Origin of the sequence: Pseudochrobactrum asaccharolyticum, assembly GCF_003314995.1 — a bacterium.
GTDB lineage: Bacteria > Pseudomonadota > Alphaproteobacteria > Rhizobiales > Rhizobiaceae > Pseudochrobactrum > Pseudochrobactrum asaccharolyticum.
Map to the genome: position 1 here is coordinate 1 of NZ_QNRH01000006.1, position 226,671 is coordinate 226,671.

Below are 226,671 nucleotides of genomic sequence, written 5' to 3' on the forward strand. Positions count from 1 at the left end.
CCTTTAGTGTTTGTCATGGCTATGATTGCTATTATCGTACGAAAGTCGCGCTGTCTGCGAAGGATGAACTACATATTCAGAACCTCTTGAAAAAGACCAATCGAAGTGCCGATGATGTACGAAAAGCATTATGTGCTGTCATTGAACTATTTGAATAGGTTATTATGAAATTGGCGGAGAGGGTGGGATTCGAACCCACGATGGAGTTGCCCCCACGCCGCATTTCGAGTGCGGTACTTTCAACCACTCAGCCACCTCTCCGCTGTATCGTTATATGAAGTGCAAAGCTAAAAGCCTGTATTCATATCAATTCATGCGATTTGCCGAATGTATGTGCGCTCATAACGCGGACTGTGAAATTAGACAAGAGCTAATCGCTCATAAATCACCATATTTTCGCAGATATTATGGATTACCAGCTTAAAAATCTTGACGGATCGCTGTTTTTGTCACTATATGCGGCCACGTCGTAGAGGTGAGAATCCTCTTTGGCTTTTGTTGTGTGTTTGTCAAAGCTTAAACTGCTGTTTTCGTTAAGATAAATATTTAAACTGTCACGACTGACAAGAAGACGGCCCCTGTAAAGCGGGAGAGCCGGAAACGAACAACCGAAAGGAAAACAAATGTTCGCAGTCATCAAAACCGGTGGTAAGCAGTATCGCGTTGCCGCCAATGATGTGATTAAAGTTGAAAAAGTTGCCGGTGAAGCCGGTGATGTTGTAGAATTTGCAGAAGTTCTGATCGTTGGCGAAGGTGAAAACGCTACTGTCGGTGCTCCACGCGTTGAAGGTGCTGTTGTAACTGCAGAAGTTGTTGAACAGGGCCGTGCGAAAAAAGTTATCGCGTTCAAGAAGCGTCGTCGCCAGAACTCCAAGCGTACCCGCGGTCATCGTCAGGAACTGACGACAATCCGTATTTCGGAAATCCTCACCGGTGGCGCAAAGCCATCTGCGAAAGCTAAAGCTGCGCCTAAAAAGGCTGCACCTAAAGCTGAAGCTGCTGAGTAATTAACGAGTTTAAAGGAGAATACCGATGGCACATAAGAAAGCTGGCGGTTCATCGCGTAACGGTCGCGATTCAGAGTCGAAACGCCTTGGCGTTAAAAAGTTCGGTAGCGAAGCTGTTATCGCAGGCAACATCATTGTTCGCCAGCGCGGCACTAAATGGCATCCGGGTGCAAACGTAGGTATGGGCACAGACCATACTCTGTTTGCAAAAGCTGACGGCGTTGTGTCTTTCAAGACCAAAGCAAACGGCCGAACCTTTGTATCCGTAAACCCGATGGCAGAAGCTGCGGAGTAACCGGTGCTCCATACATATACCGGTGTTCCTGTTGAACCCGATATATGAAGCCCGCTTAACGGACAAAATATTGAAGGGGAGACGGGTAACCGTCTCCCCTTTTATTTTTCCCGGAGGAAGGCCGTCAGGTCTGAAAGCAAGAATGACAAAATTGCAGAGCGGAACAGAACTAAACAGTGATAGTAAGCAGGCCATGCCAGTGGCCGATGATGAGCTCAGAGGCGCAGGCCTGACAGGCGATTATGGTGCCGATGTTGTTTTGCGGGATTCTCCCGTGCAGCTGACAGAGCGCCTCGTGCTACGTTTGCCGCATGAAGAAGATATCGATGCCCTTGCTGTTCTGGCGGACAATGTGAATGTAGCGCGCATGTTGGCGCGTCTGCCTTATCCCTATTCCCGTGACCATGCGGTTGATTTTATCAAGCTCGCAGCATCGGGCGCCATAGGCCAGTTCGCCTATGCGATTACCTTAGCCGAGACCGGCGAATTTATTGGTAGCATCACTTTGCACGATCATAAATATGGTTCGGGCTATGAAATCGGCTATTGGCTGGGTGAACCCTATTGGGGCAAAGGCTATGCCACAGAAGCCACAACTGCTCTGATTGATCTGTCATTTCGTGAGTTATCATTGGAGCAGATTTATATCAGCGCCCAGAGCCGCAATGAAGGCTCAAAGCGGGTGATCGAAAAATGTGGCTTCAGACATACCGGCTCAGCCGTCGGGCACTCCGTTATTGACGGTGATGTGCCGGTTGAATGCTATATCATGACCCGCCAGCAATGGCTGGAAATGCGTGGTGCAGGGCAATAAGGCTCTGCACTGCTGCGGATTTATGAAGGCTGTGGTTTGTTTTGCGCGTATGCAGGGCAAACTATAGTTTGTCTCTGGACTAAGCGGCGGTTTTCAAGTCCGGTTTTTTGCTGTATTGGCTCAGTTTAAATATCTCAGTTAAAATTGCGGTCGCATATCTCCGCAATTTATTACCTCTTAATATCGGACTATCCGAAAGCCGGTTTATGCCGGAAAAGGCAAGCACATGAAATTCCTCGACCAGACAAAAATTTATATCCGCTCCGGAAATGGCGGTGCTGGCGCGGTTTCGTTCCGTCGCGAAAAGTTTCTTGAATTCGGCGGTCCCGATGGCGGTGACGGCGGTCGCGGCGGTGACGTCTGGGCTGTGGTCGTGGATGGTCTGAATACCCTGATTGACTATCGCTACCAGCAGCATTTCCGGGCGAAAACCGGTATGCACGGCATGGGTCGTAACATGACCGGCGGTAAGGGCGATGACGTCATTCTCAAAGTGCCAGTTGGTACGCAGATTTTTGAAGAAGACAATGAAACGCTGATCTGCGATCTGACCACTGTCGGTCAGCGCTACCGTCTTGCCAAAGGCGGCAATGGCGGTTTCGGTAACCTGCATTTCAAAACCTCGACCAATCAGGCACCGCGTCGTGCCAATCCGGGTCTTGATGGTATTGAGCGCACCTTGTGGCTGCGTCTGAAGCTGATTGCGGATGCCGGTCTCGTTGGTCTGCCAAATGCCGGTAAATCGACTTTCCTTGCCAGTGTGACTGCTGCCAAGCCGAAGATCGCTGACTATCCTTTCACCACGCTGCATCCAAATCTTGGTGTTGCCCGTGTGGATGCGCGTGAATTTGTGATCGCTGATATCCCAGGACTGATCGAAGGTGCGAGCGAAGGTATTGGTCTTGGTGACCGTTTCCTCGGCCATGTGGAGCGTACCCGCGTGCTGCTGCATCTGGTTTCGGCACAGGAAGAAGATGTGGGACATGCCTATAAGGTTATTCGCGGCGAGCTGGAAGCTTATGGTCACGGTCTGACTGATAAGATCGAGATCGTCGCGCTGTCACAGGCCGATACGCTTGATCCGGACGCCCGCAAAGACAAGATGAAGGCGCTGAAAAAAGCGTGTGGTTGTGAACCGTTGTTGCTGTCGGCTGTGAGCCGTGAGGGTATTGAGACAACATTGCGCGAACTGGCACGTATTATTGATCAGAGCCGTGCAGAAGAAGCCGATCTCGAAGCCGCTAAAGCGGATGGTAAAGCCAAGTCAGATTTCAGAGATAAGTGAGCAGATCATGACGATCGGAGCGCTGAAGAATTATCGTCGTATTGTTATCAAAATCGGCTCGGCGCTTCTCGTTGATCGCGCTCAGGGACTGAAGCAAAACTGGCTGATCAGTCTTGCTGCCGATATTGCTGCTTTGCAGGCGCAGGGCGTTGAAGTGCTGGTTGTGTCTTCCGGTGCGGTTGCACTGGGACGCACGGTTCTGGGGCTGCCTTCGGGCACCCTGAAGCTTGAGGAAAGTCAGGCATCAGCCGCCGCCGGACAGATCGCATTGGCGAAAGCCTATGCCGATGTGCTGGGTGCCCATCAGATCATGGCGGGGCAGGTGCTGCTCACATTGTCTGATACGGAAGAGCGCCGCCGCTATCTCAATGCCCGCGCAACGATTGAAACGCTGCTGAAGCTCAAGGCCGTGCCGGTTATCAATGAAAATGATACGGTTGCGACTAACGAAATCCGTTATGGCGATAATGACCGCTTAGCTGCCCGTGTTGCCACAATGATCGGCGCTGATCTGCTTATTCTGCTGTCTGATATTGACGGCCTTTATACTGCGCCGCCGCATAAAGACCCGAATGCATTGTTTCTGCCGGTGGTGGAAGCGATTACACCGGATATTGAAGCTATGGCCGGTGCTGCCGCTTCTGAATTGTCGCGCGGTGGCATGAAGACCAAACTGGATGCCGGTAAAATTGCCAATGCGGCCGGAACTGCGATGATCATTACCTCCGGCACGCGGATGAACCCGCTGGCGGCCATTGATCGCGGCGAGCGCTCAACTTTGTTCAAAGCCTCTAATGCGCCGGTCAATGCATGGAAGGTCTGGATTTCCGGCCATCTCGATGCTGCCGGGCAATTGGTGATTGATGATGGTGCTTTGCAGGCGCTGAAATCCGGTAAATCGCTGTTGCCTGCCGGTGTGCGTGAAGTGCGCGGCGATTTCCAACGTGGCGATACGGTTTCCATTCTTAACTCGGAAGGCCGTGAGGTTGCCCGTGGTCTGGCCGGTTATGATGCTGCCGATGCAGTGAAGATTGCCGGTCATAAGAGCGGTGAGATTGAAGAGATACTGGGTTATTTCGCGCGTTCTTCTATGGTGCACCGCAATGATCTAGTGATCCGCGGCAACCGTACGCAAGGTGCTGTGAGTGCTGAGGGGGAAATGTGCGATGCAGGATAATCTGGCTGTTGCTGATCTGATGGCAGAACTTGGCCGCAAAGCACGCGCTGCGGCAGGCCCGCTGGCGATTGCCACCGCTGAGCGCAAACATGCCGCTTTGATTGCTATGGCTGATGCCTTGCTGCGTCGTAAAGAACTGATCCTCAATGCCAATGTGCTGGATGTTGCCGCAGCGGAAGCGGCAGGTACAGCAGCCTCATTCATTGATCGTCTGAAACTGGATGAAGTGCGTATCCGTGCGATGGCTGATGGTATTCGTGCGATTGCAGCCCTGAGAGATCCGGTCGGTGAAGTGATGACCGAATGGGATCGCCCGAATGGTTTGCATATTGAGCGTGTCCGTACGCCACTTGGTGTGATCGGCGTGATTTACGAAAGCCGTCCGAATGTGACTGCCGATGCCGGTGCGCTGTGTCTGAAAGCCGGCAATGCGGTGATCCTGCGCGGCGGCTCAGACTCGGCTCATTCATCCCGTGAAATTCATGCAGCTTTGGCCGAAGGTCTGAAAGCTGCGGGTCTGCCGGAAACCGCTATCCAGATGGTGCCGGTAACAGATCGTGCAGCGGTCGGTGAAATGCTCAAGGGGCTGAACGGTGCAATTGATGTGATTGTGCCGCGTGGCGGCAAGAGCCTTGTTGCCCGTGTGCAGGAAGAGGCGCGGGTGCCGGTCTTCGCGCATCTCGAAGGTCTGTGCCATGTTTATATCGATGGCAGTGCTGATCTGGAAATGGCAAAGAAGATCGTTCTCAATGCCAAAATGCGCCGCACTGGTATTTGTGGTGCAACCGAGACTTTGCTGGTTGACCGTAAAGTCGCGGAAACCCATCTGGTGCCTGTATTGAACGAGCTGGCAAAAGCCGGTTGTGCGATCCGTGGTGATGCAGAAGTTTGTGCATTATATCCGCAAGCTGAACAGGCAACTGCGGAAGACTGGGCAACGGAATATCTGGATGCGATCATTTCCGTCGCATTGGTTGACGGCATTGATGGTGCGCTGGCACATATCAATCGCTATTCCTCGCATCATACCGAGGCTGTAATCGCCGAAGATGCTGCGGTTGTTGAGCGGTTCTTTAACGAGATTGATTCAGCTATTTTGCTGCATAATGCTTCGACACAATTTGCTGACGGCGGTGAATTCGGTATGGGCGCAGAAATCGGTATTGCAACAGGCAAAATGCATGCGCGCGGGCCGGTTGGTGTGGAACAGCTCACTTCGTTCAAGTATCGCGTTCGCGGTAACGGACAGACACGGGTTTAATCAGCGTCATGTCCAAATCCGTGAAAGATCCAGTTGACAAGACTGCTTTACCGCAAGCATTTCAGGATGTTGCGCAAGGCTATCTGCATATGCCGGTTGCACCGGTTGGTGCTAAAATCGGTCTGTTCGGCGGTTCTTTCAATCCGCCTCATGCAGGCCATGTTCTGGTGGCAGAATTGGCACTGGAGCGGTTGGGGCTGGATCAGCTCTGGTGGATGGTGACGCCCGGAAACCCGCTGAAAGATGCCAGTGAACTGGCACCTTTGTCCAGTCGCATTGCGTTAAGTGAAGACCTCATTTCCGATAAGCGCATTCATGTGACGGCATTTGAAGCCAGCTATCAGGTGCGCTATACGGCAGATACACTTGCGCTGGTGCGTCAACATAATCCGGATAAGCATCTGGTTTGGGTTATGGGCGCGGATAATCTGATGAATTTTCATCATTGGCAGGAATGGGATGAGATTGCCCGTACCTATCCGATTGCAGTGATTAACCGGCCGGGCTCTAATATGGCGGCTGAGGATTCAGTTATGGCACAGCAATTCAGTGCTGCGCGTTTGCCGGAAGCTGATGCTGCAAAGCTTGCTACACAGCAGGCACCGGCATGGGTTTTTATTCATGGTCCGCAATCGGAACTGTCATCCACGCAACTGCGTGAGCAACAGGCGGGATCATAGTCTAGAGCATTAAAGCGAGTTTTGTGTGCCAAGTCTGGCACACGGCGCTCTAAGTACAAGCTGCAATAGCGGTCAGAAAATTTACAGGGGTTCGTGTCTTGAAACAGACACAGGACTCTGCCACTTTTATAGTTACACGGGGCGTTATTACCGTGTGGCGTTGTTCTTTACGGAAAGGTACTCATTGAGAACAGCAATTGACAAGAAGGGTGTTACCACGCCTTCACCAGCTGAGGTCAGCGGCGAAGCCACTGTGTCTCAAGCTTTAGAGGTTCTGCTTGCAAGCCTTGATGACTCCAAGGCAGAAGATATCATTTCCATTGATCTGCGCGGGAAATCCGCTCTGGGCGATTATATGGTAATCGCTTCCGGTCGCTCACAGCGCCATGTCGGTGCGGTGGCTGATCATATGCTGCGTGCGCTGAAAGAAATCGGTGTGCGTGATATTCAGATCGAAGGTCTTGAATCAGCAGACTGGGTTCTGGTCGATACGGGCGATATCATCGTTCATATTTTCCATCCGGAAATCCGTGAGTTTTATAATATCGAAAAAATCTGGCTCACACCGGAAGCGGATGAATTTAATCCGCGTAAAAAGTCAGTGCACTAATTTGCACGATGATTTGTAAGATCGGGCATGCCGGATTGTGACGGCATGCTGCTGATACAATATGCAACTGCCTGACAGATTATGGCAGGCAGAGGTTTTTTGATTATGCGTGTTACAGTTTATGCGGTCGGAAAAATGAAAGCCGGTCCCGAGCGGGAGTTGGCTGAGCGTTATTTTGACCGTTTTGCCAAAGCCGGAACGGCTTTGGGGTTTGAATTTACCGGTGTTAGTGAGATTACGGAAAGCAGAGGCGGTAATGCGGATCAGCGCAAAGTCGATGAAGCATCGCGTGTCTATGAAGCACTGGATAATGGCGCAGCGCTGATCCTGCTGGACGAGCGCGGTAAAGAGCTTGGCTCTGAGGCTTTTGCCGAGCAGATGGGCAAAATCCGTGACGGCGGCAAAAGACAGTTGATTTTAGCGCTTGGCGGGCCCGATGGTCATGATCCGCAATTACGTGCGCGTGCCGATCTGGTGCTGGCAATGGGCAAAATGACATGGCCGCATCAGCTGGCACGTATTCTGATTGCTGAGCAATTATACCGGGCGGTGACCATTCTCTCCGGCCATCCTTATCATCGGGTGTGATCAGAGCGTAATTTTGAAGTGTGAGAGTGGTCTTTAGAGCGCCGTGTGCCAGACTTGGCGCACAAAGGTCGCTCTAACACTAAAATGAGAGCATAATTTCATCTTAAATTGATTCAAGTTTAGAGAATTATGCTCTAGTGTACCAAATTTGGCGCGCGGCACTCAAAAGCATTTACAGACGGATTTTGATACGGATAATCTTTGTTATAGATTCACCGCTATAATTGAGTGGTCGCAACGGATCAGTATTTGAATTTTGATGAATAACAGCAGCAGTTCTTTCCGGCTTGGTCTGATGAACCGTATTTGTGCCGCTCCGGCCAGATGCGCTTTGTCTGCCGGTATGCTGATGCTGCTATCAGGTGTAGCTGCTGCACAAGAGGCGGCGCCGGTGCCGCTGGAACAGCAGCACAAAACGGTTTCAGGCAGTCTCGATGCGATTAACAGCGAGATTGCTCTTTCAAAAGAAAAATTGCAGCAGCTTGAGACAAGTGTATCCGAGCTGAAAAAAGATCAGGCAACGATTACGGCTGCGCTGATCCAGTCTGCCAAGACGGACAAGAAACTTTCCGAAGATATTGAAGCCGCAGGTCAGAAACTGATTGCGCTGAGTGAGCAGGAAGACGGTATACGTCTGTCATTGCGCTCACGTCGTAAAGTGCTGGCGGAAGTGCTGGCGGCTCTGCAACGCATGGGGCTTAATCCGCCACCGGCTATTCTGGTACGCCCTGATGATGCGCTGGCTTCCGTGCGCTCGGCCGTTTTGCTTGGCGCTGTGGTGCCGGAAATGCGAGCGCAGACTTTGGAGCTGATGGCGGATTTGAAAGAGATGCAGCGTCTGCAGGCCTCGATCAAAGACGAGCAGGAACGGCTGACGGCCAGCCGCACGGCGCAAGCAGAAGAGCGGCAGAAACAAGAACTGTTGCTTGAAGAAAAGCAGAAGCTTTACAGCCAGTCTGAGGACGAGCTGAAGGCTGAACGGCTTCATGCGGAAGAGCTGGCGAAAAAAGCCACCAGCCTTAAAGACCTGATTGCTTCATTGCAGGCGCGTATGGATAAAGTGCGTACTGCCGCCGATGCAGCGCGCGAAGCGGAAGAACAAAGACTGGCCGAGGGGCAGGAGCGCGCTGCCCAGCCTGGTGAAAACTCACTGCTGTCGCGTGCGGATTTTGAGTCTCTGCGCGGGCAGCTGGTTTTGCCTGCCAGCGGAAAAATCACAAAAAAGTTTGGTCAGAAGGATGACTTTGGTCGTCCGCAGGCCGGACAAATGCTGCAAACTCCGCAAAACGCCACGATTACGTCACCTTCTGATGGCGTTGTGCTTTATGCTGGGGCATTTCGTTCCTATGGACAGCTGTTAATCCTTGATGTTGGCAGCGGATATCATATCGTCATGGCGGGATTAAGCAGAATCAATGTGCAACAAGGCCGGTTTGTACTGGCCGGTGAGCCGGTCGGGGCTATGGGAGATAAGCTTTTAACCAGTGTTGCGTCACTGGGGAGTGGTAATTCTTCACCGATGCTTTACATAGAATTTCGAAAAGATGGGAAATCCGTCGATCCGACCCCGTGGTGGACCGAGCGGCATTCCGGAAGGACACAAGATGATACGTAAAATGTCGCTTCTTTTCGCAGGTGCCTTAATGGGGGCTTCGGCGATGGTTGCTGTGCAGGGAGCACCGGCTGCGATTGCCAATGCTGCTGGCAACGATACTTATAAAGAACTCGCGATTTTCGGCGATATTTTTGAGCGTGTGCGCCAGCAATATGTGACGCCGCCTGAAGATAAGAAGCTGATCGAAACCGCGATCAATGGCATGCTGACCTCGCTGGATCCGCATTCGTCTTATCTCAATCCGGAAGCGGCGCAGGATATGCGCGTTCAGACCAAGGGTGAGTTCGGCGGCCTCGGTATTGAAGTCACCATGGAAAATGATTTGGTGAAGGTTATTGCACCGATTGATGATACACCTGCATCCAAAGCCGGTGTTCTGGCCGGCGATCTGATCAGCCAGATCAATGGTACGGAAGTCCGTGGACTGACCCTGAATGACGCCGTTGATAAAATGCGCGGACCGGTGGATGAAGCCATTGAACTGACTTTGATCCGTCAGGGTGCGGACAAGCCGATCAAGCTGTCGATCAAACGTGCAATCATCAAGGTCAAAGCTGTCCGTTACCGCGTTGAGAATGATGTCGGTTATCTGCGTGTGATTTCCTTCACCGAGAAAACTTCTGACGATCTGACCAAAGCGATCAAGGATATCCAGTCCCAGATTCCGGAAAACAAGCTGAAAGGCTATGTGCTCGATCTGCGTCTCAATCCGGGCGGTCTGCTTGATCAGGCTGTTGCTGTGTCGGATGCTTTCCTTGATAAGGGCGAAGTTGTCTCTACCCGTGGCCGTGATCCGCAGGATGTTACCCGTTTTGATGCCCGTTCAGGCGATCTGACCAAAGGCAAGCCGGTGATCGTGCTGATCAATGGCGGTTCTGCCAGTGCGTCTGAAATTGTGGCCGGTGCGTTACAGGATCATCGCCGTGCAACGGTACTGGGAACGCAGTCCTTCGGTAAAGGCTCTGTGCAGACCATTATCCCGCTGGGGGAAAACGGTTCGCTGCGTCTGACCACTGCGCTGTATTACACCCCGTCAGGCAAGTCCATTCAGGGCAAGGGCATTACACCGGATATCAAGGTGGAACAGCCATTGCCGGATGAGCTGAAAGGCCGTGATGTTACGACCAAGGGTGAAGCCGGTCTGAAAGGCCATATCAAGGGTGCGGATGAGGATGATACCGGTTCCGGTTCATCAGCCTATGTGCCGTTGGAGCCAAAAGACGATATCCAGCTGGGCGAAGCGATGAAGCTGCTGCGCGGCGAAATGGCCAATGCTGCCTTCCCGCCGGATCCTAAAAAAGATCTGCCGAAACCTGATAAAAAATAAGCTTGTACACTTCAGAAAAACGCGGGGCAGTCCCCGCGTTTTTTGTCTGTCGTTTTAATACATAAACTGAAGAGAACAGAATGTCTGAAAAGCGTGATCCTGCATCGCTACCTTATCGTCCTTGCGTCGGTATTATGGTTTTGAACCGTGAAGGCAAAGTCTGGGCTGGCCGCCGTATCGTTGAGCCGAATGGCGAGATGGAAGGCGCAACACAACTCTGGCAAATGCCGCAGGGCGGTATTGATAAAGGCGAGGATCCGGCAACGGCATCTTTGCGCGAGCTTTATGAAGAAACCGGTATGCGTACTGTCAGCCTGTTGGCTGAAGCACCGGACTGGATCAATTATGACCTGCCGGAGCATCTGATCGGAATTGCCCTGAAAGGCAAATATCGTGGCCAAACACAGCGCTGGTTTGCCTATCGCTTTGAAGGTGATGAAAGCGAGATCGCAATTAACCCGCCTCCGGGTGGCCATGATGCTGAATTTGATATGTGGGCATGGAAGCCGATGTTGGAACTGCCGGAACTGATCGTACCGTTCAAACGCACGGTCTATGATGAAGTCGTGAAGGCCTTTAAACATCTGGCCTGAGCCGGATCCGAATTATTGAAAACGCCGCTTTATAAGCGGCGTTTTGTTTTTAAAGGTCGTGGCGCATATTGTTAGCTGGTGCGTTAAGCTGAAATTCCAGCCCTTGTGGCCGGTAATGCAGTTCCGCTGTGCCGCCCAGACTGGCCGCTAATGTGCGTTCAATCAGACGTGAACCAAATCCCCGTCTTTCGGGTTTAGTTACCACGGGGCCGTCTCTCTCTGCCCAGATAAACAGGAAGCGGTCATTTTCGAAATGCCAGCTGATTTCAATATAGCCGTCAGGCGTTGAAAGAGCACCATATTTGACGGCATTGGTGCCCAGTTCATGAAGTGCCATGACCATGGACAGCGATTGTCTGGAGCCCAGAATGGCAGATGTGCCGTGAATACGGATACGTTTTTCATCTGCACCGGCATGGACGGACAGGCTATTGGCAACAATCTCCGCCAGATCAGCACTGGAGGATTTTGTACCATGCGTCAGGACATCCTGCGCTTTGCTGAGTGCCATAATACGCGCTTCAAAAGCCGCTCTCGCACCTTCAGCGCTGGTTGTGTTGCGCAAGGTCTGATTGGCAATACCCTGAATAATTGCCAGAATGTTTTTACTGCGATGCACGAGCTCTGCTGTCAGCATTGCCTGCTGTTCTTCAGCCAGTTTGCGTGCGGTAATATCCTGCACAATACCGCGCATACGGATGGTTTTGCCTTCATCATCCGGAATCAGTTCAGTGGAGAGGGCAACCCAGCGCTCTTCCTGATTATCCAACCGCTGAATGCGATATTCGCTGTGCCCGGAACGGGGCAGGGCAAAAGATACTGAAGTGCCAGGCTGTTTGTTTTCTGCCGGAGACATCAGCTTTTCAAACAGTTCGATGGTAATCGTTCTGTCCGGTGCAATGCCAAAAATCTGCCGGATTTGATTGGTGACAGTGATCGCGCGATTGACAAGATTGATATCAAACGCGCCGATGCCGCCTGCTTCCTGAGATTGGCGCAGCATTTCTTCCTGTTCGCGCAGACGCTCCTGCTGATCACGGACAATCGTGCGGTCGATCAGGATTTTCAGAAAACCCTGGATGTGCCCGTTCTGATCATAGAGCGGTAACAGCTGTCCGCTTGCCCAGAAGCGGCTGCCGTCTTTGCGTAAATGCCAGCGTTCAACGGCATCCTGCCGGTGGTGTAATGCAGTCACGCGCCGCATGTCAGGAATATTTTTTTCCCGTTCTTCCGGTGTGAACAGGATATCAACTGAGGATTTGAGGATTTCCTCTTCAGTCCAGCCGAAGAGTTTTTGCGCACCGGCATTCCAGCTGGTGACTTGCCCGTTCAGTGCTGTGGTGATGATGGCATAGTCCAGTGCGTTATCAATAATGAGCTGATTGAGTCGTTGTTTTTGCTGCTGCTGATAAAGCTGGCTTTGCATGTCGATATGGGCGCTGGCAAGCTTTGCCAGTCTGCGCAAATCTTTAAGCTGGGACGCCGTCAGGCTGCGCGGCTTCGTATCCAGTATCAGCAGTGTGCCGAAAATCGTATCGTCACGCCCTGTCAGCTTGATTCCGGCGTAAAAGCGATAGGATGTTGTGCCTTGCACAAAAGGCTCTGTGGCAAAGACCGGTGTCGTACTCGCATCACTGATGATGAAAATGTCATCAGCCAATAAAGTCTGCCGGCAAAAACTGTGTCCGGCCGGTGGTGCACTAAGATCAAGCCCGTGAACTGCTTTAAAAATCTGCTGTTCCTGTGAAATCAGATTGATCGCGGCAGCGGGGACATCAAAAATACCAGCTGCCAAAGCCACCAGATTATCGAGCACAGGATCATTCTCGCGGTTTATTGTGGTAAATCGCGGCAGCATTGCCTGAAATAAAGAAGAGCTTTCCGACAGTCCGTTTAAATTATCGGCTGAGGTATCCCATATGGTTTCCACCCGTTTATCCTATCAGAACCGGCGCTCAATTAACTGATGAATGAGCCGCATTTCAGTAAGCATCACGCTCTGCTGATACTATTGCTGTTTTTAGAGAGGAAAATAAGGCTTTTGTTAAATTATTATTAATTTGTGAAAGTAGTGCCGGTATTGCTGCATTCATATTTGGAGAGCAGGATCGGCAAAACCGGCATTTCTGTTTGAGGAAACTACACGGCAAGCCTGTCATATTTATTGATTTAATCATGCATCCATATAGCTTTTAATGCGTTATCCTGTTGGTGGCTCGTGGAAAATTGCACGATGCAATGAGGGCGGGCAGTAATTCATATCGGAGATCATAATGGGTGCAGAGAGTTTACTGGTTTTTCTGATCGTAGGTCTCGTTGCCGGCTGGCTTGCAGGGCAGGTTGTGCGCGGCGGCGGTTTCGGTATTCTTGGTAATATTGTTGTCGGTGTGATCGGTGCGTTTTGGCAGGGTGGTTATTGCCGCGTCTGGGATTTGCAATCGGGGGCGGCGTGATTGCCGCAATTGTGAACGCCTTTATCGGTGCGGTCATCCTGCTGGTCATTCTACGGCTTGTAAAACGAGCGTGATCTTTTAAAATCTGCCTATTGCGACCTGCCGGAACAATCCGGCAGGTTTTTTATAGAAAAATGCCTGCCAGAGCTGTGCACGTCCGGATTGGATGATAGTCTCGCTCTGGCTCTTTGTTTGGTTGCATTGTCACGGGCTATGTTCAGGTTGAACATGCTTGGCTGTGCAATGCTCTGAGTGAGTTGTGATGACACCACCCGTCCGTTTGCTCTCCGGTTTGGTTCTGACTGCTATTGCCGGATTTATTGATGCGCTCGCCTTTATTGAACTGGGCGGGTATTTCGCTTCTTTTATGAGCGGGAACACAACACAATTGGGCCTGGCGATGAGCGGGCCTGACGGGCGAGCAACGCAATTGCTGGGCGGGCAAAATCTGCTGATGCCGCTGGTGCTGATCGGATTATTTTTCGGCGGTGCCTTTTTCGCCTCTTTTATCAGTGTACGCGAGACACGCTGGTATTCAGGGCGGGTGGTCGTTTTGATTATTGTGCTGCTGTTGAGCGCACTCTTCCTCAATCAGATTCCGCAACTAACACCAATGCCGGTGGCATTGCTTGCTGCGGCAATGGGCGCGCAAAATGCCGTGTTCAAACCTTTTGGCGCTGCGCGTCTTGGCACAACCTTTGTAACCGGTACAATTTATAACGCAGCAAATGATCTGGCGAAAGGACTGCGTGGTTATGCACCGCGCCGCCGCTGGTTACAGCATGTCTATGTCTGGCTCTCATTGGTTTTTGGTGCTGCCAGCGGTGCCATCCTCTATAACTTAATCGGTCTTTGGTCGTTGTTATTGCCGGTCAGTGTTCTGTTTGTGATTTTGTGTATTGTCCGCTTGAGAAAGCCGGAATTCATCAGCTGAATAGGTGGCGTTCCTGCTCCACTAACCCCGAGACAAAGTCCGCAACAATATGAATACGCCGCAAAGTCCGCGCGCTCTCATGATAGGAGAGCCAGTAGGAGCGCTTGATGCGTTTATGCGGCAGAATCTCAATCAGCTCACTATGTTCACGGGCGATAAAGCCGTGCAGGATACCAATGCCAGCAGCGGCTTTAACCGCTTCAGTCTGCCCCAGAGCGCTGGAAACCTCAAAAGCCGGTTTCCAGTCACGACTGATTTCACGGGCATAATCCAATGTCGGATTGGCGACCAGATCTTCCACATAGCCGATCAGCCGGTGTTGGTTTAGATCTTCGACATTTTGCGGAGTGCCATAGCGCTCCAGATAATCTTTATGCGCATATAGCCCGAGATTATAGCCGGTGAGTTTGCGAGCAATCAGCCTGCCGGTTTCTGGCCGCTCGACGCTGATGGCAATATCCACCTCGCGTCTTGAGAGCGAGAAGGAGCGGGGAACCGGTACCAGCTGTATTGTCAGATCAGGATAAAGCGCGGAAAACCGTGCAAGTCTGGGGCTTAGAAAATTAACCCCGAAACCATCGGGCGCGCCGATACGGATTGTTCCTGCCAGTGCAATATCAGCACCGGCCAGATGGGCGTGGGCAGTGAGCATTTCCGCTTCCATGCGCTCTGCGGAATGCAAAAATTCCTCTCCGGCCTGCGTGAGTTCAGAACCATTGGTGCGGCGGTTCAGCAGGGTTGTATGCAGGCTGTCTTCCAGAGCTGTCAGTCTGCGCGATACTGTTGTGTGGTTGAGGCCGAGCTTTTTGGCAGCGCCGAGAATTTGTCCGGAGCGGGCTACAGCGAGAAATATGCGAATATCATCCCAGTTCATGGTGGTAACTTATATATATTTTTGCACAACGGATACGCTTTTCATCGACTTGAAAACTATTTTTTGCAGGGCGATGATAGGCGATAGGTTAAAACTCTGGGAGAGCGGACAGGATGAAACAGGTCGGGCATTTTATCGGCGGCAAACATGTCGCGGGAACAAGCGGTCGTCAGACAGAATTCTACCAGCCGATGGATGGTGCGGTACTGGGGCAGGTTGCTCTGGCGACCAAAGACGAAGTACGTGCAGCGGTCGAAAACGCCAAAGCAGCGCAACCGGCATGGGCGGCGACCAATCCGCAGCGTCGTGCACGTGTGTTGCGCAAATTTTTGGAGCTGGTTGAAGCTGAATATGACAGCCTTGCAGAATTGCTGGCGCGTGAACATGGCAAGACCATTCCGGACGCCAAAGGTGACATTCAGCGCGGTCTGGAAGTGATTGAATTCTGCCTTGGTGCGCCGCATCTGCTGAAAGGCGAGTTCACCGATGCCGCCGGTACCGGCATTGATGTTTATTCCATGCGTCAGCCGCTCGGCGTTGTTGCCGGTATTACCCCGTTCAATTTTCCGGCGATGATCCCGCTTTGGAAGGCTGGTCCTGCGATTGCCGCAGGCAATGCCTTTATTCTCAAACCTTCCGAGCGCGATCCGGGTGTGCCGATGCGCTTTGCGGAACTGTTTATGGAAGCTGGTCTGCCTGCTGGTATTTTCAACGTGGTCAATGGCGATAAAGATGCGGTTGATGCGCTGCTCGATGATCCGGATGTGAAAGCAATCGGCTTTGTCGGCTCGACCCCGATTGCGCAATATATTTATGCGCGCGGTTGCGCCAATGGTAAGCGCGTTCAGTGCTTCGGCGGCGCCAAGAACCATATGATCATCATGCCGGATGCGGATATGGATCAGACTGTGGATGCGCTGATCGGTGCCGGTTACGGTTCTGCCGGTGAACGTTGCATGGCAATTTCTGTTGCCATTCCGGTTGGTCATGACACTGCAGAACGTCTGATGGAAAAACTCATTCCGCGTGTCGAAGCGCTGAAAGTTGGCCCTTCAACCGATGGTTCCGCTGATTACGGCCCGCTGGTCACAAAGCAGGCACTGGAGCGCGTGCGCGGTTATGTTGATCTCGGTGTTGAAGAAGGCGCGAAGCTGGTTGTGGATGGCCGTAACTTCAAAATGCAGGGCTATGAAAATGGCTTCTATCTCGGCGGTTGTCTGTTCGATCATGTCACCCGCGATATGCGCATCTATAAAGAAGAAATCTTCGGCCCTGTACTGAGCGTTGTACGCGCCGCGAATTATGAAGAAGCTCTGTCGCTGCCAAATGATCATGAATATGGCAATGGTGTTGCGATCTTCACCCGTGACGGCGATGCGGCACGTGACTTTGCATCGCGTGTTCAGGTTGGCATGGTTGGCGTGAATGTGCCAATCCCTGTTCCGATCGCCTATTACACATTCGGTGGCTGGAAAGGCTCCGGCTTCGGTGATCTCAATCAGCATGGTCCGGATGCATTCCGCTTCTACACCAAGACCAAGACAGTGACATCACGCTGGCCGTCAGGTGTGAAAGATGGCGCAGAGTTCGTCATTCCGACAATGAACTAACGCCTGACTGTTCTTGTTTGCATGTCCTCACCACTGTGTGGTTGCGGGCATGCGGCAGGTGTTAAGGACGGTGCGGAGTTCGTTATCCCGATAATGAACTGATTATTTCAGCCCTGACGGGCTGTAAATGGCACTTTTCTGCGCTTCCGGTACTCACGTACTTTAGTACGCTCCGTTCCGGTTCTCGCAAAGCACCATTTTCGCCACGTCATAGCCGAAATAAAGTCCCGCATTGTTCTGCGGACAGGGAAGTTGGTATAAACCCCGTCTTAAGGGCGGGGTTTTTCATTGCTTCAAATAATGAGCGGAGCAAAAACTATTTCACTCTCTTCCCTAAAAACATAGCTCGTTGTGTTGCCGCGTAAAGTATGAGGTGTATTGTCAGCGCACTTTCTTTTTCATCGGAGTGACTGAGATGACTGAACTTTCAAATAAACGCATTGTTCTCGCTTCACGCCCGTCCGGTCGCCCGAGCGCGGAGAATTTCCGTCTGGAAACCGCGCCGGTTGCCGAACCTGCTGATGGTCAGGTGCTGTTGAAATTGCATTATCTCTCACTTGATCCCTATATGCGCGGACGGATGAGCGATGCAAAATCCTATGCTGCACCAGTCGCCGTGGGTGATGTTATGGAAGGGGGCACAGTAGGTGAGGTGATCGCCAGCCGTCATAAAGATTTTGCTGTCGGGGATATGGTTCTGTCGCATTCCGGTTGGCAGACATATGCGGTGGCCGATGCCTCAGCTTTGCGCAAACTTGATCCGGATACAGCACCACTAACCACTGCTTTGGGTGTTCTGGGTATGCCCGGATTTACTGCTTATGCAGGGCTGCTAACGATCGGTCAGCCCAAAGCAGGAGAGACTGTAGTGGTTGCCGCTGCCAGCGGGCCTGTTGGTTCTGCCGTCGGGCAGATAGCAAAATTGCAGGGTGCGCGCACGGTGGGTATCGCTGGCGGTGTAGATAAATGCCGTGCTTTGATCGAAGAATTTGGCTTTGACATTGCGCTTGATCATTACCGTCCTGATTTCGCAGAAGCTCTCAAACAGGCTTGTCCGTCGGGCATTGATGTTTATTTCGAGAATGTCGGCGGCAAGGTGTTTGATGCGGTGTTTCCGTTGCTCAATCAATTTGCTCGTGTGCCGGTTTGTGGTCTTGTTGCGCAATATAACAGTAGCGGTGCCTTTGATGGACCGGATCGCCTGCCTATATTGATGCGCGATATTTTATCTAAAAGTCTGACTATTCGTGGGTTTATTCAGCGCGATTTCAGTGAGCAGCGCCCTGCGTTTTATCAGGCGATGGCGCAGTGGATTAAGGACGGGAAAGTCTGCTACCGTGAAGATATTGCTGACGGGCTGGAAAGCGCACCTGAAGCATTCATCGGCATGCTGGAAGGTAAAAATTTTGGCAAACTGATTGTCAGATTAGGCTGAGTGCTCAGCCGAGGTATGAATTGGAATTTGTGGTGTTAGTAAAATTTATAGTAAAATTGACTTTACTAACGACAATGCCAGAGGTTCTATAAGGCCACATCTTATATTCATGCCGGATACATTGTTATGACTGCTTTTGAGCCGACCAGCACCAGTGCCGTAATTGTCATTTCCAGCCATGTGGTGCGTGGCTCCATCGGTAATCGGGCAGCAGTTTTTGCACTGGAGCGGCTGGGGCATCCGGTATGGGCTGTGCCGACAGTGATCCTGCCGTGGCATCCGGGGCACGGACCAGCCGGACGGATTATCCCTGATGATGCACAATTTTCAACATTGATTGCCGATCTGGAGCGTGCGCCGTGGCTTGGGGAAGTCAGCGCAGTGCTGACCGGCTTTATGAGCAATGCCGCTCAGGTCAAAGCTGTGGCGCAACTGATCGCAACCATGAAGGCCAGCAACCCGCAGCTGCAATATATCTGCGATCCGGTTATCGGTGATACAAAAGGTCTGTATGTGGCGGAAAGCACGGCAGTTGCCATTCGCGATCTGCTGTTGCCGCTGGCGGATATTGCAACGCCCAACCGGTACGAACTGGGCTGGCTGACGGGGACTGAACCAGCTGATAATCAGCAATTGATGGAAGCTGCATTGCGGGCAGGGCCCGATACAATGCTGGTGACCTCCGCTTTTGCGATGATGCGCGATAGTATCAGTAATGTGTTGGTGACGCGGACACAGGCACTGATGGCGGAGCATCGCATCGTGCAGGGGCCTGGCAACGGAATGGGTGATCTGACATCCGCATTGTTTCTCGCCCGCAAGATGAGCGGCATGAATGACGAAAAAGCACTGCAAATGACCACGGCTGCGGTGTTTGAAATTCTCGCGCGTGCTGCCAAGCGTGGTGCCGATGAGCTGATGCTGGAGGCTGATGCGGCGAGTCTCGAGCGGCCGATGGCCATGGTGCAATTGCGCCGCCTTGCCCATCCTAATCACGGAATGAGCGCCTGACCGGCGCTCATTTTCGTTGAGATGTTATAAAACGCTAAAAATTTTGTAGATAATATTAATTTTGATAGATTGTTTTTCCGATGCGGAAATAAGCGAAAATCATCCGTTTTTTGATGAAAACGGGTGATTTTCACATTATTTGGCATAAGAATCGTGCAAAAATGCACCGGAAATTTACACGCAGAATGCTGAGCGGTGCAGATTTAAGCGTAATCTTTGATTGATCTTGGCGAAATATGGGTTTATCGAAAAATCATGGTAGATCTTCCAGACACACTCCTCGCCGGTTACCGCAACTTTATGGCATCGGATTTTGCCGATGAAAGAATGCGTTATAAGGAACTTGCAGATCAGGGGCAGACACCAGAGACAATGGTGATTGCCTGCTGTGATTCCCGAGCAGCACCGGAAATCATTTTCAATACCCGTCCGGGTGAAATTTTTGTTCTGCGCAATGTCGCAAACCTGATCCCGCCTTATGAGCCGGATGGCGAATATCACGCCGCTTCCGCTGCTTTGGAATTTGCGGTCCAGAGCCTCAAGGTTAAGCATATTGTTGTGCTTGGTCATGGCCGATGCGGTGGTATCAAAGCAGCGCTGGACACTGAAAGCAGCCCGCTTTCGCCAGGTGACTTTATCGGTAAATGGATGAGCCTGCTGGCACCAGCCGCAGAAACAATCACATCCAATTCGCTGATGACCCAGACCGAACGCCAGACAGCATTAGAGCGTATTTCAATCCGCTATTCGCTGAATAATCTGCGCAGTTTCCCATGTGTTGATATTCTGGAGAAAAAGGGACGTCTCTCTCTGCATGGTGCATGGTTCGATATTTCGACCGGCGAATTGTGGGTGATGGATTCGCAGACAGGCGATTTTATCCGTCCTGATACGGATGAAATGCCGGTGCAAGCTGAAAGTAGCGAAGCACCTGTTGAGTGAAATAAAATCAGGAATATAAAAAACCGGCTTTTCAGCCGGTTTTTTATTCGTTTGTTGCGGCTTATTATTTGCCGTCGATTGCCTGACCCATAATGGCAATGGCCTGCTGGTATACGGTAGCCGCATTCCAACCCTGAATGGCGCCATAGTTTGGCTGACCCTGCTGGTAGCCTGCGCCTGCGCGCCAGCCATGTGCTTTCAGGAAGTTGGCTGTTGAAGCCAGTGCGTCAGCGCGGGAATTGACCATGTCGATATGGCCGTTGCCATCGCCATCTGCACCATATTTGATAACGCTGGATGGCAGGAACTGTGTCTGGCCGATTTCACCGTGCATAGCGCCGACTGCATTCGGGCTGAGATCACCGCGCTGAATTAGCTGCAGGGCTGCATAAAGTTCATTGGTGAAGAATTCGGAACGACGGCAGTCATAAGCCAGTGTAGCTACAGCCGACAGAGTATGCTGCTTGCCGAGATAGTTACCGAAGCCGGTTTCCATACCCCAGATTGCCAGCAGAGGACCCGCAGGCACGCCGTAGCGCTGTTCAATCTTGGCAAACAAAGCAGCATTTTGCTTTTTCATGCTTTTGCCGCGGCTGATGATTGTGGTTGAACCACGCTTCTTCATGAAGTCATCGAGAGACAGTTTGAAGCTTTTCTGATTGCGGTCAGCATTAATGGTTGCTGTGGCATATTTTACATTGTCGAGAGCTGACAAAGCGTTGCCTTTAATGCCGCGGCCTGCTGCTTCTTTTTTGAATTCCTGCACCCATGCAGGGAAGCCGGCGCCGGTATTGCCGCATTGTGCTGCCTGCGCAATGCCGGACAGAGCCATTACACCGATTGTACCGCCTATAACGGCCATTGTCAGGTTGCGGATAGAAGATTTGATAGTCTTTGACTGCATGAAGCTGCCTCGTTAGAACTTTTATCAGGGGCTTTATAGATTTATATGATTAACAGGGATTTACAGAAAACTATAGTTTTGATGCTGTTCTGCCTGAATTCATATTTAATTCAAGGCGATGTCTGCTGAATGTGTTGTGAATGAGACACAAAATGGTGGCGATTGCGTTTAAGTTCGACTGCGTTTTTCAGGTCACACTTATAATGCGCTGAAAAACTGATTCCTATGGCAGTGATTTTAGCTGGGGTCCGTATTGTGCTTTTTACGTGCAAAAGCTTGACTCATAAACCGCAGATCATGTAAAGAACGCGCGATAATTCCGCTATGAGTATAAGTTCTCAGGCAGCCGACCGGGACCCGTATGGTATAAAGAGATCCCGGAGGTCAACATCCGACAGCGCAATGCGCCCTCGGGTGCTGTTTTGCTTTGAACATAGTTTCGGTTTTAAACCGTTGCTTTATAGGATTACGGAATGAACCTGCACTCAGATCCGGCCGATCTGAACAGAGATTAGGAAATTTAGATGTTTGATTCACTTCAGGAGCGTCTTGGCTCCATTCTGAACGGTCTGACCGGACGCGGCGCTCTCTCCGAGGCTGACGTTGCCGGCGCGTTGCGTGAAGTGCGCCGTGCGCTGATTGAAGCGGACGTGTCGCTGGAAGTGGTTCGTTCATTCACTGACCGTGTACGTGAAAAAGCGGTTGGTGCGGAGATTCTCAAGAGTATCAAGCCGGGTCAGATGGTCGTTAAGATCGTTCATGACGAGCTGGTTGAAATGCTCGGCACCGAAGGTGTGACCGTTGATCTGAACGCACCGGCGCCGGTTGTCATTATGATGGTTGGTTTGCAGGGTTCGGGTAAAACCACGACTACAGGTAAACTGGCCAAGCGCCTGACAGATCGTCAGAAGAAAAAAGTTCTGATGGCATCGCTGGATACACGCCGTCCTGCCGCGCAGGAACAGTTGCGCCAGCTCGGAACGCAGGTCAGCGTTGATACATTGCCGATTATCGCCGGTCAGTCACCGGTAGAGATTGCCGCGCGCGCCGTACAGGCTGCCAAGCTCGGCGGTCATGATGTGGTGATTCTCGACACTGCTGGTCGTACACATATCGACGAGCCGCTGATGGTGGAAATGGCGGATATCCGCAAAGCCGCCAATCCGCATGAAATTCTGCTGGTCGCTGACAGCCTCACCGGTCAGGACGCTGTTAATCTGGCGCGTAACTTTGATGAGCGCGTTGGTATCACCGGTATCGTTCTCACCCGTATGGATGGTGACGGTCGTGGCGGTGCTGCACTTTCGATGCGCGCAGTGACCGGCAAGCCGATTAAGGCAATTGCTACCGGCGAAAAAATGGATGCGCTGGAGGAGTTTTATCCGAAGCGTATCGCTGACCGTATTCTCGGCATGGGCGATATTGTTTCGCTCGTTGAAAAAGCGGCTGAAACCATTGATGCTGAAAAAGCAGCGGCAATGGCAAAAAAAATGCAGGCCGGCAAGTTCGATATGAACGATCTCGCTGACCAGCTGAAACAGATGAAAAAGCTGGGTGGCATGGGCGGTATCATGGGAATGATGCCGGGCATGGCAGGCATGAAAGACAAGGCAGCTGCTGCCGGTCTCGATGATAAATTGTTTGATCGTCAGCTCGCAATTATCGGTTCCATGACCAAAGCTGAACGCGCTAATCCTGCTGTGCTGAAGCACAGCCGCAAGCAGCGTATTGCCAAAGGTTCCGGCACCAGTGCCGCTGATATTAACAAGTTGCTGAAAATGCACATGCAAATGGCTGATATGATGAAAGCCATGGGCAAGGGCAAAGGCGGCATGATGAAACAGATGATGGGCGGTCTTGCCAATAAGATGGGACTTGGCGGTCTCGGTGGCATGGGTGGCCTTGGCGGCGGTATGCCAGATCTGTCGAATATGGATCCGAAACAGCTGGAAGCTCTGCAGAAACAGGCAGAAGCAGCCGGTTTTGGCAAAAGCGGCGGTCTTCCGGGATTGGGCGGCGGTATGGGCTTGCCAGGTCTTGGTGGTCCGAAACTTCCGGGTCTTGGCGGCGGTCTGCCTAATCTGCCTAAGAAAAAGTGAGCATCATGAGCGAAGAACAGACAATCCCTGCCGAACTGCTCGCCCTGCGCGGATCAATTGATAATATTGATGCGGCGCTGATCCATATGCTTGCTGAGCGTTTTCGCTGCACCAAAGCTGTTGGTGTTCTGAAAGCCGAGCGCGGACTTGCCGCTGCTGATCCGGCTCGTGAGAAACGTCAGGTTGAACGTCTGCGTAATCTTGCGCAGGACGCCAGCCTTGATCCTGATTTTGCTGAGAAATTCCTGAACTTCATTGTGAAGGAAGTGATCCGGCATCATGAGCATACCGCTGCAAATCACACCGGACAGTAATGTTCGTTTTTGCGGTGTAAAAAACCATTACGTCCGTATTAACGGTCGTATTTCAGAAATTGTTGCTGAATAAGTGACACGACATAAACTCTAAGGAAAACACTATGTCCCTGAAAATCCGTCTGGCACGTGCCGGTTCCAAGAAGCGCCCTTACTACCACATCGTTGTTGCTGACGTTCGCGCACCACGCGACGGTCGTTTCATCGAAAAGCTGGGTTCATGGAATGCAACCTTGACTAAAGAAGAAGATCGCGTTTCCCTGAATGCAGAACGCATTCAGTATTGGATCGGTCACGGCGCACAGCCAACAGACCGCGTTCTGCGCTTCCTCGCACAGGCTGGTCTTGCCAAGCGCGACGTACCAAGCAACCCAACCAAAGGTCTCCCAGGCAAAAAAGCTCAGGAACGTCTGGCAATGGCTAAGCAGGCTGAAGAAGAAGCAGCTGCAAAGGCTGCAGAAGCCGCTGAAGCAGCAGCTGCTGCCGCTGCTGCGCCTGCTGAAGAAGCTCCTGCTGCAGAATAATTCTGAAGCATTCGCATTTACTGCGTAATTAAAAATACCGTGCCTCTGTAAAGCGGCACGGTATTTTTTTGTCTAGAAATGCCTGCTTGAGGGGCTGTGCTTGATTTGTATTTTGCGCATTTATTAAGTGTGTATTTTCAAATGGGATTTTGCGTATTATTGATTGATGAAGAGCATGCGTTATGCGTGGTGAAGATGAGGAGATACCTATGACCGGTCAAACATCTGCTGCGGCCACAGCTCCGCTGAAATTACGTCCGCTTCTGACACTCGTTTTATTGATGTTTATGCCGCTGCTGGCAGCCTGTGGTTTCAATACCATTCCGACCAATGAGGAAAAGGCCAAAGCTGCGTGGAGCGAAGTGCTCAACCAGTATCAGCGCCGCACCGATTTGATTCCTAATCTGGTGGAAACAGTCAAAGGCTATGCGTCCCATGAACAGGAAACGCTGACAGCGGTGATTGAAGCCCGCTCAAAGGCTACCCAGACACAGATTTCGCCGGAAATGCTGAATAATCCGGAGATGTTCAAACAGTTTCAGGAAAATCAGGCCAATCTGAGTAGCGCTCTGTCGCGACTGATGGTTGTGGTTGAGAAATATCCTGATCTGAAAGCTAATCAGAACTTCCTTGCTCTGCAATCGCAGCTGGAAGGCACAGAGAACCGGATTGCTGTGGCACGCCGTGATTATATCGAGGCCGTACGCGTTTATAATACCGGCCTGAAGACCATGCCGACGATGCTGTGGAAGACATTGTGGTTCTGGAATAATGAGCCGATGCCGACTTTCACTATTGATCCGGCCTCGCAGGCCGCTCCTAAGGTACAGTTTAACTGATAAAGGCGGGCAGGAGTAATCCTGCCCGTTCTGCTTTCGCTGACAATTTAGGAACACGGTATGATTTCTGCCCGTATCACAGGCAATCACATCATTCCGGAACATTCTGTTTTCCGGTCTGTATTGAAGATGCTTTTTGTGGTCATGCTGATGGCATTGGCGAGTGTTGCTCATGCACAAAGCACGGATAAGCCGGCAATTGCTTTGACGGATCGTGTGGTGGATGCGGCTAGCGTTTTGTCTTTTGCACAACAGCAGGAACTGATTGCCAAGCTCAGCGCTTATGAAAAAGAATCCTCGGATCAGATTGTGGTGGCAACGGTTCCAAGCCTCAATGGCATGGATATTGAGACCTATGCCAACCGGCTCTATCGCGCATGGGCAATCGGGCAGAAAACCGAAAACAACGGCATATTGCTGCTGGTTGCGCCTAATGAGCGTAAAGTGCGTATTGAGGTCGGCTACGGGCTGGAGGGCACCGTAACCGATGCTCTGTCAGCGATTATTATTCAGAATGCGATCATCCCTGAATTTCGCAATGGCGATTACGGTGCAGGTATTATCAAAGGTACCGACGATATTTTACAAGTATTGCGCGGCGAAGGAGCGGAGTTACAGGCACGCGCCAAGCGTAACCAAAAGGAAGCTGCCGACCAGACGGATTGGGTTGAAGTTATCTTTCTGATTTTCTGGATTAGTATTTTCTTCGGCGGTTTTGGTTTTACGATACTGGCTCCTGTCTTTGGTCGCAAAATCGGCCCCGGCCGTTATGAATGGCTGGGGGTAACAATTGCTCTTGGCGGCGGCGGCGGCGGTGGTGGTGGTGGCGGATCATCGGGCGGGGGCGGCTTCGGCGGCGGATTTGGTGGTGGCTTTGGCGGCGGGTCGTCAGGCGGTGGCGGCTTTTCCGGTGGCGGTGGTTCATCGGGCGGCGGCGGTGCATCGGGCAGCTGGTAGGGGAATGAATGGATGACACAATATCAGCGAAACCGGATTTCTCCTGAAGATCGTCAGCGTATCGGTGCAGCAATCCGCAATGCGGAAGCGCAAACCGGGGGTGAGATTTATGCCGTGCTGGCGCAACGCAGCGATGATTATTTTTACGTTTCCGGTTTTATTGCCTGCTGCGGCATGCTCGTAACCGCAGTTATCGCGGCCTTTGTGGCACATTATTACTGGTTTGATTTATCACTGCCGAAATTCGCATTAGCAATTCTTGCTGCCTTTATTTGTCTGATCGTACTGCTGGCGCTTGTGCCGGCCTTGCGGATGGTGCTGGTGCCGCATCGCGTGCGTTACCGGCGGGCACACCTCAATGCTGTGCAGCAATTCGTAGCGCGCAATGTGCATTTGACCAGCAAGCGTACCGGTATTTTATTGTTTGTTTCTCTGGCTGAACGCTATGCGGAAGTGGTGGCTGATGCGGGGATTAATGCCCGTGTGGATCAGCAGGAATGGAACGCTATTGTTGCCACGCTGAGTAGTCACGCAGCACAGGGCACAGTGTCGGAGGGCTTTATTGAAGCGATTGATAAAGCCGGCAAATTGCTGGCTCAACATTTCCCAAAAGAAGCGGGCGATGAAAACGAGCTGGAAGACCATCTGGTGGAATTGTAATTCATTTCACTTTTGCTTGTTTTGCAGAGAAAAATAACAAATTAGCGGTTTTTTTGTCACAATTTGATTGCTACTTTTAAAATCAGAGCAGGCCGAAGGGAATTCAGGCAGTAGCGGTCTGTATAATGAGGAGTTCACCAGTGAGTGCCGATACAGACCAGAATGCGCAGGCCAAATTCGTTGTCGATCATCAGATGATTTCTGATCCTGTGGCTTCTCAATTTGCAAAACTTTTATTTGAATGGGCACCTTTGGAGGATATCGCGGCCTATGATGCCGGCGATATGGAAGAGGCTGCCAAACTGGCGCTGAAAGCGCTGGGTTCCTATCAGGCTGATAAGCCTGTCATCAGCGTTGATAATGACAGTATTCTGCGCCGTCGCGGGCGGCCGCTGACCGTGGTGACACTGATCAACCGCAATATGCCGTTTCTGCTCGATTCCACCATGGGTGAGATTCTGGAGCGTTCCGGCATGGTCTATATGGTCGTGCATCCGGTGCTGAATGTGGCTTTCAACAGCAGCACCTATGAAGTGCATGGCGAAGTGACTGCCGGTCAGACGATTGCAGGAACAGAACAGGTCAGTGTTATTCAGCTGCATCTGCCGCAACTCGATGAGACTGCCCGTGCTGCGCTGGAACAGGCGCTGGGGCAGGTTCTGGCGCAGGTCTATGCGGCTGTCAGCGACTGGAAACCGATGCTGGCACGCCTCGACGAGGTGATTGCCTCTTATAGTGCGGTCAAAGGCTTGTCGGATACGGCAGAGGGGCGTGAAGCCGTTGCACTGCTCAAATGGCTGCGCGACGGTAATTTCACTTTCCTCGGCATGCGTGAGTTCCGCTACGAGGCGGATAAAGGCACGCTCGTGCAGGCAGACAAGCCGTCTCTCGGTATTCTGCGCGATGAGGCTCTGCGCGTTCTGCGTCAGGATCAGGACAATGCGTCGATCACGCAGGAGTTGCAGGGCTTTCTCAAAGGCTCTGAAAGTCTGCTGATTACCAAGGGCAACAGCCGCTCATTGGTGCATCGCCGTGAATATATCGACTATATCGGTATCAAGCTGTTTGATGCCGAGGGTCGGGTGACCGGTGAAATGCGTCTGGTCGGCTTGTTCACTTCGACCGCTTATACATCTTTCCTGAGCACGATCCCTTATCTGCGCGGCAAAGCGGAAGCTGTGATTGCCCGACTTGGTTTTAATGCGGCTGACCATTCCGGCAAGGCGCTGGTGCGCGTGCTGGAGGATTATCCGCGCGATGATATGTTCCAGATTGATGTGGATGCGCTGACTGATCATGCAGAGCTGATTGTGGCGCTGGATGAACGTCCGCGTGTGCGTGTCTTGCCGCGTATTGACCGGTTCAGCCGCTTTGTCAGCGTGCTGGTTTATCTGCCGCGCGACCGCTATGACTCGGTGGTACGTGAGGCGATCAGCAATTACCTGATGGATGTCTATCACGGGGAATCCGTCGAGTTCCATCCGGTCTTCCTTGATAAAGGCGTGACCCGCGTTCAGTTCATAATCCGCCGCCACGATGGCAGCGTTGCGGAAATGGCGCGTGAAGCACTGGAAAAGCAGATCCGCACCTTTGTTCGCACATGGGAAGACGGTGTGCGTGACGCAGCAGATGAAAGCTCGCAGACTTTTGCGCCGCGTGTCATCAGTCTGGCTTCCGGTTTCCCTGAATCCTATCGGGAGACTTTCAATGAATCCGAAGCACTGATTGATGCGGTGCGTATTGAAGCGCTGACAGAGCAAAATCCACTGCATGTGGATTTCTACCGCTATGACACTCAGGAGCCGCAGGCAGCTTTTCTGAAACTCTATCATTTCGGTGAGGCGCTGGCGCTGTCGCAACGCGTGCCGCTGCTGGAAAATATGGGCTTCCGTGTTATCAGCGAACAGACCTTCACTTTACCGGTGCAGACTGCAACAGGCGGAAAAAACACTGTCCACGTTCACGATATGCTGATTGTCAGTGCATCGGAAAAGCCTGTCGATCTCAGTGATGACGGTGATCTGCTGGATGATGTATTCCGCACCGTATGGAGCGGTCAGGCGGATAATGACGGCTATAACGGTTTGGCACAAAGCGGACGTCTGACCGCGCGTCAGATTATGATCCTGCGTATGTATGGCCGTTATCTGCAGCAGGCCGGTATTACCTATTCGCAGGATTTCATTGCTGCGGCGCTTAATCGTTATCCGGATATTGCCGCGCATCTCTACACCTTGTTTGATCTGCGCTTTAATCCGGCACTGGCCAAACAGGCGGATACAGAGGCGAAAGAACGCGCAATTGCTGAAGCCATTGAAACGGCTTTACAGGCGGTGCCAAGCATTGATGATGACCAGATTTTGCGTCGTTACCGCAATCTGGTTGAAGCTTCTCTGCGCACCAATGCCTATATGCATGACCTTGAGGGCAATGCGCCGGTGACTTTGGCGGTGAAGCTTAATCCGCGTGCCGTAGATGGGCTGCCGGAACCACGACCTTATCGTGAAATCTTCGTTTACGGCCCTGAAGTGGAAGGTGTTCACCTCCGCTTCGGTGCCGTGGCGCGTGGTGGTTTGCGTTGGTCTGATCGTGCACAGGATTACCGCACGGAAGTGCTGGGTCTGGTGAAGGCACAGCAGGTGAAGAATGCGGTGATTGTGCCGGGTGGCGCCAAGGGCGGTTTCTATCCGAAGCGTTTGCCGGTTGGCAGCGATCGCAATGCGGTGTTTGAAGCCGGACGCGCTGCTTACATTACCTTCATTTCCACCATGGTTTCGATCACCGATAATATTATTGAAGGCAAGATTGTGCCGCCGGTTGATGTTATCCGCCAGGACAGCGATGATCCGTATTTCGTGGTCGCAGCAGATAAGGGCACAGCCACTTTCTCTGATACGGCGAATGCAATCAGTCAGGCGCAGCATTTCTGGCTGGATGATGCTTTCGCTTCCGGTGGTTCTGCCGGTTATGATCATAAGAAAATGGCCATTACTGCCCGTGGCGCATGGGAAGCGGTGAAACGTCATTTCCGTGAAATGGATATTGATATTCAAACCACACCTTTCACAGTTGCCGGTGTGGGCGATATGTCCGGTGACGTGTTTGGTAACGGCATGTTGCTGTCACCAAAAATCAAACTTGTGGCCGCATTTGACCATCGCGATATTTTCATCGATCCGATGCCGGATATTGATGCCGGTTTCACGGAGCGTCAGCGCCTGTTCAATGTGCCACGTTCCAGCTGGCAGGATTATGACCGTTCAAAAATCTCTGCGGGTGGCGGTGTGTTCAGCCGTTCGCAGAAGGTTATTACGCTGTCTGAAGCCGCAGCTGAGGCCATTGGTCTGGGTAAACTGACCGCAACACCGAATGAAGTAATCGGTGCCATCCTGCGCTCGCAGGTTGATCTGTTGTGGTTTGGCGGTATCGGCACTTATATTCGTGCAGCCGGTGAAAGTGATGCACAGGTTGGTGATCGTGCCAATGATGCGATCCGTATTACCGGTCGCGAGGTACGCGCCAAGGTGATCGGTGAGGGTGCCAATCTGGGGGCCACCCAGCGTGGCCGTATCGAATACAGCCTCAATGGCGGTCGTTGTAATACCGATGCGATTGACAATTCGGCTGGTGTGAATTCGTCGGACGTTGAGGTCAATATCAAGATTGCCCTGACACCAAGCCTGCAGGATGGTCGCCTGACCCGTGAGGCACGCGATGTGCTGCTGGCACAGATGACCGATGAAGTGGCCGCACTGGTGCTGCATAATAATTATGAGCAGCCGCTGGCTCTGTCGCTGGTTGAAAAACGCGGTGCATCCGAACTGCCATATCTGATGCGGATGATGTCGTCTCTGGAGCGCCGCAAGCTGCTGGATCGCAAAGTAGAATATCTGCCGGATGATCAGGTGCTGGCAGACCGCCAGAAACGTGGCGAGGCTCTGACCCGTCCTGAGCTGGCCGTGCTGTTGGCCTATGGTAAAATGGTCTTGTGCGATGATCTGATTGCGAGCAATCTGCCCGATGATACCTATCTGCATTCGCGCCTATTCGGCTACTTCCCGCAGGAAATGCAGGAGCGTTTTGCCAAGGATATTACCCATCATCGTTTGCATCGTGAAATCATTGCAACGCTCTTGTCCAATGATGCGATTAATCGTTGTGGGCCAAGTTTTGTCAGCCGTCTGAATGATCTGACTGCTGAAGCGCCGGCAGAAATTCTGCGGTCTTATGTAGCTGTGGCCGATGGTTTTGAAACCGAGCAGCTTTATCAGGCGATCAATGCGCTGGATAATAAGATCTCCGGTAAAGTGCAGAATGAGTTCTATGCGCTGGTGGGCGAAATGCTATTTTCAACCACCGCATGGGTGCTGCGTAATAACCGCTTTGATGCAACATTGAGTGAAATGGTCAGCGCGGTGAAGCGGACACGGATGGCGCTGGAACCGAAGCTTGAAGAGCTGATGCCTGATTTTATCTCCGATATGATCACTGCGGATACGGCAAAATATATTGCCAAGGGTGCGGGAGAAGCGCTGGCGCGCAAACTTGCCCGTCTGCAATCGGCTAAGCTGATGGCAGATATCGCGCTGATTGCCTATCAGGGCAAGGCAGAGCTGATGACAGCTGCAACCGCTTACTTCAAAATTGTCGATGCTTTCCGCATTGCCAATATTGAGAAAGCTGCATCTGTTGTACCGGTGACGGATTATTATGATGGTCTGGCATTGTCGCGCGCCACAGACACAATCACACAGGCAACCCGTGCTGTGACGATGGAAGCGCTCACCAAATTCAAAGGTGAGGCTGATCCGGTACAGAGCTGGCTGACCCGCGATGCCGAGCGGATTGACGGTGTGCGCCAACGTATGATTGCGCTGACGGAGGGCGGGGATTTGAGTGTTTCCCGTCTCGCAGTGGCAGCCGGTTTTATGGCTGATCTTGCGGGCTGATTATCGCCAGAGTGATGACATAACAGAAAGGGCTGGTGTTAAACTGGCCCTTTTGTTTTAAATAAGCGCACTGATTGATATGAGGGCAGTGATTTGAGCATCACACATCCGTCTGCAGAGCGACCGGCACAGGGCAGCATGTGGAACAAAGGCATATGGGGTTGGATGTTTTTCGACTGGGCGGCTCAGCCGTTTTTTACTGTCGTCACCACCTTCATTTTCGGCCCTTATTTTATCTCCCGTATGTCGGATGATCCGGTGGCAGGGCAGGCGGCATGGGGCTACGGCGTGGCTTTTGCGGGCATCGTCATCGCAATCCTGTCTCCGGCACTGGGCTCGATTGCTGATAAAACCGGTGCGCGAAAGCCGTGGATCGGTTTCTTTGCCATTATCAAAATCATCAGCCTGTCTTTGCTATGGTATGCCGAGCCGGGATCAAGCTATGTCTGGGTATTGCTGGCCTTCATCTGCGCTTCCGTTGCCGCAGAATTCTCCATTGTTTTCAATGATTCTATGATGCCGAGACTGATCCCTGCTTCGCATATCGGGCAGGTTTCCAATTTCGCATGGGGGCTTGGTTATCTTGCCGGAATGATTGTGCTGATCTTTGTGGTGACGTGTCTGGCAGCTTCACCGGAAACCGGCAAAACGCTGATCGGTATCGACCCGTTCTGGCATCTGGATGCTTTGAAAGGTGAGGATGCCCGTATCACAGGGCCGATTGCGGCGCTGTGGTATCTGATTTTCATTCTGCCGATGTTTATCTTTACCCCTGATCAGAAAAAAGGCATGGGTCTGAAAGCTGCCATTGGTGAAGGTCTGGCAGAGCTGAAAGAAACCCTGCATGAAGTGCGCAAAAAGGCGGCTCTGTTCCGTTTTCTGATCGCACGGATGATCTATCAGGATGGCGTCAATGCACTGCTGGCACTGGGCGGCGGTTTTGCTGCGGCCATGTTCGGCTGGTCGATCACCGAGATTGGTCTGTTTGGTATTATTCTCAATGTCGTGGCAATTTTCGGCTGCTGGTTTGCCAGCTATGTCGATAGCTGGTTCGGCTCAAAATGGGTGGTTGTGGTCTCTTTGGTGCTGTTGCTGATCGCCACCTTAGGCATTGTGTCCACGGGGCCGGATTACACGCTTTACGGTCTGGTGCATTTCCCGCCGGACAGTAATACAGGACTGTTTTCCTCCGGCGGGGAAAAAGCCTATCTGGCTTTCGGGATGTTGATCGGCATTGCCTTCGGGCCGGTACAGGCGGCTTCCCGCTCGTGGTTTGCCCGCAGTGTCGAACCGCATGAGGCAGGGCGATATTTCGGTATTTATGCGCTGGCCGGACGCGCAACCAGCTTTTTGGCACCGTTTCTGGTGGCGAGCATGACAGCAGCCAGCGGCTCACCACGCCTTGGTATTGCCGTGCTGGTGCTGTTCTTCGTGGCTGGTTTATATCTGGCGGTCAGAACACCTTATCCGGCTAAAAATCCTGTTTAACGCAAATAAAAAAGGCGGCTGAAAAGCCGCCTTTTTCGTTCGGATATATAGCTTAGTGGCGGAAGTGGCGCATGCCGGTAAAGACCATAGCAATGCCGGCTTCATCAGCAGCTTTAATCACTTCATCATCGCGCATTGAGCCGCCTGGCTGGATAACCGCTGTGGCACCGGCTTCAACAGCCGAGATCAGGCCGTCAGCAAACGGGAAGAATGCATCGGAGGCAACAACTGAGCCTTTGGTCAGTGGTTCACCGCCAGCTACTGCTGCTGCATCTTCTGCCTTGCGTGCTGCAATACGGGAAGAGTCGATGCGGCTCATCTGGCCTGCGCCGACACCAACAGTTGCGCCGTCTTTAACATAGACAATCGCATTGGACTTGACGTGTTTGGCAACACGGAAAGCAAATTTCAGGTCGATCATTTCCTGTTCGGTTGGTGCACGCTTGGTCACGACTTTAAGGTCGAGATCATCAACATTGCCATTGTCACGGTTCTGGATCAGCAGACCACCGGCAACGGTTTTAGCCGCAATGCCCGGTGCGCGGACATCCGGCAGACCGCCGGTTACCAGCAGACGCAGGTTCTTCTTCGCAGCAACAATGGCCTGTGCTTCCGGTGTTGCATCCGGTGCGATAATCACTTCAGTGAAAATCTTGACGATTTCCTCAGCAGCTTCCGCATCCAGTGTACGGTTGAGAGCGACAATGCCGCCGAAGGCTGAAACTGTATCGCAGGCATAGGCCTTGAGATAAGCCTCTTTCAGCGATGTGCCTTCAGCCACACCGCACGGATTGGCATGCTTGATAATCGCAACGGCTGCGACCTTCGCCGGATCAAATTCTGCCACCAATTCATAAGCTGCATCGGTGTCATTGATATTGTTATAGGAGAGCTGCTTACCCTGAAGCTGGGTGGCGGTAGCCACGCCGGCGCGGGTTTCACCGGTCAGGTAGAAACCGGCCTGCTGGTGCGGGTTTTCACCATAACGCATCACGGAATGCAGTTTACCGGCGAGTGCGCGGTGCAATGGTGCTTCTTCTTTTGTGGTTTCAGCAAACCAGCCCGAAATTGCAGCATCATAAGCAGCGGTACGGGCAAAAGCCTTACCGGCCATGCGCTGACGGAAGGCATAAGGCAGGGAACCATTGCCGGCTTCCAGCTCAGCGACAACGCTGTCATAATCGTTAGGATCGGTGACGATGGTCACATAGGCATGGTTTTTGGCCGAAGCGCGGATCATTGCAGGGCCGCCGATATCGATATTCTCAACGGTGGTGTCGTAATCACCGCCCTGATAGCGCACTTCTTCAAACGGATAGAGATTGATCACAACCAGATCAATGCCGGTAATATTATGGGCTTCCATCGCCGCCACATGTTCCGGATCATTACGCACGGCGAGCAGACCGCCGTGAACGCTCGGATGCAATGTTTTGACGCGGCCATCCATGATTTCAGGGAAATTGGTGATTTCCGAGACGTCGCGCACAGGAATACCCGCTGCTGCGATGGATTTGGCGGTGCCGCCGGTGGACAGAAGCTCAACGCCCTTTGCGTGCAATGCGCGGGCAAAGTCTACCAGACCGGTTTTATCCGATACGGAAAGCAGTGCGCGGCGCACAGGGAAAAGATCAGGAGCGGGAATATGTTTGGAGCTGACAGCCATGACGGTCTCTTTGTGCTTTATGTCAGGAAAATGCGAAGCGCTGCTGGCATCCAGGCCAGCGGCAGGCATTCCGGTTAAAGTGGGACCAGAGCCACCTACCACAGCAGGTGACGGAATCCTATTCCAAATCAGCAGATTTGAACATCTGTCACACATATTGACCAAGGCCGGTGCGGGTAAAGCGCCAGCTGACGTGATCACTCTCTGTCGCAGAGAAGGTCAGCACGATCTGGCGTGAGCGTACGGGGCCACGGAAACCGGCGAAGAAAATGGAATCTTCGAGCTGTGGCATGACATCGGCACAGGAAAATGCCCAACTGTCATCGTGATCGGCAGTCAGATGCACCACGCCGTCTTCATCCATACGGATATAAACCTGCGGATGGATATGAAAACGTACAGTCACCAGATCGGAATGCGGTTTGTTTTTACCATTACGCGTGGTTTTCAGATGCGACTTGATAAACCGGTCAACACCTTCAATCAGGCTGCCATTATGCGACAGCACAACCTGACGTTCATGGGTATAGCCGAACAGCCGGACATAACCGTCATGGCTGGCGACGAAGCCCTGTTCACCCATGCCCTCCAGCCGTTCACGCCGGACGCTGGTCGGGCCTGCGATAATCGGTGTACCTAGAACGCTGGAAATGCTGGAATTGAGGCTGAAACGGCACGAGGATGTGTCGTTGATCGTGGCCGTTGAATGAGCCGCAGTCGTGCGGCCAAGCGGGCGAAATTCCGGCGGGCCGAAACGATCGATACCGGAATTGACAATATAGCGCTGACGGCCGGAGGACATTTCAAACGCCAGACAACCGGCATGGGCATCGCGCGAGGCGGTCACCGGTGGCGGCAGGCCGGTATCGGCAATAATAGTGGTGGAACCCATGCAGAGGCGCTCATAGCCGGAATGCGGCGCATGGGTCAGCGGTGCGCCGTCGGTCTCGTCATGACGCAACACAGAAATCAGCCGTTCCGGCAAGGTCGGGCCGACACCGTTGAACAGAGCCAGACTGCCGTCCTGATGACGGAAAAAGCGCAAAGCAGGCAGCATGCGCTCAACGGTTTCAATCAGCGCTCTCGGCGGATTTTCATTGCCATTGCTATAGGTCTGGCGCAATGGCAGCAGATCGGCCAGCAGTTCCAGAACTGATACGGGATTGCGCGAAATATGGCCGCCATCGGCCAGTATCTGCCGGTTCAGCTCATATTCGAGATGACGACGGGCAGAGCGCGCCATGGATTGAGAGACGGGCAGAGCAAGGCTGGCAAAGGCCAGCGCAATACGGGCACGTAACTTATCTTCACCATCATCCATCACGCCGGTCATCGTGCGCAGGTATCGCACCTGCATTGCCAGCGAGCGCATGAATTTGCGATAGGTGGCAAGATCAGAGGTGGCCAGAATAATATTGGAATGCTGCAACCAGGCGATAATGCGCTGTGCGGTAATTTCCGGCGACCAGGCAATGCCCTCAATACGTTTGCCATGCATGCGGATCCAGTCTTCGACCAGAGCGCGGGCATTGACCATTGCCAGTTCTGTTCCGGCGGCGCGCATATTGCGCAGCCAGCCGAAGGAATGCAGTGCGGATTCCCATGCATCAGTCGGTGGTTCAATGGCAAATGGGGAGATGCCGCCGGTTTCGACCAGACGACCGGCCAGTGCATAGCGACCGTGATAAAATTCCTGTGCCAGCTGAGGATCGGCAACCCGCAAATCCGGCGGTGCAATCAGCACGCGCTCAGGTGTAAAGCCGGAAAAACGCCAGCGAAACATCGGGCCGCGGCGCACACGTCTGCTGAAACGCCGCCAGCTTTGGGCGACAGCAAGTGTCCACAGGTGCGGGGTTTCGCTCAACGCGACATTCACGGCAGGGTACTCCTTAGAGCATGTCGCACTCAAATAAATTCATTTGAGCTACCGCGAACATGCGACAATTAAAAAAATCCGGAGCGAACACAGCGGGTATGATTAAACGCGGCAGGCTCCGGAGCATCTCAAAGCCGGAAGAATGCCCGGTGATGATATGCTGCTTATTAATGCGCTATGATCTATCATTCCACGGCAATAGTGAACTCTTTGTTAACCAAGAGCTGCGGAATGATGTGGATCAGCACGTTTTTTACGAAACAGATAGATTTTTAGGCGTTTCTCAAGACTGACGACGGAAGCGAGCAGCAAAGAAACCATCAAGACCGGCCATCTTTGGCTCATCATGAGGCAAATCAGCAGGTGTTGAACGCAGGAAGCCCTGATCTGTGATCAGCTGTTCCATTCCCTTCAGCTCTTCGGGCTTGAATGGTTCAGCTTTCAACACGCCTTCCGCCAGAATGGCCTGTGCCATGTCTTCGCCTTCTTCGCGATTGAGCGAGCAATTGGAGAAGACGATAATGCCGTCCGGTTTCACCAGAGAAATTGCATGACGAAGCAGTTTGGCCTGTACCTGTGCCAAGCGGACAATGTCGTCCGGTGTTTTTGTCCAGAGCACATCAGGGTGGCGGCGTACTGTGCCGGTGGATGAGCAAGGCGCATCGAGCAGAATGGCGTCAAACAGCTCATCCGTCTGATAGTCAAGAATATTGGTTGCAATCAGTTCTGCGTCCAGTTGCAGACGATCAAGATTGCTTTTCAGGCGCTTCAGGCGGTTCTTATTAATATCAAATGCGGTGACTTTGGCACCGGCCATAATCAGCTGTGCGGTCTTGCCGCCGGGGGCAGCGCAAAGATCGGCAACGCGCTTGCCTTTAATATCGCCGAGTAATGTAGCGGGCAGGCTTGCAGCAGCATCCTGCACCCACCATTCACCTTCTGCAAAACCTTCCAGTGCGGTGAGGGCACCTTCAAAAGAACCGAGGCGCACGGAGCCGTTTGGCAATAATGTACCGCCGAGCTTTGCAGCCCATTCTGCCGGATTGCTTTTAACCGTCAGATCGATGGAAGGTTCATAGGCCTGCATTGCCAGAATAGCTTCGGCCTGTTTCTGGCCATAGGTTTTGGTCAGGCTTTCAATATACCAGTCAGGGCCGTTGGAGATTTTCAACTCGATAGCGCGCTCTTTATTACGGGTAAGGCGGCGCAGCACGGCATTGACAAGGCTGGCATATTTGCGGTTGCGCGGGTCGATATTGGCAGAGGTCACAGCCAGATCAACCGCTGCATGATCCGGTACATCGAGATAGAGGATCTGTGCCGCACCGACATGCAGCAATTGCTGCAAGGCAGTCGCATTGGCAGGCAGCGGACGATCAAGAAGCTTGCACAATGCAGTTTCAATGGTGTTACGGTTTCGCAAAGCTGTGCCGAGAATGGCGCGTACCAGTGAACGGTCGCGATCATCCAGTTCCATATATTGCGGGTGGCCGTGATGGGCATCAGTGAGACCATCCAGCGAGGTGTTTTTAGCAACCACGGCATTGAGCAGTTTGGCCGCGCACTGGCGGACATTCAGTCCCGGATGCTCTGCTTCAAGTTTCGCGCGATACTCGGTTTCAGACAGTCCCAGCGTGTGGTCTGCTTTGGGTGCAGCCGGTGTCTGACCTTGGCCCTGCTTTTGAAACGGCTTCTTATGCGGATGGAAGCCGGTGCGTTTAGCGGCAGGTTTGTTATCGCTCAAGACCATGGTCCTTTATAGGGTTTTTCCGGCTCGTCATCCGGTGCAGAGTCGCTGCCTGCGGCTTGTCCCCACGGATTATTCCGTGTCGGGGTGCTGCGCGGGCGGCTCTGTGATTGGTTCGTTGTCGGGCTATATGCACCAGACTGACGGTTCTGAAAACCATTATCTGTATTATCATAGACAGAATTAATGCCCATTTCCTGCGCAATACCCTCCAGAGCAGCAATACGGTTTGCCGTATCCGGATGGGTCGAGAACAGATTATCCGCACCACGACCGCTTAAAGGGTTGATAATAAACATATGAGCAGTTGCCGGATTGTGCTCAGCTTCTTCATTCACAGTTTCATGGGCGCCGCGCGCAATCTTGTTCAAGGCAGAGGCCAGCCATAGCGGGTTGCCACAGATTTCCGCGCCGCGCCGGTCGGCAGCATATTCGCGGGTACGGCTAACGGCCATTTGCACAATCATGGCCGCAAAAGGGGCAACCAGCATAGCGACAATGGTGCCGATTGTGCTCAGCAAATTGTTGTTTTCACGATTGCCGCCGAAGAACATTGCAAAATTACCGAGCATGGAAATCGCACCGGCAAGGGTTGCGGTGATTGTCATGGTCAGTGTGTCGCGGTTTTGTACGTGCGCCAGTTCATGTGCCATCACGGCAGCAACTTCCTGTTTGTTCAGGCGTTGCAACAGGCCGGTTGTGGCGGCAACGGCAGCGTTTTCAGGGTTGCGGCCGGTCGCAAAAGCATTGGGCTGGTCTTCATGGATAATATAGATGCGTGGCTGCGGCAGACCGGCACGGTCTGACAATTCGCGTACGATACGGTAATATTCCGGCGCAGTATTTTCATCCGCTTCCTGCGCATTATACATACGCAGCACCATCTTGTCGGAATTCCAGTAGCTGAAGAAGTTCATGGCGACCGCAACGGCCAGAGCGATCATCATGCCGCCAGAGCCGCCAATCAGATAACCGATACTCATAAACATGGCTGTCATGAAGGCAATCAGCATGAACGTGCGCATCATGTTCATTCAGTATCTCCGTTCCGGTTGGTAAATAAGGTCATTTTCATGTGATGATAAAATGGGGATGGCACACTATATCTTCAATACGACAAGGGCTATGATAGCAGTCTAGTTTCTTTAGTTTGTCGCATTATCACGACGTTAAATGTGTAAATGCTCAAGCCCATTCTTATATATGCCGCAGATCGACAGGATGAAAACCATGAATAATGAAACAGCATCAGTGAATAGTAATGTGGTTTCATTGGCAGATTATCAGAAATCTGATGCTCCTGCACCGCGCAAAAAATTTGAAGACCTGCCGCCTGCTGCCCAACGCGCTTTGCTGGAAGCTGAAGCACGCCGTGAAGCTGAACAGCAAGCAGAGACTGCAAAAGAAATTGGTGGTCGCGGCGGCAAAGATCCGGCACGTTATGGTGATTGGGAAATCAAAGGCCGCACGATCGATTTTTGAGTGTTTGCGGTGACCGAAACAACGCAATCTTTGATGTTTCGTCTTGCTGTTCCTTCTGAACGACAGACATTGGAAGATTTGAAACGCCGTTCCTCGCTGACGCAGGAAGCGCATCGTGCATTTCTTCTTGCCCATCCGGAAGCGATTGATCTGAAAGAAGATTATATCACTGCACAGGCTGCATGGGTGGCTATGCGGGGCAGGGAGATTGCTGGGTTTATTGTGCTTTTAGATAAAAGTGCTGGCCTGTATGAAATAGAAGACCTGTTTGTTGAGCCGGAATTTATGGGTGCCGGTATCGGGCGTTTTCTTGTGACCGAGGCGATGCAGATTGCGGCGACAGCTGGTGCTGTATCTGTTGAGGCTGTTGCTTCTGCTGAAAGCCGCGGTTTTTATCTGCGCTGTGGATTTGCGGAACTGGAGAATATGCCGGTTGAATTCGGGACAGCTATTCGGATGAGCAAAAGCTGCTGAGACTGTACATATAAGTTTTTTATGATTCACGTGAAATGACGGGCATGCGGGCGTAATAAATATCCCATTCATCCTCGCCGGTTTTATGAAATCCGTGCCTCTCATAGAAACGGGCAGCATCGCTTTGCTGCAAAACACTGAGTGTGATGGTCTTTTGTGCCTGATCAGCCTGTGTCATCAGGCTTGAGAGAGCGAGACTGCCTAAGCCATGCCCCTGAAATTGTGGTGCAATGTAAAAATGCTCGAGAAGCCAGTCATCCTCGTGCGGGCCAAGCGCCACGCAACCGGCCAGCTGATCTTTCACGGTAATTAAACGGGTATGTTGCGGGCGAAAACTGTTTTGAAACCGCTCTAATTCTTTGTTTTTACGCGCATCTTGTTCCGAAAACCGCTTCACACTTTTCGGGATGCGCTCCAATGCTCGTTGCGGATCAAAGCGACCGATGCGTTCCAGATTTTCGCGCATTGTCAGAATCCGTAAAGCAAACAGTCTGTCAAAATCGCTTTGATGTGCTTGGCTGAAATGAAAATGCATAGTGCGGTTCCGATAGATGAATGATGGCTGAGCTCATCGTTCTATATAAAAAAAGGCCGGTTATACCGGCCTTTTCTATACTTACTTGCGATTTTGACGATGTTCGATCAGATCATCAACCACGGCCGGATCGGCCAGTGTTGATGTATCGCCGAGTGCGCCGAAATCATCTTCCGCAATCTTGCGCAAGATACGGCGCATGATCTTGCCGGAACGCGTCTTTGGCAGACCCGGTGCAAACTGGATCATATCCGGTGTTGCAATCGGTCCGATCTCCGTGCGCACATGTTTGGTCAGTTCTTTGCGCAGCGCATCTTCATCATGGTCTTCCTCGCCGGTCATCAGCGTGACATAGCAATAGATGCCCTGACCTTTGATCGGGTGCGGATAACCAACAACAGCGGCTTCTGACACGGAGTGGTGTGAAACCAGAGCCGATTCAATTTCAGCAGTACCGAGGCGGTGACCGGAAATATTCAGCACGTCATCAACGCGGCCGGTAATCCAGTAATAACCGTCTTCATCACGGCGGCAGCCGTCACCGGTGAAATATTTGCCCTTATAGGTGGTGAAATAAGCCTCGATAAAGCGGCGGTGATCACCATAGAGCGTACGCATCTGACCCGGCCATGAGTCGGTGATGCAGAGATTACCATCTGCGGCACCATCAAGCACGACACCTTCCGCATCAACCAGCTGTGGCTTGATACCGAAGAACGGACGGGTAGCCGAACCCGGCTTCAGATCGGTTGCACCCGGCAGTGGTGTAATAAGAATGCCACCGGTTTCAGTCTGCCACCATGTATCAACAATCGGGCAGGCCTGATCGCCGACTACATTATAATACCATTCCCACGCTTCCGGATTGATCGGCTCACCGACCGAACCGAGCAGGCGCAGCGATTTGCGCGAGTTGCGGGTCACGAAATCATCGCCGGCACCCATCAGTGCGCGGATCGCAGTTGGCGCGGTATAGAAAATATTGACCTGATGCTTGTCGACCACTTCCCAGAAACGTCCCTGATCAGGGAAGTTCGGCACACCTTCAAACATCAGTGTGGTCGCACCATTGGCGAGCGGGCCATAGACGATATAGGAATGACCGGTGACCCAGCCCACATCCGCCGTACACCAGTAAATATCGCCTTCGTGATAGTCGAAGACATATTGATGCGTCATCGAGGCATAAACAAGATAACCGCCGGTGGTATGCAGCACGCCTTTCGGCTTGCCGGTGGAGCCGGACGTATAAAGAATGAAGAGCGGGTCTTCAGCCTTCATTGGCTCCGGTTCGCAGACTGCATCGACGCTTGCAACTTCCTGATGGTACCAAAGATCGCGACCGCGGCCCCAATGGATTTTACCGCCGGTACGGCGCACAACCAGCACTTTGTTGACGAATACATATTGCTTGGCGGCAATATCAATCGCGGTATCGGTATTCTCTTTCAGCGGAATTGGTTTGCCGCCGCGGATACCTTCATCCGAAGTGATGACGAATGTGGATTCACAGTCAACGATACGGCCAGCCAGTGCTTCCGGCGAGAAGCCTGCAAAGACGATCGAATGGACGGCGCCGATGCGCGCACAAGCCAGCATGGCATAGGCGGCTTCCGGAATCATCGGCAGATAAATGGTAACGCGGTCACCTTTGCGGACGCCGTGTTTTTTCATCACATTGGCGAGACGGCAGACATTTTCATGCAGCTCGCGATAGGAGATTTTCTTGTCGATATAAGGGTTGTCACCTTCCCAGATAATCGCGGTCTGATCGCCGCGCTTTTCAAGGTGACGGTCAATACAGTTGTAAGAGACGTTGGTAACACCGTCTTCATACCAGCGGATGGAGACATTATCCTCAAAAGAGGTGTCTTTTACCTTGGTGTAAGGGGTAAACCAGTCAATGCGTTTACCGTGCTTGCCCCAGAAGGCTTCAGGGTCGCTGATACTTTCATTATACCATGAAAGATAGGTTTCATTGTCGATCAGCGCGCGCGCCTTCGCCTCCGGTAAAACCGGATAATTCTTGTCGGACATAGTTCCTCCTCGCACCGACGGCCCTCCTTGCCGGTACCTCGTATCAAAAGCCGCATCATTGTTAATGGCTGCGGTTCACATGTAAATCAGGCAAAAGTCTGATGCCGCTCGTGGCTGCAATTCAGAAATAAGCTGACCCGTCTCCCGTATTGACATACGGCAGATTATCTCCGGCATAAATGTCTGAGATTACGCCGGAGTTTATAATTGTTATGCAGTGACGCAAGACAAATATTTGCGACATGTTGGTTTTGCGCGAGAATAAAGTGCACAACCCCGTAGGATAATATACCTGTTTTGTCAGGCCTGTGTCAGCGCTTGTGTTAATGGGGGGCGGCTGCCGAAAATTGCCGAGCCGACACGCACTTGGGTAGCGCCAAAAGAAATAGCAGTTTCAAAATCGCCGGACATGCCCATCGAGAGTTCTTTTACACCGGCTTCATTCGCCAGTTTGCGTAGCAATGCAAAATGTGGTCCCGGATTTTCATCCACCGGCGGAATGCACATCAGGCCGGCAATCTCGAGATCATGAACATCACGGCAGCGGGCAACAAAGGCAACGGCGTCCAGCGGATCAATACCGGCCTTTTGCTCTTCACTGCCGGTATTAACCTGCACAAAGAGTTTCAGCTTGCGGTTTTGTTTTTTTGTCTCGGCAGCAATCGTGGCAGCGATTTTCTCGCGGTCAACGGTCTGGATCACATCGAACAAAGCCACGGCTTCCGCTGTCTTGTTGGATTGCAGCGGGCCGATCAGATGCAGCTCAATGCCGGAGAATTTCTCACGCAATTCAGGCCATTTGCCTTCTGCTTCCTGCACACGGTTTTCACCGAAAATCCGCTGACCGGCTTCCAGTGCCGGTGTAATTTCATCAGCATTAAAGGTTTTGGAAACAGCTACCAGCTGTACCGAGTCTGTTGCCCGTTGCGCTTCCTGTTCACTTTGCGCAATGGCATTGCGAACGGTTTTGAGGTTGTCCTCAATGGTGCTGGCGGGGCTGCTGACGGGTACATTCATGGTATAAAACTCCTTTTTCTGCCGCTTCACTATGGGATAAGGTTGACGCTTTGCCCAATCCATGATGAAGGTCTCACACCATATTCCATTCTCTTTGCATGAGTAAATACAGCCATGGCATCTGAACGATATAATCCGCGCGTAAGCGAAGCCCATTGGCAGAAGATCTGGGACGAAAACAAGATCTTCGAAACGTCCAATGATGATCCACGCGAAAAATATTACGTGCTGGAAATGTTTCCTTATCCATCTGGCCGCATTCACATCGGTCATGTGCGTAACTATGCAATGGGTGACGTGATTGCCCGTTACAAGCGCGCACGCGGTTTTAACGTTCTGCATCCGATGGGCTGGGATGCTTTCGGTATGCCTGCAGAAAATGCGGCGATGCAGAATAAGGTTCACCCGAAAGAATGGACCTATCAGAATATCGCAACCATGAAAGGTCAGCTCAAAACTATGGGGCTGTCACTGGACTGGTCACGTGAATTTGCGACCTGTGACGTGGATTATTACCACCGTCAGCAGATGCTGTTCCTTGATATGTTTGAAAAAGGTCTGGTGACCCGTAAGACATCCAAGGTCAACTGGGATCCGGTCGATAATACTGTTCTGGCCAATGAGCAGGTTGTGGACGGTCGCGGCTGGCGCTCCGGTGCGCTGGTTGAACAGCGTGAACTGACCCAGTGGTTCTTTAAGATTACCGATTTCAGCGATGATCTGCTGGCCGGTCTGGATACGCTTGACCAGTGGCCGGACAAAGTGCGTCTGATGCAGAAAAACTGGATCGGTAAATCGGAAGGTTTGCAGCTGCGTTTTGCACTGGCTGAACGGGAAGGCGAGATCGAAGTTTATACCACCCGTCCGGATACGCTGTTTGGCGCATCTTTTGTGGCGATTGCTGCCGATCATCCGCTGGCAAGACAGCTGGCTGAGAGCAATGAAGGTCTGGCGGCTTTTGCTGCTGAGTGCCGTCAGCATGGTACATCCGTCGCAACACTCGAAACCATTGAGAAAAAAGGTTTCGATACGGGCTTACGCGTACAGCATCCGTTTGATCCGTCCTGGACATTGCCGGTCTATGTCGCCAATTTCGTTCTGATGGAATATGGTACAGGCGCGGTATTCGGTTGTCCTGCGCATGATCAGCGCGATCTGGATTTCGCGAATAAATACAAGCTGACAGTTACACCGGTGGTGCTGCCAAACGGTGCGGATGCAGCTAGCTTTGCAATTACTGATACGGCCTATAGCGACGAAGGCACGCTGTTTAATTCGCGTTTCCTCGATGGTATGACACCGGAAGCTGCTTTTAATGAAGTGGCAGATCGTCTGGAAAAGACCGATCTCTATGGTAAGCCGCAGGCATTCCGTAAGACACAATATCGTCTGCGCGACTGGGGCATTTCCCGTCAGCGTTACTGGGGCTGCCCGATTCCGATGATTCATTGCGAATCTTGCGGAACTGTTCCTGTGCCGCGCAATGATTTGCCGGTTCAGCTGCCGGATGATGTGGAGTTTGACCGTCCGGGCAATCCGCTCGACCGTCATGACGGCTGGCGCCATGTTAACTGCCCGAAATGCGGTGGCAAAGCCCGCCGCGAAACCGATACGATGGATACATTCGTGGATTCATCATGGTATTTCGCACGCTTTACTGCACCATGGGAAAATGAACCGACAGATATTAAAGCCGTTGATGAATGGCTGCCGGTTGATCAGTATATCGGTGGTGTGGAACATGCGATCCTGCATCTGCTTTATTCGCGCTTCTTTACCCGCGCGATGAAGGTTGCCGGTCACCTGAAGGTGGAAGAGCCGTTTAAGGGGCTGTTCACACAGGGCATGGTGGTACACGAGACCTATAAACATAATGGTCAGTGGGTATCGCCGCTGGAAATCCGTATTGAAGACAAGAACGGTGTGCGTTCGGCAACCATGCTGGATTCCGGTGAAACGGTAGAAATTGGCTCGATTGAAAAAATGTCGAAGTCTAAGAAAAATGTTGTCGATCCGGATGATATTATTGCGTCTTACGGTGCAGATACTGCGCGCTGGTTCACTTTGTCGGACAGCCCGCCGGAGCGTGATATTGTCTGGACAGAAGCCGGTGCCGAAGGTGCGCATCGCTTTGTGCAGCGCGTCTGGCGTTTGATCTCTGAAGCCGGTGAAAATCTGAAGGGTGTTGCCCCTAAAGCGGCTCATGAAGGTGATGCCGCACAGATTTCCAAAGCTGCCCATAAGACAGTAAAAGCTGTTGGTGATGATATCGAGAAAATCGTCTTCAACCGTGCGATTGCCCGTCTTTATGAGCTGCTCAATGTGCTGGGCGCACCTTTGCAGGCAATTGCTGCCGGTACAGCCGATGATGTGACCAAAGCTGCAACCCGTGAAGCAACAGATATGTTCATTGCAATGATTGCACCGATGATGCCGCATCTGGCTGAACAGTGTAATGCTGCAATTGGCGGTGAGGGACTGGTTTCCACACGCAGCTGGCCTGTTGTCGATGAAGCCTTGCTGGTTGAAAATGACATTACCTTGCCGGTGCAGATCAATGGTAAAAAGCGCGGTGACATTACAATTGCGCGTGATGCAGATCAGGCAACAGTGCAGACGGCAGTTTTGGCACTTGACTTTGTGCAGGCTGCATTGAACGGTAATGCACCGAAAAAGCTCGTTGTTGTACCGCAGAGGATTGTGAATGTCGTTGTCTGATCGCTCAATTAAAGACAAATCTCCGATCCGCAAAAAGCGGCTGGCAATACTGACAGGACTCGTCCTGTCAGCCTTTGTGGCTGGCTGTACAGTACAGCCGCTTTATTCGTCAGGTGGCAGCACCAGCGTTGGCGGTGTGCCTTCGAGCGTCAAGACCAAACTGGCTTCCGTTAAAGTGGATGACGTGGATTCCATTCCTGCTCAGGCGGTGCGTAATCGCCTGATCTTCGGCCTGTCGGGCGGAGCAGGGGAGCCGTCACAGCCGATGTATCATCTGGCGCTTGGTTTCTCCACATCGACAGAATCTGCTGTTGAGGTGGATGTCGGTGATAAGACGGAAGGTCGTGCCTCTGCCGGTACGGTTCGCATGATCTCGAATTACGCTCTGCGTGACCGCGATGGTAAGGTCGTGGCAACAGGTCGTCGTCAGGTTAGTGCATCCTATGACCGTCCGCGTCAGGAATTTGCAAACCTGCGTGCCCATCGCGATGCTCAGCAGCGTGCGGCGGAAGAGTTGGCGCAGTATCTGGTACTTTCGCTAGCTCAGGATATGCAGAAACTTCCATAAAAAACGCCTGATCGGCCTGCAAATGGCAATTTTCTGCGCTCCGGTGCTCACGTACTATAAGTACGCTCCGCTCCGTTTCTCGAAAATCACCATTTTCGTCACGATCATCCGCTTTTTAAAGCATTTCCAGCAAAAGTGCGAAGCGGTTTTACGTGGGATAATGCGTAAAAACAAAGAATTAGAGCGGCTTCACGATCCAATGAAAACCGGAACCGCTCTAAGACATTGCGACATTGTTTTGAATATTAAAAAGCCCGCTGAAAAGCGGGCTTTTTTATTTATGCGATGACTGCCTGATTAAGCAATCGACTGACCGGTTTTTGCCCAGTCTGCCAGAAATGCTTCAAGACCCTTGTCTGTCAGCGGATGCTTGACGAGAGCTTTCAGCGTGGCTGGTGGTGCAGTGATAACGTCAGCGCCGATCAGTGCAGCTTCTTTAACGTGATTAACAGTACGTACCGAAGCAGCCAGAATCTGGGTTTCAAACGCGAAGTTATCGAAAATGGTGCGGATTTCACCAATCAGATCCATACCGTTCAGGCCGATATCATCGAGACGGCCGATGAATGGTGATACATAAGTTGCACCGGCTTTTGCAGCCAGCAGTGCCTGATTGGCGGAGAAGCACAGGGTCACATTGGTCTCATGGCCATCGGAAGTCAGTGCTTTACAGGCTTTCAGACCATCCAGTGTCAGTGGCAGCTTGATGCAGATATTGTCGGCGATTTTCGCCAGAACAGCTGCTTCTTTCATCATGCCGGCATAGTCAGTTGCTGTAACTTCTGCAGAAACAGGACCTTTGACGATCGAGCAAATTTCTTTCGTCACTTCAAGAATGTTGCCACCGGACTTCAGGATCAACGATGGATTGGTGGTAACGCCGTCAACCAGTCCCAGATCATTGAGTTCACGGATGTCTTTAACATCGGCGGTATCCACAAAGAATTTCATTTCAGCTTATCCTCCGTAATGGGTTTGCTGTACAGACGGGATTATACCCGACAAAGATAGGTCTGTTTACCGTATATTTCTATAAATCGGAACTGTCTTTGATAAATAAGCATGTGCACAGCAATAATTGAATTCGCAGGCCGTTTGCGCTTAAGTGCGCCTGCTCCTCAAATACCGGAAATGATCAGGATACTCTTTTGAACGGGAAAACAGAGATAAAGACGCGCCGTGTTGTTCCGGTTCTCGTACCGATGCCAGCGGAGCGTCCCTACAGCTATCTGGTTCCTGATGATATGGACGTTCAGGCTGGTTCAATTGTGCGCGTGCCACTGGGGCCGCGTGAGGTTGCCGGTATTGTCACCGACGATGCCAGCGATCAGGTTGATCCTAAAAAGCTGAAATCTATCCTGCATGTGTTTGACTGCCCGCTTATAAGCCGCGATATGCTGCGCTTTATCCGCTGGACGGCTGATTATACGCTGTCGCCTCCGGGTATGGTGGCGCGCATGGTGTTGCGTGCACCAGCTGCTTTTGATCCCGAGCCTTTTATTCCGGGCTTGCGCTATATCGGCGGCAAGGTCGAACGACTGACTGCCGCGCGTGAGAAAGTGCTGGAGGTTGCCAATAATGGTCTGAGTTGGACCAAGTCCGGCCTTGCCCATGCGGCAGGGGTTTCCGGCAGTGTGGTTGAAGGGCTTAAAGCGCAGGGACTGTTCGAAGAGGTGATGATCCCGCCGCCGCCGGTGGTCGGTGAACCTGATCCGTTTTACGGGCAGGCGGATCTGTCTGAAGATCAGCAGGCCGCAGCACAATGTCTGGTCGAGGCGGTAGAAGAAGATGCCTATTCGGTCTCGCTGCTGCATGGTGTAACCGGCTCCGGTAAGACAGAAGTCTATTTTGAAGCGGTGGCGCGTGCGGTTGAGCTGGGCAAACAGGTTTTGATCCTGCTGCCGGAAATTGCGCTGACCCAACAATTTCTCGATCGTTTTGAAAGCCGCTTTGGTACACGTCCGGCGGAGTGGCATTCCGATCTGGCACCACGCCAAAGAGAGCGTGTCTGGCGACAGATTGCAGAAGGCACAGTCAAGGTTGTTGCGGGTGCACGCTCCGCATTGTTTTTGCCCTTTGCCAATCCGGGGCTGATCATTGTCGATGAAGAGCATGACCCTGCCTATAAGCAGGAAGACCGCGTCTTTTATAATGCGCGTGATATGGCAGTGGTGCGCGGCTCTATCGGCAAATTTGCGGTTATTTTGGCATCTGCCACGCCGTCCATTGAGAGTCTGGTCAATGCTAATCAGGGGCGTTACCGCTATGTGCCGTTGCAGGGGCGTTATGCCGATGCAGCTTTGCCGGATTTGAAGCCCCTTGATATGCGCCGTTCGCCGCCTGTGGCAGGGCGGTTTTTGTCGCCTGCTTTAACAGAGGCCGTCGGGCAGGTTTTGCAACGTAAAGAACAGGCTTTGCTGTTTCTCAACCGTCGTGGCTATGCGCCACTAACTTTGTGCCGTGTCTGCGGGCATCGTTTTCAATGTCCGGACTGTTCAAGCTGGCTGGTTGAGCACCGTTTCCGTGGCCAGTTGATGTGCCATCAATGCGGTTATCACGAGAAAAGTCCGGATGCCTGCCCGTCCTGTGGCGCACTGGATCATCTGGTGGCTTGCGGGCCGGGCGTAGAGCGTATTGCGGAAGAAGCAGCGGCAACTTTTCCGGATGCACGTATTATCGTCCTGTCGTCTGATATGGCTGGTGGCGTGACGCGCTTGCGCATGGAGATGGAGGCGATTGCCAAAGGGGAGGCCGATATTGTGATTGGTACGCAGCTGGTCGCCAAAGGGCATAACTTCCCGCTGATTACGCTTGTCGGGGTGATTGATGCTGATCTCGGCCTTGCCAATGGTGATCCGCGTGCCGCTGAGCGCACATTCCAGCTGCTCAATCAGGTGACAGGCCGCGCAGGACGCACGGGGCGTAAAAGTGTCGGTTTGATTCAGACCTATCAGCCGGATCATCCGGTACTGAAAGCCATTATCGCCGGTGATGCGCAGGCTTTCTATGAGCGTGAAATTGACGAGCGCCAGCGCGGAATGCTGCCGCCATTCGGACGACTGGCAGCGCTGATTATCTCAGCCGACAGCAGGGCAGAGGCAGAGAGCCATGCACGTGCATTGCGGCGTGCAGCGCCGAGAGACGGTGATATTGAAGTGCTTGGGCCCGCGGAAGCGCCATTGGCGGTGATTCGCGGCAGACATCGTTTCCGCTTGCTAGTGCAGGGCTCAAAGCGTTCGGATATCCAGTCCTATCTGCGGGCTTTGCTGCAGGCTGCGCCTAAAGCACGCGGCTCCTTACGTGTTCAGGTTGATATCGACCCGCAAAGCTTTCTGTAATCGCAGTTTTATGATTGGCTAAAGGAATGGTTCTGTTGTTGTAAGCGGCTCCGGTGCGTGTTGTCGCAGATAATTTTGCTTTTCATGGTTGCAACTCAGGAATATAGCTCATTCAATGTGTTATGTCTGATGATATTCAAAAACGCATATCCGCAATTTAAAGAGGTGCAGCGTGGCATTTTATCTACCTACAAGTCAGGGCGAATGGCTGGCATGGTCTGTGGCTGTTATTACCTTGCTTTTCGGGCTTTTGCTGATGTTTGCACCGGGGATTTCGCTGAAAATCCTGCGTCTGAGTGCGCCTGATCTTCGCCCGCATGCCTTGTCATCTGTGCGGGCAACAATGGCTGGTCCCTATATCGGGCTTGGTGTTGCATGCCTGCTGTTTGCGCAGCCGTTTTTGTGGATGGCGCTGGGCTGTGTCTGGGGCTTTGTGCTTTTCGGCCGTTTGATTTCGATGATGTCGGATAAAACCAACAGTTTTTATAACTGGATTGCAGCCCTGATTGAGTTGATGCTGGCTGCGGGTCCGCTGCTTTTTGCGTTTGGTTTTGTCGCCTGACTTTTGTTGCCGGTCAGGATTTCGCAGAATCTGTCAGCGGGCGCTGTAATATTTATGCTCCCTGACAGTCTGTGGGAATCAGTTGTGACTGAATTATCTTCTTCGATAAAAATCTGAGTTATGAGCATAATTTTGCCGGAATTCGGCAAATGGTTAGCGAAATGCCTGTTTGCGTCATCCGGCACCTTCATGACAAGAATATTGCCGGATTATTTAATCTAACATATTGTTATAACTTGATATTTTTACATATTCTTATTTTTGTCAGGTTGACGTTCCCGTCAGCTTTGTCGCACTTTCTCCGTGAGAAGCATCAAAATAGCACTGTAAAGCGCATGAAACGGCGGGATTCGCGTGTTGCGAGTCCTGATTGTCTATGCTAGACGGCTTTCGAATTTCAATGCAGTCAGGCGGGCCGTCCGCAGGGCACAGATGGCGGTGCAAATCGGCACTTCATCGGGGGGTATTGAAAAACATCAATAAAATCGCTGTTTTTTGCACGGATAAACTGTGCGGTCAAAACAGGGTTTCAACCAAGAGAGTTGGGTTTCGTGACAGGATCGTCTTCGCTCATTTCCGGTGTTGCTCAGCGCTATGCTGGATCTCTGTTTGATCTGGCGCTTGAGGCTAAATCCGTTGCTCAGGTGGAGAAAGATCTTGGCCGTATTGAGGCTATGATCAATGAGAGCGAAGATCTTCGCCGCCTGATCAATAGCCCGGTCTTCTCCACTGAAGATCAGCTCCAGGCAATTTCCGCAGTGGCTGACAAAGCCGGTATTTCCGGTCTGGTCGGCAATTTTCTGCGCGTTGTAGCCGGTAACCGCCGGCTGTTCGTACTGCCAGGTATGATCAAAGCATTTTATCTGATCGCCGCTGAAAGCCGCGGTGAAGTTGCAGCTGATGTAACTTCCGTGCGTGAGCTGACGCAGGCGCAGCAAACTGAATTGAAGGCGACGCTGAAGAGTGTGGCCGGCAAGGACGTGACAATCAATGTCACTGTCGATCCGTCGATTCTTGGCGGTCTCATTGTGAAGCTGGGATCGCGTCAGATTGACACTTCCCTTCGCACTAAACTTTCTTCTCTTAAGCTTGCACTGAAAGAGGTCGGCTGATGGACATCCGCGCTGCGGAAATTTCCGCAATTCTGAAAGAGCAAATCAAGAATTTTGGCCAGGAGGCAGAAGTCTCCGAAGTTGGTCAGGTTCTTTCCGTTGGTGACGGTATCGCCCGTGTATACGGTCTGGACAATGTTCAGGCCGGTGAAATGGTCGAATTTCCGGGTGGCATCCGCGGTATGGCGCTCAACCTTGAAAGCGACAACGTTGGTGTTGTTATTTTCGGTTCTGACCGTGACATTAAAGAAGGCGACACCGTTAAACGGACCGGCGCCATCGTTGACGTTCCAGTCGGTCCTGGCCTGCTCGGCCGCGTGGTTGATGCTCTTGGTAACCCGATCGACGGCAAAGGCCCGATCGTTGGTGTAGAGCGTCGCCGTGTAGACGTTAAAGCTCCTGGTATCATTCCGCGTAAATCGGTTCACGAACCGATGTCGACAGGTCTGAAATCCATTGATGCTCTTATCCCTGTTGGTCGTGGTCAGCGCGAGCTGGTCATCGGTGACCGTCAGACAGGTAAGACCGCAATCATTCTCGATACCTTCCTTAACCAGAAGCCTATCCACGATAACGGTCCTGACAAAGATAAGCTGTATTGCATTTACGTTGCTATCGGTCAGAAGCGTTCGACTGTTGCTCAGTTCGTTAAAGTGCTCGAAGAGCGCGGCGCTCTGGAATATTCGGTTGTTATTGCTGCAACCGCTTCCGATGCTGCTCCTCTGCAGTATCTGGCTCCGTTCACAGGCTGTGCAATCGGTGAATATTTCCGCGATAACGGCCAGCACGCTCTGATCGGTTATGATGACCTTTCCAAGCAGGCTGTTGCTTATCGTCAGATGTCCCTGCTGCTGCGTCGTCCTCCGGGCCGTGAAGCGTACCCAGGTGACGTATTCTATCTTCACTCCCGTCTTCTCGAGCGTTCGGCTAAGCTGAATGACGAACTCGGTGCAGGTTCTTTGACCGCTCTGCCGGTTATTGAAACTCAGGGTGGTGACGTTTCCGCGTTTATTCCGACCAACGTGATTTCGATTACAGACGGTCAGATCTTCCTTGAAACCAACCTTTTCCACCAGGGTATTCGTCCTGCTGTTAACGTTGGTCTGTCGGTTTCCCGCGTTGGTTCTGCCGCTCAGATTAAAGCGATGAAACAGGTTGCCGGTTCGATTAAGGGTGAGCTCGCTCAGTATCGTGAAATGGCTGCGTTTGCGCAGTTCGGTTCCGATCTGGATGCTGCAACCCAGCGTCTACTCAACCGCGGTGCACGTTTGACTGAACTGCTCAAGCAGCCACAGTTCTCGCCGCTGAAGACCGAAGAGCAGGTTGCTGTGATCTTCGCCGGTGTTAACGGTTACCTCGATAAGCTGGCTGTTAATCAGGTCGGTAAATTTGAAGCCGGTCTTCTGGCATCGCTGCGCAACGAGCACAAAGATGTGCTGGATGCGATCCGCGATCAGAAGGCAATCAGCGACGAAATCAAGGGCAAACTCAAGGCAGCTATCGACGCTTTCGCCAAGAACTTTGCTTGATTAACTCTGACGGGATGAACGGATGCCTTCACTAAAGGATCTGAGAAACCGTATCGCCTCGGTTAAGGCGACGCAGAAAATTACCAAGGCGATGCAAATGGTCGCCGCGGCAAAACTGCGTCGTGCCCAGGAAGCAGCCGAAGCGGCACGGCCGTATTCTCAGCGGATGAGTGCAGTTCTGGCCAATATTGCCCAGAATGTAAGCGGTGATGATGCACCGAAACTGATGGCGGGTACCGGTAAAGACGATGTGCATTTGCTCATCGTCGCAACCGCGGAACGTGGTCTGTGCGGTGGTTTCAACTCGCAGATCGCACGTCTCGCCCGTGAACATGCCCGCCAGTTGCTGGCACAGGGTAAGACAGTAAAAATCATTACTGTCGGTAAAAAAGGTGCGGATATTCTGCGTCGCGACTTTGGTGGACAGATCATTGATCATGTCGACCTGCGTGAAGTGAAGCAGATTGGTTTCACCAATGCCGACCAGATCGGTCGCAAACTGATCGCGCTTTTCAACAAAGGCGAGTTCGACGTTGCGACACTGTTCTACTCGCAGTTCAAGTCGGTGATCAATCAGGTTCCGACAGCTCAGCAGCTTATTCCGGCTTCAGCCGGTGATGCTGGGGAAGCGGTTTCTGCAGGTGGTGCGATCTACGAATATGAGCCGGATGCGGCTGCTATTCTCGATGATCTTCTGCCGCGCAACATTTCTGTCCAGATTTTCAGCGCTTTGCTTGAAAATGTGGCCGGTGAAATGGGCGCAAAGATGAGCGCGATGGATAACGCAACGCGTAACGCTGGTGACATGATCAACAAGCTGTCGATCACATATAACCGTCAGCGTCAGGCTCAGATCACCACAGAACTGATTGAAATTATTGCGGGCGCGGAAGCGCTCTAATCGGAAGGTAAGGATCGATGGCTAAAGCAGCGACACCGAAAACTACCAAGACCACGGCAAAGGCTAAGTCCGGCGCGGCTGCATCAGGTGCAGTCGGCCGTATCAAGCAGGTCATCGGCGCTGTCGTCGACGTCCAGTTTGATGATCATCTGCCTCTGATCCTGAACGCGTTGGAAACCGACAACCTCGGTAACCGTCTCGTTCTGGAAGTTGCTCAGCATCTTGGCGAAAATACAGTACGTACCATTGCTATGGACTCGACCGAAGGTCTGGTTCGTGGTCAGGAAGTACGTGATACCGGCGATGCGATCCGCGTTCCGGTAGGCCCTGAAACACTCGGCCGTATCATGAACGTAATCGGTGAACCAGTTGATGAAGCTGGCCCGATTGTGACTGCTGCGACCCGCGGTATTCACCAGCCGGCACCTGAATATATCGAACAGTCACCTGAATCGGAGATTCTGGTAACCGGTATTAAGGTTGTGGATCTTCTCGCCCCTTACGCTAAAGGTGGTAAGATTGGTCTGTTCGGTGGTGCGGGCGTTGGTAAAACCGTTCTCATCATGGAACTCATCAACAACGTGGCTAAAGCCCACGGTGGTTACTCGGTATTCGCCGGTGTTGGTGAGCGTACCCGTGAAGGTAACGATCTCTATCACGAAATGATCGAATCCGGCGTTAACAAGCTGGGTGGCGGCGAAGGCTCGAAAGCAGCCCTCGTATACGGTCAGATGAACGAGCCGCCAGGTGCGCGTGCCCGTGTTGCTCTCTCCGGTCTGACGATCGCTGAAAGCTTCCGTGATGACGGTCAGGACGTGTTGTTCTTCGTGGATAACATTTTCCGCTTCACACAGGCTGGTTCGGAAGTGTCCGCGCTTCTCGGCCGTATTCCTTCCGCTGTGGGCTATCAGCCGACACTGGCAACGGATATGGGTCAGATGCAGGAACGCATCACCACCACAACCAAAGGCTCGATCACTTCGGTGCAGGCAATTTACGTTCCTGCTGATGACTTGACTGACCCTGCGCCTGCGACATCCTTTGCGCACTTGGATGCGACTACGGTTCTTAACCGTTCGATCGCTGAAAAGGGTATTTATCCTGCGGTTGATCCGCTTGACTCAACATCCCGTATGCTTGACCCGATGATCGTTGGTGAAGAGCATTACGAAGTTGCCCGTCAGGTTCAGTCAATTCTGCAGCGCTACAAGTCGCTTCAGGACATCATCGCCATCCTTGGTATGGACGAATTGTCTGAAGAAGATAAGTTGACAGTGACACGTGCCCGTAAAATCGAGCGCTTCCTGTCCCAGCCATTCTTCGTGGCTGAAATCTTCACCGGTTCGCCAGGTAAGCTGGTTGATCTTCAGGATACAATCAAAGGCTTTAAAGGCCTTTGCGCTGGCGATTACGATCACCTGCCTGAAGCAGCTTTCTACATGGTCGGTTCGATTGAAGAAGCGATTGAAAAAGCACAGAAGCTGGCAGAAGCTGCTTAATGTGATTGGTCAGGCAGACTTTGGTCTGCCTGACTGTTCTCTCAACAGTTTGCAGGCATAGCCTCACTTTTGAGATATAATTTCGCAGCGTATTTCCGTTTATTGTGATTGACCGCTGAACTATTGAATTCAACGCCGGAACGCCGCGAATGCGGACAGGTTCAGGGATTTTGAGTGAGAAACATGGCTGGAACCTTCAAATTTGAACTGGTATCACCGGAACGTCTTCTGCTTTCTGCTGAAGTCAGCGAAGTGGTAATTCCTGGCAGCGAAGGCTACCTGACTGTTCTGGCCGGTCACGCTCCTTTGATGACCACTATCATTCCTGGTAAGGTTACTGTGAAGACTGCGGATGGTAAAAGCGATGCTTATATCGTCTTCGGCGGCTTTGCTGATATCACACCGGAAGGTTGCTCTTTGCTGGCAGAATCCGCACTTCATATTGATGAAATCAAGCGTGAAGATATTGCGGCTCGTATTGAGCATGCTCGTAAGCTTGTTGATGATGCATCCTCTGCGGAACACCGCACCAAGGCAGAAATGTTCTTGCATCAGCTGACAACTCTGGAAGGCGCAATTCTGCCTGCATAAGTCAGAGACGCATCCGATATTTAAAAAAACCGCGATAGAAATATCGCGGTTTTTTTATGCCTGAAATACAAGCTTCTTGGCGACTAGTTTTGCTCAATGGAGACGCCTTGCTCGTCGATTTTGAGCTCAACACCCTTCGGCTTGGATTCTTCTCTGTAGGTATAGATAGAAAAGCCGGCAATAATCACGAGCAATGCGCCGAGCAGAATATAAAGGCTGTTCTTATTCATAGAACCTCCGTGTTCATATTCAGGTGTAGGCAGCCTGTGTGACAGGCTGCCTGATAACTGATGAAGTTGCTTAGCGGCGAGCCAGCAGTGCAAGTACCAAACCGATACCTGCTACGACCGCTGCGGTTGCCAGCGGATTTTCACGGGCGGTCTCGGATACAGCCTGAGCCTGATGCCGGACTTCACGGGCAGCGACACGGCCACGTTTACGTAATGTTTCGTAGGTATCTGACGCACTGTCACGCGCATCATCGTAAAGTGCAGATCCTTGCTCGGATAATTTTTTGGTTACTGAAGCCAGTTCTTTTTTCAGTTCCGCAATCTGATCTTCAAATGTCTTTTCTGCATCATTACGCAGTTTGCTAGCCATGCTGATCTCCTTATTGCATCTTTTTCGACCGGAAGATGGTGTCTCCGGTCAGATTTTCAAAGAGATAACGCTGCAGATGGGAATAAGTTCCCGCTTCGCGATAAGTGTGCGTAATGATTATTCAGGCGCAGTTTCAATCAGCTTGTAATCGTGTCGAGCAGGGATCAATAACGACGCCATTATCAAAACGATTGGTCAGCATACCGCTGACCTCAACCTGATCACCGGCTTTCAGGGCGCTGTTGTCATATTCAAGGCAAATGACCTGTAGTTTTTGATCGGGGCAGAGTTCAGTGACGGCGATAGGGTCATTCTGATGTACGGCTTTGACCTTGGCACGCAGTGTGATTTCCGGCCATTGCTCTGATGATTTGTCCCATTTTTCTGAAAGAGCACCAATCGTCTTGCAACTGGTGACGACAGGGCCTTGGTAATCACTGTCCGGCGTCTCAGAAAAGCCGGTGGTAACAGAGAGAAACAGAATACAAGTGGCAGAAAAAGCTTTGCTGTAAAAAAGCGGATTTACAGCGGTTCCAGTAGGACTGAATCGTAGGAACCGCTGTAACTTTTTGTTTTTACGCATTATCCGACGCAAAACCGCTTCACACTTTTGCTGGAAATGCTCTAAAATCATAATACTGCCTATAAACCTTTTCTGCGAGAAACAGGCTTATCGGCATGAAATACGGCACTTATGGGGTGAGTGTACGCAAATGTGCGATCAGCTGCTTGGCGCTTTCAACCGCTGAATTTTCATCGCGGCTGACAATGGCTTCAATCATACGGGTATGCGCAGCGGCAGAATCTGCAAGACTTTCATCGCGGCGTAAGCGGAACCAGAACCGGCGGCTGTGGCTCTGTAAAGGAGCGGCCAGACGGGTGGCGTAAGGATTGAGTGAGGCGCTGCCGAGAACTTCGTCGAAAGCTTTGTCTGCATCAAGAAACAGCGGAATGTCCTGCGTGGTTGCTGCTTGTTTCATCATAACCGCGGCTTCACGCAGTTTATCATGCTCATAGGTACCGGAATAACGAGCAGCATCACGACAAAGAATCTGTTCAACACCTTCGCGCGCATCAAGAACCTTGGTAAAGTCTTTCGGATCAAGCGCGGTAATAGCAATACCGGAGCGCGGACGGACTTCCATCAGTCCTTCCCATGCCAGCCGCTGAATGGCTTCACGAACGGGTGTGCGCCCCATACCGGTCAGTTCAATCAGAACCCGCTCATTGGTGACACTGCCCGGTTGCAGAGACAGGGTGACAATATGGCGTTCAAGCAGGCGATATGCCTGATCAGAGAGGCTGAGTGCAGAAGCGGCCGGAGAAGTATCCAGCTGTACATCATTGTTCGTAAGTGGCCCTGACATAAAGGCTGTGTCCTTATTATTGATAGGCAGTGCATGCCGGTATGGCTGATGCCTGCTTTTGTTTCTGCGGAGCCGATATTGCGTTGATGCAATATTCAGGGTGTCTAATATTCGATGATATTTGCCCGAGAGATACTACAGCTAAGGCCTTTTCTCAATATCTGCCCATCAATGAACGCTTGTGCGATGGTTCTCGCCCCCGATTATTGCTGTGCAGAATTCAGTTGACTTCCAATTCCTATTTAGATATATCAGTAGTATATCAATTGGGAGTTATGATATGTGGTCAGGTATTTTTCCGGCAGTTACAACAAAATTTACTGAAAATGATGCGCTGGATCACAAAGAAATGGAGCGTTGCTTCGGCCTGCAGATTGATGCGGGCGTCGATGGCTTTGTGGTTGGCGGCTCACTCGGTGAAGGCCCGATGCTTTCTGCTGAAGAAAAGCTGGATGTTTTTAAAACAGCTCGTTCAGTTGCGGGTAAGCGTCCGGTGCTGATGACTGTGTTTGAAGCGGGCACGCGTGAAGGTGCGGCGGCCGCAAAAGCTGCGGCAAAAGCCGGTGCCGACGGCCTGATGGTTGTGCCAAGCCCGATCTATTTTACCAATCCTCAGGAAACCGTCACGACCCTCAAAGCAATGGCTTCTGCCGGTGGTCTGCCTGTGATGATCTATTCCAACCGCATGGCCTACCGTGTGGATGTGACCGGCGAGTGCCTTGAAGAGCTGGCGAAAGACGATCTGTTCGTTGCGATCAAGGAATCGTCAGATGATATCCGCCGCACGATTGATATCGTTAATCAGTTCGGCGATCGCTTTGATTTGTTTACCGGCGTTGACAATCTGGCATTTGAAGCGCTGACAACTGGTGCAATCGGCTGGGTAGCCGGTGTTGTTACATCGCTGCCGCGTGAGACGGTGGTGCTGTATCAGCTCATCAAGCAGAAGCGCTATGATGAGGCATTGTCGCTCTATCGCTGGATGCGTCCGCTGCTTGATCTCGATGTTTCGACCTATCTGGTACAGAATCTCAAGCTGATTGAAGTGCATGCCATCCAGTCGAATGACCGCGTTCGTCTGCCGCGTCTGCCACTGAGCGGCGAGCGTCTGGCACAGGTTGAAAAGATTGTAAAACAGGCACTGGCAACACGGCCTGAGCTGCCAAAAATCTGATGCGAAACAACCCCGGTTAATTCAGTTTAACCGGGGTTTTTCCGTAGCAAGAACCGTTTTTACGGCGTAAGGTCTGCATAATCAGAATTATAAACAGGGCAGGCAGGAGGGCACATGGCGTCGGTTGATAACGTCAATGTGGATGGGAATCAGAAACATTCTGAAGTGATTATTATCGGGGCAGGTATTGTCGGGATTGCTGCAGCAGCGGTGCTGAGCGAAGCCGGACATTCTGTGCTGGTGCTGGATCGCACGGGGATTTGTGAGGAGACAAGTTCCGGTAATGCGGCAGCTCTGGCTTTTTCAGAAATATTGCCGCTTGCTTCAAAGGGCGTGATGAAGAAAGTGCCGGGCTGGCTGCTGGACCCTCTGGGGCCTTTTGCTATCCGTCCTTCTTATGTCGTTAAATTGCTGCCATGGCTTTATCGTTTCTGGCGTGCCAGCAGCGCATCTGCACTTCGCAACAGCACGCAGGTGCAGGGGCAAATGATGCAGCTGGCAGAAAAGGAAATGTTGGCACTGGCAGAGCGCGCCGGTATTACGGATATGATCCATCATGAAGGCAATCTTGAGCTTTATGAAAGTGAAGCCGAACTGCAGGCGGCAATGTCCGGTTGGGAAGCCAAAAAGCAGGCCGGTATTGATTTCAAGGTGGTGCGCGGCACAGAGCTGGCGGCCTTGCAGCCCGGATTAGATGCACGTTTTGTGGTCGGTTGCTTTGTACCAAAATGGAAGAACGTTTCTGATCCGAAACTCTATGGCAAAGCGCTTTGGGCCTATGCGGAAAAACTGGGCGCGCGCTATCAGCAGGCCACAGTTTCAGCGATTACTCAGCGGCCAACTGGCGCGGAAGTGACACTTGCCAATGGTGAAGTGCTGCATGGCAGAAAACTGATTATTGCAGCGGGTGCGTGGTCTCATCATTTAAGTGCGCAGCTTGGCGATGCTGTGCCGCTGGAGACAGAACGCGGCTATAATACGACTTTACCGGTTGGTGCCGGTGATATCCGTCGTCAGCTGACATTCCCCGGGCATGCCTTTGTGATTACGCCGCTGACAACAGGTGTGCGTGTCGGTGGTGCCGTGGAACTGGGCGGGCTGATCCTGCCGCCCAATTATGCGCGCTCAGAAGCTATGCTGAAAAAGGCGAAGCAGTTCCTGCCGCAACTGAAAACGGAAGGCGGGCGGCAATGGATGGGTTACCGTCCTTCGACGCCGGATACATTACCGGTGATCGGCTATTCCTCGACCTCGAATGATATCATTTATGCTTTCGGACACGGCCATCTGGGGCTTACCCAGTCTGCAGCGACTGCGCGACTTGTGACCCAGCTTTTAAATCATGAAACAACAGCGCTGCCTGTCAGTGCTTTCAGTCCAAAACGGTTTTGAGAAACATCATGGCAAAACATTCGTTCTTTTGTGTTGACGGTCATACTTGCGGTAATCCTGTTCGGCTTGTGGCCGGAGGCGGGCCGAACCTGCACGGCTCCAATATGATGGAAAAGCGCGCGCATTTTCTTGCCGAATATGACTGGATCCGCACCGGTCTGATGTTTGAGCCGCGCGGTCACGACATGATGTCCGGTTCTATTCTTTATCCGCCGACACGCGATGATTGTGATGTGGCAGTATTGTTTATCGAGACATCCGGCTGTCTCCCGATGTGCGGGCATGGTACAATCGGTACAGTCACAATGGCTATTGAGCAGGGGCTGATTACTCCAAAAGTACCGGGCAAAATCAATCTCGATACACCGGCGGGTAAAGTTGCAATCGAATATGAGCAGAACGGGCAATATGTGGAAAGCGTGCGGCTGACCAATGTGCCGGCATTCCTGTACGCTGAAGGATTAGAGGTCGAGTGTCCTGATCTCGGCTTGCTCAAAGTTGATGTCAGCTATGGCGGTAATTTCTACGCAATTGTTGAGGCGCAAGAAAATTACACGGATCTGGCCGATTATTCGGTGCTTGATCTGATTGGCTGGAGCCCTGTTTTACGCCAGCGACTCAATGAGATGTATCGTTTTCAGCATCCGGAACTCGCCGATATTAATCGCCTCAGCCATATTTTGTGGACAGGAAAACCGACGAAATCCGAAGCTCATGCACGTAATGCCGTGTTCTACGGAGAAAAAGCGATTGATCGTTCACCATGCGGCACCGGAACTTCTGCCCGTATGGCGCAACTGGCGGCTCGCGGAGAACTGAAGGCCGGAGATAGTTTTGTTCACGAATCCGTGATCGGATCACTGTTTCACGGGCGGGTAGAGGCTGATGTTCAAGTAGCTGATAAGAAAGGCATAATTCCTTCTATTGCCGGTTGGGCACGCATGACAGGTTATAATACAATTTTCATTGATGACCGCGATCCTTTTGCGCATGGTTTTGTAGTCCGTTAAAGACGTCGCAAACAGAATATTGTTCAATCATCAAAACAATGCAGAACGGCGATTGACCGGTAATAAATTATGAGTAATCTTAAATTTCAGGAGCAGAGCAGGGGGCGAGTAATACTATATTACTAGTCGTATTTTCTATAGTTTCTGTGTAGTCGGGCAATTCGGTTTTTCCGGATTTGGTCATATTCGGCCAAGGGGAGCGGAAGCCTTGTCTGCTATCACAGACGCTATCGGGGGACGATTCTCTGCAATGCCATATGACTAAGCTGCGCTGTCTCACCGACATGCAGTAAGCCTATAAATTCTGGACGGTACTGCGGCAGCTTTTGCCTGCCGGATTGTGCAGTGGAGTAAACGATCTGAAATATAAGGGAAGTGCCCGTTAGCGGCGAAAATAATTCAGATCAGAAAAGGGTGACTTTGCAATGGAATATTTTATCCAGCAAGTGATCAACGGGCTGACGCTCGGGTCAATCTACGGATTGATCGCCATCGGCTATACCATGGTTTATGGTATTATCGGCATGATCAATTTTTCTCATGGTGATGTTTTTATGCTCGGCGCCTTCATGGCGCTTATTGTTTTTTTGATACTGACAACCTTTGTCGGTGCAGTGCCTGTGGTGCTGGCAATCCTGCTGATGATGATCGTCGCCATGATCCTGACCAGTATGTGGAGCTGGACCATTGAGCGGGTTGCTTACAGACCGTTGCGCGGCTCTTTCCGCCTTGCACCGCTGATCACTGCGATTGGTATGTCTATTGCATTGTCCAACTTTGTTCAGGTGACACAGGGCCCGCGCAACAAGCCGATCCCTGCGCTGATCAATGATTCCTACTCGCTGTTTGGCACGGATATTATTATCTCACTCAAGCAGATTGTTATCATTGCCGTCACGGTCGTTCTGCTGACGATCTTCTGGTATATTGTTAACCGGACCTCTCTGGGGCGCGCACAGCGTGCCTGTGAGCAGGATCGTAAAATGGCGTCGCTGCTCGGCATTAATGTCGACCGCACCATTTCCCTGACCTTTGTTATGGGGGCAGCATTGGCTGCGGTGGCCGGTACGCTTTACCTCACTTATTACGGCGTTATTTCCTTTGCCGACGGCTTTATTCCGGGCGTTAAGGCATTTACCGCAGCGGTTCTCGGCGGCATCGGCTCTCTGCCGGGTGCTATGATCGGCGGCTTGCTGATCGGCCTGATCGAAGCGCTCTGGTCTGCCTATTTCTCGATCGATTATAAAGATGTTGCTGCATTCTCAATCCTTGCGATTGTGCTGATTTTCATGCCTTCCGGCATTCTCGGCCGTCCAGAAGTTGAAAAGGTGTAACATGGCCAATACTTTTCAGACTTCTTCTGTGGCGAAGCCAAAAGCAGCACCATCGGATTTTGCAGCTGGTATTCGCGAAGGTATCATTGCAGCAATTCTCGCTTTTGGTCTGTTTGTTCTGATTGTCGGTTTTAAAACCGAGCAGAATATCAATAATGAACTGGTGCTGGTTCAGCGCTGGGGCTTGTTGTTCATCCTTGTTGCTTTGTCCGGTATTGGCCGCTTTCTGCATCGCGCTTTCCTGGTGCCTTATATGGCCAAGCGGAGTAAAGCCGAGAAACATGTGTCTGCAGGCGGTGATGTTTCTTTCTTCCGCAAGAACTTCTCGAAACTCGCAATCCTGTTTCTGTTTATCTATCCGGTGCTGATTGTCGCGACACTCGGCTTTCAGGGGTCGCTGAAATGGGTCGATAACTTCGGTATTCAGATTCTGATCTATATTATGCTGGCATGGGGGCTGAATATCGTTGTCGGTCTCGCCGGTCTGCTCGATCTGGGTTATGTGGCCTTCTATGCGGTGGGTGCTTATTCCTACGCTTTGCTGTCCTCTTATTTCGGTTTGTCTTTCTGGACGCTGCTGCCGGTCGCCGGTATTCTTGCTGCCTTCTGGGGGATCATTCTTGGCTTTCCGGTACTGCGTCTGCGCGGTGACTATCTGGCGATTGTGACACTGGCTTTCGGGGAAATTATCAGGCTTGTGCTGATAAACTGGACGGCCGTAACAAAAGGCACATTCGGTGTGTCGGGTATCGCAAAAGCGACATTCTTCGGCATTCCTTTCAAGGCCGGTCCGGATGGTTTTGCGGCAACTTTCGGCCTGCAATTCTCCGCTGCCCATTATAAAATCTTCCTCTATTACATCATTCTTCTTCTTGCTCTGCTGACTGCATGGGTCACAATCCGTCTGCGCCGTATGCCGATCGGCCGTGCGTGGGAAGCGCTGCGTGAAGATGAAATCGCCTGCCGTGCACTGGGTATCAACACGACAACGACCAAGCTGACCGCTTTCGCGACCGGTGCGATGTTCGGTGGTTTTGCCGGTGCCTTCTTCGGTGCGCGTCAGGGCTTCGTCAGTCCGGAATCATTCGTGTTCCTTGAATCCGCAGTTATTCTTGCTGTTGTGGTGCTGGGTGGCATGGGGTCACTGATCGGGATTGCGATTGCCGCGATTGTCATGATCGGCGGTACGGAAATTCTGCGTGAACTTTCCTTCCTCAAAGCTATCTTCGGACAGAGCTTTACACCTGAACTCTATCGTATGCTGATCTTCGGTCTGGCAATGGTTGTAGTGATGGTCTGGAAACCGCGCGGTTTCGTCGGACATCGTGAACCAAGTGCCTTCCTGAACGAGCGTAAGCTGGTATCCGGTTCCTTTACCAAGGAAGGACATGGCTGATGGCGGGGACAACAGTAATGGCAAATTCTCCACTTGCTGAAAAAACAAAAAGCGCCGAAACCATTCTGAAGGTCGAGCATTTATCCATGCGCTTCGGTGGTCTGGTTGCGATCAATGACTTGAGTTTTGAGGTCAAACGTGGCGAGATCACAGCGGTGATCGGACCAAACGGAGCCGGAAAAACCACAGTGTTCAACTGCCTGACCGGTTTTTACAAGCCGACAGGCGGCATGGTGACCATGCATCATACCAATGGCGATAAGTTCCTGCTGGAACGGATGCCGGATTTCATGATCACCAAAAAAGCCAAGGTTGCCCGCACATTTCAGAACATTCGCCTGTTCACAGGTCTGACTGTTTTGGAAAATCTGCTGGTGGCACAGCATAATCCGCTGATGGTTTCTTCCGGCTTTACCTTCCTCGGCCTGTTGGGTTTCCCTGCCTATAAAAAGGCAGCGAAGGATGCGATTGAAAAGGCGCGCATCTGGCTTGAGAAAATCAATCTGACCCATCGTGCGGATGATCCGGCCGGTGATCTGCCTTATGGTGATCAGCGTCGTCTGGAAATTGCACGCGCTATGTGCACCGATCCGGAAATGCTCTGTCTTGATGAACCTGCGGCCGGTCTTAACCCGCGTGAATCGGCTGAACTGAACAAGCTGCTGCTCGATATTTGTAAGGATACAGGCACATCTATTCTGCTGATCGAGCATGATATGTCCGTGGTTATGGAAATTTCCGATCATGTGATCGTGCTTGAATATGGTACAAAGATCTCTGACGGAGCTCCGCATTTTGTGCAGAATGATCCGAAAGTTATCGCAGCCTATCTCGGCGTGGATGATGATGAGGTTACAGACCTCATTGACGGAGCCGACGGTGAAATCGGGAGTGTTGATCAGCTGGTGACCCAGCTTGCAGATGTTGAGCCGTCCGAGGCTGTATCCGTAGATCGTCTGGCCGGTGGTCTGGATGCGCCGCGCAACGGTGCTGCTGATAATCTGACGCTGATCAAAGGCATTGGCAGTGTGAATGAAACCAAGCTCAATGCCCATGGTATCTATCACTTTGATCAGATTGCCGTATGGACAGATGCCGATATCAAACAGGCAGAAACTTATCTGAGCTTTGATGGCCGTATTAGCCGTGAAGACTGGGTCGGTCAGGCGAAAAAACTGTCACAAGGTGAAGCAACCGAGTTTTCAACACGTGTTGAATCCGGAAAAGTACCTTCGAGCCATGAAACACCGGCTGAAAAGGCTTCAAGCAAAAAATCTGAGGGGGGTAAATGATGCAGGCTCAAAACCCGCTTCTGGTTATTGATAAGGTTGAAACTTATTACGGCAATATCTGTGCGCTGAAAGGCGTGGATGTGACCGTGCAATCCGGTGAAATCGTTACGCTGATTGGTGCCAATGGTGCTGGCAAATCAACATTGATGATGACGATTTTCGGCTCGCCGCGCGCGCGTACCGGCCGCATTATTTTCGACGGCAAAGACATTACAACAATGCCGCCGCATGAGATTGCGAAACTGCGTATTGCGCAGTCTCCGGAAGGTCGCCGTATTTTCCCGCGTATGAGCGTGATGGAAAATCTGCAGATGGGTGCGAGCCTTGATAATCAGAAATATTTTGATGAAGATGTGAAGCTGATGTTTGATCTGTTTCCGCGTCTGAAAGAGCGCATCAATCAGCGCGGCGGCACGCTGTCGGGCGGTGAGCAGCAGATGCTGGCGATCGCCCGTGCATTGATGGCGCGGCCAAAATTACTGATGCTGGATGAGCCGTCATTGGGGCTGGCACCGCTGATCGTTAAACAGATATTCGAGGCGATCAAAGAGCTGAACCGCACAACAGGTCTGACAGTATTTTTGGTTGAACAGAATGCTTTCGGTGCGCTGAAACTCGCCCATCGCGGTTATGTGATGGTCAATGGTGTGATCACCATGAGCGGCAGCGGACAGGAACTTCTGGCTAATCCGGAAGTACGTGCAGCTTATCTGGAGGGCGGCCGCCATTAATGAGATCAGATCAGGCACAGTCTGATCACGTTCATATCGCGGTTGGTTATGCAGATTAACGCAGTCTCAGAAGGGCGGAGGCGAAAACAGGTGTCAATCCGGCAAAAATAATTGCCGCCGTGGTGTTGTCCCTTCTGAGCTGTAATAACCGGAATTATCGCATTGATATCCGGTGAATTCGGGAGATTTATTATGCAAGGCATTCTCTATGAAGAGCCGTCATTCTGGTTGTTTTTGCTGATCACCTGTATTCTTGGTGGTTGGGCAGCATGGATGACTGGACGCGCCTGCGCCCAGACATGGCGTCCTTACGCTATGTTTTTGCTCTATCTTCTGCCTTTAACGGCAATGGTACGCTTCATCCATTATGCGATGTTCGAAGGCACATTGCTGTCATTGCATTATTATCTGGTGGATCTGGTCGTACTGGCTGTTATCGGCACGCTTGGCTATCGTTTTACCAAGGTCAAGAAGATGGTTCGTCAATATAGCTGGCTCTATGAGCAAACGTCACTATTTTCCTATAAATCCAAATAAATCAGGGTTTTAACTCAATAATAACAGCATTCCCGATCCGTATTTTAAATTCGGGAATGCGTCTTGAAATTACAAGATCTGTTTTACGGGAACAAAGCAGATCTTGTGATAACTGCAGGAGCATAACTCCTGCACAGACTGCCCGGGAAACCGGTTTCTGCTTAATGATTGCATAAAAAATGACCGGCGGATTATCGGTAACTGCCTTTGGCGTGAACGCTAATTCTCCGGATTTAATAAACATAGGAAGCTGCTCTCTGGCAGACAGTTTCCGGCAAAATCATTGTAATGGGAGCAGTTATTATGAAAAAAGCATTATTATACAGCGTTGCACTTTCCTCGCTCGTCGCTTTCAGCGGCGCAGCCTTTGCGGATATCGTGGTGGGTATCGGGGCACCGCTCACCGGTCCGAATGCCGTTTACGGTCTTCAGATTCAGAAGGGCGCAGAAGCTGCTGCAGAACTCATCAATGCCGAAGGCGGGCTGAACGGCGAGAAAATCACCTTCACTCTTGGCGATGACGTATCCGATCCGAAACAGGGGATTTCGGTTGCGAATAAATTCGCGGCTGACGGCGTGAAATTCGTCATCGGCCACTTCAACTCCGGTGTCTGTATTCCGGTTTCAACAGTCTATGCCGAAAATGGCATTGTTCAGATATCACCGGGTTGCACCAATCCGGTTTATACCGAGCAGGGGCTGTGGAACACATTCCGTACTTGTGGCCGTGATGACCAGCAGGGTGTAGTTGCCGGTCAATATATCGCCGATCATTTCAAAGATGCCAAAGTCGCGGTTCTCCACGACAAGACCCCTTACGGACAGGGGCTGGCTGATGAAACCAAGAAAACCCTTAATGCTGCTGGCGTCAAAGAAACCGTTTATGAAGGCGTGAATGTCGGTGAAAAAGACTTTTCCGCTCTGATCGCCAAGCTGAAACAGGAAGGCATCAGCGTCATTTACTGGGGCGGTATGCATGCGGAAGCCGGTCTGATTATCCGTCAGCTCGGAGATCAGGGTTTGAAAGCACAGTTCATCTCCGGTGACGGTATCGTTTCGAATGAACTGGCTTCGATTGCCGGTAATGCGGTGGAAGGGACGCTGAATACATTCGGTCCTGACCCGCGCAACAATCCGGCCAATGCTGATCTGGTCAAGAAGTTCCGCGATGCCGGTTTCGAGCCTGAAGCTTATACGCTTTATTCTTACGCAGCCATGCAGTCGCTGGCAGGAGCTGCCAAGGCTGCCGGCAGCAATGATCCGGAAGCTGTTGCCAAAGAACTGAAGAAGGGAAACTTTAAAACCGTTCTCGGCGATCTGGCTTATGATGAAAAGGGCGATCCGAAATTGCCGGGTTACGTCATGTATAAATGGCAAAAAGGCGCTGACGGTAAGTTCACTTACATTCAGCAGTAAACTGCCGCGAGCAGGCTGGTGCAGAGCAGATGTGAGACCGGAGTGATCCGGTCTCACTTGAGCGAAATGGTGGCGCTGACAGAGCGACCTGTTCGCATAAAATGCTTGTATGGCTCAGAGGAATTCTGTCGGAATAGCTGATTCCGACGGGAAAAATACCGGATACAAACACTGTCGTATCCGGTCATATTAATGGGAGTAGGAAATATGAAAAAGTCTCTGTTCTGCGGTGTTGCCCTGTCAGCAATGCTTGCCTTTAGCGGTTCGTCATGGGCAGACATTCTGGTCGGTGTCGGCGCACCTTTAACAGGCGGCAGTGCTGCCTATGGTGCACAGATTAAAAACGGCGCGGAAGCAGCTGTAGAAGTGGTGAACGCAGCAGGCGGTTTGAACGGTGAAAAGATCGTTCTGGTTTATGGTGACGACGTTTCGGATCCAAAACAGGGCATGTCGGTTGCCAACAAGTTTGCCGCTGACGGTGTGCAGTTTGTTATCGGTCACTTCAATTCGGGTGTGAGTATTCCTGCTTCTGAAGTCTATGCTGAAAATGGTATTCTGGCGATTGCGCCCGGTACAACCAATCCGGTTTATACGGAGCGCGGTCTGTGGAATACATTCCGCACCTGCCGCCGTGACGATAACCAGGGTATCGCTGCCGCAAAATATATCGTCGACAACTTTAAAGACGGAAAAATTGCGATTGTGCATGACAAGACACCTTATGGGCAAGGTCTTGCCGACGGCACCAAAAAAGCAATGAATGATCTTGGCCTGAAAGAAACCGCCTATGAGGGCGTGAATGTCGGTGAGAAGGATTACTCCGCACTGATTGCCAAGCTCAAGCGCGATGGAATTACCGTTATTTATTGGGGTGGTCTGCATCCGGAAGCCGGTCTGATTATCCGTCAGATGGGTGATCAGGGTCTGAAAGCACAGTTCATTTCCGGCGATGGTATCGTGTCGAACGAACTGGCTTCGATTGCCGGTGATGCGGTGGCCGGTGTACTCAACACCTTCGGCCCTGATCCGCGTGAAGATCCGGCCAATGCTGAACTGATCAAGCAGTTCCGCGACAAGGGTTTTGAGCCGGAAGCCTATACTTTCTACACCTATGCCGCCGTTCAGTCGCTGGCTGCCGCTGCAAATGCTGCCGGTAGCAATGATCCGATGACTGTTGCTCAGGCCATGAAAGAAAAAGGCCCGTTCAAGACAGCCCTCGGTGATCTCTCTTATGATGAAAAGGGCGATCCGAATCTTTCCCCTTATGTCATGTTTGAGTGGCGTAAAGGCGACGACGGTAAGTATAACTACTTCCAGAAAAAATAATTCCAGAAGTCAGAGTATTTCTAAGAATTTAGAAAAATATTCTCTTTCATAGACATGGCTCTGATACTTTGGAATGATGTTTATAACAATGCCCGGCACCACAGCATAATTTTTTAAACTTCAATCAGTTTAAGATGAAATTATGCTGTAAATGTAAAGTGCTAGAGCGACCCTTGTGCGCCCAATAGGGCGCACGACGCCCTAGTGTCGGGCATTGTTATTTTCCGTCGTATTTTCACTGTTCTTTCACAAAAAAAACTTTCAGTATGCAGCGATCTTCCACTGCTCTTCACGGGAACGATGAGTGGTGGTTCATCTAAGCATGTCACAGTTAAACGGGCGCATTATGCGTCTGTGAACATACGCAATGAAAAGAATTCAGAGCGAGGCTATGAATGCGATCCCGCACATGGCGCTCTGGTGTTTTGCAGTGAGGGAGATCTGCTTTGCCTATCCATAAAATTCTTGTCGCTAACCGCTCTGAAATTGCTATCCGCGTCTTCCGCGCTGCAAATGAGCTTGGCATGAAAACCGTGGCGATCTGGGCAGAGGAAGATAAACTCGCATTACATCGTTTTAAAGCGGATGAGAGTTATCAGGTCGGGCGCGGTCCCCATCTGCAGCGTGATCTGGGGCCGATTGAAAGCTATCTCTCAATTGAGGAAGTGATCCGCGTCGCCAAGCTGTCCGGTGCCGATGCCATTCATCCGGGTTATGGTCTGCTCTCGGAAAGCCCTGAATTTGCCGATGCCTGTGCCGAGAACGGTATTATCTTTATTGGTCCGAAAGGCGACACAATGCGCCGCCTCGGCAATAAAGTGGCAGCACGCAATCTCGCTGTTGAGGTTGGCGTGCCGGTGGTGCCTGCCAGTGATCCGCTGCCGGATGATATGGATGAGGTGCGCAAAATCGCCGATAGTATTGGCTATCCTTTGATGCTTAAAGCGTCATGGGGTGGCGGCGGTCGCGGTATGCGCGCTATTCGCGAGGCCAAAGATTTAGCGCGCGAAGTGACTGAGGCCAAACGTGAAGCGAAGGCCGCCTTTGGCAAGGATGAAGTCTATCTCGAAAAACTCGTCGAAAAAGCACGCCATGTGGAAGTGCAAATTCTCGGTGATACTCATGGCAATGCCGTGCATTTGTTTGAGCGGGATTGCTCTGTACAGCGCCGCAATCAGAAAGTGGTTGAGCGCGCACCGGCACCATATCTCAATGATGCACAGCGTCAGGAACTGGCCGATTATGCGCTGAAGATCGCCCGCGCTACTCAATATATCGGGGCGGGGACTGTTGAGTTCCTGATGGATGTTTCCTCGGGTAAGTTCTACTTCATCGAGGTCAACCCGCGTATTCAAGTGGAGCATACGGTGACAGAAGAAGTCACCGGTATTGATATCGTCAAAGCGCAAATTCGTATTTTGGAAGGCGCTGCAATCGGCACGCCGGAATCCGGTGTGCCTGAGCAGAGCAAAATTGTGCTGCGTGGACATGCGCTGCAATGCCGTATCACCACGGAAGATCCGGAGCAGAACTTCATTCCGGATTACGGAAGGATTACCGCTTATCGCGGAGCAACCGGCTTTGGCATTCGTCTGGACGGTGGCACAGCCTATTCCGGTGCCTTCATCACTCGCTATTATGACCCGTTGCTGGAGAAGGTAACAGCATGGGCATCGACACCGGAAGAAGTGATCCTGCGTATGCATCGTGCACTGCGCGAATTCCGTATCCGTGGTGTATCGACCAATCTGACCTTTCTGGAAGCGATTATTACGCATCCGAAATTCCGCAGCAATGACTATACGACACGCTTTATTGACACAACGCCGGAACTGTTTGAGCATGTGAAACGGCAGGATCGTGCAACCAAGCTCCTGACCTATATTGCTGATGTGACTGTTAATGGTCATCCAGAAACCAAAGGACGTGCAATGCCCGCAGCCAATGCGGCAGCTCCGAAAGTGCCTTATGTACCAGACGGTGAAATTCAGAGCGGCACACGTCAGAAACTGGCAGAGCTCGGGCCACAGAAATTTACGCAATGGATGCGTGAGCAAAAGCGGGTGCTGGTGACCGATACAACTATGCGGGACGGACATCAGTCACTGCTCGCCACACGTATGCGTACCTATGATATTGCGCAAATTGCCGAAACCTATGCCCGTTTGCTGCCGAACTTGTTCTCGCTGGAATGCTGGGGCGGTGCGACCTTTGATGTGGCGATGCGCTTTCTCACCGAAGATCCGTGGGAGAGGTTGAGCAAGGTGCGTGATGGCGCGCCGAACCTGCTGTTGCAAATGCTGCTGCGCGGTGCCAATGGCGTGGGTTATAAGAGCTATCCCGATAATGTGGTGACGCAATTTGTTCGTGAAGCTGCACGCGGCGGCATTGATCTGTTCCGCGTGTTTGACAGTCTCAACTGGGTTGAGAATATGCGCGTGTCGATGGATGCGGTGCTGAGCGAGGGCAAACTCTGCGAGGCGGCGATTTGCTATACCGGCGATCTGATGAATGCGGCGCGCTCGCAATATGACCTCAATTACTATTTGAAACTGGCGCGTGAGGTGGAAAAAGCCGGCGCGCATATTATCGCCATTAAAGATATGGCAGGGCTTTTGAAGCCGCAGGCTGCCCGCACATTATTTACAGCTTTGCGGCAGGAAACCGATCTGCCGATCCATTTCCATACCCATGATACATCCGGTATTGCGGCGGCAACGGTGCTGGCGGCTGTGGAGAGCGGCGTCGATGCGGTGGATGCGGCAATGGATGCTTTGTCCGGTAATACCTCACAGCCATGTCTCGGCTCGATTGTCGAAGCGCTGGCGGGCAGTGAACGCGATCCGCAACTTGATCCGGCTTCGATCCGCCGGATTTCCTTCTATTGGGAAGCGGCACGCAATCAATATGCAGCCTTTGAAAGCGACCTGAAAGGCCCTGCCTCGGAGGTTTATCTGCATGAAATGCCGGGCGGTCAGTTCACCAATCTGAAAGAACAGGCACGTTCACTGGGGCTGGAAAGCCGCTGGCATGAGGTGGCACAGGCCTATGCCGATGTGAACCTGATGTTCGGCGATATTGTCAAAGTCACGCCGTCTTCCAAAGTAGTGGGTGATATGGCGCTGATGATGGTCAGTCAGGATTTGACGACAGGCGATGTGACCAATCCGGCGAAGGATATTGCCTTTCCCGATTCCGTTGTCTCGATGATGCGCGGCGATCTTGGCCAGCCACCGGCAGGCTGGCCGAAAGATTTGCAGGCCAAAGTGCTGAAAGGCGAAAAGCCGTTCACAACCCGTCCGGGTGCGTTGTTGCAACCGGCTGATCTTACAGTAGAGCGCAAAGAGCTTGAAGCTAAGCTGGAGCGTAAAGTCAGTGATCAGGAGTTCGCATCCTATCTGATGTATCCGAAAGTCTTCACTGATTTTGCCGGTGCGCAAACCCTTTATGGGCCGACAAGCGTGCTGCCGACGCCGGTTTATTTCTACGGATTGGCACAGGAGCAGGAGGTCTTTGTTGAGATTGAGCGCGGCAAGACGTTGGTTATCCGCAATCAGGCTTTGGGCGATGTTGATGATCAGGGCATGGTCACGGTGTTCTTTGAGCTGAATGGTCAGCCGCGCCGTATCAAAGTGCCGGATCGCACACGCGGTGCCGGTAAAGGGGCAAAGCGTAAAGTGGAGCTGAACAATGAAGCACATATCGGTGCGCCGATGCCTGGCATTGTTTCAACTGTTGCGGTTGTCAGCGGGCAGAGCGTGAAGGCTGGCGATGTATTGCTTTCCATTGAAGCTATGAAGATGGAGACAGCAATCCATGCCGAGCGCGATGGCGTGCTGGCAGAGGTGCTGGTGCGTGCCGGTGATCAGATTGATGCGAAAGACCTGCTGATTATCTACGCATAGATTTCAGAGCGGCAGAGCATTTAGAGCGCGTTTCGATCTGATTGAATCAGATCGGCGCTCTAACACTCTGATTTGACGCGCATCTTGTCCGAAAACCGTTTCACACTTTTCGGGATGCGCTCTAAACTCTGCCGCTTTAATTCTGCTCTGTGAAGCTGATCAGGCGTGCCAGTTCAACGGCATTACGAGCATCCATTTTTTCCATAATATGGGCGCGATGCACTTCAATTGTGCGCACTGTAATATCCAGCTTGTCAGCAATCTGTTTGTTGAGCAGCCCTTCTAAGATCATCGACAGCACTTCATTCTCACGCGGGGAAAGCTGTGCGCGCTTGCGCCGTAATTCGTCACGCTGACGGTCGGAGGCTGCACGTTCTTTGGCTTTGTGCAGGGCATCCAAGACACGATCGACCAGATTATTGTCGTTGAACGGCTTTTCGAGAAAATCCGCAGCCCCCTGTTTTAGGCATTCTACGGCGAGCGGAATATCTCCGTGACCGGTAAGAAAAATCACCGGCTGCCGGGCTTGCAGGCTGATCAGCCGGTCAAAAACCTCAAGGCCGGACATGCCGTCCATCCGCATATCCAGAAGGATGCAGCCTTGTAAATCCGGCGTCCAGTCTTTCAGGAAATCCTCACCGGACGGCCATGTAACAACGCCCACACCGCGCGAGCGAAACAGCCATGACAGGCTGTCGCGGATTGCCTCATCATCATCAACAATATGAACGGTCATGATCGTGTTTCCTGAGATATCAGCGGCAGGGAAAGGCAAAAACTTGCGCCTTGTTTGTCCGGTGTTGCCAGTAACCAGAGACGGCCTTTATGGGATTCGAGAATAGAGCGGCAGATCGGCAATCCCATGCCCATCCCTTCGGATTTTGAGGAAATGAAAGGCGTGAAAATCTCATTCTCCATGCCTTCAGGAATACCATGCCCGTGATCAGTGATAGTGACAACGGCCTCATTGTGGCTGGCTTCAAGCACAATATGCAAGACCTGCCGGTTACGGGGCAGTCCTGCCGCGGCCTCACGGGCATTGCGCATCAGATTGAGCAAAACCTGCTGGATCAGCACGGCATCGGCACGTACCGGCACCGGTGCATCCGGCAGTTTCATATCAATGCGCCCGCCGCCTCTGGTCATATCCGTACTGATAAAGCTGGTGGCATCCTGCAGGATTTTGCGCAGATCACGGTGTTCCGGTGTGACTGAGCGTTTGCGCACAAAATCATGGACACGATGCACAATCGTACCGGCACGCTGTGCCTGATCGGAGAGTTTCTGCAGGGCGTTGGTCAGATCTTCCGGCTGCACAGTGCCGGATTTCAGCAGGTTGAGGCTACCGGTGGCATAGCTGGTAATTGCGGCCAGCGGCTGGTTCAGTTCATGCGCCAGCGTCGAGGCCATTTCGCCCATGGTAATCAGGCGGGCATTGTGCTGGAGTTTCTCCGCCTCGGTTTGGCGGGCTTCATCCAATCTTTTGCGCTCGGTCACATCAACGAGCGACCCCATCCAGCCGATATGAATACCATCTGCATCAATCAGCGGTGCTTCATAGACCTGAATATCAATCAGTTTGCCGTCAGGGCGTATAAACCGTGTTTCAAATTCATGAGGGGCAATACCGGTGCTGCGCATATCATTCTGGCGCTGAATGCCTTCCGAGATAATTTCCGGCGCCCAGTAGGGATGCGGGGGCATCATGCCGATCAGCTGTTTTTCGTCATAACCGACCATGCGGCAGAATTCAGGATTCACATAGATGATCCGGCCGTTACGGTCACGGGCACGCATGCCGATGGTCAGGGAGTTTTCCATCGCCTGCCGGAATGCATATTCGGTGCGCAGCGCATGTTCTGCTGCGGCTCTGCGCCGGTTCTGGCGATAGGCCATCCAGAGATTGATAATCACCAGAATGGTCAGGCCGATAATCGCCGCAGAGATCACGATCGGGCCGATGGCCGGTCGGCTCTGATAAGGGGTAACGGTAATATACGTCCCGTTAAGCGGCGGGTCGAAGGAGATCGTATGCCGAGCCTGATCATTGGTCGGCATGATACTCGATTTGGAAATCAGCGGATCGCCGCCGGAATCCGTAAGCGATACCTGATATTTTCCGGCGACCCACCACGGCACATTGCGCGACAGCAACCTGTCCAGCGAGATAATCACCCAGAGCGTACCGGCAGAGCGGTTATTATTATAGACTGGTGCCACCATATCAACGACCCAGCCTTCGCTGGTATGGCGCGGCGGTGAGTAAACCGGCTTACCGAATAACCGGCTGTGCTCCGCCAGTGACGGTTTATAATCGGCAATAACATTAAGTCCGGGCGGTGCGCTTTCCAGCAGATTGCCATCCGGCGCAAACCAGCTGATATCAATCAGCTCGGGGTGGATCGCAATCAGATGCTGGGCTTTGGTGCGCAGATTATCTGTTTGCTGTGCATCGCGTTCAATATCGACGCCGAGATCACGCAATTCGGTTTCAAATGTCTGCAACTGAAAGCGCAGATATTGCTCAACCCATAAAGCGTCGGTTGTCAGTTTTTTCTCAGTTTCAGACTGGTTGTCACGCGAGGTCATCCAGATCAGCGCAACGATCAGGGTCACAATCAGCAGTATCGCGAGCAGGGGAATAATCAACGTATAATCACGCACAGCTATACGAAAGCCTGACCGGCTTTTGCGGCTGTCTTGCGGATTTTTTACTGCGCGCTGAAATCTCATGTGATCGTTTGAGTATCCTTATACCAAAACCGTATGAGTGTGACTCATGGGGTTTTGGTTAAGCCCGAGTGGCGATTGAACTTTTTCAAGGCGTGATGCGTTAGCACCTTGGTATTAATGATATTTATAAGCATAACCAGTTTTATGCATTTATGCCTGTGGTAAACCACAATAGAAATACTGTGGGTTTCCACAATAGAATTACGGCTCCACTCCTTTTAAGGATTTTATCTGGATTTTTACTCCGTGGGGGAGTTTATGCAGGCTTGGGAGGGCCGCTCAATGAAATTTCTGACAACTGCCGGTCTTGCTGCAATGCTCGCATTTGGTGTGAGCTCAACCGCGCTTGCGCAGGCTATAACCATTAAATTCAGTCATGTTGTGGCACCGGATACACCAAAGGGCAAAGGCGCAGAGAAGTTCAAGGAACTGGCTGAAGCCTATACTGAAGGTAAAGTGAAGGTTGAGGTCTATCCGAACTCCCAGCTTTACAAAGATAAAGAAGAGCTGGAAGCCTTGCAGCTTGGTGCCGTGCAGATGCTGGCACCGTCACTGGCAAAATTCGGCCCGCTCGGTGTGCGTGAATTTGAAGTGTTCGATCTGCCTTTCATCATGAAAGACTATGATGATCTGCGCAAAATCACTGATGGTCCGGTTGGTCGTGCGCTCCTCGACAAACTGGATGCCAAAGGAATTATCGGTCTTGCCTATTGGGATAACGGCTTCAAAGTGATGTCGGCAAACAGCCCTATGCATGTACCGGATGATTTTCTTGGTCTTAAAATGCGTATTCAGTCTTCCAAAATTCTGGAAGCGCAGATGAAAGCGCTGGGGGCAGTGCCACAGGTTCTGGCCTTCTCTGAAGTGTATCAGGCTTTGCAGACCGGTGTTGTTGATGGCACAGAAAACCCGCCATCCAATATGTATACCCAGAAAATGCATGAAGTGCAGAAACATGCCACGGTCTCGAACCATGGCTATCTGGGCTATGCGGTGATCGTCAATAAAGCCTTCTGGGAAGGTCTGCCGGAAGATGTGCGTGGTCAGCTTGATAAAGCGATGGCGGAATCAACCGCCTATGCCAACGAAATTGCCCAGAAAGAGAATGACGATTCACTGGCTGCGATGAAAGCGGCAGGGACAACGACATTCTACGATCTGACACCGGAAGAACGTGCAGAATGGGTTGAGGCACTCAAGCCTGTTCATACGGAAATGGCTGACCGTGTGGGCGCAGACCTGATCAAACAGGTTTATGAAGCCGTCGGAATGAAAGACTAATCCTTTCAGGATTCCGCTGCAAAGTCCCCCTTTGTTGCAGCGGGCTTGCCTGCCCTGATGTTGGTGCTCAGGGCAGGCACATATTCCGCTTTATCTTTTTCTTCACTGTTGCGCGCATTGCCTGTCTTTGCGAGGGATGTTTTGTGCGCAAATTTTGACTAACAAAAGCACCATGAAACGGTGCTGTCTCATCTGAGGAGCATCCCATGGTGTTGCGTATCCTCGACCGCTTCGAAGAAATATTGCTGTCTTTTTTGATTGCATCAGCCGTTGTGCTGATCTTTGTGGCGGTTGCTCACCGTTATTCTATTGGCGTTGCCGCAGATTTCTTGTCATGGGCGCGCGCTAATAATTATCCTGAACTGCAGGCCTATGCCCGCAGTTTTTATCGCTGGCTGGCATCCATCAATCTGACCTGGGCGCAGGAAGCCTGTATCTATCTGTTTGTCTGGATGGCGAAATTCGGTGCTGCTTACGGCGTGCGCATCGGCATCCATGTCGGCGTGGATGTACTGGTTGAACGCATGTCACCGAGAAATCAGCGCCTGATGATTATCATCGCCTTTCTGGCCTGTATTTTATTCACGGCAATTGTTGCGTGGATCGGCGCGGATTTCGTCTGGCATATTTCCAAAACCGGCCAGATTTCCGCTGATCTCGAAATGCCGATGTGGATTGTCTATCTGGCGGTTCCGCTTGGTTCGGCGCTGATGTGCTTCCGCTTTGTACAGGCAATGTGGCTCTATCTGACAACCGGTACAATCGTTCACCATGATCACGGTCATGTGGATGGTATGGAAGAAGCGGAGGAATTCCGATGACCGCTCTGATCATCTTTTTAATTCTTGCGCTGCTGCTGGTCACCGGTATGCCGGTTTCTATCGCGCTGGGTCTGACAGTTTTTACCTTTCTGTTTTCCTTCACCTCCATCCCGATGGATTCAATCGCGCTGAAGCTGTTCACCGGTATTGAAAAATTCGAGATCATGGCGATCCCGTTTTTCATTCTTGCCGGTAACTTCCTCACCCATGGCGGGGTGGCCAAACGGATGATCCGGTTTGCGACCTCTATGGTTGGCCACTGGTATGGTGGTATGGGGCTGGCCGCTGTGGCTGCCTGTTCGCTGTTTGCGGCGATTTCCGGTTCCTCACCGGCAACGGTTATGGCCGTGGGCTCAATCCTGATACCGGCCATGGTCAAGCAGGGCTATCCGCCGCAATTCGGTACCGGTGTTATCGCAACTTCCGGCGGGCTTGGTATTCTCATTCCGCCGTCGATTGTGATGGTGATGTATGCGGTGGCAACATCCGGCATGGTGGTGACAGGACCGGACGGTGCGCCGGTGATGTCGGCCTCGATCGGTACGCTGTTTATGGCCGGTGTGGTGCCGGGCCTGATGCTGGCAACGATGCTGGGCGGTACAACCATCTGGCGCGCATGGAAAAACGGTTATCCGCGGATGCAGCGTGCTGCATGGGGAGAGCGTTGGCAGGCATTCCGTGAATCCGTCTGGGGTTTGATGCTGATAGTCATCATTATGGGCGGGATTTACGGCGGTATCTTCACGCCGACCGAAGCGGCAGCCGTTTCTGCGGTCTATGCTTTCGTGATTGCGGTCTTTGTTTATAAAGATATCAAGCTGCATGAAGTGCCGCGGGTGCTGCTGTCATCGGCGGCGATGAGCGCCATGCTGCTCTATATTATCACCAATGCGGTGATGTTCGCCTTCATTCTGACTTCGGAACAAATTCCGCAGCAGATGAGTGCATGGATTGTTGAGCAGGGCTTCGGTGTTATCGGCTTCTTGCTGATGGTGAATATCATTCTGCTGCTGATCGGTATGGTGATGGAACCATCGGCTGTGGTTCTGATTATGGCGCCGATCCTCTATCCGATTGCGGTGAAACTCGGTGTTGATCCGGTGCATTTCGGTGTGATGATGATCGTTAATATGGAGATCGGGCTGTGTACACCGCCGGTGGGGCTCAATCTCTATGTGGCCTCATCCATCTCGAAAATGGGGTTGACGGCAGTCACGATCTCAACCTTGCCATGGATTATTACGACGCTGGTATTCCTGGGGCTGATTACTTATGTGCCGCAGATCACGCTTTGGCTGCCGCATATGCTGGGTATGAAATAGCAGGTTTGAGCTTTCAATCCTTGAAACAGGCGGCCATTGTGCCGCCTGCTTTGTTGTAAAAATCCTGTGACGCGACAGCTGTACACTTGCGTTGATTTCTGATGCGTGTGAAATGCTCAGAAAAGCAGGGCATATTTGCCTGAACTCATGTCTGAACCTGATGGAGCGGTTTTGTGAGCGGAGATGCAGGGATCAGTACAGGACAGGTATCCGGTAGCGATGCCGGTCTGAAATATTACCGCTGGGCAGTGGCTGGTGCCTTTTTTGCCAATGGTTTTGTAACCGGCAGCTGGGCGTTGCATATTCCGCTGATGATGAGCCGTCTCGGCGTGTCCGAAGGTGTCTTCGGCTTGCTCATTTTGGTTTTCGGCCTTGGTGCTTTAGCGGCGATGGGACTATGCGGGCCTTTATTGGCACGCTATGGCTCGGATCGGGTGACCAAAGCTTTTGCTGTCGGCGTGGCGTTCTGGCTGATTTTAGTTTCACTCACCAGCAATCTTTATCTCGCAGTACCGGCGCTGTTTTTGCTGGGAGCATTTTTCGGTGGCATGGATGTGGCGATGAATGCCAATGCCGTTGCGGTTGAAAAAACGCTCGGCCGCGCGCTGATGTCTTCCTCCCATGGTTTCTGGAGCCTTGGCGGTTTTGCCGGCAGTGCGCTGGGCGGGCTGTTTCTGCGCTATCAGGGTGCGATCAGCCATGCGGTTCTGGTGAGTGTCATTGCGGGCATCATCATGCTGATTGCCCTGCCCAGGATGGTGATTGACCGTCAACCGCAGAGCAGCGAGAAAATCCGCTTCCGCCTGCCGGATCAGCCGGTGATCTATCTGATTGGTATGATGGCGCTGTTTGCCATGGTGCCTGAAGGGGCGGTGCTGGATTGGGCGGCGGTCTATATTCAGCAGGCTTTCGAGGCTGATCTGACCACGGCCGGTTATGGCTATGCAGCTTTTTCCGCGACGATGGCGCTGGTTCGTTTCCTTGGTGATGGTGTGCGCAACCGGTTTGGCGCCGTGCGTACCTTCCGCGTGTCGATCATTATTGCCGCACTGGGCTTGTTTGTCAGCGGATTTGCACCACATGCGTGGATAGCAATTCTGGCTTTTGCGATTGCCGGACTTGGTGTGGCGAATATTGTTCCGATTATTTTTTCTGCAGCAGGTAATCAGAGCGGTATTCATGCCGGTACAGCGCTCAGTCTTGTCACATTGATGGGCTATTCAGGTATTCTGGTGGCACCGTCACTGATCGGCTTTATCGGCGGGCATGTCGGTTTCGGACCGGTTTATATGGTACTGGCCTTGATGCTGATCGTGGTATTCATGCTTTCATCGCTTGCAAGTGCCGCAGATCATAAAAGAGAATAGAGTTTTTGAAAGAGCTGCTGTAAGACTGTCACAATTGCGGTTCACAAGCTGTTCCGTCACGGTTACGAAATTGTGCTGAACCGATCTGTTTCACTATAAAGAATGTACGACTATGGCTTCTGATAATCTCCACTATTACGCTCATCCCTTTGCCCGCCGCACATCTGTCGGGGTCAATGTCGGCGGCGTGATTGTTGGTGGCGATGCGCCGGTGGTGGTACAATCCATGACCAATACGGACACGGCAGATATTGACGGCACTGTTGCGCAGGTCGCAGCTTTGCATCATGCCGGTTCCGAACTGGTGCGTATTACGGTCGATCGTGATGAATCCGCTGCAGCTGTTCCGAAAATCCGTGAACGCCTTGAGCGCCTTGGCCTCAATGTACCGCTGATCGGTGACTTCCATTATATCGGCCATAAGCTGCTGTCAGACCATCCGGCTTGTGCGGAAGCGCTGGCAAAGTATCGTATCAATCCGGGCAATGTCGGCTTCAAAGATAAAAAAGACAAGCAGTTTGCCGAAATCATTGAAATGGCAATCCGCTATAACAAGCCGGTACGTATCGGTGTGAACTGGGGTTCGCTGGATCAGGAATTGCTGACCACTTTGATGGATCGCAATCAGGCCGAAGGTGCACCGCTGACCGCGCAGGAAGTGATGCGCGAGGCGATTATCCAGTCGGCACTGATCTCTGCTGATCTGGCTGAAGAGATCGGTCTACCGCGTGACAAAATTATTCTTTCCGCCAAAGTCAGTCAGGTGCAGGATCTGATTGCTGTCTATGCAGAGCTTGCCAAGCGTTGTGACCATGCGCTGCATCTGGGTCTTACCGAAGCCGGTATGGGCACCAAGGGTATTGTGGCTTCTTCCGCTGCCATGGGCATTCTGTTGCAGCAGGGTATCGGCGATACAATCCGTATTTCTCTGACACCGGAGCCGAATGGTGACCGTACCCGCGAGGTGCAGGTCTCGCAGGAACTGCTGCAGGTGATGGGATTCCGTCAGTTTATCCCGATTGTTGCGGCATGCCCGGGTTGTGGCCGCACCACTTCAACAGTGTTTCAGGAACTGGCGCAGACCATTCAGAACGATATCCGCACCAATATGCCGATCTGGCGTGAAAAGTATCCGGGTGTTGAAGGTCTGTCTGTTGCGGTGATGGGCTGTATCGTCAATGGTCCGGGCGAATCGAAACACGCAGATATCGGTATTTCTTTACCGGGCACCGGTGAAACACCATCCGCACCGGTTTTTGTCGATGGCAAGAAAGTCGCCACACTGCGCGGCCCTGCCATTGCCGAAGATTTCCAGAAAATGGTGGCTGATTATATTGAAAACCGCTACGGGCTTGGCGCGAAAAAGCCGGAAGCCGCAGAATAAGAATAATAAAAAAGCTCTCATATTTTATGAGAGCTTTTTAATGTGTTTTTATTGAATTCAGTTCTCTCGCCATGCGATGAAATGCGCGGCTTCTCTGAGAACCTGCCCCTTTTCACCAAAAGGTGCGAGTAGGTCTTCTGCCTGTGCAACGAGCCCCGCCAGTTGCTTCTTCGTCCAGTCAATGCCGTGGAGTGAAACAAGCGTAGCTTTGCCTGCGGCAGCATCTTTGCCTGTGGCTTTACCCATAGTGGCTGCATCGGCAGTGACATCCAGCAGATCATCCGCAAGCTGGAAAGCCAGACCAATGGCCGAACCGAATTCAGCAAGGCGCTCGCGCTCTTCTGTGCTGGCATTGCCGATAATTGCACCGGCTTCACAGGCGAAGCGGATCAGTGCGCCGGTTTTCATCGCTTGCAAAGTGATGATTTCAGCTTCATCAGGACTGGCTGTTTCGGCCATCAGATCAAGCGCCTGACCGCCAACCATGCCGCCGACGCCGGAGGCGCGTGACAAAGCCAGTACCAGATCAAGACGGGTTTTTACCGGTAGTTCGGTAGCATCATCAGCAATAATATCGAAAGCATAGGTCAGAAGGCCGTCACCGGCGAGAATCGCTGCGGCTTCATCATAGGCCTTATGTACTGTCGGCTGGCCGCGACGCATATCATCATCGTCCATGGCCGGCAGATCATCATGAACCAGCGAATAGCAATGGATACATTCCAGCGCTGCGGCAACGCGCATGGCAGCTTGCGGGTCAGCATCATAAAGACGCGCAGCTTCCGTGACCAGAAAAGGACGCAAACGCTTGCCACCATTGAGAGCACCATGACGGATAGCAGCCATCAGGCGGGGCGGGCGGATAACCTCACCGGCACGCGAGCGCTCATCCAGCAGCGTGATCAGTAATTGTTCAACAGATGCGGCATGGATTGCCAGCCGCTGACCGAAACCGGAAATGTCATGATCGTTTTTCATGGGTCTAGGGCATGAACCATTCGTCTGCAATAATCAACTCCTGTCGGGTTGGTGCAATATGAAATTTCTGTATCAGAAGCGGTGCAGAACAAGTGCGAAATGCTTTTTATTAATAAAAAGTTTCTGAAAACTGATATGTCTTGCAGAGCTCGCTTTTCAATTTGCCGAAATTGTGCAGTAACGGGACAGAAAATAACGGAGTGATGACGCGCACAATGACAAAACTTGTCATTCATAAGGAGGACGGCACCAGCTATCTGGCTGATCCTGTTCGCGCGCGTCCGTGGTGGCGATGGCTGAAGCGCGGCCTCGCTTTGCTGGTGCTCGCGCCTTTCGCACTGTTGCTGCTCTATAAGCTGCCTTTTGTGCATCCGGTATCGACCTTGATGATCAAAGATCTGGTGACGCTGAAAGGCTATGAGCGCCAATGGGTGCCGCTGGAGGATATTGCTCCGGTGCTGGTCAATTCGGTCATGATGTCCGAGGACGGGCAGTTTTGCAGTCATAATGGTATTGACTGGAATCAGTTGAAGCTGGTGCTCAGCAGCGATGGCGAGCCAAGCCGCGGCGCTTCGACCATTCCGATGCAGACGGTGAAGAATCTCTTCCTCTGGAACGGGCGCTCCTATGTGCGCAAAGCGCTGGAATTTCCGCTGGCTCAAGGCGCTTCATTGATTCTTTCCAAACGCCGGATGATGGAGATTTATCTCAATATCGTCGAATGGGGAGACGGGATTTATGGCGTTGAGGCCGCTGCCCAGCATTATTTCAAACGCCCTGCATCCAAGCTGACTGCACGGCAGGCGGCTTATCTGGCCGTTACGCTGCCGAATCCGATTCTCCGTGATGCGTCCAAACCCAGCCGCGGAATGGTGCGAATTTCCCGCATTGTTGAGAACAGAGCCCGTCAAAGCGGTGCTTATGTCGGCTGCGTGCAGTAAAATTCAGAAAAACTGCCACAAAACTGCGAAATCTTTTGTCCTTAGCGCATAAATGGTGCTATAGAGCGGCGACTGAAATACATTTCTAAGCAGGTTTTAAGCCGGTAAATCAGGATTTGCATAAAAAAAATGTGAGTCCTGCTGGTCAAAAGACGTTTGAGCGTGTATAGGCAGCAAAACTTTCCGGAACAATGTCCGATGTGACAGCCTCGCTTTGAGGCACCGGACATTCGATTGACTAATCACTGGAGCAGAATCAATGGCTGTACCTAAACGAAAAACTTCCCCTTCGAAGCGCGGCATGCGTCGTTCGGCTGATGCGCTGAAGGCTCCGACATATGTTGAAGACAAGAACTCCGGCGAACTGCGTCGCCCGCACCATATCGATCTGAAGAGCGGTATGTATCGCGGCCGTCAGGTTCTGGAGCCAAAGGAAGCGTAATTTCGCTTTTTCTTGGAGCTATTAAAAAGGCCGGCTTTTTAGCCGGTCTTTTTTGTTTGCAGCTTGTACTGCATGGCAGGTTATTCCGGCAATGTATGACCTGCTGAGTGATTAATCTCTGAAACAGGCGATTTTCTTCCCATACGGCTAAATTTTAGCGCTGTACCGCCCTGATAGTGATGCGGGTTATGCGAAAAATTCAGAACCTTGATCGCAATTAGTGCCAGCATCATTTGTAAGTGGCGCTATAGTGAGGAAAAGTCGGGTCCTTATACGGTGACCAGACAAACTGGGAAGTGAGGAAGGGTCCTGTCATGAGCAAAGAAACATCAGTCGTTATTGCCAGCGCTGCACGCACGCCGGTTGGCTCATTCAATGGCGCTTTTGCCAATGTGCCTGCCCATGAGTTGGGTGCAACTGCAATCAAGGCTGCGCTGGAGCGCGCCGGTGTTGCCGCTGCTGATGTTGATGAAGTGATCTTTGGTCAGGTGCTGACAGCAGGACAAGGGCAGAATCCGGTGCGTCAGGCTGCAATCGCTGCGGGTTGCCCGATTGAAACAACCGGCTTTGCCGTCAACCAGCTCTGCGGTTCTGGCTTGCGCTCGGTAGCGCTCGGGCTGCAGCAGATTGCCAATGGCGATGCCTCGGTAATTGTTGCCGGTGGTCAGGAATCAATGTCGATGGCGCCGCATTGCGCGCATTTGCGCTCAGGCACCAAAATGGGCGACATGACCATGATCGATACCATGATGAAGGACGGTCTGACCGATGCCTTCCACGGCTATCCTATGGGCGTGACAGCGGAGAATATTGCGGATCGCTGGCAGCTGAGCCGCGAGGATCAGGATAATTTTGCCCTTGCTTCGCAGAACAAGGCAGAGGCCGCACAGGTTGCTGGTCGTTTTAAAGACGAGATCGTGCCTGTGGTCATTAAAACCCGTAAGGGTGAGGTGGTTGTGAGTGAGGATGAATATATCCGCCACGGCACCACGATTGAGGCTTTGCAGAAACTGCGTCCGGCTTTTGCCAAAGAAGGCACAGTGACTGCCGGTAATGCCTCCGGCATTAATGATGGTGCCGCTGCAACTGTTCTGATGAGTGAAGCGGAGGCGGAACGTCGTGGTATCAAGCCATTGGCGCGTATCGTTTCCTGGGCAACGGCAGGTGTTGATCCGGCTGTGATGGGCACAGGGCCGATTCCTGCCTCACGCAAGGCGCTGGAGAAAGCTGGCTGGACAGTGAGGGATCTGGAACTGGTTGAAGCCAATGAGGCTTTTGCTGCGCAGGCCTGCTGTGTCACCCGTGAGCTGGGGCTTGATCCGGCTATCGTCAATGTGAATGGTGGTGCCATTGCAATTGGTCACCCGATCGGTGCCTCCGGTGCCCGTGTTCTGACCACGCTGCTTTATGAAATGCAGCGCCGCGATGCGAAAAAAGGTCTGGCGACCTTGTGTATTGGTGGTGGTATGGGCGTAGCGCTCTGCGTTGAACGCGATTGAGATAAGTTCTGCTGCATAAGTTAACGCCAGAAAGCGAATATACATAACAAGGCCGCGAAAAAATTAACCTTTTCGCGGCCTTTTGCTGTCTGCTTAGACTATATTACAGTGATCTTATACTGTATGTAGTGATTGCACGATTTTTATATCTATATTTTGTGAGAACAAGGCAGGAACTTAGCTCTATCAGCGATTCGTCGCCGATTCGTTCAGGGTTTGGCCGGAATCTTAATCTCTTCTGTGATTGGTGCTGCAATGCAGCCCGGATTATTAAGAAAACCTTCATCTCTCTTAACAGGGCTTGATCGTTGAAATTGGTATTTTAGAAGTAAAACCAATATGACCGGTGACAGTTGAGTTAAAAGTTAATTTTATCGGGGTTTCCTGCGCTCTCTGCAAACTGGCCTTCTGTATATTGTGCCTATTTTTCTTCAAGGCACATGATGTGGTTTGAACAAAATAAGAACTTTGTAAAACCTTTGATTCGTAGCTGCTTTGTTCCTTTGGTGTTCTGATTGTTAAAACAGGCCGTTTTTGGGGTGTAATTCAGAGGCTTATTGAACAGGAAAATGCAGAAGAGGTCGGTAAAACTGTCAGGAAATGCAAAGTCTTCGTCGTTTCTTGGAGTTTTCTGAAGATTTGCCATAAAAGAAGTCATAAAGCTGGTGTTGTTGCCCTTTTAGTCAGGGACAGATAATGCTACCTGCTATGCGCAAGCTGCTAAAAATAAAAAGGCAGCAGAAAATGGGTTTGCCCGATTAGTCTGATTATGCTGTTTATTCTGCATAACCAAAACGGGCATTCTGTGTGACGCCTTCATGAGACGGGGAATATCAATTCCGCATGAATGACCAGAAGAAATCATTGACGCCTCCGGCTCAGGCGGCGTCTCTGCAGCATCCTCAAGGGGCACCGCTTATTGTCAGCGGTCGCGATGTGACGGCCGTACTCGGGCCGACCAATACGGGTAAGACTCATCTGGCGCTGGAGCGTATGCTCGCCCATGAGAGCGGAATTATCGGTTTGCCGCTGCGCCTGCTGGCGCGTGAAGTTTACAATAAACTGGTTGCCAAGGTTGGTCCGCAAAAAGTGGCGCTGGTGACCGGTGAAGAAAAAATCATTCCTGCAGGCGCAAAATATTCAGTTTGTACTGTTGAGGCACTGCCGCGCCAGACCAATGCCGCCTTTGTCGCGATTGATGAAGTGCAGCTGGCAGCCGATCTTGAGCGCGGGCATATTTTCACAGATCGCCTTTTGCATTTGCGCGGGAAGCACGAAACCCTGTTGCTCGGCGCGGCAACGATGCGGCCTATTCTTGAGAAGATGCTGCGCGGTATCAATATTATTACCCGTCCGCGTCTTTCAAATCTGGCCTATGCAGGCTCTAAGAAAATTACCCGTCTGCCACGGCGCAGTGCGATTGTCGCTTTCTCTGCGGATGAAGTATATGCGATTGCCGAGCTGATCCGCCGCCAAAGGGGCGGGGCGGCTGTGGTCATGGGCGCGTTGAGCCCGCGTACCCGCAATGCACAGGTTGAGCTTTACCAGTCGGGCGATGTCGATTTTCTTGTGGCTACCGATGCGATCGGCATGGGGCTGAACCTCGATGTCGATCATGTTGCTTTTGCGCAGGCGCGTAAATTTGACGGTTTTCAATACCGCAATCTGAATGCGGGTGAACTCGGTCAGATCGCCGGTCGTGCAGGCCGGCATCTGCGTGATGGAACATTCGGTGTGACCGGTCAGGTTGATCCGTTTGATAAGGAACTTGTGGAACGGATAGAATCGCATAGTTTTGATGCGGTGAAAGTGTTGCAATGGCGCACAGCTCAGTTTGATTTTTCATCTGTGCGCGCTTTGAAGCAGTCTCTCGACCGTTCTGCCCCATTGGAAGGGTTGACACGGGCACTGCCTGCGGTTGACATGCAGGCGCTTGAAAATCTGGCGCGTGATGAAACGATCATGCAGCTTGCGGATACATCCAAGCGTGTGGAAATTTTGTGGGATGCCTGTGCGCTTCCCGATTACAGAAGGATTGCACCGGCACAACATGCCGATATTATTGCTGCAATCTATAAGGATATCATCCGCAAAGGTTTTGTGGATGAAGACTATATGAGCGAGCAGGTGCGCCGGTCCGACAGGACTGACGGTGAGATCGACACTCTATCTCATCGTATTGCACAAATTCGCACATGGACATATGTGTCGCATCGGCCGGGCTGGTTGGCAGATCCGACACATTGGCAAGAAAAGACGCGCGAAATTGAGGACAGATTGTCCGATGCGTTGCATGAACGGTTGACGAAACGCTTTGTAGACCGCCGGACAAGCGTGCTTATGAAGCGCCTGAGAGAGAATGCCATGCTAGAAGCAGAAATTAGCCCGACAGGGGATGTCCTAGTCGAAGACCACAATGTCGGGCAGTTGGAAGGGTTCCGATTTACCGCCGATGTCAAGGCCGAAGGGCCAGACGCGAAAGCGGTAAAGGGGGCAGCACAAAAAGCGCTGGCCGCTGAATATGACCGTCGTGCAGAGCGTTTCTCTGCTGCGGCCAACGGCGATTTTGCCCTTGGTTCAGATGGTATTCTGCGTTGGGTCGGTGCGCCGGTTGCAACTCTGGTTGCCGGTGACAGCGTGATGCGTCCACGTAGCGTGCTTTTGGCTGATGAACAGCTGACAGGCGCATCCCGTGAGAAAGTACAGAGCCGTATTGACCGCTTTGTCGCGCATCATATTGAGACTGTTCTCAAGCCATTGCACGATCTGACTGAGGCTGATGCCCTGACCGGCATGACCCGTGGTCTGGCTTTCCGTCTGGTTGAGAGCTTCGGTGTTATCCAGCGTCGTGACATTGCTGAAGAAATCCGTGGTCTTGATCAGGATTCCCGTGCAGCACTGCGCCGCTTCGGTGTGCGTTTCGGCGCTTACCACGTTTTCATTCCTGCATTGCTGAAGCCGGCTCCGGCTGGTCTGATGACCCTGTTGTGGGCTTTGAGCAATGATGGCCGTGAACGCGCCGGTTATGGCGATGTGGTTCATGTTCTGGCCGCCGGTCGTACATCGGTTGTGGTTGAGGCGGATTTTGATCCGGTATTCTATACACTTGCCGGTTATCGTGTGCTTGGCCGCCGTGCAGTACGTTTTGATATTCTGGAACGTTTGGCCGATCTGATCCGTCCGGCTCTGGCCTGGCGTCCGGGTGCAGGTCTGCGCGCTGAAGGTGCCTATGACGGCGCACGCTTTATGGTGACGCCATCCATGATGTCGATTCTCGGTGCGACACCGGAAGACATGGAAGAAGTGCTGAAGAGCCTTGGCTATCGTCATGAAGCACTGGAAGCACCGGCCGTTGCTGCCAAGCTTGCGGAGCTGGATGCCTTTGCTGAAGCTGATGCTGCCAAGCAGGCAGGTGAAGCTGTTGCAGAGCCTGCGGGCGAAGCTGCTGCTGAGGTTGATGAACAGCCTGCAACAGAAGAAGCACCTGTTGCTGAAGCTGCTGCTCCGGAAGCCACTGCTGAAGCCGTGGCAGAAACATCCGATGCCGCTGCTGCTGAAGAGCCTGTAAAAATGGTTCTGCTGTGGCGTCCGGGTCGTCATGACAATCGTCCGCGTGAACAGAACCGTAACCGCCCGCGTCCGCAGGGTAATCGTCGTGCGCCAGCCAAAGATGGTGCACCGGCCGGTGATGCTAAAGACAATGCCGGTGACAATCAGTCCCGTGAGCAGTCCCGTGATGGGCGCAGCAAGCGTTTTGAAAAAGCTGCGCGTGTTGATTTCCGTAATGGTGAGCAGAAGTCCGGTCGCAATGAGCATCAGGGCAAGCCTCGTCACGCCAAGCGCGATCATGGCCAAGATCAGAAACGTGTTGAGCGTAATGAACGCCCAGTGCAGATCGATCCGGATTCACCATTCGCCAAGCTGCTTGCTCTGAAAGAGCAGCTGAAGAAGTAAGTCTATGAATACGGGTGTTCAAAAACAGCGCATTGATAAATGGTTGTTTTTCACTCGTGTCGTTAAATCACGCTCGCTCGCGGCAAAATTGGCTGCGGGCGGGCGTGTTCGTATTAACCGCGATAAAATTGATCAGGCATCATACGGCCTTAAAATTGGTGATGTGGTGACGATAACGCTGGATCGTCGCATTCTGATTTATAAAGTCAAAGATCTGGGTGAACGTCGCGGTTCATTTCCTGAAGCGCAATTGCTCTATGAAGATCTGACGCCGCCGCCTGAACCGGCAGAAAAGCAGGCAATGGCTGTCGCTGAAAAGCGGGATGCGGGTTCCGGCCGTCCGACAAAGCGCGACAGACGTATAACGGAACGGCTGAAACAGGGCGGTTCCGGTTTTGACGGAATTTGAAGTTTCGCGTGCTTGTAAAGCGCTTCATGTGAGTCGTTTTCAAAGCTGAATTATAGTTCAGCTTTGAAATTTGTGATTTTGACCGATCAATTTTTTGTGTGATCTTCGCAAATGACCGGAATGAGCAATGTTCGGGCGGAAGGATTATGCTGTATTAAAGACAGGCGGAGATGCCGTTTTTCAGAAAATACAGTGTCGCAGAATGTGGTTCTTTTTTGCGGCGGAGCGTCGCGGCAGGGGCAAAACCCTCTTGCAAGCTGTGGCTAAAGTCGTTACCTGACAAACAGATTTTCCGCCGTCTTCTGCTCTGTGCACTGACTGCGAAAATCATACCAGCTTGCTGATCTGATGACGGTGCGGACATCATCCGCCGGTTGCTCTGAAGCACAAGCCGCCCCGATTGTAATATGAGCCGCATAGTTCTGTGTGGTAGTTCAAAACTCTAGGAGTTCGACAATGACTTATGTCGTGACCGATAACTGCATTCGCTGCAAATATACGGATTGCGTGGAGGTCTGTCCTGTCGATTGTTTCTATGAGGGCGAGAACATGCTCGTCATCAACCCTGATGAGTGCATTGATTGCGGCGTGTGTGAACCAGAATGTCCTGCGGAAGCTATTCGTCCTGATACAGAGCCGGGTCTGGATAAGTGGATTGAGCTGAATTCTGAATATTCTGCGAAATGGCCGAACCTGACTGTCAAGAAAGATCAGATGGCTGAAGCTACCGAGATGGATGGTGTCGCTAACAAGCTTGAACAGTTCTTCTCGGCAGAGCCTGGCGAAGGCGATTAATCGCTGCGCCAAATCCTCTGAATAACGCTAAACGCGTCCTGCCTGTTAACGAATTGTTAGCACAATTCACCTGCGTGCGCGGTTTGTGCCGTCATTTTGTTGATTCTTCCTGTTTTTTGTGTTACTGTCCACGATAATGTCGATGAGCAGGCGTCATTTCGTGGCGGCTACAGGTATTCACTGAAAGGCTGATATTAATTACAGGCTGAAATAGTGCCGGAGCAACTTTGTTTCTAAATTTTGCTCCTGCCGTTTAACCTGTGATTTTTTATGCTTAAGTTTTACCTCAGCATCCCTTTTACATTCTGTTTCGGCACTTGTTTTAATCAGCTGTCATGCTTGTTCCGTTTTCTCACGGGACGGTTAGCAGGACTGATTGTATCACCGCGTGTAAACCGGCGCTTCAGCGCCGGACACTACAGGGAGTATTGAAGCGTATGTCATCCCAGCAGAAAAAGACCACAGTCCGTCAGGGTTTCAAAGCGGGTGAGTCTATTGTGTATCCGTCACATGGTGTGGGGCAGATCGTTGCAATCGAAGAGCAGGAAGTGGCAGGCATGAAGCTTGAACTTTTTGTTATTGATTTCGATAAAGACAAAATGCGCCTGAAAGTACCGGTGGCGAAAGCAGCTACCATTGGTATGCGCAAATTGTCTGAAGGTGATTTTGTAGAACGTGCATTGAAAGTTTTGCAGGGTCGTGCCCGTATCAAGCGCACTATGTGGTCGCGCCGGGCGCAGGAATATGATGCAAAAATCAATTCCGGTGACCTGATTTTTATTGCCGAAGTTGTACGTGACCTTTTCCGCGCTGATAACCAGCCGGAGCAATCCTATTCTGAACGTCAGCTTTATGAAGCAGCTCTTGATCGCATGGCGCGTGAAGTTGCAGCCGTTAACAAGCTGTCTGATACAGAATCAGTTCGTCTGATTGAAGCTAATCTGGCAAAAGGTCCGAAGCGCGGTACCAAAGCTGATGAAGCTGAAGCAGAGGATGATGAAGCAGAAGCCGCATAATTTAAGGTTTCACTGATTCTCATCAGTCTTTTCAAGAACGCCGTTCTGCTTATGCAGTACGGCGTTCTTGTTTTTATAGCCGAGCTTTTCTCCGTGAGCGCTCAAAGACACCACAGAGCAAGCACTGCAAGGTTTCGTGGTGCAGTTGCTATTATTTTCAAGCTCTCTGTTCAATAAAAACGTAATTTTATTGAAAACTGAAGGAACCAGACTTCACTCCATGCGTTTTGCTCCTAACGGATAACGTGATCTTTCGTACAGGTTACGTTGTGTTTTCGTTTTGGAGAGTAATATGAAGCCTGTAGCGTCCTCTGCCTCATCCGAAGTCACAACACGTACTGCCGCTTTTGTATCTTCCGGAAATCTTATTCGCAGTGCCATGTCTGCGCCCTATCTTGAACGGGAGCAGGAACAGGCACTTGTGTTGCGCTGGAAAGAGCAGGGCGATCAGGTTGCACTGGATGCAATTACTTCGGCGCATATGCGGCTGGTGATTTCAACGGCTGCGCGTTTCCGCAAGTTTGATCTGCCGATCGCTGATCTCATTCAGGAAGGCACTGTCGGATTGATGGAGGCAGCCTTCCGCTTCGAACCGGAACGGGAAGTCCGCTTTTCAACCTATGCGATCTGGTGGATCAGAGCGGCAATACAGGACTATATTCTGCGTAATTGGTCGATTGTTCGCGGCGGTACCAGTTCCACGCAAAAGGCTTTGTTCTTCAATCTGCGGCGTCTGCGTGCCAAACTGGCGCAAAGCAATGAGACCATTTCCAAGAAAGAATTATACAGCCGGATTTCCGAGCAGCTCGGCGTTTCTGAGAAAGACGTGGAGATGATGGATTCCAGATTGTCTGGTCCCGACAGTTCTCTGAGCATGACTGTGTCTCCTGATGATAGCGGCAGTGCTGAAAAAATCGACTTTCTGGTGGATGATCATCCGTTGCAGGATGAAGTTGTGGGCAATATGATTGACGGTGAGCGACGCGTCAGCTGGCTTAAACAGGCTCTGTCCGTGTTGAATGAGCGGGAATTACATATTATTCGCGAACGCCGCCTTAATGATGATGCTGTGACACTGGAAATGCTCGGGGACAAACTCGGAATTTCCAAGGAGCGTGTGCGCCAGATTGAAAGCCGTGCTTTGGAAAAGCTACGCGCAGCCTTGCTTTCACAAAATGGTGTTGCTGCCTATCACGCCTGATTGGTACAGATATCTTAAAAGAAAAGCCCCTCTTTTCAGAGGGGCTTTTGTTATTCGCTGATGATTTTAACGCGGTCGCCCGCGGATACTGTGCCGCCGCTTGGCAGCGCGTTCAACAGGCGGAAGAGTTCCAGCTTGCGGTCAGTGCCCTGCATCCGGTTGGCTAACGAGCCAAGTGTGTCACCGGCTTTGACAGTAATAACGCGGATACGGAGCGGCTTGGCGGCAGCCTGTTCAGCCGGCGTCAACACGCGGAAACTCTCTGTCGTCGAGCGGGTGGTTGCACTCAATGCATTGCTGTTCTTTGGCGCAGCTATGAGGAAGCGATAGACTTTCTGGCCTGAGGCAATAACCACAATCTCAAACTGCCATTTATCAGCATTGGCACGTGCTGTTGCTGCAGGTAGTCCATTAATGGTGGTTGTCTGAACCGACTGATCATCCAGACCTGTCACCCAGCCGCTGCGCAGATAGCTGGCCAGATCGCTGCCCTGCGGGAGTGCTGCACCGTCGAAACGGATGGCGAGTTCGCCGGGGCCGCTTGCCATAACAGCATTTGCGGAGTTATCGATTGAGAAGCCCTGCGGTACGCTGAAAGTCACGCCGAGTTTCGGATGAATAAAGGTACGTTCGCGGACAAAGCCTTCCTGAGGTGTGTCGCCATAGAGCAGTCCGTCAATACCATTGAGGAAGGGCGGACGGTCTGTGGTGCCAACACCCGGTGCGCCGATACGGCGTGCATGGCCGACAGCCAGATCAACACGCTGCGGCGTTGCCGGATGGCTTGCCAGAAAATCGAGGCTGGCATCGGTTGCGCCCGATACGGAACGGAAACCGGTATAGGCTTCCATCGACTGCAGGAAGCGCGCTGACGCAAACGGATCATAGCCCGCAGCGCCAATCATTTTAATGCCGATTGCATCCGCCTGCAGTTCCTGATTGCGCGAGAACTGGGCAAGGCGCAGCTTGCTGCGGATCGCAGCTTCGCGGCCGGCAGCTTCATCCTGCAGAACCTCAGAGGCAACGCGTTTGGCAATAATGGATTCGGCTTCTTTTGCTTGACGCAGAATGCCGTGATTGGCGGTGACGTGACCCATTTCATGGGCAATCACAGCCGCAACTTCCGAAGAATCATTGGCAAGCGCCAGCAGACCGCGGGTGACATAGAGATAGCCGCCGGGCAGGGCAAAAGCGTTGATGTTCGGGCTGTTGAGAATTGTAATACGATAGGTCTGATCCGGATTATCAGAAACCGTTGTCAGATTGCCGACGATCTTCGCCACCATACGCTCAAGCTTGGCATCTTTATATTCACCGCCATAGGTGGCGAGAATGCGCGGATGTTGCTGTGCGCCGAGCTGTGCCAGCTTGTCATTCTTGCTGACATTGGCAACAGTGACCGGATTGGAAGACGGGCCGATAATATCAGGATCACTGAAATCCACAGAACGGCAGGCAGACAAAAGCGCGACCAGAGCGATCGCTGCTGTTCGTTTGATAACTGGAGAAATGGAGGGCTTTTCCGCTGCGGAAAACCGTGTCGCCCTTAAAAACATATCCAGTGTCGTGTCCTCAGTTCTGTCAATAACGTAAAAGCGTTTATCTGATGTAATATAGGCAATGGCTGTTTCAAGAAAAGTGAAATGCGATGAGCACCATTTCACAAATTGTCAGACATTGCATTATTGCAGGAGATAAAGCCGCTCTGCCTTTAAACTATGGCAATATCACGTCTTTCGGCTGAATGACCAGACTGTCACGGGGCTGTTACGACGATTTATGCTCTGTGGTGCCCATATAGTCACGGATAGCCTGAGGACCAGAGGCAGAGAGCATAATATTGGCATCGCCCTGTTCTTTTATTTCGCCGTCCTTGAGGAAAAACACGGTTGAGCTGAAACGCAACGCATCTTCCGGCGTGTGGGTTACCATCAAAATGGTAATGCCGGTCTCTCTTTGCAGCGCGGCAATCAGATCGAGCATTTGCTGGCGCAGGGCGGGGCCTAACGAGGCAAAGGCCTCATCGAGCAGCAGGACAGGCTTATCGCGCACCAATGCGCGTGCAATCGCAACACGCTGTCTTTCTCCGCCGGATAGTTCCTCCGGCTTGCGATGCTCTTTGCCGGTCAGTTCAACACGGTCAATAGCCGTGCGGATCGCTGCCTTGTCTTGTTCGGTGAGTTTTAAAGCGGGAGAGCGACCCAGCCCGATATTGGAGAAAACATCGAGATGGGCAAACAGATTATTCTCTTGAAACACCATGGTCACAGGACGGTCTGACGGTGGCGCAGTATCAATCGCTTCGCCACCGATCAGGATATGACCGGATTTCGGCGTTTCAAAACCGGCAATCAGATTGAGCATGGTTGATTTGCCCGAACCGCTCGGGCCCACAATAACACCGGTTTCACCTGCCGCTAATTGCAAGTTGAACAGCATTTCGGTCTGACCGAAGGAAAAGCGGACATTGTCCAGCGTGAGTGCAGCATTGTGTCGTGTCATGCGATGTTCCGTCCGGCAGAGGCGGTTGATTTGTTTTGCTTGCCGGTTTTATCAGTGATCAGCATCAGGGTAAAACAAATGGCAGCAAGGATCAGTGCCAGACCTGCAGCGTCACTGGTGCGATAGCTGCCCATGCGTTGCAGCAACAGATATGGCAGGGTCTGTACCGCATCGCTGCCGAACAGCGCGATCGTACCGAGGTCGCCCATAGACAGCGCCATGGCGAAGATAAAGCTTAAAACGAGCGGCCGCCGGATCACCGGCCAGTCAATCAGGCGCAACCGGTTTAATCCGCTGATGCCGAGAGCGGTGCAGAGCCGGTTATTACGGGCGGCTGCGCTGTCCCATGCAGGACGCAGCAGACGCACCGCAAACGGCATCGCCATCACGCCATTGACGGCAATGACCATAAATGGTGCTAGTGTGAACACATCAGTGAACTGACGTAACAGGATGAACCAGCCGGCACCGATGACAATCGGCGGGATGATCAGGACGAGGCTGGAACCACTATCAAGTGCAGCAGTGAAAAAGCTGCGCAGTCGGCGCGGGGCTTTGAGATTTTGCGTAGCATTATATTCGCGAGCGGCCACCAGCGTGAGCGACAGCACAACGCAAACGGCAGCAGCACCAAAAGCTAACAGCAGCGAGGTAATAATGGCTTGCTGCACGACGGTTTCATTGATCAGACGCCAGAGATCAGAACCCAGACCGGACAGGACCATGCCGAGCACTGGCAGTGCGAGAAAAAGCGCGGCACAGGCAATAATGACACCTGATAGTGCTCTCGCTGCTTTACTGTGACGGATATAATTGCGGCTGACTGTTGTCAGCGACAGGCCTTCTTCTGTCGGTTTGCCGGTCAGGCGTAGCAGACATAAAACACCGATAGTGAGCAGGAGTTGTGTCAAGGTGAGGGCGACGGCTCGGGCCAGATCAAAATCAAAATGCAGTGCCTGATAAATGGCGACTTCCAGTGTGGTTGCACGCGGACCACCGCCCAATGTCAGCACAATGGTGAAGGAACTGGCGCAGAGCATGAAAATCAGCCCGGCAATACCGCTTAAATTGCGGGCGATCACCGGCCATTCAATCAGCCGGAAACGGGCGAAGCTGCCCATGCCCAATTGTGCCGAGAGCTTCCAGTAGTCTTGCGGAATGGATTCAAGGCTGGCAAGCAGCAGGCGAACAGCCAGCGGCATGTTGAAAAACACATGTGCCAGCAAGATACCTGTCAGGCCGTAGATATCCGGTATCAGCGGCATTCCCAAGGCTGTGCTGCCCTGAGCAATGAAGCCATTGCGTCCGTAAATGCTGGTGATGCCAAAGACGGCCACCAGTGAGGGGAGTGTCAACGGAATTGCGAAAAAGCGCAGCAGCAATGACCGTCCGCGAAAACTGGCATTGGCTTGGAGTGCGCGGGCAACAGGCAAGGCAAATAACACGGACAGCAACACCGAGAGCAAAGCCTGCAGCAAAGTGAAACGGGTAATGTTCCATAAATAGCTGTCGAAAGCGGCCAGCGCATCGCTGTCTGATTGCAGTCCCTGAATGCCAAGTGACAGCAAAGCGCCGCCGGTCAGAACCAGCAGAAGCATTAGTGCTACAAAGCCTGAGGTAGTTTTAAAACGGGATATCTGCATTATTTTCCGTATACACTCTGCCGGAAAGATTCCGGCAGAGCTGTTTTGCTTTTATGCGTATTTATTTGAAAACCGCGTCGTTCTTTTCAGAGCAGACCTTAGCGGCTCATGGCATTCAGCCACTCATCCACCCATGATTTGCGGTTTTGCGCAACTGTTTCAGGGGCAATCAGCAGGCTCTTATCCGGTTTTGGCAGAGCATCAAAGGCGGCTTTGAGCGGTTCCGAGGTGTTATAGGCCGGATACATCCAGTTGGTTTCCGGAATCACATCCTGAAAACCGGGTGTTGTCATGAATTGCAGGAACTGAGCGCTAAGCGGATTTTGTGCGCCCGTCACAGTCTGACCAGCCAGTTCAATCTGCAGATAGTTGCCTTCTGTAAAAGTCACGGCTTTGTAGCGCTCGGTCTTGTCCGAAATCATGTGATAGGCGGCCGATGTTGTGTACGACAGCACCATCGGCGCTTCGCCTTTGGTGAACAGGCCATAGCCTTCTGACCAGCCCGGCGTGACTGTGAGTACGCGTTTGCTGAGCTTCTGCCATTGCTCGGGAGCCTTGTCGCCATAGATGTCTTTCACCCAGAGCATCATGCCGAGACCCGGTGTCGACGTGCGCGGATCCATCAGAATGATTTTCTGTGAGGCGTCACCGTCAATCAGCTCTGCCATGGATTTTGGCGGTGTTTTCAGTTTCTCGCTGTCATAGATCACTGCAAAATAGCTGTAATCATAAGGCAGGAACACCTCATCCTGAAAATTGTCCGGAACATTGCTCTTTGCATCTTTCAACCCGTGCGGAGCAAACAGGCCGGAGGCTTTGGCATCGCTGATCAGGTTGGTATCGAGACCCAGCACAATATCAGCTTTGGTGGATTTGCCTTCGAGCTTCAGGCGGTTGAGTAGTGCCACACCATCAGCAACGGCGACAAAATTCAGAGTGCAGCCACAGATTTTTTCAAAGTTTTCTTTGACTTTAGGACCCGGACCCCATTCAGCAGTAAAACTGTCATAGGTATAGATTGTCAGGTCTTTCGCCTGTGCTGCACTACCCAAAGTCAGAGCAGAGAGAAAAGTACCGGTGAGAATAAGATTTCGGATAAGCATGAGATAACAGCCGCGCGGGCTCTCCTCTGGTGTTGGTGTTTCCAAGGATTGAGCGCCGGAAGCCGGACAGCATCTAATCCCTCCGCCGGTACAAACCGGATCAGGTTCAGCGGGTTAGCCGGAGACCGGCCTCTCAGCCTTTTGCAAGCAGAAGGCACCCCGTTAGAGCAGGCAGACAATAGGATAAAACAGCGACGCGGAGCAAGAAGAATGTAGGCTTCCGGTCTGAGAAGCAGCATGATATGCAGCAGCATGTCAAAATTTCTCATTCTTCTTGGCGGCGATCTGACCGTCACCCCACGCTTGAAACAGCAGATTGCCGGTGCGCGTGTTCTGGCGGCCGACAGCGGTATGCGCCATGCGGCCGGTCTTGGTGTCGTGCCGGAATTATGGCTCGGCGATTTTGATTCCACGGATGCTGCATTGGCTGATCAATATGCCCATGTGGAGCGACAGGTCTTTCCGGTTGCGAAGAATATGACCGATGGTGAATTAGCGCTGCATGAAGCCTATGAGCGCGGTGCGACTGAAGTGATTTTGGCAGGCGCATTTGGCGGTGAACGGACAGACCATACATTTCTGCATCTGAGCATGGCGGTGGCGCAGGCGCATAAGGGACGTAAGATTTTTCTGTCCAGCGGTCATGAGGAAGCAACACCGTTGCTCTATGGAAAAACGGAGTTTGACCTGCCGGAAGATACGCTGTTTAGTATTTTAGGCTTTGAAACATTAACCGGATTATCAATTTTCGGGGCAGAATGGCCGCTTGATGCTGTTACCGTGCCATTTGGCTCTTCTTTAACGCTCTCAAATAGAGTAAAAGAAACATTAACGGTGACTTTGGAGACTGGGACTGCAATTCTGGTGGCATCACCTGTCAGTGCTTTGATCTAATGTGACTAAACATAAAAACCTGTAAATTGTTTTGATGGTTGCTGTCTTCTTTTTGCTATAAAATGCAGGAGATTATGGCAAGTGAGTAGCCTCAACGGGAGTAACTTTAAATGAAATCACGTCTTTCTATGATCGCAGTCACTGTAGTGCTCGCGTTCTCGACTGTTGCCTGTACAACAGGTGAACAGCGCACCGCGGGTTACGGTGTAGGCGGCGCAGCAATCGGCGCTCTCGCTGGTGGCGCAATCGGCGGTAACGGCCGTGGCGCTCTGACCGGTGCAGCCATCGGTGCAGTTGCCGGTACTCTGCTCGGTGCAGCACAGACCCGTAACGGCGTTCAGTATTGCCGCTACCGCGACAATTACGGCCGCGTTTACGAAGCGCCTTGTAACTAATTGCTACAAGTCAGATTTAAAGAAAACAGGCCGTTTTGCGGCCTGTTTTTTTTATGTCTGTATATGACTGCATATTGGCGCAAAGAGGAAATTTGCCGCGAGGGTTCCTGTTTGCGCCAATATGCAGTAATGAGCAGTAACGATCTTCTACCTCTTTTTTAAAAGCGTATATATTCATGGCTCCTCCTCTCCTCCGACTTGACCAGATCAGCCTGACTTTTGGCGGTACGCCGCTGCTTGAAGATGCGGGGCTGTCGATCAGCGAAGGAGAGCGCATTGCGCTGGTCGGGCGTAACGGTTCGGGCAAATCTACCCTTTTGAAAATCGCAGCCGGTATGGTTGAACCGACCGGCGGTGAGATTTTCCGGCATCCTTCGGCAACGATCCGCTATCTGGCACAGGCTCCTGATATGGATGGTTTTGCCAATGTGCGTGATTATGTTGAGGCAGGTCTCGGGCCGACAGACGACCCGTATCGTGTGGCCTATCTTCTGGAAAATCTTGGCCTGACCGGTGATGAAACACCGCAGCAGCTTTCCGGCGGTGAAGCGCGCCGTGCAGCACTGGCGCGGGTGATTGCCCCGCAGCCGGATGTGCTGCTGCTGGATGAGCCGACCAACCATCTCGATCTGGCAACCATTGAGTGGCTGGAGCAGGAATTGCGTCAGATCCGCTCGGCGATTGTGCTGATTTCCCATGACCGTCGTTTTCTGGAAAATGTCAGTCGTTCGACTATCTGGCTGGATCGCGGTGTCACGCGCCGTATCGAGCAGGGTTTCGCGCATTTTGAAGAATGGCGCGATAAAGTTCTGGAAGAAGAAGAGCGTGATCACCAGAAGCTCGGACGCCAGATTGTGCGCGAAGAACATTGGCTGCGCTATGGCGTGACCGCGCGGCGCAAGCGTAATATGCGCCGTCTTGGTGAACTGCACTCCATGCGCAACGAGTTTCGCACCCATCGCCATGCGCAGGGCGTTGCAACGCTGCAGGCCAGCGATGTGAAAGAATCCGGCAAGCTTGTGATTGAAGCGGATAAAATCAGCAAGGCCTATGATGAGCGCGTGCTGGTGAAAGATTTTTCCATCCGCGTTAATCGCGGTGATCGTATCGGTCTTGTCGGGCCTAATGGCGCCGGTAAAACCACCTTGCTGTCGATGCTGACCGGTAAAATTGAGCCGGATTCCGGCACAATCCGTCTTGGTGTTAATCTGGACTTTGCCGAACTTGATCAGAAACGTGAGCTCAATCCGGATGAAACCCTGTCGCATTACCTGACAGACGGGCGCGGTGAATCTCTGGTGGTCAATGGCGAGCAGCGCCATGTCGTTTCCTATATGAAGGACTTCCTGTTTCAGCCGGAACAGGCACGTACGCCGATCCGCGAATTATCGGGCGGTGAGCGTGCACGTCTGATGCTGGCGCGGGTTCTGTCACGTCCTGCCAATCTGCTGATCCTCGATGAGCCGACCAATGATCTGGATATGGAAACGCTTGATCTGTTGCAGGAACTCGTGGCCGGATTTGCAGGCACAGTTATTCTGGTCAGCCATGACCGTGATTTTCTCGACCGGACAGTCTCATCGGTGATCGCACCGGAAGGTGACGGACGCTGGCTGCAATATGCTGGTGGTTATGCGGATATGATGGCACAGCGCAAAGAAACAGCACTGGCGCGCCGTCAGGTGAAATCTGCTGCGCCTGCACGCAGTGATGAGGCGGAAGCCGCGCCGGCACCTAAGCGCGAAGAAAAACGCAAGCTGTCTTACAAACAGAAATTTGCGCTGGAAACATTGCCGGCAAAAATGGAAAAGCTGAGTGCTGAAATTGCGGCACTTGAGGTGAAAATGGCTGATCCGGCGCTTTATACCAAAGATCCTGATCAGTTTGCCAAGATTGCTGCCGAGATTGAAAAGAAGCGCAATGAAGTTGAAGCCCATGAAGAAGAATGGCTTGAACTGGAAATGCTGCGTGAGGAAATCGAAGGCTGATTTTTCCTCCGCTTTGAAATAGTAAAAGCCTGCCTGAATGATGTTTCAGGCAGGCTTTTTGTTTTTATGCGCTGGCGTTATTCAGAGCATCCAGTGCGTCCTGATCCAGTGTCAGGCGTGTGGCTTTGATCAGTTCTTCCAGCTGGTCAATTTTGGTGGCGCTGGAGATCGGCGCAGTAACGGATGGCTGTGCCATCAGCCATGCAACTGCGATCTGTGCGACTGTCACGCTATAGCGCTCTGCGACCTGATCCATTGCGGCGAGGATTTTCAAACCGCGCTCGTTGAGATAGCTGGCACCAACTCGCGCCCCGCGCGGGCTGATGGTCAGATCTTCTTCCTTGCGGTATTTCCCGGTCAGGAAGCCTGCCGCCAGCGTATAATAAGGGATGACGCTCACCTTATTGGCGCTCACAACCGGTTCCAGCGTGGTTTCATAGACATTGCGGTCGTAGAGATTATACAGCGGCTGCAATGAATCATAACGCGGCAGATTATGTTTCGCGGAGGTGTCTAGGGCCGCTTGCAGGCGCTCACCGGTGATATTGGAAGCGCCGATTGCGCGTACCTTACCGGCTTTGATCAGATCCTGAAATGTGCCGAGCACATCTTCAAACGGCGTATTCGGATCATCATAATGCGACTGATAGAGATCAATATAATCTGTCTGCAGACGCTTGAGTGAGGCATCAACGCATTCGCGGATATGGGCAGGTGCCATGGTAAAGCCTTCGCCCATATCGGCGCCGACCTTGGTAGCAATGATCATCTTGTCACGGCTGCCGCGGCTTTTGAGCCAGTTACCGATAACGGTTTCCGACTCACCGCCCTTGTGCCCTTCTACCCAGCGGGAATAGACATTGGCCGTATCGATAAATGTCAGTTCTGCATCGAGCAGACGATCAAGCAAGGCGAAAGATGTGGTTTCATCGGCTGTCCAGCCGAAGACATTGCCGCCGAAACAAAAAGGTGAAACCTTCAGTTCTGACTGTCCGAGTTGTTTTAGGCGCATTCCGTTTCCTCCGCTGGATATGCTGTATTCGTGTGTGGCGGATTATGACCAAAAAGATGCGCAGGGAAAGTAAAAGCGGGGCAAAGCGCCTGAATGACACAGTTTTGTGTTTATGGCGTTGAGATATTGCCAAGGTTGAGCAGCAGTGAGCGCAACATATCGCCATTGCCGTTGAGCAGGCTATTCTCTAGCTCCGCATGGATTTCTCTCCAGACAGGAACAGCTTTTGCCAGCAGGTCTGAGCCTTTTGGCGTCAGCAAAAGCAAACGGCTGCGCCGGTCTGAGGTGTCGGCAATAATCTCAACCAGTGAATTTTTCTGAAGCGGTTTGAGTGCAGCCGTTAAAGTGGTGCGATCCATTGCCAGTAAACGGGCAACCGGTGCAATAGATGGTGGTTCCGGCCGGTTCAAAGCCATCAGCAAAGAGAACTGACCATTCGTCAGCCCGTAAGGCCGCAAAGCATCATCAAAATAACGGGCTAAGGCGCGGGCAGCACGCTGCGTATGCAGGCAGAGGCAGGTATCGCGGACTTCCAGCGTGGTCGAAAACGGGACATTTATTGACATTTTATAATTATGTTGATATCAACTTATTAAGTCAACGGAAGAATAACGTTGCCCACAAGGAGGAGAGTGGAAATGGGATATGTTGAAGGTTTTGTTGCTTCAGTGCCGCAGGGCAGCAAAGAGGCTTATCGTAAACATGCTTCTGAAGCTGCCGTTTTGTTCAAGGAATTCGGCGCGATCCGTATTGTCGAGTGCTGGGGCGATGATGTTCCGGACGGCAAAGTGACGGATTTCCGTCGCGCTGTGCAGGCCAAAGACGGCGAGATTGTTGTTTTCAGCTGGATTGAGTTTCCGTCAAAAACAGTCCGGGATTCCGCATGGAAAAAACTGATGGAAGATCCGCGTATGCAGGCGATTGGTGAGGCGATGCCTTTTGACGGTAAGCGGATGATCTATGGTGGCTTTGAGAAGCTGCTGGAAGTGTGACCATTGATAAGGCAATAAAAAAAGGGAGCTGAGCGCTCCCTTTTTTATGTGCTGACAGATCAGCTCATGCCAAGCGCGTCCATATAGAGCTGGATCATCGCTTCTTCTTCCTGACGCTCATGCGCTTCTTTCTTACGCAGGCGGATAATGGTGCGCACAGCTTTGGTGTCAAAGCCGGAGCCTTTCAGCTCAGCAAAAACCTCTTTGATATCATCAGAGATGGTCTTTTTCTCTTCTTCAAGACGTTCAACACGTTCAATAAATGCACGCAGCTGGCCGACTGCAATGGACTGGGCGCTGTCGCCGGTAATATCGTCGCTCAATATCATTCTCCGATTATAGACAAGACCATATGAACCGCTGGGCGAGTCGCAGGCCTTAAAACAGGTGGTCTTGGTTGCCTCACATGCGCGGCATGGTCAAGCAATGGATTCAAGAATCTTGAAATCTTAACTAGCAGCCAAGCGGTAAGATACTGGTTAAAATATGGGTCAGTGATCTGATTTTCGGGAAGAAAAAGCATCCAGTTGCGCCGGACTGGCCGGTGTCTGGTGTTTTTCGCGCCATTCTTCATAAGGCATGCCATAAATCTCGGCGCGGGCTTCATCTTTCGTCAGTTCTGTACCATCAGCATTGGCGGCTTCCTGAAACCAGTTGGACAGGCAGTTGCGGCAAAAACCGGTCAGGTTCATCATATCAATATTCTGAACATCGGTGCGGTTGCGCAAATGCTCAACCAGCCTGCGAAACGCTGCGGCTTCATAGGTCTGACGTTGTGCGTCGGTGATGTTTGTCATGAAATGTCCTCTCGATAGCGGTTCAGTTCACAGTGTTGATTTGAAACCGCTTCACACTTTCGGAATATGCTCTTCTCAGGCCGGATGCACTGCGCCGGTTCGGGAGCCGTGATGGCAAATATCGTGCATACCCGTTATAGTATTAATATGTGCCAGCATCGGGGCAAGACGTTCTGCCCATGCCTGCACACCTTCCGGCGTCGCAATCAGATCCTGCCGCACCTCGATCAGTACGTTGGCATAGCCTTTTGTGGTGCAATGGCGGAACAAGGTGTCATTACGCAACGCGCCGTCATAGGGCTCATTATCGCCGACTGTTAAGCTGCCGTCCTCGCGCAACATCGATAGCAGTGGTGTAATCGCACGATCGTCCTTATCCCAGAGCAGGGCAATCTGCCATGGGCGCGGGGTGGTTTTCCAGACCGGTGTATAGGAATGGATTGAGACGACAAAGGGTGCTTGGCCGCTGCTTTCGAGCATCCGGTTGCAGGCCGTATCGACGGCAGTATGATAAGGGCGATAAAACTGGTTCAGCCGGTTTTCACGTTCCTGCCCGCTCATCGGGTAATTGGCCGGAATGATCGCGCCGTCTGATAATTGCATGATCAGGGTCGGATCATCTTCACCGCGGTTCGGGTCGATCAGCAGGCGTGAGAAACCGCCAAGCACTGCGGGACTGTTGAGCTTTTCTGCCATTTTTCGCGTCAGCATTTCCACGCCGATATCATAGGCAATATGGCGCTCAAATACCCGCGGCTCCAGACCCAGCGTACCGTAATTTTCCGGCACTGCACGGCTGGCATGATCGGCAATCAGCAGCAAACCTTGTGCATAATCACCGTCGAGAACTTCAAAAGGGGAGAAGGCTGTCATCTCAGTTCCGCTGTAGTTCTTTGTTTGGTCGCATCGTCACGGACAGTTCAGGTTGATTGAACTCGGGCTGTGAAATGCTCCGGGATCGGATGGCTAAGCTATAAAGAGATTGCAAGGAATTGCGAGCCATTTGTGACAAATCGCAAGGCGAGGCATTCGGGAGGGCTGGCATCCTCTCTCATGCTGGGCTATAGGAAGAATAACAATTAAATCGATTTGATTTTATTGTTATTCCTGAAAGTGACTGAATTCGTAAAACAGGGAGATGAATTGCAGACAGCGGTTGAAGCGGCTGAAACCAGACAGGATTGCAGAGGTGGCGGGTGCAGTTGATGCAGCTCTGCCGGACTATTTTGCAAATTGTTCTGATTTACAGCGGAAAACTGTTCGCAGGCTCTTGAGTCTATCTGCAACTTGCGTGAATTATGCGGTTTTATGGCATCGCATTTTCGCTTTTTTGCAGATACGGTGCCACAACCCGGTTGTTTACAGTGTTGTGTTCATTTGTTTTATCCGCAAAGGCTTAAGGCAGGGAACATAGTTTGGTGATAATGGTCAGACATTACACCTTGCTGTCATATTTAAGCAGTACCGTGCGCTGAAAGGTCCTGGCGGATGCGTCTTCATTCTACCCTGTCATATGTTTTGGCACTTGCTTCGGTTACATTTATCTCGGTGGCGTTTTCTGCGCCGGAAGCCCGCGCTGATTTCCGTGTATGTAACTCGACGCAAAATCTAGTTGGTGTTGCAATCGGCTATCGGGCCAAGAGCGGATGGGTAACGGAAGGCTGGTGGCAAATTAACGGATCGAGCTGCAAAACCCTGATCGAAGGCCCGCTCGCCTCCCGTTATTACTATGTCTATGCGGAAGATTCCGAAAGCGGCGGCCGCTGGGATGGTAAGGTCAATATGTGCGTGGCCGAAAACGAATTCAAAATTAATGGCGTGAATGACTGTTTTGCCCGCGGTTTTCAACGCACCGGTTTTCAGGAATATGATACGGGCGAACAATCGAGCTGGATGGTGCAGCTCACTGACGATGCACCGTCCGGCAATGCCACAGTGACAGGAACCAATCATCAATGAGACGTGCGCGTAAGGTAAAAATTCTCGCAACACTTGGTCCCGCATCTTCGGAAGAAGCGGTTATTGAGAAATTGTTTGAGGCCGGTGCGGATGTTTTCCGTATCAATATGAGCCATGCAGATCATGATCTGATGCGCGAGCTGGTGCGCCGCATCCGTAATGTGGAGCGCAAACTTGGCCGCCCGATCGGTATTCTGGCAGATTTGCAGGGGCCGAAGCTGCGCGTTGGCAAATTCAAAGACGGCAAGGTTGAGCTGACACCGGGGCAGACCTTCACACTGGACGATAATGAAACACCGGGCGACGAAACCCGCGTATTCCTGCCGCATCCGGAAATTTTGCAGGCTGTGCAGGCCGGTGACCGTCTGCTGATCGATGACGGCCGCTTAGCTTTGCAGGCCGAAGCAACCGACGGTAAATCCATTCGTTGTAAAGTGATCTCCGGCACTAAAATTTCTGACCGCAAAGGCGTGAGCCTGCCGGATACAACTTTGCCGGTTGGTGCGTTGACGGAAAAAGATCGCCGCGATCTTGATGCAGTTCTACTGGAAGATATTGACTGGGTGGCGCTGTCCTTCATTCAGCGTCCGGAAGATCTGGCGGAAGTGCGTAAGATTGCGCGTGGCCGTGTTGCCCTGATGTCGAAGATTGAAAAGCCGCAGGCGGTTACCCGTCTCGATGAGATCATCGAATTGTCGGATGCGCTGATGGTCGCCCGTGGTGATCTGGGTGTGGAAATGCCGCTGGAAAGCGTTCCGGGCATCCAGAAGCAGATCGTCCGTGCCTGCCGTAAAGCTGGTAAGCCGGTTGTGGTTGCAACCCAGATGCTGGAATCAATGATTTCGGCGCCGGTGCCAACCCGTGCGGAAGTCTCTGACGTGGCGACAGCCGTGTTTGACGGTGCGGATGCGGTGATGCTGTCTGCGGAATCGGCTGCCGGTGATTATCCGGTGGAAGCGGTTGCGACCATGGCGCGTATTGCAGAAAAAGTGGAACGCGATCCAAACTATCCGTCGATCGTCAATAATCAGCGTTCAGAACCGGAAGCAACCGGTGCGGATGCGGTGTCTCTGGCAGCCCGTCAGATTGCCACCACGCTGAACCTCTCGGCTATCATCTGCTATACCTCTTCGGGCACGACCGGCCTCAGAGCGTCGCGTGAGCGCCCGCTGACGCCGATCATTGCCCTGTCGCCGGTTGTGGAGACTGCGCGCCGCCTGTCGCTCGTCTGGGGGCTGCATTGCGTCGTCACAGAAGATGCGCATGATCTGGACGATGTGGTCAATCGCGCTTGTAATATTGCCTATCGTGAGGAATTCGCCAAACCGGGTGATCGCGTGATCATTACTGTTGGCGTGCCGCTCAGAACACCGGGCAACACCAATATGCTGCGCATTGCCTATATTGGCATGGATGGTCTGACAGGGATCTGACCCTATTTCAGGTGAAATTAAAAAGCCCGCTGATCACAGCGGGCTTTTTGTATGTTAGATCAGAGCGCTGTATCGCTGTCAGCTTCGGTCAGTTTCAGCATTTCATCCTGAGCTTCTTTCATCATCGGATAAACGCTCAGAGCCTGATGATAGAGCCGCAGCGCACCTTTGCGGTTGCCGGTCTCCCGCAACAGGGTTGCATAATTGATGAGCACGTCGAAATTGCGCGGTTCTAAAATCATTGCCTGCCGGATATCGCGCAATGCCGGTGCCAGTTCATTGCGGCGCAGATGCAGGCGGGCGCGTAGCTGCCACACGGTGGCATTGTCAGGACGCTGCGCCATCACCTCGTCGATATAATCCTGTGCTTCGGCCTCGCGCGACTGATTGAGCGCGGTCTCTGCCCAGCGCAGCATCAGATCCAGACTGTCGCTGCCGGTGCGCACAAAGCTCTGACGCAAACGGCTGGCGATGGCATGGGACTTCTCCGGTGTTGAAGCTTTGCGCAAATCCGTGAAAAGCTGATCCTGTTCTTTCCGGCGCACCTCGGAGAGCGATCCGCCGGTTTCCACATCAGGATTTTTCGGCTTCTCTTTGGCCTTAGGTGCAGTCGTGCTGATCGGTGCTGTTTTCGCCGCATCGGGTATTGTCACAGCCGGTGGCATCGGCTGCACTTGCGGCGCGGTCTTGGTCGTAGCACTGATATCCTCAGCCATAGCAAAGCCCGCTGCTCCTGTAATTAACAGGGCTGGGATCAGGGAACCGGTGAGGGGACTGCGTGTTTTCATCATAGTGCTATCATAAAGCAGAAACCGGCTGATTAAAGGCATAAAAACAGCGCCGGTAAATTAATACCGGCGCTGTTAAAATTCTTACAACTGACTGTCTGAAACAACATTAAAGCTGTTTCTTTCAGCTCATTAACCCCAAGATTAACCTTGGCGGGCTTTAAAGCGAGGAGCAGTTTTGTTGATGATGTATACGCGGCCCTTACGACGAACCAGCTGGCAGTCACGATGACGGCCTTTGAGCGCTTTAAGCGAATTCTTGATCTTCATGTTACTCACCAATGTGTTTGGCCCTGAAAGGGCGTATTCCTGGAACGTGTCTCATTTCATTAGAAACGCGCGCTCGTTCCAGCTCTTTGTTTCTATACATGCCTTGTTCCCAAAAACGGTTCCCGCTTTCGCGAGCATGTTTCAGAGCGAGCCAAAGAGCACGTTTGAATGGTTGAGGTGAAATAGTCAATGAATGGGCCAATTGTCAACTGCTGATGCGCAAAGAACCCATGAAACCGTGTTATTTTCCGCTTTTAATGCGTGTGACATGCCCCATCTTGCGCCCCGGACGTGCCTCTGCCTTGCCATAGAGATGCAGCACCGCATCCGATTCTGCGAGAATCGCCGGAACTTTAAGCACATCATCACCGATTAGGTTTTCCATCACACAGTCACTATGGCGTTTCGGGTCACCGAGCGGCAGACCTGCAATGGCACGAATATGCTGCTCGAATTGCGAAACCGCACAGGCAGCTTCTGTCCAATGGCCGGAATTATGCACGCGCGGTGCAAATTCATTGGCGACAACAGAGCCGTCCGGCAGAACGAAAAATTCAAAGCCCAATACGCCGACATAATCCAGCGCGTGCAACAAATTATAGGTGGCGCGTGCGCAGGCAACAGCGGTGTCGGTGCTGATTTCGGCAGGAATGGTTGATGTGTCGAGAATACCGTCTTTATGGACATTTTCGGCAATGTCATAAATGCGGACATTACCGGCTTTATCACGTGCTGCGATCACGGAAACTTCGCGGGTAAATTCCACGAAACCTTCGAGAATGGCCGGTGCATTCTTGATTGCAGCAATCGCTTGCGTCGCAGCTTCATTATCGAGGCTGTTGAGGCGTACCTGACCTTTGCCGTCATAACCGAAACGGCGGGTTTTCAGAATGCCGCGTTCATTCAGCGCGCCAAGTGCTGCGATCAGATCCTCTACATCATCGACCACACGCCAAGGCGCGGTGGCAATATCGCTTTCATTGAGGAACTGCTTTTCAGCAACGCGGTCCTGCGAGATTTCCAGTGCCAGCGGCGGCGGGGAAACAATGGTTTTAGTTGCCAGAAACTGTGCGGCTTCCACCGGCACATTTTCAAACTCATAGGTGATGACATCGCAGGCTTCTGCCAGTTCCTGCAATGCTGCGCGGTCATCATAGGCGGCAATGATCTGACGGTTGGCAACTTGTGCGGCAGGGCAATCAGCCTGCGGCTCCAGAATGATGGTTTTGAAGCTCAGGCGTGCTGCGGCCATGGCCAGCATACGGCCAAGCTGACCACCGCCGATAATTCCGATTGTTGATCCTGCTTGCAACATGGTTCAGACCTCATCTTTCGGGGCGGGTGCCACAGCGTCGGTTTGTTTCTGGCGGTGAGCGTCCAGACGGTCTGCCAGCGGCTTGTCATGCAGTGCCAGAACGGCAGCAGCGAGCAGGGCGGCATTGCTGGCACCGGCATTGCCGATTGCGAGGGTGCCGACAGGGATACCGGCAGGCATCTGCACGATGGATAACAGGGAATCCTGACCTGACAGTGCCTTGGACTGTACCGGCACGCCAAAGACCGGCAGCGGGGTCATCGAAGCGACCATGCCCGGCAGATGGGCAGCTCCGCCTGCACCGGCGATAATGACGTGGAAACCCTGATCTCGTGCAGATTTGGCAAAGTCGACCATGCGGTCCGGTGTGCGATGGGCTGAAATAATACGGGCATCATAAGCAACCCCCAGCGCATCCAGAACTTGTGCCGCATTGCGCATGGTCGGCCAGTCGGACTGGCTACCCATAATGATGGCGACTTTCGGGGAAGTTGGAGTGTTATCTGCCATGAAATGTCCTGTCAGCTGCGAGGGTTGAAAAACAGAAGGCGGGCAGGCTTTGTGAAAAGTCTGCGATATGTATTTGCGATGATATCAGGAGTGCCGGTTTTAAGCCTTGTCAGGCAATGATATCCGGAATGATCTTATCTTCCAGCTTGCTCAGCTGATCTTTGATTGCGAGCTTTTTCTTTTTCATGCGCTGGATGCTGAGCTGATTACAGCCGGTCTGCATCATGGCATTGATGGCAAGGTCAAAATCCGTGTGTTCCTGACGCAACCGTGCAACGGAGAGGCGAATTTCGGCTTGTTCCTGATCGGCCATGGCATATTCCATCTGATCTTATCTGCGCGGAAGATTATAACTGCAAAATCCCGTATCTGCCATGTGCTGATACAGGACATGGTTTTTATCAGAGTACTGCAAGTTAGTATAATCCGCCTCTTTTTCAGCTTTGCCCTAGCACAAATTTGGCAAAGTTGAAATGTGCCAATTATGAATTCGACATTAATGAAATCTCATGCAAAACTGTCATTGTTTTGTCACAGTCTGGTTGAACGTTGAGGGGGTCGTAAAGACAGACGAAACCATCAGGACGCTGGATTTGCTGACAAGATGATAGTGATGCGTAATATATATAGGAGAAGCAATAATGGCACTTGAATCCCATCTTGCCTCGCTGGAAAAGAAGCATGATGCACTGGAAAAAGAAATTTCCGACGCCGCAGCATTGCCAGCTACCGATACGCTGACGATCGCCGATCTCAAACGAAAAAAGCTTCATCTGAAGGAACAGATTGAAAAGCTTAAAACGCAGGTTACCCGACATTAAACACTAAAACTGTGACATCAGTTCACTACAGAACCGCCGGCAGGGCAGGCTCTGAGCGATGAGGTGCAGGCCGGATATCAGGCCCGCACCGGGATATTTTTAGTATTTCAGCTGCACTATTTTTTGAGGCTGACGAGTGTAATGATCAGCGAGATAAGTGCCAGTCCTGCAGCTGTCAGCAATGTGACAGTAAAGGCTGAGCCGACAGAACTGACTGTGGCATGAACCAGATCCGGTTGCCCGAGTGATGAAATAAATATTGTCGCCATGACCGATGCGCCAGTCATAAAACCTAAGTTGCGCGATAATCCCATTAGACCTGATATGATGCCGCGCTGGTCCTCCGGAGCGGCATTGATGATGGCTGTGTTATTACCTGTCAGAAACAGCTGAAAACACGGTGTCAGCATAATAAGCGATACGATATAACCGGTTACTCCGATATGCACCGGCAGATAGGCCATGCAGATGAGTGCCACAGTCATGGCGCCCAGGCCGGTTGAGAGAATGCGTTTTGCTCCGAACTGGTCCGTGAGACGGCCAGCCGGAACACCTGCCAAAGCTGCAACTACCGGCCCCACGGCAACAACCAGTCCTGTTTGGGCTTCTCCCAGCAGTAAACCGAAAGACAAAAACAGCGGACCGACGACCAGCATGGCCATCATGACTGAACTGATGAGCCAATTGGTGAGCAGAGAAGCGCTGATTGCAGGGTTGCGTAAAACGGATAAGGGAACCAGTGGTGACGGCGCTCTGATCTCAACGATGATAAAGAAGATGAGCGCCAGCAGTGCGACGGGGATTATGAGCGGTAACCTCAAACCTATGACATTTTGTTGTCCGTTGGATATCAATGCATAAAGAAACAGTACGATAGCGAGTAAGAATGCACCCGATAAATCCAGTGTTTGGCTGGTTTTAGTTACAGGCGCGGATGTCGGTATCGCTCTGATTGCCAAAACCAATATAATAAATCCGCTAACAGCCAGCAGAATAAAGGCCGAGCGCCAGCCAAAGCCGGAGATAAGAAGGCCGCCAAGGGCAGGGCCGAGCGCTGTACCGACTGCGGACATAGAGGCAAGCAATCCCATGGCAGAGCCTGTGCGCTCAGAGGAGATCATTCCTCTTAATATTGAGACCGGCAATGCCATAAGGATGGCGCCACCGATACCCTGTATGGCACGGGCTATGATGAGTGTTGTGAGATTTGGGGCTGTGGCGCACAATAGTGAGCTGCCGGTAAAAATGGTCAGTCCGGACAGCAGGATGAAGCGATGGCCGAACAGATCGGCGCAGCGACCTGCCAGCACAATCGTGATGGTGACGGAAAGCAGATAAATCAGCACAACCCATTGCACTGCGGAAACAGGTGCTTCCATCGCTCTGCTTAAGGCGGGCAATGCAACTGAGGTGATACTGACAGCCATGGAGGCGAGCAACATTGCTCCCGAAAGAGCAATGATTGCAAGACGAGGTGGATTGGTTTGAGGGGCGAAACACACAGTGGTTCCTCTTGTAGCAAGTTTGAGTCGCTGCTACATTGCCACTTTAAGTCAACTTGAGGTCAAGTATGAAGCTTCTTGATATCGGGGTTCTTGCCGAGCGCAGTGGCGTGCCGCCTTCAACATTACGCTATTACGAGGAAATCGGGCTGATTGACTCTTTCTCGCGCCACGGATTACGGCGGCAATATGCGCCGGAAGTGTTGCAGCAACTGGCACTGATTTCACTGGGGAAGATGGCGGGTTTTCCGCTGAGTGAGATGAAGGGCATGTTCGGCAAGGACGGCACTGCTGATTTGCCACGTCCGGCACTACATCAGCGGGCAGATCAGCTGGATTTACAAATCCGCCAGCTGACGACGCTCAGCAAGGCGTTGCGCCATGTCGCGGAGTGTCCGGCAGAAACGCATCTGGCTTGCCCGACCTTTCAAAGGCTGATGAAAGCTGCCCTCAATGCGCGTAAAGACAAACGTTAAACAGCTCAAATGAAGACTGAAATGTCGGGTCGCTGTCGTTGGCGCGCATTCTCTTGGCGCTGCTCCGCCGGTTAAAGCTGTCAGGTTCCAGCCTTAACCGTATCGGCAGCAATATCCTCATTCGCTTTTTCTTCCTGCGCAACTTCCGAGCGCGGATCAAGCAACACGCTTTCCTGTGTTGCCGGACGTTCCGCCGCCATGCTCTGGAACTGTTCTTTTTCCGATGGCAAAGGTGATGCGCGTTTGCGCGAGCGCAGCATGGCGTAACCAGCAATGGTCAGATGTGACACAGCCGTGACCAGAAACAGCGCCGAAGGCCATAGAGTGTTCATTGTTTCTGCTGCAATCAGCGGGCCGAGCATAGTGCCAAAACCATAAAGCAGCAGCAAACCACCGGAAACCTTGACGAAAGTCTCAGGTGTCGCATGGTCATTGGCATGAGCGACTGCCACCGGATAGATCGCATAGGCAAGCGAACCGTAAAGCGCGGTCATTATCAGAATAAGTGTGCCATTGTTTGGTGCGATAGCAAAAATCAGAAAACCGATCAGGGCGGCAGAACCGGCGACGCTGGCCATGACATAGCGGCGGTCGATACGGTCCGAAAAGCGTCCGACAGGAATCTGCATCAGTGCACCGCCAGCAATGGTGAAGCTGACCATCAGCGCGATTGTGGTTTTATCAATGCCGCTCATCGAGCCGAAAACCGCACCGAGTGTGCCCCATGCACCATTGGCAATACCGATCAGGATAACGCTGACAAAGGCAACGGGTGAATTGGCATAGAGCTTTTTGAGATCAAGCTGCACTTCGGTCAGCGGGCGAGGTGATGAAGCCTTGGAGGCAGCGGTTGGTAACAGTGCGAGACAGAAGAAAATTGCGGCGATCATAAACAGCGAGTTGCCTGCAACGTCGCCGGTAATCACCAGCATCTGGCCGGTCATCACTGCCCCGTAGTTGACCATCATGTAGAGGCCGAAAATTTTGCCGCGTGTTTCATTGGTGGCCTTTTCATTGAGCCAGCTTTCAATGACCATGAAAATACCGGCCATTGCAAAGCCGGTGATTGCCCGCAGGAAGACCCAGATTGTGGCGTCGACCATCAGACCGGTGAGCAGAACAACAATGGCCGCAGTCGAGGCGAAAAAACCGAAAGCCCGTACATGGCCTGCACGGCGCACCAGACGCGGCGCAAAAATACAGCCTGCAACAAAACCGCCCGCCCATGTTGTCCCGATCAGACCCAGTGCTGTAACCGAGAACCCTTCTGCATTTCCGCGTAAAGGCAATAAAAGCCCGTGCAAGCCGGAGCCGATCAGCAGAAAAGCGGTGCCTAACAGTAATGCGAAAATCTGGACATAGGAACGGAACACGCAGAATCCTTTATTTCATCGCAGGTTGTTTGATCGTTTCTGATCTTGAAACCTGTTCGCCTGAAACTGCAAGACGAAATCGCCGCATCAGGCAGATTGAGTACAGCCATGCTGACCTATCGTTTGAAAGAGTGCAAGGCTTTGTATTGATGAGATATTGTGTCATGTAAAATAAAAAGAACCTCTGCCTGTTTAAGCAGAGGTTCTGAAACTATGGTGCATCCGGAAATAGCTGGAGCCTACAAGCGAAACAGTGCCTCAGCGGCTGCGCGACTGAGATTCCTGTCTTTGCGGTCGGTTTCCAAGCGGCGGATTTCCGCTTTAAGCATGGCAATGCGATTGTCGATTTCCGCAGCTGAAAGCAGGGTCACATCCTCACCGATATGGTGAATATAGGTTGTTGTCTCCTGCGCATTATCATCAAAGAACATGGCGTTTTCCTCACTTCCTGCTGCAGCCAATTCACGGCAGCTTTCAATATGGTTCGCAATATTCGTGTCATATCGGCCTTTAAATAAGGGGCAGATATGCCACATAAGTTTTCAGCATCTCATAAACCCGCATTATTAGCGATATAGATTTTTATACATTGCATCTTTTCACTTTATTATGGCTAGATCAGGGAAAGCGCTTTGCGCGGATTAAAGATTTTAAGGAGCGGATATGACAACAGAACTTGCTTCCCAGATGATGGCAATTGCGATTGAACAGGCTGGTGCACCATCGGTGCTGAAACCTGTAAAACGCTCAGTACCGCATCCGGCGAAAGGTGAAATTCTGATCCGTGTGAAAGCGGCCGGTGTGAACCGTCCGGATGTCTTGCAAAGACAGGGACATTATCCGCCGCCTGCCGGTGCCTCCGATTTGCCGGGGCTGGAAGTAGCCGGTGATGTCGTGGTGGTTGGTGAAGGTGTTGAGCGCTACAAGGTCGGTGATGCGGTTACCGCACTACTGGCTGGTGGTGGCTATGCCGAATATGTCACGGTTCATGAGGGGAATGCCCTGCCGCTGCCATCGGGCTATGGCTATGTGGAAGCCGCCGCTCTGCCGGAAACATTATTCACTGTCTGGCACAATGTGGTGCAGCGCGGCCAATTACAGGCTGGTGAGACCTTGCTGATTCATGGCGGCAGTTCCGGTATCGGGACGACGGCGATCCAGCTTGGCAAAGCACTGGGCGCTAAAGTGATTATCACCGCCGGTTCCGCTGAAAAATGCTCTGCCTGTCTGGAAATCGGCGCCGATGTTGCCATTAATTATCGCGAGCAGGACTTTGTCGAGCAGGTTAAAGCCGCGACCAACAATAAGGGCGCGGATGTTATTCTCGACATGGTTGGCGGTGATTATGTTGACCGTAACTATGATGCAGCGGCGGTCGAAGGCCGGATTGTTCAGATTGCATTTCTTGGCGGTGCCAAGGCAAAGGCCAATTTTGCCAAGCTGATGACCAAGCGCCTGACCCATACGGGTTCAACACTGCGTGCACGCGATGTTGCGTTCAAAGCGCAAATTGCTGCTGAATTAGAATCAAAGGTCTGGCCGCTGCTCGCCAGCCGTACCATCACGCCGGTGATGGATATGATTTATCCTTTGAAAGATGCCTGGCGCGCCCATGAACGGATGGAAGAGGGCAATCATATCGGCAAAATTGTACTCGATGTCGCCTAAAGCAGTACGAATGCGCTGAATTCCTGTGCAGGGTTTTCTTGCTCATCGCGCAAAATTTGGTTATAGAGGGAACGAATTCCCGGAAATTGTGGTTTACCCCACGTCCCGCGCTACCGGAGCGGGCGAACGAGAGGATTATATCTTATGGCCACTCAGCTTCTTATGCCTAAGGCAACAGCCGTATGGCTTGTCGATAATACTGCTCTGTCTTTTGACCAGATTGCAACATTCTGCAAACTGCATGTGCTTGAAGTGAAAGCAATTGCGGATGGTGAAGCAGCCCAAGGTATTAAAGGTCTTGATCCGGTTATCACCGGTCAGCTGTCCCGTGAAGAAATCGCACGTGCTGAAAAAGACATTAACTATCGTCTGAAACTGTCCGAACCAAAAGTGCGCGTACCGGAAGCTAAGCGTAAAGGCCCGCGCTATACGCCTTTGTCCAAGCGTCAGGATCGTCCGAATGCGATTCTCTGGATGGTACGTAACCATCCGGAACTGAAAGATGCGCAGATTTCGCGTCTTGTCGGCACCACCAAGTCGACCATTGAACAGATTCGTGACCGTACGCATTGGAACTCGGCTAACCTGCAGCCAATGGATCCGGTGACACTGGGGCTCTGCTCGCAGATTGATCTGGACATCGAAGTCGATCGTGCAGCACGTAACCGTCCTATTGAACCGGAATCCGGTGATACATTGCTGCCGGCATCCGCAACTGAAAATCTGGACTTTAACCAGCCGGATGATTCGGAAGAGCTGGATGCGGATAAAGTTTTCGCTAAGCTCTCTTCCATGAAGAGCGCACCGGAAGACGAAGAAGACGATCTGTAAGATTTCTTCATATTGATAATTAAAAAAAGCCGCCGGAGAACATCCGGCGGCTTTTTTTATTAGAGCATTTCCAGCAAAAGTGCGAAGCGGTTTTGCGTCGGATAATGCGTCAAAACAAATGGTTACAGCGGTTCCAACGATTCAGTCTTAACTGGAACCGCTTTAAGCTGCTGGCTTTGTCGCTTCAGAGCAAGTGCCGATACCACGCTGATGAAGACAGTCGCGGATTTCATTGAGCGTCAGCGGGTCTTCAATCGTTGCGGGCATTTTCCACGGTTCATGATCAGCGATCTTTTGCATGGTGGAGCGCAGAATTTTGCCGGAGCGGGTTTTCGGTAATTTGTGAACAGTCAGAACGGTACGCAGTGCCGCCACAGGACCGATCTGATCGCGTACCCGTTCAACGCATTCGGTTTCAATTTCGCTATGAGGCTGTGTCACACCGGCTTTGAGTACAATAAAACCGCAAGGGATTTGACCTTTCAGCTTATCAGCAATACCGATAACCGCACATTCCGCCACTTGGGGGTGGCCGGCAATGACCTCTTCCATTGAGCCGGTGGACAGGCGATGCCCTGCCACATTGATGATATCATCCGTACGGCTCATGATGAAAATATAGCCGTCTTCATCCATGTAACCGGCATCGGCGGATTTATAATAGCCCTTGAACTCATCCAGATAGGCTTCATGAAAGCGCTGGTCAGCCTGCCATAAAGTCGGCAGACAGCCGGGTGGCATCGGCAGTTTGATCACGATATTGCCAAGCTCACCGGTTTTCGCCGGATGACCGGCATCATCAAGCACCTGCACATCATAGCCTGGCATCGGCACACAAGTAGAGCCGTGTTTGACCGGTAATACACCAAGGCCGCGCGGGTTACCGGCAATCGGCCAGCCGGTTTCAGTTTGCCACCAATGGTCGATCACCGGACGGTTGAGCATTTGTTCTGCCCATTCGAGCGTATTCGGGTCTGCACGTTCTCCGGCGAGATAGAGTGCTTCAAGGCTGGAGAGATCATATTGATGCAGGAGTTTGCCATCAGGGTCTTCGCGTTTGATTGCGCGTAGCGCAGTCGGCGCGGTGAACAGCACTTTAACTTTGTGATCGGCAACCACACGCCAGAATGTACCGGCATCGGGTGTGCCGACCGGTTTTCCCTCAAACAGTACCGTTGTCGCGCCGATCAGCAACGGCGCATAGACAATATAGGAATGGCCGACGACCCAGCCGATATCGGAGGCTGTCCAGAAAATATCGCCGGGATGGATGTCATAAAGTGCGCCCATCGACCAGGCGAGCGCAACCATATAACCGCCATTATCGCGTACCACGCCTTTGGGCTTGCCGGTGGTGCCGGAGGTATAGAGAATATAGAGCGGATCAGTGGCTTTTACAGGTGTGCAAGGTATGTCGCGTCCTGCCGCCTGTTCACAAAGCTCTGCAAAATCATGATCACGACCTGCGATTAGCTCGCATACACATTGTTCGCGCTGGTGGATCAGGCAATGCTGTACCTGATGTTTCGCGGTGGCAATGGCCTTATCTAGCAGCGGTTTATAGCTGACAATCTTATTCGCTTCCAAGCCACAGGAGCTGGCAATGATCAAAGCAGGGGTGGCGTCATCAATACGTGCCGCCAGTTCGTCAGCGGAAAAACCGCCAAAAACCACAGAATGGATTGCACCAAGGCGGGCGCAGGCCATCATTGCAAACAGCGCCTGCGGCACCATCGGCATATAAATCAGAACGCGGTCACCTTTTTGAATACCGAAATCCTGCATCACCGCGCTGAGACGCATGACCTGTTCAAGGGTTTCATTATAGGTGAAACGGTTTTTTTGACCACTGACAGGACTGTCATAGAGAATAGCCGGAACATCACCGCGACCGGCCTCAACATGGCGGTCGAGCATGTTGTAGCAGGTGTTGCATTCAGAATCTGCAAACCATCGTCCGTAAGGTCCTTGTGCAGGATCGAAGATTTTTGTGGCCGGTTTATGCCAGTCGATGAGTGCGAATGCTTTGCCCCAGAAAGTTTGGGGATCATTTTTCCATGCCTGATAAATTTCGGGATAAGCCGAAGTCATGTATTCCTCCCATTGTATACAAGACATGCTTTGTTGAAAGCACATCTGTATCTCCTCGGCGCAGGGCAATTTTCTCCGGCTTTTGCTCGTTATAGAAAAAGGCTGACTGCGCGGTCTCCTCAGGAGGTATTAATCCATACTGTTCAGGCTGCGTCCATTCGACTAAAGAGGGGGCAGATGTTGAGGAATGAGATTGCTCAATGAAGGGTGAATAACAGATCAGGGGTTGCGTAATGGCAAAAATAGCACCGGTATTATTGCTGATCCTGATGGGATTGCATCTGCTTAAGCCATTGGGATTACCGGGTTTAAAACGGCGCAGTGATTTTTGGAAAATCGCCGTTGCGGCAATTGCCGTGATGATGCTGACCGTCTTGTTGCAGGCGCATACCGGTTATTAAATTGATATAAAAAAAGCCCGCGTTTAACGCGGGCTTTTTAATTTAATAAGAAAGCTGATTAAGCATTCTTTTCCTGTGCTTCAGTCCATGCACCGGTCGCGGCAAGGCCGTTCATGCGAGCGCGATGGGTGAAGGCAGCCTGTGCTGCAGGAACGTTTTCATCTTTGCCGCCCCATGCCTTGATGGCAGCAGCCTGCAGAGCGCGGCCGTAGGAGAAGGTCAGGTTCCAAGGCATATCATAACCGGCATTCATCGCGGAGAGATGCGCAGTTGCTTCGACATCCGACTGGCCGCCGGAGAGGAATGCAATACCCGGAACAGACGAAGGAACATTGGCTTTGAGAACGCGAACTGTCAGCTCAGCAACTTGTTCAACGGAAGCCTTACGAGCATTCTTACCATCGATAACCATGTTCGGCTTGAGGATCATACCTTCGAGCTTAACGCGGGCATCATAAAGTTCGTTGAAAACAGTTTTTAGAACCAGATCGGTCACTTCGTAGCAGCGTTCAATCGAATGGTCGCCCGGTACGCCATCCATAAGAATTTCCGGCTCAACGATTGGCACGATGCCGGCTTCCTGACACAAAGCTGCATAGCGAGCCAGTGCCTGTGCATTCTGACGAACTGCGCCCCATGTTGGCAGGGTGTCGGAGATTGCAACAACGCCGCGCCATTTAGCAAAACGTGCGCCAAGTTCGTAATATTCATTCAGGCGTTCACGCAGGCCATCGAGACCTTCGGTGATGGTTTCGCCGTTGAAGCCTGCGAGGTTCTTGGCACCGGCATCAACCTTGATACCAGGGATCGAGCCGGCTGCTTTGATGAGGTCTGCAAGACGAGTGCCGTCACGGGCGCTCTGGCGCAGGGTTTCATCATAGAGAATAACGCCGGAGATGTAGTTCTTCATCGCATCATCTGCGCGGAACAGCATTTCGCGGTAATCGCGGCGTGCATCTTCTGTCGAAGTCAGATTGATGCTGTCGAAACGCTTCTTAATTGTGCCGGAGCTTTCATCGGCGGCAAGAATGCCTTTGCCTTTTGCTACCATGGCAATTGCAATATCTTCGAGACGTTCGCTCATAAAAAACTCCGTATAAAGAAGGGCGTTAGAATTTAGTACCCTGCCGATAGCAGATGTGCCTGATAAAACAAATACTAGGCTCTACATCTGAAACGATTGAAATAATTTTAACCGATTTAGAGCGGACAAGTTTTCTTAAAGCTGGTTAAAATTGCTGGATAGATTGCCGAATACATTGAATATATTCAAGACTTGTCAACAGCGGACAGATTGCGTTTGATACGGACATCAGCTGAAAGCAGGCAAAGGGGCAAGAGCGTGTTGAACGGACAAGTGACAAAAACCACTATCAAACAGGCGGTTTTACGCAGTTTATTTGTGCTCGGACTGGCGGGAAGTGTTTTAAATCCGTCGCTGTCTCAGGCACAAAGTATCAATGCGGGCGGGCGTGAAGCTGTAGCTGAGAACCCGTTTAAAGTGCAGGAAGTTGCCGCCTTCAATACGCCGTGGGCAATTGCTTTTTTGCCTGATCAGCGGCTGCTGGTAACTGAAAAAGCCGGTCATATTTTCCTGACGGATCAGAAGGGCAAAAAGACCGAGGTGGCGAATGTGCCGCCTGTGTCTTTTGAAGGGCAAAACGGCTTGCTGGATATTGCCGTCTCGCCGGATTTTGCCACTGACAAGCTGGTCTATTTTACCTATGCGGAGCCGGAGCGCAGCGGCAAGGATGTTCTTAGTTCGCTTACTTTCGCACGGGCAAAATTGAGCGAAAAAGATGGCAAAGCCTCGCTCGACGATCTGACTGTGCTGTGGCGGCAAATGCCGAAAAGCAAATGGGGACAGCCGGGTGGTATTATCGCCTTTTCGCCGGACGGAAAATATTTGTTCCTGACATCGGGCGACCGCATGAACCCGAAAACCGCACAAGATCCGAAACTGGCATTGGGTAAGGTTTTGCGCTTCAATCGGGATGGTTCTGTGCCGCAGGATAATCCGCGTTCAGACCTCGCGGGGCAGGATGCAGATAATGCGCGGGCGTTGACATGGACAACCGGCCACCGCAACCCGTACGGACTGGCTTTTGCGGCTGATGGCAAATTATGGCTGCATGAAATGGGCCCCAAAGGCGGCGATGAGCTGAACCTGATTAAACAGGGGCTCAATTATGGCTGGCCGGTGGTGTCGAATGGCACACAATATAGCGGTGAAGCGATCCCGCACCATGAGACAAGACCGGAATTTGAGCCGCCGGTGATCTATTGGACGCCGGTGATTGCGCCTGCAGGGCTGGCTTTTTACGAGGGCGGGCTGTTTAAAGACTGGAAGGGCTCCGCTCTGATCGGCGGGCTTGCTTCCATGGCGCTGATCCGTGTGGCATTCAAAGACAATGGCGATGCGGATGAGGCCGAGCGCTATGATATGGGCAACCGTATCCGCGATGTGGCGGTCGCCAAAGACGGTTCTGTCTATGTGATTGAAGATGATATTCCGGGACGCTTGTTACGCCTGACACCGAAATGAGTGATCATTAAAAAAGCCCGCTGAAATCAGCGGGCTTTTTTAATGTTAGTGATTTTTCAGCACATCGACACCCGGAAGCGGCTTGCCTTCCATCCATTCAAGGAAAGCGCCGCCAGCGGTCGAAATATAGCTGAAATCATCGCTGACTTTAGCATGGTTGAGTGCTGCAACTGTGTCGCCGCCACCGGCAACAGAAACCAGCTTGCCCTGTTTGGTGCGCTCAGCTGCATGTTTGGCAGCGGATACTGTTGCCGCATCAAAAGGATGCAGTTCAAAAGCACCGAGCGGGCCGTTCCATACCAGAGTGGAAGCGTCGCTGATCGCTGCATTGATACGGTCAACTGAGAGCGGACCCACATCCAGCATCATGCCGTCATGCGGGATTGCATCCACACCATAGGTCTGATGCGGTGCATCTGCCGCGAAATGCCAGGCTACAACCGCATCAACCGGCAGGATAATCGCGCAATTGGCGCTCTCAGCCTTTGCCATGATCGCGCGGGCTGTATCGGCCAGATCATGTTCGCAAAGCGATTTACCGACATCATGTCCCTGTGCTGCAAGGAAAGTATTAGCCATGCCGCCGCCGATCACCAGAGCATCAACCTTTTCAACGAGGTTGGAGAGCAGGTCGATCTTGGTGGAAACTTTGGCACCACCGACAATGGCGATCACCGGACGTACCGGCTGGCCGAGGCCTTTTTCCAGTGCGGTCAGTTCGGCTTCCATGGTGAGACCGGCATAGGCCGGCAGAATATGTGCCAGACCTTCGGTGGAAGCATGAGCACGGTGTGCAGCCGAGAAAGCATCATTGACATAGATATCGCCGTTGGCTGCGAGCGCCTTGACGAAATCGGCGTCATTCTTTTCTTCGCCCTTATGAAAACGGGTGTTTTCGAGGAGCAGAACATCACCGTCGTTCATCGCGTTGACAGCGGCAGCGGCTGCATCGCCGATGCAGTCTTTGGCGAAAGCGACATGGTGCTTAACAGCATGTGCCAGAGCCGGAACGATCTGTTCTAACGAGAATTCAGCTTGTATCTCGCCTTTCGGACGACCGAAATGCGCGAGCAGAATAACCTTCGCGCCACGTTCGCGTAACTTATTGATAGTCGGGATGATGCGGTCGATACGGGTCGTGTCCGAGACTTTGCCATCCTGCATCGGTACGTTCAGATCAACGCGAACGAGGACGCGCTTGGATGCAACATCGGCATCTTTGAGAGTGCGAAAATTCATGAAAATTCTCCGGTCGGATTGTGACGGATAAATAAAAAGCCGCGCGTCCGATGTGGTCACGCGGCCTAAAATTCTGTTTTACGAAGAACAGATTAGATCAGCTTGCCAAGCGCAACAGCAGTATCGCTCATGCGGTTTGAGAAGCCCCATTCATTGTCGTACCAGGTCAGGATACGCACCATGGTGCCTTCCATAACTTTGGTCTGATCCATGTGGAAGACGGATGAATGCGGGTTGTGGTTGAAGTCGATCGAAACCAGCGGCTCATCGGTAAATCCAAGAATGCCTTTGAGGCGGCCATTGGCAGCTTCGCGGATTGCATTGTTGATTTCTTCAACGGATGTTGCGCGCTTTGCTTCGAATGTCAGGTCAACAACGGAAACATTCGGAGTTGGTACGCGGATAGCAACGCCGTCGAGCTTGCCTTTAAGTTCCGGCAGAACCAGACCAACAGCTTTAGCAGCACCGGTTGAAGTCGGGATCATCGACAGGGCAGCAGCGCGGGCGCGATACAGATCCTTGTGCATGGTATCCAGCGTCGGCTGGTCACCGGTATAGGAGTGGATCGTGGTCATGAAGCCTTTTTCAATGCCGATTGCGTCATTGAGAACCTGAGCCACCGGTGCAAGGCAGTTGGTGGTGCAGGAGGCGTTGGAAATAACCAGATGATCTTTGCTCAGCTTGTCGTGGTTGACGCCGTAAACAACAGTCAGGTCAGCATTGTCAGCAGGAGCGGAAACGATAACGCGCTTTGCACCGGCTTCCAGATGCAGGGCGGCTTTATCACGTGCAGTGAAGATGCCTGTGCATTCCAGAGCAATATCCACACCTTCAGCTGCCCAAGGCAGTTCGGCAGGATTACGCACAGCGTGAACTTTCATAGCACCGCGGCCAACATCAATGCTGTCGCCTTTAACGGTTACTTCAGCCGGAAAACGGCCGTGAACGCTGTCATAGCGCAGCAGATGCGCATTGGTTTCAACCGGACCCAGATCGTTGATTGCTACAACTTCGATATCGGTACGACCCGATTCGATGATGGCGCGCAGGACGTTACGGCCGATACGACCAAAACCGTTGATAGCGACGCGAACTGCCATATTAGAACTCCCGAAACTGTTCGATGTTTTGCAGCCTGTTTTTACAGGCTGAGAGAAAAAAGGACTGAACAGTTAACCCGTCCAGTCCTGATAAATTAGGCCAGCTTGGCTTCTGCAGCAGCAACAACAGCTTCTGCGGTGATGCCGAAATGCTTGTACAGATCATTGATCGGACCGGAAGCGCCGAAGCCCTTCATGCCGATGAATGTGCCGTTTTCGCCGATGAAGCGTTCCCAGCCCATGGAGATTGCAGCTTCAACCGCAATGCGAACCGGTGCAGTACCGATCAGAGCTTTCTGATAGGCTGCTGTCTGGTTTTCAAACAGCTCAAAGCAAGGAACGGAAACAACGCGTGTCGGAATGCCTTTGGCTTCCAGCAGGCCGCGAGCGTTCAGCGCGATTTCAACTTCCGAACCTGTCGCGAAAATGGTGACCTTTGCATCATCCGATGCAGTGGCCAGCTCATAAGCACCATAGGCGCAGAGATTGTCATCATCATGCTGGGTACGCACGGTCGGCAGGTTCTGACGGGTCAGGGCCAGTGTCGACGGTGTTTTGGTGGAATTCAGTGCGAGCTGCCAGCATTCAGCGGTTTCAACCGCATCTGCCGGACGGAACACGAAATGGTTCGGAATAGCGCGCAGGGATGCCAGATGTTCAACCGGCTGGTGGGTCGGACCATCTTCGCCGAGACCGATGGAGTCATGGGTCATGACATAAGCAACGCGGATACCCATCAGCGAGGACAGGCGCATAGCCGGACGTGCATAGTCAGCAAAGCACAGGAATGTACCAGAGTAAGGGATAACACCGCCATGCAGCGCCATACCGTTCATGGCAGCGGACATGCCGAGCTCACGAATACCGTAATGGATGAAACGGCCGTGATAGTTATCCGGTGTAACAGGCTTGGTCTGTGAGGTCAGCGTGTTGTTGGAACCGGTGAGGTCAGCGGAGCCGCCGATGGTTTCTGGTACAACGCCATTGATAACTTCCAGAGCCATTTCCGAAGATTTACGGGTGGCAACCTTAGGTTTGTCTTCCGAAAGCTTCTTCTTGTAGTCGATGATTGCCTGATCAAAGCCGCCTGGCAGATCGCCGCGCATACGGCGTTCAAATTCTGCACGAACGGATGCATCAGCAGCAGCGAGACGCTTTTCCCATTCAACGCGCTTCTTGGCACCGTTCAGACCGGCCAGACGCCATGCGTCGAGAACATCCTGCGGGACAACAAATGGTTCAGCTTCCCAGCCGAGAGCTTTGCGGGTTGCCGCAATTTCTTCTGCGCCAAGCGGCGAGCCGTGTGCTTTGCTGCTGCCGGCTTTGTTCGGCGAGCCAAAACCAATGGTGGTTTTGCAGGCGATCATGGTTGGCTTGTCAGAGGCTTTGGCAAATTCGATTGCTTTTGCAATCGCATCCTGATCGTGACCGTCAACTTTGACTGTGTTCCAGCCGGATGCTTCAAAACGTGCGCACTGGTTGGTCGAGTCGGTCAGCGAGATCGGGCCGTCGATGGAAATGTTGTTGTCATCCCAGAGAACGATCAGGCGGTTCAGTTTGAGGTGACCGGCCATGGAAATTGCTTCCTGGCTGATACCTTCCATCAGGCAGCCGTCACCAACCAGAACATAGGTGTGGTGGTTGACGAGATCATCACCGAATTCTGCATTCAGAATGCGTTCTGCCAGTGCCATACCAACGCCGTTGGCAATACCCTGACCGAGCGGGCCGGTTGTGGTTTCGATACCGGCAGCATGACCATATTCCGGATGACCGGCGGTACGGGCGCCGAGCTGGCGGAAGTTTTTGATTTCATCAAGGGAGATGTCTTCATAACCGGTCAGATACATCAGGGAATAAAGCAGCATCGAGCCATGGCCTGCGGACAGGACAAAACGGTCACGGTCAGGCCATGTGGTGTTCTGCGGATCATGGGACATGAAACGGGTATAAAGAGTGGTCGCAATATCAGCTGCGCCCATTGGCAGGCCCGGATGGCCCGAATTTGCTTTTTCTACTGCGTCCACAGACAGGAAGCGGATCGCGTTGGCCATCTGGTTCTGTTTATCGGAATTACTCATGGTTTCGGCTGTCTTTCCTGTGGTGCCTGCTCATGCGTTGAAGTTGGTATTAGCTTCAGACATCAGCAGATTTGTGAGCATTAGACCATAACTTGCAGTAAAAGGGTAAAAACGCCTCGTCTGCAAGGGTTGGCGACACATAACATTTGCATGAAGAGAGTCAACAAAGCGCTGGCATTCTGCACGCATATCAAAGCCTTTCGGGCCTGCATGCGACACAGTGTGCGCTCTTAAAACGGTTAAGTTGCGGCAAATACCTCTCTGAGCCTGTGTGGATTATCGTGTATGAGTTAACGGCTTTGTGTGACATTTGTTGCTTCACAGCATTGTGCTTATTAAAGTGATGCAAAATCTGCCGCTTCCGGCATGACGATTCGGCCTTATTTTCAAAAGAAGCCGTTATCGGCAAAGGGAAACAATATGGCTTCGGAAATTACGCTGAGACAGGCAATCGAACAACTGGAAAAAGCAATGACAACTCTTGAACAGGCTGTGGAATTACGGCTTGAGAAAGAGGGCGACTTTTCGGAGGCGGAAGAGGAAGTGCAGCGCATGAATGCTGACCGTTCCAAACTGGCGCAGGAACTTGATTTGTCTGAGGCGCGGGCGGAGCGGCTGGAGACAGCCAATCGTGAAGTATCACGGCGGCTGGTGACAGCAATGGAAACAATCCGCACGGTTTTAGATCGTTGAGATTGTTGAGACGCTTGTCTGACAAAATTTAGCGGCTATTTATTGTTCTACAGCCTGCGTGAGGCACAATAACAAGAAACGGCGATACGGAGGTTCCATGGCTACAGTAACAGTGACGATCGATGGCAAAGCCTATCGTATGGCCTGTGACGAAGGACAGGAAGAGCATCTCTCCGGTCTTGCAGACCGTCTTGATCAATATGTCATGCATCTCAAAGGCTCCTTCGGTGAAATCGGTGATCAGCGTCTGACGGTGATGGCCGGTATTATGGTGATGGATGAGCTGGTTGAGCTGCAAAAGCGTATGCAGGGACTGGAAAATGAAGCGGAAACGCTGCGCCGCTCCCGTGATGATGCATTATCACGCGCCGATAAAAGCGACAGCGCACTGACCGAAGCCGTGGCGCGCGCTGCCCAGCAGATCGAAGGACTGGCCCGCAAGATCGCCCCGCGCGGCAATTGAGCCGTTTGTACTGATTTCATTAAACTTATTTGAAAGCTGAGCCGCTTACGGACGAAATCTGCGCTCAGAAAAAAATCTCTGTGCGCACGAATGCCCTCTGGCGCAACGCCTTGTAAATCTCTATATTGAGAACAGGCGAACTGCACATCCCGACAGAAGACACTTATACCTCGGGGCCTTACTGATCTTTAGGGAGCTGTCCCTGGAGAGGCTCCTGGGCTTCTTCACACGGCGCCCACCTACGTTGTAGGCACCCAGAGGATCAACCTCTTCATCGTTTGTCGTGGTCGCCACTTTTTCTCTTTGCTCTAAAGTTTGCAATTTGCCCGCTTATTCTGTTTTATCAGGCAGAATAATGACAGGGGGCAGATGTGCATATTGATGATCTGAAATTACACAAAGCAGAGATCCGCAAATCTGTATTGCAGGCACGCAATGCGCTCCCTGAAGCTTTGCGCCATGCTGCTGCTCAGTCTGTTATCCGGCATTTCTCAAACGGAATGACTCTGCCCGCAAAATCCTGTGTCTCCGGCTTCTGGCCGATCCGCTCGGAAATTGATCCGCGCCCGCTGATGCGAGAGCTTGAAGCGCAGGGGATGACGCTGTGTGTGCCTGCCATTCTGGATGCGCAGACCATTGAATTTCGAGCCATGTCTTTTGGTGATGCGCTGGTTGAAACCGGCTTTGGTACGATGGGGCCGCCTGCTGATGCACCTGTTGTTGACCCCGATATTATGCTGATACCGCTGGCGGCTTTTGACCGTGCAGGCAACCGGATCGGCTATGGTGCTGGCTATTATGACCGCGCAATTGCCGCTTTACACCAGAAAAATAAGCATCCTGTGCTGATAGGTGTTGCGTTTGATGCGCAACGGGTAGATCACATAGCCCATGAGCCACATGATGTGGCATTGGATTATATTCTGACAGAAACCGGACTTATTGCGGCATCGCCACAGGGATAGTTGCGTGATACTTGCGGGGATCAGAGCATTTTCGAGCCAGAAGTTGAAACCGGCTTTGCGTTAGGAAATGCATACAAACAAGAAGCAGGTTTGAAGGATCTATGCGTTTTCTTTTCTTGGGTGATATGGTTGGCCGTACCGGCCGCACAGCAGTTTTCGAAAAATTACCGGGTTTGATTTCTGATCTGAAATTGGATTTCGTGGTCGTCAATGGCGAGAATGCTGCCGGTGGCTTTGGTGTTACCGAAGATATTTTCCATGAAACCATTCGTGCCGGTGCCGATGTTATGACAACCGGCAATCATGTCTGGGATCAGCGCGAGGCGCTGGAATTTTCCCGCCGCGAAGATCGCTTTCTGCGTCCGGCCAATTTCCCGAAAGGCACTGCGGGCAAAGGCTCCGGTCTCTATATTGCTAAAAACGGTGCGCGGGTTCTCGTTGCCAATATTATGGGACGTGTTTTCATGCATCCCGATCTGGATGATCCGTTTAAAGCCGGTGAGGATATTCTCGGTGCTTGCCCGCTTGGTGAGCAGGCCGATGCGGTGATTTTTGACTTCCATGCGGAAGCCACCAGTGAAAAGCAGTGCTTTGGTCATTTTGTCGACGGCCGCGCCAGTCTGGTTGTGGGGACGCATACCCATGTACCGACAGCAGATTGCCAGATTTTGAGCAATGGCACAGCCTATATGTCCGATGCCGGTATGTGCGGTGATTATGATTCATCGCTTGGCATGGATAAAGAAGAGCCGCTGAACCGCTTCCTCTCGAAAGTGCCTAAAGGTCGTTTTGAAGTTGCCAGCGGGCCAGCCACCATTTGCGGTGTTGGTGTGGAAATTTCTGACCGCACAGGTCTGGCAGAAAAAGCCGCACCATTGCGCATCGGGCCACGGCTGGAAGAAACGATCCCTTCCTTCTGGCGCTGATTTTCAGACAACAGATTATGTATAATCAGACCCGCATATCTTTAATGATATGCGGGTTTTTTATGCCGAGGCAGCGAAATATTTCAGTAAGAAATAAAATGTTGGGGTTCTGTTTTATTGAAAACCCGACATTCTTTTCCCATGTGCTGATCTCATGATTTCGTGAGTTTACGAAATGTTGTTTTTAAATTTGCAGATCTATCAATAATTCTTCGACGCAAAGGGCGCCTGAATGGAATTTTTCGCTGAGTATTTTGGTTTTTTAAACAGTCCCGCGGGATGGGCTGCCCTGATCACATTGCTGATTATGGAAATTGTTCTCGGTATTGATAATCTGATCTTCATTTCCATTCTCACCAATAAATTGCCTGAGCATCAGCAGGCGAAAGCGCGTCGTATTGGTATCGGTGCTGCTTTGATCCTGCGCCTCGGACTGCTTTTCACGGTTTCCATTATCGTACAGATGAAAGATCCGGTAATTGAAGCCTTCGGCCAGAGTTTCTCATGGCGTGATATTATTCTGATTGTCGGTGGTCTGTTCCTTGTGTGGAAGGCGACCAAAGAAATTCACCACACGGTTGACCCGAATGACAGTATTGAAGCAGGTGCGGGTAAAGTCGCTATGCTGAGCATGGGTGCTGCAATTACGCAGATTCTGTTGCTTGATCTGGTGTTCTCGGTCGACAGTATTATTACTGCGGTTGGTATGACCGATGAGATCGTCATTATGGTGATCGCGGTTGTTGGTGCTGTTACAGTGATGTTGCTTGCTGCTGATCCGCTGTCACGCTTTATCGGTAAGAACCCGACAATCGTTATGCTGGCGCTGGGCTTCCTGCTGATGATCGGCATGACATTGATCGCTGACGGTTTCGGCTTCCACGTACCAAAGGGTTATATCTATGCGGCTATGGGCTTCTCGGCGCTGGTCGAAATCCTGAATATGATGGCACGCCGTCGCAGAAAATCTGCTGAATAATCTGACGTAAAATATCTATGAAAAAGCCCCGTTGCAGCGATCTGCAACGGGGCTTTTATTTTGCCTTATAACCAAAACTCTATGAGTATGACTCATTGAGTTTTGGTTAAGCCAGAGTGGCGATTGAACTTTTTCAAGGCGTGATGCGTCAGCATCTAGAGCGCCTTGGTATTATGGGGCAATTTTTATTTACGGAAAGAAGCTTTCAGGATCGAAGCGCCGAGAGCGGATTTGATCAGCGCGCCGATGATGAATGGCGCAACGCCAACAATCAGAGCTTTTTCAGCGCCGATTGTCAGGCTCAGCCATGCAGCGCCGAGGCCCAGAGCCAGGATATTGGCTGTCAGGAAGGTTACGAAAGCTTTTGGCAGGCTGCTGCCGTTCCAGCCGCGTTCAGCCATATAGCCTGTGAGGGCTGCGATAACTGGGAATGCAAACAGGTATCCGGCTGTCGGGCCAGCGAAAGCTGCCAGAGTGCCGTTGCCGCCTGCCAGAACCGGCATGCCCATTGCTGCTTCACCGAGCCATGCAAGCACGGTCAGTGCGCCAAGGCGCCAGCCGTAGAGTGCGCCGATCAGCGGCACAACCAGTGTCTGCAGAGTGATTGGCACCGGCAGCATTGGTACAGTGATCTGGGAGGTAAGCGCGAGAATCATGGTGCCGGAAATTACGGCAAACAATTTCATGGCCACGCTGCGGTTGTCGAGGTTGAGCGGGCTGAAAGCCGGTTTGCGAACTGCATGTGCGAGAGACATGAGAAGCTCCTTAAAGCATTTCGGTGTCAAACGATGTTATTTGACGGCCACGATAATGCGGCAAAATAAAATGAGAGTACGTGACGCAGGGAAATTAAAAGATACGCCGCACTCTGGTGAAATTATAGATAGTTTGCATAAGGCATCTATCACAGAAATCATTAAGTGAATTTATGCGGCTTGGCCAGCCAGAATGACAGGAAAATTGTTTATAGTTTGATGCTGCCGGAGTGGATTATATCATCTCAGCTGGCGAATAAATAATCCGTCTGACATTGCTGGTCTGCAGTATCGGGGTTTATTGGTTTTTATAGATAATTTGAAAGTGCGGAAATTAACCGACAATGGCAAAAGCATCGCGTACTTTGCCGGAAGGGCTGGTCACCGGTTTGCGTCCGATCCATTGCACATGGCGGGTCAGGATATTCGCAGCCTGTTCGATATCGCCGTCACGTAGTGCGGCAAGAATAGCCAGATGATCGTGATCGGTACGCGCTTCCCATTCTGCACGCCATGAGACGAACAGAAAACGTGCGCTGGCATCATGCAGATCATCAATGGTGGCCAGCAGACGCGGCATGGCGCATGGGGTGATCAGCAGGCGGTGGAATTTGCGGTTAGCTGCTTCCCATGAGCGAACATCGCGGGAATTATCACCGGCATGGGTGGCTTCTTCTGCCTCATCCAGAATGGCGCGGGTCAGATGTGGTGCTGCATGGCGCAGAGCCAGCACTTCCAAAGCCGCACGCATTTCCGCAACTTCACGGATTTCTGCGAGAGAGAAGGAAGCGACACGTACACCACGGCGCGGCTCGGAAACGGCAAGACCTTGCGCTTCCAGGCGGCGGAAAGCTTCACGCACCGGCACATGGCTGGTGCCGAATTCATCGGCAATATGGTCCTGACGCAGTTTTGCACCCGGTTCCAACTCACCCGCAATGATGCGTTGCGACAGAATTTTGCTGATCTGTGCGGCAATCGTATCGTTCTTTTTTTTCTGGGTGGCTGGTTGTTCGGTCACGTCAATTATTATCCGGTTTAACGGGCGGGTTCAGAACTTGCCCGTGGATAGAGCATTTTGGTATTCAAATTGATCATTAGAAGCAGGTTTAAGCATTACCGATAAACGCAATGCACCTGTTTGCATTGATACGGTGCATATCAGACTGTGTCCAGTTGCAGCCGCAGGATGCATTGCAAAAATCTGACATTGTTTGTCAAAATACGGTATTATAGCCGCATTCTGACAAGTGCGCTGTGGTGTGGCTGGACGTGGCGCGCCATTTTCCTTATAAAGCGCTCATTCCGCAGGGATGATTGCGGATGCCTCGCTCTTGCTGCGCCGCATACACAATCCCTTGCCAAATTTAAAGCAGTTCGGGACAAATGTGAGAACCGTTTTTCGTTCGGAACTGCGTCAATATAAAGTGTTAGAGCGGTCTTTATTCACGCTTGATAAAACCGCTCCGAAACCTGAACAGGGGTGCTATGGCAGGCCATTCACAGTTTAAAAATATTATGCACCGCAAAGGCAGACAGGATGCCGTGCGGTCGAAAATGTTCTCCAAGCTCGGACGCGAAATTACTGTTGCGGCCAAGCAGGGATTGCCTGATCCGACAATGAATGCGCGTCTGCGTCTGGCTATTCAGAATGCTAAAGCGCAGTCCATGCCGAAGGACAACATCGAGCGCGCGATCAAAAAAGCTGCCGGTGCTGATTCCGAGAACTATGATGAAGTACGCTATGAAGGCTACGGCCCGGGTGGTGTGGCTGTTATCGTTGAGGCGCTGACAGACAACCGCAACCGTACTGCATCCAATGTGCGTGCAGCTTTCACCAAATCCGGCGGTGCGCTGGGTGAAACCGGTTCTGTGGGCTTCATGTTCTCCCGCGTTGGTGAAATCGTCTACAAGCTGACTGTCGGCGATGCTGATGCCGTTATGGAAGCAGCAATTGAAGCCGGTGCAGAAGACGTACTGTCAGATGAAGAAGGCCATGTGATCCTCTGTGCTTTCGAAGATCTCGGTGAAGTGTCCAAGGCGCTTGAAGCTGCACTTGGTGAAGCTGAATCCATCAAGGCCGTCTGGAAACCGCAGACTTCTGCTCCGGTTGATGAAGAAAAGGCACAGTCCGTTCTGCGCCTGATTTCGACACTGGAAGATGATGATGATGTACAGAACGTCTATGCCAACTTCGAAGTCAGTGAAGAAGTGATGGCGAAGTTGAGCGTATAATTCAGCCTCTTTGCTATTTTTAAAACCTCCGGCAGCTCCGTTGCCGGAGGTTTTTCTTTTTGTGCCATAGAAACGTCCTGTTGACCTTGGCAGCTAAAATCCGGACACTAAATTGATAGAGCATATCCGGAGCGGGCTGGAGCATTTCGCCGTCAGATTGGATCAACTTGATACTTCTAATTTCATCAAGTCGGCCAGCAGGACAGTGATTTTGATGCGACAACTCAAAGAAATGAGAGCGAGTGCTGTGATCCGATACAGACGTAAATCGCTCTGGTAGCGGACACCGTTCCGCAAACACGGAGACGGGAGAGTGATTTATGCACAGACCGATTGCTGTATTTGATGCCGGTATCGGTAGCTATGCTGTGGTTGCTGAAATTCGCAGCCGCTTACCCCAGCAGGATATTATTTATTTCGCTGATCGCGCCAGTTTTCCTTATGGCGGTAAAAATCGCGCTGAGCTGATCGGGGTTATGCGCCGTACCATCGAGTATCTGGCAGGCTTTGATCCGTCAGCCATTGTGATTGCGTCCAACGCGCCGTCAATCATGGTGCTGGAGGAACTTAGTCAGGATATTCATTTGCCCTTGTTCGGGGTTTATCCGCCTTTGCGCGAGGCATGGGGGCTCTCCAGAAGCGGCCGTGTCGGGATTATGGGCGTCCAGTCGCTGGTTGAAAGTCCGATGATCAGTGAGTTCGTGGCAGAGAACAGCGCCTATAGCGAGCGTGTCGCCCTGATCAATGCGTCACCGATGGTGGAGCTGGTGGAATCAGGTGAATTCCTGTTTGCGCCGGAGCGGACACAGGAGGCCGTTGATGCTTTTCTCACAGAGGTATTCGCTAAATATCCGGATATAGATGTGCTGACATTATCCAGCACTCATCTGCCATGGCTGCGCCGGTTCTTTGAACATGCGCGACCGCAGTGCCATTTTCTTGATCCTGCCAAAGATATGGTCTCAAGGATCGGGCAGGGCACAAAAGGGCAGGGGAGGATACGTGCTTTGGTCACAGAGGATGAACGCTACGATCTGGCGACGTTCCGTAAGATGCTAAGTGCGATCGGAGTCGATATTCCGCTGGAGCCGGTGCGGCCTTATTGAGGTCTGGCATAAGCTCATAAAAAAAGCTCCGCAGTGCGGAGCTTTTTAATTTCATCAAGAAGTCTGGAATTAGATACCCAGATTGCCGAAGCGATTCTTGAACTTGGTAACGCGGCCACCGCGATCCATCAGCTGCTGGTTGCCGCCGGTCCATGCTGGATGGCTCAAAGGATCGATATCGAGGTTCATCGTATCGCCTTCTTTGCCCCATGTGGAGCGTGTTGAATACTCGGTACCATCAGTCATAACAACTTTGATGGTGTGGTAATCCGGATGAATGTCTGCTTTCATAGTCAGCTTCCTGAAAGGTTTATGGCATTTAGCCACGCTCCGGTCACCACCGGAACTGCGGCAGATACGCCCACTTGTCTCATTGAAGCTGCAGACAATACGGCTACGGCTTCCAAAAGGGTTGGGGAGCCTATACATCAGGCAGCAGCTAATAACAAGGGCGCATTGTAGCAAGCAAGCAGAATGACAGCGACGATTTCACAAAACAAAGCAGATTTTGGCGCGGAAAATGGTAAAAAACCACGCCGGTCTCTGAAACCACTGGCGCGAATCTTTCCTTACATCCGGCGCTACCCTCGTTCTGTTGCCTGCGCTTTGCTTGCACTGGTCACTGCTGCGGTGACGACTCTGATCCTGCCGGTGGCTGTGCGTAGCCTGCTGGACAACGGTTTGAGCATTGCGGACAGCGGTTTTATTGATACATCTTTTGCTGCAATGATGCTGCTGGCAGCGGTGCTGGCTGTGGCTTCGGCGTCACGCTATTATTTTGTGATTACGCTTGGAGAACGCATTGTTGCCGATCTGCGGCGCGATGTTTTCGCCCATGTAACCCGCTTGTCACCGGCTTTTTTTGATCAGGTGCAGTCCGGTGAGATTGTTTCTCGTCTCACAGCGGATACAACACAGGTAAAATCGGCTGTCGGTGCGACGGCTTCTATTGCTTTGCGCAATCTGATTCTGGTGATTGGCGCAGTGGTGATGATGGTGGTCACCAGCCCTAAATTATCCGCACTGGTATTGGCTGCAATTCCGCTGGTGGTTTTGCCATTGGTGGCCTTTGGCCGCTCCGTGCGCCGTCGCTCACGCCGGGCGCAGGATGAGCTCGCACTGGCAACGGCCTATGCCGGTGAAAAAATTGCCGCAGTGCGCACCGTACAGGCTTTCACCCATGAGGCACCGGCCATTGCCCATTATTCAAGTGCGGTTGATCATGCCTATGATGCCGCGCAGCAATCGATTCTCTCTCGTTCTATTCTCACGGCTTTTGCGATTTTCATTGTCTTTGCCAGTGTGGTGGCGGTGTTGTGGTTCGGTTCCCATGATGTGATGAGCGGGCGGATGTCTGCCGGTACATTAGGGCAGTTTCTGATTTATGCGGTGGTGGCAGCCGGTTCTCTGGGAGCACTGTCGGAAGTCTGGGCAGAACTGGCACAGGCTGCCGGTGCGGCAGAGCGACTGGTGGAATTGCTGAATGAAAAATCAGCGGTAGTATCGCCGCTTAATCCTGTGGCCTTGTCCAAGGCTGAGGGACGTGTTGAATTTTCCCATGTGGAATTCGCCTATCCGACCCGTCCGGATGCACAAGCGCTGCATGATGTGAGCTTTGTGATTGAGCGCGGTAAAACAGTTGCAATTGTCGGCGCATCAGGTGCCGGTAAATCAACGCTGATTGCTCTGCTGTTGCGTTATTACGATCCGCTTGAGGGTAAAATCCTGCTGGATGGCACAGATTTGCGTCAATTATCGCTGGATGATCTGCGCGGTAATATTGCACTGGTGTCACAGGATGTGACGATTTTTGCTGCCAGTATCCGTGAGAATATTGCCTTCGGGCGACCGGATGCGAGTGACGCAGATATTGAAGCCGCTGCAAAAGCCGCGCAGGCGCATGAGTTTATCATCGCGCTGGAGGGCGGTTATAATGCGCCGGTTGGTGAGCGTGGTGTCATGCTTTCCGGCGGCCAGCGTCAGCGTATTGCCATTGCCCGTGCAATCCTGCGCGATGCGCCGGTATTGTTGCTGGATGAAGCGACCTCGGCACTGGATGCCCAGAGTGAAATGCTGGTGCAGAAGGCGCTTGAGCATTTGATGCAGGGGCGCACAACGCTGGTGATTGCGCATCGATTGGCGACCGTTCTGAAGGCTGATCATATTCTGGTTATGGATCAGGGGCGTATTGTTGAGCAGGGCACCCATGCAAGTTTAAGCCAGTCCGGCGGGATTTATGCCCGCCTTGCTAAATTGCAATTTCATCAAACGCATTGAAATGAAAAAGCCCCGCTTTAGAGCGCGTTTCGATCTGATTGAATCAGATCGGCGCTCTAACATTCTGATTTGACGCGCATCTTGTCCGAAAACCGTTTCACACTTTTCGGGATGCGCTCTAAACGGGGCTTTTTATTATCTCTCGGTCAGTTTCAACTCGATGCGCCGGTTGCGGCTGCGGGCGTCGGAACTGTCATCAGCTTCCAGTGGCTGATACTCGCCAAAACCTGCGGCAACCAGACGGTTTGCCGGTACACCATTGGCAATCAGGAATTTAACCACTGCTGTTGCGCGCGCAGAGGAGAGTTCCCAGTTGTCGCGATAGCGACCTGTACCGGACAGCGGCACATTATCTGTGTGGCCGTCAACGCGCAGCACCCAGTTGATATCGTCCGGTATTTCCTTATTCAGCTCAACCACTGCATCGGCGAGCTTTTTCATTTCGACCAGACCCTGCGGGTTGATATCTGCCGAGCCGGTCGGGAACAGAACTTCCGACTGGAATACGAAGCGGTCACCGACAATCCGGATATTCTCACGATCCGAGAGAATTTCACGCAGACGCCCGAAGAAGTCGGAACGATAGCGGTTCAGTTCCTGTACGCGCTGGGCAAGTGCCACATTCAGCCTTTTGCCGAGATCGGCAATCTTGGTATTGGATTCGCGGTCACGCGCTTCGGAAGCATTGAGCGCGTCTTCCAGCGCACCGATCTGACGGCGCAGAGCTGCGATCTGCTGATTGAGCAACTCCACCTGAGACAGAGCGCGGGCGCTGACCTGCTTTTCCGCATCCAGCGAGGCGGAGAGTTCACCGGCGCGTTGCTCTGCAGCTGCTCCAGAACCACTGGAGGACAGCAGGCTTTGCAGACGGGATTTTTCATTCTCCGCAGCATTGAGCGAGGCCTGAAGATTGGCAAGTGTATCTTCGAGATCCTGTCCTTTGCCGCGTTCCAGCGACAGTAATTCGGTCAGCTCGCTGATCTGGTTGTTGAGCCGGTTCAGTACTGAATCCTTGTTGTTGACCTCTTGGCTAAGCAGAAACTGCATCAGCACAAAAACGGAAAGCAGGAACATAATCGCCAGCAGCAATGTGGAGAGCGCATCCACAAAGCCCGGCCAGTAATCGACATGGCGTTCACTGCGACGGTTACGGGATAAGGCCATGTTTTCCGCCTTACTGTTCGCGCTTGGAAGCGGAGAGGATAGTGTTCAGCTTTTCGACGGCCTGACGCAGGGCTTTTTGTTCTTCTGCCTGACGTTCCACCCAGTCATTCATGCTCTGCTGGTCATGACGCATGGTTTTGACCAGTGCCTGCACACCTTCTGCCAGATTGGCGAGGGCTGCTGTGGTGCGCTGGCTGGTGCCGCTGCCATCCTGCATATTCTGAAGACGGTCGGAGAACTGGCGGATTTCTTCCAGCGTTGCATTGCCGTTTTCAACTGACACAGGGAGATCGGAGTTGAGATCGGTAACCGATGACAGCCAGTTTTCCAGTTCCGTGTAAAAACGGTTCTGCGCACGGCCGGATTGCAGGTCGAGAAAGCCGAGAATCAGCGAGCCGGACAGGCCGAACAGCGAGGACGAGAAGGCGGTGCCCATACCGCTGAGCGGGGCTTGCAGCCCGCTTTTGAGCGAATCCAGCACTGTGCCGGTATCATTGGATTTTGGATCAAGCGACTGAATAGTCTGGCCGATGGAGCCGATGGTTTCCAGCAAACCCCAGAATGTCCCTAACAGGCCGAGAAACACCAGCAGCCCGATCAGATAGCGGGAGATGTCGCGGCTTTCATCAAGGCGGGTGGCAATAGAATCAAGAATAGAGCGCATGGATGTGGCTGAGAGTGCCATCGATTGACGACGGCCGATCATTGCCCGCATTGGTGCCAGCAGAACCGGATCAGAAACGCTGTCGTCGCCGTCACGGAAGGAGTTGACCCAGCGGATTTCCGGTACAAGCCGCAAAACCTGCGTGAAAGTCAGCAGGATACCCACCAGCAGGACGCCGAGAATCAAACCATTGAGACCCGGATTGGTAACAAAAAATGTCTGAATCTGACGCATTAGAACCAGAGCCAGAAATGCCACCAAGGCCAGAAATATGATCATGATCATCATGACCATCCGCGGGCTGGAAAGCCGGTTCGGATCGTATTCAGTTCCCATGCTAATATCCCGCTTTGCCATACTGTTCTCTCGCTGAAGCCTGATGTGTTCGCTGTTCTGACCGGACATTGCATCCGTTCGTAGCTGCTATGGGACAGGACGCTACTGCAAAAATTTCAAAACGGAAACTTTTATTCCTGCCTCTTCCCATTGTTCATAGCTATTGCGGTGAAAACGAGAACAACCAATAAAAAAAATCCCCCGCTTGTCTGAGACAGGCGGGGGATTGATTACTTTAGTTTGCTAATACTACTCAAACCGGTTTTTTGAGGGTACGCAGCAGCTGCCCCTGAATAACTTCATTACCGGCAACAATGTTCTTCAGCTCATACATATCCTGCTGGCCGTTTTTGTCGGAAACAAAACCGCCGGCTTCGCGCACCATCAGAATACCGGCTGCCATATCCCACGGAGCCAGCGGTTCGTCCCAATAGCCGTCCACGCGGCCTGCGGCGACAGAGGCGAGTTCCAGAGATGCGGCACCAAATGCACGCATACCGGCAGCTTCACCCATCACATTGCGCAGTTCGATAAGGTAATGACCATGTTTGCCGCGACCCAGATGCGGCATGCCATGTGTGATTACGGCATCGGAAAGTTTGGAACGGGCTGCAACGCGCAGACGACGGTCATTAAGGAATGCGCCGCCGCCACGTTCGGCAGTGAAAAGCTCATCCGTTGCCGGATTATAAATCACACCGGCAACAACCTGTCCCTGACGTTCCAGAGCGATGGATACCGCAAAAACCGGAATACCATGCAGAAAGTTGGTGGTGCCGTCGAGCGGGTCAACGACCCAGCGGTGCTGGCTGTCAGCGCCTTCAACGGCGCCGCGTTCTTCCATCAGAAAGCTATAGTCAGGACGCGCACGGCGCAATTCACTGAAAATAATATCTTCTGCTTTTTTGTCGGCCTGACTGACATAGTCGCCCGGGCCTTTGAGCGAAACCTGCAGGTTCTGTACTTCGCCGAAATCACGCGCCAGTGAACGTCCGGCCTTCATCGCGGCCTGAACCATAACATTGAGAATTGCTGAGCGCGCCATATTTTACGTCCTGTTTGTGCATGCGAGCGGGCGGAGTGCATCTTCACCGCGATAAAGCTCTATGCGTTGGAATTTAAACAACAGAGCATCGAACCGAAAAAAGTACATACGGTTTTCGGATTATTTGATGCTCACTTATATAATATCAGAGCGTTCTTTGTGCGTGCAAATGGACGCACGGTGCTCTGCTATCATCCGCAGCGCCAAGTCCACGAATGAATAAAATTAGATATTATTAAAAGCGCCGGTCAGCCGGTAGCGGAGACCGGCGCTCTGTTTGTATACGCGGTTGATTAAGCGCGGGATACGTAAGTCAGTTCGTTGGTGTCAACGATGACGCGTTCACCGGATTCGATGAAAGGCGGTACGAGAATACGGATGCCGTTTTCCAGAATCGCAGGCTTGTAGGAAGAAGCCGCTGTCTGGCCTTTAACAACCGGATCAGCTTCTGTGATTGCCAGTGTAACCTGATCCGGTAGGCGGATACCGATCGGACGTTCTTCGTGCATTTCCACGGTGACCATCATGCCGTCCTGCAGGAATGCAGCGCGCTCGCCAACGAAATCTTTGTTCAGCTCAAGCTGTTCATAGGTTTCGGTATCCATGAAAATCAGCGCTTCGCCCTGTTCATAAAGGAAAGAGAAATCCTTCTGCTCAAGACGGATACGCTCAACGGTTTCAGCCGAACGGAAACGTTCATTCAGCTTGGTACCGTCGATGAGGTTTTTCAGTTCAACCTGATTATAGGCGCCGCCTTTACCAGGCTTTACCGCATTACATTTAACTGCTGCCCACAGACCGCCATTGTGCTCAATGACGTTGCCTGGACGGATTTCGTTACCGTTGATCTTCATATTCGCTAAATCCGGAATTAGTGTGAAATTTTCTCTGAACTGCCCTGTGAAATTGTGCTGCGCTTCATATCTCAACCGGTACGGGTTTGATCAATGCTGCTGCAGTGTGCGTCAGAGGGCTTGTCAGCCATATCAATCGGGTTTTCCAAGACCATAAATCTGCTATTTTGGCAAGTCTGATACAGGTTTCAGGCTGCACTATGTTAGCGAAACACTGATTTTCACAGGTCAGCGCAGATTATTGGCACGGGAAATGGCCTGTTGAATTTCTTCATCGGTCAGACCATCCATGAAAGAATCGAGATCTTTGGCATAGAGTTTCGAGCGTCGCGCCTGAATATACCATGCGGCGGCTTCAATGGAATTACCGTCTGTACCGATGCCGTCGCGATAGAGGCGAGCCACACGCGCCATCGCTGCAACATTGCCGCCGCGGGCTGCAGTCAGCATCCAGCGGAAACCGGCATCATAATTGCGTTCCCCGCCGCGCCCTTCCACCAGCCATGTTCCGAGATCGAGCTGTGCTGTATCATAATTTTTACGTGCGGCGAGCAGAAGATATTCCCGGGCCTCGGCCTCGTCGCGTTTTACATTAGTTGTGCCGTTGGCCAGAATCTGGCTGACCGCATATTGCCCGTCGGCCAGCCCGGCATCCGCAGCTTTCTGGAACCATGGGGCGGCTTCATCAACGCCTTTCATGCCCGGAGAGCGCATCATCAGCATCTGACCATAGTTGAACTGCGCCATGGCATTGCCTGCCTCAGCGGCTTTTTTCATCAGGACTTCGGCCTTTTTAGCATCTTTGGCCACGTAGATGCCCTGAAGCAGCATGGCCGCATAGCGGAACTGCGCTTCATTCTCGCCCTTTTCTGCAGCCAGTCCATACCAATGGGCAGCTTGTTTTTGATCGGCTTTGACCCCAAGGCCGCGGGCATAAATCTCAGCCACCAGTGTTTGCGCCGCCGGATCACCTGCTTTTGCCCGTTCCATACCTAGATTGAATGCCGTCAGATACAGGCCGCGCTGAAACGCACCAAATGCTGGATCGGCAACTTTACCGCCGAACCGGTTTTCGTTGAAAGCTGGCATTGCATCGGTTGATGCTGGTTGTTGCAGCATATCCGGCTGGTTTTTGGCCCATGAACCGGCCAGTTCAGGAATGGTAAAGCCGGTGGAGACTGACGGCACATCCAGCGGCTTTTCATCATGCTGAGACTGTTTTTCCGTCTCTGGTTTTGAAGCCCCTGTCTCTGTTTTTGCAGATGCAGGTTTTGTCTTGTCCTGAGCCATGGCTGGCAGGGAACCGGATAAAGCTGCCAGCATAAACCAGGCTGCACAGGTGCTGTTCAACAGAACGGATTTTTTCAGCATTATTTTACTCTTAATAACGACGGAGATGCGGGAGGCTCTCCGCCAATGTTATTCTTCAGTGTCGGCGGCGCTCATTTCATCGAGCTGGCGATTGGCATCTGCAACGATCTGTGCCGGATTGTCTGCAGAGAAAACAGCAGCACCCAATGCAATAAATTCTGCTCTTGTGGCGAAGCAAGCTGCCAGATCGTCAATCTTTGAACCGGCTTGTACAATCGCCGGAATCTCGACCATGGCTGCCCACCATTCGGCAAGAGACAGGTTGCGCGGGTGAGCTTCCGCTTTGCTGTCTGCGCCGATTTTGCCGAAGAACATATAGTCCGGCTGTAATTCACCGACTTCGAGGGCGGCATGACGTTCTTTAACATTGCCGGTGCCGACAATCAGCTTCGGAGTATAGCGTTCAATAGCATCTGCAATATCTGCCAGCGGACCTTCAATATGAACACCATCAGCGCCGACACGACCGGCAGTGCGGGTATCGTTCAGAATGATGGCCGCAGCACCGGCAGCCTGCACTTTACTCACAGCTGCTGCTGCGAAGGTCTGAAAAGATGCTTCATCCGTCTTGCCGTTATCAAGAATAACACTGGCAATATCACCAGCTGCCAGCGCTTTATCCAGCGTGGCGAGCAGCGTGTCAGATGCGTGTCCTTCCGAGGAAGGTGACGGAACCACCAGAACTAAGCGCGGACGGTTTTCAGGGAATTTCATTGGATAAAGCCTCGTTGAGGGGGGCGCAATAGCCCATAAAAGTGGCAAACTTCGGGAAACTGCAATTATTTACAGTGCAATATACCGGTCATTGCCTTCTGTTTAGAGCATAATTGCTAAAAGATAACAGGGTTTTTGCATGTAATAAGGCAAAACCATGAAGCCTTCGTTGTTTTTATGTTTTTCAGCCTGAGCGGCAAGTCTCAGATAGGCCGGTAACATCGGTAACATATTGTAACTGCCGGTTTTGTTTTCTTCTGGAAAATAATGTGATGGGGGTAAACGGTCGTCCAGCCGCTTTCGTGTCCCATTTGAGTCTTATTGTTGATAGCAGACAAAAACGTCTGCGGTTGTTGATAGCAGACGGAAAATGTCTGCGGATGTGATTTCAGCGAAGAAGCTGGGAATACGCAAGCAAGTCAGACAAAAGGCAGGCTGGCAGATGACAGGACAGATGATGGGATCAATGGTGAAAATGCGCGATACACGTCTTGATGTTTTCAGGGCGCTGGCATTGCTGAGCATTTTTATCAATCACGTTCCGGGCACGATCTATGAGAAATTCACGCATCGCGAATTCGGTTTTTCCGATTCTGCGGAAGCATTTGTGCTGATTTCCGGTCTTGCTGTTGCACTTGCCTATAGTTCCAAATTTGTTGAAGGCAATCGCCTGCTGCTGTCTCTGAAAATGGCACGCCGCTCGATGACGCTTTATATGGCGCAGATGATGACAACACTCATCACGCTGGCGATTTTCGGTTTTACCGCGATTTATATGAAGCGGCCGGAAATGCTGGAAATGATCAACATTAAAACCGTGATGGAGCAACCGGCGCAGGCTTTTGTCGGTCTGGTCACACTTGGCCACCAGCTTGGCTATAATAATATTCTGTCGCTCTATCTGGTGCTGATGCTGTTTGCGCCGCTGATGCTGTATCTGTCGCGGATCAGTATTTCACTGATGCTGACGATCTCCGGTTCGATCTGGTTTTTGTCCGGTTATTATCACATTGCACCGGTGAACTACCCGACGCAGGGCGTATGGTTCCTGAACCCGCTGTCATGGCAGTTCCTGTTTGCCATTGGTATCGGTGCGATGACCTACGTGAAGCAGGGCGGTCGTTTTGACCAGAACCGTCCGCTGATGATTGCGGCGATTTCTTATCTGGTTTTCTCCTTGTTGTGGCTGCGCGTTCCACATCCGAACTGGGATATTTCTTTCGGCCTGCCAGCGGTACTGACCGGCTTTGACAAGACCTATCTCTCGGCCACCCGCTTGCTGCATGTGCTGGCGATTGCTTATGTGATTGCAGGTATTCCTGCATTGTCGGCAAAAGCCCGTCTGGATATGAAGCATCCGCTGGCAATTCTGGGTAAACATTCGTTGCCGGTCTTTATTGCCGGTACCATTCTGGCGATGATCGGTCAGGCACTGCGCTATGTTTATCCGGTGAGCCTGTCCTTCGATACACTGCTGATCGCGAGTGGTATTATGGCTCAGTTTGCGCTGGTCTATTATCTGGAATGGCTGCCGCGTATCGGCTGGAAAGGCAAAGCGGTTGCGAAAGCCTCTGTGCCTGATGTTACGCCGCCGGATATGCGGCCTGCGGAAGGGCGCAATAAATCCCGTCCGATACCGGTTAAACCTTATTCAGTGACTGCGCATTAACCAAATATTAAAGTTAACGAATGAATATAAGGCTATCCGGTTTTGCCGGACTCTTACCGAGTGGACTTGGTCCCTCTGTATGACGCCTCCCTGTTAAACTTCTGAGAGCCGCTTTCGCGGCTCTTTTTTTATGTTCAGAGTTACGGGATGTCTTCTCTTTGTGGATAAATCTGTACCGGCAGCGCGTCGCAACTTTTCATGCTTGTACTGAAAATATTGATCGATTCTTTGTAACCAATTGAAGAATCTGCATTTATTTCGATTTAAGACATTATTCTCTCTGGCAAGCACAAAATCACAATTTATCTTTCTTTAACCATATTGTTGCGCGAGCGTGTATGAGCGTGCATTTTGCTTGGATAGGCTGTGGCCTGACGGTGTTTTCCAGTCACGCTTTGTGATGCAAACAAGTCAAGTGCAGCCTGAATGTTAAGGGATTCGCCGGTTTTTCGTGAAAAAAGCGTAAAAAACAGCGGAATCACTGAAATAGGGAATGCTTGTCAGAAATTTCAGATGCCGGTTTCTAAACCGCATTTGCCAGTGAGCAGAACAAGATGATGGAACAGACACATCGTAGCGAAAATACGGGCAGAGATAATATGATCCGCCTGTCGGAACGTATGGTCTTTTCAGACAGTTTCAAACCACTCTACAGTGAAGGTATGGCTTTGGTTGAAGAAGCCGCGGCCTATCTGGATGAAGAGGGCAAAGACGCTGCGCGCTCGCTGTCGCATCAGGCTGCAACTCTTTATGCAGCAGAATCTATGCGTCTGACGTCACGACTGATGCATATTGCATCCTGGTTACTGTTGCTGCGTGCCAGCCGTTCCGGTGATATGTCACGGGATATGGTCGCGCGTGAAAAAGCTAAAGTCAGTCTGGAAACCCTTTCTGCCGGTGAGAGCGCCAAAGGCTGGCAGGAACTGCCGGAAACTTTCCGCGATATGATTGCCCGCTCATTGCATTTGCAGGATCGCGTGCGCTGCATGGATGGCGACAGCTATCACAAGCAGATCCGTGAACTGGTTGAATGTAAAGGCAATGCGGTCTCAGATCAGATCGTTTTGCTTCGTACAGCTTTCGGCGGTAATTAATCTAATATCAAGGCGGATAAAACCGCCTTTTTTCTCAATGTTTCCATTTTGTTCACATTTTGATTGTTGAGTGCACCTTACACAAGGTAAGGTCAGCACATGAAACAGACGATTCGCATTATTGGTATTGATCCGGGATTACGCCGCACCGGTTGGGGCGTGATTGAGTCTGTCGGTAATTCCCTGCATTTTGTTGGTGCGGGTACTGTGACATCCAATGATAAGCTGGATCTGGCCTCCCGTTTGTGTCAGTTGCATGAGGGCTTAACTGCTGTTCTGCATCAAATGATGCCGGATGAGGCCGCTGTCGAGCATACCTTCGTCAATAAAGATGCGACAGCGACCCTGAAATTGGGGCAGGCGCGTGGTATTGCGCTGCTGGTGCCGGCGCAGGCGGGATTGCGTGTGGCTGAATATGCGCCGAATGCCGTGAAGAAATCGGTCATCGGTGTTGGCCATGGTGAAAAACAGCAGATTCATATGATGGTTAAAGTGCTGATGCCGCGTGCGAGCTTTGATACCAGCGATGCCGCCGATGCGCTGGCCATCGCGATTTGTCATGCCCATAACCGGCACAGCCTGTATAATCTGGCAGAATTGAAGAAGAGCGGGAGGATTGCAGCCATATCATGATCGGGAAGCTGAAAGGTGTCGTCGATGAAATCGCTGACGATCACGTCATTCTTGACGTGCATGGTGTCGGCTATGTGGCTTTTTGCTCTGCACGCACTCTGGGCAATTTGCCGTCACAGGGCGAAGCGGCAATTTTGCTGATTGAAACCTATGTCCGTGAGGATGTGCTGCGGCTCTACGGTTTCGGCACAGCGCTGGAGCGTGAATGGTTTCGTCTGTTGCAGAATGTACAGGGCGTGGGTGCCAAAGTGGCATTGGCGGTACTGGGCACATTAACACCGTCAGAACTCGCAAATGCTATTGCTTTACGCGATATTGCGATGGTGTCACGCGCGCCGGGTGTCGGTAAAAAAGTGGCAGAACGTATTGTTACCGAGCTGAAGAACAAAGCCCCTGCCTTTGCCGGTGATGCGGGCGCCAATATCGGATTGAAACAGGAAATCGGTGAGGGTGTTGCCTCGACCGCTGTCAGTGATGCGGTTTCCGCTTTGAGCAATCTCGGCTATTCACGTGATCAGGCCGCCAATGCGGTGGCAAGTGCATTGCGCGAGGCTGGTGAGGATGCGGATTCCGCCAAGCTGATCCGGCTTGGTCTGAAAGAACTGGCGCGATAAGATCGCGCCCCGAAATAATTGAAAATGCGGGTGTGAGCAATGAGTGATGAAGATCGTCTGATTTCTGCGCAAAAGCGCGGGGAAGATACGGACGTGGCTTTGCGTCCGCAAAGTCTGGATGACTTTGTCGGTCAGGCAGCGGCGCGTGCCAATCTGAAGGTCTTTATTGAAGCTGCGAAAACCCGTGGTGAAGCGCTCGATCATGTGTTGTTTGTCGGCCCTCCGGGATTGGGTAAAACCACGCTTGCGCAGATTATGTCGAAAGAGCTCGGAGTTAATTTCCGCTCGACCTCAGGGCCGGTAATCGCTAAAGCCGGTGATCTGGCGGCATTGCTTACTAATCTTGAAGACCGTGATGTGCTGTTTATCGATGAAATTCACCGTCTGAGCCCTGCGGTGGAAGAAATTCTCTATCCGGCAATGGAAGATTTTCAGCTTGATCTGATTATTGGTGAGGGGCCGGCAGCACGCTCCGTTAAAATCGATCTGGCGCGGTTTACGCTGGTTGCGGCCACTACGCGCCTTGGTCTTTTGACGACGCCTTTGCGTGATCGTTTTGGGATTCCGGTGCGGCTGAATTTCTATACGGTCGATGAGCTGGAATATATTGTGCGGCGCGGTGCGCGTTTGATGCAGCTGAATATTTCGGAAGATGGTGCCCGCGAGGTCGCTCGACGTGCCCGCGGTACGCCGCGTATTGCCGGGCGTTTGTTGCGGCGTGTGCGTGACTTTGCCTTGGTAGCAAAGGCAGATGTTGTTGATGCGAAGATTGCCGATGAAGCGCTGATCCGGCTGGAAGTGGATAATATCGGCCTTGATCAGCTGGATCGTCGTTATCTTAATATGATTGCACGTAATTTCGGTGGTGGGCCGGTCGGCATTGAGACCATTGCGGCCGGATTGTCGGAGCCTCGCGATGCGATTGAAGATATTATTGAACCCTATCTGATCCAGCAGGGGTTTTTGCAGCGTACACCACGTGGTCGTGTGCTGACCGCAGTCGCATGGCAGCATTTGGGGCTGACGGCGCCGACTGATCTGGCTGCGCGCCAGATCACGCTGTTTGAGGATGAAGCCTGATGTCCGATAATTTGAGTGCGAATGAGTCTGAAGTGATCAATGGCACTTTGACTGCTGAAGGTCATCGTTTGCTGGCACGGGTCTATTACGCCGATACCGATTTTTCCGGTGTGGTTTATCATGCCCGTTATCTGGAGTTTCTCGAGCGTGGCCGCACAGATTTTCTGCGTTTAAAAGGTGTGCACCACACCGCGCTGGAAGAGGGGCAACTGGGCGAGCCGATTGTCTGGATTGTGCGGCGCATGGAGATTGATTTCCGTCTGCCTGCCCGTATCGATGATATGCTGGTGATTGAAACTTCAGTCACAGAAGCTTCCGGCGCACGGGTAACTATGCAGCAGCGCATTCAGCGACAAAACGGTGATGTGCTGATTGAAGCGCGGGTCGAAGCTGCCCTGATCAATAAGCAGGGACGCCCGCGTCGTATGCCTGCGGCCTGGAAAGAGTTGTTTACCGCTTAGAGCGCATCCCGAAAAGTGTGAAACGGTTTTCGGACAAGATGCGCGTCAAATCAGAATGTTAGAGCGGTTTACGTTCAGACTGGATCATGGCGCTCGCTCTGGTTTCTTTAGCTTGTCGCCTTACTCGGACTGTCCAAGTTGATCCAGCTTGACTGTAAAATGCTCCAGAAACGATACGAGCGGTTATTGCGCTGTAAACCGCCTGAAACCCAGCCTTTTGCGATCATAAAAATGATTGACCTCGCGAGAAAATACGGGCAATTGCGGCGAATCCTAACTTATCTTTAACCATAATAGTTCATCTTTAGGGCAAGACGGAGTGGTGACGGCATGAATCTGCCTGTCGCCTTCCTTTCACCAAAATTAACCGTAAAAAGCATTGTGACCGGTCATGCACAATCATTGTGTCCGGCAACAGCAGATACGGCACAAAGCAATTCGGCGGGCCGTGCACGCAACAATGCATCCGGACCGCTCAAGGTAACAACAGATCAAAACGGCTGCGCGGGAAGCGCAAAGAACCGTTTTGCTTTTGCCGCCCGGTGATGAGCCGGGCGTTTGGATTCGAGGACAGGTGACAAATGGAAGCTCTACCCATTGCAGCACACACAAGTGATGTCAGTCTCTGGGGACTGTTCATGCAGGCTAACTGGGTTGTCAAACTGGTCATGCTGGGTTTGCTGGCAGCCTCAATCTGGACATGGGCAATCATCGTAGACAAAACACTGGCCTATCGCCGTGCGACAAGTGCCATTGACCGTTTTGAGCAGGTGTTCTGGTCCGGCCAGTCTCTGGAAGAACTCTACCGCAATCTCGGTGAACGCCGTACCACCGGTATGAGCGCCATTTTCATGGCAGCTATGCGCGAGTGGAAAAAGTCTTTTGAAAAGGGCGCACGTTCTCCGATTGCATTGCAGATGCGTATTGAAAAAGCGATGGATGTGGCGCTGGCGCGTGAAAACGACAAGCTGGAATCCCGTCTCGGCTTTTTGGCGACGATTGGTACTTCGGCACCGTTTATCGGTTTGTTTGGTACGGTTGTCGGTATTATGACCTCCTTTATGGCGATTGCGGCTTCCAAAAATACCAGTCTTGCCGTTGTGGCACCGGGTATTGCGGAAGCGCTTCTGGCAACGGCGATCGGTCTTCTGGCCGCTATACCTGCCGTTATTGCCTATAACAAGCTGACAGCGGATGCGGGGAAAATCACCTCGAGGATGGAAGGTTTTGCCGATGAGTTTTCGGCCATACTGTCGCGACAAATTGATGAGAAGCTGACGCCGCGCGGATAATTTATCCGGTTTCGTTCACAGCAGGCGTTTACAATTCAGGCCGGTTATCAGGTCATAAGATGAAGGCCGGAAGGTTCTAAAGATGGGTATGTCATTAGGAAGTCAGGGCGGAGGCGGTCGTCGCAGACGCGGCGGCAAAAAGGCTCCGATGAGCGAAATCAACATCACGCCTTTCGTGGACGTGATGCTGGTGCTGCTGATTATCTTCATGGTCTCCGCACCATTGCTCACCTCCGGTGTGCCGATTGATCTGCCGGATACGCAGGCCAAGGCGCTCAATGCCGATACCCAGCCGATCACCGTTTCTGTGAATGATAAGGGGCAGGTCTATCTGCAGGAAACCGAGATCGACATTACAGAAGTGGTGCCGAAACTCGAAGCCATTGCCAAGACCGGTTATGAAGAGCGCGTTTTTGTACGCGGCGATAAAAATGCAGATTACGGCACTGTGATGAAAGTCATGTCCCGCATCTCTGCCGCCGGTTTTAAGAATATCGGTCTTGTGACCCTCCAGGAGCAGGATAGCTGACGCCATCATGAAGGCAGGTCTGACTACCTCAACACTCATCCATGTGGTTATTATCGGCTGGGGACTGGTGTCCTTCTCTTCGCCGAAGCCTTTTGACATGACCGATACCGAATCTTTCCCTGTCGATATTGTGCCGATTGAAGATATTGCACAGGCACAGCAGGGCGATAAGAAGGCACCTAAGGCTGAGAAAGCCGCACCGAAACCAACGACGAAGCCAAAAACGGTTGAACAGGCTGAAAATGCCGGTGACAGCGATCTTGATCTGAAGACCCCGCCGATGCCGAATGAAAAGCCGAAGCCGGTTGAAACGGCGGAAGCGGCGAAGCCTGCGGAAAAACCGGCTGAAAAGCCGGAGCCGGTACAGGAAAACAAGCCGGAACCAAAACCTGAGCCTGTGAAGCCGCCGGAACCGGTGAAACCGCCGGAGCCAAAAGCTGAGCCGAAACCGGAGCCTGAGCCAAAGGCTGAAGTAAAGCCTGATCCGGTTGCAGAAGCGATTGAACAGCAGCCTGAGCAGGAAGTGAAACTGCCTGATCGTGTACCGGCACCGGATGTCAAACCGAAGCCGCAGCCAACGGAAACAGCGAAGGCTGAGGACAAGAAAAAAGACGAGAAGAAGCCGGAGAAACCAAGCACAACCGCGCAGAACACTTCGAAAGATAAAGATGCAAAGGCCGATGAGGTTGCAGCACTTTTGAACCGTGAGAAAGCAGCAGGCGGCGGTGCCAAACGCTCAACCGATAAGGAAGCATTCGGCGCGAAGAAAACCACCGGCGGAACCAAGCTCAGCCAGACGGAAATGGACGCTTTGAAAGGTCAGATCAGTGACAAATGGAGTATTCCTTCCGGTGTTGCCGATGCCTCGGATCTGCGGATTACCGTCAAGATGCAGCTCAATGAAGATGGTTCGATTAAAGGAACGCCGGAAGTCTCTTATACGGGCGGTGATTCTGTGATTGGCCGTGCGGCAGCAGACAGTGCGCGACGCGCGGTGATGCGTGCAGCACCTTACAATCTGCCGCGTGATAAATACGATACATGGTCGACGGTTATTGTGAATTTTGACCCGAGCGAAATGTTCTAAACGGAATACGGACCGGCGCAGCAAAGCGCCGGTTTGCCGAGATTAAAATGTGAGAATTCTCACGACATAAAAACATGTGAGACACCTCACAGAACCAAAAAATGATCAGGACAAACGAGGTCCACGCCATCATGAAGACACTGTTTAAAACCTTATTTTCAGTACTTGCGACGGTCGCAGTCGTAAGCACGGCTGCGGTGCTGCCAGCCCGCGCCGTCGTGGAAGTAAATATTAACAAGGGTAATGTTGACCCGCTGCCGATTGCTCTGACCGACTTCCTGTCCGGCGATCAGCTCGGTGCGGAAATTACCTCGATCATCGCTGCGGATCTTGAGCGTTCCAGCCTTTTTGCGCCGATCGACAAAAAAGCATTCATCGAGAAAATCAGCAATCCGGATGTCGCACCGCGTTTTGAAGACTGGAAAGTCATCAATGCACAGGCACTGGTTACCGGTCGTATCACCAAACAGCCGGATGGCCGTCTGAAAGCGGAATTCCGTCTGTGGGATACATTTGCCGGTCAGCAGCTTGCCGGCCAGCAATTCTTTACAACGCCGGAAAACAAACGTCGTGTTGCCCATATTATTGCCGATGCGATTTATGAGCGCCTGACCGGTGAAAAAGGTTATTTCGATACCCGCATCGTGTTTGTTGATGAATCCGGCAGTGCGCAGAAACGCGTAAAACGTCTGGCCATTATGGATCAGGACGGTGCGAATGTGCGTTATCTGTCGAATGGTAAAGATCTGGTGCTGACGCCGCGCTTTTCACCAAGCCGTCAGGAAATCACCTATATGTCCTTTGCCGGTGATCGCCCGCGCGTTTACTTGCTGCAGCTGGAAACAGGTCAGCAGGAACTGGTCGGTAACTTCCCGGGTATGACTATTGCACCGCGCTTCTCACCGGATGGTCAGAAAGTGGTCATGAGCCTGCTGCAGGATGATGGCAGCGCCAATATTTACACTATGGATTTACGCTCCCGTACCACAACCCGTCTGACCAACAGTCAGGCCATTGATACCTCGGCTTCTTATTCGCCGGATGGTTCCAAGATTGTGTTTGAATCGGATCGTGGCGGCCGCCAGCAGATTTACGTCATGGGTGCCGATGGCTCCAACCCGCAGCGTATTTCATTCGGTAACGGCAGCTATTCCACACCGGTCTGGTCACCGCGCGGCGATCTGATTGCTTTCACCAAACAGTCCGGCGGTCAGTTCTCGATCGGCGTGATGAAAACCGATGGTTCGGGCGAGCGTCTGCTGACAAGCGGCTTCCACAATGAAGGTCCGACATGGGCGCCAAACGGCCGTGTTCTGATGTTCTTCCGTGAAAGTGCTGCTGGTGCCCGTCTGTTTACGATTGATCTGACAGGCCGTAATGAACGCCAGATCCAGACACCGAATTCGGCTTCCGATCCGGCATGGTCGCCATTGCTGAATTAAGTTTCAACTAAGCTCTGTGTGCTGAATAAGACACAGAGCTTATTTTCTAAGGGCATGTGGTAGTGTCAAATAAGCTTTTTGTGATTAAAGCCGTGTTTCTGCCGCAATGCTTTCTCATTTGCCGGTAAATGCTCTTGTCAGAGATAATTTCGGTCTTCGATCCGTTGATGCCGATACGAATTTTTGACAGAGAAACTTGAGTTTTTTCGCCGTTTAAGTAACAATTAACCATGTTGTTTGAGTGGTTTTTAACCTCAATATGATTAATCATCCGGTTAGTCATACATCATGTAAACGCATTATTCTTAAGGAGTACGGGCCATGCGCCGTTCCCAGTCGATTGCCCGCAGCCCGTTTGCTGTTGCCCTGTTCCTGTCGCTCGCTGTTGCCGGTTGCGCCAACAAGAAAAACCTGCCGAACAATGCAGGTGATCTTGGTCTCAATGGTGGCATGGGCGCTAACGGTGCTGTTGCCGGTTCTGCTCAGGATTTCACCGTGAATGTCGGTGACCGTGTATTCTTCGATCTCGATTCTTCCGTAATCCGTGCTGATGCGCAGCAGACCCTGAACCGTCAGGCTCAGTGGCTCGCTCGCTATTCGAACTACGGTATTACCGTTGAAGGTCACTCGGATGAACGCGGTACACGCGAGTACAACCTGGCACTTGGCCAGCGTCGTGCTGCTGCTGCCCGTGATTATCTGGCTTCGCGCGGCGTGCCGGTTAACCGTATGCGTACAGTTTCCTACGGTAAAGAACGTCCGGTTGCAGTTTGCGACAATATTTCCTGCTGGTCCCAGAACCGTCGCGCTGTGACTGTTCTGAACGGTGCCGGTAGCTAATCGAGCGAAAAATAAGTGACTTTTCGCGATGTGCAGTAATTTCGCGATAAAAAAGACACAGAGTTATGAGAAAAGCGGCCTTAGGGTCGCTTTTTTCGGTTTGTACATAAAAGCCAAAATTTGGCCGTACTCAATTGCACCATTTCAACTGAGATTATAAAGATTGAGCAGGTGCAATAATCAGGTGCATCTGTAAGAGTTATGATGATCCTTGAGATTACAAATCGGGCGCATGAGGTTTGCGAATGAAGAAAGCGATAAAGAAACTGGCTCTGACTGTCAGTTTGCTGCCGCTGTTTGGTATGGCATTTGGCGGAACAACAGCCTTTGCTCAGGCCAATGATCAGCGGGTAATCCAGTTACAGGAACAGGTGCGTAACCTGACCGGTAAGCTGGAAGAAATGAACTTCCAGATTTTGCAGATGCAGGAGCAGATGCGTAAAATTCAGGAAGATAATGAATTCCGCTTTGAAGAGCTGGAAAAAAAGAAAAAAGCTGATGCCGGTTCTGATGCATCAATCAATACAGCAGCGGCAGATTCTGCCGCTGTAGGCTCTGCTGACGAAACAGGTGATAAAGAACCGCGCCGCACGGCTGCCGCTGATGCAGGCAATGATAATGTTGCGCAGGATAATACAGATTTGCAGCCTGCACAGGATGCGACTGCTGATAATTCCGCCGATTCCGTTGCTACTGGCCAGCAAACTCAGATTACTGTCGCCTCGCAGGCTCCGCGTGCGCTCGGCTCGATCCGGTTTGATGCCAGTGGCAATGTAATCGGCGGCAGCCTGACTGAAGAACCGGCACAGCCTGTTGCGCTGCCGCAGACCGATAATCCGAATGAGCTGTATAATGCGGCTTATCAGTATATTCTCGCCGGTGATTACCGTTCCGCAGAGGCCGGATTTCGTGCCCATATTGACCGCTATCCGGCTGATCCGATGACATCTGATGCCCGTTACTGGCTGGGTGAGGCTTTGTACGGGCAGGAGCGCTATGCGGAATCGGCAACGGTCTTTATCGATATGCAGCGCGATTATCCGGATTCCAAGCGCGGTGCCGAGAATATGCTGAAACTCGGCATGGCAATGGCCAAGCTCAATGACCGCGAAGTTGCCTGTGCAACATTTGCAAAAGTCGGCAGCCGTTTTCCGTCAGCTGCTCCGGCCGTTCTGAAGCGCGTTGATGAAGAGCGTAAACTCAACCATTGCTGACCGGTTTTGCCTGTTGCTTGTTGCGCTGATCTGGAATTTACAGCGGTTCCAGTTAAGACTGAATCGTTGGAACCGCTGTAACTGTTTGTTTTTACGCATTATCCGACGCAAAACCGCTTCGCACTTTTGCTGGAAATGCTATAATCGGATGTTTCAATTAAGGAATACTGGACAGGCCGGATAGGAATGTGCAAACAATAATCTCTGACATGAAACATCCCACGCGTGATCTGCCTCTCACCATTCTGCAACGAATGTCGGCAGGTTTTGATGCGGTGTTTAACGGGTATGAGCATTCCGCAGTCGTTGTAGCTGTGTCCGGCGGCAGCGATTCTCTGGCGCTGTTATTGCTGACTAAAGACTATCTGGAAAAACACTTCCCTACATGTCAGCTGATTGCAGTGACCGTTGATCATCAGTTGCGCGCTGAATCTGCAGATGAAGCGCAGGCTGTTGCAGCTCTTTGCAAGCAACTGGGTATCAGCCATCAAATTTTATGTTGGTCAGGAGATAAACCCTCGAGCGGACTTGCCTCTGCTGCCCGTAATGCGCGCTACGATCTGTTGATGCAAGCAGCACAACAGGCGCAGGCCTTCATAATCCTGACAGGTCATACAGCAGATGATCAGGTTGAAACTTATCTGATGCGACGTGAGCGTGAAGGGGCGCTGACAGGATTGGTAGGTGAGGGAAGGGGGCTCGCCGCCATGGCTGGCCAAACCTTGTTGCACAATCAGGTGATGCTATGCCGTCCGCTTTTATCGGTGTGGCGGGAAGAATTACGTGATCTTTTACGCGTGAAAAACATTGGCTGGGTTGATGATCCGAGCAATGATAATCAGGCCTATGAGCGCCCGCGCATCCGCCAACAGGCAAAGATGATGGATAGGCTTGCATTGCTCGCGGCTGCACAACTGGCCGGTGTGCAGCGCCGTGCGGATAATCAGCGTGTTGCGGCTCTGCTGAGCAATGAGACCGGAGCAATGCGGTTGCAGGCCGGTGATAGCTTGTTTTTGCCATCCGGTTGGAGTGCTCAGGATGATGCAATCGCTCCTTTAGCCCTGAGTTATTTGCTGACGGCGATTGGCGGACAGGTTTTTTTAGCCGCGATTCAAGACTGTGCTTCATTGAATGATTGGCTGGCGGAGCCTTTGCCTGCGGGTAAGCAGCGGAAAACACTTCATCATTGCATTATTGAAAAATCTCGACAGGGAATCACAATCTGGCGTGAAAGACGCAATTTGCCCGCAATCCCCCTGCAAAAGGGTGAGCATGTATTATGGGACGGGCGTTATGAAATCCGCAATGATGGGACAGAGCCTGTCACCATCGCAGCGCTGAGTGAAAAGCAGCTATTGGCTTATTTACGCGCGCAAGGGTTTGAAAGAGGAGGGGGAGATCATAAAGTGTTTGACAGGACTGCTTTGCTGTCCGCACCGGCGATGTTTCGTGACGGGGATGTGATCGGGCTTCCTGCCTTGTCGGATCTTGTGCCGCAAGCGCCTTTTGTGATCGTTAAACGCACGCTTGCATGTTTTGACAGGGTGCTTTCCGGTTATGATTTCGCGGTAGCTGCCTCTGTAAAAGCGCTTTTAACCATGCCTTTCAACCATAATTACAGGTAAATTCTGCAAAGAATGCAGAAGAATCACTTATGAGGCTTTACATTGCCTTGGCAAGGCCGTGCATCGAACCTATGTTAGGTTTAAATATTTTTCCGGAACGCACCAAACGGCGCATGAACCGGAAGGACGATTGGTAATCGATTGGACCCGAGATGAATCCAAATTATCGCAACTTCGCCCTCTGGGCGATCATTGCTCTCCTGCTGGTTGCACTATTTAACCTGTTTCAGAGTCCGGCGCAGCGTGCGTCGTCTCGTGAAATTCCGTATTCCCAGTTTATTGAAGATGTATCGGGCGGTCGGGTGAAATCCGTCACCATTACCGGTCCGCGCATTGTCGGTAACTACGCGGATAATAATGCAACATTCCAGACCTACTCCCCTTCAGATGCCAATCTGATTAGCCGTCTTGAAGAGAAGAATGTTGCAATTACTGCGAAGCCTGAAAGCGATGGTTCGGGATCGCTGTTCGGTATTCTTCTGTCATGGCTGCCTATGATTCTGATTCTCGGCGTTTGGATTTTCTTCATGCGTCAGATGCAGGGCGGTTCACGCGGTGCAATGGGCTTCGGTAAATCTAAGGCGAAACTTCTGACTGAGGCGCATGGTCGTGTGACTTTTCAGGATGTTGCCGGTGTAGACGAAGCCAAAGAAGATCTGGAAGAAATCGTTGAATTCCTGCGCGATCCGCAGAAATTCCAGCGTCTTGGTGGTAAAATTCCACGCGGTGTTCTGCTCGTGGGCCCTCCGGGAACCGGTAAAACTTTGCTGGCACGCTCTGTTGCCGGTGAAGCTAATGTACCGTTCTTTACAATTTCCGGTTCGGATTTCGTTGAAATGTTTGTCGGTGTTGGTGCAAGCCGCGTCCGCGATATGTTTGAACAGGCGAAGAAAAACTCTCCTTGCATTATCTTCATCGACGAAATCGATGCGGTCGGTCGTCACCGTGGTGCCGGTCTTGGCGGTGGTAATGATGAGCGCGAACAGACATTGAACCAGTTGCTGGTTGAGATGGATGGTTTTGAAGCCAATGAGAATATCATTCTGATTGCTGCAACGAACCGTCCGGATGTGCTCGATCCTGCTCTGCTGCGTCCGGGTCGTTTCGACCGTCAGGTTGTTGTGCCTAATCCGGATGTAAGCGGTCGTGAACAGATTCTGAAAGTGCATGTACGTAATGTACCGCTGGCACCGAATGTGGATTTGAAAGTTCTGGCTCGTGGTACCCCTGGTTTCTCCGGTGCGGATCTGATGAACCTCGTCAACGAAGCGGCTCTGATGACTGCCCGTCGTAACAAACGCCTTGTTACTATGCAGGAATTTGAAGACGCTAAAGACAAGATCATGATGGGTGCGGAACGTCGTTCTTCGGCGATGACGCAGGCAGAAAAAGAGCTGACCGCTTATCATGAATCCGGCCATGCGATTGTGGCAATGAATGTTGCCGCTGCTGATCCGGTGCATAAAGCGACAATCATTCCGCGTGGTCGTGCGCTCGGTATGGTGATGCAGCTGCCGGAAGGCGACAAATATTCCATGAGCTATAAATGGATGGTGTCGCGCCTTGCAATCATGATGGGTGGCCGTATTGCCGAAGAGCTGAAATTCGGTAAGGAAAACATCACTTCCGGTGCGTCTTCCGATATTGAACAGGCAACCAAACTTGCCCGTGCAATGGTGACCCGCTGGGGCTTCTCTGAAAAGCTCGGCTATGTGGCCTATGGCGAAAATCAGGAAGAAGTGTTCCTTGGTCATTCTGTTTCGCGCACGCAGAACGTGTCTGAATCAACGGCACAGCTGATTGATGCGGAAGTCCGTGAGCTTATTGATAATGCCTATGCGGAAGCCCGTCAGATTCTGACAGATAAGCATGATGCCTGGGTGGCGATTGCTGAAGGCCTGCTGGAATATGAAACTCTGAGCGGTGAGGAGATCAAACAGCTGATCGCCGGTCAGAAACCAAACCGCGATACCGGTGATGATTCACCTTCGTCGCGCGGATCGGGTGTTCCTAAAGCCGGTGCATCACGCAAAAAGCCTGATGCAGAGCCGGAAGCCGGTCAGGATATGAAGCCTGAGCCACAGGCATAATTATTCTGTATATTATGAGTTGAAAGAACCGGACTTTATGTCCGGTTTTTTCTTTTTGACCAGTTTGTTAGCCGAGGCTGTCCGGAAATCATGTTCGTGGTAACTGTGTTGTAAAGCCGCTATTTGAAAACTGGATTTGTTTACCAGATGATTAGTTTCATCACCGGAATATTTGACAAAAGATAGCAAAAAGCTGCATTGCTATTTTCAAATTTACGCCGGTTTTGCGTTTGTGCTGATGAGAGCAGAAAATGGCGGCGTTCTGTAAAGAAAAGGCTTGAACATGTCCCGTAAATATTTTGGTACTGACGGTATCCGCGGTAAGGCTAATTCTTTTCCGATGACGCCGGATATCGCCATGCGGGTTGGTATGGCTGTTGGCTTGTCGTTTCGTGACGGCGGGCAGGGGCAGCGCGTGGTGATCGGTAAGGATACCCGCCGTTCAGGCTATATGCTGGAAAATGCACTGGTTGCCGGTTTTACTTCAATGGGGATGGAAGTGTTCCTGCTGGGGCCGATTCCGACACCGGCCGTTGCTATGTTATGCCGCTCTCTGCGTGCAGATATTGGTGTGATGATTTCGGCTTCGCATAATCCTTATTACGATAATGGGATTAAGCTTTTTGGCCCTGATGGTTATAAATTGTCAGATGCGCTGGAATTGCAGATTGAAAAGCTGATTGATGATGACATGAGCGCTCATATGAGCAGCCATGGTGAAATCGGTCGTGCCAAGCGCGTTGACGGTGATATTTATCGCTATATTGAATTTGCCAAGCGTACAATGCCACGTCATTTGTCGCTCAATGGTCTGCGTATTGTCGTCGATTGCGCTAATGGTGCAGCCTATAAAGTAGCGCCTGCTGCTTTGTGGGAACTGGGCGCAGAAGTCATCACCATTAATAATACGCCGAATGGTACGAATATTAATGAGGATTGCGGCTCAACCCATCCGGAAGGCCTGATCCGTAAAGTGCATGAAACCCGTGCTGATGTCGGTATTGCGCTTGATGGGGATGCTGACCGTGTGCTGATGGTCGACGAAAACGGCACGATCATTGACGGTGATCAGCTGATGGCTGTGATTGCGGAAAGCTGGTCAAAGAGCGGACGTCTCATTGGCGGCGGTATTGTTGCGACCATCATGTCGAACCTTGGACTGGAGCGCTTCCTTGGTGATCAGGGGCTGACACTTGCCCGCACCAAAGTTGGTGATCGCTATGTTGTTGAGCATATGCGTGAGAACGGTTTCAATGTCGGTGGTGAACAGTCCGGCCATATTGTGTTGTCAGAATTTGGCACAACCGGCGACGGCCTGATTTCAGCGCTGCAAATTCTGGCAGTGATGCAGGAGCAGCAGCGCCCGCTGAGCGAAGTTTGCCGTAAATTTAAACCGGTACCGCAGATTCTTAAAAATGTGCGTGTTTCCGGCGGCAAACTGCTTGAGAATAAATCCGTTATGCAGGCCATTGAAGAGGGGAAAAATGCTCTCAATGGCAGCGGTCGTGTGGTCATCCGTCCATCCGGTACTGAGCCGTTGATCCGCGTTATGGCGGAAGGTGATGATGGTCGACTGGTTGAAACCGTTGTCGATGACATTATTACAGCGATTAAAACGGCTGCGAAATAAAGGCTAGAACAATAAAAATATTTGATAAAAAGGGCGCATTACTGCGCCCTTTTTCTATATCATTATGTATGAAAATGTTAATAAATATGATGAATAAACAAGGTTAAGTAGCATTTAACCTTTCGGATTTATGGTGTGATCCAGAATAGTCGTCCCGGTGATAATGGCCGTGGAATTGCGATAGGACATGCTATGACTACATTCAAAAATTTGCTTATCGCCGGTGTTGCGGGTCTTGCAGTTGCGGGTTCTGTTTCTTCGGTTTTCGCGGCGGATATCGTGGATATTCCGGAACCAATCATTCCCGAAGTGGTGGTGGCTCCGGCACCGGTAGGCGGCTGGTATCTGCGCGGTGATATCGGTTACTCAGCACCGAAGTTCAAAGGTACAGATTACACGACCGTTGGTGTTGGCTGCGATAAATGCGGCGGCGGTAAAGTAGGTGTACTTGATGATCATTTTCTGGACGGCAAGCTGAAAGGCTCGCTCTTACTCGGTGGTGGTGTCGGTTATCAGGTTACTGATTATTTCCGTACTGATCTGACGCTCGACTATATGACCCGTTCGAAGTTTACCAGCGATCGTGATGAAAGCCGTATGACTGCACTTTCTTTGCTGGCAAACGCATATGTTGATCTTGGGAATTTCAATGGTTTCACGCCTTATGTTGGTGCCGGTATCGGTGGTACACGCGTAAAATGGTCTGATGTCGTTGATACACAAAATGGCGGCGTTTTGCAGGGCAATGCTGACTGGCGCTTTACCTGGGCATTAATGGCCGGTGCTTCATATGACTTGACCGACAGTTTGAAACTGGACGCTGGTTACCGTTTCCGTCGTGTAGATGGCGGCAAGATGTTTGATGGTGCTGGTCAGGTTGGTGCCGGTTATGACAAGAAATTCGACATTCATGATGTGCGTGTTGGTTTGCGTTACCAGTTTGGCGGATATGCACGGCCGGTTGCTTACAATGATATGAGTACACCTGTTTACAAATAAAATATCTGTGCTGCGCCTCTACAGGCGCAGCGCAATTCATACTGATTTTTACTTGATAAATTTCGGCCTGATGGGCGTGAAATAACATTACAGGACGCAGATGATGAGAAAATCTTCATTCATGTCATTGCAGAGCGCAGCACTTACCGTTGCAGCTTTCACATTTGCCGGTGGTATGGCTCAGGCTGCGGATCTTGATCAGGTTCTTTATGCGACACCTGCCGATCAGGATGTTTTCAAGCCGGTAGAAATCGGCTCCGGCTGGTATTTGCGCGGTGATATTGCTTATGTGCCGTCAAGCCATGCCAAACTGCGCCTCAAAGGCTATGATTGGCTCGGCACCGAACGCGGTGAGGTAAAGGCAACGGCTGCTTATAGCGGTGGTGTCGGCTATCAGTTCACCAATAATATCCGAGGCGATATTACAGCCGGTTACCGCAAGTTGAAGGCAAGCGGTGAGCCGGTTGAAGCAGACGTCTGGGAAGTTATGGCGAATGCTTATTATGATATTGGCAATTTCTCCGGTGTGACGCCTTATGTCGGTGCCGGTCTGGGTATGGCCAATGTTGACTATAAAGTGGGCTATAAAATTCCGGGTACGAATGACGATGCATTTGGCGGACGAAATACAACACGTCTGCAGTGGGCATTGATGGCTGGTGCTGCGATTGATGTGACCGAGAATATCAAATTTGATCTTGGCTACCGCTATGCACGTATCTCATCGGGCGACGCAGCAGATGCCGCATCCTTCACATTCTCGGATAAAGGTTTGGAATCGCACCAGATTCGCGCCGGTATCCGCATGACCACCTGGTAGTCAGACCAGAATTTACAGTTCTAAAAAATGCCGCACTCAGATGAGTGCGGCATTTTTATTTTAGCAAGCGGCCAGCTGAGCCAGATGTGTGCCCATATCGGTGGCTTCGCCTGCAGCATTAGTGGTGTCGAAATAATCATGCCAGCCGGTAGCTGCAATTGCTTCCAGCAAGATTGTAACGGCCGCGTTGTCATTGAATTTCCAGATAGCGAAAAACTGCTGCTGCGCCGGATGCAGCTGTGACGGATCGGTTTGGCCGAAAGCCAGCGGTTCAATGCCAAATTCAGACAGGCTGCTCATGCCAGCGCCAATGGTGGCGAAGAAAGCCTGTTTTTCTTCTTTTGACAAAGCAATCCATGTGGCTTTAGGGCTGTATAGTTCTGCAAGATAATGGGTCATATCAGTCTCACGTCGTGGGAGGATTATTTATTGATTGTCCGCAAAGCGCGTTTGCAGATGCGGGCGGTAGAAGGTGAAGTGCTTTCCTGAAGCCAGCGGTCGCAAAGCGTGCGTACCCAATCGGGTGTGGTCTTGGACGCATCGTTGAGCCAGTTGGCGACAGAATCCTGCACATAGATTTCCGGATCGCTGCGCAATGTCTCAAGAATAGGGGCTGCCAGTTCAGGCTGAGTTTTCAGCAGGTTGAAATGGGCGCACCATACGCCGCGCGGGCGGACTGCCTCACAGGCATAGCGCCGGATTTTGTAGGACGTATCATTTGTCCATGGCTGCAACAGGCTGAAACTCAATTCCGGTTGCGCAATTAAATCGCCGCGCATGGCCAGCCACGCCCATTCGCGCACACCAAAATGATGATCATCAGCAAGCGGGCGGATCAGTTCCAGCTTTTCTGCTAAGGCAAGATGCTGTTGCTGGGCGATAAAATAACAGGCCCAGCCACGGATTGTATCGGAGGGATGGCTATTCAAGTCACTCAGCCTGATCGTGCCGTGCGTGTGCAATAGCTCTGCAGCTTGCGCCATGCGCGCAGTTATGCCTGCTGAGGAACCATCGAGTTGTTGATGCAGCTCTGCGGGTATATCGGGAAAGGCAGTGCGCATCAGCTGCGCAAAATCAATGGCCAGACATTCGGTCAGCACAGTGGTTTCAGCCGCACCGCTATTCAGCTCGACCAGTCGCTCCGGTGTGATGTCGCTCATACGTCGTACAGATTTAACGGGCGTTTTTGCCATTGTTGATATCTTTCTGTGCCGTGGTCCAGATTTTGGTGAGCAGGGTGCTGAGAAGTTGTTTTTCTTGGTTGTCCAGCGGTGCCATCAGTGAGGCAATCCATTGTGTGTGATCGCTCACCAGCGATGCAGCCGTTTCAGAGCCTTTGTCTGTCAGGGTGATCAGAATTGAGCGGCGATCCGTCTGGCTGTGATTCCTCAGGATGAATCCATCACGCTCCAAACCGTCGAGCAGGCCTGTCAGAGTGGCGCGGGTGATGCCTGCACGTTCCGCTAAAAGATGCGGTGCCAGACCTGTGGGCTCACTTTGCAGCAAAAACAGAAGTACAAAACGGCTCTCGGAGAGCTGATAAGGTGCCAGCCGTTGAGCACAACTCAGATCGATCATTTTCGCCGCGCTCAGCAGTTCAAAGCACAGGCGCATATTCTGATAATGGCTGTTTTCCGGTGTTTCCGCACCCAAAAGGGCGTGATGTTTCATTTCTAAAATATCCATACGGCAACATATAGTATGGCACCTAATTAAATGTCAAGATTGATACTCATGATGTAATTTTGTCGCAGATGATAAATTCTGTGGCGGTTTTGTTTCTGACCCACTTGCGTGCAGCCAGGCTTTTATATAGCTTCGTCAGTGGGCCACTTCTCCCCAACGGGAAGCGTGCTATCTGAAAGGGTAGATACAAAATGACGATTTTTCCAAAGCCAGACATCCGTCCGGCTAATGCACAATTTTCTTCAGGTCCTTGCACCAAGCGTCCAGGCTGGACATTGGAAGCGCTGTCAGATGCACCGCTCGGACGGTCGCACCGCGCTAAACTCGGCAAGACAAAGCTTAAACAAGCAATTGACCTGACCCGTGAAATTCTTCAGGTTCCAGCAGATTACCGCATCGGCATTGTGCCGGCATCGGATACCGGTGCCGTTGAAATGGCTTTGTGGTCCATGCTTGGTGAGCGCGGCGTTGATATGGTCGCGTGGGAGAGCTTCGGTGCCGGTTGGGTCACCGATGTTGTAAAACAGCTTCAGCTCAAAGATGTCCGCACATTTGATGCGCCTTATGGTGAAATCGTTGATTTCGCTCAGGTGGATTTTGACCGTGATGTGATTTTCACATGGAACGGCACCACATCCGGCGTTCGTGTGCCGAATGCAGATTTTATACCAGTAGATCGCAAGGGGCTGACCATTTGCGATGCAACGTCTTCTGCTTTTGCGCAGGATATGGATTACAGCAAACTCGATGTCGTTACTTTCTCATGGCAGAAGGTGCTCGGCGGCGAGGGTGCGCATGGTATGCTGATCCTTTCGCCGCGCGCAGTTGAACGCCTTGAAAGCTATAAGCCTGCATGGCCGCTGCCGAAAATCTTCCGCATGACCAAAGGCGGCAAGCTGATTGAAGGTATCTTCACCGGCGAAACTATCAATACACCTTCAATGCTCTGTGTTGAGGATTATCTGGATGCGTTGAACTGGGCGCAGTCAATCGGTGGTCTTCAGGGCTTGATGGCACGTGCGAATAACAACTTTGCTGTGCTTAACGATTTCGTTGAAAAGAGTGACTGGCTTGCCAATCTGGCCGTGGTGCCGGAAACCCGCTCTAATACCTCTGTTTGCTTGTCGATCAAAGATGCACAGGTTGCAGCTTTGCCGGCGGATGCACAGGCTGCTTTTGCGAAAGCGATTGTGGCTCTGCTGGAAAAAGAAGGCGTTGCCTTTGATATCGGTGCCTATCGTGATGCTCCGTCGGGGCTGCGTATCTGGACCGGTGCAACCGTAGAGGCATCAGACTTGCAGGCATTGCTGCCATGGCTCGACTGGGCTTTCCAGACGCAAAAAGCGCAGCTTTCCTAAGATCACCTATACGGCCGAAAGGCTATGAAAATCTTTAATATCAGCTGCAACTGTGTTGGGACGGTTGCGGCACACCACCCTTATATTCTGCTATCACACAATTACGGAGGCCGTTATGGCACCTCGCGTTCTCGTTTCGGATAAATTGTCACCAACCGCAGTGCAGATCTTCAAAGATCGCGGCGTTGAGGTGGATTATCTGCCGGATCTCGGTAAAGACAAAGAAAAACTGCTCGAGCTGATCGGTCAGTATGATGGTCTGGCGATCCGCTCGGCAACCAAAGCGACTGAAAAACTGATTGCTGCTGCAACCAATCTGAAAGTGATTGGTCGCGCCGGTATCGGTGTGGACAATGTGGATATTCCGGCTGCTTCGCGCCGCGGTATCATTGTTATGAATACGCCTTTCGGTAATTCGATCACCACTGCGGAACACGCCATTGCTCTGATGTTTGCAGTTGCCCGCCAGCTGCCGGAGGCTGACCAGTCAACCCGCGCCGGTAAGTGGGAAAAGAACCGCTTCATGGGTGTGGAAATTACCGGCAAGACACTCGGTGTGATCGGTTGCGGTAATATCGGTTCGATTGTTGCGACCCGCGCTATCGGCCTCAAGATGAATGTTGTGGCCTTTGACCCGTTCCTCTCGGAAGGCCGTGCCGAAGAACTGGGTGTTGAGAAAGTCGAACTCGACGATCTGCTGGCTCGTGCAGATTTCATCAGCCTGCATACGCCGATGACTGATAAGACCCGCAACATCATCAACGCGGAAAATCTTGCCAAGATGAAAGACGGTGTGCGCATCATCAATTGCGCTCGTGGTAGTTTGATCGTTGAGAAAGATCTGGTTGCGGCACTGAAATCCGGCAAAGTTGCCGGTGCCGGTATCGACGTGTTTGAAGTTGAGCCAGCAACTGAATCTGAATTGTTCGACTTGCCGAATGTGGTTTGCACTCCGCATCTGGGTGCATCGACTTCGGAAGCACAGGAAAATGTTGCCATTCAGGTTGCCGAGCAGATGGCTGACTATCTGATCAAAGGCGCTGTTACCAATGCGATCAACATGCCGTCGATCACTGCGGAAGAAGCGCCGCGCCTCAAGCCGTTTGTGAAACTGGCTGAAGTGCTTGGTGCCTTTATCGGTCAGGTGACGGATGAACCTATTCAGGAAGTTGAAATCCTGTTTGACGGCTCCACCGCTGCCATGAATACCCGCGCATTGATGAGCGCTGCGCTTGCCGGTCTGATCCGTCCGCAGGTCTCCGATGTGAATATGGTATCGGCACCGGTTATGGTGAAAGAACGCGGTATTATCGTCTCGGAAGTGAAGCGTGATAAATCCGGCGTTTTCGACGGCTATATCAAGATCACTGTGCGCACCACGACCCGTACCCGCTCGATTGCCGGTACCTGCTTCTCCGATGGCAAGCCGCGCTTCATCCAGATCAAGGGTATTAATCTGGATGCGGAAGTTGGTCAGCACATGCTTTACACCACCAATAATGACACGCCGGGCATGATCGGCTGGTTGGGTACGGTTTGCGGCCAGCATGGCGTGAATATTGCGAACTTCTCGCTCGGTCGTGAGCGGATGGGCGGCGATGCGATTGCGCTGCTCTATCTTGATGAGCGTATTCCGGATGCTGTTCTGGATGTGCTGCGCGCCAATGAAGCCATTGTGCAGGCCCGCCCGCTGGTTTTTGATGTCGCTGCGGATTGATTACGTCGCAGCGTCTGCTTATCTAAATTAAATATGCATCCCGGAAAGTGTTGTGCTTTTCGGGATGTACTTTATCAACGGACGGAATATCAATGTGGTATGCCGCCAGTGTATAAAGGCAATGAATATGTCTGAGAATACAATACCGTTGAGCGCCGACTGGCGTTTGATGCAGCCGTCAGATCTGGCGGAAGTCTATGATATGAGTTGTGTGGTGCATCCGGATTTTCCGGAAGATGCAGCCATTTATAAAGATCGTCTGGAAGTGTTTGCAGCAGGCGCATTTGTGTTGCAGGGCAACAAACAATTGCTCGGCTATAGTTTCAGCCATCCGTGGATGCGGTTTTCCGCACCGGCACTGAACACGCTGTTACAAAAGGCACCGGAAGCCGCTGATAGTTTCTATATGCATGACGTAGCACTGCTGCCGCAAGCGCGTGCTTTTGGTGCTGCTCGCAAACTTGTTTCCATTTTGGTGGCGACTGCGCAGGCGCATGGTTTCGACTCACTGTCGCTCGTCGCGGTGAACGGATCGCAGCCTTATTGGGAAAAACAGGGATTCTCCGTGCAGGATGTGCCGCAATTGCGCGAAAAACTGCTCAGCTATTCGGAAGATGCGCGGTTTATGATGCGTAATCTGGTAAAATAAGCCAGTTTTTACAGGATGAGGTGCGATTTCCGGCAATCGGGAGTCGCACTTTTTGTTGTGACGCTGTATAGAAGCTCACGTTCTGTAAAAAATACGGGCTTGCATAAGCACGCGTTTTAGAAAGAGCGGGCCTAAAGCGGCATGTGTCACAGGCTCGATTCAAATTCCAAACACACTGTACATTCTGTACTGAGGAGTTTTCTTCATGGCTAATGTGATCGTCGTCGGCTCGCAATGGGGCGACGAAGGTAAAGGTAAGATCGTTGACTGGTTGTCGGAGCGCGCGGATGTTATCGTGCGTTATCAGGGCGGCCACAATGCCGGTCATACTCTGGTGATTGATGGTGTGAGCTATAAGCTTGCGCTGCTCCCTTCAGGCCTCGTACGCGGCAAACTTTCCGTAATCGGTAATGGCGTTGTCGTCGATCCGCATCATTTCGTGACAGAAGTTGAAAAGCTGCGCGCTCAGGGTGTTGAAGTTACCCCTGAAGTTCTGCGCATTGCTGAAAATGCTCCTCTGATCCTGTCTCTGCACCGTGAGCTGGATGCGATCCGTGAAGATGGTTCTGCCGGTCTGAAAATCGGCACCACGAAGCGCGGTATCGGCCCTGCTTATGAAGATAAGGTTGGTCGTCGTGCCATCCGTGTGATCGATCTGGCTGAGCCGGAAAGCCTGCGTCCGAAAATCGAACGCCTGCTGACCCATCACAATGCGCTGCGTCGCGGTATGGGCCTTGCTGAGATTTCCGTCGACAGCATCCATAATGAATTGACAGAAGTTGCCGACAAGATCCTGCCTTATGTGGATCAGGTCTGGAAAATTCTTGATGACAAGCGCAAAGCCGGTGCCCGTATTCTGTTCGAAGGTGCGCAGGGCGCGCTGCTCGATAACGACCACGGTACATATCCGTTTGTTACTTCGTCCAACACTGTTGCCGGTCAGGCCGCAGCCGGTTCGGGTCTTGGCCCGACAGCAATCGGTTATGTGCTCGGTATTACCAAAGCTTACACCACCCGTGTTGGTGAAGGCCCGTTCCCTTGCGAACTGGATGATGCAATCGGTGAACATCTCTCGACTGTTGGTCGTGAAGTTGGTGTTAACACCGGTCGTTCACGCCGTTGCGGCTGGTTCGATGCGGTTCTGGTAAAGCAGACTGTGCGTACTTCCGGTATTACCGGTATTGCTCTGACCAAGCTGGACGTTCTTGATGGTCTGGACGAAATCAAAGTTTGCGTGGCCTATGAGCTGGACGGCAAGCGTATTGATTATCTGCCGGCCTCGATGGATGCACAGGCACGCGTCAAGCCGATCTATGAAACACTGGAAGGCTGGAAAGATACCACTGCCGGTGCCCGTTCATGGAACGAACTGCCTGCACAAGCTGTGAAATATGTTCGTTATATTGAAGAGCTGATCGGCACACCGGTTTCCATGCTCTCCACCAGCCCTGAGCGTGACGATACTATTCTGGTAACCGATCCGTTTCAGGACTAAAACCAGCTGAATAAGCATGATTTTAGAAGGCGGGATTTCGATCCCGCCTTTTTTGCGTTCACAGCCTCTTGATTGCTAAGGCAGACTGCTCCATCTTGGAGCGGGGACGTTTTCAGGGTGATGCGGGACTTTTTAACGGTATTTTATCGTTTGTGACCGTCTGTAAGGTGTTGAATTCCACAGTAAACTTTGCATTCGTAAAGAGTTATGTTTAATAAAACATTCAGATTTCATCTGATTTTCTCATGAATAGGCTGATATGGCGCTGTACCTTAGCGCTCGGAGAGGCAGATTCAGTCGCCAGTAACGGATTTGGAAGAGTATGGCAGATTTTGCAGCGGTACTGAAAAAGACAATTGATGCTCAGGAAAATCCTGATCAGGCGCTTCGTCAGCGTGTCTATGCGAAGGCCCGTTCCACGATCGAGCAAAAGCTTGCGGCTGCCAGTGCGCCGGAGCAGGTGGCACAACGCCAGCGCCAGATTCTTGAAGCAGCCATCGAAGAAACCGAAGCTGAGTATCGTGCAGCCGAACGCGCTGCCGAAGAGGCTGCCAAGCCGGAGCAGGTTGCTGATCCGCTTGAAGATTTTCTCAAGGCCGTGCAGGAAGCAGGCGTTGTTGAAGAACAGAACGAACAGTCTTCTGTTTTGCCAGAGACATCCTATGATGAGACGCTGCATGGCGGCTCTCAGGATGAGTGGCAGAATGAACGCACAGAAGGTGCAGAATTTGACGAGCGCGCTTCTTACAAAAATCATGATTATGATGAAGAGCCGCGCCGTGGCCGCTCAAAAGGTCTGATTGCCGGTCTCATTGCAGTGCTGCTGCTTGGCGGTGCCGGTTATGCGGGCTGGACTTATCAGGATCAGATCAAGGATTATGTATCCTCACTGACCAGTGGCTCTACGGATAGCGGTGAAGGTACTGATGAGGGTGAAGATACCGGCGAAGGTGAAACTGCGCCGGATGCAACAAACCCGTCAACGAACACACCGGCGACTACAACACCACCGGCAACGACAAATGACGGCGGTAATGCAACTGCACCTGCGGCCGATCCTAAACCTGAAGGTGAGCAGAAGCTGACCCAACGCTTGCTGCCGGATGGCAGTGAAGTGGACGAAGGTTCTTCCGGAGATAAACCGACAATCGGTGAGGGGACTTCCAATGCACCGGTCACAGGCACAGCGCCTGCTGCCAATGGTGCAAATACCGGCGCGGTAACGACACAGGGGCAGGCAGTTCCTGTTGGCCAGCAGGCTTTCTTCTATGAAGAACAGCGCGGTGGTGAAACTTCGGCTGCGATCAAGGGCAATGTTGTCTGGTCTGTCGTGCAGGATTCACCGGGCGACGGTGTGCCTGATGAACCAGCCATTCGTGCCGATGTGAACTTCCCGGATAAGAAGATCAATCTGCGTATGACCATGCGTCGTAATGCTGATCAGTCGATCCCTGCAAGCCATCTGATCGAGATGATTTATACCGTGCCGGAAGATTTCGACGGCGGTGTGATTGAGAATGTTCAGCGTGTCACTTTCAAGGATTCTGAGCAGTCTGCGGGTAATCCGCTGGCAGCGATCCCGATGAAAATCGCGGATAACTTCTTCCTCGTAGCGCTGAATGATGCGCGTACAGCAGTTGATATGAACCTGACACTGATGCGCCGTCAGCAATGGATTGATATTCCGATCACCTATCGTAATGGTCGCCGCGCTTTGCTGAGCATCGAAAAAGGTGTGCCGGGCGATAAGGTCTTTGATGAAGTGCTCAAGTCCTGGGGTAGTTCCGCACCGGCAGCGAATTAATCCTACCTGGATTTCAATAAAAAACCGCCCTGTGCATGATGTGCGGGGCGGTTTTTTCTATCGGATTACCGGATTGTTTATGCAGCCTGTGCAGAGGCCATAACAGCCTCCTGAACCTTTTCAAAAGCACGGACTTCGATCTGGCGTACACGCTCACGGCTGATGCCGAATTCCGTGGACAGGTCTTCGAGTGTAATCGGCTCTTCGCTTAAGCGGCGGGCTTCGAAAATGCGGCGCTCACGGTCATTGAGCTGTGACATTGCATTTTCAAGCATACTGCGACGGCTGTTGAGTTCATCCTCGTCGATCAGCACCTGTTCCTGTGATGCACTGTCATCAACCAGCCAGTCCTGCCATTCGCCGCTTTCACCTTCCGATGCACGGATCGGTGCGTTGAGCGAAGCATCGCCGCTCATACGGCGGTTCATGGACACGACTTCTTCTTCCGAGACGCGCAGGCGGGTCGCGATTTCTTTGACCTGTTCAGGGCGCAGATCACCGTCATCCAGTGCCTGAATCTTGTTTTTGGCCTTACGCAGGTTAAAGAACAGACGTTTCTGGTTGGCGGTGGTGCCCATTTTAACAAGGCTCCACGACCGCAGGACATATTCCTGAATCGAGGCTTTGATCCACCACATTGCATAGGTCGCAAGACGGAAACCGCGCTCTGGCTCAAAGCGCTTGACTGCCTGCATCAGGCCGACATTGCCCTCAGAGATAACTTCCCCGATCGGCAGGCCGTAGCCGCGATAGCCCATAGCAATTTTAGCCACAAGACGCAGGTGGCTGGTAACAAGTTTATGTGCTGCTTCCGGATCAGCATGCTCGCTATAGCGTTTGGCAAGCATATATTCTTCCTGAGGCTGAAGCATCGGGAAACGGCGGATTTCATCGAGATATCGTGTCAGACCACCATCACCTGCGGTGATAGCTGGTAAAGTTGCACGGGCCATAAAGCACCCTCCTTTTTGTGACAGGTTCCCATTGAGGCGAACCCGCGTCTGTATGATAACCATTTCAGACAGTTCGTCGCATAAAGTGAGTATATAGGAAGAATTTAGGCGAAAACACGGTCAAAGTGACAAAACACGAGAATTTTATCAGAATGACTACATAATTATAATAATGAACGCCTATTTTGTTAACTTATTGAAAAATAAATATAATATTATATGAAAAGTAACAGGAATAAAAAATAATCGGGAGAAGGATGTGCTCCGCTCCCGATTATTACAGTAATTTAATGAAGTGCTATGCTGTCAGCAGGCTTGCAATTTGGCTCTAGTCCTTCAGCCCGCCGTTGCGGAATGCCTCAACCAGATTCTGCATATCTTCTGGCATCTCTGCGGTAAATTCCATAAATTCACCGGTCATCGGATGCTCAAAGGCCAGCAAACGGGCATGGAGTGCCTGCCGCTGAAAATTCTGCACGGTTGTTTTCAGCTCATCTGTCAGGCGGTTGGCTTTGGTTTTATAGGCACCGCCATAATCATTGTCGCCGATCAGCGGGTGGCCGATATGCGCCATATGAACACGGATCTGATGGGTGCGTCCGGTTTCCAGACGGCACTCAACCAGTGACGCAAGTGCTGTCGCGTCGCTGTTTTCGCCAAAGCGTTCTTCAAGCGTATAATGCGTGATTGCATAACGGGCATCTTCGCGGTCTTCACGTACCACTGCTTGTTTGGTGCGATCCCGATGCGAGCGACCCAGATGGGCATCAATCGTACCTGCGGGACGCTCCGGCATGCCCCAAACCAGAGCCAGATAGGCGCGCTCAAGTGCACCGGTACGGCCGTGGTCGGCGAATTGTGCGCTCAGGTTCTGGTGTGCCTTGTCATGTTTGGCAATAACCAGCACGCCGGAGGTGTCTTTATCCAGACGATGGACAATGCCCGGACGCTTAACGCCGCCGATACCGGACAGGCTGTCACCGCAATGGTGTATTAAAGCGTTAACCAAAGTTCCAGTCCAGTTGCCATTTCCCGGATGAACAACCAGTCCGGCAGGCTTGTTGACCACAATTATGTCATTATCTTCATAAAGGAGATCAAGCGGAATATCTTCCGGCTGTGGATCAGCTGGTTCGGCTTCGGGAATGTGTAGCGCAATCGTTGAACCTTCGCGCAATTTGTGCTTAGGCTCGCTCACAGTCCGGTTGTCTACCAGTACATGGCCGGCACTTATGAGTGATTGGATGCGATTTCGTGAAAGATCAGGCGTGAGTTGAGAAGCAAGCCACTGATCCAGCCGCTTTCCTGCGGCATCTGCGTCGGCAATTAGCTCTTTCAATCGTCTCTTCCCTTCGTTATCACGCCTCGCGATATCAGTAATCGGAGACCTTAATGCAGGATCATTATTATCAAGAGCACCCGGAGCAGCAACAATATGCTGCACAAGCTTATCAGGAGCCACCGCTCGATCCGGCTATGGAACGTGTGCGCCGTAAAATGATTCGACTGCTGATTATATCAATTGGCATTATGGTGATAGGTCTTATCGCGGTGCTGAGCGCCGTCGTCTATAAAATCAATCAGGCTCCCGATACAGCAGAAAGTGAAACAGCTCAATCTGATATTCCGGGACAGACCGCTAAGAAAGATGCTCAGAATACAGAGGATAAGGCTGCAGAGCTGCCGCCAATGGTTGAATCTCAGCTGGAACTGGCACCGGGTACACGTCTTCTGTCGCAGAGCCTGTCCGGCAATCTCGTGTCGCTGGAAACTTTACTGCCGGATGGCGGTACTGAAATCATGATTTATGATTATCGCCAGTCCCGTTTTGTCGGACGTATGCGCCTCGGCAATCTGGAATAGCACTAGGCTCAATTTAAAAGCTCCGCTCCGGTGACAGCCGGTGCGGAGCTTTTGTTTGTTTATAGCATATTAGTGCTGGATAAACGCTGACAGAGTTTCAGTCTGGCCGGAACGGGGCTTTGCCTGTCCGCTAATCATTTATAAATTGCAGGCACAAAGATTCTTTAAGTCGGACTGCGGTTTGACCTGTGTCAGAAGTTTTGCCAAGGTGCATTCAATTGATATTGAAATGCTCTGAATTCTTAAGTGGTCGCATATTTGCGGGTGTTAAATGAGACCATTTAAACGCGTAATATGTACCGGCGTGTTTCACCCACGTTTGCGACTGGTCTTTGTGCTTCAGGCACAAAGCCGGTTCTATGGGGATTTTAATAATGAAAAATGATTATGAAAAACAGCTTCGTGATGCGGGTGTGCGGATTACGCGTCCCAGACGTGTCATTCTCGATATCCTGTCTCAGACGGAAGGGCATCCGGATGCTCTGGAAATTTTCCGTCGTGCAGTTGAGGTTGATAGCAGTATTTCATTATCGACCGTCTATCGGACAATGAAATTGCTGGAAGAGCAGGGCGCTATTCATCGCCATGCTTTTGACGGTGGCCCGTCCCGTTTCGAGCAGGCCGGTAATCAGCATCATGATCACCTGATTGATATGGAAACCGGTGATGTGATCGAGTTTCACTCTGAAATGATTGAGAAATTGCAAGAAGAAATCGCCCGCTCGCTGGGGTATGAAATCATTCATCACCGCTTTGAGCTCTATGGCCGTAAAATTAAAAAGCAATAGAATTAATATATCAGAATTTATTTTTAAATAATTTGGTTTTGTGTGAAACCATTTCAAATGACGGGCGTTGTAGTGATTGTGAAAGGCTAACAATCTGCCCCCTCACAGTTCAGCCTTTCACGCACCGCGGGTATGCCCCCTAATCCCACGGTCTGCGCGCTTCAGGAATTCAGTTTTCGGAGCGCGCTATTTTTTTGTCTGAATGGCTGAGTTTATTGAGCGCGTCAGAACAAGCGCTTTAAAAATGTTTTAAAAATCGAAATTCCGGTGCGGTATACGCAGATAATATTCCACGCTGTCTGATTTAATTGAATAATGGGCAGTGCCGCTGACCGCCTGCGGAACAATGCGCAGCAAAACAGCGCTGCCGAAGCGGGATGTATCAGGTTGCGGCTTGTGCAATGCCGGAATATCCGGCGGATGGTCTGTACTGTCCGGCGGGCAGGTTTGCTCTTTCCAGTGGATGATCAGATCCATCTCGCCTTCACCATCAGGCTCCAGTTCCGCAGCGATAGTCAGCCTGCCATGTTCGCAGGCGAGTGCTCCATAGGAGGCGGAATTGACGATCAGCTCATGGAAAGCAAGCCCGACATGCAAGGCTGCACCCGGAAACAGATAGGCATCCTGACCGGTGATAGTGAGACGCGGATCTTTCGGGTGAATATATTTCTCTAATTGGGAAAACAGCAAGTCGCGAAAGGCGGCACCATGCCAGTTTGAATCGGTGACCAGATCTTGAGAATGTGAGAGCGAATGAAGACGTCCGCGAAATTTTTGCAAAAACTGGTCAACAGAGCCGGAAAAACGGGCTGTTTGCATGGCGATGCTTTGAATGATAGCCAGCAGATTTTTGGAGCGGTGGCTGACTTCCCGCAACAGAATTTTTAAAACCTGCTCACGGTGTTTCAGCTCGCTGATTTCGACAGCGGTCGTGACCACGCCGATGATGTTACCTTCTTCATCCCTGTCGCCATCGATAAAGAATTCATACCAACGCGGGTTTTTCTTATCGGGAAAAGACAGTTCCAGCCGCTGGGCATCACCTGTCGCAAGCAGTTGGTTTTTGGCGGTGATCAATTGGCTGGCAATGTCTTTCGGCATCAGCTCATTTTCGCTGATGTCGGGGCGCCATGGCAAATGCCAGAAATCAGGCAGGTTCTCTGCCCAACTGTAAATCAGATTTGGGGTTTGGTAAAAAACAGAAACATTGCTGTTCCGGATGGCTCGCAACAGGGAGCGTAAGCGGATTTGGCCGGTGCTGCTATATCCTGACACGGGAGATGTGTGAGCCATAAGATAGACTTTCTGTACTTCAGATCTGGCTTGAATTGCTAATTGTTGAGGCATGCCAGAAGACAGACACGGGACGCAGCGCCGGCGTCCCGATTGGCTTATTAAGTTGAATGTGTCTCATTTATGCTTTCCTGATGAAACCGGCGATCAACGACAAGAGCAGCAAGCCAAGGAAGATATAGAACAGGATTTGCGCAATACCAGCCGATGCACCGGCAATTCCGCCGAAACCGAGCGCACCGGCGATAATGGCCACGATCAGAAAGACAACTGCATAATACAACATGATAACCTCCTCATTTTCAGATTGTGTTTTGTGGAAACAAAACCGGATATATTCAGGTTATTGCATGTTATAGAAACGTATCGTGGCGCGTTTAGTTCCTGTCATTGCGCATTTATGGCGATCTTTTTATGCGTGCGCGGGTGCACTTTCCTCAAAAAACAGCGCCTGACTGATCAGAGCCTTGACCATGTCCGGATTGAACGGTTTGGTGACGAGGAAAGTCGGTTCTGATCTTTCGCCTGTGAGCAGACGCTCCGGAAATGCCGTGATAAAGATCACCGGAATAGCATCGGTTTTCAGGATATCATTGACCGCATCAATACCGGAGCTACCGTCTGCGAGCTGAATATCCGCCAAAACCATGGCCGGTTTTTCTGCATTATAAAGCGTCAGAGCTTCCTGATGCGTGCGGGCAATGCCGACAACCTCATGCCCCAGTGTTTCCACCATCTGCTCAATATCCATGGCGATCAGTGGTTCATCTTCAATAATCATAATGCGGGTGGCGACATGGCGGGAAATCTGCTCGGAGGCTTCCGAGAGCAGGGCAGAGAAGCCTGCTTCATCTTCCTGCAGGATTTCTGCGGCTTCTTTATCGTTGAAGCCTTCGACAGAAACCAGAAGGAAAGCCTGACGTGAACGTGGTGTCAGCATAGCCAGATTTTGCGATGCGCGCTTTTCCCATGGGTGTTGCTGGCCATGATCCGGTATTTCAATGGTCGTGCGGTCGAAAATACTGGAATAAAGCCGGTAGAGCGCTATCTTATCAGATGAACTGTCCGGAAAGACTGAAATGTCATCAATAAGCGCTTCAAGGATTGCTGCAACATATGCATCTCCTGCTGATTGTGAGCCGGTAACGGCACGTGAGAAACGGCGGAGGTAAGGCAGATGCGGTGCAATACGCGTAGACAATGACATTGAATGCTCCATTTATATCGGCAGTCAGCAGACTGCCTGTTTATGGTTCTAACGGCTGACTATAAAAATTGTTCCTGCGTTTGGGAACTATTTATTCACCCCTGCATTATGACTTGGATATGGCATCTCAATCGGCTGAATTTCGGAAACCGTAAAAATGCTTTGATCTGAGCCCCTGTGAAAGTCAGGGCAATAACCGGAATACGACTGAGATGACCAATAAGAACAAAACGCTTCAGGACCAAGATAACGCTATGACCTCATTTTCGCGCGAGGATTACGCGCAAAACAGCCAGCATTCGGGCAGTTCAAATAAGGGGGATGAACTGGGCGCAAATTCGGAGATCGGTACAAAACTCCGTGCGCTTTATTCCAGTATTCAGGACGAGACGATTCCTGACCGTTTTCTTGATCTTTTGGAGAAACTTGATCAGGCCGAACGTAAATCTGCTTCTCATTCAAGGAATTAAGAGGAATGGCGGAGGAGAGAGACGAATTCAAGCGGCTGATGCTTGCAGCCTTACCGGGCCTGCGAGCCTTTGCCGTGTCGCTGTCAGGTCAGCAGGATAAAGCTGATGATCTGGTGCAGGATACGATTATGAAAGCCTGGGGCAAACGTGACAGCTTTGAGATGGGCACCAATATCAAAGCCTGGCTGTTTACGATTTTGCGTAATGAATTTTACAGTCAGATGCGCAAGCGCGGCCGTGAGATACAGGATTCTGACGGTTTTTATACAGAGCGTCTGGCAGTGCATCCGTCTCAATATGGTTCGCTGGACTTGCAAGATTTCCGCAAAGCTTTGAATGAGCTGCCGGATGATCAGCGTGAAGCCATTATTCTGATCGGCGCTTCCGGCTTTTCCTATGAGGAAGCGGCAGAAATTTGTGAGTGCGCTGTCGGCACAATCAAAAGCCGTGTCAGCCGTGCGCGTGTCCGCTTGCAGGAACTACTCGATATTAAAGGCAATTCTGATTACGGGCCGGACGAAGCGTCATCACAAGTGACAATGCGCTCTTTTTAAGCGGAGTTCAGACTATTTGAAGATAATCGCAGTGCTGAATGGTGAAAGCGGTACTTTGCGCACGCTGGATATCGCGGCGTTTATCGCAGATGCGAAAGCTGCATTCACCGCAGAGGGTCATGAGTTACACTGCGACGTCACCGACGGGGAGCATATTCTTAGCGTTCTCGAAGCGGCCGCGCAAAACCCTGATTATGATGTTTTGCTGGCCGGTGGCGGTGATGGTACAATCTCTGCAGCAGCTGCACTGGCATGGCACAATGATAAAATATTAGGCGTCTTGCCCGCAGGGACAATGAACCTGTTCGCACGCTCCCTGAATATGCCGCAAAATATCAGTGTCAGTATTCACGCTTTGGTACGTGCCACTGTTCAGGCGGTTGATATCGGTACCTGTAACGGACAGGTCTTTGTGCATCAGGTGGCGATTGGCTTGCATCCGCTGCTTATCCGTATTCGCGAGAAATATAATTATTCTTCCCGCTTCGGTAAAATCTGGGCGAATTTTCGCGCTATGGTGCAATTGATCAGGCATGTGCCCCGCGTAAAGACGGAGGCCGTTATTGACGGCCGCACAATCAAAGGCGTGTATTCCGCTCTGGCGATTTCCAATAACCCCTATGGCGACGGCGTTTTGCCGGTTGCACCGGATGTACAGACAGGGCGGCTGGGGTTTTATCTGGCGAAGCCCTTGCCGGTGAGCGGAATGATCCGGTTGTTCTGGGATATTCTGCGCGGCAAGTGGCGCAGTAATCTCGCGATCGCGGAAGATCATGCCCGTTCTGTGCAGCTAAAAACTGTGACGCATAAAACACATCAATATATGTCTGTTGACGGGGAATTGCTGCCTTTGCCCGCTACTCTGGAAATACAAATCCATCCGGCTGCACTGAAGGTGCTGATGCCGGAAGATGTGGGGCAGATGCTTAAAGATCTCTGAAAAAAACACCGCGCAGAAATATCTGCGCGGTGTTTTAGAGCGTTTCACAGTCAAGTTGGATCAACTTGGACAACCCGGGATAATGCGACAATTAAAAAATTTGAGACGCGAGCGCAGTGGGTACGATTAAACGCGATACGCTCTGGTCTTATAGCGTAGCCGCGCCGGTATCGTCAGAGCTGGCGCCGAGCTTTTCCAGAGCAAGCTCGATTTCTCGCAAATCTTTATTCAGCCCGTCATCGGGATCCATGCCGCCTTCAGTCGCCGCACGCTGAATATCACGCGCGTCTTCCTGAAGTTTCATAAGCGCATCGATTTTGTCTTGCCTGGTCTGAGACGTATTTTTGAGGATGTCGTCAAGCTGAGCTTTTGTTGAGCTGGTCATTGATGGTCTCCTTAGGGTTGTGGCTGAGCTGAACTCTGCGGAGGGGAGGCGGGCAGTGTTTAGCTGCCCTGATCCTTCTTCGGGGGGCTATCGGTTTTTTTATCCTTTGACAGCAGGCTGACTGCAAGCAATCCGGCAACCGGCAATGCTAAAGTCAGAAGCGGCTTTTTAAGCAGTGTCGGCACAGCTGCAACGGCAGCGGCTGTCAGAGCCGCATTCGTGTCGATGGCAGCGCGTCGCTCTTCAAGCCGGCGCTTTTCTGCATTATCCATGACGCGGTTGATGATAAAGGCAAGGATGGCCAGTACCACACAACCGGCAGTAATGATTAGTGCCGCGATAATCAGGCCGAAATGCATCATCAGTGCGAAAAACAATGCCATTAACAGGAAGAATGTGCCTGTGAGCAGGGCAACCGCCATAATCGTATAAAGTATGGCGCTGCGCTTGGCGCGCTGTGTTGCCGCTTGCACTTCGCTGCCGATAATAGCTGAGATAACCGGTGTGAAGAGTTTCAGCATGTTAGCGCCGTGTCAGAGCAGCGACGAGATAGCCGAAGGCTGCAGCCAGTGCGAGCGATGTCACCGGACGCTCCTGCACATAATCTGTAACCTGCTGTTCAACCGAGCAGGCGCTGCTTTTGAGTGAGTTCAAAGCATCTTCGCCCTGTTCATAAGCATCATTATAGGCATCGGATGCGTCTTGTCTGACCTGATTGATCTTACGTGATCCCATATCTGTCAGTGTGGCGGCAATCGCAGCAATATCTTCTTTAAGCTGGGCAATCTGCGCCTGCAATTCTGCAGTGCTTTCGTCCTGAACGTCATTTACGATTTTAGTTTCACGAGCCATTGATGCCTCCGGTAAATGGAATGAGCAAATTATCGGGTTTCGTTTGAATTCAAGAATATAACGTAGCTTTAAGCTAATGGTTCCACGGTTTCATTGCCAGAGGGCTTCCGGAAAACAGTTGCCCGCCAAGACTATAATCGGCAATCAGGGTTAATTGCGTTTTTGTGATGCAAAATTCAGAGCATAATAAAACAGCAGCCCGCACGCTAAGCGCAGACTGCCGCTAAATGGGAGAGTTGTGAGAAATAGAGTGTCAGGCAATCATCAAAATGAGAGCCGCAATAAACAGGCATGCGGCGGTCACATAAAAACCGGTGCGTAAAACTGCGGTTTCCTGCCGTTCCGGTTCAAAAGAACCTGCCATTGCAGTGCGGGCGGCAGCTTCAATGGTCTGCATATCTTTGTGCATCATCTACTGTCTCCGTAATCATTATGACATTGTCAGAAGTCTATAATGGTATGCACCACCATATACGGCTTTAATGCGACAGCTATATGATTGTTCCTTGGCGCGATCTTAATATTTGACGATACAGAGCCGGATATGCAAACCTGTATATAATTGTCATGTTATGGATTGGCGATTGCGGCTATAATCTTATCTGCGACAGCGACTCACCAAAGCTGCGGATCGGAAAAAGCAGCTTACCGGCACAGGAAAATGTTTTTTCGTATAAAATAATTCCTTTGTTTTAGTGAATAAGTTCCCGATTTGGGGCAAATAACAGCAGAATGACGGGTTTTTATAAAACATGACTTGCGGCGTCATGTTTGATGGTTGTATTGCAGGTACTGAAAAGGCAGTTGCCGGATTGTTTCAGTAAAACCGTGTAAGCGCGGAGCAGGCTTGTCCTGCATAAGCTGAGAATCTTAAAGGCCGGACTGTCCCTGATAATGAAATGCAGTGAGGTCTAAGCGGTGGTTAAGACGGTGTCCAAGGCAGCAACATCATTCAAGGCAGGATTGTCAGTATTTGTTCTCACGGCCTGTCTGGCGGGCGGGAATATGCTGAGTTCTGCAGTACCGGCTATGGCACAGGAAGCGCAACCGCAGCAATCCGCCCCGCAAGCCCAGCAGGAAACACCGGCCGTTGCTACACCGGCACCGGTTGCACCATCTGCAACAACACCTTCTACTACTGAACCGGCTGCAATGCAGCCGTCATCCGGTGCGACTGCGCCGGTACAGCCATCACCGAGCCAGAGCGCAGGCGAGCAGGGAACTCCGGCTACACAACCGGTGCAAACTGCACCGGAAGGTCAGACAACAGGTGCTGCTGCACCGAACACACCGGCCAATAATCCGGCTCAGCCTGAAGCAACCACACCGGTACGCACTGCGGATAATGGCTTGCAGATCCCGCATGATCTTTCCCCTTGGGGTATGTTCATGGCCGCGGACTGGGTTGTGAAGGCTGTGATGATCGGTCTGGCCATTGCCTCTCTGGCAACATGGACAGTGTGGTTGGCCAAAACTCTTGAAATTGCCGGTGCACGCAGCCGTGCGCGTCGCGCCCTGAAAGAAGTATCCCACGCAGAAAATCTGGCGTCTGCAGTACAGGCTCTGGAAAAGACCCGTGGCCCTGGTGCGCATCTCGTTCGTGCTGCACAGGAAGAGGTTTCGCAATCCGCATCGGCCGCTGCTTTTGTCGGCGGTGAAGGTCTGAAAGAGCGTGTTGCATCACGACTCAGCCGTATTGAAGCCGGTGCTGGTCGCCGTCTTGCTAAAGGCACCGGTATTCTCGCAACCATCGGTTCTGTAGCGCCGTTTGTCGGTCTGTTCGGTACTGTATGGGGAATTATGAACTCCTTTATTGGTATTTCCGAAGCGCAGACTACCAATCTGGCCGTTGTGGCGCCGGGTATTGCGGAAGCCCTGCTGGCCACCGCGATCGGTCTGGTTGCAGCTATTCCTGCGGTTATTATTTATAATATTTTCGCCCGTTCGGTCACATCCTACCGTCATCTGCTGGCCGATGTCGGCGCTGGTGTTGAGCGTCTGGTTAGCCGTGATCTGGATATTCGTGCAGCCCGTGAAATTGTGCAGAAACAAGCAGCCCGTGTTAATCCGGCGCAGTCTGCACCAGTGGCAAAAGCAGCGGAGTAAGCGATATGGGCAGCCGTTTGCGTGAAGATGCCGGTGACGAACTGCAGGAAAGCCATGAAATCAACGTGACGCCGTTTATCGACGTGATGTTGGTGCTTCTGATTATCTTCATGGTGGCAGCACCTCTGGCAACCGTTGATATTAATGTTGACCTGCCTGCTGCCAGTGCAACACCGCAGCCACGTCCTGATAAGCCGGTTTATCTGACCCTGAAAGATGATCTCAGCATCAGCCTTGGCAATGATGCTGTGCCCCGCGATGCTTTGGCTGTTTCGCTGGATCGTTTGTCAGAAGGCAATAAAGAGACCCGCATTTTCCTGCGCGCGGACAAGATGGTCGGTTATGGCGAGCTGATGAATGTCATGAATCTGCTGCGTGAAGCAGGCTATCTGAAAATCGCGCTGGTTGGTCTCGAAACACTTGGCGCAACGGACGGCACTGCCACGCCTGTGACAGCACCGCCTGCCGGACAGAGCGCAGGGGAGTGAGACGTGAAGGAATTGCCGATCGATCACCCGCCGGTGAAGGGAATGAAAAACGGATCGACTGTTGAACAGTCCGGCGGTGCCTGGAAAGACATGACACGCTGGCTTGGTGCCGGTGCGATTGTTTTGATGGCGCATGCGGCAGGGGCTTATGCTTTGCATGCGTCTGTTCCGGAACTGGTGCCGGATGGTGAGCCGCCGGCGGCAATTATGATGGAGCTTGATCCGGTAGCTCAGGCACCGGAAGTGGAAGAAGATTCTGTTGCACCATCTGCGGAAGCCTCACAAAATCCTGATGAAGCCGAAGTTGAACCGGAGCAGCCGGTTGAGCAGGTCGAGGAAGTGACACCTGAGGAGCCTGTTGAGGAACAGCAGGAAGTTGCTGAAGCCGAGCCGGTGGAAGAAGTGACACCGGAAGTGCCGGAAGCACCAAAACCTGAAGTGGTTCTGCCGAAGAAGGTTGAAAAGCCGAAAAAGGTAGAGAAAAAAGAACCAAAACCTGAGAAGCCGAAGGAAAAGCCAAAACCTAAGGAAAAGGCTAAGAAAACACAGAAGGCCGAGCAAACACAGGCTGCTTCTGCACCGCAGATCAATGCGCAGAATTCCTCACGTGTTGCAGCCAATGCCAATCGTCAGAGCTCGGCATCTGCCGGCGTCAGCTCTGCTAAATGGCAGTCGAAGCTTTATGCGCATCTTAATCGTAAGAAGCGCTCTGCCCAGCGCGCTATCGGACGGAATAACAAGGGTATTGTTAATCTGACCTTTGTGATTGATCCGGCAGGCAATGTACTGTCAGCCCGTGCAAATTCCGGTAATCCGGTCATGGATCAGGCTGTTGTGGAAATGGTGAAAAAGGCTTCGCCGGTTCCTGCACCGCCACCGGCTATTGCAGAGGCACGCAAGTCTATTAGTGTTCCGATTAAATTCGACTGATGCTAGAGCGACCTTTGTGTGCCATGTCTGGCACACGGCGCTTTAAGATGTAAAAAAGCCCCGCATGATCATCATGCGGGGCTTTTTTAATTCTGTTTTACAGAGGGCTTATTTTTGGCCGGTTGAACCAAAGCCACCGGCACCGCGTACGGTTTCGCTGACCTGATCGCGTTCTTCGACTTCAACCTGTGTCACCGGCGCGATAACAGCCTGCGCAATGCGCATGCCGCGCTCAATGCGGAAATCATCATCGCCGAGATTGATCAGCAGCACTTTGACCTCACCGCGGTAATCGCTGTCGATTGTACCCGGTGTATTGAGGCAGGTAATGCCGTTTTTGAAAGCAAGGCCGGAACGTGGACGGATCTGCGCTTCGTAACCTTCTTCCAGTTCAAAAATCAGGCCGGTTGGCACCAGAGTACGACGACCCGGCAGCAGAACGATCTGGCGGTCTTCCGGCACGGCTGCACGTAAATCCATGCCAGCGGAACCCGAGGTTTCATAGGCTGGCAGATCCAGACCTTCAGCATGTTCAAGACGCACAATTCCGAGCTTCGGACGGCGGGAAGATGAAGAGGAATTGGCAGTCATGATAAACCCTTTTCAGCAATATATGATTTAAAATGAGCACTAAACATATTGGGACGCTTTTTGAAAGAGAGCAGTCCGCGTCAAAGGAATTTAATTGTTCAGATCATCATTCTGAAAAATCACTAGAGCATGTCTGGCTCAAATGTATTCATTTAGCGTTTGTGAACATGCGACACTTAAAAGAATTGAGACGCGAGCGCAGTGGGTACGATTAAACGCAACACGCTCTAGAGTGCTGAAAACCTCAAAATAGCGGGATTTCCGTACTGTCTTTAATCTCTTCCATTACAAAAGAAGCCGAGACATCGGATAGCGGTACGCGGGTGATCAGCTTCTGATAAAGCCGGTCATAGGCTTTCATATCTTCAATTCGGGCGCGTATAATATAATCGAGATCACCGCTCATCCGATAGACCCCGACAACCTCCGTCAGGGAGGTGACAGCTGCACGGAATTGCTCCAGCCATTTCGGATCGTGGTTGCTGGTGCGCACCAGCATGAAGACAGTGAGGCCAAGGCCGAGCTTATCAGCATCCACAAGCGCGACGCGGGCTTTGAGGATCCCGTCATCCTCCAGACGCTTTACCCGTCGCCAGCAGGAATTACGCGACAGATGAATGCGCGCTGAAAGAGCATCAACAGAGAGTGTGGCATCTTTCTGCAGTTCCTGAAGAATGCGGCGGTCAATTTCATCTATATTTTGGCTCATCATGGGATAATTGTCCCGTAAAATTCCAATATCAAGAATATTTTGAGATAAAGTGCACAAAAAGCGGTGTTATTCTTTTTGACAGGTGCAGATGACTGCATTTTAAAAATCATAACGGGGAAATATTATGCAAACCAGAATCTCCCGCCTGTTTACTGACCATCCCGCATCGGTGGATGAGACTTATTTCCAGCATATGGCTTTTGCGGGCAAGTTTGCGCTCATGCTTTTTGCAGCCGCATTGGCTGCAATGATCCATGCAATTTTGCCATTTTTGTTTGAAAAGACTGCCAGCACGATTGTCGGTAAGCTCTATGCGAAAACGCATAAGCGCGGCACAGAGTAGTCAATTATTAACCATATCGGGTGGAAGATCATCTTTGTGAGCGGCAGGAATGCTCTGCCGGTTATGATTTTTCACTGACCTGTCAGAGTGTCGTTCATGTGTCGCTGGGCTGCGTATTTCGGATCAGATCTGTATCTTGAGGATATTATCACTTCGCCTTGCCATTCGCTGATAGCGCAGAGCCATCACGCGCATGAGGCGAAAACCGCGACCAATGGCGATGGCTTTGGCGTGGCATGGTATGGTACGCGGGATGAACCGGGGCTGTATCGCGATCTGCTGCCCGCATGGTCTGACCAGAATTTGCGCAGTCTTGCACGCCAGATTAATTCACGGTTGTTTCTCGCTCATGTGCGTGCCTCCACAGGCGGAGAGACCAGCCGCACCAATTGCCATCCGTTTGTGTATCAGCGCTGGAGCTTTATGCATAACGGCCAGATCGGCAGTTTTGACCGGTTGCGCCGCCCGCTGGAAAGCCTGCTGCCGGATGCGTTATACAGCCATAAATCCGGTTCAACGGATTCAGAATTATTCTTTTTGCTAATGCTGCATTTCGGGCTGGATGATGATCCGCGCCATGCTCTGATGCGCACGGTTGAAACAATTTATGAAGCGGCGGATGCGGCGAAAGTACCGCCGTTTATCCGGTTGACCGCAGCGTTTTCTGACGGACAGTCGCTCTATTCTGTGCGCTATGCCAGCGATATTTATGCGCCGACGCTCTATACAGCTAAAATGGCATCTGCCTCAGGGATTTGTGTTGTATCCGAGCCGCTGGATGGTGTGGCTGAAAACTGGATGGCAGTACCGCGCAATAGTTTTGTGACGATTGATAAGCCAACCCATATTTGCATCGAGCCGTTTATGGATGATCAGTCTGTGGTTAAACCTGCCCCAACGCTGGCAGTTGTGGCAGGCTAATACCGATCAGGCATTACCGATCAGAATACCGGCTGCGAGCACCAATGCGCCGCCGAGAACGACCTGAAATGCTGCGCGCATGAACGGCGTTTCCATAAAGCGGTTCTGAATATAAGCAATCGCCCAGAGTTCGATGAACACGATGATGACGGCAATGCCGGTCGCTGTCCAGAAATCGGAGATCAGGTAAGGCAGGGCATGACCAAGGCCGCCAAGCGTGGTCATAATACCGCTGGCAAGACCTCGCTTGACCGGTGAGCCACGGCCTGAGAGCTTGCCGTCATCATGGGCAGCTTCTGTGAAGCCCATAGAAATACCGGCACCCACGGAAGCCGAAAGACCGACAAGAAATGTCTGCCATGTATCTTGGGTGGCAAAGGCGGCGGCAAAAATCGGTGCCAGCGTGGAGACTGAACCATCCATCAGTCCGGCGAGACCTGGCTGAATATAGGTCAGGATCAGCTGTTTACGCTCACCGGCACGTTCTTCATCCTGAACATTATCCGGTGTCAGCTTCTCCTCCAGATGATGGGCACGCTGTTCATGGTGCTTTTCTTCCAACGCCAGATCGCCCAGCAATTTACGGGTTGGTGCATCGGAAACACGTTTGGCGGCTTGTTCATAGAAGCGCGCCGCCTGTTCCTCCATCTGCGCTGCCATATTGCGCACTTTGTCGATACCGAGCGGGCGCACCAGCCAGTCGGGTTTGCGTTCATAATAACCGCGCACATGCTCGCGGCGGATCAGCGGAATATTGTCACCAAAACGCTGCTGGTGCAGTTCAATCAGGCGCGCACGGTGGTTATGTTCCTCTTCGGCCATCGCCTCAAAGATTTTCGCTGATTGCGGGTAAGCCTCGCGCAATCCGTCTGCATAGCTGAGATAGATGCGGGCATCGTCTTCTTCAGAGGAGATGGCCAGCGCCAATATTTCCTGCTCTGAGAGACTGTCAAAAGACCGGCGCGATGAAGAGAAGAGGGAAGAGAACATGAGAGTTCCTTTTTAGAATTACTCTAAACTGAATAATTTAGAATAATTCTAAAATCAAGTGATTTGTGCTTACGTGATATTCGCTTATTTTGTGAGAATACGCTGCATCAGCACCAGATCAAGCCAGCGGTCAAATTTGCGACCAACCTGTGGGAGCAGTCCTGTTTGGATGAAACCATGCTTTTCATGCAAGCGCAGCGATGCTGTATTCTGCGCTTCAATCGCACCCAGCAATACATGAATATTATTGGCGGCAGCATGCTCCAGCAAAGCCCGCATCAACTGGTCACCGGCTCCTTTGCCGCGGGCATGGCCTGCGATGTAGATCGATAATTCTGCTGTGTGTTTATAACATTCGAAAGCACGGAAGGCACCATAGCTGGCATAGCCGAGAAGCTGATCATCTTCGGTCAGAACCAGTACCGGAAAACCGGAATTTTGGCGTGACAACAGCCAATCCGCACGGTTTTTCAGGTCAACCGGCTGGCTGATAAAAACTGCCGTCGTATTGGCAATTGCATCATTATAAATATCAAGAATTGCAGGCAGATGGGGCGTGTCGGCGTGCTGTATGCTCAGCATGATCTGCTTTCATAAAAAATGGCGGACAAGAAAATCTTATCCGCCACTTTTATGCCGCTTATGAAAAGCGTCAAGAATTTATTTGCTGTTACTTATTGTTGGCAGCATTGTGGCTGTGCATTATCGTGGCCATCAAGCGTTACGCTTGATTACGAGATGCTTTGAACTGCAAGCGGCGGGCATGAAGAACCGGCTCGGTATAACCATTTGGTTGTTCACGACCTTTAAATACCAGCTCACAGGCAGCCTGAAATGCAATAGATGCATTGAAGTCTTTTGCCATTGGCAAATAGGCTGCATCATCCGCATTCTGGGCATCTACAACCGCGGCCATGCGTTTCATGGTTTCCATCACCTGCGCTTCGCTGACAATGCCATGATGCAGCCAGTTAGCGATGTGCTGGGCGGAGATACGCAGGGTTGCGCGATCTTCCATCAGGCCGACATTGTTGATGTCCGGCACTTTGGAGCAGCCAACGCCCTGATCAATCCAGCGCACCACATAGCCCAGAATACCCTGCGCATTATTATCGATCTCTGCCTGTACGTCTGCTGGTGCCCAATTGGTGTCACGGGCGACAGGAACTGTCAGGATATCTTCAAGCTTGGCTTTTGTGCGCGATTTGAGCTGGTTTTGAACCGCAGCCACATCGATCTTATGGTAATGGGTAGCATGAAGCGTTGCGGCTGTTGGTGAAGGCACCCATGCGGTATTGGCACCGGCTTTCGGATGGGCGATTTTCTGTTCGAGCATTGCAGCCATCAAATCCGGCATGGCCCACATGCCCTTACCGATCTGTGCATGGCCGGTCAGGCCACAGGCAAGGCCGGTATCCACGTTCCAGTTTTCATAGGCCGCAATCCATGCAGCCTGTTTCATATCGCCTTTACGGATAACAGGGCCTGCTTCCATCGAGGTGTGAATTTCATCACCGGTGCGATCAAGGAAGCCGGTATTGATGAAGAAGACACGTTCTTTGGCTGCGCGGATGGCTTCTTTGAGGTTCACCGTCATGCGGCGTTCTTCATCCATAATACCCATTTTCAGCGTATTGGTTTTTAAGCCGGCCAATGCTTCAGCACGGGCGAAAATATCAGAAGCAAAAGCAACTTCTTCCGGACCATGCATTTTCGGTTTTACAATATAGACCGAGCCGGTGCGGGAGTTGAGATGTGTGCCTTTGAGCTTGCCATCCTGTGTGCCGATATCGTGCAGGGCGATAACAGCGGTGAAGGCTGCATCGAGAATACCTTCCGGAATCTCATTGCCTTCGCTGTCCAGAATAGCCGGATTGGTCATCAGGTGGCCGACATTGCGGATCAGCAGAATTGAGCGGCCAGGTAAGGTGAGGGCAGAGCCATCCGCTGCGGTATAGCTGCGGTCCGCATTGAGTTTGCGGGTGATGGTTTTGCCACCCTTGTCAAAACTCTCTGACAGGGTACCTTTGAACAGGCCGAGAATATTGCGGTAAGCGAGAACCTTATCGGCTGCGTCAACAGCAGCAACAGAATCTTCACAATCCTGAATGGTGCTGAGGGCAGATTCCAGTGTGATGTCAGCAATATGTGCCGGATCGTTTTTACCGATGACATGGTTTGCATCGCAACGGATCTCGATATGCAGGCCGTTGTTTTTTAAAAGCACGAGGGTAGGCGCAGATGTATCACCCTGATAACCAGCAAAGCTCTGGCCGTCTTTCAGGCTGGCAGATTTGCCATTGCTGAGGGATAGTGTGAGCTGGCCACCGGCAATTTTGAAACCGGTAACGTCATTCCAGTGACCTTCTGTCAGCGGGGTTGCTTCATCAAGGAACGCTTTAGCCCAGGCGATAACTTTTTCGCCGCGAACCGGATTGTATGCTTTGCCTTTTTCTGCACCATTGTCTTCGCTGATCGCATCGGTGCCATAAAGTGCGTCATAGAGCGAGCCCCAGCGCGCATTGGCAGCATTCAGAGCATAACGGGCATTCATCACCGGAACAACGAGCTGCGGGCCTGCAAGGCTGGTAATTTCAGAATCAACATTGGCCGTTGAAACCTGAAAATCTTCTCCTTCCGGCATGAGATAGCCGATTTCGCGCAAATAGGCCTGATAATCTGCCATCGAGTAATTGCGGTTGGCTTTGTACCACGCGTCGAGTTTAGCCTGCAGGTCATCACGCTTGGCAAGCAAAGCCTTGTTGTGCGGTGCAAGGTCTTTGACCATAGCGGCGAGACCGTTCCAGAAATCACCGGCAGCTATGCCTGTATCCGGCAGAACTTCCTTTTCAAGAAAACTGCTCAGTTCCTGATCAACCTGCAAACCTGCATGTTCAATACGACCACTCATCACTCGGCTCCCTGTCTGATTTCGGTGTTAACCGGCTTCTCTTTTGCAGCTTAGTCTGAAGCAGATGCAAAAGGGAAGCGCAGTTATGGCTTTGTTTTGTCAAAGCTGTCAAATTATGTTTACATAATTGTCTACAATATTGAAAGCGCATATTTGCATAAATGAGACATGAATGCATTTCGAGGTGGCAATGTTTGTGTTTTTGCGTTTTGAAAGCTGATTTGATTACATATTTATTTAAAACAGAGTGCGAATAGAAATTGACTGATAAACAGTCTGGCTTCACAATACTGACATGTCCTGCTTACATATTATGACCGGTAAAAGCATTCGTTTTTCACGTATCATTCTGTCAGGTACATTGAAGAGTGAAGCACCTCAGGAAATATAGCTGGCAGAGACGCAGTGAAATACATGCAGGGTGAACCGGAACGGTCACCTTTCTCTTGAAGCTGCATTCCGCAATCAGGCAACGACTGTTTGCGGAGTGTTCAAAGGAGGTGTTTCTTGAATATTGCAGCTTTTGCCGGCAAGTTGCCGGCATTGGTACTGAATGCGGATTTTCGCCCGCTCAGTTATTATCCTTTATCGCTGTGGTCGTGGCAGGATGCGATCAAAGCTGTGTTTCTCAATCGTGTAAATATTGTTGCGGAATATGATACGGAGGTCAGTTCTCCGAGCTTTGCAATGCGATTACCCAGCGTTATCAGTCTGAAAACCTATATAGCGCCGCCGACCTATCCGGCTTTCACCCGCTTTAATGTGTTCTTACGTGATCGCTTTGAGTGTCAGTATTGCGGTGCGCATCATGATCTGACTTTCGATCATGTGATACCGCGTTGCAGCGGTGGTGAGACGACGTGGGAAAATGTGGTGGCAGCCTGTTCGCCTTGTAATTTGCGCAAGGGCGGCATGATGCCGGCTAAAGCCCAAATGTGGCCGCGACAAAAACCCTATATGCCCAGTGTTTTTGATTTGCATAAGAATGGCAGGCGGTTTCCGCCAAACCATTTGCATGAAAGCTGGATGGATTATTTGTATTGGGATGTGGAACTGGAGCCGTAAACAACAGCTCCGGTTCTTTTTTATTGTCTTATTTGCGGGTTTTCAGCGAAGCGCCGTAAAAAGCGATAATGGCCAAAATCAGCGATGCAACACCGTTCCAGCCGGCAAAGGAAATGCCGAGGAAACGACCGGCAGCTACATCACAAGCTGCAGGCTTCACGGCATTGAGATCGCCGAGCAGATTGCCCGCGCTGGTGGTAATGGAAACCGCGCCTGTAGCGCAATCGGCAGGACCTGCCCAGAATTTCCATTCCACGCCTGAATGATAGACAGAAAGAATAAGGCCATAGGTCATCAGCAATCCGGCGACAAACAGGAAAAGGCGTGTGAGTTTTTCTGATTTGCCGAGTGCGGCCAGCAGAGCGCTGATGAGCATCAGAGGAACGCCGACATAATAGGGAATACGTTCTTCAAGGCATAGTTTGCACGGCAGATATCCGCCAATATACTGAAATGCTAGGGCTGTGCCCACAACACCGGCCATGCTAACCGCAAGAAAGCCTGAAACAAAGGTGTGTTGCTTGCGGATTTGAGAAGATGTACCGGCTGAAGACACGGGAAAATCCTTGTTACATAAATCAATTTGAAATCAGCACAGCCATGTTCATGTGGCATAAACATGGCTGATTTTGTGGTTTCTTATGCGTGAAGATATTTGACGACCATAAATAACAGAATCAAAATGACGGCAACGGTTGCTGCAATCAGGCCGAGGCGTTTTTCGATGAAGTTGCGGATCGGTTCGCCAAAACGCTGCAACAACCACGCCAACAAGAAAAAACGTGCGCCACGGGTGATGATGGCTGAGAGAATAAACAGCCAGATATTCACCCCTGCAGCACCGGACAGGATGGTGACAACTTTCATCGGCGGCAGGTGCGACAGGCCGGAGGTGATGAGCAGCAGCAGAATCATGTCTGCGCTGGTGCTGCCGCGCATGGCTTCAAAAGTATCAAGCTTGCCGTAAAAGTGCAGAACCGGTTTTGCAACAGCTTCATAGGCATAATGACCGATATACCAGCCGAGAATGCCGCCGAGCACCGACATTACAGTGGCAATTATCGCGTAATGCCAGACTTTTTTCGGACGGGCGATACCCATTGGCACAAACAGAACATCAGCCGGAATCAGAAAGACGGAGCTTTCAAGAAAAGCAATGACGGCCAGCCAGGCAGCCGCGGATTTGCGGGCTGCAAGGGAAATGGTCCAGTCATAGAGTTTGCGCAGCATGGGAATCTCTGTCGGTTATCAGCAGGGAGGGCACAGGCAACAGCCATGTGAAATTTTGCTGTCGTATGTAAAGCGAAAACCTGTGCAGGGCAATGCGCGATGACACTCTAAGCAATGCCTGAGGCCTCGGAAATTGCGGTCTGCTGCTGGTTGTTTTAACGCCTGAATGAATTTTGTTGAAATAATATTGAAACAAATGAGATTTCCCAGTTGACGACAGGGCTGTTCTCACTATATTTCGGCGCACCAGGGCAGCGCTTTGAATGCAAAGTGCCTGCAAATGTGCGGGTGTGGTGGAACTGGTAGACGCGCCGGACTCAAAATCCGGTTCCGAAAGGAGTGTCGGTTCGATTCCGACCACCCGCACCACTTTTATCTTTATACAATATAGATTTTATCTTTACTTCAAAGAGTGAACATTTCCCTTGAGGGAAGCAGAGTCTTCGCATGACGGTTGAATAATCTTCTGTATGGTGGATAGTATATTGAAAGCTTATCTGATTAATCTGGATCGCTCACAAGACCGTTTGCAGCGTATGTTTCAGCAGTTTGAGAAGGCTGGTCTGGCATTTGAGCGCGTTGCGGCAGTTGACGGTAAGGTTTTGAGTGACGATGAGGTTGCCAGAATTAAGCGTAATGCCGGTTGGAAAGAGCCGCTAACGCGTAGTGAGCTTGGTTGTTTTCTGAGCCATCGCAAATGTCTGGAGCAGATTGTTCAAAGTGGCGAGCAATATGGGGCTATTTTTGAAGATGATGTGCGATTTTCGGGCAATGCCAAACAATTCTTTCAATCGGATACATGGATTCCATCTGACGCGGATCTGATTAAACTGGAAACCCATGGTCGTAAGGTATTGATGGATAAACCTGTGACGATTGTTGCGGGGCAATATTCAATTGCGAGGCTTCGCAGCCAGAATATTTTATCTGCCGGTTATATTATTTCTGCGAAATGTGCGGCATCGCTGCTGGCGCGTATGAATGATGCCGCAGCACCGATGGATCATCTCTTATTTACACCTGCTTGTGGTTTCTTCAATGAAATGAAGCTTTATCAGGTTAGTCCCGTGATTTGTGATCAGGCCGGTCTTGAAAGCACATTAAGCGGTGAGCGGGCAAAAGAGCATCAAAGCCTGCCAGTCTGGAAGAAGGTCATCAGAGAAATTATCCGGCCTTTTTTGCGACTGAAAACAGCCATCTGGGGGATGTATATTAACAGGTTTACATCGCAGCGCTGGGGGCCGGTCGAGCCGTTGGTTGAATAAATCAGACTGGTAACAGGTGAAGTTTACATTTGTAACTTCTCGCTTAAAAAATCCAGAAAGACTCTGACCTTTGGTGCGAGATACTGGCGGGAGGGGTAGAAGGCATAGACACCTGTTTCTATCTGCTGCCAGTCGTCCAATGCCGTGACCAGTCTGCCTGCTGTAATATCCTGTTTTACGTAGCTTACGGGTATCAGGCTGAGACCGAAACCTGCGCATAAGGCATCTCGAACCGCAAAACTGGATGAGACCAGATAACGGCCGGTTACCGCAATGCGCTCGGTCTGTTCTCCTTTGCGAAACTCCCATTCATGAACATGATCAGACAGACTGTAGCGGATGCAGTTATGCTGCCGAAGATCAGCAGGTACCTGCGGTGTGCCATATGTCTCAAAATAGGATGGGGCAGCGCAGAGCACATGATGCAATGTACTGACTCTGCGGCTGATCAGACTTGAATTTTTTAAGCTGTCACTACCTTTAATGGCGATATCATAACCCTCCCGCACGATGTCGATCAGCCGGTCATCGAGATTGAGATCGAGTGTGATTTCAGGATATCGTTCCAGAAATTCCGGAATAAAACGCGACAGGCTGATAATAGTCATGGTCAGAGGTGCGGTGACACGCAGCAGGCCGGATGGCTGATTATGATGCGATGTTAATGAGCGGTCTGCTTCTTCAAGCTGATCGAGCACCGGTGTGACTTGTTGGAAATATAACGTGCCTGCTTCTGTAAGGCTCATGCGTCTGGTCGTGCGGTTGAACAACCGGACTTTCAGATGGGCTTCAAGCTCGCTGATACTTTTACCGACGGCCGCTGCCGTCAATCCGGTCGCGCGGGCAGTTTCTGCAAAGCTCCCCAATTCAACTGTCTTGCGAAACAGGCGTAATGCACTGAGCTGATCCATAAAGAATTGCCTGATTATAAACTTTTATTTGGTAATATATTGTCAATATCATGCATTATCATTGTTTGATATTGTAATTATGTTGTCCTGTACCGGCATTATGAAACGAGCGGAGACAGGACATGACATCTATGCGGACAGATTTGCTGCTGACAGCACTGGCACCGGCAATCTGGGGCAGTACCTATATTGTAACCACACAGATGTTGCCTGCAGACTATCCGATGACTGTGGCGATGCTGCGTGCGTTGCCTGCAGGATTATTGCTGTTATTCTTTGTCCGGCAATTACCGCACGGAATTTGGTGGCTGCGTGTGTTTATCCTCGGTGCACTGAATTTCTCGTTTTTCTGGGCGATGCTGTTTGTTGCCGCTTACCGGTTGCCAGGCGGCGTTGCCGCTACTGTAGGCTCTGTGCAGCCGTTGATCGTGGTTTTCCTCGCCAGTGCGGTGTTAGGCACCCGTTTGCGTGCCATGGCAGTGATCGCGGCACTGATGGGGATTGCCGGTGTAGCCTTACTGGTTCTCAAGCCAAATGGTGTGCTGGATCAGACAGGAGTTCTGGCTGCACTGGCCGGTGCTTTTTCGATGGCAGCAGGGACTGTGCTGAGCCGCTACTGGCAGCCGCCGGTTGCTCCGCTGACATTTACTGCATGGCAGCTGACAGCCGGTGGATTGTTGCTGGTGCCAGTCGCTTTTTGGTCGGAGCCTGCTTTGCCGCAACTGACCCTGACAAACTGGCTTGGCTTTATCTATCTCGGCCTGATCGGTGGTGCGCTGACCTATCTGCTCTGGTTCCGCGGACTGGCGCGTCTTGAACCTTCTGTTGCTGCATCCCTTGGTTTTCTGAGCCCGCTGACAGCCGTTATTCTTGGCTGGGCTTTGCTCAACCAGCAACTCAACGATCTGCAAATGGCGGGTATGCTGATCGTACTGATCAGTGTCTGGCTTGGTCAGCGGGTACAGACCCGCTGAGCAGCTTTTAACGTGCGGATGGTTTAAGACGCGCTTTGATGTTCCGCATCATCATGCGCAGCCTGTCGTAACGGTTCAGTTGGCGGGTGATCTGATTGACGGAAGACTGGCTCTGCTCCGTCAGTCCCAGAATGAGCGTGCCGAAGTTTGCACGCTCATGAAATAAGCGCGACATAACCGGATGATCGGGAATGGCACAGGAATCGGTGATACGCAGCACCGGATTGCTGAGGTGCTTTTTCAGCACCTCAATCATCAGTAAGACGCCCGGAGAATAGGCTCTCAGAGTCTCATCATAGGCCGTTTTCCATGTCCATGCCTGATCACCACTGATAAAGACGACAAGACTGGCGATGGTTTTATCATCGAGTTTCAAAGCATGGATCTGTACAAGCTGTTTGCTTGCGAAAGCGTGCACCGCTTGACGTGCAAAATCTGCATCCCGTTGTCTGGTCAGAAAAGCGGTACCGCCTGCACCTTTCCAGCCCGAGGCTTCTAAGGACAGAAAATCTTCAAGCGCCGGTATAATTGCAGCCTTATCCGTTGCAATCTGGTGTTCCAGTTTGCCGGTTTCCGACAGACGTCGCCAAAGTCTGCGATACTCGCGGTGATGATTTTTACCGATCGCATTGGTCAGATAGGTTTCGGCATTTGTGCCATTCAGGAGTACCGGACGCATCTGCTGACGGATGATCTGTAAAGGCAGGTTTTTACGCTGTGCCAGATCGCTCAGTGCTTGTGCAAAAACGCCATCAAGACTGATATCTGGAAGCACGAGTGTATCTGGCAGTCCATGCTCGGACAGTTCAGCCAAAGCTTTTTCCAGAGTGTCCGGCATTGTGCGAGCACTGATGAGCGGCGTGCCCTGTGTGGCGTATAGATTGCTCCAGCAATAAATCGTTTTACGCAAGCCCAGACCCGCTCTGGTGACCTGAAACGGCATCAGGAAGTCAGGTGCGGTGCTGCCCGTTGTGATCAGCCCGCAATTATCTGTTGCGAAATGCTCCAGTGCAGGACGCAGGAAATCGGGATGATTGAAGATGTTTTGCTCTGCCGGAGGGGCGACTTGCAGGGTTCTCAGATAGTCTATGGCTTCCGCTTTGCGATAAAGATGCAGCATGGTTAATCCTTATCCTGATGTTTTGGCAGAAGGTGCGAAAACAAACATTGTGATCCCGAGATATTTACGCACTGCATAGGAAAGTGCTGCGGCTTCTGTTGCCATGGCACAGACTGTTGCAATGGCCGCGCCGCTTAATCCCAATAGCGGGATCAGCGTCAGATTGAGACTGACATTCACAATCAGGGCTAAGGCGTAGAGCAAGGCGCATATATTTTGATTGCCGGACATGGAGAGCAGGCTTTCGCAAGGGCCGACGCTGGCACGGGCTATCACACCGAAGATCAAAATGAACAGCAGCGGATAGCCTTGTGTGAATTCATGGCCGAACAGCGCTAGTAACGGCCAGCCTCCTGCCAGCAGCAATAATCCGAGCAATAAGCTTGGCCAGAATGTCCAGCGGGCAGAATTGCGTGCAAAATTCTGAAAAGCTTCTTTGTCGCCGCTATGCAGTAATTGTGAATAACGCTGGGCGACACTGGATTTGACCGCAAAATAAACGAAATGTGCCAGTGCCAGTACTTTGGTGACGGCAAAATACAGAGCTACACTATTCGGCTCCATCATCCGGCCAACCATAAGCACATCAATATTGATGAGCAGAAAGAAAAAGCCTTCGATAAGGAAGATCGGCAGAGAGACCTTTATCCATTCCCGCAGATGGTAGTGTGAGGCACCTTTGGGCAGGACCTTGGATATGCGATTGCGTAAAAAAATCTGCTGTCCGATTACCGTGAAGCCTGTGCCGGCAAAGGCGGCAATCAGTGCTGTTGTGGCCCGGGCTTCCCAGCCGGTGAGCAGAAGCACAACAAAGATCAGCAGCATCATCAGTGGCCGCAAAACATAGCCGGGGCTGAGCGCAGACAGAATCCAGCCTTGTGAGCGGGCAGTGCCGTCTGAAATATTGCCAAGTGCAATGGCCGGAATACAAAATACGCCAATCAGGAAGGCCGGCCAGTAATAGGGCTCGAATTCTGCACTCAGAATTTTGAGCACTGCAATGGCGATCAGTGTAATTGCACTTGCACTGATAAGCGCAAAGACGGGGCCGGTACGCAAAATACCACGCGCATCATTGGTCTGATTTTTCTGTAAATATTGCGGTACATAGCGGATGATTGTGGTGTGAAAGCCAAAACAGGCAAGATCACCGAGGATCAGTGTCACTGTCCAGACAAGGACATAGATACCAAACTCAAAACTGCCCATCAGGCGGGCAAGCACGACCTGACTGAGCAAAGCCAGTGCTGCACCGGCAATGCGGATTGCAAAGGCAATCAGTGATGAGCGCTTGGCCTGTGCCTGTTCATCATCACCGGAGAATAAGCTCTCAGCACGCAGAAGAAACGGGCGCAATTGCTCTGCAAGTCTTGCAGGCAGTATTTTTTCAGCCAGTGATGTGATCTGAAATTTTGCAGGCAATGTCTCTCTCGGAAAAGCTTTGATATGCAGCTGTTGTTGCACAGAATAGTTTAAAAGTCAGTCTATGCGCTTATATCAAGGCGGCTCAAGATGCTGACGCATCACGCCTTGAAGAAGTTCAATCGCCACTCGGGCTTAACCAAAAGAAAACACCGCCTGTGATGAACAGGCGGTGTTTTTTATTCGTTGATCTTATCGTTTAAACGAAAGCGCCGTGGCAATGTTTGAACTTCTTGCCGGAGCCGCAAGGGCAGGCTTCGTTACGGGCAACACGTCCCCATGTGGACGGATCAGCCGGATCGCGGTTCTCAGGATCAACAAAGCGGTCACTGTCTGCAAGACGCGCACCGTCAGAACCTTCACCAAAATCATCTTCACCGGTGGTGCCGTCAATATGGTGACCGTGCATTTCCGGCAGTTCCGGCTGTGGTTCTTCACGCATGATTTCCACGCGCATCAGCTGCGATGTCACAACTTCACGCAGGTTGGAAAGCATGGCCTGAAACAGCTCAAAGCCTTCTGTCTTATATTCGTTCAGCGGATCACGCTGCGCATAGCCGCGGAAACCGACAACGGAGCGCAGATGGTCGAGATTGACCAGATGCTCGCGCCACAGATTGTCCAGCGACTGCAGAATAACGGATTTCTGCACATAGGCCATGATCTGCGGACCAAAGCGCTCAGCGCGTTCAGCAGCAGCCTTGTCGGCAGCTTCCTTGATACGCTCTTCGATCTGTTCTTCCGCAATACCTTCCTCGGCAGCCCACGCATCCACAGGCAGGTCAAGATTGAGGACTTTGATTACCTCTTCCTTGAGTTCCGGAATGCGCCACTGTTCTGCATAGGCATTTTCAGGAATATGCGCGCGAACCATATCCTCAATGACTTCATGACGCATTTCATCGACCGTTTCGGTCAGATCTTCAGCATCCATCATTTCCAGACGCTGGTCGAAGATCACCTTACGCTGATCATTCATCACGTCGTCATATTTGAGCAGGTTTTTGCGGATTTCAAAGTTGCGGGCTTCGACCTTTTTCTGAGCCTTTTCCAGCGCTTTGTTGATCCACGGATGCACAATGGCTTCGTCCTCTTTGAGGCCGAGCTTCTGCAACATGCTGTCCATGCGGTCAGAGCCGAAAATGCGCATCAGGTCATCCTGCAGCGACAGGAAGAATTTCGATTTGCCCGGATCGCCCTGACGACCGGAACGACCACGCAGCTGGTTGTCGATACGGCGGCTTTCGTGACGCTCTGTTGCCAGAACATAAAGACCACCGGCAGCCAGTGCCTGTTCTTTTTTCTTAGCGATATCGGCTTTCAGCTCTTTAATTTTGGCATCACGCTCAGGACCGGCAGGTACATCAGCCAGCTCTACTTGGATGCGCATTTCCAGATTGCCACCGAGCTGAATGTCAGTACCGCGACCGGCCATATTGGTTGCAATGGTAATTGCACCCGGCACACCGGCCTGCGCTACGATATAGGCTTCCTGCTCGTGATAACGGGCATTCAGAACCTGAATATCCTTCACGCCGTCTTTTTTCAGGCGTTCTGCGAGCAGTTCGGATTTTTCAATGGATGTTGTACCAACCAGAACCGGCTGACCCTTTTCATGGGCTTCACGGATATCGCGGATGATCGCTTTATATTTTTCATCAACCGTGCGGTAAACTTCGTCATCGGAGTCAATACGGGCAACCGGCAGATTGGTTGGAATAATCGCAACATCGAGGCCGTAAATATTACCGAATTCTTCCGCTTCCGTTGCCGCAGTACCGGTCATACCGGCCAGTTTGTTATACATACGGAAATAGTTCTGGAAGGTGATCGAAGCCAGTGTCTGATTTTCCGGCTGGATCGTTACTTTTTCTTTGGCTTCCAGCGCCTGATGCAGGCCTTCGGAATAACGGCGACCCGGCATCATACGGCCGGTAAATTCGTCGATGATGACCAGTTCGTCATTGCGGACGATATAGTCTTTGTCGAGCTGGAACAGCTTGTGCGCGCGCAAAGCATTGTTGAGGTGGTGAACAACAGCCACGTTCTCAACATCATACAGGCTTTCGCCTTTCAGATAGCCAGCAGCATCCAGCAGTTTTTCGATCTTTTCAGTACCGACTTCGGTGAAGATTGCAGTTTTCTGCTTCTCATCGACTTCGTAATCTTCCGCTACGAGCTGCGGAATAAAGGTGTCGATCAGCGAGTAGAATTCTGAACGGTCTTCCAACGGGCCGGAAATGATCAGCGGTGTACGGGCTTCGTCGATGAGGATCGAATCAACTTCGTCGACGATGGCGTAGTTATGTTCGCGCTGCACCATCTGGGCACGCTCATATTTCATATTATCGCGCAGATAATCGAAGCCGAGTTCGTTATTCGTTGCGTAGGTAATATCGCAGGCATAGGCCTCGCGGCGCTGATCGTCATCAAGACCATGAGCAATCACACCGACAGTCAGACCGAGGAAGTTGTACAGCACGCCCATGGTCTGCGCATCACGGGTGGCAAGATAGTCGTTGACGGTAACGACATGCACACCCTTGCCTTCGATCGCATTGAGGTAAACCGGCAGGGTCGCCATCAGGGTTTTGCCTTCACCGGTGCGCATTTCCGCGATGGAGCGGTCATGCAGCACCATGCCACCGATCAGCTGCACATCAAACGGGCGCATGCCGAGGGCGCGTTTTGCTGCTTCACGCACGGTCGCAAAAGCATCAGGAAGAATATCATCCAGCGTCTTGCCGTTTTTGAGCAAAGCGCGGAACTCATCAGTTTTCGCCTTCAGTTGATCATCGCTCAGAGCTTCATATTGTTTCTCAAGCGCAGTAATAGCTGCTGCGCGAGGACGAAGACCTTTGATGCGACGCTCATTGGATGAGCCGAAAATCATACGGGCGAGACCGCCAAAGCTGACCATTGCTGGTCCTTTCTTAAATCTTCAGCCAATTGTCGCCGCCTGAGCGGCGCTCTGACATCGGCTTTATTTGTTTATGCGAGACTTATGGCAAGAAAACACGCTGTCGAAAAGACATTTCGCGTAATTTCTCTCTGGCAGCTCTCTGGACGCAAAGCCGATGGACAGATAAGAGGGGTGGGCGGCGATGTCAATGATTTGACACTGGTGATAGGCCTCTGCGATGCGATTATATATGCATAATAAAGAGGATTATCGCTGCTGATACCGATATATTGTGCAGAAAATTGCCATATCGCCTAAAAACTCTTCTGCTTTACACTATATAAACTGAAGCAGCAAAATTCTGCCTTATTCTTGGGACGGTACTTCGTCCCCGAAGGAGAAATCACTGATGACCCGTACCCGTAAAGTCCTGATTCAACTGGCAACCGGTTTGCTTTTGTCGACTGCTGCAACCGGTGCCTATGCACAGGACGCCGCTGCAAAGACTGAAGCAGCGAAACCGGCAGAAAAAGCTGATCCTGCAAAAGTTCTTGCTACTGTAAACGGCGTTAAGCTGACACAGGGTGAAGTTGATCAGGCGTCCAGCGATCTCGACCCGCAATTCTCCCGTCTGCCGGATGATCAGCGTCGTCTCGCTGCACTGGCCGCTCTGGTTGATATCAAAGTGCTGGCTGCTGCCGCTAAAGGTGATAAGCTGGACGAAAGCGCAGATTTCAAGCAGCGCATTGAATTCCTTAAAGACCGCGCTTTGCACAATGAATATTTCCAGACTGCAATCGTTGACAAGATTTCGGATGAAGAAGTCCGTGGTCGTTACGACAAGGAAATCGCAGCAATGCCTGCGAAGAATGAAGTGCGCGCCCGTCATATTCTCGTAAAAACTGAAGACGAAGCCAAAGCGATTATCAAAAAGCTTGAAGGCGGCGCCAAGTTCGAAGATCTGGCCAAGGAAAGCTCAACCGACGGTTCTGCTTCGCAGGGCGGTGATCTTGGCTATTTCGGTGAAGGCATGATGGTGCCTGAATTTGAAAAAGCGGCTTTTGCGCTGGAAGTCGGCGGTTACACCAAAGAACCTGTTAAGTCGCAGTTCGGCTATCATATCATCAAGCTGGAAGATAAGCGCCAGCAGCAGCCGCCGGCATTTGATGAAGTGAAAGATCAGGTTCGCTCGATCCTCATTCGTGAAAAATATATCGAAATGGTCAAGAAGCTGCGCGACGGTTCGAAAATCACTTATGAAGACGAAGCCGTTGCCAAAGCAATGAAAGAAGCCGCAGACGCACAGGATGCAGCTGCAAAAACGGCTGAATAAGACCTCTCATTTTATAAAATCAATCATGCCAATTTGGTAAGTTTGATATATAAATTGATAAAATTGATCACCTGCTCTGATTATTTCGGGCAGGTGATTGCATTTTTAGCCCAACCATAATTTATTGACTGCGATCTGAGTGAAATGGCGGGTGATTTGTGGTGCTTATTGCATTTTCACAAACCCGATGATGCGCTGTTTCATATCCGGTTAAGCCCGCTCCTGTTCAGTTGCATTTTGGCGCAAATATATTTCGATTTGCCGGAATGCTTTTATTCTTTGAGGCACGCATGTCTTCGACAGTTTCTCCGCTCGCACCAAAACATTATCCTGCCATGCCGGTGATTACCGGTGTGCGAATGGCCACAGCCGAAGCGGGGATCAAATATAAGAACCGGACAGATGTGCTGATGATGGTGTTTGATACACCGGCATCGGTTGCCGGTGTTTTCACCCGTTCCAAATGCCCGTCAGCGCCGGTTGATTTTTGCCGCGAGAGCCTGAAGCACGGCACAGCCAAAGCGGTGATCGTGAATTCCGGTAATGCCAATGCTTTTACCGGTAAGAAAGGTCGTGAGACGACGACTGCAACAGCCAAGGCTGCTTGTGAAGCGCTGGGCTGTGAAACCCATGAAATCTTTCTTGCTTCAACCGGTGTGATCGGCGAACCGCTGGATGCCGGTAAATTTTCGCATTTGTTTGGTGACATGAACGCGCGTGCCGATAATAACGGCTGGCTGGAAGCTGCCAAAGCGATCATGACCACGGATACTTATCCGAAAGTGGCAACAGAAACTGTGCTGCTTGGCGGTGTGCCGGTGACCATTAACGGAATTGCCAAGGGCGCCGGTATGATTGCGCCGGATATGGCGACAATGCTGTCCTTTGTGGTGACGGATGCACCGATTGCTTCCGATGTGTTGCAGGGACTGCTGTCCAAAGCGGTGGATTCCAGCTTCAATGCGGTGACTGTGGACAGTGATACTTCTACTTCAGACACGCTGATGCTGTTTGCTACCGGTACGGCCGCTGAGCGCGGTGCGGTTGCAGTAACTGCATTGGATGACGAACGACTGGCAGAATTTGACCGTGCTTTGCGCAAGCTTTTGAAAAATCTGGCACTGCAGGTTGTGCGCGATGGCGAAGGCGCACGCAAAATGCTGGAAATCACTGTTAAAGGTGCGGTTTCTGACATTTCTGCCAAGCGCATCGGTCTGTCGATTGCCAATTCCCCGCTTGTGAAAACCGCTGCTGCCGGTGAAGATGCTAACTGGGGACGTGTGGTCATGGCTGTTGGCAAGGCCGGTGAGCCTGCCGACCGTGATCGTCTGGCGATCAGCTTCGGAGATATCCGTGTGGCGGTCGATGGTGAGCGCGATGCGGCTTATTCGGAAGCAGCTGCTTCTGATTATATGAAGGGTGAGGACATTCTCATCACGGTTGAACTTGGTATGGGTGAGGGCACAGCGACTGTCTGGACCTGTGACCTGACCAAGGAATATGTGGCTATTAACGGTGATTACCGGTCGTGATGTCAAAAATTCGTCAGTATGAAGAGCTTGGTTTTCGTGCATGGCCTGCAGCGCAGGTCACGCATCTGGGTGACTGGGCTGTTCAACTGACGCCTTATTATCCGTCGAAGCGCGGTAATTCCGTCAATCTGCTTAATCCGTCCGATGATGCGGATCTGGCACAGCGGGTCGAGGCCTGTGAGGCGCTGTTTACCGAGCAGGGCAAACAGCCGGTATTCCGGCTGACCCCGCTGGCACCACCTGCTTTGGCGGATTATCTGAGTGCGCGCGGTTATACGACTGCGGGCGGATCATCGGTTATGGCCTGTGATTTGCGCGATAATGCCTTTTTGAAAGTGCCACAGCCACGTCTGCCATTGCGGCTTGTGCATTTTCGTGAGGGACAGGAGATTGGCTACAGCCGGATATCCGGTGATTTCCATAACCGGCCTGAGCCGCAGATTGAAGGGCTGGCTCAGGTGCTGAGCTCCATTCAGCCGCAGAAATATGTCATTGCCGGATTTTCCGGTGCTGAACCTGCGGCAACTCTGCTTTGTGTGAGTGAGAACGGCTATACCGGTCTGCTGGATTTGTGTATTGGTGAGACGTTCAGACGGCGTGGCTTTGCAAAAGCGCTGGTGCTGAATGAGATGGCGCAGGCCTTATCCCGCGGAGATCACCGGTTCTGGTTGCAGGTAGAAACAGCCAATCATGCAGCACGGGCTTTGTATCAGGGATTAGGCTTCTCCACTGTCTATGATTATATTTATTATTGCAGATAGGTAGAGTTTGATGACTGAGGGCAAAAAGATTGTGCTGGTGGCAGCCTGTGCGCTGATTGATACGGATGGCCGTATTTTGCTGGCACAACGGCCTGAGGGCAAAAATCTGGCCGGTCTTTGGGAGTTTCCGGGCGGCAAGGTTGAGAGCGGCGAAACGCCGGAAGATGCGCTGATCCGTGAATTGCAGGAAGAGCTGGGTATTACCACCAAACATGCCTGCCTCGCACCGCTGACCTTTGCCAGCTATGCTTATGAGAAATTTCATTTGCTGATGCCGTTGTATATCTGCCGTCGCTATGAGGGGATTGCTCGTTCGATGGAAGGGCAGGCACTGAAATGGGTGAAACCAAAAGACCTGCGTGCTTATCCGATGCCGCCTGCCGATGAACCGCTGATCCCCTTCCTGATGGATCTTCTGTAATATCCGGACAGAACCTTTATAATTGCGGGCAGTTTTTGCATTTTTCAGGCAATTTTTACGTTCACGTTAATTGATGATTCACCGTCATAGCGCATGGTAGCTTTATCGCGCCGGAGTATGACGATGAGTAGTAACCGCAGTGAGTATCAGTCTGAATTTCTGACAGACTTTTTTAAAGATGATGAAGATGCAAAAGCTGGCTTTATGCCGGTTGCAAAAAGCGGCTTTGTCCGCTGCGTGCTGCTGTTCGGCTCTGCTGTTTTGGCATTGACGCTGGTCATTGTGCCGGTACTGAGCCAGAAGGCCAATAAACAGACTGCGCAGTCGCTGTTTCCTGCCGGTGTGGATATGATGTCCACAGGCTCTATTCAGCGCGGCAATCCGGATAAATCCTATATTGAGCGCAAGAGCCTGCTGCAGTCCTCACCGGAATCAGTATGTGTGATTACCCGTGACGGCACCCAGCAGGGCGACTGCTGATTAGTTTTAAGGCTTTTTTTCTGCCGCAAGCAGGGCTTCCGCCAGTGAAGCTTTGGCAGAACCCGGTTTCAGCGGCTGCTGCTGTGAAGCATGGGGTGCCCAGCCGGACATCCAGATGAATGAGAATGTCGCACGGATACGCCCGTCCGGATCACTGAAGCGCTCTGCATAAATCTCGGCAGCCCGCATAAAGAGGCGGCGGCCAACCGGCTTACGCGAACGGCCGGTCAAAATATTGCTCATCCCCATCGCGCGGATATCCGCCATCAGTGCAAACATGTTGTCATAACGCACGGTAACGGTTTCGATATCCGTCACAGGCAAAGCATAACCGGCGCGCTGCAACAGGGCGCCGCCATCGCGGACATCCGCAAAAGGCGCCACGCGCGGGCTGACCCCGCCGGTCAATTCAGACTCTGCCTGCAACAGCGATTCACGCAATTCGCCGAGTGTGCCCGCACCCGCCATACAACCGAGAAACAAACCGTCAGGTTTCAGCGCCTGTTTGATCTGCATCATCAGACCCGGTGTGTCATTGGTAAATTGCAGTGACAGCAGTGAGATAATCAAATCTGCGCTGTGTGGTTCAAGCGGCAGATATTCTGTGCTGTCTTTTGATTGATATTCAACGGTCTCAATTACCTCTGCCTTGCCGGATTGTTGCAAAGACAGGCTCAGAGAGGACGTATAGGGATTGAGAAGTACAGCTCGGGTAAATTGGCGCTCAACAGTTGAAAGCCGGTCTTCCAGATCCTGCACAGTGCGCTCCAGCAGGAAATCCGCACCACTGATATTGCGGCGTAATGCCCGTTTCAGGCGCATTTGCAGCAATGCATTGTCGAAGATGGTGTTTGGTGAGGTCTCTGTTGCTGACATTTTCTCGCATCCCGCTATCAGGCACCGCTCAAAATCAGAGATTTCTCTGGACTGGAGTGATGCATCTGGCATGGTGCTGTAAATGCGTTCAATCGGGGGCGAATGCAATGGGGGAATTACTGCTTTCTCATGAAACTGTTGTGAGACAGGGGAGTTGGGCGCGTTTTCTGGATTATGCAGGCGCTGGTTTGAAAGCGCTGCCGGACCGGATTTTTCCTGCGCTTTGTGAGGGATGCGACAGCCCTGTTTCACAAAACGGCACATTGTGCGGGACTTGCTGGAGTTCGGTGCGCTTTCTGGAAGCACCACTTTGTCCTGTGATGGGAACACCTTTTACGCATGATTTTGGCGCGCATTTTTTGTCGGCAGAGGCGATTGCCAATCCGCCGTCTTTCCGGCGTTTACGTTCTGTTGCTTGTCATGACGGCTCGGCACGCCATGCCGGTATATCGCTGAAATATTATGACCGGCTTGATCTGGCGCCGTGGATGGCACGCTGGATGCAACGGGCAGGGCAGGAATTGCTTGAGGATTGCGATGTGATTATTCCGGTGCCGCTGCATCGCAAGCGCCTGTGGAAGCGCCGCTATAATCAGGCCGCAGAACTGGCACGGGTTTTGGCGAAGCTCAGCGGTAAGACCTATGATCCTTCTGCATTGCAACGCATTAAAGATACACGCCAGCAGGCAGAACTCAGCCAGTCCGAGCGGTTGCGCAATGTTGCGGGAGCCTTTCGCGTGCCGGAGGCAGGGCGAAGCAATGTGCAGGGGCGTAGCGTGCTGTTGATTGATGATGTTTACACCACCGGCGCGACGGTGAAGGCCGCATCCCGTGCTGTGCTGAAAGCAGGGGCTGGCAGCGTGGATGTGCTGACTTTCGGGCGTGTGCTGCCTGAAGGGATGCGATAATTATGCTGCTGCCTTAACGACAAAGCGACAGCAAGTGCTTGGATGATGATGCAGGCATGGTTATATAGATAAGAAAATCAGGAGACTCTTGAAGATGAATGTTGAAATTTATACCCGTGACGGCTGTGGCTACTGTGTTCGCGCGAAAAAGCTGCTCGATGAACGTGCGCCGGGCTACACGGAATTTAATGCGACTGTTGATCCGAAATATCGTGAAGAAATGATGACCCGTTCCGGTGGTACAACATTCCCGCAGATTTTCATCGGTGATGTACATGTCGGCGGTTGTGACGATCTTCATGCGCTGGATCGTGCAGGCAAGCTGGTTACGCTGCTGGAAACCGGTAAAGCAGATTAAGTTGTAAGGCATAAAGGGGAGAATAATGTCGATGGTTAAAGTTGCAGCTGTGCAGATGCGTTCAAACGGCGATATGTCTGCCAATATTACAGCGCTTGAGCGTATGGTAGGTGAGGCTGCCGCCCAAGGTGCGCAATATGTGCAGACACCTGAAAATACCGGCATTATTCAGAATGACCGTGCGCTTTACCGTGCCAGCCTTCATGCGGAGCAGGATGATCCTGTGGTGAAGGCAGCAGCAGCATTGGCAAAACGTCACGGCATTTATCTCCATATCGGTTCAACGCCGATTAAGCTGGACAATGGTCTGATTGCCAACCGCGCTTTTGTTTTTGCACCGGATGGTCCGAAAATCACGACATATGACAAGATTCATATGTTTGATGTGGATCTGGATAATGGCGAGAGCTGGCGTGAATCCGATACGATTTCTGCCGGTGATCGCGCAGTGGTCACGGAACTGCCGTTTATGAAGCTCGGACTGGCAATCTGCTATGACATTCGCTTCCCGCAGCTGTTTCAGGCGCAGGCAAATGCCGGTGCTAATGTAATTTCTGCGCCAGCTGCTTTTACCCGTCAGACCGGTGAAGCGCATTGGCATATTTTACAGCGGGCACGGGCGATTGAAAACGGTGCCTTCCTGATTTCTGCGGCACAGGGTGGTTTGCACAACGGTAATCGCCAGACTTACGGTCATTCGATCATTGTATCGCCTTGGGGTAAAGTGCTGGCAGAGGCCGATCATGATGATCCGGCTGTGATTTATGCCGAGATTGACGTGGCAGACAGCACAGCTGCACGCAACAAAATCCCGAACCTGAAAAATGCGCGGGAATTTAAACTGGAAACCATTGGAGGCGGAACAGACAAGGCATGATGCGTTTTTCTCTGCACTGTGATCAGTCTCATGAGTTTGAGGGCTGGTTTCGCAATAATGAGGATTTCGATAGCCAGACCGCACGCGGTCTGGTGCAATGCCCCGTTTGTCATTCACCAAAAGTCAGTAAGGCGCTGATGGCGCCTTCTGTTACGACAGGCCGAACCAAAGAGAAGATTGCTGCGACGATGGGCGAAGCCCAGCGTAAATTACTGGATGAAATGCGTGAGATCAGTCGTAAGGTGAAAGAGAATGCCGATTATGTCGGTGATCGCTTTGCCGAAGAAGCGCGCAAAATTCATCACGGTGAAACGGAAGAGCGCGGTATCTATGGCGAGGCTACGAAGGAAGAGATTACATCGCTTGTAGAAGACGGTGTGGAGATTATGCCACTGCCAGTGCTTCCTGAGGATTATAATTAAACCGCACTGGTTCAATAGCTGAAGATTACAACTGATCCGCAGGAAACGGATCAGTTGTCTCTGGTGTCATTAACGACGCTGTGCCAGAACCATATAATTCACGTCGAGATCGCGTGAGCGGTTCCATGTATCATTGAGCGGATTATAACTGACGCCGGTTTTTTCCAGCACGGTCAGACCGGCAGCCTGCAACGGTTTTTCCAGTTCCTCAGGACGTACCAGTTTTTCATATTGATGGGTGCCTTTCGGCAGCCAGCGCAGCACATATTCAGCGCCGATAATCGCCAGTCCCCATGCTTTGAGCGTGCGGTTGATGGTGGCCACAAACATCAGTCCCTGAGGTTTGACCATTTTTGCCGTGGCCGACATGAACAGATCAACATCAGAGACGTGTTCAACCACTTCCATATTCAGCACGATATCGAATTGTTCACCGGCATCAGCCAGTGCTTCTGCGGTGGTGGCGCGATAATCGATCTCAATGCCCATCTCGGTGGCATGAATTTTGGCCACTTCAATATTGGTGGTTGAAGCATCTGCGCCGATAACTGTCGCGCCAAGGCGTGCCATCGGTTCACACAGCAGGCCGCCGCCGCAACCAATATCCAGAATACGCAGACCTTCCAGCGGTTTAGCCGCTAGCGGGTCACGGTTGAAGTGTTTACAAATCTGCTCTTTGAGATATTCCAGGCGGGTCGGATTGAATTTATGGAGCGGGCGGAATTTGCCCTGCGGATTCCACCACTCGCTGGCAATGCGCGAGAAATGCGCAACTTCAGCAGGATCAATCGTCGTGCGGCCGGATACGGCTTCCTGTGGCTGCTCTGAGCCGGAATGAGCACTTGTATCTGTCTGTTTGGACGTTTCGGACATAACTATCTCCATTTGCCCTTCATGGACTTGTCTGTTCATAGACGAAAGTCAAGCATCTTTTCGCCGGATGAGCTTGCGAAGTGATCATAATTTCGGTATGTCAGCATCACTTACTTGTTGGGTGTACCTCTCAGTACGTTGGCAGGTTCCCGTTGGTTCTCATTTTCATTCAGGATATGTCGACATAATGGCGCGCATTGTGATGAAGTTCGGCGGCACTTCTGTGGCCGATATTGACCGGATCCGGAATGTGGCGCGTCACGTTAAACGTGAAGTCGATTCCGGAAATGAAGTTGCAGTTGTGGTTTCGGCTATGGCCGGTAAAACCAATGAACTGGTAGGCTGGACGCGTGAAGCATCTCCGATGCATGATGCACGCGAATATGATGCGATTGTTGCCTCCGGTGAGCAGGTAACAGCCGGTCTTTTGGCGATTGTGCTGCAGTCGATGGGCGTGAATGCACGTTCGTGGCAGGGCTGGCAGATCCCGATCAAGACCGACATGACGCATGGCGCTGCCCGTATTACCGATATTGACGGCTCTTTCCTGATCAAGCGTTTCACTGAAGGTCAGGTTGCGGTTATTGCCGGTTTTCAGGGTATCAGCCCGGAAAACCGCATTTCGACGCTGGGTCGCGGCGGTTCTGATACATCGGCTGTGGCAATCGCTGCGGCGGTTAAAGCAGACCGTTGTGATATCTATACGGATGTGGACGGGGTTTACACCACTGACCCGCGTGTAGAACCTAAAGCCCGCCGCATGGCAAAAATTTCTTTCGAAGAGATGCTGGAAATGGCTTCTCTTGGTGCCAAAGTCCTGCAGGTTCGTTCTGTTGAATTGGCTATGGTGCATAAAGTCCGTACATTTGTACGTTCAAGCTTTGAAGATCCGCATGCGCCGGGCATGGGTGATCCGCTCAACCCTCCCGGAACGCTGATTTGCGATGAGGATGAAATCGTGGAACAACAGGTCGTAACAGGTATCGCTTTCGCCCGAGACGAAGCTCAGATTTCATTGCGCCGTGTGGCTGACCGCCCGGGCGTCTCTGCAGCGATTTTTGTCCCGCTGGCTGAAGAACATATCAATGTTGATATGATCGTGCAGAATGTTTCTGAAGACGGTTCAAAAACCGATATGACATTCACCGTACCATCCGGTGATATGGATAAAGCGGTTCATGCGCTGGATAAAGTGAAAGCAGAAATCGGCTGTGACTCGATCCAGTCCGAAACCGGCCTGGCTAAAATCTCGGTGATCGGCACCGGTATGCGCTCGCATGCAGGCGTTGCTGCCACAGCGTTTAAAGCGCTGGCAGAAAAAGGCATTAATATTCGTGCAATCACCACATCCGAGATTAAGATCTCGATCCTGATTGACAGCGCTTATACAGAACTCGCGGTACGAACCCTGCATTCTGTTTACGGGCTGGATAAGCACTGAAAAAACTGAATCTATAAAGTTTCAGAAAAAGGCAGTGCTTCGCAGCGCTGCCTTTTTTGTTTAGAATGTTGAGCAAGCTGGGATGTCAGGGGATTAAAAATTCTGCAATGGGGTGTATTAGCGGAAAATCAGCTTTAAGCTATGCGTCTGCTGCATAGCTCGTTCTGAGTGGGTTTTGAAAAACAGTCCGGCTGCCACAAAAATATAAACCGGAATTGTTTTGAGACATTTTTGTTGATCACTATAATTTAGCCGGTTTGCGCCCCATTTTGGACACTTACTCAGCCTTATGAGCTGCATTACAGAAAGATTTGATGAATACGCCCTAGACGATTATGAGAAAAATGCTCACAAGCAAATCAAAGTGAGCTATGCACACAGCGGTGTGATTCGTGATCTGTCCGGTCTTGTATTATAAAAGCTGAAATAATGCCGGACGTGATTTGATCTTAGGCGTGAGGCATCTGGAGGAGCATTGAGACCCTATGCGTGAGCTGACAGCCGGACCCCGGATTTTGCTCAAGCGTCTTCGCGCCTTAATGGCGGAAGCGCTGGAACCGCAGGAACGCCTTGATCATATTGTGCGCGAGATCGCGCAAAATATGGTGGCGGAGGTCTGTTCTTTCTATGTGCTGCGCTCAGATGAAATTCTTGAACTCTATGCAACCGAAGGTCTGAACCCGCAGGCTGTGCATCTGGCGCAACTGCGTCTGGGGCAGGGGCTTGTCGGTACGATTGCTGCCACAGCACGTCCGCTTAATCTGACGGATGCACAGAGCCATCCGGCTTTCACCTATCTGCCGGAAACCGGCGAAGAAGTGTATAATTCCTTCCTTGGTGTTCCGGTGCTTCGTGCCGGGCGCACGATGGGGGTTCTGGTTGTGCAGAACCGTACCAAGCGCGCCTATCGCGAAGATGAACTGGAAGCGCTGGAAACGACAGCGATGGTGCTGGCGGAAATGGTGGCCTCCGGTAATCTGACCCGTTTAGCGCGTCCGGGTGTGGAACTGACCAATGGTCGTTCTGTCAGCTTCAACGGCCATGCCTATAATGAAGGCGTTGGTCTTGGCCATGTAGTGCTGCACGAACCGCGTATTGTGGTGACCAACCTCTTCAACGAAGATATTGAGCATGAAATCTCCCGCCTTGATGAGGCGATGGGTTTTCTGCGTCTGTCGATTGACGATATGCTGTCGCGTCGTGATGTGGCGATGGAAGGCGAGCACCGTGATGTGCTGGAAGCCTACCGGATGTTCGCTCATGACCGCGGCTGGATGCGGCGTTTAGAAGAAGCAATCCGTAACGGCCTGACAGCGGAAGCTGCGGTTGAAAAAGTCCAGAGTGATACGCGCGCTCGGATGATGCATCTGAGCGATCCTTATATGCGTGAGCGGCTCAGTGATTTTGATGATCTTGCCAACCGTCTGATGCGCCAGTTGATGGGCTATGACCCGAAAACGGCTGCGGAAATGATGGCTAAGGATTCCATCATCGTCGCCCGTTCTATGGGTGCTGCGGAATTGCTGGATTATCCGCGTGAGCGTGTGCGCGGTCTGGTACTGGAAGACGGCGCTACGACCAGCCATGTGGTGATTGTCGCGCGTGCTATGGGTATTCCCGTCGTGGGGCAGGCCAAAGGTGTGGTGGCGCTGGCAGAAAATAATGATGCCATCATTATTGATGGTGAGGATGGTCGCGTGCATCTGCGTCCGCAAACTGATGTTGAAGCGGCCTATGCGGAGAAGGTGCGGTTCCGTGCTAAGCGGCAGGCGCTTTACCGCGAATTGCGGGATAAACCTGCAGTTACCAAAGATGGTAAGTCCATTGCATTGCTGATGAATGGCGGTCTGATCGTTGATCTGCCGCAGCTCAAAGAATCCGGTGCCGATGGTGTCGGCCTGTTTCGCACAGAGCTGCAATTTATGGTGGCTTCGACATTTCCGCGCTCCGGCCAGCAGGAAAAACTCTATCGTGCCGTGCTGGAAGCGGCCGGTGATAAGCCCGTAACCTTCCGCACGCTGGATATCGGCGGCGATAAGGTGCTGCCATATTTCCGCTCCAACGCGCATGAGGAAAATCCGGCGATGGGCTGGCGGGCGATCCGTTTGGCGCTTGACCGGCCAGGTCTGATGCGTACGCAGCTGCGGGCATTGCTCAAGGCTGCCGGCGGACGGGAATTGCGGATTATGCTGCCAATGGTGACGGAAGTCGCCGAGGTGCGTGCAACCCGTGAGATCATTGAGCGCGAAGTAAATTATCTGACCCGCTTTGATCATCAGCCGCCATGCAGCCTGAAAATCGGTGCGATGATCGAAGTGCCGTCGCTGCTCTGGCAGCTGGATGAGCTGATGAATGAGGTGGATTTTGCCTCTGTGGGCTCGAATGACCTGTTCCAGTTCATCATGGCGGTTGATCGTGGCAATGCGCAGATAGCAGATCGTTTCGATCAGTTGTCTCCGGCATTCCTGCGTGTGCTGTTGCAGATTGCCGATGCGGGCAAACGCCATAACAAGCCGGTGACATTATGCGGTGAAATGGCAGGCAAGCCGTTGACGGCGATGATGCTGATCGGTTTGGGCTTCCGTTCGATCTCGATGTCTGCAGCGGCTATCGGGCCGGTGAAAAACATGCTGTTATCACTGGATGCGGGTGCTTTGAACAAGATGCTGGCAGAACTGGTGTACAGGCCAGATGCCAATGGCTCAATCCGCGAGAATTTAGTACGCTTTGCCAATGAGCAGCAAATTCCGCTGTAAAATCCCGTTTTTTATACGTTAGAGTGCCGTGTGCCAGACTTGGCACACAAAGGCCACTCTAACACCTTAAAATTATGCTCTAAAATTTCGCAATCAAATGTTTCCGTTTGATTGCGAAATGCTTTATGGGTGCAAGCCGTTATGTATTCCTGAACCTGCAGATAGTTTCAGGCTCGTTTATTTAAAAAATAGGATTACCGGATGGTTGCGCTGCCGCAGGACAGAATGGATCAGTTGCTCAAGCATTTTATGATGCTTGAAGCGCAGATGGCCAATAATCCTTCACCGGAAACCTATGTTAAACTGGCCTCTGAATATTCAGAACTGCAAGATGTGGCATTGAAAATTCGCGAATTGCAGGCTGCTCAGCAGGAGCTGAGAGATTTGATCTCGATGCGCGATGATGCTTCCGGTGATGCGGAAATGCGCGCATTGGCGGAAATGGAAATTCCGGAGACGGAAGATAAAGTCGAAGCGCTGGAAGCGGAAGTGCAGATTTTGCTGCTGCCGAAAGATGCCGCTGACGAGAAAAACGCTATTCTGGAAATTCGTGCCGGTACTGGTGGTTCTGAAGCCGCGTTGTTTGGCGGTGATCTTTTCCGTATGTATGAGCGCTATGCGGCCGATAAAGGCTGGCGCGTTGAAGTTGTCTCAGCCAGTGAAGGCGATGCGGGTGGTTTTAAGGAAATCATCGCGACGATTTCCGGCAGAGGCGTGTTTTCCAAACTGAAATTTGAATCCGGTGTGCATCGTGTGCAGCGCGTACCGGAAACAGAAGGCAGCGGACGCATTCATACCTCCGCAGCAACGGTGGCTGTACTGCCGGAAGCGGAAGATATTGATATTGAAATCCGCAATGAAGATATTCGTATTGATACGATGCGTGCATCGGGTGCTGGTGGTCAGCACGTGAATACTACGGACTCGGCGGTGCGTATTACCCATATTCCGACAGGGATTATGGTGGTGCAGGCAGAAAAGTCCCAGCACCAGAACCGTGCCCGCGCCATGCAGATTTTGCGTGCCCGTCTCTATGATATGGAGCGCCAGCGTGCGGAAAGTGAACGCTCTGAAGCACGCCGCAGTCAGGTGGGGTCCGGTGACCGGTCTGAACGTATCCGCACTTATAACTTTCCGCAGGGGCGGGTGACAGATCATCGTATTAATCTTACGCTCTACAAGCTTGATCGTGTGATGATGGGTGAGCTGGACGAATTGGTGGATGCGCTGATTTCCGATCATCAGACCGCATTGCTGGCGGAATTGGGTGATAACTGAGTTGTCATGACAAATCAGGAAAATATGATGAATACGCTTGGTCAGCTTCTGGCTCACGTGCGGCTGGAACTGCGACAGGCTGAGATTGATAGCGCTGAACTGGATGCGCGCTTGCTGGTGCAGCATTATACCGGCGCAACCCTGACCGATTTTGTGACACGATCAGATGTGGCGCTTGAGCAGGCAGATGTTGAAAATGTATTGGTAGCTCTTCAGCGACGGCTGACCGGTGAGCCGGTACATCGAATCATTGGTGAGCGTGAATTTTACGGCCTGAATTTCAAGCTGAATGCCGATACGCTGGAGCCGCGCCCCGATACGGAAGCTCTGATCGGACTGGTTTTACCATTTTTACAGCAGCAAGTTGCTGAGAAATCCTTCGTGGATTTGATTGATATGGGCACCGGTACCGGCGCGATTGCGGTCACATTATTGTACGAAGTTCAGCAGGCGCGTGGTGTGGCCGTTGATATCGCGGCAGGTGCGCTGCAAGCGGCGCGGATCAATGCGAAAGCGGCGGGAGTTTCTTCGCGCCTTGCTGTCCTGCAGAGCGACTGGTTTGAAGCTGTGCGTGGAAAATACGACCTGATTGTCTCGAATCCGCCATATATTCCTGCGAAAATCGTCCTTGAGCTGGATAAAGGGGTTAAGGATTTTGACCCGCGCCGTGCTTTGGATGGCGGCGAAGACGGCTTGAACTTTTACCGTTCACTGGCAGCCCGAAGTGCAGATTATCTGCATGATCAAGGTATGATTGCGATCGAAATCGGTGCAGGACAAGCACCGGATATTGAGGCGATTTTTGCAGAGCATGGTTTCAGACTGACCGGTGAAGCCGAAGATTTGGGTGGTCATAAACGCGCATTGTCATTTCAGCGTTGACTTTAATGTTCAATATGCTCAAAAAAGACTTGGAATTTACGGCAAACATGTCTAATTTCCTGTCACCGCTGCTGCGTCGCGGTCCTTAAAGATGGATGAAAGACGCAGTAACAATTCGGACGAACGCATAATTTCATCTTTGAAACGGTAGCGGTTTAAAGACTTATGCGCTAGTATGTCGGACAGAGTTGTCAGCCTGAAGCTATATGTTTGAAATTCGATCTTTCTGAAAACGTATCCATTGGTGCGAAATTATAAGAGCGATTCAAATATTGTACTCAGCTTCTGTCCGGTGGTTTTTTAACCAACCTCCTTTATGGAGTTGCTGACACGGCAGCACAAAACTTAAAAAAATTATACGCTGAAAGTGCGGGGCGCGCTTTTTGTCATTGTAGTTATGAAATCCATCAGCCCTTTCAGCTGAAATGATTTCTTCGCCCCTAATCTGAAAAGAGATGAGTATGAGGCCAGGACAGCAGAACAGGCGCATGCGTGGACGGGGGAATAATAACCGTAAGGGCCCTAATCCTCTTTCACGTAATTACGAAAGTAACGGACCTGATGTAAAAATCAGGGGCAATGCGCAGCATATTGCCGAAAAATATATGACTTTGGCTCGTGATGCGCAGGCAACCGGCGACCGGGTTATTGCAGAAAATTATTTGCAGCACGCAGAGCATTATAATCGTATCATTCTGGCTGCTCAGGCTCAAAATCCTGCGCCGGTACAGCGCGATGAAGGCTTTGATGATGACTATGATGATGAAGATACAATGGATCAGGGTCATTCCGGCCAGTCTGTATCGCATCAGGAAGTCTATGACGGCAGCGGCCCGCAGCCTGTTATCGAAGGTACACCTGCAGAAGTAATGTATGGTGAGGAAAATTCCCGTTCCTCCGGCCGTAATAACCGTCAGCAGAATAATCGTCAGGATCGCGGTGATCGTAATGATCGCAACGACCGTAACGAGCGTAATAATGACCGCAACAACGACCGTCAGGGTCGTATGCAGCGTCCGCGCCGTCATCAGCGTCCTGAATATGGTGCTGATCAGGGGCAGGAAATTGCGGTTGCACCGCAGGTTCCTTATGAACAGTCTGCAGAACAGCCTGTTGTGACCTCAACATTTGCGGAACCGGTTGTTGCCGATGTGAGTGAAGTTGCTGAAGCACCTGTTACCCGTCGTCGTCCGCGTGCTGCTGCACCTCTTGTGCAGGAAAGCGATGCTGCCCCGGCTGTGGAAGTGACACCGGAAGCAAGTGCTGATGCTGTTGCTGCTGATGAAGCACCGGCACCGCGTACCCGCCGTGTATTGCGTCCGCGCCGCACGACCCGTACTGCGAAAGCAGATGCGGACACACAGGATCAGGATACAGCTTTGGCTGAAACAGAATAATCTGTTGTGATCCGTATGATTTTAAAACCGGCGGTCTACCGCCGGTTTTTTTATGCCGGCAGAGTAAGGCCAAGCCTGTCGTCGTCAAAGTTTAAAGCATGTCGCGCTCAAATGTATTCATTTGAGCTACCGAGAACATGCGATAACTCCTGTTGAGATAATAATTTTCACAGTTCTGTCTCTCCCCCTTGCAGGCCGGGGGCTATCGCCCCATATCATTTTCAGACAGGATGCCGGAGCATTCCGTTCCTTCATCCAAAATCTGTCCTATATGGTTCCTGCCTTTAAGGGGGAGCCGTCACCCATGATCTTCCGATGCCGTAACGGGTCGGAGGGCGCAAAGGAGACACTATGAATATTGAGAAATACAGCGAACGCGTACAGGGTTTTATCCAGTCTGCGCAGAGCTTTGCGTTAAATTCTGATAATCAGCAATTCGCCCCCGAACATCTGCTTAAAGTTTTGGTGGATGATGAAGAAGGTCTGGCTTCCGGCCTGATCGAACGGGCTGGCGGCCGTATTGCGGATATTAAACTCGGGCTTCAGAGCGCCCTTGCTGCACTGCCGAAAGTAACCGGCGGTAACGGACAGCTTTATCTGGCGCAGCCGCTTGCAAAAATTCTGACCACTGCGGAAGAACTGGCGACCAAAGCCGGTGACAGTTATGTCACGGTTGAGCGTTTGCTCACCGCTTTCACAATGGAAAAAAGCGCCAAAACTTATGAAATTCTGTCCAAGGCGGGGGTAACGCCGAAGGCCTTGAATGAGGTGATTAATCAGATGCGTAAAGGCCGAACTGCCGACAGTGCTTCTGCCGAAGCCAATTTCGAAGCCCTGAAAAAATATGCCCGTGATCTGACTGAGGATGCACGTTCCGGCAAGCTTGATCCGGTGATCGGCCGTGATGATGAAATCCGCCGTACCATTCAGGTTCTGTCGCGCCGTACCAAAAATAATCCGGTGCTGATCGGTGAGCCGGGCGTGGGTAAAACCGCGATCGCCGAAGGTCTGGCGCTGCGTATCGTCAATGGTGATGTGCCTGAATCGCTGAAAGACAAGCGTCTGATGGCGCTCGACATGGGTGCGCTGATTGCCGGTGCAAAGTATCGCGGTGAATTTGAAGAACGCCTGAAAGCTGTGCTGACGGAAGTTGAAGCTGCTGCCGGTGAAATCATTCTGTTCATCGACGAAATGCACACTTTGGTTGGTGCCGGTAAGTCTGACGGTGCGATGGATGCATCGAACCTGCTCAAACCTGCGCTTGCCCGTGGTGAGTTGCACTGTGTCGGCGCAACGACATTGGAAGAATACCGCAAATATGTTGAGAAAGATGCGGCGCTTGCCCGTCGTTTTCAGCCGGTCTTTGTCAATGAGCCAACCATTGAAGATACGATCTCGATCCTGCGCGGTTTGAAAGAAAAATACGAACAGCATCACAAAGTGCGTATTTCGGACTCAGCTCTGGTCTCAGCGGCAAGTTTGTCGAACCGTTACATTACAGATCGTTTCCTGCCGGATAAAGCGATTGACCTTGTGGATGAAGCGGCCGCGCGTCTACGTATGCAGGTGGATTCCAAACCGGAAGAGCTGGATGAGATGGATCGTCGTGTCATGCAGCTTAAAATCGAGCGTGAAGCGCTGAAGCTGGAAACCGATACGGCATCGAAAGATCGCTTAAAGCGTCTTGAAAAAGAGCTGGCCGATCTGGAAGAGGAATCCGCTGAGCTGACTGCCAAATGGCAGGCAGAAAAGCAGAAACTCGGCCATGCTGCAGATCTGAAAAAGCAACTCGACGATGCACGTAATGCTTTGGCGACTGCCCAGCGGAATGGTGAATTCCAGAAAGCCGGTGAACTGGCCTATGGTACGATCCCGCAGCTGGAAAAACAGCTGAGCGATGCGGAAGCACAGGAAAATACCGGCACTATGCTGGAAGAAACTGTGTCGCCGGATCATATTGCACAGATCATCTCCCGCTGGACAGGTATTCCGGTTGACCGGATGCTGGAAGGCGAACGGGAAAAACTGCTGCGTATGGAAGACGAACTCGGCAAACGCGTGATTGGTCAGGGCGAAGCAGTGCAGGCGGTGTCGCGTGCGGTGCGCCGTGCCCGTGCAGGTCTGCAGGATCCGAACCGTCCGATCGGCTCGTTTATCTTCTTGGGACCAACCGGCGTTGGTAAAACAGAACTGACCAAAGCTTTGGCCACATTCCTGTTTTCCGATGAAACAGCCATGGTGCGGATTGATATGTCCGAATTCATGGAGAAACACTCGGTTTCCCGTCTGATCGGTGCCCCTCCGGGCTATGTCGGATATGAAGAAGGTGGTGTGCTGACTGAGGCTGTGCGTCGTCGTCCGTATCAGGTGATCCTGTTCGACGAGATTGAAAAAGCGCATCCGGATGTCTTTAACGTGTTGTTGCAGGTACTGGATGATGGTCGCCTGACCGATGGTCAGGGGCGTACGGTTGATTTCCGTAATACGCTGATCATTATGACTTCCAATCTCGGTGCGGAATATCTTGTTGCACTGAATGAGGATCAGGATGTGGACAGTGTCCGTGAAGAAGTGATGGGCGTTGTGCGTTCATCCTTCCGTCCGGAATTCCTCAACCGTGTCGATGAGATCATTCTGTTCCATCGTCTGCGCCGCTCGGAAATGGGTGCGATTGTGGATATTCAGCTGGGCAGACTGCAAAATCTGCTGAGTGATCGTAAGATTACGCTGGATGTTGAGGATGATGCCCGTAACTGGCTGGCCGATAAGGGCTATGATCCTGCTTATGGTGCCCGTCCTCTGAAGCGGGTGATCCAGAAGCAGGTACAGGATCCGCTTGCCGAGAAAATTCTCGGTGGTGAAATCCTTGACGGCTCGCTGGTGGATATTTCTGCCGGTTCAGATCGACTGGTGTTTCAGCCAAAGCCAAAACACTGATTGCTGATATAAAATCAGTCGTAAGCATTTGAAACAAGGCGGCGTTGTCGAAAGACAGCGCCGCCTTTTCTTTGCATGAAAAAATATCTGCGCGGGAGCATCTTCTTCATGTGTAGTTAATTTATTAACCATAAAAATGGCCTGATCTGTGATTACAGCATAACCGCTCAGGAGACCTGCCTGAGCGAACAGTGATTTGGACTTTAAAAGGTGTGGTATGCATAAAATGCGGGGAATAGTTTGGAAGACTTATCTCGGTCTGTCAGTAACAGCACTGACAAGTCTGACAGTTACGACCGCTTATGCTGCTAACTCAGGTGAGGAACAGCCTGTTTTGATGGCGCAGCTTTATGATCCGGGAGAAGTGATTTTTCAGGATAATAATGTGCGGGTCTATATTGACGCTTCAGGACGGCAAGTGACCATGAATCATCAGGGGAAAATTCTGCGTATTCAGGAACAGCCGGGTGGATATCCGCAACGCTCACCGCAACAACCGAATAATAATGATAACTGGACATTGAATGGTCCTGTTGACGGTGGTGCGCCCTATGACGGTTTCGCCAACGTGCCGGATAATGCCGGCGTGGATTATTTCCCTGCGCCACCGCGTGGTTCGGCTGTTAATAATGCTGCAATTGATCGCTCAGCATTGCCGGATGTCGGTACTGCACCTGCACAAGATAATAATGATTACCGCCCTGCAATTGAAGATCCCTATGGTCAGTCTACTGGCTCCGGCGGCATACAGGGAACGCCGACACCATCTGTAACCATGCCGCAAGGGCAGGGTGCCAAAACCAAGATGGCATCTTATCAGATTTTGCTTGATCGTACCGGTACATCTCCGGGTGTGATTGACGGTAAAGCAGGCGGTAATGTCGATAAGGCAGCAGCCGCCTATCTTGAAATGACGGGCACGACCCTGAACCCTGCAGATGAAGCGCAAATTAATATGCTGCTGGAATCAACAGGTGGTCCTGCTTTCACAGAATATACGATTACCAATGCGGATATCGGTCGTTTTTATCTGGCATCGGTACCGAATGATTATGCTGAGAAAGCGAAATTACCGGAAATGGCTTATGTTTCACCCCGTGAGATGTTAGCGGAGAAATTCCACATTGATGAAAACTATCTGCAGGAAATCAATCCGGGTGTTAATTTTCGCCAACCGGATCAGGTGATCCGTGTACCTAATCTGGGCAAGCAGAAGCGTCCGCAGGTTGCTAGAATTATTGCGGATAAAGCCCGTAAACAGGTTCGTGGTTATGATGAGAGCGGTAAGCTGGTTGTCGCCTATCCTTCGACCATTGGTTCCGCAGATAATCCTTCGCCATCGGGTATTGTAACGGTTGAGCGCATCGCGACCAATCCGAACTACACCTATAATCCGAAGATCAATTTCAAACAGGGTAATAATGACAAGGTCCTGATTGTTCCGCCGGGCCCGAACGGACCGGTGGGCACGGTATGGATTGCTCTGTCAAAGCCGACTTATGGTATTCACGGAACACCGGATCCGTCGCGTATTGGCAAAACCGCCAGCCATGGCTGTATTCGGTTGGCGAACTGGGATGCAGAAGAATTGGCTAAGCTGGTCAAGCGTGGTGTGACGGTGGAGTTCACAGAATAAAGAAAAGCGGCTTTTACAGCCGCTTTTTATGAGATGGAATTTGGTAGGCGGGATTTTATTTTATCCGCTTTTAGCCTGAGATGAATTCGCTACTTTGGCCGGCGTATCGCCTTTACCATCCAATAGCTGATCAATGCGATTGCGTTCGCGCATAAACACTTCAAGCTGTTTACCGTTCAGGGATTGGCTTTGCGGCATACGAATACGCATCGGATCTACTTTTGCGCCATTCACAATGACTTCGTAATGCAGATGCGGGCCCGTAGAAAGACCAGTTGAACCGACATAGCCAATCAACTGTCCCTGACGCACACGTGTTCCCGGCGTGATCCCCGAAGCAATGGCATTTTGGTGGTTATAACTGGTCTGATAACCATTGGCATGACGAATAATGGTTTGATTGCCATAACCATTTGCCCAGCCGGCCTTTTCAACCACACCATTACCCGCTGCCAGAATAGGGGAGCCGCGCGGCGCGCGCCAGTCAACACCGGTATGCATACGCACATAACCAAGGATCGGATGGCGACGACCACCGAAAGGCGAACCAAACACACCGTTTGGAACTGGTTTTCTGATCAGGAATTGCTGAGCGCTGCGACCGTTTTCATCGAAAAACTCAACGTTACCTTCCGGTGACTGGTAGCGATAGAATTTCCGCGTAGCGCCGCCCATATTGGCACTGACATAGAGCAGTTGCGACTCTTCATTGGCACTGTCAGAATCTTCCGGCAATGAGAAGAAGGCTTCGATTGAATCGGATCTGCTGATTTTAGATTGCAAGTCGACATCATTGGCCAGCATTTTTACAAGCTGGCGTGCCATATCATTGGTCATGCCATACGCAAATGCTGCTTTATAGACAGCATCATAAACAGAAGGCAGTTCACCACGGATTGTTGGTGGCGGCGCTGAATCATCAAATGCTGTCTGTAGCAGCGGCGTCATTTCCGGTTCGTCAGACGGAACATATTGTTTCTGATCATCAAGAGCGACCGTTACAATATGTGTTGTGCCATTATAAAGAGTAACGCGGACAATATGGTCCTCTTTTTCGGAGGACATAACCCCAACGCGCAGAACACTGCCGGCTTTCAGCCTTGGTGAATTCATCAGCTTGGAAAGGGCTTCTGCAATATTATCCGCGTCCTCGCCTTCATAGCCGCTTTTGTTCAGAGCATCGATGATCTTTGAATCAGAGCGGAACGGAATGATGTCTTCAGAAAAACCGCTATTGGTTTCGTCTTCCATCAGTCGGTTGCTGATACTGACATTTTCCTGCGTGATACGAACGCCGAGCGGTTGTGTCAGCGTAAAGGAGGAGTCGCTGTTGCCAAAACGCAGCGGATCAACATAGTGCAGGGATGCAATCTGTACGTCACCATCAGTCAGTAATTGGCCGGTGCTGCGAACGACCTTTTCAACTTCGTCGCTGCTGAGCTCAGATTCGGAATCGTAATTTGCTGCATTCAGCGGAAAATCGATAGTGCGCAGGCTGATTTCGCTTTCAACCTTAGCGCCATAAATTTGTGCGGCTTCGGTTGGTTGCGCTTGTGCTTTCGCCCCGTCAGAGAAAACGGTCATGGCATCAAAAGCCGGATATTGGCGCCCTGCCGGATGGTCAGCAGCCAATGTCATGCGAACATATTCAAATGGCTTGGTACGAATAATCTCGCGTTCGCCAATCTTCTGCATGGTTGAAACTTCCATGCGACGGCGATCACGGCTCTTTTGCTTAGTAATTGTTGCTAAGACCCGATTGCCTTTGGAGCTGTCCTGAGCATCACCCTTTGAGGGCATCTCTTCTTTTGTCGCAAGCTCTGGAGGTGTCGCAAGTTGCTGACGACCGTCAAGAGCGGCGAATAGAGCGACACCGATTAACAGAGATGCGGTAATACCTGTAAGAAATGTACCGGCAAGCCATCGGGCAGAGACCTCGCGCCGGTCCGGAGGGCCACGCCTTCCGTCAGTGATGAGCGGCGGCTCATCCCCGGGTTCACTGGTGTTGGTCAAAATCTGCTGATTCATACCGGGCAGTACCATTCCTTATTATATGTGCTCCGCGCCGGTCAGGCAGCGGAAAGTCCTGCGAAATTTTAATTGCCTCAGGTGAGAGGCAAGTTTTGCCTGCCCGTGTCTGCATAGTCAATGAAAAGACTGCAAACAAATGGATTATATGAAATCATTCCACGATTATTCGCTCTTAACCCGCATATAGAATGACGCGCATGCGATCGCCGCTTTGTGTGCTTATCGTCGGAATAGGGCGTGTTTGTGATCAATAGATAATTTGTTGCGATAATTCCTTTATATATGGGTGCCCTGCTAAGCAGCATATGGCTGGTTTTTTACCGAGAGGGAACTTTCGCGATTTATTTGCCTCAAAATTAGTGCCGATTCTTCAAACGCGGCTTTACGATTCTGGTTTTCCGAGTCGATCGGGCGGTTTGGGGTGGCGTTTTTGATATATGAGGGGTGGATTTGTGTTTTTTGTTATAAAAATTCCATAAAAGGTGTTTGTGCGTGTTGACAGTTTGGCTTGGTGGGGTCTATATGAGCTCAACAACGAGGGCGGCGGCGCTGCTAGCGGCAGAGAGCTTCGCCCTTGAGATTGGTTGACTGAGAGATTGGCTAATCGCTAAAGCACTGAAAAGATTGAGAGATTGATTTAGTGTTTACGAGATTTTAAGGTT

General features: G+C 51.6%; 207 protein-coding genes, 2 tRNA genes, 1 pseudogene and 1 riboswitch. Of the genes and pseudogenes, 133 read left to right on the forward strand and 77 right to left on the reverse strand.

What is annotated here, in order from left to right:
* Window positions 1-171 precede the first annotated feature (171 nt).
* Window positions 172-261, reverse strand: a tRNA-Ser gene (locus DFR47_RS14975).
* Window positions 262-623: 362 nt separating this feature from the next.
* On the opposite strand from DFR47_RS14975, the gene rplU reads away from it, so the two are divergent.
* The 12 genes from rplU (at window position 624) to DFR47_RS15035 (ending at window position 11,252) form a co-directional block, all read left to right on the forward strand.
* The gene (gene rplU, locus DFR47_RS14980) at window positions 624-1,007 is read left to right on the forward strand and encodes a 50S ribosomal protein L21 (RefSeq protein WP_113945231.1); all 384 of its coding nucleotides are present in this window, start codon (window positions 624-626) and stop codon (window positions 1,005-1,007) included.
* 25 nt (window positions 1,008-1,032) lie between these two features.
* Window positions 1,033-1,302, forward strand: coding sequence for a 50S ribosomal protein L27 (gene rpmA / locus DFR47_RS14985; RefSeq protein ID WP_113945232.1), 270 nt, complete (start codon window positions 1,033-1,035; stop codon window positions 1,300-1,302).
* 142 nt (window positions 1,303-1,444) lie between these two features.
* Window positions 1,445-2,116 (forward strand): GNAT family N-acetyltransferase, encoded by a 672-nt coding sequence (locus DFR47_RS14990; protein WP_113945233.1) that lies wholly within the window; start codon window positions 1,445-1,447, stop codon window positions 2,114-2,116.
* Between the two features lie 226 nt (window positions 2,117-2,342).
* Entirely contained in the window at window positions 2,343-3,401 is a 1,059-nt protein-coding gene (gene obgE / locus DFR47_RS14995) for a GTPase ObgE (RefSeq protein ID WP_113945234.1), read from the forward strand.
* A 7-nt stretch (window positions 3,402-3,408) separates the two neighbouring features.
* Window positions 3,409-4,578, forward strand: coding sequence for a glutamate 5-kinase (gene proB / locus DFR47_RS15000; protein ID WP_113945235.1), 1,170 nt, complete (start codon window positions 3,409-3,411; stop codon window positions 4,576-4,578).
* Entirely contained in the window at window positions 4,568-5,839 is a 1,272-nt protein-coding gene (locus DFR47_RS15005) for a glutamate-5-semialdehyde dehydrogenase (protein ID WP_113945236.1), read from the forward strand. The genes proB and DFR47_RS15005 overlap by 11 nt, the downstream gene beginning before the upstream one ends.
* A 20-nt stretch (window positions 5,840-5,859) precedes the next feature.
* Complete coding sequence (locus tag DFR47_RS15010; protein ID WP_374788408.1) at window positions 5,860-6,519, forward strand: nicotinate-nucleotide adenylyltransferase; 660 nt, start codon at window positions 5,860-5,862, stop codon at window positions 6,517-6,519.
* Window positions 6,520-6,703: 184 nt separating this feature from the next.
* Entirely contained in the window at window positions 6,704-7,129 is a 426-nt protein-coding gene (rsfS, locus tag DFR47_RS15015) for a ribosome silencing factor (RefSeq protein WP_113945237.1), read from the forward strand.
* A gap of 105 nt (window positions 7,130-7,234) precedes the next feature.
* The gene (gene rlmH, locus DFR47_RS15020; RefSeq protein ID WP_113945405.1) at window positions 7,235-7,717 is read left to right on the forward strand and encodes a 23S rRNA (pseudouridine(1915)-N(3))-methyltransferase RlmH; all 483 of its coding nucleotides are present in this window, start codon (window positions 7,235-7,237) and stop codon (window positions 7,715-7,717) included.
* Window positions 7,718-8,012: 295 nt separating this feature from the next.
* Complete coding sequence (locus DFR47_RS15025) at window positions 8,013-9,332, forward strand: murein hydrolase activator EnvC family protein (RefSeq protein ID WP_113945406.1); 1,320 nt, start codon at window positions 8,013-8,015, stop codon at window positions 9,330-9,332.
* Window positions 9,322-10,659 carry a S41 family peptidase gene (locus DFR47_RS15030; protein WP_113945238.1) on the forward strand — a complete coding sequence of 446 codons (1,338 nt, stop codon included), beginning with the start codon at window positions 9,322-9,324 and terminating at the stop codon, window positions 10,657-10,659. Before DFR47_RS15025 ends, DFR47_RS15030 begins: the two co-directional genes overlap by 11 nt.
* Window positions 10,660-10,739: 80 nt before the next feature.
* A complete protein-coding gene (locus tag DFR47_RS15035; RefSeq protein WP_113945239.1) occupies window positions 10,740-11,252 on the forward strand; it encodes an RNA pyrophosphohydrolase in 513 nt (170 codons plus the stop codon).
* A gap of 49 nt (window positions 11,253-11,301) precedes the next feature.
* On the opposite strand, the gene DFR47_RS15040 is transcribed toward DFR47_RS15035, so the two are convergent.
* A complete protein-coding gene (locus DFR47_RS15040) occupies window positions 11,302-13,182 on the reverse strand; it encodes a PAS domain S-box protein (RefSeq protein WP_147245578.1) in 1,881 nt (626 codons plus the stop codon).
* A gap of 343 nt (window positions 13,183-13,525) precedes the next feature.
* Here DFR47_RS15040 and DFR47_RS15045 point away from each other — a divergent pair.
* Both DFR47_RS15045 and DFR47_RS15050 read left to right on the forward strand, forming a co-directional pair.
* Window positions 13,526-13,779: pseudogene (locus tag DFR47_RS15045) on the forward strand (GlsB/YeaQ/YmgE family stress response membrane protein).
* Between the two features lie 188 nt (window positions 13,780-13,967).
* Window positions 13,968-14,639 carry a YoaK family protein gene (locus DFR47_RS15050; RefSeq protein WP_113945241.1) on the forward strand — a complete coding sequence of 224 codons (672 nt, stop codon included), beginning with the start codon at window positions 13,968-13,970 and terminating at the stop codon, window positions 14,637-14,639.
* Here the strand turns inward: DFR47_RS15050 and DFR47_RS15055 are convergent.
* On the reverse strand, window positions 14,632-15,513 hold the full coding sequence (locus DFR47_RS15055) for a LysR family transcriptional regulator (RefSeq protein ID WP_113945242.1): 882 nt from the start codon (window positions 15,511-15,513) through the stop codon (window positions 14,632-14,634). The two genes, DFR47_RS15050 and DFR47_RS15055, sit on opposite strands and share 8 nt — an antisense overlap.
* A gap of 113 nt (window positions 15,514-15,626) precedes the next feature.
* On the opposite strand from DFR47_RS15055, the gene DFR47_RS15060 reads away from it, so the two are divergent.
* The 4 genes from DFR47_RS15060 (at window position 15,627) to DFR47_RS15075 (ending at window position 20,511) form a co-directional block, all read left to right on the forward strand.
* On the forward strand, window positions 15,627-17,123 hold the full coding sequence (locus tag DFR47_RS15060) for a CoA-acylating methylmalonate-semialdehyde dehydrogenase (protein WP_113945243.1): 1,497 nt from the start codon (window positions 15,627-15,629) through the stop codon (window positions 17,121-17,123).
* A gap of 415 nt (window positions 17,124-17,538) precedes the next feature.
* On the forward strand, window positions 17,539-18,558 hold the full coding sequence (locus DFR47_RS15065; RefSeq protein WP_113945244.1) for an NADP-dependent oxidoreductase: 1,020 nt from the start codon (window positions 17,539-17,541) through the stop codon (window positions 18,556-18,558).
* A gap of 126 nt (window positions 18,559-18,684) precedes the next feature.
* Window positions 18,685-19,569 (forward strand): pyridoxal kinase PdxY, encoded by an 885-nt coding sequence (gene pdxY, locus DFR47_RS15070; RefSeq protein ID WP_113945245.1) that lies wholly within the window; start codon window positions 18,685-18,687, stop codon window positions 19,567-19,569.
* A gap of 255 nt (window positions 19,570-19,824) precedes the next feature.
* Window positions 19,825-20,511 carry a carbonic anhydrase gene (locus DFR47_RS15075; RefSeq protein WP_113945407.1) on the forward strand — a complete coding sequence of 229 codons (687 nt, stop codon included), beginning with the start codon at window positions 19,825-19,827 and terminating at the stop codon, window positions 20,509-20,511.
* A 64-nt stretch (window positions 20,512-20,575) separates the two neighbouring features.
* Here the strand turns inward: DFR47_RS15075 and DFR47_RS15080 are convergent, their stop codons facing one another.
* A complete protein-coding gene (locus DFR47_RS15080) occupies window positions 20,576-21,373 on the reverse strand; it encodes a lytic murein transglycosylase (protein ID WP_245416595.1) in 798 nt (265 codons plus the stop codon).
* A 566-nt stretch (window positions 21,374-21,939) separates the two neighbouring features.
* Between DFR47_RS15080 and ffh the strand changes: the two genes are divergently transcribed.
* The 8 genes from ffh to DFR47_RS15120 all read left to right on the forward strand — a co-directional run bounded on the left by ffh (window position 21,940) and on the right by DFR47_RS15120 (window position 33,245).
* Window positions 21,940-23,514, forward strand: coding sequence for a signal recognition particle protein (gene ffh / locus DFR47_RS15085; protein WP_113945247.1), 1,575 nt, complete (start codon window positions 21,940-21,942; stop codon window positions 23,512-23,514).
* Window positions 23,511-23,828, forward strand: coding sequence for a chorismate mutase (locus DFR47_RS15090; RefSeq protein WP_210207321.1), 318 nt, complete (start codon window positions 23,511-23,513; stop codon window positions 23,826-23,828). The genes ffh and DFR47_RS15090 overlap by 4 nt, the downstream gene beginning before the upstream one ends.
* Window positions 23,829-23,932: 104 nt before the next feature.
* On the forward strand, window positions 23,933-24,352 hold the full coding sequence (gene rpsP, locus DFR47_RS15095; RefSeq protein ID WP_113945249.1) for a 30S ribosomal protein S16: 420 nt from the start codon (window positions 23,933-23,935) through the stop codon (window positions 24,350-24,352).
* Between the two features lie 209 nt (window positions 24,353-24,561).
* Window positions 24,562-25,191: a LemA family protein gene (locus DFR47_RS15100; protein WP_113945408.1), complete on the forward strand. Its 630-nt coding sequence runs from the start codon at window positions 24,562-24,564 to the stop codon at window positions 25,189-25,191.
* Window positions 25,192-25,320: 129 nt separating this feature from the next.
* Window positions 25,321-26,148, forward strand: a complete 828-nt coding sequence (locus DFR47_RS15105; protein ID WP_170137519.1) for a TPM domain-containing protein — start codon at window positions 25,321-25,323, stop codon at window positions 26,146-26,148.
* A 12-nt stretch (window positions 26,149-26,160) separates the two neighbouring features.
* Window positions 26,161-26,808, forward strand: a complete 648-nt coding sequence (locus DFR47_RS15110; protein WP_113945250.1) for a TPM domain-containing protein — start codon at window positions 26,161-26,163, stop codon at window positions 26,806-26,808.
* A gap of 194 nt (window positions 26,809-27,002) precedes the next feature.
* Window positions 27,003-31,757 carry an NAD-glutamate dehydrogenase gene (locus tag DFR47_RS15115; RefSeq protein ID WP_113945410.1) on the forward strand — a complete coding sequence of 1,585 codons (4,755 nt, stop codon included), beginning with the start codon at window positions 27,003-27,005 and terminating at the stop codon, window positions 31,755-31,757.
* 138 nt (window positions 31,758-31,895) lie between these two features.
* Entirely contained in the window at window positions 31,896-33,245 is a 1,350-nt protein-coding gene (locus DFR47_RS15120) for an MFS transporter (RefSeq protein WP_113945251.1), read from the forward strand.
* 52 nt (window positions 33,246-33,297) lie between these two features.
* On the opposite strand, the gene purH is transcribed toward DFR47_RS15120, so the two are convergent.
* The 4 genes from purH to htpX form a co-directional block, all read right to left on the reverse strand.
* Window positions 33,298-34,911: a bifunctional phosphoribosylaminoimidazolecarboxamide formyltransferase/IMP cyclohydrolase gene (purH, locus tag DFR47_RS15125; RefSeq protein WP_113945411.1), complete on the reverse strand. Its 1,614-nt coding sequence runs from the start codon at window positions 34,909-34,911 to the stop codon at window positions 33,298-33,300.
* Between the two features lie 148 nt (window positions 34,912-35,059).
* Window positions 35,060-36,787 (reverse strand): heparinase II/III family protein, encoded by a 1,728-nt coding sequence (locus tag DFR47_RS15130; protein ID WP_113945252.1) that lies wholly within the window; start codon window positions 36,785-36,787, stop codon window positions 35,060-35,062.
* A gap of 283 nt (window positions 36,788-37,070) precedes the next feature.
* The gene (locus tag DFR47_RS15140; protein ID WP_374788404.1) at window positions 37,071-38,531 is read right to left on the reverse strand and encodes an RsmB/NOP family class I SAM-dependent RNA methyltransferase; all 1,461 of its coding nucleotides are present in this window, start codon (window positions 38,529-38,531) and stop codon (window positions 37,071-37,073) included.
* Window positions 38,528-39,568 carry a zinc metalloprotease HtpX gene (htpX, locus tag DFR47_RS15145; RefSeq protein WP_113945255.1) on the reverse strand — a complete coding sequence of 347 codons (1,041 nt, stop codon included), beginning with the start codon at window positions 39,566-39,568 and terminating at the stop codon, window positions 38,528-38,530. Before htpX ends, DFR47_RS15140 begins: the two co-directional genes overlap by 4 nt.
* A 196-nt stretch (window positions 39,569-39,764) precedes the next feature.
* Between htpX and DFR47_RS15150 the strand changes: the two genes are divergently transcribed.
* Together DFR47_RS15150 and DFR47_RS15155 are read left to right on the forward strand one after the other, a co-directional pair.
* On the forward strand, window positions 39,765-40,016 hold the full coding sequence (locus tag DFR47_RS15150; RefSeq protein ID WP_374788403.1) for a DUF1674 domain-containing protein: 252 nt from the start codon (window positions 39,765-39,767) through the stop codon (window positions 40,014-40,016).
* Between the two features lie 33 nt (window positions 40,017-40,049).
* A complete protein-coding gene (locus DFR47_RS15155) occupies window positions 40,050-40,490 on the forward strand; it encodes a GNAT family N-acetyltransferase (RefSeq protein WP_147245580.1) in 441 nt (146 codons plus the stop codon).
* Window positions 40,491-40,509: 19 nt separating this feature from the next.
* Here the strand turns inward: DFR47_RS15155 and DFR47_RS15160 are convergent, their stop codons facing one another.
* The 3 genes from DFR47_RS15160 to DFR47_RS15170 all read right to left on the reverse strand — a co-directional run bounded on the left by DFR47_RS15160 (window position 40,510) and on the right by DFR47_RS15170 (window position 44,079).
* Complete coding sequence (locus DFR47_RS15160) at window positions 40,510-40,956, reverse strand: GNAT family N-acetyltransferase (protein ID WP_245416585.1); 447 nt, start codon at window positions 40,954-40,956, stop codon at window positions 40,510-40,512.
* A 150-nt stretch (window positions 40,957-41,106) separates the two neighbouring features.
* Window positions 41,107-43,062 carry an acetate--CoA ligase gene (acs, locus tag DFR47_RS15165; RefSeq protein ID WP_113945259.1) on the reverse strand — a complete coding sequence of 652 codons (1,956 nt, stop codon included), beginning with the start codon at window positions 43,060-43,062 and terminating at the stop codon, window positions 41,107-41,109.
* Between the two features lie 300 nt (window positions 43,063-43,362).
* Entirely contained in the window at window positions 43,363-44,079 is a 717-nt protein-coding gene (locus DFR47_RS15170; protein ID WP_113945260.1) for a YggS family pyridoxal phosphate-dependent enzyme, read from the reverse strand.
* A gap of 114 nt (window positions 44,080-44,193) precedes the next feature.
* On the opposite strand from DFR47_RS15170, the gene leuS reads away from it, so the two are divergent.
* Entirely contained in the window at window positions 44,194-46,797 is a 2,604-nt protein-coding gene (gene leuS / locus DFR47_RS15175) for a leucine--tRNA ligase (RefSeq protein ID WP_113945261.1), read from the forward strand.
* On the forward strand, window positions 46,784-47,365 hold the full coding sequence (gene lptE, locus DFR47_RS15180) for an LPS assembly lipoprotein LptE (RefSeq protein ID WP_113945262.1): 582 nt from the start codon (window positions 46,784-46,786) through the stop codon (window positions 47,363-47,365). Before leuS ends, lptE begins: the two co-directional genes overlap by 14 nt.
* A gap of 297 nt (window positions 47,366-47,662) precedes the next feature.
* On the opposite strand, the gene fsa is transcribed toward lptE, so the two are convergent.
* Window positions 47,663-48,316 carry a fructose-6-phosphate aldolase gene (gene fsa, locus DFR47_RS15185; RefSeq protein WP_113945263.1) on the reverse strand — a complete coding sequence of 218 codons (654 nt, stop codon included), beginning with the start codon at window positions 48,314-48,316 and terminating at the stop codon, window positions 47,663-47,665.
* Between the two features lie 197 nt (window positions 48,317-48,513).
* On the opposite strand from fsa, the gene DFR47_RS15190 reads away from it, so the two are divergent.
* The 7 genes from DFR47_RS15190 (at window position 48,514) to DFR47_RS15220 (ending at window position 56,897) form a co-directional block, all read left to right on the forward strand.
* Entirely contained in the window at window positions 48,514-50,703 is a 2,190-nt protein-coding gene (locus DFR47_RS15190; RefSeq protein ID WP_281011648.1) for a primosomal protein N', read from the forward strand.
* A gap of 172 nt (window positions 50,704-50,875) precedes the next feature.
* Window positions 50,876-51,265, forward strand: a complete 390-nt coding sequence (locus DFR47_RS15195) for an AGROH133_08824 family phage infection protein (RefSeq protein ID WP_113945264.1) — start codon at window positions 50,876-50,878, stop codon at window positions 51,263-51,265.
* A 551-nt stretch (window positions 51,266-51,816) separates the two neighbouring features.
* Window positions 51,817-52,377: a F0F1 ATP synthase subunit delta gene (locus DFR47_RS15200; RefSeq protein ID WP_113945413.1), complete on the forward strand. Its 561-nt coding sequence runs from the start codon at window positions 51,817-51,819 to the stop codon at window positions 52,375-52,377.
* Window positions 52,377-53,906, forward strand: a complete 1,530-nt coding sequence (atpA, locus tag DFR47_RS15205; RefSeq protein ID WP_113945265.1) for a F0F1 ATP synthase subunit alpha — start codon at window positions 52,377-52,379, stop codon at window positions 53,904-53,906. Before DFR47_RS15200 ends, atpA begins: the two co-directional genes overlap by 1 nt.
* Before the next feature lie 22 nt (window positions 53,907-53,928).
* Window positions 53,929-54,807 carry a F0F1 ATP synthase subunit gamma gene (locus DFR47_RS15210; protein ID WP_113945266.1) on the forward strand — a complete coding sequence of 293 codons (879 nt, stop codon included), beginning with the start codon at window positions 53,929-53,931 and terminating at the stop codon, window positions 54,805-54,807.
* A 17-nt stretch (window positions 54,808-54,824) separates the two neighbouring features.
* Complete coding sequence (gene atpD, locus DFR47_RS15215; RefSeq protein ID WP_113945267.1) at window positions 54,825-56,306, forward strand: F0F1 ATP synthase subunit beta; 1,482 nt, start codon at window positions 54,825-54,827, stop codon at window positions 56,304-56,306.
* Window positions 56,307-56,489: 183 nt separating this feature from the next.
* On the forward strand, window positions 56,490-56,897 hold the full coding sequence (locus DFR47_RS15220; RefSeq protein WP_113945268.1) for a F0F1 ATP synthase subunit epsilon: 408 nt from the start codon (window positions 56,490-56,492) through the stop codon (window positions 56,895-56,897).
* Between the two features lie 83 nt (window positions 56,898-56,980).
* Here DFR47_RS15220 and DFR47_RS21800 read toward each other — a convergent pair whose 3' ends face one another.
* The 4 genes from DFR47_RS21800 to DFR47_RS15230 all read right to left on the reverse strand — a co-directional run bounded on the left by DFR47_RS21800 (window position 56,981) and on the right by DFR47_RS15230 (window position 58,864).
* Window positions 56,981-57,127 carry a hypothetical protein gene (locus DFR47_RS21800; RefSeq protein ID WP_170137515.1) on the reverse strand — a complete coding sequence of 49 codons (147 nt, stop codon included), beginning with the start codon at window positions 57,125-57,127 and terminating at the stop codon, window positions 56,981-56,983.
* A 70-nt stretch (window positions 57,128-57,197) separates the two neighbouring features.
* Window positions 57,198-57,497, reverse strand: coding sequence for an ElaB/YgaM/YqjD family protein (locus tag DFR47_RS15225; RefSeq protein WP_113945269.1), 300 nt, complete (start codon window positions 57,495-57,497; stop codon window positions 57,198-57,200).
* A gap of 133 nt (window positions 57,498-57,630) precedes the next feature.
* Entirely contained in the window at window positions 57,631-58,131 is a 501-nt protein-coding gene (locus DFR47_RS21805) for a hypothetical protein (protein WP_210207327.1), read from the reverse strand.
* A 58-nt stretch (window positions 58,132-58,189) separates the two neighbouring features.
* Window positions 58,190-58,864 (reverse strand): GntR family transcriptional regulator, encoded by a 675-nt coding sequence (locus tag DFR47_RS15230; protein ID WP_113945270.1) that lies wholly within the window; start codon window positions 58,862-58,864, stop codon window positions 58,190-58,192.
* Between the two features lie 280 nt (window positions 58,865-59,144).
* Here DFR47_RS15230 and DFR47_RS15235 point away from each other — a divergent pair, with 280 nt between their 5' ends.
* From DFR47_RS15235 to DFR47_RS15270, 8 genes are all read left to right on the forward strand, one after another.
* Entirely contained in the window at window positions 59,145-60,038 is an 894-nt protein-coding gene (locus DFR47_RS15235; protein ID WP_113945271.1) for a dihydrodipicolinate synthase family protein, read from the forward strand.
* A 114-nt stretch (window positions 60,039-60,152) separates the two neighbouring features.
* Window positions 60,153-61,430: an NAD(P)/FAD-dependent oxidoreductase gene (locus DFR47_RS15240; protein WP_113945272.1), complete on the forward strand. Its 1,278-nt coding sequence runs from the start codon at window positions 60,153-60,155 to the stop codon at window positions 61,428-61,430.
* A gap of 8 nt (window positions 61,431-61,438) precedes the next feature.
* Entirely contained in the window at window positions 61,439-62,440 is a 1,002-nt protein-coding gene (locus DFR47_RS15245) for a 4-hydroxyproline epimerase (RefSeq protein WP_113945273.1), read from the forward strand.
* A 425-nt stretch (window positions 62,441-62,865) separates the two neighbouring features.
* Window positions 62,866-63,774 (forward strand): branched-chain amino acid ABC transporter permease, encoded by a 909-nt coding sequence (locus DFR47_RS15250; protein ID WP_113945274.1) that lies wholly within the window; start codon window positions 62,866-62,868, stop codon window positions 63,772-63,774.
* Window position 63,775: 1 nt separating this feature from the next.
* The gene (gene livM / locus DFR47_RS15255) at window positions 63,776-65,170 is read left to right on the forward strand and encodes a high-affinity branched-chain amino acid ABC transporter permease LivM (RefSeq protein ID WP_113945275.1); all 1,395 of its coding nucleotides are present in this window, start codon (window positions 63,776-63,778) and stop codon (window positions 65,168-65,170) included.
* Window positions 65,170-66,462 carry an ATP-binding cassette domain-containing protein gene (locus DFR47_RS15260; RefSeq protein ID WP_113945276.1) on the forward strand — a complete coding sequence of 431 codons (1,293 nt, stop codon included), beginning with the start codon at window positions 65,170-65,172 and terminating at the stop codon, window positions 66,460-66,462. Before livM ends, DFR47_RS15260 begins: the two co-directional genes overlap by 1 nt.
* The gene (locus DFR47_RS15265; RefSeq protein ID WP_374788407.1) at window positions 66,462-67,193 is read left to right on the forward strand and encodes an ABC transporter ATP-binding protein; all 732 of its coding nucleotides are present in this window, start codon (window positions 66,462-66,464) and stop codon (window positions 67,191-67,193) included. Before DFR47_RS15260 ends, DFR47_RS15265 begins: the two co-directional genes overlap by 1 nt.
* A gap of 192 nt (window positions 67,194-67,385) precedes the next feature.
* On the forward strand, window positions 67,386-67,730 hold the full coding sequence (locus DFR47_RS15270) for a DUF6867 family protein (RefSeq protein ID WP_113945278.1): 345 nt from the start codon (window positions 67,386-67,388) through the stop codon (window positions 67,728-67,730).
* A 1-nt stretch (window position 67,731) separates the two neighbouring features.
* On the opposite strand, the gene DFR47_RS15275 is transcribed toward DFR47_RS15270, so the two are convergent.
* Window positions 67,732-67,974 carry a hypothetical protein gene (locus DFR47_RS15275; protein ID WP_113945279.1) on the reverse strand — a complete coding sequence of 81 codons (243 nt, stop codon included), beginning with the start codon at window positions 67,972-67,974 and terminating at the stop codon, window positions 67,732-67,734.
* A gap of 59 nt (window positions 67,975-68,033) precedes the next feature.
* Here DFR47_RS15275 and DFR47_RS15280 point away from each other — a divergent pair, with 59 nt between their 5' ends.
* The 3 genes from DFR47_RS15280 to pyc all read left to right on the forward strand — a co-directional run bounded on the left by DFR47_RS15280 (window position 68,034) and on the right by pyc (window position 74,377).
* The gene (locus DFR47_RS15280; RefSeq protein ID WP_113945414.1) at window positions 68,034-69,146 is read left to right on the forward strand and encodes a branched-chain amino acid ABC transporter substrate-binding protein; all 1,113 of its coding nucleotides are present in this window, start codon (window positions 68,034-68,036) and stop codon (window positions 69,144-69,146) included.
* Between the two features lie 207 nt (window positions 69,147-69,353).
* Window positions 69,354-70,472 (forward strand): branched-chain amino acid ABC transporter substrate-binding protein, encoded by a 1,119-nt coding sequence (locus tag DFR47_RS15285; RefSeq protein WP_113945280.1) that lies wholly within the window; start codon window positions 69,354-69,356, stop codon window positions 70,470-70,472.
* A gap of 446 nt (window positions 70,473-70,918) precedes the next feature.
* On the forward strand, window positions 70,919-74,377 hold the full coding sequence (gene pyc, locus DFR47_RS15290) for a pyruvate carboxylase (RefSeq protein ID WP_113945281.1): 3,459 nt from the start codon (window positions 70,919-70,921) through the stop codon (window positions 74,375-74,377).
* A 136-nt stretch (window positions 74,378-74,513) separates the two neighbouring features.
* Here pyc and DFR47_RS15295 read toward each other — a convergent pair whose 3' ends face one another.
* Complete coding sequence (locus DFR47_RS15295) at window positions 74,514-75,113, reverse strand: response regulator transcription factor (protein WP_113945282.1); 600 nt, start codon at window positions 75,111-75,113, stop codon at window positions 74,514-74,516.
* Window positions 75,110-77,110, reverse strand: coding sequence for a sensor histidine kinase (locus DFR47_RS15300; RefSeq protein ID WP_113945283.1), 2,001 nt, complete (start codon window positions 77,108-77,110; stop codon window positions 75,110-75,112). The genes DFR47_RS15295 and DFR47_RS15300 overlap by 4 nt, the downstream gene beginning before the upstream one ends.
* A 282-nt stretch (window positions 77,111-77,392) precedes the next feature.
* Here DFR47_RS15300 and DFR47_RS15305 point away from each other — a divergent pair, with 282 nt between their 5' ends.
* The 5 genes from DFR47_RS15305 (at window position 77,393) to ispG (ending at window position 83,285) form a co-directional block, all read left to right on the forward strand.
* Window positions 77,393-78,391, forward strand: coding sequence for a TRAP transporter substrate-binding protein (locus tag DFR47_RS15305; RefSeq protein ID WP_113945415.1), 999 nt, complete (start codon window positions 77,393-77,395; stop codon window positions 78,389-78,391).
* A 206-nt stretch (window positions 78,392-78,597) separates the two neighbouring features.
* Window positions 78,598-79,212, forward strand: coding sequence for a TRAP transporter small permease (locus tag DFR47_RS15310; RefSeq protein WP_113945284.1), 615 nt, complete (start codon window positions 78,598-78,600; stop codon window positions 79,210-79,212).
* Window positions 79,209-80,534, forward strand: coding sequence for a TRAP transporter large permease (locus tag DFR47_RS15315; RefSeq protein ID WP_113945285.1), 1,326 nt, complete (start codon window positions 79,209-79,211; stop codon window positions 80,532-80,534). Before DFR47_RS15310 ends, DFR47_RS15315 begins: the two co-directional genes overlap by 4 nt.
* A gap of 173 nt (window positions 80,535-80,707) precedes the next feature.
* Window positions 80,708-81,901, forward strand: a complete 1,194-nt coding sequence (locus DFR47_RS15320; protein ID WP_245416586.1) for an MFS transporter — start codon at window positions 80,708-80,710, stop codon at window positions 81,899-81,901.
* A gap of 112 nt (window positions 81,902-82,013) precedes the next feature.
* A complete protein-coding gene (ispG, locus tag DFR47_RS15325; RefSeq protein ID WP_113945286.1) occupies window positions 82,014-83,285 on the forward strand; it encodes a flavodoxin-dependent (E)-4-hydroxy-3-methylbut-2-enyl-diphosphate synthase in 1,272 nt (423 codons plus the stop codon).
* Between the two features lie 57 nt (window positions 83,286-83,342).
* Here the strand turns inward: ispG and DFR47_RS15330 are convergent, their stop codons facing one another.
* Complete coding sequence (locus tag DFR47_RS15330) at window positions 83,343-84,263, reverse strand: polyprenyl synthetase family protein (protein ID WP_113945287.1); 921 nt, start codon at window positions 84,261-84,263, stop codon at window positions 83,343-83,345.
* Between the two features lie 215 nt (window positions 84,264-84,478).
* Between DFR47_RS15330 and mtgA the strand changes: the two genes are divergently transcribed.
* The 8 genes from mtgA to DFR47_RS15375 all read left to right on the forward strand — a co-directional run bounded on the left by mtgA (window position 84,479) and on the right by DFR47_RS15375 (window position 94,520).
* Window positions 84,479-85,204 (forward strand): monofunctional biosynthetic peptidoglycan transglycosylase, encoded by a 726-nt coding sequence (gene mtgA, locus DFR47_RS15335; RefSeq protein ID WP_113945288.1) that lies wholly within the window; start codon window positions 84,479-84,481, stop codon window positions 85,202-85,204.
* Between the two features lie 259 nt (window positions 85,205-85,463).
* Window positions 85,464-85,646 (forward strand): 50S ribosomal protein L32, encoded by a 183-nt coding sequence (gene rpmF / locus DFR47_RS15340; protein ID WP_022709922.1) that lies wholly within the window; start codon window positions 85,464-85,466, stop codon window positions 85,644-85,646.
* 314 nt (window positions 85,647-85,960) lie between these two features.
* The gene (locus DFR47_RS15345) at window positions 85,961-87,145 is read left to right on the forward strand and encodes an acetyl-CoA C-acetyltransferase (protein WP_113945289.1); all 1,185 of its coding nucleotides are present in this window, start codon (window positions 85,961-85,963) and stop codon (window positions 87,143-87,145) included.
* Between the two features lie 864 nt (window positions 87,146-88,009).
* Window positions 88,010-91,099: a helicase-related protein gene (locus DFR47_RS15355; protein ID WP_374788406.1), complete on the forward strand. Its 3,090-nt coding sequence runs from the start codon at window positions 88,010-88,012 to the stop codon at window positions 91,097-91,099.
* Window positions 91,100-91,103: 4 nt separating this feature from the next.
* Window positions 91,104-91,508: an RNA-binding S4 domain-containing protein gene (locus DFR47_RS15360; RefSeq protein WP_113945292.1), complete on the forward strand. Its 405-nt coding sequence runs from the start codon at window positions 91,104-91,106 to the stop codon at window positions 91,506-91,508.
* 456 nt (window positions 91,509-91,964) lie between these two features.
* A complete protein-coding gene (gene fdxA, locus DFR47_RS15365; RefSeq protein ID WP_113945293.1) occupies window positions 91,965-92,303 on the forward strand; it encodes a ferredoxin FdxA in 339 nt (112 codons plus the stop codon).
* Window positions 92,304-92,740: 437 nt separating this feature from the next.
* The gene (locus DFR47_RS15370) at window positions 92,741-93,319 is read left to right on the forward strand and encodes a CarD family transcriptional regulator (RefSeq protein WP_113945294.1); all 579 of its coding nucleotides are present in this window, start codon (window positions 92,741-92,743) and stop codon (window positions 93,317-93,319) included.
* 292 nt (window positions 93,320-93,611) lie between these two features.
* On the forward strand, window positions 93,612-94,520 hold the full coding sequence (locus DFR47_RS15375) for an RNA polymerase factor sigma-32 (RefSeq protein ID WP_113945295.1): 909 nt from the start codon (window positions 93,612-93,614) through the stop codon (window positions 94,518-94,520).
* 50 nt (window positions 94,521-94,570) lie between these two features.
* On the opposite strand, the gene DFR47_RS15380 is transcribed toward DFR47_RS15375, so the two are convergent.
* The 4 genes from DFR47_RS15380 to thiB form a co-directional block, all read right to left on the reverse strand.
* Window positions 94,571-96,076: a M48 family metalloprotease gene (locus tag DFR47_RS15380; RefSeq protein ID WP_113945416.1), complete on the reverse strand. Its 1,506-nt coding sequence runs from the start codon at window positions 96,074-96,076 to the stop codon at window positions 94,571-94,573.
* 211 nt (window positions 96,077-96,287) lie between these two features.
* The gene (locus tag DFR47_RS15385; protein ID WP_113945296.1) at window positions 96,288-97,022 is read right to left on the reverse strand and encodes a thiamine ABC transporter ATP-binding protein; all 735 of its coding nucleotides are present in this window, start codon (window positions 97,020-97,022) and stop codon (window positions 96,288-96,290) included.
* Entirely contained in the window at window positions 97,019-98,665 is a 1,647-nt protein-coding gene (gene thiP / locus DFR47_RS15390; protein WP_113945297.1) for a thiamine/thiamine pyrophosphate ABC transporter permease, read from the reverse strand. The genes DFR47_RS15385 and thiP overlap by 4 nt, the downstream gene beginning before the upstream one ends.
* Window positions 98,666-98,763: 98 nt before the next feature.
* Complete coding sequence (gene thiB, locus DFR47_RS15395; RefSeq protein ID WP_113945417.1) at window positions 98,764-99,768, reverse strand: thiamine ABC transporter substrate binding subunit; 1,005 nt, start codon at window positions 99,766-99,768, stop codon at window positions 98,764-98,766.
* A gap of 60 nt (window positions 99,769-99,828) precedes the next feature.
* Window positions 99,829-99,940: riboswitch (TPP riboswitch) on the reverse strand.
* 80 nt (window positions 99,941-100,020) lie between these two features.
* Here thiB and DFR47_RS15400 point away from each other — a divergent pair.
* The 3 genes from DFR47_RS15400 (at window position 100,021) to DFR47_RS15410 (ending at window position 103,045) form a co-directional block, all read left to right on the forward strand.
* Window positions 100,021-100,662 carry a thiamine diphosphokinase gene (locus tag DFR47_RS15400; protein ID WP_113945298.1) on the forward strand — a complete coding sequence of 214 codons (642 nt, stop codon included), beginning with the start codon at window positions 100,021-100,023 and terminating at the stop codon, window positions 100,660-100,662.
* A 110-nt stretch (window positions 100,663-100,772) separates the two neighbouring features.
* Window positions 100,773-101,057 (forward strand): glycine zipper domain-containing protein, encoded by a 285-nt coding sequence (locus DFR47_RS15405; RefSeq protein WP_113945299.1) that lies wholly within the window; start codon window positions 100,773-100,775, stop codon window positions 101,055-101,057.
* 176 nt (window positions 101,058-101,233) lie between these two features.
* A complete protein-coding gene (locus tag DFR47_RS15410) occupies window positions 101,234-103,045 on the forward strand; it encodes an ABC-F family ATP-binding cassette domain-containing protein (protein ID WP_113945300.1) in 1,812 nt (603 codons plus the stop codon).
* Window positions 103,046-103,109: 64 nt separating this feature from the next.
* Here the strand turns inward: DFR47_RS15410 and DFR47_RS15415 are convergent, their stop codons facing one another.
* The gene (locus DFR47_RS15415) at window positions 103,110-104,057 is read right to left on the reverse strand and encodes an aldo/keto reductase (RefSeq protein ID WP_113945301.1); all 948 of its coding nucleotides are present in this window, start codon (window positions 104,055-104,057) and stop codon (window positions 103,110-103,112) included.
* 110 nt (window positions 104,058-104,167) lie between these two features.
* Entirely contained in the window at window positions 104,168-104,623 is a 456-nt protein-coding gene (locus DFR47_RS15420; RefSeq protein WP_113945302.1) for a MarR family winged helix-turn-helix transcriptional regulator, read from the reverse strand.
* 72 nt (window positions 104,624-104,695) lie between these two features.
* On the opposite strand from DFR47_RS15420, the gene DFR47_RS15425 reads away from it, so the two are divergent.
* On the forward strand, window positions 104,696-105,049 hold the full coding sequence (locus DFR47_RS15425; RefSeq protein WP_113945303.1) for a DUF1428 domain-containing protein: 354 nt from the start codon (window positions 104,696-104,698) through the stop codon (window positions 105,047-105,049).
* 59 nt (window positions 105,050-105,108) lie between these two features.
* Here DFR47_RS15425 and DFR47_RS15430 read toward each other — a convergent pair whose 3' ends face one another.
* From DFR47_RS15430 to DFR47_RS15440, 3 genes are all read right to left on the reverse strand, one after another.
* Window positions 105,109-105,378: a DUF2312 domain-containing protein gene (locus tag DFR47_RS15430; protein ID WP_113945304.1), complete on the reverse strand. Its 270-nt coding sequence runs from the start codon at window positions 105,376-105,378 to the stop codon at window positions 105,109-105,111.
* A gap of 162 nt (window positions 105,379-105,540) precedes the next feature.
* Complete coding sequence (locus DFR47_RS15435; protein WP_113945305.1) at window positions 105,541-105,846, reverse strand: DUF1244 domain-containing protein; 306 nt, start codon at window positions 105,844-105,846, stop codon at window positions 105,541-105,543.
* Window positions 105,847-105,921: 75 nt separating this feature from the next.
* On the reverse strand, window positions 105,922-106,719 hold the full coding sequence (locus DFR47_RS15440; RefSeq protein ID WP_113945306.1) for an N-formylglutamate amidohydrolase: 798 nt from the start codon (window positions 106,717-106,719) through the stop codon (window positions 105,922-105,924).
* 615 nt (window positions 106,720-107,334) lie between these two features.
* Between DFR47_RS15440 and DFR47_RS15445 the strand changes: the two genes are divergently transcribed.
* Complete coding sequence (locus DFR47_RS15445; protein ID WP_113945307.1) at window positions 107,335-107,805, forward strand: DUF1036 domain-containing protein; 471 nt, start codon at window positions 107,335-107,337, stop codon at window positions 107,803-107,805.
* The gene (gene pyk, locus DFR47_RS15450) at window positions 107,802-109,238 is read left to right on the forward strand and encodes a pyruvate kinase (protein ID WP_113945308.1); all 1,437 of its coding nucleotides are present in this window, start codon (window positions 107,802-107,804) and stop codon (window positions 109,236-109,238) included. Before DFR47_RS15445 ends, pyk begins: the two co-directional genes overlap by 4 nt.
* Window positions 109,239-109,297: 59 nt before the next feature.
* On the opposite strand, the gene DFR47_RS15455 is transcribed toward pyk, so the two are convergent.
* The 5 genes from DFR47_RS15455 to DFR47_RS15475 all read right to left on the reverse strand — a co-directional run bounded on the left by DFR47_RS15455 (window position 109,298) and on the right by DFR47_RS15475 (window position 112,434).
* A complete protein-coding gene (locus DFR47_RS15455) occupies window positions 109,298-110,029 on the reverse strand; it encodes a tetratricopeptide repeat protein (RefSeq protein WP_147245582.1) in 732 nt (243 codons plus the stop codon).
* A 141-nt stretch (window positions 110,030-110,170) separates the two neighbouring features.
* Entirely contained in the window at window positions 110,171-110,296 is a 126-nt protein-coding gene (gene ykgO, locus DFR47_RS15460; RefSeq protein WP_075657282.1) for a type B 50S ribosomal protein L36, read from the reverse strand.
* Window positions 110,297-110,537: 241 nt separating this feature from the next.
* Window positions 110,538-111,611: a 5-(carboxyamino)imidazole ribonucleotide synthase gene (locus DFR47_RS15465; RefSeq protein ID WP_113945310.1), complete on the reverse strand. Its 1,074-nt coding sequence runs from the start codon at window positions 111,609-111,611 to the stop codon at window positions 110,538-110,540.
* Between the two features lie 3 nt (window positions 111,612-111,614).
* On the reverse strand, window positions 111,615-112,121 hold the full coding sequence (gene purE / locus DFR47_RS15470; protein WP_113945311.1) for a 5-(carboxyamino)imidazole ribonucleotide mutase: 507 nt from the start codon (window positions 112,119-112,121) through the stop codon (window positions 111,615-111,617).
* Window positions 112,122-112,230: 109 nt separating this feature from the next.
* Window positions 112,231-112,434: a YdcH family protein gene (locus DFR47_RS15475; protein WP_033315775.1), complete on the reverse strand. Its 204-nt coding sequence runs from the start codon at window positions 112,432-112,434 to the stop codon at window positions 112,231-112,233.
* 325 nt (window positions 112,435-112,759) lie between these two features.
* Between DFR47_RS15475 and DFR47_RS15480 the strand changes: the two genes are divergently transcribed.
* Window positions 112,760-112,942, forward strand: a complete 183-nt coding sequence (locus tag DFR47_RS15480; RefSeq protein WP_210207324.1) for a YdcH family protein — start codon at window positions 112,760-112,762, stop codon at window positions 112,940-112,942.
* Window positions 112,943-113,058: 116 nt separating this feature from the next.
* On the opposite strand, the gene DFR47_RS15485 is transcribed toward DFR47_RS15480, so the two are convergent.
* Window positions 113,059-114,444 carry an MFS transporter gene (locus DFR47_RS15485; protein WP_245416587.1) on the reverse strand — a complete coding sequence of 462 codons (1,386 nt, stop codon included), beginning with the start codon at window positions 114,442-114,444 and terminating at the stop codon, window positions 113,059-113,061.
* A 68-nt stretch (window positions 114,445-114,512) separates the two neighbouring features.
* On the opposite strand from DFR47_RS15485, the gene DFR47_RS15490 reads away from it, so the two are divergent.
* On the forward strand, window positions 114,513-114,920 hold the full coding sequence (locus DFR47_RS15490; RefSeq protein WP_113945314.1) for a helix-turn-helix domain-containing protein: 408 nt from the start codon (window positions 114,513-114,515) through the stop codon (window positions 114,918-114,920).
* Between the two features lie 80 nt (window positions 114,921-115,000).
* Here the strand turns inward: DFR47_RS15490 and DFR47_RS15495 are convergent, their stop codons facing one another.
* Both DFR47_RS15495 and DFR47_RS15500 read right to left on the reverse strand, forming a co-directional pair.
* Window positions 115,001-116,293 (reverse strand): MFS transporter, encoded by a 1,293-nt coding sequence (locus DFR47_RS15495; protein WP_113945315.1) that lies wholly within the window; start codon window positions 116,291-116,293, stop codon window positions 115,001-115,003.
* 239 nt (window positions 116,294-116,532) lie between these two features.
* Window positions 116,533-116,724: a DUF1192 domain-containing protein gene (locus tag DFR47_RS15500; RefSeq protein ID WP_113945418.1), complete on the reverse strand. Its 192-nt coding sequence runs from the start codon at window positions 116,722-116,724 to the stop codon at window positions 116,533-116,535.
* 232 nt (window positions 116,725-116,956) lie between these two features.
* Here DFR47_RS15500 and DFR47_RS15505 point away from each other — a divergent pair, with 232 nt between their 5' ends.
* Together DFR47_RS15505 and DFR47_RS15510 are read left to right on the forward strand one after the other, a co-directional pair.
* Entirely contained in the window at window positions 116,957-117,961 is a 1,005-nt protein-coding gene (locus DFR47_RS15505) for an NAD(P)H-quinone oxidoreductase (RefSeq protein ID WP_113945316.1), read from the forward strand.
* A 144-nt stretch (window positions 117,962-118,105) separates the two neighbouring features.
* Window positions 118,106-118,792 carry a DUF1013 domain-containing protein gene (locus tag DFR47_RS15510; protein WP_113945317.1) on the forward strand — a complete coding sequence of 229 codons (687 nt, stop codon included), beginning with the start codon at window positions 118,106-118,108 and terminating at the stop codon, window positions 118,790-118,792.
* A 162-nt stretch (window positions 118,793-118,954) separates the two neighbouring features.
* On the opposite strand, the gene DFR47_RS15515 is transcribed toward DFR47_RS15510, so the two are convergent.
* Window positions 118,955-120,883: a propionyl-CoA synthetase gene (locus DFR47_RS15515; RefSeq protein ID WP_113945318.1), complete on the reverse strand. Its 1,929-nt coding sequence runs from the start codon at window positions 120,881-120,883 to the stop codon at window positions 118,955-118,957.
* A gap of 233 nt (window positions 120,884-121,116) precedes the next feature.
* Between DFR47_RS15515 and DFR47_RS21810 the strand changes: the two genes are divergently transcribed.
* Entirely contained in the window at window positions 121,117-121,284 is a 168-nt protein-coding gene (locus tag DFR47_RS21810) for a hypothetical protein (protein WP_162930450.1), read from the forward strand.
* 58 nt (window positions 121,285-121,342) lie between these two features.
* Here the strand turns inward: DFR47_RS21810 and DFR47_RS15520 are convergent, their stop codons facing one another.
* Window positions 121,343-122,368 (reverse strand): class I fructose-bisphosphate aldolase, encoded by a 1,026-nt coding sequence (locus DFR47_RS15520; RefSeq protein ID WP_113945319.1) that lies wholly within the window; start codon window positions 122,366-122,368, stop codon window positions 121,343-121,345.
* Between the two features lie 288 nt (window positions 122,369-122,656).
* Between DFR47_RS15520 and DFR47_RS15525 the strand changes: the two genes are divergently transcribed.
* Entirely contained in the window at window positions 122,657-123,829 is a 1,173-nt protein-coding gene (locus DFR47_RS15525; RefSeq protein ID WP_113945419.1) for a PQQ-dependent sugar dehydrogenase, read from the forward strand.
* A 45-nt stretch (window positions 123,830-123,874) separates the two neighbouring features.
* Here the strand turns inward: DFR47_RS15525 and DFR47_RS15530 are convergent, their stop codons facing one another.
* The 3 genes from DFR47_RS15530 to tkt form a co-directional block, all read right to left on the reverse strand.
* Window positions 123,875-125,068, reverse strand: coding sequence for a phosphoglycerate kinase (locus tag DFR47_RS15530; RefSeq protein WP_113945320.1), 1,194 nt, complete (start codon window positions 125,066-125,068; stop codon window positions 123,875-123,877).
* A gap of 92 nt (window positions 125,069-125,160) precedes the next feature.
* Window positions 125,161-126,168, reverse strand: coding sequence for a type I glyceraldehyde-3-phosphate dehydrogenase (gap, locus tag DFR47_RS15535; RefSeq protein WP_113945321.1), 1,008 nt, complete (start codon window positions 126,166-126,168; stop codon window positions 125,161-125,163).
* A 95-nt stretch (window positions 126,169-126,263) separates the two neighbouring features.
* A complete protein-coding gene (tkt, locus tag DFR47_RS15540) occupies window positions 126,264-128,249 on the reverse strand; it encodes a transketolase (protein WP_113945322.1) in 1,986 nt (661 codons plus the stop codon).
* Between the two features lie 420 nt (window positions 128,250-128,669).
* Here tkt and DFR47_RS15545 point away from each other — a divergent pair, with 420 nt between their 5' ends.
* The 5 genes from DFR47_RS15545 (at window position 128,670) to DFR47_RS15565 (ending at window position 132,275) form a co-directional block, all read left to right on the forward strand.
* Window positions 128,670-128,942 (forward strand): DUF4164 domain-containing protein, encoded by a 273-nt coding sequence (locus tag DFR47_RS15545; protein ID WP_113945323.1) that lies wholly within the window; start codon window positions 128,670-128,672, stop codon window positions 128,940-128,942.
* A 97-nt stretch (window positions 128,943-129,039) separates the two neighbouring features.
* Window positions 129,040-129,405, forward strand: a complete 366-nt coding sequence (locus DFR47_RS15550) for a cell division protein ZapA (protein ID WP_113945324.1) — start codon at window positions 129,040-129,042, stop codon at window positions 129,403-129,405.
* Between the two features lie 371 nt (window positions 129,406-129,776).
* Complete coding sequence (locus DFR47_RS15555) at window positions 129,777-130,370, forward strand: 5-formyltetrahydrofolate cyclo-ligase (protein ID WP_374788402.1); 594 nt, start codon at window positions 129,777-129,779, stop codon at window positions 130,368-130,370.
* Between the two features lie 101 nt (window positions 130,371-130,471).
* Window positions 130,472-131,296 carry a TIGR00282 family metallophosphoesterase gene (locus tag DFR47_RS15560; protein WP_113945325.1) on the forward strand — a complete coding sequence of 275 codons (825 nt, stop codon included), beginning with the start codon at window positions 130,472-130,474 and terminating at the stop codon, window positions 131,294-131,296.
* A gap of 232 nt (window positions 131,297-131,528) precedes the next feature.
* The gene (locus DFR47_RS15565; protein WP_113945326.1) at window positions 131,529-132,275 is read left to right on the forward strand and encodes a TerC family protein; all 747 of its coding nucleotides are present in this window, start codon (window positions 131,529-131,531) and stop codon (window positions 132,273-132,275) included.
* A gap of 185 nt (window positions 132,276-132,460) precedes the next feature.
* On the opposite strand, the gene DFR47_RS15570 is transcribed toward DFR47_RS15565, so the two are convergent.
* Both DFR47_RS15570 and DFR47_RS15575 read right to left on the reverse strand, forming a co-directional pair.
* Window positions 132,461-133,030 carry a biotin transporter BioY gene (locus DFR47_RS15570; protein WP_113945327.1) on the reverse strand — a complete coding sequence of 190 codons (570 nt, stop codon included), beginning with the start codon at window positions 133,028-133,030 and terminating at the stop codon, window positions 132,461-132,463.
* Window positions 133,031-133,364: 334 nt separating this feature from the next.
* Window positions 133,365-134,057 (reverse strand): GntR family transcriptional regulator, encoded by a 693-nt coding sequence (locus DFR47_RS15575; RefSeq protein ID WP_210207326.1) that lies wholly within the window; start codon window positions 134,055-134,057, stop codon window positions 133,365-133,367.
* A 461-nt stretch (window positions 134,058-134,518) separates the two neighbouring features.
* Here DFR47_RS15575 and DFR47_RS15580 point away from each other — a divergent pair, with 461 nt between their 5' ends.
* Window positions 134,519-135,265, forward strand: a complete 747-nt coding sequence (locus tag DFR47_RS15580) for a YebC/PmpR family DNA-binding transcriptional regulator (RefSeq protein ID WP_113945329.1) — start codon at window positions 134,519-134,521, stop codon at window positions 135,263-135,265.
* A 320-nt stretch (window positions 135,266-135,585) separates the two neighbouring features.
* Window positions 135,586-136,371 carry a glutamate racemase gene (locus DFR47_RS15585; RefSeq protein ID WP_113945330.1) on the forward strand — a complete coding sequence of 262 codons (786 nt, stop codon included), beginning with the start codon at window positions 135,586-135,588 and terminating at the stop codon, window positions 136,369-136,371.
* A gap of 69 nt (window positions 136,372-136,440) precedes the next feature.
* Here the strand turns inward: DFR47_RS15585 and rpmE are convergent, their stop codons facing one another.
* Window positions 136,441-136,662: a 50S ribosomal protein L31 gene (gene rpmE, locus DFR47_RS15590; protein WP_075657301.1), complete on the reverse strand. Its 222-nt coding sequence runs from the start codon at window positions 136,660-136,662 to the stop codon at window positions 136,441-136,443.
* Between the two features lie 183 nt (window positions 136,663-136,845).
* Here rpmE and DFR47_RS15595 point away from each other — a divergent pair, with 183 nt between their 5' ends.
* Window positions 136,846-138,648 carry an ABC transporter transmembrane domain-containing protein gene (locus DFR47_RS15595; RefSeq protein ID WP_113945331.1) on the forward strand — a complete coding sequence of 601 codons (1,803 nt, stop codon included), beginning with the start codon at window positions 136,846-136,848 and terminating at the stop codon, window positions 138,646-138,648.
* 135 nt (window positions 138,649-138,783) lie between these two features.
* Here DFR47_RS15595 and DFR47_RS15600 read toward each other — a convergent pair whose 3' ends face one another.
* From DFR47_RS15600 to DFR47_RS15625, 6 genes are all read right to left on the reverse strand, one after another.
* Window positions 138,784-139,812: a peptidoglycan -binding protein gene (locus DFR47_RS15600; RefSeq protein WP_113945332.1), complete on the reverse strand. Its 1,029-nt coding sequence runs from the start codon at window positions 139,810-139,812 to the stop codon at window positions 138,784-138,786.
* Window positions 139,813-139,822: 10 nt separating this feature from the next.
* The gene (locus tag DFR47_RS15605) at window positions 139,823-140,833 is read right to left on the reverse strand and encodes a MotA/TolQ/ExbB proton channel family protein (RefSeq protein WP_113945333.1); all 1,011 of its coding nucleotides are present in this window, start codon (window positions 140,831-140,833) and stop codon (window positions 139,823-139,825) included.
* A gap of 232 nt (window positions 140,834-141,065) precedes the next feature.
* Entirely contained in the window at window positions 141,066-141,857 is a 792-nt protein-coding gene (locus tag DFR47_RS15610) for an inositol monophosphatase family protein (RefSeq protein WP_113945334.1), read from the reverse strand.
* Between the two features lie 293 nt (window positions 141,858-142,150).
* Entirely contained in the window at window positions 142,151-142,711 is a 561-nt protein-coding gene (gene efp, locus DFR47_RS15615) for an elongation factor P (RefSeq protein WP_113945335.1), read from the reverse strand.
* Window positions 142,712-142,939: 228 nt separating this feature from the next.
* Window positions 142,940-144,082 (reverse strand): tetratricopeptide repeat protein, encoded by a 1,143-nt coding sequence (locus DFR47_RS15620; RefSeq protein WP_113945336.1) that lies wholly within the window; start codon window positions 144,080-144,082, stop codon window positions 142,940-142,942.
* Between the two features lie 48 nt (window positions 144,083-144,130).
* Window positions 144,131-144,796, reverse strand: coding sequence for a thiamine phosphate synthase (locus tag DFR47_RS15625; protein ID WP_113945337.1), 666 nt, complete (start codon window positions 144,794-144,796; stop codon window positions 144,131-144,133).
* A gap of 442 nt (window positions 144,797-145,238) precedes the next feature.
* On the opposite strand from DFR47_RS15625, the gene DFR47_RS15630 reads away from it, so the two are divergent.
* From DFR47_RS15630 to DFR47_RS15720, 17 genes are all read left to right on the forward strand, one after another.
* On the forward strand, window positions 145,239-146,465 hold the full coding sequence (locus tag DFR47_RS15630; protein ID WP_245416599.1) for an OpgC family protein: 1,227 nt from the start codon (window positions 145,239-145,241) through the stop codon (window positions 146,463-146,465).
* Between the two features lie 554 nt (window positions 146,466-147,019).
* On the forward strand, window positions 147,020-147,559 hold the full coding sequence (gene rcdA / locus DFR47_RS15640; RefSeq protein ID WP_245416589.1) for a protease adaptor protein RcdA: 540 nt from the start codon (window positions 147,020-147,022) through the stop codon (window positions 147,557-147,559).
* 99 nt (window positions 147,560-147,658) lie between these two features.
* Window positions 147,659-148,192, forward strand: coding sequence for a crossover junction endodeoxyribonuclease RuvC (gene ruvC / locus DFR47_RS15645; RefSeq protein WP_113945339.1), 534 nt, complete (start codon window positions 147,659-147,661; stop codon window positions 148,190-148,192).
* A complete protein-coding gene (gene ruvA, locus DFR47_RS15650; RefSeq protein ID WP_113945340.1) occupies window positions 148,189-148,806 on the forward strand; it encodes a Holliday junction branch migration protein RuvA in 618 nt (205 codons plus the stop codon). The genes ruvC and ruvA overlap by 4 nt, the downstream gene beginning before the upstream one ends.
* A 39-nt stretch (window positions 148,807-148,845) precedes the next feature.
* Window positions 148,846-149,886 carry a Holliday junction branch migration DNA helicase RuvB gene (gene ruvB, locus DFR47_RS15655; protein ID WP_113945341.1) on the forward strand — a complete coding sequence of 347 codons (1,041 nt, stop codon included), beginning with the start codon at window positions 148,846-148,848 and terminating at the stop codon, window positions 149,884-149,886.
* Window positions 149,886-150,347 carry a tol-pal system-associated acyl-CoA thioesterase gene (gene ybgC, locus DFR47_RS15660; RefSeq protein ID WP_113945342.1) on the forward strand — a complete coding sequence of 154 codons (462 nt, stop codon included), beginning with the start codon at window positions 149,886-149,888 and terminating at the stop codon, window positions 150,345-150,347. The genes ruvB and ybgC overlap by 1 nt, the downstream gene beginning before the upstream one ends.
* A gap of 581 nt (window positions 150,348-150,928) precedes the next feature.
* On the forward strand, window positions 150,929-151,639 hold the full coding sequence (gene tolQ / locus DFR47_RS15670; protein ID WP_113945344.1) for a protein TolQ: 711 nt from the start codon (window positions 150,929-150,931) through the stop codon (window positions 151,637-151,639).
* A gap of 82 nt (window positions 151,640-151,721) precedes the next feature.
* Window positions 151,722-152,168, forward strand: coding sequence for a protein TolR (tolR, locus tag DFR47_RS15675; RefSeq protein WP_113945345.1), 447 nt, complete (start codon window positions 151,722-151,724; stop codon window positions 152,166-152,168).
* Between the two features lie 7 nt (window positions 152,169-152,175).
* Window positions 152,176-153,255, forward strand: a complete 1,080-nt coding sequence (locus DFR47_RS15680) for a hypothetical protein (protein WP_113945346.1) — start codon at window positions 152,176-152,178, stop codon at window positions 153,253-153,255.
* 131 nt (window positions 153,256-153,386) lie between these two features.
* A complete protein-coding gene (gene tolB, locus DFR47_RS15685) occupies window positions 153,387-154,697 on the forward strand; it encodes a Tol-Pal system beta propeller repeat protein TolB (RefSeq protein WP_113945347.1) in 1,311 nt (436 codons plus the stop codon).
* Window positions 154,698-155,018: 321 nt separating this feature from the next.
* Entirely contained in the window at window positions 155,019-155,537 is a 519-nt protein-coding gene (pal, locus tag DFR47_RS15690; RefSeq protein WP_113945348.1) for a peptidoglycan-associated lipoprotein Pal, read from the forward strand.
* A 245-nt stretch (window positions 155,538-155,782) separates the two neighbouring features.
* Complete coding sequence (ybgF, locus tag DFR47_RS15695; protein ID WP_113945349.1) at window positions 155,783-156,751, forward strand: tol-pal system protein YbgF; 969 nt, start codon at window positions 155,783-155,785, stop codon at window positions 156,749-156,751.
* A 209-nt stretch (window positions 156,752-156,960) separates the two neighbouring features.
* Complete coding sequence (tilS, locus tag DFR47_RS15700) at window positions 156,961-158,376, forward strand: tRNA lysidine(34) synthetase TilS (RefSeq protein ID WP_113945350.1); 1,416 nt, start codon at window positions 156,961-156,963, stop codon at window positions 158,374-158,376.
* A 152-nt stretch (window positions 158,377-158,528) separates the two neighbouring features.
* Complete coding sequence (gene ftsH / locus DFR47_RS15705; RefSeq protein ID WP_113945351.1) at window positions 158,529-160,466, forward strand: ATP-dependent zinc metalloprotease FtsH; 1,938 nt, start codon at window positions 158,529-158,531, stop codon at window positions 160,464-160,466.
* A 283-nt stretch (window positions 160,467-160,749) separates the two neighbouring features.
* On the forward strand, window positions 160,750-162,096 hold the full coding sequence (gene glmM / locus DFR47_RS15710) for a phosphoglucosamine mutase (RefSeq protein ID WP_113945352.1): 1,347 nt from the start codon (window positions 160,750-160,752) through the stop codon (window positions 162,094-162,096).
* A 192-nt stretch (window positions 162,097-162,288) separates the two neighbouring features.
* Window positions 162,289-163,095, forward strand: coding sequence for an outer membrane protein (locus tag DFR47_RS15715; protein WP_113945353.1), 807 nt, complete (start codon window positions 162,289-162,291; stop codon window positions 163,093-163,095).
* Window positions 163,096-163,216: 121 nt separating this feature from the next.
* Window positions 163,217-163,915 (forward strand): outer membrane protein, encoded by a 699-nt coding sequence (locus DFR47_RS15720; RefSeq protein WP_245416590.1) that lies wholly within the window; start codon window positions 163,217-163,219, stop codon window positions 163,913-163,915.
* A gap of 60 nt (window positions 163,916-163,975) precedes the next feature.
* Here DFR47_RS15720 and DFR47_RS15725 read toward each other — a convergent pair whose 3' ends face one another.
* The 3 genes from DFR47_RS15725 to DFR47_RS15735 are packed head-to-tail and all read right to left on the reverse strand — an operon-like array spanning window position 163,976 to window position 165,586.
* Window positions 163,976-164,314, reverse strand: coding sequence for a DUF6616 family protein (locus DFR47_RS15725; RefSeq protein WP_113945355.1), 339 nt, complete (start codon window positions 164,312-164,314; stop codon window positions 163,976-163,978).
* Window positions 164,315-164,337: 23 nt separating this feature from the next.
* Window positions 164,338-165,108, reverse strand: coding sequence for a DNA alkylation repair protein (locus DFR47_RS15730; RefSeq protein WP_113945356.1), 771 nt, complete (start codon window positions 165,106-165,108; stop codon window positions 164,338-164,340).
* Window positions 165,089-165,586 carry a MarR family winged helix-turn-helix transcriptional regulator gene (locus DFR47_RS15735; RefSeq protein ID WP_245416591.1) on the reverse strand — a complete coding sequence of 166 codons (498 nt, stop codon included), beginning with the start codon at window positions 165,584-165,586 and terminating at the stop codon, window positions 165,089-165,091. The genes DFR47_RS15730 and DFR47_RS15735 overlap by 20 nt, the downstream gene beginning before the upstream one ends.
* A 206-nt stretch (window positions 165,587-165,792) precedes the next feature.
* Between DFR47_RS15735 and DFR47_RS15740 the strand changes: the two genes are divergently transcribed.
* The 5 genes from DFR47_RS15740 (at window position 165,793) to DFR47_RS15760 (ending at window position 172,624) form a co-directional block, all read left to right on the forward strand.
* A complete protein-coding gene (locus DFR47_RS15740) occupies window positions 165,793-166,959 on the forward strand; it encodes a phosphoserine transaminase (protein WP_113945358.1) in 1,167 nt (388 codons plus the stop codon).
* 115 nt (window positions 166,960-167,074) lie between these two features.
* Window positions 167,075-168,676, forward strand: a complete 1,602-nt coding sequence (gene serA / locus DFR47_RS15745; RefSeq protein WP_113945359.1) for a phosphoglycerate dehydrogenase — start codon at window positions 167,075-167,077, stop codon at window positions 168,674-168,676.
* A 127-nt stretch (window positions 168,677-168,803) separates the two neighbouring features.
* Complete coding sequence (locus tag DFR47_RS15750; protein ID WP_170137516.1) at window positions 168,804-169,325, forward strand: GNAT family N-acetyltransferase; 522 nt, start codon at window positions 168,804-168,806, stop codon at window positions 169,323-169,325.
* Window positions 169,326-169,530: 205 nt separating this feature from the next.
* Window positions 169,531-170,820 (forward strand): adenylosuccinate synthase, encoded by a 1,290-nt coding sequence (locus DFR47_RS15755; protein ID WP_022710549.1) that lies wholly within the window; start codon window positions 169,531-169,533, stop codon window positions 170,818-170,820.
* Between the two features lie 322 nt (window positions 170,821-171,142).
* A complete protein-coding gene (locus tag DFR47_RS15760) occupies window positions 171,143-172,624 on the forward strand; it encodes a transcriptional regulator (RefSeq protein ID WP_113945361.1) in 1,482 nt (493 codons plus the stop codon).
* 77 nt (window positions 172,625-172,701) lie between these two features.
* Here the strand turns inward: DFR47_RS15760 and rpoH are convergent, their stop codons facing one another.
* Together rpoH and DFR47_RS15770 are read right to left on the reverse strand one after the other, a co-directional pair.
* The gene (rpoH, locus tag DFR47_RS15765) at window positions 172,702-173,577 is read right to left on the reverse strand and encodes an RNA polymerase sigma factor RpoH (protein ID WP_113945362.1); all 876 of its coding nucleotides are present in this window, start codon (window positions 173,575-173,577) and stop codon (window positions 172,702-172,704) included.
* Window positions 173,578-173,905: 328 nt separating this feature from the next.
* Window positions 173,906-174,916 carry an RluA family pseudouridine synthase gene (locus tag DFR47_RS15770; protein ID WP_113945363.1) on the reverse strand — a complete coding sequence of 337 codons (1,011 nt, stop codon included), beginning with the start codon at window positions 174,914-174,916 and terminating at the stop codon, window positions 173,906-173,908.
* Window positions 174,917-174,969: 53 nt separating this feature from the next.
* On the opposite strand from DFR47_RS15770, the gene DFR47_RS15775 reads away from it, so the two are divergent.
* Both DFR47_RS15775 and DFR47_RS15780 read left to right on the forward strand, forming a co-directional pair.
* A complete protein-coding gene (locus DFR47_RS15775; RefSeq protein ID WP_113945364.1) occupies window positions 174,970-175,440 on the forward strand; it encodes a hypothetical protein in 471 nt (156 codons plus the stop codon).
* Window positions 175,441-175,799: 359 nt separating this feature from the next.
* Window positions 175,800-176,228 (forward strand): Fur family transcriptional regulator, encoded by a 429-nt coding sequence (locus DFR47_RS15780; protein WP_113945365.1) that lies wholly within the window; start codon window positions 175,800-175,802, stop codon window positions 176,226-176,228.
* 249 nt (window positions 176,229-176,477) lie between these two features.
* Here DFR47_RS15780 and DFR47_RS15785 read toward each other — a convergent pair whose 3' ends face one another.
* From DFR47_RS15785 to DFR47_RS15795, 3 genes are all read right to left on the reverse strand, one after another.
* Window positions 176,478-177,521: a sensor histidine kinase gene (locus DFR47_RS15785; RefSeq protein ID WP_113945366.1), complete on the reverse strand. Its 1,044-nt coding sequence runs from the start codon at window positions 177,519-177,521 to the stop codon at window positions 176,478-176,480.
* Between the two features lie 121 nt (window positions 177,522-177,642).
* A complete protein-coding gene (locus tag DFR47_RS15790; RefSeq protein ID WP_113945367.1) occupies window positions 177,643-177,807 on the reverse strand; it encodes a DUF1328 domain-containing protein in 165 nt (54 codons plus the stop codon).
* Between the two features lie 126 nt (window positions 177,808-177,933).
* On the reverse strand, window positions 177,934-178,728 hold the full coding sequence (locus DFR47_RS15795) for a response regulator (protein WP_113945423.1): 795 nt from the start codon (window positions 178,726-178,728) through the stop codon (window positions 177,934-177,936).
* 212 nt (window positions 178,729-178,940) lie between these two features.
* On the opposite strand from DFR47_RS15795, the gene DFR47_RS22280 reads away from it, so the two are divergent.
* Genes DFR47_RS22280 through DFR47_RS15810 form a run of 3 tightly spaced genes read left to right on the forward strand, consistent with a single transcriptional unit; the run spans window position 178,941 to window position 180,692 of the window.
* Window positions 178,941-179,198: a NepR family anti-sigma factor gene (locus DFR47_RS22280; RefSeq protein ID WP_342633977.1), complete on the forward strand. Its 258-nt coding sequence runs from the start codon at window positions 178,941-178,943 to the stop codon at window positions 179,196-179,198.
* A 5-nt stretch (window positions 179,199-179,203) separates the two neighbouring features.
* The gene (locus DFR47_RS15805; RefSeq protein ID WP_113945368.1) at window positions 179,204-179,752 is read left to right on the forward strand and encodes an RNA polymerase sigma factor; all 549 of its coding nucleotides are present in this window, start codon (window positions 179,204-179,206) and stop codon (window positions 179,750-179,752) included.
* Between the two features lie 16 nt (window positions 179,753-179,768).
* Window positions 179,769-180,692: a diacylglycerol/lipid kinase family protein gene (locus tag DFR47_RS15810; RefSeq protein ID WP_113945369.1), complete on the forward strand. Its 924-nt coding sequence runs from the start codon at window positions 179,769-179,771 to the stop codon at window positions 180,690-180,692.
* Between the two features lie 148 nt (window positions 180,693-180,840).
* Here DFR47_RS15810 and DFR47_RS15815 read toward each other — a convergent pair whose 3' ends face one another.
* The 4 genes from DFR47_RS15815 to DFR47_RS21815 form a co-directional block, all read right to left on the reverse strand.
* On the reverse strand, window positions 180,841-181,077 hold the full coding sequence (locus DFR47_RS15815) for an ANIS5 family metal-binding protein (protein ID WP_113945370.1): 237 nt from the start codon (window positions 181,075-181,077) through the stop codon (window positions 180,841-180,843).
* Between the two features lie 59 nt (window positions 181,078-181,136).
* Window positions 181,137-181,598: a phage holin family protein gene (locus tag DFR47_RS15820; protein WP_113945371.1), complete on the reverse strand. Its 462-nt coding sequence runs from the start codon at window positions 181,596-181,598 to the stop codon at window positions 181,137-181,139.
* A gap of 1 nt (window position 181,599) precedes the next feature.
* Entirely contained in the window at window positions 181,600-181,929 is a 330-nt protein-coding gene (locus DFR47_RS15825; RefSeq protein ID WP_113945372.1) for an ElaB/YgaM/YqjD family protein, read from the reverse strand.
* Window positions 181,930-182,182: 253 nt separating this feature from the next.
* Window positions 182,183-182,341, reverse strand: coding sequence for a hypothetical protein (locus DFR47_RS21815; RefSeq protein ID WP_170137517.1), 159 nt, complete (start codon window positions 182,339-182,341; stop codon window positions 182,183-182,185).
* Between the two features lie 593 nt (window positions 182,342-182,934).
* On the opposite strand from DFR47_RS21815, the gene exbB reads away from it, so the two are divergent.
* From exbB to DFR47_RS15840, 3 genes are read left to right on the forward strand one after another with little or no spacing between them, the layout of a single operon-like run.
* Entirely contained in the window at window positions 182,935-184,035 is a 1,101-nt protein-coding gene (exbB, locus tag DFR47_RS15830; RefSeq protein WP_113945425.1) for a tonB-system energizer ExbB, read from the forward strand.
* A gap of 5 nt (window positions 184,036-184,040) precedes the next feature.
* Window positions 184,041-184,523, forward strand: a complete 483-nt coding sequence (gene exbD / locus DFR47_RS15835; protein WP_113945373.1) for a TonB system transport protein ExbD — start codon at window positions 184,041-184,043, stop codon at window positions 184,521-184,523.
* Window positions 184,524-184,565: 42 nt separating this feature from the next.
* The gene (locus DFR47_RS15840) at window positions 184,566-185,453 is read left to right on the forward strand and encodes an energy transducer TonB (RefSeq protein ID WP_374788405.1); all 888 of its coding nucleotides are present in this window, start codon (window positions 184,566-184,568) and stop codon (window positions 185,451-185,453) included.
* A gap of 108 nt (window positions 185,454-185,561) precedes the next feature.
* Here the strand turns inward: DFR47_RS15840 and dut are convergent, their stop codons facing one another.
* Both dut and DFR47_RS15850 read right to left on the reverse strand, forming a co-directional pair.
* Window positions 185,562-186,044 (reverse strand): dUTP diphosphatase, encoded by a 483-nt coding sequence (gene dut / locus DFR47_RS15845; protein ID WP_113945375.1) that lies wholly within the window; start codon window positions 186,042-186,044, stop codon window positions 185,562-185,564.
* A 244-nt stretch (window positions 186,045-186,288) separates the two neighbouring features.
* Window positions 186,289-186,753 (reverse strand): Lrp/AsnC family transcriptional regulator, encoded by a 465-nt coding sequence (locus tag DFR47_RS15850; protein ID WP_113945426.1) that lies wholly within the window; start codon window positions 186,751-186,753, stop codon window positions 186,289-186,291.
* Between the two features lie 127 nt (window positions 186,754-186,880).
* On the opposite strand from DFR47_RS15850, the gene DFR47_RS15855 reads away from it, so the two are divergent.
* Together DFR47_RS15855 and DFR47_RS15860 are read left to right on the forward strand one after the other, a co-directional pair.
* Window positions 186,881-187,099 (forward strand): DUF6356 family protein, encoded by a 219-nt coding sequence (locus tag DFR47_RS15855; RefSeq protein WP_113945376.1) that lies wholly within the window; start codon window positions 186,881-186,883, stop codon window positions 187,097-187,099.
* A 96-nt stretch (window positions 187,100-187,195) separates the two neighbouring features.
* Window positions 187,196-188,020 (forward strand): class II glutamine amidotransferase, encoded by an 825-nt coding sequence (locus tag DFR47_RS15860; RefSeq protein ID WP_113945377.1) that lies wholly within the window; start codon window positions 187,196-187,198, stop codon window positions 188,018-188,020.
* A 6-nt stretch (window positions 188,021-188,026) separates the two neighbouring features.
* Here DFR47_RS15860 and mbfA read toward each other — a convergent pair whose 3' ends face one another.
* The 3 genes from mbfA to DFR47_RS15875 all read right to left on the reverse strand — a co-directional run bounded on the left by mbfA (window position 188,027) and on the right by DFR47_RS15875 (window position 191,921).
* The gene (gene mbfA, locus DFR47_RS15865; RefSeq protein WP_113945378.1) at window positions 188,027-189,010 is read right to left on the reverse strand and encodes an iron exporter MbfA; all 984 of its coding nucleotides are present in this window, start codon (window positions 189,008-189,010) and stop codon (window positions 188,027-188,029) included.
* A gap of 84 nt (window positions 189,011-189,094) precedes the next feature.
* Window positions 189,095-189,592: a GNAT family N-acetyltransferase gene (locus tag DFR47_RS15870; protein ID WP_113945379.1), complete on the reverse strand. Its 498-nt coding sequence runs from the start codon at window positions 189,590-189,592 to the stop codon at window positions 189,095-189,097.
* A gap of 139 nt (window positions 189,593-189,731) precedes the next feature.
* Window positions 189,732-191,921 (reverse strand): malate synthase G, encoded by a 2,190-nt coding sequence (locus DFR47_RS15875; RefSeq protein WP_113945380.1) that lies wholly within the window; start codon window positions 191,919-191,921, stop codon window positions 189,732-189,734.
* A gap of 507 nt (window positions 191,922-192,428) precedes the next feature.
* Here DFR47_RS15875 and DFR47_RS15880 point away from each other — a divergent pair.
* The gene (locus DFR47_RS15880) at window positions 192,429-192,986 is read left to right on the forward strand and encodes an HNH endonuclease (RefSeq protein ID WP_113945381.1); all 558 of its coding nucleotides are present in this window, start codon (window positions 192,429-192,431) and stop codon (window positions 192,984-192,986) included.
* Window positions 192,987-193,014: 28 nt separating this feature from the next.
* On the opposite strand, the gene DFR47_RS15885 is transcribed toward DFR47_RS15880, so the two are convergent.
* Together DFR47_RS15885 and DFR47_RS15890 are read right to left on the reverse strand one after the other, a co-directional pair.
* The gene (locus DFR47_RS15885) at window positions 193,015-193,542 is read right to left on the reverse strand and encodes a disulfide bond formation protein B (protein WP_281011650.1); all 528 of its coding nucleotides are present in this window, start codon (window positions 193,540-193,542) and stop codon (window positions 193,015-193,017) included.
* Between the two features lie 83 nt (window positions 193,543-193,625).
* Window positions 193,626-194,216 carry a YqaA family protein gene (locus tag DFR47_RS15890; protein WP_113945383.1) on the reverse strand — a complete coding sequence of 197 codons (591 nt, stop codon included), beginning with the start codon at window positions 194,214-194,216 and terminating at the stop codon, window positions 193,626-193,628.
* A 284-nt stretch (window positions 194,217-194,500) separates the two neighbouring features.
* Between DFR47_RS15890 and DFR47_RS15895 the strand changes: the two genes are divergently transcribed.
* Window positions 194,501-194,585, forward strand: a tRNA-Leu gene (locus tag DFR47_RS15895).
* 116 nt (window positions 194,586-194,701) lie between these two features.
* Window positions 194,702-195,481: a glycosyltransferase family 25 protein gene (locus DFR47_RS15900; protein WP_170137518.1), complete on the forward strand. Its 780-nt coding sequence runs from the start codon at window positions 194,702-194,704 to the stop codon at window positions 195,479-195,481.
* Between the two features lie 23 nt (window positions 195,482-195,504).
* Here DFR47_RS15900 and DFR47_RS15905 read toward each other — a convergent pair whose 3' ends face one another.
* Complete coding sequence (locus DFR47_RS15905) at window positions 195,505-196,392, reverse strand: LysR family transcriptional regulator (protein WP_113945385.1); 888 nt, start codon at window positions 196,390-196,392, stop codon at window positions 195,505-195,507.
* A 122-nt stretch (window positions 196,393-196,514) separates the two neighbouring features.
* On the opposite strand from DFR47_RS15905, the gene DFR47_RS15910 reads away from it, so the two are divergent.
* On the forward strand, window positions 196,515-197,366 hold the full coding sequence (locus DFR47_RS15910; RefSeq protein ID WP_210207322.1) for an EamA family transporter: 852 nt from the start codon (window positions 196,515-196,517) through the stop codon (window positions 197,364-197,366).
* 7 nt (window positions 197,367-197,373) lie between these two features.
* Here the strand turns inward: DFR47_RS15910 and DFR47_RS15915 are convergent, their stop codons facing one another.
* The 3 genes from DFR47_RS15915 to secA all read right to left on the reverse strand — a co-directional run bounded on the left by DFR47_RS15915 (window position 197,374) and on the right by secA (window position 202,828).
* The gene (locus tag DFR47_RS15915) at window positions 197,374-198,486 is read right to left on the reverse strand and encodes a GNAT family N-acetyltransferase (RefSeq protein ID WP_113945387.1); all 1,113 of its coding nucleotides are present in this window, start codon (window positions 198,484-198,486) and stop codon (window positions 197,374-197,376) included.
* Window positions 198,487-198,495: 9 nt separating this feature from the next.
* Window positions 198,496-199,908, reverse strand: a complete 1,413-nt coding sequence (locus DFR47_RS15920) for an oligosaccharide flippase family protein (RefSeq protein ID WP_245416592.1) — start codon at window positions 199,906-199,908, stop codon at window positions 198,496-198,498.
* 199 nt (window positions 199,909-200,107) lie between these two features.
* The gene (gene secA, locus DFR47_RS15925) at window positions 200,108-202,828 is read right to left on the reverse strand and encodes a preprotein translocase subunit SecA (RefSeq protein WP_113945388.1); all 2,721 of its coding nucleotides are present in this window, start codon (window positions 202,826-202,828) and stop codon (window positions 200,108-200,110) included.
* 391 nt (window positions 202,829-203,219) lie between these two features.
* Between secA and DFR47_RS15935 the strand changes: the two genes are divergently transcribed.
* The 5 genes from DFR47_RS15935 to DFR47_RS15955 all read left to right on the forward strand — a co-directional run bounded on the left by DFR47_RS15935 (window position 203,220) and on the right by DFR47_RS15955 (window position 207,337).
* On the forward strand, window positions 203,220-204,143 hold the full coding sequence (locus tag DFR47_RS15935; protein WP_113945389.1) for a peptidylprolyl isomerase: 924 nt from the start codon (window positions 203,220-203,222) through the stop codon (window positions 204,141-204,143).
* A gap of 290 nt (window positions 204,144-204,433) precedes the next feature.
* On the forward strand, window positions 204,434-205,675 hold the full coding sequence (gene argJ, locus DFR47_RS15940; protein WP_113945428.1) for a bifunctional glutamate N-acetyltransferase/amino-acid acetyltransferase ArgJ: 1,242 nt from the start codon (window positions 204,434-204,436) through the stop codon (window positions 205,673-205,675).
* A complete protein-coding gene (locus DFR47_RS15945; protein WP_113945390.1) occupies window positions 205,675-206,436 on the forward strand; it encodes a GNAT family N-acetyltransferase in 762 nt (253 codons plus the stop codon). Before argJ ends, DFR47_RS15945 begins: the two co-directional genes overlap by 1 nt.
* 10 nt (window positions 206,437-206,446) lie before the next feature.
* Window positions 206,447-206,857, forward strand: coding sequence for an 8-oxo-dGTP diphosphatase MutT (gene mutT / locus DFR47_RS15950; protein ID WP_113945391.1), 411 nt, complete (start codon window positions 206,447-206,449; stop codon window positions 206,855-206,857).
* 123 nt (window positions 206,858-206,980) lie between these two features.
* A complete protein-coding gene (locus DFR47_RS15955; protein WP_245416593.1) occupies window positions 206,981-207,337 on the forward strand; it encodes a hypothetical protein in 357 nt (118 codons plus the stop codon).
* Window positions 207,338-207,343: 6 nt separating this feature from the next.
* Here the strand turns inward: DFR47_RS15955 and DFR47_RS15960 are convergent, their stop codons facing one another.
* The gene (locus tag DFR47_RS15960) at window positions 207,344-208,213 is read right to left on the reverse strand and encodes a methyltransferase domain-containing protein (protein WP_113945392.1); all 870 of its coding nucleotides are present in this window, start codon (window positions 208,211-208,213) and stop codon (window positions 207,344-207,346) included.
* A gap of 107 nt (window positions 208,214-208,320) precedes the next feature.
* On the opposite strand from DFR47_RS15960, the gene DFR47_RS15965 reads away from it, so the two are divergent.
* The 4 genes from DFR47_RS15965 (at window position 208,321) to DFR47_RS15980 (ending at window position 210,778) form a co-directional block, all read left to right on the forward strand.
* The gene (locus tag DFR47_RS15965; RefSeq protein ID WP_113945393.1) at window positions 208,321-209,121 is read left to right on the forward strand and encodes a ComF family protein; all 801 of its coding nucleotides are present in this window, start codon (window positions 208,321-208,323) and stop codon (window positions 209,119-209,121) included.
* Window positions 209,122-209,215: 94 nt separating this feature from the next.
* Complete coding sequence (gene grxC, locus DFR47_RS15970) at window positions 209,216-209,479, forward strand: glutaredoxin 3 (protein WP_113945394.1); 264 nt, start codon at window positions 209,216-209,218, stop codon at window positions 209,477-209,479.
* A 25-nt stretch (window positions 209,480-209,504) separates the two neighbouring features.
* A complete protein-coding gene (locus DFR47_RS15975) occupies window positions 209,505-210,356 on the forward strand; it encodes a carbon-nitrogen hydrolase family protein (protein WP_113945395.1) in 852 nt (283 codons plus the stop codon).
* Window positions 210,353-210,778, forward strand: a complete 426-nt coding sequence (locus DFR47_RS15980; protein WP_113945396.1) for a DUF1178 family protein — start codon at window positions 210,353-210,355, stop codon at window positions 210,776-210,778. Before DFR47_RS15975 ends, DFR47_RS15980 begins: the two co-directional genes overlap by 4 nt.
* Before the next feature lie 69 nt (window positions 210,779-210,847).
* Here the strand turns inward: DFR47_RS15980 and ubiG are convergent, their stop codons facing one another.
* Window positions 210,848-211,651: a bifunctional 2-polyprenyl-6-hydroxyphenol methylase/3-demethylubiquinol 3-O-methyltransferase UbiG gene (ubiG, locus tag DFR47_RS15985; protein ID WP_113945397.1), complete on the reverse strand. Its 804-nt coding sequence runs from the start codon at window positions 211,649-211,651 to the stop codon at window positions 210,848-210,850.
* A 187-nt stretch (window positions 211,652-211,838) separates the two neighbouring features.
* Between ubiG and DFR47_RS15990 the strand changes: the two genes are divergently transcribed.
* The 7 genes from DFR47_RS15990 to DFR47_RS16020 all read left to right on the forward strand — a co-directional run bounded on the left by DFR47_RS15990 (window position 211,839) and on the right by DFR47_RS16020 (window position 223,978).
* Window positions 211,839-213,092, forward strand: a complete 1,254-nt coding sequence (locus DFR47_RS15990; protein WP_113945398.1) for an aspartate kinase — start codon at window positions 211,839-211,841, stop codon at window positions 213,090-213,092.
* A gap of 485 nt (window positions 213,093-213,577) precedes the next feature.
* Window positions 213,578-215,848 carry a phosphoenolpyruvate--protein phosphotransferase gene (gene ptsP / locus DFR47_RS15995; protein ID WP_113945399.1) on the forward strand — a complete coding sequence of 757 codons (2,271 nt, stop codon included), beginning with the start codon at window positions 213,578-213,580 and terminating at the stop codon, window positions 215,846-215,848.
* A gap of 201 nt (window positions 215,849-216,049) precedes the next feature.
* On the forward strand, window positions 216,050-217,126 hold the full coding sequence (prfA, locus tag DFR47_RS16000) for a peptide chain release factor 1 (protein WP_113945400.1): 1,077 nt from the start codon (window positions 216,050-216,052) through the stop codon (window positions 217,124-217,126).
* A 6-nt stretch (window positions 217,127-217,132) separates the two neighbouring features.
* The gene (prmC, locus tag DFR47_RS16005; RefSeq protein ID WP_113945401.1) at window positions 217,133-218,008 is read left to right on the forward strand and encodes a peptide chain release factor N(5)-glutamine methyltransferase; all 876 of its coding nucleotides are present in this window, start codon (window positions 217,133-217,135) and stop codon (window positions 218,006-218,008) included.
* A gap of 461 nt (window positions 218,009-218,469) precedes the next feature.
* Window positions 218,470-219,405: a DUF4167 domain-containing protein gene (locus tag DFR47_RS16010; RefSeq protein ID WP_113945430.1), complete on the forward strand. Its 936-nt coding sequence runs from the start codon at window positions 218,470-218,472 to the stop codon at window positions 219,403-219,405.
* A 351-nt stretch (window positions 219,406-219,756) separates the two neighbouring features.
* Window positions 219,757-222,342 carry an ATP-dependent chaperone ClpB gene (clpB, locus tag DFR47_RS16015; RefSeq protein WP_113945402.1) on the forward strand — a complete coding sequence of 862 codons (2,586 nt, stop codon included), beginning with the start codon at window positions 219,757-219,759 and terminating at the stop codon, window positions 222,340-222,342.
* 226 nt (window positions 222,343-222,568) lie between these two features.
* Window positions 222,569-223,978: a L,D-transpeptidase gene (locus DFR47_RS16020; protein WP_245416594.1), complete on the forward strand. Its 1,410-nt coding sequence runs from the start codon at window positions 222,569-222,571 to the stop codon at window positions 223,976-223,978.
* A gap of 60 nt (window positions 223,979-224,038) precedes the next feature.
* Here DFR47_RS16020 and DFR47_RS16025 read toward each other — a convergent pair whose 3' ends face one another.
* The gene (locus DFR47_RS16025) at window positions 224,039-226,006 is read right to left on the reverse strand and encodes a M23 family metallopeptidase (RefSeq protein WP_113945431.1); all 1,968 of its coding nucleotides are present in this window, start codon (window positions 226,004-226,006) and stop codon (window positions 224,039-224,041) included.
* Window positions 226,007-226,671 lie beyond the last annotated feature (665 nt).

Coding starts and splice junctions, on each gene's coding strand:
- rplU (WP_113945231.1), top strand. CDS start 624: ATGTTCGCAGTCATCAAAACCGGTGGTAAGCAGTATCGCGTTGCCGCC.
- rpmA (WP_113945232.1), top strand. CDS start 1,033: ATGGCACATAAGAAAGCTGGCGGTTCATCGCGTAACGGTCGCGATTCA.
- DFR47_RS14990 (WP_113945233.1), top strand. CDS start 1,445: ATGACAAAATTGCAGAGCGGAACAGAACTAAACAGTGATAGTAAGCAG.
- obgE (WP_113945234.1), top strand. CDS start 2,343: ATGAAATTCCTCGACCAGACAAAAATTTATATCCGCTCCGGAAATGGC.
- proB (WP_113945235.1), top strand. CDS start 3,409: ATGACGATCGGAGCGCTGAAGAATTATCGTCGTATTGTTATCAAAATC.
- DFR47_RS15005 (WP_113945236.1), top strand. CDS start 4,568: ATGCAGGATAATCTGGCTGTTGCTGATCTGATGGCAGAACTTGGCCGC.
- rlmH (WP_113945405.1), top strand. CDS start 7,235: ATGCGTGTTACAGTTTATGCGGTCGGAAAAATGAAAGCCGGTCCCGAG.
- DFR47_RS15025 (WP_113945406.1), top strand. CDS start 8,013: ATGAACCGTATTTGTGCCGCTCCGGCCAGATGCGCTTTGTCTGCCGGT.
- DFR47_RS15030 (WP_113945238.1), top strand. CDS start 9,322: ATGATACGTAAAATGTCGCTTCTTTTCGCAGGTGCCTTAATGGGGGCT.
- DFR47_RS15035 (WP_113945239.1), top strand. CDS start 10,740: ATGTCTGAAAAGCGTGATCCTGCATCGCTACCTTATCGTCCTTGCGTC.
- DFR47_RS15050 (WP_113945241.1), top strand. CDS start 13,968: ATGACACCACCCGTCCGTTTGCTCTCCGGTTTGGTTCTGACTGCTATT.
- DFR47_RS15055 (WP_113945242.1), bottom strand. CDS start 15,513: ATGAACTGGGATGATATTCGCATATTTCTCGCTGTAGCCCGCTCCGGA.
- DFR47_RS15060 (WP_113945243.1), top strand. CDS start 15,627: ATGAAACAGGTCGGGCATTTTATCGGCGGCAAACATGTCGCGGGAACA.
- DFR47_RS15065 (WP_113945244.1), top strand. CDS start 17,539: ATGACTGAACTTTCAAATAAACGCATTGTTCTCGCTTCACGCCCGTCC.
- pdxY (WP_113945245.1), top strand. CDS start 18,685: ATGACTGCTTTTGAGCCGACCAGCACCAGTGCCGTAATTGTCATTTCC.
- DFR47_RS15075 (WP_113945407.1), top strand. CDS start 19,825: ATGGTAGATCTTCCAGACACACTCCTCGCCGGTTACCGCAACTTTATG.
- DFR47_RS15080 (WP_245416595.1), bottom strand. CDS start 21,373: ATGGCCGTTATAGGCGGTACAATCGGTGTAATGGCTCTGTCCGGCATT.
- ffh (WP_113945247.1), top strand. CDS start 21,940: ATGTTTGATTCACTTCAGGAGCGTCTTGGCTCCATTCTGAACGGTCTG.
- rpsP (WP_113945249.1), top strand. CDS start 23,933: ATGTCCCTGAAAATCCGTCTGGCACGTGCCGGTTCCAAGAAGCGCCCT.
- DFR47_RS15100 (WP_113945408.1), top strand. CDS start 24,562: ATGACCGGTCAAACATCTGCTGCGGCCACAGCTCCGCTGAAATTACGT.
- DFR47_RS15105 (WP_170137519.1), top strand. CDS start 25,321: ATGCTTTTTGTGGTCATGCTGATGGCATTGGCGAGTGTTGCTCATGCA.
- DFR47_RS15110 (WP_113945250.1), top strand. CDS start 26,161: ATGACACAATATCAGCGAAACCGGATTTCTCCTGAAGATCGTCAGCGT.
- DFR47_RS15115 (WP_113945410.1), top strand. CDS start 27,003: ATGATTTCTGATCCTGTGGCTTCTCAATTTGCAAAACTTTTATTTGAA.
- DFR47_RS15120 (WP_113945251.1), top strand. CDS start 31,896: ATGTGGAACAAAGGCATATGGGGTTGGATGTTTTTCGACTGGGCGGCT.
- purH (WP_113945411.1), bottom strand. CDS start 34,911: ATGGCTGTCAGCTCCAAACATATTCCCGCTCCTGATCTTTTCCCTGTG.
- htpX (WP_113945255.1), bottom strand. CDS start 39,568: ATGAACATGATGCGCACGTTCATGCTGATTGCCTTCATGACAGCCATG.
- DFR47_RS15150 (WP_374788403.1), top strand. CDS start 39,765: ATGAATAATGAAACAGCATCAGTGAATAGTAATGTGGTTTCATTGGCA.
- DFR47_RS15155 (WP_147245580.1), top strand. CDS start 40,050: ATGTTTCGTCTTGCTGTTCCTTCTGAACGACAGACATTGGAAGATTTG.
- DFR47_RS15160 (WP_245416585.1), bottom strand. CDS start 40,956: ATGCGCGAAAATCTGGAACGCATCGGTCGCTTTGATCCGCAACGAGCA.
- acs (WP_113945259.1), bottom strand. CDS start 43,062: ATGTCCGACAAGAATTATCCGGTTTTACCGGAGGCGAAGGCGCGCGCG.
- DFR47_RS15170 (WP_113945260.1), bottom strand. CDS start 44,079: ATGAATGTACCCGTCAGCAGCCCCGCCAGCACCATTGAGGACAACCTC.
- leuS (WP_113945261.1), top strand. CDS start 44,194: ATGGCATCTGAACGATATAATCCGCGCGTAAGCGAAGCCCATTGGCAG.
- lptE (WP_113945262.1), top strand. CDS start 46,784: ATGTCGTTGTCTGATCGCTCAATTAAAGACAAATCTCCGATCCGCAAA.
- fsa (WP_113945263.1), bottom strand. CDS start 48,316: ATGAAATTCTTTGTGGATACCGCCGATGTTAAAGACATCCGTGAACTC.
- atpA (WP_113945265.1), top strand. CDS start 52,377: ATGGACATCCGCGCTGCGGAAATTTCCGCAATTCTGAAAGAGCAAATC.
- DFR47_RS15210 (WP_113945266.1), top strand. CDS start 53,929: ATGCCTTCACTAAAGGATCTGAGAAACCGTATCGCCTCGGTTAAGGCG.
- atpD (WP_113945267.1), top strand. CDS start 54,825: ATGGCTAAAGCAGCGACACCGAAAACTACCAAGACCACGGCAAAGGCT.
- DFR47_RS15220 (WP_113945268.1), top strand. CDS start 56,490: ATGGCTGGAACCTTCAAATTTGAACTGGTATCACCGGAACGTCTTCTG.
- DFR47_RS21800 (WP_170137515.1), bottom strand. CDS start 57,127: ATGAATAAGAACAGCCTTTATATTCTGCTCGGCGCATTGCTCGTGATT.
- DFR47_RS15225 (WP_113945269.1), bottom strand. CDS start 57,497: ATGGCTAGCAAACTGCGTAATGATGCAGAAAAGACATTTGAAGATCAG.
- DFR47_RS21805 (WP_210207327.1), bottom strand. CDS start 58,131: ATGATTTTAGAGCATTTCCAGCAAAAGTGTGAAGCGGTTTTGCGTCGG.
- DFR47_RS15230 (WP_113945270.1), bottom strand. CDS start 58,864: ATGTCAGGGCCACTTACGAACAATGATGTACAGCTGGATACTTCTCCG.
- DFR47_RS15235 (WP_113945271.1), top strand. CDS start 59,145: ATGTGGTCAGGTATTTTTCCGGCAGTTACAACAAAATTTACTGAAAAT.
- DFR47_RS15240 (WP_113945272.1), top strand. CDS start 60,153: ATGGCGTCGGTTGATAACGTCAATGTGGATGGGAATCAGAAACATTCT.
- DFR47_RS15245 (WP_113945273.1), top strand. CDS start 61,439: ATGGCAAAACATTCGTTCTTTTGTGTTGACGGTCATACTTGCGGTAAT.
- DFR47_RS15250 (WP_113945274.1), top strand. CDS start 62,866: ATGGAATATTTTATCCAGCAAGTGATCAACGGGCTGACGCTCGGGTCA.
- livM (WP_113945275.1), top strand. CDS start 63,776: ATGGCCAATACTTTTCAGACTTCTTCTGTGGCGAAGCCAAAAGCAGCA.
- DFR47_RS15260 (WP_113945276.1), top strand. CDS start 65,170: ATGGCGGGGACAACAGTAATGGCAAATTCTCCACTTGCTGAAAAAACA.
- DFR47_RS15265 (WP_374788407.1), top strand. CDS start 66,462: ATGCAGGCTCAAAACCCGCTTCTGGTTATTGATAAGGTTGAAACTTAT.
- DFR47_RS15270 (WP_113945278.1), top strand. CDS start 67,386: ATGCAAGGCATTCTCTATGAAGAGCCGTCATTCTGGTTGTTTTTGCTG.
- DFR47_RS15275 (WP_113945279.1), bottom strand. CDS start 67,974: ATGTTTATTAAATCCGGAGAATTAGCGTTCACGCCAAAGGCAGTTACC.
- DFR47_RS15280 (WP_113945414.1), top strand. CDS start 68,034: ATGAAAAAAGCATTATTATACAGCGTTGCACTTTCCTCGCTCGTCGCT.
- DFR47_RS15285 (WP_113945280.1), top strand. CDS start 69,354: ATGAAAAAGTCTCTGTTCTGCGGTGTTGCCCTGTCAGCAATGCTTGCC.
- DFR47_RS15295 (WP_113945282.1), bottom strand. CDS start 75,113: ATGACCGTTCATATTGTTGATGATGATGAGGCAATCCGCGACAGCCTG.
- DFR47_RS15300 (WP_113945283.1), bottom strand. CDS start 77,110: ATGAGATTTCAGCGCGCAGTAAAAAATCCGCAAGACAGCCGCAAAAGC.
- DFR47_RS15305 (WP_113945415.1), top strand. CDS start 77,393: ATGAAATTTCTGACAACTGCCGGTCTTGCTGCAATGCTCGCATTTGGT.
- DFR47_RS15310 (WP_113945284.1), top strand. CDS start 78,598: ATGGTGTTGCGTATCCTCGACCGCTTCGAAGAAATATTGCTGTCTTTT.
- DFR47_RS15315 (WP_113945285.1), top strand. CDS start 79,209: ATGACCGCTCTGATCATCTTTTTAATTCTTGCGCTGCTGCTGGTCACC.
- ispG (WP_113945286.1), top strand. CDS start 82,014: ATGGCTTCTGATAATCTCCACTATTACGCTCATCCCTTTGCCCGCCGC.
- DFR47_RS15330 (WP_113945287.1), bottom strand. CDS start 84,263: ATGAAAAACGATCATGACATTTCCGGTTTCGGTCAGCGGCTGGCAATC.
- mtgA (WP_113945288.1), top strand. CDS start 84,479: ATGACAAAACTTGTCATTCATAAGGAGGACGGCACCAGCTATCTGGCT.
- rpmF (WP_022709922.1), top strand. CDS start 85,464: ATGGCTGTACCTAAACGAAAAACTTCCCCTTCGAAGCGCGGCATGCGT.
- DFR47_RS15345 (WP_113945289.1), top strand. CDS start 85,961: ATGAGCAAAGAAACATCAGTCGTTATTGCCAGCGCTGCACGCACGCCG.
- DFR47_RS15360 (WP_113945292.1), top strand. CDS start 91,104: ATGAATACGGGTGTTCAAAAACAGCGCATTGATAAATGGTTGTTTTTC.
- fdxA (WP_113945293.1), top strand. CDS start 91,965: ATGACTTATGTCGTGACCGATAACTGCATTCGCTGCAAATATACGGAT.
- DFR47_RS15370 (WP_113945294.1), top strand. CDS start 92,741: ATGTCATCCCAGCAGAAAAAGACCACAGTCCGTCAGGGTTTCAAAGCG.
- DFR47_RS15375 (WP_113945295.1), top strand. CDS start 93,612: ATGAAGCCTGTAGCGTCCTCTGCCTCATCCGAAGTCACAACACGTACT.
- DFR47_RS15380 (WP_113945416.1), bottom strand. CDS start 96,076: ATGTTTTTAAGGGCGACACGGTTTTCCGCAGCGGAAAAGCCCTCCATT.
- DFR47_RS15385 (WP_113945296.1), bottom strand. CDS start 97,022: ATGACACGACACAATGCTGCACTCACGCTGGACAATGTCCGCTTTTCC.
- thiP (WP_113945297.1), bottom strand. CDS start 98,665: ATGCAGATATCCCGTTTTAAAACTACCTCAGGCTTTGTAGCACTAATG.
- thiB (WP_113945417.1), bottom strand. CDS start 99,768: ATGCTTATCCGAAATCTTATTCTCACCGGTACTTTTCTCTCTGCTCTG.
- DFR47_RS15400 (WP_113945298.1), top strand. CDS start 100,021: ATGTCAAAATTTCTCATTCTTCTTGGCGGCGATCTGACCGTCACCCCA.
- DFR47_RS15405 (WP_113945299.1), top strand. CDS start 100,773: ATGAAATCACGTCTTTCTATGATCGCAGTCACTGTAGTGCTCGCGTTC.
- DFR47_RS15410 (WP_113945300.1), top strand. CDS start 101,234: ATGGCTCCTCCTCTCCTCCGACTTGACCAGATCAGCCTGACTTTTGGC.
- DFR47_RS15415 (WP_113945301.1), bottom strand. CDS start 104,057: ATGCGCCTAAAACAACTCGGACAGTCAGAACTGAAGGTTTCACCTTTT.
- DFR47_RS15420 (WP_113945302.1), bottom strand. CDS start 104,623: ATGTCAATAAATGTCCCGTTTTCGACCACGCTGGAAGTCCGCGATACC.
- DFR47_RS15425 (WP_113945303.1), top strand. CDS start 104,696: ATGGGATATGTTGAAGGTTTTGTTGCTTCAGTGCCGCAGGGCAGCAAA.
- DFR47_RS15430 (WP_113945304.1), bottom strand. CDS start 105,378: ATGATATTGAGCGACGATATTACCGGCGACAGCGCCCAGTCCATTGCA.
- DFR47_RS15435 (WP_113945305.1), bottom strand. CDS start 105,846: ATGACAAACATCACCGACGCACAACGTCAGACCTATGAAGCCGCAGCG.
- DFR47_RS15440 (WP_113945306.1), bottom strand. CDS start 106,719: ATGACAGCCTTCTCCCCTTTTGAAGTTCTCGACGGTGATTATGCACAA.
- DFR47_RS15445 (WP_113945307.1), top strand. CDS start 107,335: ATGCGTCTTCATTCTACCCTGTCATATGTTTTGGCACTTGCTTCGGTT.
- pyk (WP_113945308.1), top strand. CDS start 107,802: ATGAGACGTGCGCGTAAGGTAAAAATTCTCGCAACACTTGGTCCCGCA.
- DFR47_RS15455 (WP_147245582.1), bottom strand. CDS start 110,029: ATGATGAAAACACGCAGTCCCCTCACCGGTTCCCTGATCCCAGCCCTG.
- ykgO (WP_075657282.1), bottom strand. CDS start 110,296: ATGAAGATCAAGAATTCGCTTAAAGCGCTCAAAGGCCGTCATCGTGAC.
- DFR47_RS15465 (WP_113945310.1), bottom strand. CDS start 111,611: ATGTTGCAAGCAGGATCAACAATCGGAATTATCGGCGGTGGTCAGCTT.
- purE (WP_113945311.1), bottom strand. CDS start 112,121: ATGGCAGATAACACTCCAACTTCCCCGAAAGTCGCCATCATTATGGGT.
- DFR47_RS15475 (WP_033315775.1), bottom strand. CDS start 112,434: ATGGCCGATCAGGAACAAGCCGAAATTCGCCTCTCCGTTGCACGGTTG.
- DFR47_RS15490 (WP_113945314.1), top strand. CDS start 114,513: ATGAAGCTTCTTGATATCGGGGTTCTTGCCGAGCGCAGTGGCGTGCCG.
- DFR47_RS15500 (WP_113945418.1), bottom strand. CDS start 116,724: ATGTTCTTTGATGATAATGCGCAGGAGACAACAACCTATATTCACCAT.
- DFR47_RS15505 (WP_113945316.1), top strand. CDS start 116,957: ATGACAACAGAACTTGCTTCCCAGATGATGGCAATTGCGATTGAACAG.
- DFR47_RS15510 (WP_113945317.1), top strand. CDS start 118,106: ATGGCCACTCAGCTTCTTATGCCTAAGGCAACAGCCGTATGGCTTGTC.
- DFR47_RS15515 (WP_113945318.1), bottom strand. CDS start 120,883: ATGACTTCGGCTTATCCCGAAATTTATCAGGCATGGAAAAATGATCCC.
- DFR47_RS21810 (WP_162930450.1), top strand. CDS start 121,117: ATGGCAAAAATAGCACCGGTATTATTGCTGATCCTGATGGGATTGCAT.
- DFR47_RS15520 (WP_113945319.1), bottom strand. CDS start 122,368: ATGAGCGAACGTCTCGAAGATATTGCAATTGCCATGGTAGCAAAAGGC.
- DFR47_RS15530 (WP_113945320.1), bottom strand. CDS start 125,068: ATGAATTTTCGCACTCTCAAAGATGCCGATGTTGCATCCAAGCGCGTC.
- gap (WP_113945321.1), bottom strand. CDS start 126,168: ATGGCAGTTCGCGTCGCTATCAACGGTTTTGGTCGTATCGGCCGTAAC.
- tkt (WP_113945322.1), bottom strand. CDS start 128,249: ATGAGTAATTCCGATAAACAGAACCAGATGGCCAACGCGATCCGCTTC.
- DFR47_RS15545 (WP_113945323.1), top strand. CDS start 128,670: ATGGCTTCGGAAATTACGCTGAGACAGGCAATCGAACAACTGGAAAAA.
- DFR47_RS15550 (WP_113945324.1), top strand. CDS start 129,040: ATGGCTACAGTAACAGTGACGATCGATGGCAAAGCCTATCGTATGGCC.
- DFR47_RS15560 (WP_113945325.1), top strand. CDS start 130,472: ATGCGTTTTCTTTTCTTGGGTGATATGGTTGGCCGTACCGGCCGCACA.
- DFR47_RS15565 (WP_113945326.1), top strand. CDS start 131,529: ATGGAATTTTTCGCTGAGTATTTTGGTTTTTTAAACAGTCCCGCGGGA.
- DFR47_RS15570 (WP_113945327.1), bottom strand. CDS start 133,030: ATGTCTCTCGCACATGCAGTTCGCAAACCGGCTTTCAGCCCGCTCAAC.
- DFR47_RS15580 (WP_113945329.1), top strand. CDS start 134,519: ATGGCAGGCCATTCACAGTTTAAAAATATTATGCACCGCAAAGGCAGA.
- DFR47_RS15585 (WP_113945330.1), top strand. CDS start 135,586: ATGCACAGACCGATTGCTGTATTTGATGCCGGTATCGGTAGCTATGCT.
- rpmE (WP_075657301.1), bottom strand. CDS start 136,662: ATGAAAGCAGACATTCATCCGGATTACCACACCATCAAAGTTGTTATG.
- DFR47_RS15595 (WP_113945331.1), top strand. CDS start 136,846: ATGACAGCGACGATTTCACAAAACAAAGCAGATTTTGGCGCGGAAAAT.
- DFR47_RS15600 (WP_113945332.1), bottom strand. CDS start 139,812: ATGGCCTTATCCCGTAACCGTCGCAGTGAACGCCATGTCGATTACTGG.
- DFR47_RS15605 (WP_113945333.1), bottom strand. CDS start 140,833: ATGGCAAAGCGGGATATTAGCATGGGAACTGAATACGATCCGAACCGG.
- DFR47_RS15610 (WP_113945334.1), bottom strand. CDS start 141,857: ATGGCGCGCTCAGCAATTCTCAATGTTATGGTTCAGGCCGCGATGAAG.
- efp (WP_113945335.1), bottom strand. CDS start 142,711: ATGAAGATCAACGGTAACGAAATCCGTCCAGGCAACGTCATTGAGCAC.
- DFR47_RS15620 (WP_113945336.1), bottom strand. CDS start 144,082: ATGCTGAAAAAATCCGTTCTGTTGAACAGCACCTGTGCAGCCTGGTTT.
- DFR47_RS15625 (WP_113945337.1), bottom strand. CDS start 144,796: ATGAAATTCCCTGAAAACCGTCCGCGCTTAGTTCTGGTGGTTCCGTCA.
- DFR47_RS15630 (WP_245416599.1), top strand. CDS start 145,239: ATGACAGGACAGATGATGGGATCAATGGTGAAAATGCGCGATACACGT.
- rcdA (WP_245416589.1), top strand. CDS start 147,020: ATGATGGAACAGACACATCGTAGCGAAAATACGGGCAGAGATAATATG.
- ruvC (WP_113945339.1), top strand. CDS start 147,659: ATGAAACAGACGATTCGCATTATTGGTATTGATCCGGGATTACGCCGC.
- ruvA (WP_113945340.1), top strand. CDS start 148,189: ATGATCGGGAAGCTGAAAGGTGTCGTCGATGAAATCGCTGACGATCAC.
- ruvB (WP_113945341.1), top strand. CDS start 148,846: ATGAGTGATGAAGATCGTCTGATTTCTGCGCAAAAGCGCGGGGAAGAT.
- ybgC (WP_113945342.1), top strand. CDS start 149,886: ATGTCCGATAATTTGAGTGCGAATGAGTCTGAAGTGATCAATGGCACT.
- tolQ (WP_113945344.1), top strand. CDS start 150,929: ATGGAAGCTCTACCCATTGCAGCACACACAAGTGATGTCAGTCTCTGG.
- tolR (WP_113945345.1), top strand. CDS start 151,722: ATGGGTATGTCATTAGGAAGTCAGGGCGGAGGCGGTCGTCGCAGACGC.
- DFR47_RS15680 (WP_113945346.1), top strand. CDS start 152,176: ATGAAGGCAGGTCTGACTACCTCAACACTCATCCATGTGGTTATTATC.
- tolB (WP_113945347.1), top strand. CDS start 153,387: ATGAAGACACTGTTTAAAACCTTATTTTCAGTACTTGCGACGGTCGCA.
- pal (WP_113945348.1), top strand. CDS start 155,019: ATGCGCCGTTCCCAGTCGATTGCCCGCAGCCCGTTTGCTGTTGCCCTG.
- ybgF (WP_113945349.1), top strand. CDS start 155,783: ATGAAGAAAGCGATAAAGAAACTGGCTCTGACTGTCAGTTTGCTGCCG.
- tilS (WP_113945350.1), top strand. CDS start 156,961: ATGAAACATCCCACGCGTGATCTGCCTCTCACCATTCTGCAACGAATG.
- ftsH (WP_113945351.1), top strand. CDS start 158,529: ATGAATCCAAATTATCGCAACTTCGCCCTCTGGGCGATCATTGCTCTC.
- glmM (WP_113945352.1), top strand. CDS start 160,750: ATGTCCCGTAAATATTTTGGTACTGACGGTATCCGCGGTAAGGCTAAT.
- DFR47_RS15715 (WP_113945353.1), top strand. CDS start 162,289: ATGACTACATTCAAAAATTTGCTTATCGCCGGTGTTGCGGGTCTTGCA.
- DFR47_RS15720 (WP_245416590.1), top strand. CDS start 163,217: ATGTCATTGCAGAGCGCAGCACTTACCGTTGCAGCTTTCACATTTGCC.
- DFR47_RS15725 (WP_113945355.1), bottom strand. CDS start 164,314: ATGACCCATTATCTTGCAGAACTATACAGCCCTAAAGCCACATGGATT.
- DFR47_RS15730 (WP_113945356.1), bottom strand. CDS start 165,108: ATGGCAAAAACGCCCGTTAAATCTGTACGACGTATGAGCGACATCACA.
- DFR47_RS15735 (WP_245416591.1), bottom strand. CDS start 165,586: ATGAAACATCACGCCCTTTTGGGTGCGGAAACACCGGAAAACAGCCAT.
- DFR47_RS15740 (WP_113945358.1), top strand. CDS start 165,793: ATGACGATTTTTCCAAAGCCAGACATCCGTCCGGCTAATGCACAATTT.
- serA (WP_113945359.1), top strand. CDS start 167,075: ATGGCACCTCGCGTTCTCGTTTCGGATAAATTGTCACCAACCGCAGTG.
- DFR47_RS15750 (WP_170137516.1), top strand. CDS start 168,804: ATGTCTGAGAATACAATACCGTTGAGCGCCGACTGGCGTTTGATGCAG.
- DFR47_RS15755 (WP_022710549.1), top strand. CDS start 169,531: ATGGCTAATGTGATCGTCGTCGGCTCGCAATGGGGCGACGAAGGTAAA.
- DFR47_RS15760 (WP_113945361.1), top strand. CDS start 171,143: ATGGCAGATTTTGCAGCGGTACTGAAAAAGACAATTGATGCTCAGGAA.
- rpoH (WP_113945362.1), bottom strand. CDS start 173,577: ATGGCCCGTGCAACTTTACCAGCTATCACCGCAGGTGATGGTGGTCTG.
- DFR47_RS15775 (WP_113945364.1), top strand. CDS start 174,970: ATGCAGGATCATTATTATCAAGAGCACCCGGAGCAGCAACAATATGCT.
- DFR47_RS15780 (WP_113945365.1), top strand. CDS start 175,800: ATGGGGATTTTAATAATGAAAAATGATTATGAAAAACAGCTTCGTGAT.
- DFR47_RS15785 (WP_113945366.1), bottom strand. CDS start 177,521: ATGGCTCACACATCTCCCGTGTCAGGATATAGCAGCACCGGCCAAATC.
- DFR47_RS15790 (WP_113945367.1), bottom strand. CDS start 177,807: ATGTTGTATTATGCAGTTGTCTTTCTGATCGTGGCCATTATCGCCGGT.
- DFR47_RS15795 (WP_113945423.1), bottom strand. CDS start 178,728: ATGTCATTGTCTACGCGTATTGCACCGCATCTGCCTTACCTCCGCCGT.
- DFR47_RS22280 (WP_342633977.1), top strand. CDS start 178,941: ATGACCAATAAGAACAAAACGCTTCAGGACCAAGATAACGCTATGACC.
- DFR47_RS15805 (WP_113945368.1), top strand. CDS start 179,204: ATGGCGGAGGAGAGAGACGAATTCAAGCGGCTGATGCTTGCAGCCTTA.
- DFR47_RS15815 (WP_113945370.1), bottom strand. CDS start 181,077: ATGACCAGCTCAACAAAAGCTCAGCTTGACGACATCCTCAAAAATACG.
- DFR47_RS15820 (WP_113945371.1), bottom strand. CDS start 181,598: ATGCTGAAACTCTTCACACCGGTTATCTCAGCTATTATCGGCAGCGAA.
- DFR47_RS15825 (WP_113945372.1), bottom strand. CDS start 181,929: ATGGCTCGTGAAACTAAAATCGTAAATGACGTTCAGGACGAAAGCACT.
- DFR47_RS21815 (WP_170137517.1), bottom strand. CDS start 182,341: ATGATGCACAAAGATATGCAGACCATTGAAGCTGCCGCCCGCACTGCA.
- exbB (WP_113945425.1), top strand. CDS start 182,935: ATGCTGAGTTCTGCAGTACCGGCTATGGCACAGGAAGCGCAACCGCAG.
- exbD (WP_113945373.1), top strand. CDS start 184,041: ATGGGCAGCCGTTTGCGTGAAGATGCCGGTGACGAACTGCAGGAAAGC.
- DFR47_RS15840 (WP_374788405.1), top strand. CDS start 184,566: ATGAAAAACGGATCGACTGTTGAACAGTCCGGCGGTGCCTGGAAAGAC.
- dut (WP_113945375.1), bottom strand. CDS start 186,044: ATGACTGCCAATTCCTCTTCATCTTCCCGCCGTCCGAAGCTCGGAATT.
- DFR47_RS15850 (WP_113945426.1), bottom strand. CDS start 186,753: ATGAGCCAAAATATAGATGAAATTGACCGCCGCATTCTTCAGGAACTG.
- DFR47_RS15855 (WP_113945376.1), top strand. CDS start 186,881: ATGCAAACCAGAATCTCCCGCCTGTTTACTGACCATCCCGCATCGGTG.
- DFR47_RS15860 (WP_113945377.1), top strand. CDS start 187,196: ATGTGTCGCTGGGCTGCGTATTTCGGATCAGATCTGTATCTTGAGGAT.
- mbfA (WP_113945378.1), bottom strand. CDS start 189,010: ATGTTCTCTTCCCTCTTCTCTTCATCGCGCCGGTCTTTTGACAGTCTC.
- DFR47_RS15870 (WP_113945379.1), bottom strand. CDS start 189,592: ATGCTGAGCATACAGCACGCCGACACGCCCCATCTGCCTGCAATTCTT.
- DFR47_RS15875 (WP_113945380.1), bottom strand. CDS start 191,921: ATGAGTGGTCGTATTGAACATGCAGGTTTGCAGGTTGATCAGGAACTG.
- DFR47_RS15890 (WP_113945383.1), bottom strand. CDS start 194,216: ATGCTGCGCAAACTCTATGACTGGACCATTTCCCTTGCAGCCCGCAAA.
- DFR47_RS15905 (WP_113945385.1), bottom strand. CDS start 196,392: ATGGATCAGCTCAGTGCATTACGCCTGTTTCGCAAGACAGTTGAATTG.
- DFR47_RS15910 (WP_210207322.1), top strand. CDS start 196,515: ATGACATCTATGCGGACAGATTTGCTGCTGACAGCACTGGCACCGGCA.
- DFR47_RS15915 (WP_113945387.1), bottom strand. CDS start 198,486: ATGCTGCATCTTTATCGCAAAGCGGAAGCCATAGACTATCTGAGAACC.
- secA (WP_113945388.1), bottom strand. CDS start 202,828: ATGGTCAGCTTTGGCGGTCTCGCCCGTATGATTTTCGGCTCATCCAAT.
- DFR47_RS15935 (WP_113945389.1), top strand. CDS start 203,220: ATGACCCGTACCCGTAAAGTCCTGATTCAACTGGCAACCGGTTTGCTT.
- argJ (WP_113945428.1), top strand. CDS start 204,434: ATGTCTTCGACAGTTTCTCCGCTCGCACCAAAACATTATCCTGCCATG.
- DFR47_RS15945 (WP_113945390.1), top strand. CDS start 205,675: ATGTCAAAAATTCGTCAGTATGAAGAGCTTGGTTTTCGTGCATGGCCT.
- mutT (WP_113945391.1), top strand. CDS start 206,447: ATGACTGAGGGCAAAAAGATTGTGCTGGTGGCAGCCTGTGCGCTGATT.
- DFR47_RS15955 (WP_245416593.1), top strand. CDS start 206,981: ATGAGTAGTAACCGCAGTGAGTATCAGTCTGAATTTCTGACAGACTTT.
- DFR47_RS15960 (WP_113945392.1), bottom strand. CDS start 208,213: ATGTCAGCAACAGAGACCTCACCAAACACCATCTTCGACAATGCATTG.
- DFR47_RS15965 (WP_113945393.1), top strand. CDS start 208,321: ATGGGGGAATTACTGCTTTCTCATGAAACTGTTGTGAGACAGGGGAGT.
- grxC (WP_113945394.1), top strand. CDS start 209,216: ATGAATGTTGAAATTTATACCCGTGACGGCTGTGGCTACTGTGTTCGC.
- DFR47_RS15975 (WP_113945395.1), top strand. CDS start 209,505: ATGTCGATGGTTAAAGTTGCAGCTGTGCAGATGCGTTCAAACGGCGAT.
- DFR47_RS15980 (WP_113945396.1), top strand. CDS start 210,353: ATGATGCGTTTTTCTCTGCACTGTGATCAGTCTCATGAGTTTGAGGGC.
- ubiG (WP_113945397.1), bottom strand. CDS start 211,651: ATGTCCGAAACGTCCAAACAGACAGATACAAGTGCTCATTCCGGCTCA.
- DFR47_RS15990 (WP_113945398.1), top strand. CDS start 211,839: ATGGCGCGCATTGTGATGAAGTTCGGCGGCACTTCTGTGGCCGATATT.
- ptsP (WP_113945399.1), top strand. CDS start 213,578: ATGCGTGAGCTGACAGCCGGACCCCGGATTTTGCTCAAGCGTCTTCGC.
- prfA (WP_113945400.1), top strand. CDS start 216,050: ATGGTTGCGCTGCCGCAGGACAGAATGGATCAGTTGCTCAAGCATTTT.
- prmC (WP_113945401.1), top strand. CDS start 217,133: ATGACAAATCAGGAAAATATGATGAATACGCTTGGTCAGCTTCTGGCT.
- DFR47_RS16010 (WP_113945430.1), top strand. CDS start 218,470: ATGAGGCCAGGACAGCAGAACAGGCGCATGCGTGGACGGGGGAATAAT.
- clpB (WP_113945402.1), top strand. CDS start 219,757: ATGAATATTGAGAAATACAGCGAACGCGTACAGGGTTTTATCCAGTCT.
- DFR47_RS16020 (WP_245416594.1), top strand. CDS start 222,569: ATGCGGGGAATAGTTTGGAAGACTTATCTCGGTCTGTCAGTAACAGCA.
- DFR47_RS16025 (WP_113945431.1), bottom strand. CDS start 226,006: ATGAATCAGCAGATTTTGACCAACACCAGTGAACCCGGGGATGAGCCG.